Below are 225,932 nucleotides of genomic sequence, written 5' to 3' on the forward strand. Positions count from 1 at the left end.
TTTACGGCGTGGACTACCAGGGTATCTAATCCTGTTTGCTCCCCACGCTTTCGCACCTCAGTGTCAGTATGAGCCCAGGTGGTCGCCTTCGCCACTGGTGTTCCTTCCTATATCTACGCATTTCACCGCTACACAGGAAATTCCACCACCCTCTGCCCTACTCTAGCTCGCCAGTTTTGGATGCAGTTCCCAGGTTGAGCCCGGGGATTTCACATCCAACTTAACGAACCACCTACGCGCGCTTTACGCCCAGTAATTCCGATTAACGCTTGCACCCTCTGTATTACCGCGGCTGCTGGCACAGAGTTAGCCGGTGCTTATTCTGTCGGTAACGTCAAAATACTCACGTATTAGGTAAGTACCCTTCCTCCCAACTTAAAGTGCTTTACAATCCGAAGACCTTCTTCACACACGCGGCATGGCTGGATCAGGCTTTCGCCCATTGTCCAATATTCCCCACTGCTGCCTCCCGTAGGAGTCTGGACCGTGTCTCAGTTCCAGTGTGACTGATCATCCTCTCAGACCAGTTACGGATCGTCGCCTTGGTGAGCCATTACCTCACCAACTAGCTAATCCGACCTAGGCTCATCTGATAGCGCAAGGCCCGAAGGTCCCCTGCTTTCCCCCGTAGGGCGTATGCGGTATTAGCGTTCCTTTCGAAACGTTGTCCCCCACTACCAGGCAGATTCCTAGGTATTACTCACCCGTCCGCCGCTGAATCAAAGAGCAAGCTCTTCTCATCCGCTCGACTTGCATGTGTTAGGCCTGCCGCCAGCGTTCAATCTGAGCCATGATCAAACTCTTCAGTTCAATACTGCTTGGGTTTTGAGAAAACCCTAAACTTGGCTCAGCAATCTCAAATGACTTACTTTCAAATCTTTCGATTTTTCGTGTAGCCACTTGTGATGCTGATAATCTTTTTGACTATCAGTCTGAGCTCACAAGCACCCACACGAATTGCTTGATTCAGTTGTTAAAGAGCGGTTGGTTAAGAGCTTTTCGTCTCAACCGAGGCGCGCATTCTACGCTTTCCTCAGAGCCTGTCAAGCGTTTATTTTGAAGTTTTTCAGAATTTCTCTTTCAACTTCAACCACTTGACTCGCTGCAATCTCTCGTCAGCGGGAGGCAAATTCTACAGCGTTTCAAACCGCTGTCAACTGCCTTTTTCACCGCTGTCGATCTTTCGATCGAAGCCCTTCCGGATGACCCTGGAACCACTAACTCTTTGAAACTCAAGGAGTTTTCAGTTCCGACTGCGCCGGAAGTGGGGCGAATTATAGACAGATCCACAGGGGCGTCAAGGACTTATTTCAACTTTGTTTCAGCGGCGGCGTTTTAGCTATAAGCCACAAGCTTCAAGCTGCAAGTAAAAGCAGAGGCACCGCGCTCAACTTGTAGCTTGCAGCTTATAGCTTGAAGCTTTAGACCACCTTGGCCACCCGCAGACGCTCGATCTCCGATGCCGCCAAGCCAAGCACTTCGCCGAGGATCTGCTCAGTATGCTCCCCCAGCAACGGCGGTGCATGGCGATACTCCACCGGCGTCTCGGACAGACGAATCGGGCTGGCCACCTGCGGCACCTGCCCGGCCAGCGGGTGAGGCATCTCGATAGCCAGGCCCCGCGCCTTGACCTGAGGATCGGCAAACATCTGCGCCAGGTCGTTGATCGGCCCGCACGGCACACCCGCCCGTTCCAACTGCGCGACCCATTCAGCGGTGGTCTTGAACACCGTGGCCTGGCGGATCAGTGGAATCAGCTCGGCACGGTTGGCAACCCGCTGCTTATTAGTAGTAAAGCGCGGATCGTCTGCCCATTGCGGCTGGCCAGCCACTTCGGCGAACTTGCGGAACTGCCCGTCGTTGCCCACGGTGAGGATGAAGTCGCCGTCGGCAGTAGGGAAATCCTGGTAAGGCACGATGTTGGGATGAGCATTACCCAGACGCCGCGGTGGCGTGCCGGTGGTGAGGTAGTTCATGGCCTGGTTGGCCAGGCAGGCAACCTGCACGTCGAGCAGCGCCATATCGATGTGCTGGCCGCCGCCATCGCGGTCACGATGGGCGAGGGCGGCCAGGATCGCCACGGTCGAGTACAGCCCGGTGAGGATGTCGGTCAGCGCGACACCGACTTTCACCGGCCCCGCACCTTCTTCACCTTCCGGCCGGCCGGTCAGGCTCATCAGCCCGCCCAGGCCCTGGATCATGAAGTCATAGCCGGCGCGCTTGGCGTAGGGCCCGGTCTGACCAAAGCCGGTGACCGAGCAATAGACCAGGCGCGGGTTGATCGCCTTCAGGCTTTCATAGTCCAGCCCATAGGCAGCCAAGCCACCAACCTTGAAGTTCTCGATCAGCACATCCGACTTCGCTGCCAGCTCGCGCACCAGGCGCTGGCCCTCGGGCTGGGTGAAGTCGATGGTCAGCGAACGCTTGTTGCGGTTGGCCGCCAGGTAGTAGGCAGCCTCGCTGGTGTTCTCGCCGTAGGCGTCCTTAAGGAAGGGCGGCCCCCAGGCGCGCGTATCATCGCCGCTGCCCGGGCGCTCGACCTTGATCACTTCGGCGCCGAGGTCGGCGAGTATCTGCCCGGACCAGGGCCCGGCCAGCACTCGCGACAGATCCAGCACCCGCAGATGAGATAGCGCGCCCATGGCTGGCTCCTTATTAATAGAAGGACTGGATGCCGGTCTGTGCGCGACCAAGGATCAGCGCGTGTACGTCATGGGTACCTTCATAGGTGTTGACCACCTCAAGGTTGACCAGGTGACGGGCAACGCCGAACTCGTCCGAGATACCGTTGCCACCCAGCATGTCGCGAGCCATACGGGCGATGTCCAGGGCCTTGCCGCAGGAGTTGCGCTTCATGATCGAAGTGATTTCGACCGCAGCGGTACCTTCGTCCTTCATCCGGCCCAGGCGCAGGCAGCCTTGCAGGGCCAGGGTGATTTCGGTCTGCATGTCGGCCAGCTTCTTCTGGATCAGCTGGTTGGCTGCCAGCGGGCGACCGAACTGCTTGCGGTCCAGGGTGTATTGGCGCGCGGTGTGCCAGCAGGCCTCGGCGGCGCCCAGGGCACCCCAGGAAATGCCATAACGCGCAGAGTTCAGGCAGGTGAACGGACCTTTGAGGCCGCGCACATCCGGGAAGATGTTCTCTTCGGGGACAAACACATTGTCCATGACGATTTCGCCGGTGATCGAGGCGCGCAGGCCGACCTTGCCGTGAATCGCCGGGGCGCTCAGGCCCTGCCAGCCTTTCTCCAGGACGAAACCACGAATGTCGCCGGCATCATCCTTGGCCCAGACCACGAACACGTCGGCGATCGGGCTGTTGGTAATCCACATCTTGCTGCCGCTCAGGCGATAGCCCCCGTCGACCTTCTTGGCGCGGGTGATCATCGAACCCGGATCGGAGCCGTGGTCGGGTTCGGTCAAGCCGAAACAGCCGATCCACTCGCCGCTGGCAAGCTTGGGCAGGTACTTCTGCTTTTGTGCCTCGGTACCGAATTCGTTGATCGGCACCATGACCAGCGACGACTGCACGCTCATCATTGAACGGTAGCCGGAGTCGATACGCTCCACTTCCCGGGCAATCAGGCCGTAGCACACGTAGTTCAGGCCGCTGCCGCCGTACTGCTCGGGAATGGTCGCGCCCAACAGGCCGACTTCGCCCATCTCGCGGAAGATCGCCGGGTCGGTCTGCTCGTGACGGAACGCTTCCAGCACGCGCGGAGCCAGCTTGTCCTGGGCGAACTGATAAGCGCTGTCACGCACCATGCGCTCTTCTTCAGTGAGCTGTTGGTCGAGCAACAGCGGGTCGATCCAGTTGAAGCTTGCTTTACCGGCCATGAGCGAATCCTCGAGAAATGGGACCAGAGTTGTTGTGCCTTGATCCTAGGCCCGTTCAGGCGACGAGACAAACGAGGATTGCGCATGCTCTTGTGATAATTTCTCACTTCGTAATGGCCCTAAAGGCCATCTTTACGCCATATTAGTGAGGTTGATGTACATGCGGCGCAAGATCCCCAGTACGGCGGCCCTGGTCTGCTTCGAGGCTGCAGCCCGCCACGAGAGCTTTACCAAGGCTTCCCAGGAGCTATCCCTGACCCAGGGCGCCGTATGTCGGCAAATCGCCGGGCTCGAGGAGTTTCTCAATGTCGAATTGTTTCGCCGCTCCCGCCGCGGGGTGAAGCTCACCGAAGCCGGGCTTTCCTATAGCCGCCGGGTCGCCACCCAGCTGGACGCAGTGGAGCGCGACACCCTGTCGGTAATGGGCCAGCAGGGCGCCAACGTCATCGAACTGGCGGTGGTACCGACATTCGGCACCCAATGGCTGCTGCCACGGCTGAAGGATTTTCAGCAGCGCCACCCCGAGGTCACGGTCAACCTGACCAACCGCACCCGGCCATTCCTGTTCGCCGATACCAGCTTCGACGCGGCGATCTACTTCGGTGATGCCGACTGGTCGGGCACCGAGTCCCATCGGCTGATGGGCGAGAACCCCGTGCCGGTGTGCAGCCCGGCGTTGCTTGGCAATAACAAGCAGCTCACGGGCGAGCAGATCGCCCAGTTGCCGCTGCTGCAACAGACCACCCGGCCCTATGCCTGGCGCCAGTGGTTCAACAGCCTGGAGATGAATGTCGCCCGCGACATGACCGGCCCGCGCTATGAGCTATTCTCGATGTTGGCACAGGCCGCCATGCACGAGATGGGCGTGGCGCTGATTCCGCCCTTCCTGATCCAGCGCGAACTGGCAGAAGGGCGCCTGGTGGTGGCCAGTCCGCACGCGCTGTCGAGCATCAAGGCGTATTACCTGATGATCCCCGAGCGCAAGGTGGAATCGGCTTCGCTGCGCGCTTTCCGCGACTGGCTGGTGGGAGAGGCGAGCCGCTACGCCGCAGCGCATAAGGACGACAGCTATAACTTGACCCCGTAGTCAGCAAAACTGAAACCCTACAGATATAAGGAAATGTCGCATTTAGGCCAACTGTTTCAGAGGCCCTCACAAAAGCCCTTAACCCTGCTGTTTATGCGGCCTTCACAGCATAAATCGCGCTTTTAGCCAGGCATTCAGCAAATTCGGCGGAAAATTTTCAAATTTTACCGTAATCTCCCTGAAGCCCGCGCTTGGCGGGCTCCAGGCCTGTTATTGCGACATTCGGTCACAGGGTGACTTGTAGTTTGATTGCCGTCACCCTTCAAAACTGGTTGAAGCGATTCAGGAATCACCTGCAAAATGCCGCGCCCCGCTTGAATTCGGCGGGATCGTGCTGATCGGCCGCCCCAGCGCACCATCCGCAGTGCACTGGTTTACCAACAAAAGATCACGCAGGAGAAATGACGTGCACATTGGTGTTCCTCTCGAAACGCAGACGGGCGAAACACGGGTTGCTGCAACCCCGGAAACCATCAAGAAACTGATTGGCCAGGGGCATCAGGTCACCGTCCAGAGCGGCGCCGGCATCAACGCCAGCGTTCCGGACAGTGCCTATGAAGCAGCAGGCGCCACTATTGGCAGCGCTGCCGATGCGTTTGGAGCTCAGCTGGTTCTGAAGGTTGTAGCCCCTGACGATAGCGAACTGGCCCAGATCAAGAGCGGCACTGTCCTGGTGGGCATGCTCAATCCGTTCAATAACGAAACCATCGCCAAGATGGCCGAGTGCGGCATTACCGCCTTTGCCCTCGAAGCTGCGCCGCGCACCTCGCGAGCCCAGAGCCTCGATGTGTTGTCGTCGCAGGCAAACATTGCCGGTTACAAGGCGGTGTTGCTCGCGGCTCACCACTATCCGCGCTTCATGCCGATGTTGATGACCGCTGCCGGTACCGTTAAGGCCGCGCGCGTGCTGATCCTCGGCGCCGGTGTCGCCGGGCTGCAGGCCATCGCCACGGCCAAGCGCCTGGGTGCGGTGATCGAAGCCTCGGACGTGCGTCCGGCAGTGAAGGAGCAGATCGAGTCGCTGGGTGCCAAGTTCATCGACGTCCCTTACGAGACCGATGAAGAGCGCGAGTGCGCCGAAGGTGTCGGCGGTTACGCCCGGCCCATGCCGGCCAGCTGGATGCAGCGCCAGGCCCTGGCGGTGCACGAGCGCGCCAAGCAGGCCGATATCGTCATTACCACCGCACTGATCCCCGGCCGCAAGGCACCCACCTTGCTCAGCGCCGAAACCGTGGCGCAGATGAAACCCGGCTCGGTGGTCATCGACCTCGCCGCAGCCCAGGGTGGCAACTGCCCGCTGACCGTCGCCGACCAGGTGGTGGTGGAGCAGGGCGTGACCATCGTCGGCCCGACCAACCTGCCAGCCCAGGTCGGCGCCGATGCCTCGGCCCTGTACGCACGCAACCTGCTCGACTTCATGAAGCTGCTGTTCGACAAGGACGGCGCGCTGACGATCAACCTCGAAGACGACATCGTCGCCGCGTGCCTGATGTGCCGCGACGGCCAGGTCATCCGCAAGAACGGATAAGGAGCCAGACAATGGAAGACATGCTGATCTCTCACGGCGTCTATAACCTGATCATCTTCGTGCTGGCGATCTATGTCGGTTACCACGTGGTCTGGAACGTCACCCCTGCACTGCACACCCCGTTGATGGCGGTCACCAACGCCATCTCCGCCATCGTCATCGTCGGCGCCATGCTGGCCGCCGCGCTGACCGTCACACCGCTGGGCAAGACCATGGGCACCCTCGCGGTGGCCCTGGCGGCGGTCAACGTATTCGGCGGTTTCCTCGTCACCCGGCGCATGCTGGAGATGTTCAAGAAGAAAGCCCCAAGCAAGGGCGCAGCGAAGCAAGAGGGGCAGAAGTAAACATGAGCATGAACCTGGTAACACTTCTCTACCTTGTCGCCTCGGTATGCTTCATCCAGGCGCTCAAGGGTCTGTCGCACCCGACCACGTCGCGGCGCGGCAACCTGTTCGGCATGCTCGGCATGGCCCTGGCGGTGATCACCACCATCGGCCTCATCTATAAGCTCGGAGCTGAACTGGCCACCGATGGTATCGGCTACGTCATTGTCGGCCTGCTGGTCGGCGGTACTGCCGGCTCGATCATGGCCAAGCGCGTTGAAATGACCAAGATGCCCGAGCTGGTCGCCTTCATGCACAGCATGATCGGTCTGGCCGCGGTGTTCATCGCCATTGCCGCAGTGGTCGAGCCGCAATCGCTGGGCATCGTCGCCAGTATCAGCGACCCGATCCCTAGCGGTAACCGCCTGGAACTGTTCCTCGGTGCCGCCATTGGTGCGATCACCTTCTCAGGTTCCGTCATTGCCTTCGGCAAGCTCTCGGGCAAGTACAAGTTCCGTCTGTTCCAGGGCGCACCGGTACAGTTCAGCGGACAGCACAAACTGAACCTGGTACTCGGCCTTGCCACCATCGGCCTGGGCCTGGTGTTCACGTTCACCGGCAGCTACAGCGCCTTTGCCCTGATGCTGATCCTGGCGTTCATCATGGGCGTGCTGATCATCATCCCGATTGGCGGCGCCGACATGCCGGTGGTGGTGTCGATGCTCAACAGCTACTCGGGCTGGGCGGCAGCAGGTATCGGCTTCTCGCTGAACAACTCGATGCTGATCATTGCCGGCTCGCTGGTCGGTTCGTCCGGTGCGATCCTCTCGTACATCATGTGCAAGGCGATGAACCGCTCGTTCTTCAACGTGATCCTCGGCGGTTTCGGCGGCGCGGCAGAAGCGGCCGGCCCGGCGGGCGCCAAGGAAGCCCGCCCGGTGAAATCCGGTTCGGCCGACGATGCGACCTTCCTGCTCAGCAACGCCGACACCGTGATCATCGTCCCCGGCTACGGCCTGGCGGTGGCCCGTGCCCAGCACGCACTGAAAGAGCTGACCGAGAAGCTGACCCACAACGGCGTGACCGTGAAGTACGCGATCCACCCGGTGGCGGGGCGCATGCCCGGGCACATGAACGTACTGCTGGCCGAAGCCGAAGTGCCATACGACCAGGTGTTCGAGATGGACGACATCAACTCCGAGTTCGGCCAGGCCGACGTGGTGCTGGTACTTGGCGCCAACGATGTGGTCAACCCGGCAGCGAAGAACGATCCGAAGTCGCCGATTGCCGGCATGCCGATCCTCGAGGCCTTCAAGGCCAAGACCATCATCGTCAACAAGCGCTCGATGGCCAGCGGCTACGCCGGCCTGGATAACGAACTGTTCTACCTGGACAAGACCATGATGGTCTTCGGCGACGCCAAGAAGGTCATCGAAGACATGGTCAAAGCGGTCGAATAAGCCGTTCAACCTGCTGTGACAAATAGCCCCAGCGCGGTACCGGCTGGGGCTTTTTCATGCCCGGCCCGCCGACAGAAGGCTCTATTTCAGGGCTTCGCATTCGACCTTGGTCGCGGGACGAAGCCAGGCGAAAACACTAGACTGCGCATCTAGCTTTAGTAGCCCGAGATAACAATCCATGTACCGTGATCGTATCCGCTTGTCCTCCCTGCACAGCAAGGTAATGAGTGCGGCTGATGCCGCTGGCCTGATCGAGGACGGCATGACCGTCGGCATGAGCGGTTTTACCCGTGCCGGTGAAGCCAAGGCCGTGCCCCATGCACTGGCCGAGCGCGCCAAGCAGTCGCCCCTGAAAATCAGCCTGATGACCGGCGCAAGCCTGGGCAACGACCTCGACAAACAGCTGACCGAGGCCGGTGTACTGGCCCGTCGCATGCCGTTCCAGGTCGACAGCACCCTGCGCAAGGCCATCAACGACGGCAAGGTCATGTTCATCGACCAACACCTGTCGGAAACCGTCGAGCAGCTGCGCAACCAGCAGCTCAAGCTGCCGGACATCGCGGTCATCGAAGCGGTCGCCATCACCGAGCAAGGCCACATTGTGCCGACCACTTCGGTGGGCAACTCGGCCAGCTTCGCGATTTTCGCCAAACAGGTGATCGTCGAGATCAACCTGGCGCACAACGCCAACCTGGAAGGCCTGCACGACATCTATATCCCGACCTACCGCCCGACCCGTACGCCGATCCCGCTGGTAAAAGTCGATGACCGCATCGGCAGCACCGCGATCCCGATCGACCCGGCCAAGATTGTCGGTATCGTCATCACCGAGCAGCCGGACTCGCCGTCCACCGTGCTGCCGCCAGACGACGAAACCCAGGGCATCGCCAACCACCTGATCAACTTCCTCAAGCAGGAAGTCGACGCCGGGCGCATGACCAACAAGCTCGGTCCGCTGCAGGCCGGTATCGGCAGCATTGCCAACGCGGTGATGTGCGGCCTGATCGACTCGCCGTTCGAAGACCTGACCATGTACTCCGAAGTACTGCAGGACTCGACCTTCGACCTGATCGACGCCGGCAAGCTGAGCTTCGCTTCGGGCAGCTCGATCACCCTGTCGACCCGCCGCAACGCCGACGTCTTCGGTAACCTGGAGCGCTACAAGGACAAACTGGTCCTGCGCCCGCAGGAAATTTCAAACCACCCTGAAGTGGTCCGCCGCCTGGGCATCATCGGCATCAACACTGCCCTTGAGTTCGACCTGTACGGCAACGTCAACTCCACGCACGTCTGCGGCACGCGGATGATGAACGGCATCGGTGGCTCGGGCGACTTCGCCCGCAACGCGCACCTGGCGATCTTCGTCACCAAGTCGATTGCCAAGGGCGGGGCGATTTCCAGCGTGGTGCCGATGGTCAGCCACGTCGACCACACCGAGCACGACGTCGACATCCTCGTCACCGAGCAGGGCCTGGCTGACCTGCGTGGCCTGGCACCACGCGAACGTGCCCGGGTGATCATCGACAACTGTGTGCACCCGTATTACCGCGACACGCTGAACGACTACTTCACCCGCGCTTGCGAACGCGGCGGCCACACGCCGCACATCCTGCGCGAAGCCCTGGCCTGGCACGAAAACCTGGAAGAAACCGGGCGCATGCTCGCCAGCTGACCTGCACAGTAACCGGCCGGTTGTGCGCAATGCCAACCGGCCGGACAACTGATTTATTTATTCTGGCAAAAACTGTTCTACTGTACCGGTGATTTCACCACCATTTTCCGTCCTCTTGTCCCTTCTCCAAGCAGAAATGCACCATTTCAGTGCCGACCAGTACAGTTGCGCCTATTCCGAGTGCAACAGTCGCTTAAAACAGTTAACTGGCCCATCACAATGCAGGTGAACTGTATCTACTGTTATGGACGACAGAGGAGGATCATTGGCATCAGTTAAATCACTACCTAATGCCGCCACAAGCGGAAGGATGACATCATGGAACGTACCCTCAGTTCCGATCTGGTTTTCGAAAACACCGCCGAACAATCCAAGGCCTCGCTGCCACTGCGCCTGCTGGCCAACCTGATGCTGTGGCAACGCCGTATTGCCAGCCGCCACCAACTGGCTCGCCTGGACTCGCGTCTGCTGGCTGATGCCGGTATCAGCGAAGCACAACGCTACGAAGAGCTGAGCAAGCCTTTCTGGCGTTAATGCAGGGCTCGCCGGCCAAGGCCGGCACCTCGAATTCCCCAAAACCCGTCGCAGGTGACTGCTGACGGGTTTTGTCGTTTAAAGGCCCGAGATAGAGCGGCTGACACCACGACATGTACAGTTAGACATTTAAGAAATATGACCGGTACAGTTGATAAATCTTGCGACGAGGTGGTCCAAGCCTCAGGTTCCTATCGCGTGATACCCTTAGCGTACCCAGCTTGGTAATAAGTAGCGCAACAAGCTGAGCGTGCGTCTGACATAAGAACCACCAAAAAGCCTATCCAGGAGATCGACCATGTTCCATTCACGCTTGTTTGGCGCCGCGCTGCTGCTGGCCCTGGCTTCCACTGCCAACGCCACCAGCTTTGTCGTCACCACCGATACCGTCGTTCGTGGCGTCGCCGCCTCCACTGATGCCACCTCCGATGTGTCGTCCTCGTTCCGTGACGACAAGATCGTCCAGGCCGCCCGTGACGACGCCGCCAGCTTCGTTGCCAGCCACGGTGACATCCGCGGCGCGAAACTGGAGAGCGCTTTCGCCCACATTCGCCAGCAGACCCCAACCCTGCAGGCCAGCGACGCTCAACTGGCACAGGCCATCCTGGCGCTCTGAAGCACTCGCTTCCGGCCCATGCATGTAACAACGTGCAACTAAGCCGGGCCCTCTGCGCTGGTCCTCACCAGCGCATTGGGATAGCCTTTACCGCCTGATTCAGCTGCCGTTCGAGACCCATGCGTTATCTGTCATTGCTGTTGCTCGTATTCTGCTGGAGCGGTGCCGCCCAGGCGCTGGACCTGACCACCAACAACCTTGTCGTCAGTGGTTACGTCACCAGCAAAGTGACGTCGGCGCCCTTCGATCGCAAACTGCTGCTGGCCGCCCATGACGATGCCGCTGCATTTGTGGGCAGCGACGGTCAATGGCGGGGCGCTCGCCTTGAGGCTGCACTGGACCGGCTGCGCCAGGCCAACCCGGAACTTCATGCCAGCGACCTTGAACTGGCGCAGGCAATTCTCGTCCAATGATTACTTCTGTTTTCCCGGAGATGCTCCATGCGTAACCCGCTGATTGCCGCCACCCTTGGCCTTCTGCTGCTGGCCGATGTGGCCCAGGCACAAACCCTGGTGGCCACCAGCAACATCATCGTTCGCGCCTTCGGCCGCTCGATCGACTTCACCTCCGACACCACTACTTCGATTCGCGATTCCAAAGTCGTGCGCGAAGCCCGCGACGATGCCGCCAGCTATGTCGCCAGCCGTGGCGAGATCCGTGGCGCACAACTCGAAGCCGCCTTCGATACCCTGCGCCAGCGTGTTCCTGAAGCACGCCAGGCCAGTGACCAGGTCCTGGCTGAAGCCATTCTCGCTCTGTGAAGCCGGTGCGTGCCTGGCTGCTGGGTTGCCTGCTGATACTGTTCGGCAGCCCGGCATTGGCCGACCTGCAGCTGGTGCTGCAGGCCGACGACTTGAACCCGCAGCAACAGCGGGCCAGCCAGGCATTGCTGGACGAAGCCCTGCAGGCACTGCCGCCGAGCTTCAAGACCCGCCTTGACCGACGCATCCTGGTCAGCTGGAGCAGCCGCATGCCGGCCGACGCCTACGGCCAGGCATCGCTGGTCTCCACCCTGGAGCTCAATAGCCGCCTGCTGCCGGGCCTTGCCGATGGCAGCGCCGCCACGCAGAAGACCGGCCGCCCCCACGGCACCGTACGCCAGGAGTTGTTGGCCACCGTCCTGCATGAGCTGACCCACATCTATGACCGCGCCCGCCTGTGGCAGGGTGCGCAACGTCGGCTGATCACCCAGTGCACCCGACAGCAGAACAGCCAGGGCAAAGTCGGCCTGCCCGAACAGTGCCGTGGCCAGACCGAACGCCGTTTCACCCTCAGTGACGACCCGCGCCTGCTCGACCTGGCTGGCTGGCCGCAATATGTCGGCCGTCGTGGCGAGCGCGAACAGCACAACCGCCAGGTGGCACGCAGCCCCGACAGCTATGAGCTGAGCAGCCCCAAGGAATTCATTGCGGTCAACATGGAGTACTTCCTGCTCGACCCAAGCTTTGCCTGCCGCCGCCCGGCCTTGCAGGCTTACCTGAAGGAGCATTTCGACTGGGCGCCCGAGCATCCGCCATGCCCGAGCGCATTGCCGTTCCTCAACGCCGGCAATGACTTTGCCAAATCGCCGCTGGGCGAGATCGACCCCGAGCGGGTCTATGCCGTGGATTACCTGCTGGCCGAAGCCAACCAGAACTGGGTCAGCCGCTGGGGCCACAGCATGCTGCGCCTGGTGATCTGCGCCCCAGGGCGCCCGCGCGGGCCGGACTGCCGCCTGGACCTGGACCAGCACCTGGTGCTGTCGTACCGGGCGTTCGTCAATGATGTGCAGCTGTCGAGCTGGGACGGTTTGACCGGTGCCTACCCGTCGCGGCTGTTCGTGTTGCCACTGGCCCAGGTCATCGACGAATACACCAAGACTGAACTGCGCAGCCTCGCCTCTATCCCGCTCAGGCTCAACCGTAACGAACTGGAAAGCCTGGTACGGCAAGCCGCCGAGATGCACTGGAGCTACGACGGCAACTATTACTTCCTGTCCAACAACTGCGCGGTCGAAACCCTCAAGCTATTGCGTAGCGGCACCGCCAACCCACGCCTGAACAATCTGGACAGCATCGTTCCCAATGGCTTGCTCGAAGTACTCGAAGGCCGCGGCCTGGCTGACGTCAGCGTGCTCGACGACCCGCGCGAGGCGCTACGCCTGGGTTACCGCTTCGACTCCTACCGCGACCGGTACCAGGCGATGTTCCTGGTACTGAAGCAGCAGCTGCCGATCAAGCAGGACAGCGTCGAAGCCTGGCTGGAACAATCTGCCGAACAACGCCAGCAGTGGTTTGCCCAAGCCGACCTGCGCACCAGCGCGGCGTTGCTGCTATTGGAGCAAGCCAGCCTGCGCCGCCAGCTGTTGCTGGCCCAGGACGAGGTCAAGCAGCGCTACTTGACCGGGCGGGAGCTCAATGACGCCAGCGTCGGCAAGGCTAACAACACCCTGCAGCAGATTCTCGCCAACAGCGGTTTTCTCAGCCGCCCGGCGGAACTGCTGGGCAGCAGTGGCTACGGTTTGCCCCAGGCCAGTGAGCGGGAAAAGCTGCTGAGTGAAACCAGCCAGCGGCAAAAACAGCTGCAAACCCTCAGCGCCGAACTCGACAAGGAGGTGCGCGCCTTGCTCGGCCCGACACGCGCGGCTGAAATCAAAGCGGTCGAGGCCAACATCAAGCAGGTGGGCGAACATTTGCGCGCACTGCACAAGGCCGGCGGCGGTCTGCAACTGCCCTGATCACAGGGTTTCGCCATGCTCTTCAGGCAACTGTTCATCCAGGTGCAGCCAGGACAGGCGGCTGTCGATCCAGATGTGCCGGTTGGGCGGCGCCAGCTCCGGCTGGTCGAGCGTCGTCACGGTGACGTCGATGCTCTGCGGGCTCAGATCAGTGGTCAAGGCCACATGGGCACCGCAACGACTGCAAAAATATCGCACGCAACTGGCCGATGAGTCATAGCGTTGCGGCGTACCACTCAACCACTGGAAATCATCACAGTTCACCGTCAACCAGGTGATCAACAAGCCACCACTGACCCGCCGGCAAACCGAGCAATGGCAGTGGGCAACATCCGTCAACGGGCCTTGAATCCGGTAGCGCAGGGCGCCGCAATGGCAGCCGCCTTCGTACGAATCGCGCATCGCTCCCTCCTGTTACCTATTGGCTTACAGCCAACAATGCACCTCTCGTCGGCTTTGGGCCAGCGAAAGCTGGCTGAAAGCTTCCCGCCTTAGGATTGCCTCCACTACCGGCACCAGACCGGTCAGCCAGGGCCCTGTGTCTTTCATACAGCGCCCGGCCCAATTAACAACAACAATGGTGATACTGATGCTTTCCTACGCCCGCCTCCCTGCAGCCATCCCTCCGCTATTCCACGCGCCGCGCCCCGCGCGCTGATCCGCCCGAATCGTTCTTCCTTCGACGCGCTACGCCTGGAGTACTCCCATGCTGACCTTCCTCGGCTTCGCCATGGTCATCACCTTCATGTACCTGATCATGACCAAGCGCCTGTCGGCCTTGATCGCGCTGATCCTGGTACCGATTCTGTTCGCCCTGTTCGGCGGTTTTTCCGCCAAGATCGGCCCAATGATGCTCGAAGGCATCAGCAAACTGGCGCCGACCGGGGTCATGCTGATGTTCGCTATCCTGTATTTCGCCCTGATGATCGACTCCGGCCTGTTTGACCCGGCCGTACGCAAGATCCTCAAGCTGGTCAAAGGCGACCCGCTGAAAGTCTCGGTCGGCACGGCAGTGCTGGCCCTGGTAGTGTCGCTGGATGGTGACGGCGCCACCACCTACATGATCTGCGTGGCGGCCATGCTGCCGCTGTACAGCCGCCTGGGCATGAGCCCGCGGATCATGGCCGGCCTGATCATTCTCGCCGGCGGCATCATGAACATGACCCCCTGGGGTGGCCCGACCGCTCGCGCCGCCAGTGCCTTGCATGTCGACCCGTCGGATATCTTCGTACCGATGATCCCGGCCATGCTCGCCGGTGTCGTCGCCCTGCTGGCCATCGCCTACATGTATGGCAAGCGTGAGCGCGCTCGCCTGGGCGAACTGCATCTGCCGGGCGATGAGATCGATCACAGTGAAATCAGCGTCTCGCAGTTCCCGGATGCCCGCCGTCCCAAACTGCTGTGGTTCAACGGCGTCCTGACCGCCTTGCTGATGGTCTCGCTGATCATGGGCCTGTTGCCGCTGCCGGTGCTGTTCATGATCGCCTTCAGTATCGCGATGATCGTCAACTACCCGTGCCTGCAACAGCAGAAGGACCGCATCGCCGCCCATGCCGGCAGCGTCCTGGCGGTGACCGGCCTGATTTTCGCCGCCGGTATCTTCACCGGTATCCTCTCCGGTACCGGCATGGTCGACGCCATGTCCAAAAGCCTGCTGGCGGTCATCCCGGATGCGCTGGGCCCGTATCTGGCGGTGATCACGGCGATCGTGAGCATGCCGTTCACCTTCTTCATGTCCAACGACGCCTTCTACTACGGGGTATTGCCGGTGCTGTCGGAAGCGGCCAGCCATTACGGCATCTCGCCTGTTGAGATGGCCCGCGCGTCGATCGTCGGCCAACCCGTGCATCTGCTCAGCCCGCTGGTACCCTCTACCTACCTGTTGGTGGCCCTGGCCGGCATTGAGTTCGGCGATCATCAGCGCTTCACCCTGAAGTGGGCAGTGCTGGTCTGCCTGTGCATAATGCTCGCCGCGCTGCTCATGGGAATTTTCCCCCTGTTCAGTAGCCTATAAGACAACAGAATCACCTAACCGTAGCCGCGCCCCATTGCCTGGGGCGTTCTGCTTACATCGTTCGAAGGAATACACATGGAATGGCTGACCAGCCCAGAAATCTGGGTTGCCTTTTTTACTCTGACGGCGCTTGAGATCGTTCTCGGTATCGACAACATCATCATGATCTCGATCCTGGTCAGCCGCATGCCCAAGCACATGCAGCAGCGCACTCGGATCTTCGGCCTGGCACTGGCCATGGTCACCCGGATCCTCCTGCTGCTGTCGATCACCTGGGTAATGCGCCTGACCGCCGATCTGTTCGTAGTATTCGACCAGGGCATTTCCGGGCGCGACCTGATCCTGTTCTTCGGCGGCCTGTTCCTCTTGTGGAAAAGCTCTCAGGAGATCTACCACGGCCTGGAAGGTGAAGACGAAACCAGCGACGAGCCAAGCGGCGCCGGCGGCAAGTTCTTCTACACCATCATCCAGATCGCGATCATCGACATCGTCTTCTCCCTGGACTCGGTGATCACTGCCGTGGGCATGGTTTCCCACGTACCGGTGATGATCGCGGCGATTATCGTCGCCGTGCTGGTGATGATGCTCTGTGCCGGCGCCATCAGTAACTTCATCGACAAGCACCCGTCGCTGAAGATGCTCGCCCTGTCGTTCCTGATCGTGGTCGGTACCGTGCTGATCGCCGAATCCTTCGACGTGCACGTACCGAAAGGCTATGTCTACTTCGCCATGGCGTTCTCGCTGGCAGTCGAAGCGATCAACATCAAGATGCGCACGGCCATGGCCAAGAAAAAGCAACAGAGCGATCCGGTGAAACTTCGCAAGGACATCCCGGGTCAGTAATCCCGGTGCTGTTGAAAAGGGCCCTGCGGGGCCCTTTTTTCATCCAGCTTCATGACAGTGCTGTTTCAAAGCCTGCCGTGGCTATGCGATGCTGGCGCCACGGCCATTGGCCGACTACAGCTTAAGTGGGCACTGGGAAAAACCGCCTGGTAGCAGGACAGGCTCACGGCATCATCCATTTGCCCCACTGGGGCGCATAACAGGGGGCCTTTTCAATGCTGACCCTGCTCAATCTGCTTTCCGCCGTGGCGTTGCTGATCTGGGGCACGCACATCGTGCGTACCGGCATCCTGCGGGTGTATGGCTCGAACCTGCGTCGGGTGCTGAGCCAGAACATGTCCAAGCGGCCGTTGGCCTTTGTCGCCGGTATCCTGGTGACGGCGATGGTGCAAAGCAGCAACGCCACGGCGATGCTGGTGACCTCGTTCGTCGGCCAGAGCCTGATGGGGCTGACCCCGGCGCTGGCGATCATGCTCGGTGCCGACGTCGGTACCGCGCTGATGGCGCGGGTGCTGACATTTGACTTGTCGTGGCTGTCGCCGCTGCTGATCTTTCTCGGGGTGATCTTCTTTCTTTCCCGCAAGCAGACTCGCGCCGGACAAATGGGCCGCGTCGCTATCGGTCTGGGCCTGATCATCCTCGCCCTGCAGCTGATCGTCGAAGCGGCGGCGCCGATCACCCATGCCCAGGGGGTGAAAGTGCTGTTCGCCTCGCTGACCGGCGATATCCTCCTCGATGCCCTGGTCGGCGCCCTGTTTGCACTGATCTCCTACTCGAGCCTGGCCGCCGTGCTGCTCACCGCAACCCTGGCCGGTGCCGAGTTGATCAGCCTGCCGGTGGCCATCGGCCTGGTGATCGGCGCCAACATCGGCAGTGGCCTGCTGGCCTTTCTCAGCACGAGCATGCAGAACGCCGCAGGCCGTCAGGTGGCGCTGGGCAGTTTGCTGTACAAGCTGATCGGCCTGGTGCTGATCATTCCCGTGCTCAATCCGCTGGTGGCGTGGATGGACAGCCTGAGTTTCAGCCCCCAGGAACTGGTCATCGGCTTTCACCTGCTCTACAACACCTTGCGCTGCCTGATCCTGTTGCCGACGGTGACGCCCATGGGCCGCCTGTGCAGCTGGTTACTGCCTGAGCGCGAAGAAGCCAATGGCCGTGCCCGCCCACGGCACCTGGACGCTACCGCGCTGACTACGCCAAGCCTGGCCCTGGCCAACGCGGTACGCGAAACCCTGCGCATGGGCGATCTGGTCGACAGCATGCTCGATGCCATGCTCAATGTGCTGCGCGGCACCCAGACCGCCATGACCCAGCAGATGCGCGGCCTGGGCGAAGACGTCGAGGCCCTGTACAACGCCATCAAGCTGTACCTGGCGCAAATGCCCCGCGAAGACCTCAGCGAGCAGGACAGCCGGCGCTGGGCCGAGATCATTGAGCTGGCGATCAACCTCAAGCTTGCCAGCGACCTGATCGAGCGCATGCTGCGCAAGGTTCAACAGCAGAAGACCTCTCAGCGCCGGGAGTTTTCCGACGTCGGCCTGGAAGAGCTCACCGGTTTGCACAGCCAGTTGCTGGCCAATTTGCGCCTGGGCCTGTCGGTGTTTCTCAGCGCCGATCCGGAAAGCGCCCGCCAGCTGCTGCGGGAAAAACGCCGCTTCCGCGCCCAGGAACGACGCCTGGCCCACGCCCATGTCAGCCGACTGCAACGTAAAGTGGTGCAAAGTATCGAGACCAGCTCATTGCACCTGGAACTGATCGCCGACATGAAACGATTGAACTCCTTGTTCTGCAGCAGTGCCTATGTGGTATTGGGCGGCGCCGATACCGGCGGCCTGCTGCTCGACAGCGTGCCTGACGACGCTCACTCACCCTGACCGCTTCACCTCAAGAACTCCCGCAAGGAAGCTCGCCATGCGTTGCCTGATGTTCATTTGCCTGTTGCTGGGCTGCGCGCCCGGCTTCGCCATCGACCGCTCCCAGGTCGAAGGCTACCTGCTGCCCAATGGTCTGCAGGTGGTGCTCAAGTCGGGTTATGAACGCAGCCATGTGTCGATTCGCCTGGTGGTGGGTGTTGGCTTCGATGACTTCCCCTGCGAGCGCCAGGAGCTGCCGCACTTGCTTGAACACCTGCTGTTCAGCGGCATCGACGACAGCGGCGAGGGCGGCCTGGAAGAACGCATGCAGGCACTGGGCGGGGAGTGGAATGCCTATACCAGCAGTGCCGACACCACCTTCGTCATCGAAGCGCCGGCGCGCAACCAGCGCAAGGTACTCGACCTGCTGCTGGCGGTGATCAACGACACCCGGATCGATGAAAAAGCCCTGGAGCTGTCCAAGCGCATCGTCGAACGTGAAGACGGTGGCCATTACTCGCACCTGCAGCGCTGGCTCGACCGCCAGGACCTCGGCCATCGCGCCAGCGACCAACTGGCAGTGGAGCTGGGGCTCAAGTGCGCCGAACGTTCGTCGATCGAGGACATGACCCTGGAAGAGGTCAATGACCTGCGCGAGCACTGGTACGCGGCCAACAACATGACCCTGATCGTTGTCGGCGGCCTCGACCGCCTGCTGCCAGCCTATCTGGAGCGCACCTATGGCGAGCTGCCAGCGGTCGAGCCGGGTGAGCGCCGGGTGCTCGACGGTGTCACGCACAAAGCCGAAGCCCGCCGTGAGTTGACCCGTGGCTGGCTGGGCGACAGTGCGCGCCTGCACTGGCTATTCCTCGAACCGGTACTGGACAACGACCACGGCCAGACCTGGGACCTGCTGCAGCGCTACCTGGACTGGGCGTTGTACGACGAACTGCGGCTCAAGCACGGGTTTTCCTACGGCCCGTTCAGCCAGCGCGAGAGCTTCGGTGACACCGGGCTGATGGTGCTCAATGCCGATCTGGACCGCGCCGATGTCGATGCCGCCGAGCAGGCCCTGGCCGCCATGCTCGAGCGCCTGCGCAAGGATGGCCTGGACCCGGCAACGTTCCAGCGCATCAAACAGGCCGCCATCGACCGCGAAGCCTGGACCACCCAGGGCAACAGCGTCCTGGCCGATTATTACTGGGGGGCGCTGAACGATTACGCCGACGGGCGCTTTGCCGATCCGGTGCGGGCGTTGCGCAGAATCAGCCTGGAAGATGCCAACCGGGCCCTGCAACAGTTACTGGCCGAGCCTGGCTATGTGCGGATCGAGAAGCCGCTGCTCAGTTTTGACGAGCTGTATGGGTGGGTGGCGCTGGCGGTGGGGGTGTTGTTGGCCGGGGTGTTGATCTGGGGGCGGCGGCGTTCCCGCTGAAATCATCGCGGGGCAAGCCCGCTCCTACAGAGTATCCTGTGAAGGTTTTTACCTGACCTTGCGAACACCTTCATGCCTCTTTACCTCCAGCGCCTGATCGAGCTGATCAAGCGCTATCCCGGAGTCATCGCCCTCGGTGGTTTCATTTCCGGTGTCGGCAGCTTCATTCTGGTCGATCGCCAGGAGAGCCTGGCCAGCTGGATCGCCATCGTCATGCTCATCAGCTGGATCTGGCTGATGATGGAGAACACCTTCACCAAGGTCTTCACCAAGGTCTTCAAGCGCGAAATCCCCCAGCCGCTGCTGCGCTACGCGACGCAGATGATCCACCAGGAAAGCCTGTTCTTCGTCCTGCCGTTCTTCTTCGTGACCACCACCTGGAACAGTGGCCAGCTGGTGTTTACCGGCATACTCGCCGCAGCCGGACTGATATCGATCATCGACCCGCTGTACTACAAGTGGCTGGCCCCGCGGCGCTGGCTGTACCTGGCGCTGCATACCCTGACCTTGTTTGCCGCGCTGCTGACCGCGCTGCCAATCATCCTGCACCTGACCACCTCGCAGAGCTTCAAGCTGGCCCTGGGCATCGCCATGCTGCTGTCGTTCCCGAGCCTGGCCAGCAGCTTCCCGATCAGCCACTGGCGCCGTGGGATCATGCTGGTGGTGATGACCCTGGCCGTTGGTGCCGGCGGCTGGATGCTGCGCTCCTGGGTGCCACCAGCGACCCTGTGGATGACCGAAGTGGCAGTCAGCACCCAGGTCGAGAACCGCACGCCTGGCAAAAGCCTGGAGCAGATCAAAGCCAGTGAAATACGCAGTGGTCTCTACGCCTTTACCGCGATCAAGGCCCCTCGCGGGCTGAACGAGCGGATCTACCATGTCTGGCAATTCGAGGGCAAAGAGGTCGACCGTATCGCCCTGGACATTCATGGCGGGCGCAAGGAAGGCTACCGGGCCTGGACCCACAAGCAGAACTTCCCCGGCAACCCGGTCGGGCGCTGGCAGGTGCGGGTGCTGACCGAAGACGGCCAGGTCATCGGCGTGCTGCGCTTTCGCGTGGTTGACGATGGTCAAGCGCTTGCGGCCGAGTAACGCTATGCTCTGAGGCTGCGAACCGTTGGTCGGACTGCATGGAGCCTATGACTACACACGCCAGCGCCACCCTGGATACTGCAAGCAGCCCGCCACGGCTGCGGATCACCGGTGACTGGACCCTGGCCAACTACGCCAGCCTCAAGCGCAGCAGCGACAGCCTGGCCGGCCAGTATGACCCCTCTACCGAGGTCGATCTCGACCAGCTTGGCAAGCTCGACACCGCCGGTGCGGCTTTGCTGGTCGAGCTGCTCGGTGCCGAGCGCCTGGCGCGGCTGACCGAAACCGCCACACACTTGCCCGCTGCCAGCCAGGCGCTGCTCAAGACTGTGTATTGCTCGGTGCAGGACTTCTGCATCCCGCAAAAGCAGCCGGAACGCTCGGTGCTGATTCAACTGCTCAGCCGTATCGGCCGCGCGGTCGACATCCTGTGGCAAGACACCCTGCAGATCCTCGGCTTCATCGGCCTGATCCTGCAAACCCTGTTCCTGCGTCTGTTCCAGCCCAAGCGCTGGCGGGTTACCTCGGTGGTTGCGCATATCGAACAGACCGGCCTGGACGCCGCGCCCATCGTCGCCTTGCTGACCTTCCTGGTCGGTGCGGTGGTGGCCTTTCTCGGCGCCACGGTGCTGGCCAGCTTTGGTGCCAGCATTTTTACCGTCGACCTGGTGGCGTTCTCGTTCCTGCGTGAATTCGGCGTGCTGCTGACCGCAATCCTGATGGCTGGGCGTACTGCCAGCGCCTTCACCGCGCAAATCGGTTCGATGAAGGCTAATGAGGAGATCGACGCCATCCGCACCCTGGGTCTCGATCCGGTGGAGTTGCTGGTAGTGCCGCGGGTGCTGGCGTTGCTGATCGCGCTACCGTTGCTGACTTTTGTCGCCATGCTCTGCGGCATTATCGGCGGGGCGGTGGTCTGTGCGCTGTCGCTGGGTATCTCGCCGGCGATGTTCCTGTCGCTGCTGCAAAGCGATATCGGTGTGCAGCACTTCCTGGTCGGGCTGGTGAAAGCACCGTTCTTCGCCTTCCTGATCGCTGCCATCGGCTGCCTGGAAGGCTTCAAGGTCAGCGGCAGCGCCGAATCGGTCGGCGCCCACACCACCTCCAGCGTGGTGCAATCGATCTTCGTGGTGATCGTTCTGGATGCCGTGGCGGCACTGTTTTTCATGGAGATGGGCTGGTGAAAGAGGCCAACGGCAACGCTCGCGGGACGGTGATCGAAGCCCGGGGCATCTGCAACCGCTTCGGCACCCAGAGCGTGCACGAGCAACTCGACCTGGACCTGTACCGCGGCGAAATCCTCGCGGTGGTCGGCGGCTCGGGCAGCGGCAAGTCGGTGTTGCTGCGCAGTATCGTCGGCCTGCGCCGGCCCAACGAAGGCCAGGTGCGGGTGTTCGGCCAGGACCTGAGCAGCGCCAGCGACGAGCAGCGTTCACTGGTCGAGCGGCGATTCGGCGTGCTGTTCCAGAAGGGCGCGTTGTTCTCGTCACTGACCGTCACCGAAAACGTCGCCTTGCCGCTGATCGAGCACGCGGGCCTGAGCCGCGCAGATGCCGAGCACCTGGCCGGGGTCAAGCTGGCCCTGGCCGGGTTGCCGATTTCCGCGGCAGACAAATATCCGTCGTCGCTGTCAGGCGGGATGATCAAGCGCGCGGCGCTGGCCCGGGCGCTGGCCCTGGACCCGGACATCCTGTTTCTCGACGAACCCACCGCCGGCCTCGATCCGATTGGCGCGGCGGCCTTCGACCAGCTCATCCTGACCCTGCGCGACGCCCTGGGCCTGAGCGTGTTCCTGATCACCCACGACCTGGACACCCTCTACACCATCACTGATCGCGTCGCCGTGCTGTCGCAGAAAAAGGTGCTGGTTGCCGGGCCCATTGCCCAGGTCGAAGACACCGACGACGCCTGGATTCACGACTACTTTCATGGCCCGCGTGGCCGCGCGGCGTACCAGGCCGCTACAGCGCCCAAGGAGCTCTGAGATGGAAACCCGTGCACATCATGTTTTGATCGGCCTGGTCACCGTACTGGTGGTGGCCGGCGCCATGCTGTTCGGCCTGTGGTTGACCAAGTCCAGCGTCGACAGCACCTTCAAGGACTACGAAGTGGTGTTCAACGAAGCCGTCTCCGGTTTGTCCCGGGGCAGCTCGGTGCAGTACAGCGGCATCAAGGTCGGTGACGTGACCAGCCTGCGCCTGGACCCCAGTGATCCGCGCCGGGTACTGGCCCAGGTGCGTCTGAGCGCCGATACCCCCATCAAGGAGGACACTCAGGCCAAACTGACCCTCACCGGCATCACCGGCACCTCGTTCATCCAGCTCAGCGGTGGTACGCCACAAAGCCCCGAGCTCAAGGGCAAGGATGGCAAACTGCCCGTGATCATCGCCTCGCCGTCGCCGATTGCCCGCTTGCTGGATGACGGCAGCGACCTGATGACCAACATCAACGCCCTGGTGCACAACGCCAACGCGTTGTTCTCCCAGGACAACGTCGCCCGCCTGAGCAACACCCTGAACAACCTCGAGCAGACCACCGGAGCTTTCAACGACCAGCGTGGCGACATCCGCGAGGCTATCCAGCAACTGGCCCAGGTCGGCAAGCAGGCCGGGGCCATGCTCGAGCAGACCAGCGAACTGATGCGCAACGCCAACGGCCTGCTCAGCAACCAAGGCAAGCAGATGTTCGGCAGCGCAGAGCAAGCCATGCAGTCGCTGGCGCAAAGCACCGCGACCATCAACAGCCTGCTCAATGACAACCGCGAAGCCATCGACGGCGGCGCCCAGGGTTTCAATCAACTGGCGCCGGCAATCCGCGAGCTGCGCGATACCCTGACCTCGCTCAAAGGTATCTCCCAGCGCCTGGAAGCCAACCCCAGCGGCTACCTGCTGGGCCGTGACAAAAACAAGGAGTTCGAGCCATGAGCCATACCTGCCGCTACCTCGTCCTGGCCACTGCGCTGAGCCTGAGCAGCGCCTGCTCGATCCTGCCCCAGGCCGAACCTGCCGACATCTACCGCCTACCTTCGGCGCAAAGCACCCGGACTGTGCCGCACAGCACGTTGTGGTCGCTGCGGGTGAACAAGCCGATCGCCAGCGATGTCCTGAACAGCCCGCGTATCGCCGTGGTGCCGCAAGGCGACCTGATCAGCAGCTACAAGGGTGCACGCTGGAGCGACCCGGCGCCGACGTTGCTGCGCAATCGCATGCTCGATGCCTTCCAGCGTGACGGCCGGGTGCAGCGCCTCAGCGCCGACGACAGCAACCTGCAAAGCGATTATGAAATTGCCGGTGAACTGCAGGCCTTCCAGAGCGAGTACAGCGCCGATGGCCTGGCGGTGGTGATCCGCTACGACGCGCGCCTGGTGCAGGGCCGCAGCCAGCGCATCCTCGCCAGCCGGCGCTTTGAGGTGCGCCAGCCGGTGAGCGACAAGCAGGTTTCAGCGGTGGTCAGCAGCTTTGGCACGGCCAGCGACCAGTTGATGAAGCAACTGGTCGACTGGACGGTAGTCCAGGCCGGTCAGCTTCAGGCGAAGAACCAGTAGCAGACGAAGATCGCCGCGACCACTCCGGCCAGCTCCGCCAGCAACGCACAGCCTACTGCATGGCGGGCGCGCTGGATGCCGACGGCGCCGAAGTACACTGCCAGCACGTAGAAGGTGGTTTCGGTGCTGCCCTGGATGGTGGCTGCCACCAGGGCCGGGAAGCTATCCACGCCGTGAGTCTGCATGGTTTCGATCAGCATCGCCCGTGCCGCACTGCCGGAAAACGGTTTGACCAGGGCTGTGGGCAGGCCTTCGACAAAGCGGGTATCCCAGCCCAGCCACTCGACCGCATGACGGATGCCATCCAGAGCCAGCTCCAGAGCCCCTGAGGCGCGCAGCACGCCGACGGCGCAGAGCATGGCAACCAGATAGGGCAACAGGCTCTTGGCGACGTCAAAGCCCTCCTTGGCGCCTTCCACGAAGGTTTCATAGACCTTCACCCGCTTCAGCGCACCGATCACCAAAAACAGGATGATCAGGCCGAACAACGTCAGGTTGCCGAGAATCGATGACAGGCTCGCCAGCGCCGTGGCCGACAGGGTGCCGAGAAAGGCCATGAATCCGCCCAGCAGCAGGGCGCCCGGGATCAGGTAAGCCAGCACCACCGGGTCCCATAGCCGAAGTCGCTGCATCACCGCCACCGACAACAGGCCGACCAGGGTCGAGGCGCTGGTGGCGAGCAGGATCGGCAGGAACACCAGGGTCGGGTCCATTGCCCCTTGCTGGGCGCGGTACATGAAGATGGTCACCGGCAGCAGGGTCAGCGAGGAAGCATTGAGCACCAGGAAGAGGATCTGCGCGTTGCTGGCGGTCGTGGAGCTGGGGTTGAGTTCCTGCAGTGCGCGCATGGCCTTGAGGCCGATGGGCGTAGCGGCGTTGTCCAGGCCCAGGCCGTTGGCGGCGAAGTTGAGGGTAATCAGGCCCAGGGCCGGATGGCCGGGCGGGACTTCCGGCATCAGCCGGGCGAACAACGGGCCGAGGACCTTGGCCAGCCACTCGACCACGCCGGCCTTTTCGGCAATCTTCAAAAAGCCCAGCCACAGGGTCAGGGTGCCGAACAGCAGGACCATGACCTCGACCGAGAGCTTGGCCATGGCAAAGATGCTTTCGACCATTGCCGCGAAGATCCCGGCGTTACCGCCCACCAACCATTGTGTCAGCGCCGAGACGGCGGCGACCAAGAAAAAACCAAGCCAAAGGCCGTTGAGCATCCGTTGTTCCCCCCAAAGATGGCGCAAATGATAGCGGGCCGGGTTGGCTTCGCGCCATAAACGTCGACTCAGGCACCGTCTCCATCGCGGGTCAAGCCCGCTCCCACACTGCAGGGGCGGGCTTGACCCGCGATAGGGCCAACAAAAAAGCCCCGACCAGGTCGGGGCTTTTCGTGCAGCCGGTTAGCGCTTACTTGCTGGCAGGCTTGCCAGCCGGTACGGCTTCCTTGCTGCGCCAGTGCGGCAGCGAGTTCCAGTAGCGCTGGCCCTTGGCATCGTCGTACATGCCTTCCCAACGAGCGATAACCAGTACCGCCAGGGCGTTGCCGATCACGTTCAGGGCAGTACGGGCCATGTCCATGATGCGGTCGACACCGGCGATGAAGGCCAGGCCTTCCAGCGGGATACCAACGCTGCCCAGGGTGGCCAGCAGGACCACGAAGGACACGCCCGGTACACCGGCGATGCCTTTGGAAGTGACCATCAGGGTCAGCACCAGCAGCAACTGCTGGCTCAACGACAGGTCGATGCCGTACAGCTGGGCGATGAAGATCGCCGCGATGCTCTGGTACAGGGTCGAACCGTCAAGGTTGAACGAGTAGCCGGTCGGCACCACGAAGCTGCAGATGGCTTTCGGCGCACCGTAGGCTTCCATCTTCTCGATCACGCGCGGCAGCACGGTCTCGGAGCTGGCGGTGGAGTAAGCCAGGACCAGTTCGTCCTTGAAGATGCGCATCAGCTTGATCACCGAGAAGCCGAACAGGCGGGCGATCAGGCCAAGGACCATGAAGGCGAAGAAAGCGATGGCGAAGTACACCAGCAGCACCAGCTTGGCCAGCGGCAGCAGCGAGGCGAAGCCGAAGTTGGCGACGGTCACCGCGATCAGCGCGAACACACCGATTGGCGCGTAGTTCATGATCATGTGAGTGACCTTGAACATGGCTTCGGAGACGCCCTGGAAGGTTTTCACCAGCGGGTCGCGGATGTCTGCCTGCAGGCTCGACAGGCCCAGGCCGAACAGCACCGAGAAGAAGATGATCGGCAGCATCTCACCACGCATCAGCGCTGCGAAGATGTTCGACGGGATCAGGTTGAGGATGGTCTCGATGAACGCATGCTCATGCTGAACCTCGGCCGCCGTGGCCTGGTACTTGGAGATGTCGACGGTACCCAGGGTACTCATGTCGATGCCGGCACCCGGGTGGAACAGGTTGGCCAGCACCAGGCCGACGACGATGGCGATGGTGGTCACCACCTCGAAGTAGATGATGGTCTTGAGGCCGATACTGCCGAGTTTTTTCGCATCGCCAACCCCGGCGATACCCACGATCAGCGACGAAATCACGATCGGGATGACGATCATCTTGATCAGGCGAATGAAGATGTCACCTGCAGGCTGCAGGACGTTGCTGATCCACCATGCCTTTTCTGCACTGAAATGGTTCAGTAAAGCGCCGATTGCAATCCCCAGTACCAGACCGATGAGGATCTGCCAGGCGAGGCTTAGCTTTGCCTTCTTCATGTCGTTACCTTTCTTCAAGTGGAAACGGCCACCAGGCTGATAACCGCGATCCAGAGCTGTTGCCAGCGATCCGTATCGTTTTTGTTATCTGCCGATGACATCGTAAAAGGTCACCGCAAGCGAGCGTAGGAACGCTCAGGCCAGCGAAAAAAGGCGCAACTATTCCGACGTGGGGGGGCTCCGTCTAATGCCGTAAACGACTACCCTATGCCGAATCGGCATGAGGTTTATCGGCCAAATCGTACGTCACAATGGGTTATTCGCCTACCGTTCGGAATTCCGACGATGGCCAAAGCGCCATAATCCGGCAGATATAGAGGTATCCACCTGCAAGGCAAAGGCCTTTGTTCGACAATCCGAATGGGTGAAATTGCTTCGACTTTGGTAGGGCGGCGGGGTGAAAAAATATCGATGTACGGTCGGGCAAAAATATGCGTCGACAGCTTCGGTAGGAAAAACGAATTTGCTGCGAGGAAAAGGCGATTGCCTCAAAGAGCGCTACGGAAGCCCGGTCGGGCACCTCTGCCTGAAGGCAGTTACCCGACCCGGAACTTCCGCTACCGCTGCACCTGACCCGGCCCTCATCGGAGGTACTCCCTGTACCCCTAGGCCCCTCCGATCCTGAAACAATCAGAGCAGCCCGGCCCCCTGGTCATGCGCCTGCCTTCCTCGGGTGGCGCAGCATAGAAGCCTGAAATGGAAAAAGGTTCAGCTTCTATATATGTACTGATGTGTGAGCAACACCTCAGTACCAGTTCGGATCCCGCTTGAGTTGCTCCTTGAGCAGGGCCTGCATGCCTTCGTCCGGCTTGCCCAGCCATCGGTAGTCGGCGTGGCGTGTGGGCGACTTGTCGGACGGCAACCCTTCGGGTACTTCAACCAGCATCCCGTAGGCTTCGTCCTTGTCCCAACTGAAGGCAACGATCAGGCGCTTGTTCAGGCATTTCTGCTCGGACTCGCACAACGGTCCGACCAGATACTTGTCGCCATCTTCCTCAACCGCCGACATCTGTTGCTCGGAGGTACCGCTCAGGTTGAGGACCCATTCGGGCAAGCGCTCTTCGTTTTTGACCACGTCCTGCCAGGTTTCCCGGTATTCAGGGTCCGAGCCAAGAACCTGATTGGCCCGGACCTGGCCGTCATTGGCCGCCATTGCCACTGCGCTGCCGCCCATGATCAGGGCGGCAACCAGGGCTCTGCCTAGCGTTGTGCTCATACTCAGCCCCTACCGCGGCGACCAAAGAAGAAGGACACCACGAATAGCACCAGGAAGATAATGAACAGAATCTTCGCGATACCGGTAGCGGCGCCGGCGATACCACCGAAGCCCAGCACGGCAGCGACAATGGCGATAATCAGGAAGGTGATGGCCCAACTCAACATGGTGATTCTCCTTACCGTTTTTAGAAGAGGTCCTTGGGTGTTCGCTTAAAACACCCAGCGATCACGGGGTGCAGCGTTATCAACAACGGCTGGAGTGGTCACTGGCGTAGACAGTGCGACCCGGGCCTGCAGCGGTGCAATGGAGCGTTGCGCCTGAACCTGCGCCACCAGCGCTGCCTGGGCAGCCAGCTGCTCGGCACTGTGCGCGGTTTCCCAGCTGTTATAGAGCTGACCGGCAATCAGGGTCAGCAACAGCGCCAGGCTGAAAAACAGGCCTTGGCGCAGCTGAAGCGAAGAAACCTGCACTAGGGTGGCGGGGTAGCGGTTCATGCCGTGCTCCTCCTGCTGCGTTTACTGTTGACTTGATGTAGTCATTGCAGCCTGCATGCCAGCCTTTAAAACAATTTTTTATCGTTAAAATTCAATATGTTATCCATATATTTGGATCCCGCCCGAAACGTATCCTGCACGATCGGGCGCAGGCGCTCGTGCGTTTTGCATGATCAGCCCGGGACCTTGCTCGCCACCTTGAGCATGTCGGCATCGACCCCGCGAACGCCGCGAATCTGCCGGGCGACCTCGACGGCAATGGTCTTCTGCTCGCTGCTGACCACCTCGCCAGACAAGCGCACCACGCCATCCTGGGTCGCCACCTTGATGTTCGGGCCATCGAGGTTGCGGCTGTACATGAAACTGGTCTGCACCTTGTCGTTGATCCAGGCGTCGCTGAGCTGCGGATCGGCAACCAGCTCCTGGCGCTCTTCGCGCAACCTGGCCATATCCGCGGCACCCAGGCTGATCAGGTTGTTGACCAGGTAAACGCCCTCGGTGGAGCTTGCCAGTACGCCCGCCAGCTCCTTGGCTTCGGCGCTGCTGACTTGGCCGCGCAGGGTGACCACACCTTCACGGCTGTCTACTTCTATAGGGGCTGCCTGGGTATGAGTGCTCCACAGCAGGCGCGCGCGAATAATGGAGGCGAGGGTCGCGTCCTCCAGGCGCTGGGCATAGGCGCGCAGCTCCAGCGGTTGTTCGACCAGTTCGGCATTTAGCTGCAGGTCGTTCTGCACCGTCTCGATGCCGCGGGTCGCCAGGGCAATACGTTCGGCCAGCTGACGCTCGACCTCGTTTTCCACCTCACCCTGCAAATGCGCCGTGCTGCCCTGGACCTTGACCTCGATCTTGAACGGGTTGAGCAAGCGGTTGAGCGCCAATGCAGTTTGCAAGGCGCCTTCCTGGCGGGCCTGCTGCACGCTGGAAGAAGGCGATTCGGCGGCGCTGCTGGCCATCGGCAGCAGCAGGAACAGGGCAGTAGCGACTGCCAACGGATAGGGCGCGGACATGACAAAGCCTCCGATGGGTCAGAGTCTTTTGTCTTCGCAGAGCCCGTGCCAGTTCCTTGCGGGTAAACAACCGCTGACTTTTCAGTGGGTTAGATAAGTGCTGGGCGAACGGCTACCATGCAGACAGCGGAATGAATCAGAATGAACCATGCAACTTGCCCGATTTTTCCGACACTAACCTAGATCATTCTCAAAGGAGCGTAGGAAATGGAGCCAGCCCAGGAACATCAAGGCCGTATTCTGCTGGTCGACGATGAGTCCGCCATCCTGCGAACCTTCCGCTACTGTCTCGAAGATGAAGGCTACAGTGTGGCCACCGCCAACAGTGCGGCGCAGGCCGAAACCCTGCTGCAACGACAAGTCTTCGACCTGTGTTTCCTCGACCTGCGCCTGGGCGAGGACAACGGTCTGGATGTACTGGCGCAGATGCGTATCCAGGCGCCGTGGATGCGCGTGGTGATCGTCACTGCGCATTCGGCGGTCGACACCGCAGTTGATGCAATCCAGGCCGGTGCCGCCGATTACCTGGTGAAGCCGTGCAGCCCGGACCAGTTGCGCCTGGCCACTGCCAAGCAACTGGAAGTCCGTCAGCTGTCGGCACGCCTGGAAGCACTGGAAGGCGAAGTCCGCAAACCCAAGGACGGCCTCGACTCGCACAGCCCGGCGATGATGGTAGTGCTGGAAACTGCCCGCCAGGTCGCCACCACCGACGCCAACATCCTCATTCTCGGTGAGTCCGGTACCGGTAAAGGTGAACTGGCCCGCGCCATTCACGGCTGGAGCAAGCGTGCGCGCAAAGCCTGCGTGACCATCAACTGCCCGTCGCTGACCGCCGAGCTGATGGAAAGCGAGCTGTTCGGCCACAGCCGCGGTGCCTTTACCGGTGCCAGCGAAAGTACCCTGGGCCGGGTTAACCAGGCTGACGGCGGTACGTTGTTCCTCGACGAGATCGGCGATTTCCCGCTGACCCTGCAACCCAAGCTGCTGCGCTTTATCCAGGACAAGGAATACGAGCGGGTCGGCGACCCGGTGACCCGCCGTGCCGATGTGCGGATTCTGGCCGCGACCAACCTCAACCTTGAGGACATGGTCCGCGAAGGACGCTTCCGGGAAGACCTGCTGTACCGTCTGAATGTCATCACCCTGCACCTGCCGCCATTGCGCGAGCGCAGCGAAGACATTCTCACCCTGGCCGATCGTTTCCTCGCCCGCTTCGTCAAGGAATACTCGCGACCGGCACGCGCATTCAGCGACGAAGCGCGCGCCGCGCTGCTCAATTACCGCTGGCCAGGCAATATCCGCGAGCTGCGCAACGTGGTCGAACGGGCGAGCATCATCTGTGCCCAGGAGCGCGTCGAGATCAGCCACCTGGGCATGGCCGAACAACCGGCCAGCAATGCCCCGCGCATTGGCGCGGCGCTGAGCCTGGATGAACTGGAACGCGCCCATATCGGTGCGGTACTGGCCACCAGTGAAACCCTCGACCAGGCCGCCAAGACCCTCGGTATTGATGCCTCGACCCTGTACCGCAAACGCAAGCAGTACAACCTGTGAAACTGGCGATGAAGCTGCGCACGCGGCTTTTCCTCAGCATTTCAGCGCTGATCACTGTCGCGCTGTTCGGCTTGCTGCTGGGCCTGGTCAGCGTGCTGCAGATGGCCAACGCGCAACAGGCGCTGGTGCGGGAAAACTCGGTGACCCTCGACCTGGGCCTGAAGCTACGGCAGAACCTGGGCGAGCAACTGACCCTGCTGCTGGATGACTCCCAGGACAAACCAGCCCTCGAAGGGCTGCAAAGGCAGTTCCAGCAACTGCTGGACGAAGGCATCAACCATGACGACGACAGCCCTGGCGATCAGGGCTTTGCCAAAGCCAGTATCGATTACCAGGCCTTCCTCCAGGCCTACCGTAGCAGTAGCTCGCCTTCCAAGAGTCTGGGCGCGGACCAACCGTTGGGCCACGCCTTCAACGTACTGCGTGCCGATCTGGTCGAATCGCATAAACGCGCCTTGCAGCACATCAACGAAAGCGAGCAGAAAGCCCATGACCGCGCCCTGCTGATTGGCGGCTTGCTCGGCCTGGTTGGCCTGACAGTATTGATTCTCGGTTTTGTTACAGCCCATGGCATCGCCCGCCGCGTCGGCCAGCCGATCGAAGCACTGGCCAAGGCCGCCGACCAGATCGGCCAAGGCAACTTCGAGGTGACCTTGCCGGTCGCCCACGCCCTGGAGCTGAACCAGCTGACCCGCCGCTTTGGCCTGATGGCCGAAGCCTTGCGCAAGCATCAAGCAACCAACATCGACGAAGTACTGGCCGGCCAGCAGCGTCTGCAAGCGGTGCTCGACAGCATCGACGACGGCTTGCTGATCATCGATCGCCAGGGCCATCTGGAGCACCTCAACCCGGTCGCCCAACGCCAGCTGGGCTGGGAAGATGCACGCCTGGGCACCGGGCTTGGCGATGCCCTGCAGCGCCCGGAGCTGGACGAACAACTGCGCCTGGTGCTGCGCGGCGGCACCCTGGACCGGGTGCCCGATGATCTCAGCCTGGAAATAGATGAAGAATCCCGGCTGCTTTCCTACAGCCTGACACCGGTATGCCATCCACAAGGGCAAATCCTCGGCGCGGTGATGGTGCTGCACGATGTCACCGAACAACGCGCATTCGAACGGGTACGCAGTGAATTCGTCCTGCGTGCCTCCCATGAGCTGCGCACGCCGGTGACCGGCATGCACATGGCTTTCGGCCTGTTGCGTGAGCGCCTGAGCTTTGCCCCTGATTCGCGGGAGGCGGACCTGTCCGACACCATCGGCGAAGAGATGCAGCGCCTGAACCAGCTGATCAATGACCTGCTGAACTTCTCCCGTTACCAGAGCGGCCTGCAAAAGCTCGAACTCACCCCTTGTGCCATCGACGAACTGCTGGGCCGTGCCTGCGAGCGTTTTGCTGCTGCGGCCAACGACAAGCAGATCGAGTTGCAGGTCGAACTCACTGCGCCCCTGCCGCGCATCCAGGCCGACCCCGCGCAGCTGGACCGGGTCATGGACAACCTGCTCGACAACGCCGTGCGCCATACGCCGACTGCCGGGCGCATCCGTCTGCATGCACGCCGTCACGCCGAGCGGGTGATCATCAGCATCGAAGACAACGGTGAGGGCATCGCCTACGGCCAGCAGGGCAGGATCTTCGAGCCTTTCGTCCAGGTCGGGCGCAAAAAGGGCGGTGCAGGCCTGGGCCTGGCGCTGTGCAAGGAGATCGTCCAGCTGCACGGCGGGCGCATGGGGGTGTATTCGCGGCCAGGCCAGGGCACCCAGTTCTATATGGCCTTGCCGGTCTGATTCACCTGCGGCTCAGGCTTCATCGTCGATGCGACGAGGCCCGAGACGCCGGCCGCGGGTGATCAGCTCGATGAACTGGCGGGCGTTGAGCGGATGAGCGAACAGCCAGCCCTGGCCGTAATTGACCCCTTCACTGTTCAGCAGCAAGGCTTGGTCTTCGTACTCGATACCCTCGGCAATCACCCGCAACTGCAGGGCGTGGGCCATGCGGATGATGTGCGGCGCCACCCCGCTGCTGGCCGCGTCATGGCCCAATGCATCGATAAAGGCCTTGTCGATCTTCAGGCAATCGACCGGCAGGGTTTGCAGGTAGGCCAGGCTGCAATAGCCGGTGCCGAAATCATCGATCAACACCTGATGCCCCACCGCCCGCAAGGCTTGCAGGTTATCCCGGGCCACCACTACATCAATCAGCCCGCGCTCGGTGACCTCGAAGGCAATCTGGCTGGCCGCCACATGGTGCAAAGCCAGCAACCTCGCGGCTACCCGACCGATTCTCGGCACCATGACATCGCAAGCGGCAAGATTTACCGAGATGTACAGCTGGCGATTGGCGCGCAGCAACTGGCCCAATTGCTCCAGCACTCGCTGCAGGACGAAGTCGGTAATCTGACGGATCTGCCCCGTGTTCTCCGCCAGCGGGATGAACAAGTCCGGGCTGGTCAGCGTGCCATCCGGCCGTCGCCAGCGTACCAGGGCTTCAGCCCCCACGCAGCGGCGGCTGGTGAGTTCGAAGATCGGCTGGTAGAGCACTTGCAACTCCCCCCGGCGCAAGGCGCCCTGCAGCTCCGAGCTCATCGAGCGACGCTGGCGAACCAGCTGCAGCACCAACCAGCCAATGCACCAAGCCAGCACCAGGCTGCCTGGGAACAGTAGCCAGAGAATGCCGTTCATCTTCAACGGCAAGCTGGCCCGCGGGGCGATCAGCACCAGTTGATAGTCCGGCGACTTGGTCGGCATACGGTAGATAAGCCGGTCCGACAGCTCCAGCAGGGAATCGTTGGAGGCCGGCGGCCAGTCGGTTGACGGCGGCCATACTTGCGGCGGGCCAAGTACCGGAACTGCACGTGCACCGTTGTCCAGCACCACTAGCAAGCTGCCCTCCGGCGGCAGGTCGACCACATCGGTCAGGTGCCCACGGGAAGTGGCGACGAGAAATTTGCCACGGCCAAGCATCAACGCCGCCAGGTTGTCATCGGGTTCGGTGGTGGTGTTGAGCCAGTAGCTGTAGGTAGGGCCCTGGATATCGGCAGGGCGTAACGGATTGATGGTGCGCTCGCCGATGCGGTTGGAACAGGCGATAGTGCCATCGACGTAGGCGGCTTCATAAACGAAACGGTAGCTGAAGCCGACCTGCTGCAAGGCCGCTAGCATATTGGCGTCGCAGCCCCGCAAAGGCTGGGCCTGAAGCTGATCGACGCCTTCGCGCAACTGGCCGAATATCTGTTCCAGGCGCACGAGAAAACGCTCGCCCTTGGCGTTCATCTGCTCGATTTCGCTTTGCTGTATCTGGTGCATGGCCACGCCAACGCTGGCCATGAGCAACAGGATCGCGCTGGCCGTAGCCGCGAGTATGGCCAATAACCAGGGACGATAGAGCAGGTGGCGCAGCACGGACAGGGCAGCTGACATCAATAAGCATCCAGTTGAATACCAAGAGGTATAGCAACTGCCAGCCAAGTCAGCCTGCCCGTTGGGCGGTGCCGGTTAACGACTGCTGTTGAGCACCTGCAACATCGCCGCTGTTTGTGCATCCGGCACACCATCGAAACGCTGGGGGCGGAAGCGCATCTGGAAGGCTGCCAACACGTGCTTGGTGCTGACGTCGTATTCGCCGGTCTGCTCGATGGCATAGCCAAAGCGCTTCAACTGCTGCTGATACCAGGTGATGCTCGGCGGATTGACATTGAAGTACGCCTGCTGCCGGGCCACGGCCTGTGCGTTCGGCCAGACCCCAAGCCCCGCGTCTGCCAGGCGCTTCCAGGGGAACATCGGACCCGGGTCGAGTTTGCGCAGCGGCGCGATATCGCTGTGGCCGATGATGTAGCGGGGTTTGATGTTGTTGCGCTTGACGATGTCCTTGAGCAGGACGATCAGCGCTTCGATCTGTGCCTCGGTGTACGGCTGCCAGACCCGCCCGGTTGGCGTGTCGGTAAAACCCGGATTGACGATCTCGATACCGATGGAGGTGGAATTGAGCCAGGTGCGGCCATCCCACTGGCTGTCGCCGGCATGCCAGGCACGGCGGCCCTCGTCGACCAGTTGATAGACGGTCGCCGGTGAATCGCCAATCAGGTAATGACTGCTGACTTCACCGTGGGTCAGCAAGGCCAGGGAACGCTCCAGCGACGCGTTGGTGTAATGCAGGACGACGAACTGGATCCGTTCGTCCTGGTTGGCGGAGGTGTGGCTGCGATCGATCCGCAGGCCAGTGGCGCAACCTGCCAGGGTCAGCAGCAGGAGGGCGGTGAAAAACGCTTTCATGGAGAGGGCACTGTGATGAGAGTCTGCAAAGCGTAAGCTTACCGTATCCTCAATGTTGCCACTCAGCCCTGTTCGACACGATTTCGACCAAGATGTTTCGCCCGGTACAGCGCCTCGTCCGCCCGCTTGAGCACCACCTCGCTGCGCTCACCGCTGCGAAATGCGCTGATACCGATCGACAAGGTGATGGTCACCCGCTCGCCCTTGAAGTGGAACGGGCAGGCTTCAATGGCTGCGCGCAAGGTTTCCGCCAGCTGGCAGCCAGCAGGCAGCGAGGTTTGCGGAATCAGCAAGACGAACTCCTCACCACCAAAGCGGGCGATGAAATCACGGCTGCGCAGGCGCTTGCGCAGCACGCTGGCGACAATCTTCAGCACCTTGTCGCCAGCCAGGTGGCCATAGCTGTCGTTGATACGCTTGAAATGGTCAAGATCGAGGATCGCCATTAGCAGGTGGCCACCGCTTTCTTGCCACTCCAGCACTTCCTGATCGACCCGCTCCGACCAGGCGGCGCGGTTGGGCAGGCCGGTGAGGGGGTCGATCAGGGCTTTCTGACGCTGCTCCTCAAGGTGCTCGCGATAGCCCAGGGCTTCCTGCTCCATGCTTGCCACCCGTTCGGCCAAGCCATGCAGGCGACTGGCCATCTCCTGCTCGCGCTGATCGCGCTGTTGCTGGTGCTCGTCCATGGTACCGAGCAAGCCTTCGAGGCGGTTTTCGAGGATGTTTTTGAGACTGCCCAAGTCGGCTGCGCCCTGCACACTGCTTTGCAGGCCATCGACTTGCTCACGCAGCTGGCTGTCGAGGTCACGCGCTGCCGAGGTATTGTCGGCATGGCCTTCGCTGGCTTCGTGCAGGTGGCTCTGGAATGACTCCAGGCGTTCGTTGAGTTGCTGCAGGTAGGCTTCGAATTCGTGCTGGCCACTGTCGTTGATCGCCAGCATCAGCACTGCCAGATCATCCAGCACCGGCAGCAGCTCATACCAGTTCAGGCCGTGCTCCAGGCGCTCGCGCATGGATTGCGCCTGGGCCTTGTGGCGTTCGGGCAGGGTCAGGTCGTCGAGCAAGCCAAGCAGAGTCTCTTCAATATGAGTTGCGACCGAGCTGTAAGTGGGCTCGGTGCCATCGGGCAGGGCGTACTGGGCGTCCTCATCGTCGACGGCCTCGGCTTCTGGCTGGTGAGCGGGTGGATCGTCCGGGCTATGTTCGAGTAGCGCCAATACATCCTGCTCACTGTCCAAAATGATGGACTCGACCGGCGCTGGCAGTTCGGGTTCGGGCTCTGTTGGCAGCTCTAGAACTGGCTCTGGCTCAGGCTCGGGCTCGGGCTCGGGCGCAGCCGTAAGCGGTGGCTCTTCGTTAGCTTCAGCCTCGACCGTTGCGGGCTCGAACGCCTCGGGCACAAGCGCTTGAGCAGCCGACAAGGGCTGCAACTCATCGATATCGACGGGCTCTTGCGGTGCAGTTTCCACAACAGCTTGCGGCATCGGCGCAAGCTGCTCTCTGGCCTCAGGTACAGCCACTGCTGTTCCTGCGAGCGCCGGTTGCAAGGCTTCGGCTTCTGCTTCGGCTTCGCGGTTTCCGAACAAACGCTGCAGCAAGCCGGGCCGATGCGCCTCTTCAGGCCGCTCCAGCGCCAGCAGTGCTTGGCCCTGCAAGCCGCTCAACTCGCCCAGCAGCAGGGGCATTTCCCGGGATTGGCTGGCGCGGGCCTCGACCTGCTTGGCGAATTTTTTCAGCGGTCGGCTGACGTCGCTGGGCAAGGGCAGGGTCTGCAACTGGCTGACCAGCGAGGCGAGGGCAGTGGTGACCTGAGCGATACGGGTTTCCCGGCGCTGCTCGGAATCGAGCACGGCCTTTTCCAGGCGCGGGATCAAGCCGGCGAGGGCGGCGTCCATGTTGTCGGTGCGGATCACCTCGCGCATTTCCTTCATGCACTGGTCCACCGCGCGGTCGCTGCCTTCAGCGGCCAGCGTGCTGCGCACAAGACCACGGCGCAACAGGTCGAGACGGGCCTCCCAACGGCGCTCCAGCTTCTCTTGCTGCTCGATACTCTTGAGGTATTTCTCTTTCCAGCGCTGGGCTTCGTCGGTCATGCCTGGGTCCGCAGAGGGTAATGGCAATTAGCTCAAAGCGGGCAGCGTATCCACAGCAAGGGCATCAGGCAAACGAATCTCAACCGCGACCGGAAGATGATCGGAAATAGGCTGGGCCAGAACCTCGACCCGCTCCAGGGTCAGGCTCGGGCTGAGCAGAATATGATCAAGGCAGCGCTGTGGCCGCCAGCTGGGGAAGGTGGCTTGAATCTGGGGCGCGATCAGGCCCAGATCGCGCAGCGGCGAGTGTTCGAGCAGGTCGGTGGCATGGGTGTTCATGTCACCCATCAGTACCTGATGGCGGTAGCCGCCGATCAGTTCGCGAATGTAGGCAAGCTGCCGGGCTCGGGTCTTGGAGCCAAGGGCCAGGTGCATCATCACCACGACCAGGGCGTCTTCACCCTCGCCGAAACGCACCAGGATTGCCCCACGCCCGGCAGGGCCCGGCAACGGGTGATCTTCGAGCAGTTGCGGCTTCAGGCGGCTGAGCACGCCATTGCTGTGCTGGGCCAGACGACCGAGGTTGCGGTTGAGCTGCTGGTACCAGTAAGGGAAAGCACCGAGCTGGGCCAGGTGCTCGACCTGGTTGACGTAGCCCGAGCGCAGGCTGCCGCCGTCGGCCTCCTGCAAGGCGACCAGGTCGAAATCGGCGAGCAGGTCGCCGATTTTCTGCAGGTTGCCGGCCCGCCCGGTGTGCGGCAGCAAGTGCTGCCAGCCACGAGTCAGGTAATGGCGGTAACGCTCGGTGCTGATGCCGACCTGGATGTTGAAACTGAGCAGCCGCAGCCGGCCATCCTCTGGCAGGCCGTTGGCCTGCAAGTGATGTTCGTTGACCTGCGGATCATGCAGGCCAACGCCACGCTCGGTTCTCCAGCGGCGCATGGCTGGCGCCGCTTACTTAGCGGCGCGCTCCTTGGCGATCAGGTAGTCAGCGACATTCAGCACGCCCTGCGGACCTTTGGCGGTGCCCAGGTCAAAGCGGTACTTGCCGTTGACAACCATGCTCGGTACGCCGGTGATGCCGTACTTCTGGGCCAGATCTTTGGCCTGCTTCACTTGGCCCTTGATGGCAAAGGAGTTGAAGGTGGCGAGGAACTTGTCGCGATCAACACCTTGAGTGGCGAGGAAGTCAGCCATCTCTTCAGGCTTGGTCAGGTGCTTGCGCTGAACCTGAATGGCTTCGAACACCGCAGCGTGAACCTTGTGTTCAACACCCATGGCTTCGAGGGTCAGGAACATCTGGCCGTGGGCATCCCAAGGGCCACCGAACATCGCCGGGATCCGCTTGAAATTGACGTCCTCGGGCAGCTTCTCGACCCATGGATTGACCACCGGCTCGAAGCTGTAGCAGTGCGGGCAGCCATACCAGAACAGTTCGACCACTTCGATCTTGCCAGGTACCGACACCGGAACCGGGTTCTGCAGCTCGGTATACCGGTCGGAGGGTACCGGTTCTGCCGCCTGGGCAGTCATGCCGAAGAGGCTGGCGGTGACCAGCGCGGCGCCGAGAATCAGATTACGCATGCTTTACTCCTGAGCAGTCTATTGAGTCGCCTTGGCGCGACCGGTCGCAGGACAGGTCGAGGCAGGCCCGAGTTCGTTAGTGTAACGGCAGCGGGCACAAAAAAGGGCGGCCGAAGCCACCCTTTTCATCTTTGCGCCGCAGTATTAACCCAGCGTTAAAGCGCGGATCAGTGCAGACCCTGGATGTAGCTGGACAGCGCTTCGATGTCCTTGTTGCTCAGCTTGGCAGCGATGGTGCGCATGGTGGTGGCGTCGCCATCGTTGGTACGGTTGCCTTCGCGGAAGTCGGTCAACTGCTTGGCTACGTAGCTGGAGTGCTGGCCACCCAGGTGCGGGAAGCCGGCCAGGGCAATGCCTGCGCCGTTAGGCGAGTGGCAGCCGGTGCAGGCCGGCAGGCCTTTCTCGACGTCGCCGCCGTTGAACAGGGCGCGGCCACGCTCGACCAGCTTCGGATCAGCCGCGCCGACACTGCCTTTCTGGCTGGAGAAGTAAGCGGCGATATCCGCCAGGTCCTGGTCGCTGAAGGCGGCCAGCATGCCGGTCATTTCCAGCACGGTGCGCTTGCCCGACTTGATGTCATGCAATTGCTTTTCCAGGTACTTTTCACCCTGGCCTGCAAGTTTCGGGAAGTTCGGCGCCAGGCTGTTGCCGTCCGGATTGTGACAAGCGCCACATACAGCAGTTTTGGCCTGACCAGCAGCGGCATCCCCTTTGATAGGCTCTGCGGCATTGGCTGCACCGGTGATGCCCAAGGTCAACAGCAGACTCACGAGTAGTTTGTTCATCAGCTAATCCAACTACGGCTAAGGGTGAAAGAGTTATGTATCGGGACTTTGGCTCATCCACTGGATGATTGCCTGGTAGTCCTCGGCACTGCAGTCCATGCACAATCCACGCATTGGCATAGCCTTGAAACCCTGGGTGACATGCACCACCAGCATCTCCATACCCTTCGCCAGTCTTGGCTCCCAAGCCGCACGATCACCTGCTTTCGGTGCCTGTGGCAGCTGCCCGGCGTGACAAGCCGCACACGTGCGGTTGTACAACGCCTCGGGATCCTGTGTAGCCTGAGCGCTGAATAACGGTATCAAGACACCGACAACAAGCAGCCATTTCGTCATGCGAACGACCTTTCAGGGTTGGGGGCTGCACTGCGTTCTAATGCGCAAGCTTGAATCCGATGCCCCCGTGCACATCCTCCTACGCTGGGATAATGCGCACACAAAATCTGGGGCATTATATACTCCCGTTACTGAAACGGAAACGACACCGCTTGCCGAGCCTGCCTCTGGCAACGCCCACACCGGATATCCCATGCAAGTCAAAAACCCCATCCTCGGCCTCTGCCAACAGGCCAAATTCGCCATCAGTGCTGCCAAGGTCGACCAGTGTCCGCCCGACCAGGGCTATGAAGTGGCCTTTGCCGGCCGTTCCAACGCCGGCAAGTCCAGCGCCCTGAACACCCTGACCCACGCCAGCCTGGCGCGCACCTCGAAAACCCCGGGGCGCACCCAGCTGTTGAACTTCTTCAGTCTGGACGATGAACGGCGTTTGGTCGACTTGCCGGGTTACGGTTATGCCAAGGTGCCAATCCCGCTCAAGCAGCACTGGCAGCGCCACCTGGAGGCCTACCTGGGCAGCCGCGAGGCCTTGAAGGGCTTGATCCTGATGATGGATGTGCGCCATCCGATGACCGACTTCGACATGATGCTGCTCGACTGGTCGCGCGCCTCGGGCATGCCGATGCACATCCTGCTGACCAAGGCTGACAAGCTGACCTTCGGTGCAGCCAAGAACACCCTGCTCAAAGTGCAGTCGGAAATTCGCAAAGGCTGGGGCGACAGCGTGTCGATCCAGCTGTTTTCGGCGCCCAAGCGTCAGGGCCTGGAAGAGGCCTACGGGGTGCTGGCGCGCTGGATGGAACTGCCGGACAAGCCCGCCGAATAAGGGCTGCCCGGCAAACGCCGGGCAAAAAAAACCCCGGACTTCGTATGGGGAGGGGGAAGTTCGGGGTTCAAGTTTCCGGACCGCTAGGGCGGGGTCCAGATATCTGCCAACACTTAACACAACATAGGAGCATCGAAGGGCTTCACCAGCCATTCAGTTACTCTGAGTCGCGGTTCACCGGTTTAGTTCCGGACGTTTAAAAACTATTTGCGATAGATGGGAAATTTCCGGCACTGATTCCATCTAGCCAGGCCAGAAGCCGCGACGATATGCCGCAGCTTTTCCCCGATTTTCAGCGCATTTTTAGTGCGCTTCGTCCCAATTTGCCCCCACTCCGACCTCAACCAGCAACGGAACATCCAACTGGGCAGCCCCGCTCATGTGTGGACGAATTTGCTCGCGCACCTGCTCGACCAGGTCTTCGCGCACCTCCAGCACCAGTTCATCGTGCACCTGGAGGATTACCCGGGCATCCAGGCCCGAATCGGTCAGCCAGTTATCCACAGCGACCATGGCGCGCTTGATGATGTCGGCCGCCGTGCCCTGCATCGGCGCGTTGATTGCGGTGCGCTCGGCGCCTTTGCGCAGGGCCGGGTTCTTGGCGTTGATCTCCGGCAAGTACAGGCGCCGGCCAAACAGGGTTTCGACATAACCTTGCTCGGCCGCCTGGGCGCGGGTGCGCTCCATGTAGGCCAGCACGCCGGGGTAGCGGGCGAAGTAACGATCGATGTAGGCCTGGGACTGTTTACGGTCGACGCCGATCTGCTTGGCCAGGCCGAAGGCGCTCATGCCGTAGATCAGGCCGAAGTTGATGGCCTTGGCGCTACGTCGCTGGTCGGTAGTGACCTGCTCCAGCTCAACGCCGAATACCTCGGCAGCGGTGGCACGGTGAACGTCCAGGTCGTTGCGGAAGGCGTGCAGCAAGCCTTCGTCCTGGGCCAGATGGGCCATGATCCGCAGCTCGATCTGCGAATAGTCCGCCGCCAGCAGTTTGTAGCCCGGGGCCGCAACGAAGGCCTGACGGATACGCCGGCCTTCGGCGGTACGGATCGGGATGTTCTGCAGGTTCGGGTCGCTGGACGACAGGCGCCCGGTGGCCGCCACCGCCTGATGGTAGGAGGTGTGGATACGCCCGGTGCGGGGGTTGATCTGCTCTGGCAGGCGATCGGTGTACGTGCTCTTGAGCTTGCTCAGGGAGCGGTACTGCATCAGCACCTTGGGCAGCGGGAAGTCCATGTCGGCCAGTTCCGCCAGCACCGCTTCGGCGGTGGAAGCCTGGCCCTTGGCGGTCTTGTTGAGCACCGGCATACCGAGCTTGTCGTAGAGGATCACGCCCAGTTGCTTGGGCGAACCGAGGTTGAACTCCTCGCCGGCGATCTCGAAGGCCTGGCGTTCCAGCTCGGCCATTTTCTCGCCCAGCTCGATACTCTGCACGCCCAGCAGCTTGGCATCGACCAGCGCGCCCTGGCGTTCGATCTTGGCCAGTACCGGTACCAGCGGCATCTCGATGTCGGCCAGCACCGATTGCAGGCTTGGAATCTGCGCAAGCTTCTGCTGCAGGGTCTGGTGCAGACGCAGGGTGACGTCCGCGTCTTCCGCGGCATAGGGGCCGGCCTGTTCCAGGGTGATCTGGTCGAAGGTCAACTGCTTGGCACCTTTGCCGGCGATGTCGGTAAAGCCGATGGTAGCGTGGTTCAGGTACTTGAGCGCCAGGCTGTCCATGTCATGACGGGTGGCGGTGGAGTCGAGCACGTAGGACTCGAGCATGGTGTCGTAGGCCACGCCCTGCATCTGGATACCGTTGGCAATGTCGCCACCGATGGCGCAGTGGGCCAGGATGTTCATGTCGTACTTGGCGTTCTGCGCCACCTTGACCTTGGTCGGGTCCTCCAGCAGCGGCTTGAGCGCCAGCAACACGCTGTCGCGGTCGAGCTGCTCGGGCACGCCCATGTAGGAATGGGTCAACGGCACATAAGCGCCTTCATGGGCCTGGACCGCGAACGACACGCCGACCAGTTGCGCCTGCTGGGCATCGAGCCCGGTGGTTTCGGTGTCGAAAGCGAACAGTGGCGCCTGGCGCAGCTTCTCTAGCCAAGCGTCGAATCGGGCCTGGTCGAGGATGGTTTCGTACTGGGCCTCGACCACTTCCTGCGGCGCTTCGACCACCACCTCCTGGCCGGCGCGCTTGGCGTCGCGCTGGACTTCGTCGATCCAGCTCTTGAATTCCATCTCCGTATACAGCGCCAGCAGCGCGTCACGGTCTGGCTCGCCGCAGACCAGCGCATCGACTTCAACCTCCAGTGGCACGTCAATCTTGATGGTTGCCAGCTCATAGGAAAGGAACGCCGCGTCACGGTGCTCTTCAAGCTTCGCCGGCAGGGTCTTGGCGCCGCGAATGGCCAGGGCCGGAACCTTGTCGAGGTTCTGGTAAAGGTCGCTCAGGCCGCCGCCGATACCGGTCAGCAGGCCCACCGCAGTCTTTTCGCCTACCCCCGGTACACCTGGGATGTTGTCGACCTTGTCGCCCATCAGGGCGAGGAAATCGATGATGTGCTCAGGACCGACGCCAAATTTCTCGTGCACGCCAGCCACGTCGAGCACGCTACCGGTCATGGTGTTGACCAGCGTAATGTGGCCGTCGACCAGCTGCGCCATGTCCTTGTCGCCAGTGGAGATGATCACCGGACGCCCGGCCGCAGCGCTGCTGCGCGCCAAGGTGCCGATAACGTCGTCGGCTTCCACGCCTTCGACGCACAGCAGCGGGTAGCCCAGGGCACGCACGCTGGCGTGCAGCGGCTCGATCTGCACCCGCAGGTCGTCGGGCATGCTCGGCCGGTTGGCCTTGTACTCGGCGAACATTTCGTCGCGGAAGGTGCCGCCCTTGGCGTCGAAGACCACCGCGAACAGGCTGTCCGGATACTGCTTGCGCAGGCTCTTGAGCATGTTCAGCACGCCCTTGACCGCGCCGGTTGGCAGGCCCTTGGAGGTAGTCAGTGGTGGCAGCGCGTGAAAGGCGCGGTACAGGTACGAGGAACCGTCCACCAGGACGAGGGGAGCTTGGCTCATGTGCAGAATCAACCTTTTCGACGGGCCCGGCGCTAGAATGTCCGGAACATTGACGACAAAGGGACAAGGTTATCATGCGTACACTAAATCGCCTGTTGCTGCTCAGCCTGTTGGCAGTCACTCCGGTCGTCACCCTGGCAGCGGACGACGCGCCATCGGCTGATCCGGATGTAACCATTCGCACGGAAGGCGACAAAACCATCCAGGAATACCGGCAAAATGGCTTCCTGTATGCAATCAAGGTGACCCCGAAAGGCGGCAAACCTTACTTCCTGGTACGCGCTGATGGTTCGGAGGGCAATTTCATCCGCTCCGACCAACCGGACATGCTGATCCCGTCGTGGAAAATCTTCGAGTGGTAAGCCGTACCCTTTACATCAACCTGGCACTTCCCTGCTGAAGTGCCCGTATGGGCAATTTTTGATCATGTCAGTCTTCACCCCCCTGACCCGGCCTGAGCTGGAAACCTTTCTGGCGCCGTACGGCCTGGGCCGCCTGCGGGACTTCCAGGGCATTGCCGCCGGTACCGAGAACAGCAACTTCTTTGTCAGCCTGGAACAAGGGGAGTACGTGCTGACGCTGGTCGAACGCGGGCCGATCCAGGACCTGCCGTTCTTCATCGAACTGCTCGATGTGCTGCATGAGGCCGACCTGCCGGTACCGTACGCCTTGCGTGGCAACGACGGCGTGGCCCTGCGAGAGCTGGCCGGCAAGCCTGCGCTGCTGCAGCCACGGCTGCCGGGCAAACACATCAAGACCGCCAACAATCAGCACTGCGTGCAGGTGGGCGAGTTGCTCGGGCACCTGCACCTGGCCACCCGTGACAAGGTCCTGGAGCGCAAGACCGACCGCGGCCTGGACTGGATGCTGGAAACCGGCGCCGAACTGATGCCGCGCCTGAACGCCGGACAACGCCAGCTGCTGCAGGCTTGCCTGGACGAGGTGGGCGAGCACAAGGCGCAGATCATGGCGCTGCCCCGGGCCAACCTGCATGCCGACCTGTTCCGCGACAACGTGCTGTTCGAAGGCACCCACCTGACCGGCCTGATCGACTTCTACAACGCCTGCTCGGGGCCGATGCTCTACGACCTGGCGATCACCCTGAACGACTGGTGCTGCGATGATGCCGGGCTCATCGACGGCCCGCGGGCGCGGGCGTTGCTGGGGGCTTATGCGGCGCTGCGGCCGTTCACTTCGGCCGAGGCCAACCTGTGGCCGGTGATGTTGCGCATTGCCTGCGTGCGCTTCTGGCTGTCGCGCTTGATTGCTGCCGAGTCGTTTGCCGGGATGGACGTGCTGATTCACGATCCGGCGGACTTTGAAGTGCGCCTGGCGGCGCGGCAGCAGGTGGAAATCGCTTTGCCGTTTGCGTTGTGAAACATCGCGGGGCAAGCCCGCTCCTACAATAGGTTGGAGCGGGCTTGCCCCGCGATCAGGGCGTCACAACTTCTCCAGGCACCCCGCCAGATCATTCCCCAGCGTCTCCAGCAACTGCTCATAGCCCTGGGCACTGGCTGGCGCGGTCCCGCCCAGCGCATCCAGCTCAGCCAGGGTCACCGGCAGCCCCGCCGTCAGCGTTTCGGCCAGCCGTGGCCGCAGTGGCGGCTCGCTGAACACACAGGTCTTGCCCACTTCCTGCAGACGCTTGCGCATCGCCGCCACGTGCTGAGCACCTGGCTGCACTTGCGCAGCCACGCTGAACACCCCGGTGTGTTTCAGGCCATAGGCCGATTCGAAGTAATCGAAAGCCTCATGGAAGACAAAAAACGGTTTGCCGCTGATACCCGCCATACGCTTTTGCAGGCGCAGGTCGAGTGTATCCAGGCGCTCGCCAAAGGCCTTGAGGTTGCTCTGGTAGCGCGCCGCGTTGGCAGGGTCGGCAACGCTGAGGTCAGCCGCCATCTTCGCCGCAATCACCCGGGCGTTGACCGACGACAGCCACAGGTGCGCATCGAGGCTGCCGGGGCGGTGATCGTGGTCATGATCGTCGCCATCTTCGTCGTTGGAGTGGCTATCTTCGCCAAAGTGGCGCAGGTGCAGGCCAGGCAGGTCCTGCACGGCGACGCTTGGCTTGCTGCGGGTCTTGAGCACACGAGGCAGGAAGCCTTCCATGTCCGGGCCGATCCAGTACAGCAACTCGACATCACCCACGCGCCGTACGTCGGAAGGACGCAGGGCGTAATGGTGCGGCGAGGCGCCTGGCGGCAGCAGCACTTCAGGGGTGCCGACGCCGTCCTGAACCGCTGCAGCGATCTGTTGCAGGGGCTTGATGCTGGTCAGCACACGCACTTCGGCCTGTGCCTGGGCCATCGCCAAGGTGGCGATAAAAGCGACAAAAAGGGCAAAAATTCGGGACACGATGACCACTCACAGGGGCTGAAACAGGTAACATAATAACGTCTCCAATCAGAACCGTCGCCGCTCATGCCTAAAACCCCGCTGGCCAACCGCCCCCACGACCACTCCCATTGCGTGCACAGCGCCCTGGCCGAGGCCGATGCGCTGTGCGCACGCCAGGGTGTGCGCCTGACCGCCTTGCGCCGGCGCGTGCTGGAGCTGGTATGGCAGAGCCACAAGCCGCTGGGTGCCTACGACATCCTTGCCGTGCTGAGCGAGCAGGACGGTCGCCGGGCGGCGCCGCCCACCGTGTACCGGGCGCTGGATTTCCTCCTGGAAAACAGCCTGGTGCACCGCATTGCCTCGCTCAACGCCTTTATCGGCTGCAGTCACCCCGAGCATGCGCACCAGGGGCAGTTCCTGATCTGCCGCGAATGCCACGTGGCCATCGAGCTTGAGCAAAGCAGCATCAGCGACGCCATCGTCGCCAGCGCCAAAGAGGTCGGTTTCAGTGTCGAAGCACAGACGGTCGAAGTGGTTGGCCTGTGCGGCAACTGCCGGAGCGCCTGATGAGCAATGCGCTGATTCGCCTCGAACAGGTGGGCGTGAGCTTCGCCGGCCAGGCGGTACTCGACAGCATCGACCTGGCCGTGGAGCCCGGACAGATCGTCACCCTGATCGGCCCCAATGGTGCCGGCAAAACCACCTTGGTGCGCGCCGTGCTGGGCCTGCTCAAGCCGCATACCGGCAAGGTCTGGCGCAAGCCACGGCTGCGCATCGGCTACATGCCGCAAAAGCTTCAGGTCGATGCCACCTTGCCGCTTTCGGTCCTGCGTTTTTTGCGCCTGGTACCCGGCGTTGACCGCGCGGCGGCGCTGTCGGCATTGAAGGAAGTCGGCGCCGAACAGGTCATCGACAGCCCGATCCAGGGCATTTCCGGCGGTGAGATGCAGCGTGTATTGCTGGCCCGGGCGTTGCTGCGCGAACCTGAACTGCTGGTACTCGACGAACCGGTGCAAGGCGTCGACGTCGCCGGCCAGTCCGAGCTGTACAGCCTGATTACCCGCCTGCGCGACCGTCATGGCTGCGGCGTGCTGATGGTTTCCCACGACCTGCACCTGGTCATGAGCACCACCGACCAGGTGGTCTGCCTGAACCGTCACGTCTGCTGTTCCGGCCATCCGGAGCAGGTCAGCGGCGACCCGGCTTTCGTTGAGCTGTTCGGCAGCAACGCGCCGAGTCTGGCGATCTATCACCACCACCACGACCACGCCCACGACCTGCACGGCTCGGTGGTTACCCCGGCCAAAGGCGGCCATGTCCACGGAGATCACTGCAAGCATGGCTGATTTTCTGCTTTACGCCCTGCTCGCAGGTTTGTCTCTGGCACTGGTCGCAGGCCCTCTGGGGTCCTTCGTGGTCTGGCGGCGCATGGCCTATTTTGGCGACACCCTGTCCCATGCCGCGCTGCTCGGCGTCGCCCTGGGCTTTGTGCTGGATGTCAGCCCGGCCCTGGCGGTAACCGTCGGCTGTCTGTTGCTGGCTATCCTGCTGGTGACCCTGCAACAGCGTCAGCCGCTGGCCTCGGACACCCTGCTGGGGATTCTTGCGCCCAGCACGCTTTCCCTTGGCCTGGTGGTACTGAGCTTCATGCACGATGTGCGCATCGACCTCATGGCCTACCTGTTTGGCGACCTGCTGGCCATCAGCCCGGGGGATCTGGCCTGGATTCTCGGCGGCAGCGCCGCAGTGCTGCTGTTGCTGGTGGTGCTGTGGCGCCCGCTGCTGGCGGTCACCGTGCATGAAGAACTGGCCATGGTCGAAGGCCTGCCTGTCGCCGCGCTGCGCCTGGCGCTGATGCTGCTGATCGCGGTAGTGATCGCCGTGGCGATGAAGATCGTCGGCGTACTGCTGATCACTTCGCTATTGATCATTCCCGCCGCTGCGGCGCAACGTCACGCTCGCTCGCCGGAACAGATGGCCCTGGGCGCCAGCCTGCTGGGGGTGACTGCGGTTTGCGGAGGGCTAGCGCTATCGTGGTTCAAGGACACCCCGGCCGGGCCGTCCATCGTGGTCTGCGCCGCAGTGCTATTCTTGCTAAGCCTGGCACTGCCCCGGCGCTGAAGGCGTGGGGCGCAGCCTAGGCGGTTGCACCCTGCGACATTAAAAACGCGCAGGGTCCTGAAGAGTTATTTTCGAGTCTGCGGACTGGGTGTAGACTTGCTCGCTTTTTTGCGCAAATAGAGAGTCGCAGGAATGAAGCCGTTCGCCTCCCGTTATCTGCTCCTTGCCGCGTTTTCGCTGATCCTCGCCGCGTGCTCCAGCACCCCGGCCGACAACGCCGCCGTGCCTGCCCAGCCTGATGCCTGGCAGCAGCTGGAGCAAAGCATCGCCAGCAGCGAGCTGGCCACTGCCGAAGATCAACTCGCTACCCTGCAAAGCCAAGCGCCAAATGACAGCCGGATCGAGCAATACCAGCGTCAGCTGGCCGAAGCCTATCTGCAACGCAGCCAGATCGTCCTGCAAAAGGGTGATGTGAATGCGGCTGCCACCGCATTGGCCCGCGCCCGCGCGCTGATGCCCAAGGCACCAGCGCTGACCGGTGGTGTCAACGGCGCTATCGCCCAGGCGCGCAAGGCCGAGCTCGATAAAGCCGAGGCTGCCCTGAAGGCCGCCGAAGCCCGCCCGGCCGCCAAACTGATCGACCCGACCGCGCCCAACACGGTCGTTGCATTGAAAACCACGAATATTCGCGAAATGCGCAAGCAACTGGATGACATCGCCGCCGATGTGGTCAATTACCAGTGCGAGGTGGTGTTCCAGGTTCCGCGTAAGCAGGATGCGCCCTGGCTGCAAACCCTGCTGGGCAAACGGGTGAAAAAACTCGACAGTGAGTTTGCCTTGCAGCAAAGCCACGAGATTCATCGCAATCAGCCTGCCCAGGCGGTGTTGATCCCGCGCCGCCCGTAGCAAAAAGGGTGCCCAGGCGGGCACCCGGTTCCTGCCTCAAGCCGGAATGGCTTTCGCTGCAGCCTCACGCGCCCACACCCGATGCTTGCTGATTGCAGTGATGAAGGCCTTGTAAGCTCTGTCATCGTTGCCTAGCAGCAAACCGCTGTCGACCTTGAGCCCCAGTTTGTCGAGCACGGCTTGCGCCTCGCTGGCCAAGCCGATGGGCTTGAGGTGCTTGTAGGCTTCGAGCAGAAAGTGCACCGCTACACCATCACCCGCCAGGGCCTGCAGTGAGGCCTTGCCGCCCGGCACCCAGACTGCATCGAAAACCACCGACGGCATGCCTTGCATCGAAGCATCCACTGCCAACGGCTTGCCCTGGGCGGTCTTGACCGGCGCCGAAGTAGGGCCAAGTACCTTGATCTGTGCGCTCTCGGCTTCCAGCGCCTTGACCAGGCCATCGACACTGGCGGCATCCACCCCATCGGCCACCAGCACTGCGACCTTGCGGCCCTTGATGCCTTCGCCCAGTAGGTTCATCTGACTCAGGGCAGGGGACTCCTTGAGGCTTGGCGCAGGCACATCCACCGTGCCTTTCTTCGGCGCCGGCAGGCCCAGGTTCGCCGCCACGCGCGCGGCCAGCTTGAGGTCGATGTTGGCGAGGATCTCGTTGACCTCGCGGGCGCGGATGAACTCACGCTCAACCTTGCCCAGCTCGAAGCTGTAGGCACTGACGATGTGTTCCTGCTCGGTCGGGCTCATGCTCTGGAAGAACAGCCGTGCCTGGGAGAAGTGGTCGGCAAACGACGGGCTGCGCTGGCGCACCTTGTGCGCTTCGATGCGTTCCGGGTACGACTCGAAGCCACCATCGCTGGCTGCTGGCGCGGTCTCCTTGGGCCAACCGCCGTCGATCGAGTTGGGTTCATAGGAAGTGCGGCCCTTGTCCACGGTGGTCCGGTGCAATGCATCACGCTGACCGTTGTGGTTGGGCGCCAGCGGGCGGTTGATCGGTATCTCGTGGAAGTTCGGCCCGCCGAGCCGGCTGATCTGGGTATCGGTGTAGGAAAACAAACGGCCCTGCAGCAGCGGGTCGTTGGAAAAATCAATGCCGGGAACGATATGCCCGGGGCAGAAGGCAACCTGTTCGGTTTCGGCAAAGAAATTGTCCGGGTTGCGGTTGAGCACCATCTTGCCCAGCGGCGTAACCGGCACCAGCTCTTCGGGGATGATCTTGGTCGGGTCGAGCAGGTCGAAGTCGAACGTGTGCTCGTCTTCTTCAGCAACGATCTGCACGCCGAACTCCCATTCCGGGTAATTGCCGGTTTCGATCGCTTCCCAGAGGTCGCGGCGGTGGTAGTCGGTATCTTTACCCGCCAGCTTCTGCGCTTCGTCCCAGAGCAGCGAACATACACCAGCCTTGGGCTTCCAATGGAATTTGACGAAGCTTGACTTGCCTTCGGCATTGATCAGTCGAAAGGTGTGCACACCGAAACCCTGCATGGTCCGCAGGCTTTTCGGAATGGCGCGGTCGGACATCGCCCAGATCACCATGTGCGCTGACTCCGGCACCAGCGAAACGAAGTCCCAGAAAGTGTCGTGGGCCGAGCCTCCGGTGGGAATTTCGTTGTGCGGCTCAGGCTTCACCGCATGGACGAAGTCGGGAAACTTGATGGCATCCTGAATGAAGAACACCGGCATGTTGTTGCCCACCAGGTCGAAGTTGCCTTCATCGGTAAAGAATTTGACGGCAAAACCGCGCACATCACGCACGGTATCACCAGAACCCCGTGGGCCCTGAACGGTGGAAAAACGCACGAACACCGGGGTAATTTTCTCCGGGTCCTGCAGGAAGCCGGCCTTGGTCAAGGCGGCATGAGATTCGTAGGCCTGGAAGTAACCATGGGCCCCGGTACCGCGGGCATGCACGATGCGTTCAGGGATGCGCTCGTGGTCAAAATGCGTGATCTTCTCACGCATGATGAAGTCTTCAAGCAGCGACGGGCCACGGTCGCCAGCCTTGAGGGTGTTCTGGTTGTCGGCAACCTTGACCCCCTGATTGGTGCGCAGGGCCTGGCCGGTGGCGTCACTGCGAAACACCTCCAGGCTTTGCAGCTTGGCGTTGGTATTGGCCCGGTCGGGGGTCTGGGTACCGGCGAGTTGGCTTTCCTTGGGCGGGTTCTTCTTGCTGGGCATCAGTGTGCTCTCCTCACTCAATCAGTCCTGCGGTTCGACCCCACGGTGGGCCCTATTCAGTAGGGACTGATGGCTTGTGCAGGCGTTCCTTCGGATTGACCACTGATCGCGTTATTCCAGTAGCATTGGTCAATTGCGAAATAAATGCTAAGAACCTCTATACGAACAGGCTAAAATGCGCGCCCGGCTAACCGCTGACCCCATTCCCATGCGCCCCACAAGGTTCGCTACGTGATCGAGTTTCAAAATGTTCATAAAACCTACCGCGTAGCCGGTAGGGATATTCCCGCACTGCACCCGACCAACCTGAGCGTCGAAGACGGCCAGGTGTTCGGGCTGATCGGCCATTCCGGTGCCGGTAAAAGTACCCTGCTGCGCCTGATCAACCGCCTGGAAGCGCCGAGCGGCGGCAAGATCATCGTCGACGGCGAAGACGTCACTGCGTTCAACGCCAACGATCTGCGCCGATTCCGCCAGCAAGTCGGGATGATCTTCCAGCACTTCAACCTGCTGGCCTCCAAGACTGTCGCCGACAACGTGGCCTTGCCACTGACCCTGGCCGGCGAGCTGTCGCGCAAGGAAATCGACACCCGCGTCAACGAACTGCTGGCCCGCGTCGGCCTGTCCGATCACGCGAAAAAGTACCCGGCGCAGCTCTCCGGCGGCCAGAAGCAGCGCGTCGGCATCGCCCGCGCCCTGGCTACCAAACCGAAGATTTTGCTGTGTGACGAAGCCACCAGCGCCCTTGACCCGCAAACCACCGCTTCGGTGTTGCAGTTGCTGGCCGAGATCAACCGCGAATTGAAACTGACCATCGTGCTGATCACCCATGAAATGGACGTGATCCGCCGGGTCTGCGACCGCGTGGCCGTAATGGACGCCGGGCAGATCGTCGAGCAGGGCCCGGTGGCCGATGTGTTCCTGCATCCGCAACACCCGACCACCAAGCGCTTTGTCCAGGAAGATGAACAGATCGACGAGAGCGAACAGCGCGACGACTTCGCCCACGTGCCAGGGCGCATCGTGCGCCTGACCTTCCAGGGTGACTCGACCTACGCGCCGCTGCTGGGCACTGTGGCCCGGGAAACCGGTGTGGACTACAGCATCCTGGCTGGCCGCATCGACCGTATCAAGGACACCCCGTATGGGCAGCTGACCCTGGCCGTCACTGGCGGCGACATGGAAGCGGCGTTTGCCCGCTTCACTGCGGCTGATGTTCATATGGAGGTACTGCGTTGATGGACGCTTTGAGTTTCTTTGCCAACGTCGACTGGGCCGAAATCTGGCTGGCCACCATCGACACCATGATCATGCTGTTCGGCTCGCTGTTCTTCACCGTGCTGCTCGGCCTGCCGCTGGGCGTGCTGCTGTTCCTCTGCGGCCCGCGCCAGCTGTTCGAGCAGAAGGGCGTGTACGCGCTGCTGTCGCTGGTGGTGAACATCCTGCGCTCGCTGCCGTTCATCATCCTGCTGATCGTGATGATCCCCTTCACCGTGCTGATCACCGGCACCTCGCTGGGCGTCGCCGGGGCCATCCCGCCACTGGTGGTTGGAGCCACGCCGTTCTTCGCCCGCCTGGTGGAAACAGCGCTGCGTGAAGTCGACCGCGGCATCATCGAAGCCACCCAGTCGATGGGCGCCACTACCCGCCAGATCATCATGAACGCCTTGCTGCCCGAGGCCCGCCCGGGCATCTTCGCGGCCATTACCGTCACTGCCATTACCCTGGTGTCCTACACCGCCATGGCCGGTGTAGTGGGCGCTGGCGGCCTGGGTGACCTGGCGATCCGCTTCGGTTACCAACGTTTCCAGACCGATGTGATGGTGGTCACCGTGGTTCTGCTGCTGGTCCTGGTTCAAGTCCTGCAGAGCGTGGGCGACAAACTGGTTGTGCATTTTTCCCGTAAGTAACCCCATGGGTCGGCACTAGCCGACGCACCGGGGGCCGGATCGGCCCTCACAAGGAGTGATTTGATGAAAAAGCTGCTTGCTGTTGTCGCCGCCGTCGCGGCTTTCTCGGCCCAGGCCGAGACCCTGACCGTCGCCGCCACCCCGGTGCCGCACGCCGAGATCCTCGAGTTCGTCAAACCGGCCCTGGCCAAAGAAGGCGTGGAACTGAAGGTGAAAGTATTCACCGACTACATCCAGCCGAACGTACAGGTCGCCGAGAAACGCCTGGACGCCAACTTCTTCCAGCACCAGCCGTACCTGGATGAGTTCAACAAGGCCAAGGGCACTGATCTGGTCAGCGTTGCCGGCGTGCACCTGGAGCCGCTGGGCGCCTACTCGAGCAAGTACAAGAAGCTCGACGAGCTGCCTTCGACTGCCACCGTGGTCATCCCCAACGATGCCACCAACGGCGGTCGTGCCTTGCTGCTGCTGGACAAGGCCGGTGTGATCAAGCTCAAGGACAACAAGAACATCCTCTCGACCGTCAAAGACATCACCGAGAACAGCAAGAACCTGAAATTCCGTGAGCTGGAAGCCGCGACCATCCCGCGCGTGCTGACCCAGGTCGACCTGGCGCTGATCAACACCAACTACGCGCTGGAAGCCAAGCTCAACCCTGAGAAGGATGCACTGGTCATCGAAGGCAGCGATTCGCCTTACGTGAACATCCTGGTGACCCGCGAAGACAACAAGGACGCGGACGCTGTGAAGAAGCTGGTAACAGCCCTGCACACGCCGGAAGTGAAGAAGTTCATCGAAGAGAAGTACAAGGGCGCGGTCAAGCCGGCGTTCTGATAAGCCGCATCGCCCTCATCGCTGGCAAGCCAGCTCCCACAGGTTCAGGTGCAAAGCCGGACCTTGTGGGAGCTGGCTTGCCAGCGATGCTTTTCAGTCGCGCTTAACCAATCCCGGCAATTGAGCAACCAGCTTCTGGTTGTTGAACGGCGCCCGGATAAACCCGCGCTGCTTGCCATCCGGCCCCAGCAGTGCCAGGTTGCCGCTGTGATCAACTGTGTAGTTCGGCTTGCTGGTATCGGCCGGAATGAACGGAATGCTCACCGCATTGGCCAGCTTCTGAATGTTCTCCAGCGAGCCGGTCACCCCGCGAAAATCCTTGTCGAAATAGCCCAGGTACTGCTTCAGCTGTGCCGGGGTGTCGCGGTTCGGGTCGACACTGACCAGCACCACCTGCAATCGGTCTACCGCCTCTTTGGGCAGCTCGCTTTTCACCTGGCGCAGCTGGGCGAGGGTGGTCGGGCAAATGTCCGGGCAGAAGGTGTAGCCGAAGAACAGCAGCGACCACTTGCCCTTGAGCTCGTCCATCACCACTGGCTGACCCTGCTCGTCGGTCATCTCTACGGCAGGCACGGTGCGGCTCTGTGGCAGCAGGATGATGCCGGCATCGATCAGCTCGGTAGGATTACCCTCGCTGCGGCCATTGAGCACCTTGTTGACGGTAAGCCCGAGGATCACGGCGACCAGGGCAACGAGAATAAAGACGGTTTTCTGGGTTCGAGTCATAGGTTCAACAGTAGGTAGTGGTCAACAAGCAGCGCGATGAACAGCAGCAACAGGTACCAGATAGAGTACTTGAAGGTCTTGATCGCCGCGTGCGGCCGACTGCCACGGTACAACACCCAGGCCCACTGCAGGAAGCGCCCGCCCAGGGCCAGGGCGCAGGCCAGGTACAACGGGCCGCTCATGTGGATGGCGTAGGGCAGCAGGCTGACCGCCAGCAAAACCAGGGTGTACAGCAGAATATGCACCTTGGTGTAGTGTTCGCCGTGGGTCACCGGCAGCATGGGAATATCAGCCTTGGCGTACTCCTCCTTGCGGTGAATGGCCAAGGCCCAGAAGTGCGGCGGCGTCCAGGCGAAGATGATCAGCACCAGCAGCAATGGCTCGGCGCTGATATGCCCGCTGATTGCCACCCAGCCCAGCAGTGGCGGGGCGGCGCCGGCCAGGCCGCCGATAACGATGTTCTGCGGCGTGGCGCGCTTGAGAAAGCCGGTGTAGATCACCGCGTAGCCGAGCAGCGAGGCCAGGGTCAGCCAGGCGGTCAGGGCATTGGTGAAGACCAGCAGCAGGGCCATGCCCATTGTCGCCAGCAGCAGGGCAAAGGCCAGTGCCGCCGCCGGTGCCACTCGGCCTTCGGCAATCGGGCGTTTATGCGTACGCGCCATCAGCGCGTCGATACGCCGGTCCACCACATGGTTGACCACCGCAGCACCGCCGGCGCAGCAGGCGATGCCAAGGTTGCCGAACAACAGGATGGTCCACGGAACCCCGGCGCGGGTGGCGAGGAACATACCGACCAGCGAGGTGATCAGCATCAGCACCACCACCTTGGGTTTGGTCAGCTCCAGGTAATCACGCCAACCTGCTTGCAGCCTGCGCTCGCTCAGAAGCGTCGCCATGAGTTATCTCCCAGATAATGAACGACTCCGCCGCTAGCCAGCGGGGTCAGGCGCCAGCCCTGGCTGACCCGACGAACTTTGGCCTGGGCAACCAGGCGAATGCGGTAATTGACCAGCACCATGCTCAGCAACAACATGGCGCCACCGGCGTTGTGCGCCACGGCCACAGCCAGCGGCAGGTGGAACAGCACGTTGCTGACCCCCAAGGTCACCTGCACTGCCAGCGCCACCAGCACCAACCCGGCCAGCCTGCTCAAGCCATGGCGATGCAGCTTCCAGCTCAGGTTCAGCATGACTGCGGTCACCAGCAAGGCACCCAGGCGGTGACTCATGTGAATCGCCGTGCGCGCATCGCTGTCGAGCTGGCCGCCGAGGTAATTGGGGCCGATGTGCTGGGTCAGGTGAAAGCCGTTGGCAAAATCGGCCTGCGGCCACCACTGGCCATGGCAGGTCGGCAGGTCAATACAGGCCACTGCCGCGTAGTTGGCGCTGACCCAGCCACCCAGGGCGATCTGGCCGATCACCACCAGCAAGCCCAGCGCCGCCACCCGGCGCACGCTCAAAGGCAGCTTGGGCAAGGGTGCAAAGGCCCGCGACAGGCGCAGGCTGAGCAGGAACAACAGGCTCAAGGTGGCAAAGCCGCCCAATAGATGTGCCGTAACCACCTGCGGCCAGAGCTTGAGGGTCACCGTCCACATGCCGAAGGCCGCCTGGGCGAACACCACGCAGAGCAACAGCAGGGGCAGGCGATAAGGCTGGCCATCGCGGCCATGACGGCGCCAGGCCTGCATGGCCAGCAGCGTGATCACCAGCGCCAGGGTGCCGGCAAAGTAGCGATGGACCATTTCGTTGCGGCCCTTGTGCGCCTCCACCGGAGTGTCGGGGAAGTGCAGCTCGGCGTGGGCCAGTTGCGCTTCGGTCTTGGGCACGCTGATAAAGCCATAGCAGCCCGGCCAGTCCGGGCAACCCAGGCCGGCGTGGGTCAGGCGGGTATAGGCACCGAGCAACACGACAACCAGTGCCAGCAGGGTGGCGAAGACGGCGAGGCGAAATCCTGGTCTGGCCATGGCGATGTCCTACCCGATGTTGGACAGCTTCAGCAGGTGGCGCAGGTCGTTGAGCAAGTCCTTGCCCTTGACCCTGGCGTCGTAGCGCAGCACCAGGTTGCCGTGCGGGTCGATGATCCACAGCTGGGCATCCTGTTTGCCCTGGCTGACCGCGCCGTAGCGCGACAGGTCCAGGGAGTAACGCTGCAGTTGCGGGTACTCGCGGTCCAGCTTGGCCTGGTAGTCGCTGGCCAATGGCTGGGCGGCGGCCAGGGCATGGCTGGCGCGGCTGGCATCGCGGCCCAGGCCGATCTGGATCTGCCGGGCCAGGTACACCAGTTGCTGGCAGTCCAGTGCGCAATCCTTGGGCGTACTCACCAGCAGTTGCCAGCGCCCCTCGTCAGCGCTCACCCCCAGGTCGGTGCGGGTCTGGCCGTTGCCGATCATTTCCCCGTGGTAGCTACGGCTGTTGGGCACCCAGAACTTGAGTTTGTACATGCTGGTGGCAAGGATCATCGGGCCGAGTACCACCAGCAGGATCAGCAGCAGCTGCAGCCGCCCGCGCGCACGACTGCGCGGGACCTTGCCTTCAGACATGTTGAGTGGACTTGTGACGGCTCCCATGCTGTTTCTCCTTGTTGTTATGCCAGCCGAAATAGAGGTAGAGCAGCCCCAGGGCCAACGCCAGGGCAAACCACTGCACGGCGTAACCCAGGTGTTTTTCCGGGCCCAGAGCGACTACCGGCCAGTCCAGCCGGTAGCTGGCCGGGCCCGGTTCCAGGCGCAATTCGTGGGCGAAACCATCGCGGCCCAACAGCGGCCACAGCATGCTGGCGTCGATGGCGGTGATCAGCCGCGGCCAGCTGCCGCCTGCCGGGTCGGCCTGCAATTGAAAGGTGGCGCCCGGGGCGACATACACCGAGGCGTCCAGGCTCAAAGGCTGATCAGGCGTGCTGAACTGCACGGGTATGCGCCGGTCCGGCCAGGGCAACCAGCCGCGATTGATCAACAGCCACAGGCCGCTGGCCTGGTCGAGAAAGGGTTGCAGCAGCTCGACGCCGACCTGGCCATCGCGCATGCGGTTATCCAGCAACAGGCTGTGCTGACCATCAAAATGGCCATACAGGTGCACCCGGCGATATGCCGGATCATCGATCTGCAGCAACTGCGCACTGCCTACCGCGTCGCCGGCACTACGCTCGGCGTAGGCCTGCAGCAGCTGGCGTTTCTGCTCGGCACGCCCGAGCTGCCAGCAGCCGAGCGCAATCAACCCCGGCAGCAGCAACAGCACCACCAGGGTCGGCACGATGCCGGGGCGAAAGCGCGTCACCGGGCCCTCGAAAGGTCAGTCGCTATACTTGTACTCATCACTGCATCCCCCCGGAGTTTCGCCATGCTGAAAGCCGCGATTGTCCTGATGCTGTTGGCGACCATCGCCAGCCTGTTCAGTGGCCTGTTCTTTCTGGTCAAGGACGACGGGCAGTCGACTCGCCTGCTTAAAGCCCTGACTGTTCGCGTCACCCTGGCCGCCTTGACCCTGGCCCTGGTGACCTGGGGTTTCTATAGCGGCCAGTTGGTGTCCCACGCGCCGTTCTGAACCCGGCTACAGCACATAAACAAAGATAAACAGCCCCACCCAGACCACATCGACGAAGTGCCAGTACCAGCTGGCCGCCTCGAAACCGAAGTGTTTGTCGGCGTTGAAGTGCCCGCGCATGATCCGCACCAGCATCACGAACAGGATCAAGGTGCCCATGGTCACGTGGGCACCATGGAACCCCGTGAGCATGAAGAAGGTGGCGCCATAGATGCCCGAGCCCAGGGTCAGCCCCAGTTCGGTATAGGCCTCGTGATACTCGTAAGCCTGCAGCACCAGGAAGCCCAGGCCGAGCAGGATGGTCAGCGCCAGCCAGGCCTTCAGCGGCCCGCGGTGGTTCTTGCGCAGGGCATGGTGGGCGATGGTCACGGTGACACTGGAGCTGACCAGCAGGATGGTGTTGATCAGCGGCAGGTGCCAGGGGTCGATGATGTCCTTGGGCGGCGGGAACAGTTTCGGGTCTGGGGTATTGAGCAACGGCCAGGCGAACTCGAAGTTCGGCCAGAGCATGTGGGTCACACCCTTGGCACCATCGCCACCGAGCCAGGGCCCGGCCAGGTTGCGCACATAGAACAGCGCACCGAAAAAGGCGATGAAGAACATCACCTCGGAGAAAATGAACCACGACATGCCCCAGCGGAACGAGCGGTCCAGCTGCGGGCTGTAGAGCCCGGCGCGGCTTTCCTTGACCACCGCGCCGAACCAGCCGAACAGCATGTAGGCCAGGCACAGGGCACCGAAGAAGAAGATCCACGGCCCGTGGGATTCCGGCCGCCCGGCCTTCAGGTCATTGAACCAGGTGCCCAGGCCGAACACCGTGATGAACATGCCGACCGTGGCAATGATCGGCCACTTGCTTTGCGCCGGGACGTAATAGTGCTCATGGGAAGCCATCTTGGTGTTCTCCTTATCGGGCGCCCTGTGCAACCGGGTCCGCCAGGTGTGCAACCGGCGGGTGGCGAGCGGTGATATCGAACAGCGTGTAAGCCAGTGTCAGGTGTTTCACATCCTTGGGCAGGTCGCGGTCGACGATGAAGCGCACCGGCATTTCGATGCGCTCACCCGGCTGCAGCACCTGCTGGGTAAAGCAGAAGCATTCGGTCTTGTGGAAATACGCCGCCGCCTCGGCCGGAGTAATACTGGGAATGGCCTGGGCGCTCATGGGTTTGTCGGTCGGGTTGCGGGCGATGAACACCATCTGGTTGACCGCCCCCGGGTTGACGTCGATCTGGTCGGCGGTGGAATAGAAGTCCCAGACCATGTCGCTGGCGTTGGTCGACATGAACTGCACCTTCACCGTACGGTTGGGGTCGCTGACCTGGGTGCCTTCGTACTGCCCGCCGGTCTTGCCATTGATGCCAAAGGCCTTGCACATCACGTCGTAGATCGGCACCAAGGCAAAACCGAAAGCGAACATCACCACGGTCAGCAGCATCAGCCGCCAAACCAGGCGTTTGAGCGAGGTCCCTTCACTCATGGCTGCATCCTCGGGCCGGAGCCGTTCATTTCACTTCCGGAGGAGTCTGGAAGGTGTGATAGGGCGCCGGTGACGGTACCGACCATTCCAGCCCTTCGGCGCCATCCCAGGGTTTGGCCGGCGCCGGGGCGCCGCCACGAATGCACTTGATGACGATGAACAGGAAGAAGATCTGCGTGGCACCGAAGGTAAAGGCGCCGATTGACGAGATCATGTTGAAGTCGGCGAACTGCAGGTTGTAGTCCGGAATCCTGCGCGGCATGCCGGCCAGGCCCACGAAGTGCATGGGGAAGAAGGCCATGTTCATGCCCACGAACGACAACCAGAAGTGCAGCTTGCCCAGGGTTTCGTCGTACATATGCCCGGTCCACTTCGGCAGCCAGTAATAGGCCGAGGCGAAGATGCCGAAGATCGCACCGGGCACCAGCACATAGTGGAAGTGAGCAACCACGAAGTAGGTGTCGTGGTACTGGAAGTCCGCCGGGGCGATCGCCAGCATCAGCCCGGAAAAGCCACCGATGGTGAAGAGGATGACGAAGGCGATGGCAAACAGCATCGGTGTCTCGAAGGTCAGCGAGCCTTCCCACATGGTGCTGACCCAGTTGAACACCTTTACCCCCGTGGGCACCGCGATCAGCATGGTGGCGTACATGAAGAACAGCTCGCCGACCACCGGGATGCCGACCACGAACATATGGTGGGCCCAGACGATAAACGACAGGAAGGCGATCGCCCCGGTGGCGTAGACCATGGAGGTGTAGCCGAACAGCGGCTTGCGCGAGAACGCCGGGATGATCGAGCTGACCGCGCCGAAGGCCGGCAGGATCATGATGTACACCTCGGGGTGGCCGAAGAACCAGAACACATGCTGGAACAGCACCGGGTCACCGCCGCCGGCGGCGCTGAAGAAGCTGGTGCCGAAGTGGATGTCCATCAGCATCATGGTCACCACACCCGCCAGAACCGGCATCACCGCAATCAGCAGGAAGGCGGTGATAAGCCAGGTCCAGACGAACAGCGGCATTTTCATCAGGGTCATGCCCGGGGCACGCAGGTTGAGGATGGTAGCGATAACGTTGATCGCGCCCATGATCGAGCTGATGCCCATCAAGTGGATGGCGAAGATGAAGAAGGTCACGCTTTCCGGCGCATAGGTGGTCGATAGCGGAGCGTAGAAGGTCCAGCCGAAGTTCGGCCCGCCGCCGGGCATGAACAGGGTCGAGACCAGCAGCAGGAAAGCTGCCGGCAACAGCCAGAAGCTGAAGTTGTTCATCCGCGGCAGGGCCATGTCGGGCGCGCCGATCATCAGCGGGATCATCCAGTTGGCCAGGCCGACGAAGGCCGGCATCACCGCACCGAAGACCATCACCAGGCCGTGCATGGTGGTCATCTGGTTGAAGAATTCCGGCTGGACGATCTGCAAGCCAGGCTGGAACAGTTCGGCGCGGATGACCATGGCGAACGAGCCGCCCAGCAGGAACATCATGAAACTGAACCACAGGTACATGGTGCCGATGTCCTTGTGGTTGGTGGTCAGCACCCAGCGCATCAGGCCCTTGGCCGGCCCGTGGGCGTGCTCATGACCGTGGCTGTGGTCGTCGATCACTGCGCTCATGTCCTGTCTCCTGCAGTCCGTTGGCTGGGGCGCGGATACGCGTCAACCCGGCTCATTTGCTTTCTGCCTGTTTGATCGCCAGCACGTCTTTTGGCGTGACCATGTCGCCCTTGTTGTTGCCCCAGGCGTTACGTTCGTAGGTCACCACGGCGGCGATATCGACTTCCGAGAGCTGCTTGCCGAAGGCGGCCATGGACGTGCCCGGCTTGCCGTGGAAGACGATGCTCAGGTGATCTTCCTTCGGCCCGGTGGCAATCTTCGACCCCTTGAGCGCCGGGAACATCGGTGGCAGGCCCTGGCCTTCGGCCTGGTGACAGGCCACGCAGGTGGTGTGGTAGACCTTGTCGCCGCGCTCGACCAGCTCTTGCAGGGTCCATTCCTTGCTGGTCAGCTCCTTGAGCTTGGCCGCTTCGGCCTTGCGCTCGCCGAGCCAGGTGTCGTAGTCGGCCTTGGACTTCACCTCGACCACCACCGGCATGAAGCCATGGTCCTTGCCGCACAATTCGGTACATTGGCCGCGGTAGATGCCGGGCTTCTCGATCCGGGCCCAGGCTTCGTTGACGAAGCCGGGGATGGCGTCACGCTTGACCGCAAAGGCCGGCACCCACCAGGAATGGATAACGTCGGCGGCGGTCACCAGAAAGCGCACCTTGGCCCCCACCGGCAGCACCAGCGGCTGATCGACTTCGAGCAGGTAGTGCTCATCCTTGGGGGCTTTGTTGTGGATCTGCTCGGCGGGGGTGGCCAGGTTGCTGAAGAACTCGACGTCCTGGCCCAGGTATTTGTAATGCCATTTCCACTGGTAACCGGTGACCTGGATGTCGACGTCCGATTCGCTGGCGTCGTAGATATCGATCAGGGTCTTGGTCGCCGGGATGGCCATGGCCACCAGGATCAGGAACGGCACTACCGTCCACATGATCTCGACCCAGGTGTGCTCGTGAAAATGCGCAGGCTGCTGGCCGGTGGAACGACGGTGGATGATCATCGACCAGAACATTGCGCCAAAGACCACCAGACCGATGATCACGCAGATCCAGAAGATGGTCATGTGCAGGTCGAACACTGCGTTGCTGACTTCAGTCGCCCCTGGCGCCATGTTCACGGTCCAGGCGGCGTGCGCCTGACCGAATACCGACCACAACAGGAGGCCCATCCAGACATGTGGATGTCGCATCATTGCGGGTTCCCCTTATCGTTCTTGTTATCCCGGAGGCGTGGACCTACGGCTAAGGGTACGGCGGCCAAGACTGCGAACTTCGACGACCGAGCCCCTGCGAACTGCAGTCGGGCCTCATCAGCGAATCACTTTCAAACCGGAGTATAGACAGCGACCCCGGCCTCGCAACGCGCGCAAGGAAAACATCAGAAGAAGTTGAACGTTTGCGCGCAAAGCCGCGAATTACCTGGCTTGGGGCACAATGATGGCATTTCGATATAATTGGTGAATATTAAGTTGTTAATGGTTATGCCAAATGCGTCTTAGGCATTTTCAGAACCGAGCTACCTTATGTCTTCCGTTTGTCACGCCTTTACCCTGGAGTTGTCATGAACATCGCCGCTTTGCGCGAGCAGATCACCCGTGCCCGTCAACATGAGACCGAAACCGGCCAACTGAAAGAGCAACTCGAAAAACAGCTGCCCCACCTGCATCCTTCAATCCATTTGCCAGAGGCCGATGCCCAAGGCGCCCTGGCGCGCTTCGTCGGCGCTTATATCGATCAGGTTCCGGAACTGCTGGAAGCGGCCAATGACGTTGCCCGCGAAGCCGGCATCGAGTCGCAGATCAAACCGGTGCTGAAAATCGCCGAACAGTATTTCCTGCAACCGCCCACCATCACCAATACCCACCTGGGCCTGGGCTGCCTGCTGGATGAGGCCTACCTGGCCCACCGCCTGGTGGAAGAAGTTAACGATCTGTACATCAAGCACTTCAACCAGCCGCTGATCCCGCTGGACACCACCGTGGCCAACCTGATCGCCCATCAACTGATTGGTGAAGACTTTGCCAACCAGCTGGATGAAGTGGTGCACCACTCGGTGGATGAGATGCTCAATGACCAGAGCTTTGCCCTGGAGTCAGTCGAACAGTACCGCGACAAGCTCAGCAGCCCGGACACTGGCGAAGCCTGGAAGCGCTGGCCGTGCCTGTCGCGGCAGTTGGGTGTGGGCCTGGAGCTGGATCAATCCGCTTGAGGTTGATGCGCCAGCATCGCCGGCAAGGCCGGCTCCCACCGGTTCAGTGCAGAGCCCGAGCGGGGTGTGGGAGCTGGCATTGCCAGCGATGGCAACACCGCTGAATCCAGATCAGGCCCCCAACCCCGCCGTCGTGCGCACTCGCCCCTCGACCCGGCGCTTGAGTCGTCGCTGCTCGATCAGCAACCGCGAACCCTTGCCGGCGTTGGCCCGCCCCCAGTCCTCGAGCAGCTCCAGGCAGGAGTGGTCGATGTAACTGAGGTTGGCCAGTGGCACATGCAGGGTGGTCCCGGGCGGAATGCCTTCAAGCACCTGGGCCAGCGCGGGCACCTTGAGAAAGGTCGCCGCGCCGCTCAGGCGCAGCTCCAGATGGCCCGGTTGATCAAGGCTGACCACGCTGATTTTCAGGCGTGCGGCCTTGAGCGCCAGCTTCAGCAGGGTCAGGGCAAAACCGAGCAACACGCCGGTGAGCAGGTCGGTGAAGATGATTGCCAGCGCAGTCGCGGCATAGGTCAACATCGGCATGCGTCCATAGCGCCCGAGCCCGCGAAAGGCCTTGAAGTCGACCAGCTTGACCCCGGTGTAGACCAACACACCGGCCAGGCTCGCCACCGGAATCTGCTGCAGCACGCTGCTCAACACCACCACGAAGGCCAGCAACCAGACCCCGTGCAGGATCGCCGACAGGCGCGTCTGCGCGCCGGCCTGGACGTTGGCCGAGCTGCGCACGATTACCCCGGTCATCGGCAACGCACCGAGTACCCCACAGAGCATGTTGCCCAGCCCCTGCGCCGACAGTTCACGGTCGAAGTCCGAACGCTGGCCGTTATGCATGCGATCGACCGCAGCGGCAGAGAGCAGGGTTTCGGCGCTGGCTATAAAGGCCAGGGCGAAGGCGGCGACCAGCAGGTTCGGGTCGGCGAGGTTGAGCAGGTCAGTCGGGCGCAGCCAGTCGATGGCTTCGCTCAGGTTCGCCGGCACTTCGACGCGGTTCACCGGCAATGCCAGCCAGATGCTGATTGCGGTCATCAAGGCCACGCCAAGCAAGGCCCCCGGAACGAATCGTAGCGACTGCGGGCGCAAGCGCTCCCAAGCCCACATGATGGCAATGGTGCCAAGCCCGAGCGCACCGGCCTGCCAGCCATTGCCCCGGCTTTCCAACGGCAGCGCCTGAGTCAGGGTTGCCGGAAAGCCCAGCAGGTTGGCCAGGCCCGAGGGTTGGGGGGCGCTGTCGAACATCACATGCACTTGGGACAACACGATCAGCACGCCGATACCGGCGAGCATGCCGTACACCACCGCCGGCGCCGTGACCCGAAACCAGCAGCCCAGGCGCAAGCGCCCGGCGAGCAATTGCAGCAGGCCGGCCAACAGCAGGATCGGGCCGAGCATCGCCACGCCGTGCTGGCGCACCAGTTCGAACACCAGCACCGCCAGGCCGGCTGCCGGACCGCTGACCTGCAACGGCGAGCCGGCCAGCCAACCGACGACAATGCCGCCGATGATCCCGGTGATCAGGCCCTTGGCCGGCGGCATGCCCGAGGCAATGGCGATGCCCATGCATAAGGGCAGGGCGACCAGGAACACCACCACCGAGGCCAGCAATTCACGCGGCAAAGCCGCTTTCACTTGTGTCTTGTTCACCCTGTCACTCCTTCTTTCACGATTCATGGCCATTCCAATGGCCGCTGGCACAACCCCTGACACACGCGCAGGCACACACCGCCAGCGGGCGCCGGCAAGGCAGTCAGGGAAATTCAAGGCAGCCGATGACCAGGCCGCACCAGGCAGGTGCGGCCGTCAATCAGCTATTCGCGGGGGTGTCTGGAACGCTTAGTAGCGTCCTCTGGGTGTTGCGCAGGGGATCGGCTGACCTTGGGCAAGGGGCAGGAAGCTGTCGCTTGCCGCGTCGTAGGCTTCGATCTGGCTGGTTTCGATGTCGTAGATCCAGCCGTGAATAAACAGCTGGCCAGCCGCCAGGCGCGAGGCCACCGAAGGGTGGGTGCGCAAGTGGTGCAGCTGGGCGATGACGTTTTCCTTGGTCAGCACCTGCATGCTTTCATGCTCGCTGCCACAGGAGCAGTTGTCTTCGACCACCGTGCGGGCGACCTCGGCATGGCGCAGCCAGGCTTTGACCGTCGGCATCTTCTCCAGGCTCTGGGGGTTGAGCACCGCGCGCATGGCGCCACAATCGGAGTGACCGCAGACAATGATGTGGTGTACGCCCAGGGCCAGCACCGCGTATTCGATGGCGGTGGATACGCCGCCGTTCATCTGCCCGTAAGGTGGCACGACGTTACCGACGTTGCGGGTCACGAACAGATCGCCAGGGGAGCTCTGGGTAATCAACTCGGGCACGATGCGCGAGTCGGCACAGGTGATGAACATCGCACGGGGCTTTTGCGCGGTGGCGAGTTTCTTGAACAGCTCCTGCTGCTCGGGAAAAACGTCGTGATGGAACCGCAGAAAGCCGTCGACGATATGCTTCAGGGCGGCATCGGCGCTCTCGGTGGGGGTTTCCGGGACGGCCTTGGATGGGTCCTTGACGGGCATGATTCATCCTCTTTGACGGTTTTAGGTTAAGTCCATTTTACCGGGTTGATGATTCAAACGGCGTATGACAGTTGGATGAAATACGCGCGCCAACAATCACATCAGTTGCTGGCTGAATTCCTACGCTACTCGGCGAAACTTAACTCAAACTGAATTGCGAGGCTCTAGTACGGGCGTTCCAGAGATTCAAAGAGTTGCCAGGATAATATCAAAAAAACATTAATGGCCAATACCCATTATTGAAATCAGAGCAGTGACATCTGCCCGCCAGGGGGGCAAAACGCACTGCAATCAAGCGCGTAGCCTTCGCGCCGGTTCAGCCCCAGGCGGCGGATCGCCTTGCTGAAGCGTTGCGCCAGCAACTCGGCAAATACCCCTTCGCCGCGCATGCGCGCACCGAAGCGGCTGTCGTACAACTCACCACCGCGACTCTGGCGGATCAAGCTCAGGACATGATTGGCCCGTTGCGGGTAATGGTCCTGCAGCCATTGCTCGAACAGCGGCGCGACCTCCAGCGGCAGGCGCAACATCATGTAGGCCGCGCTCAGGGCGCCGTTGGCCTTGGCCGCCTCGAGCAAGTGCTCAAGCTCGCTGTCGTTGATCATCGGGATCATCGGCGAGCACAACACCCCCACCGGAACACCAGCCTCAGTGAGCACCCGGATTGCCCGCAGCCGTGCCTTGGGTGCTGCTGCCCGGGGCTCCAGGGTGCGTTTTAGTTCGTCGTCCAGCGTGGTCAGGCTGATCATCACCTGCACCAGACGCTGCTGGGCCAGTTCGGCAAGCAGGTCAAGGTCACGCAGGATCAACGAGCCTTTGGTGACAATGGTGACCGGATGGCGATAACGCAGCAGCACTTCCAGCAGTCGGCGAGTCAGCTTTTGCTCGCGTTCGATGGGCTGGTAGGGGTCGGTGTTGGAGCCCAGGTTGATCGGCGCGCACACATAGCCCGGCTTGCTCAATTGCTGTTCGAGCACGGCGGCGGCGTTGGTCTTGGCAATCAGCTTGGTTTCGAAGTCCAGCCCCGGCGACAGGTCCCAATAGGCATGGCTGGGCCGCGCATAGCAGTAGATACAGCCATGCTCGCAGCCGCGATAAGGGTTGATCGCACGATCAAAAGGCAGGTCGGGCGAGTTGTTGCGGGTGATGATGCTCTTGGCGGTTTCGATGCGTACTTCAGTGCCCTGGGTCAGGGGCACTTCCTGGTACCAACCGTCATCCTCGGCCACCGAGCGATTCGGGGCGAAGCGGTTATGGGGATTGCTCGCGGTGCCACGACCCCGCACCGGTCCTTGAGGATTGAACATGAAAAACCCCGAATACTGTTTTTATATACAGTACACGGGGCTTGCGTTCGATTCCAGTACCGCTGGGCACCAGCCGAAAACGCTGGCGCTGGCGCGTTTACTCGGTTGACTTCTTCAACTTCGGATTAGGGAAGAACTGTACCGTCTGCACCGTAGCCGCAGCCGGTTTCACCTCGACCTTGTTGACCCGGGTCCCCAGTTCCTTGGGCACCGACAACCCTTGCTCGTTAAGGGTGTCGGAAAACCCGCAGGCCACGCACTCACGGTGCGGAACGCTGTCTTCGCTCCACATCATCAGTTTGTCCGGCTCGCTGCACGCCGGGCAGACCGCCCCGGCGATAAAGCGCTTTTTCGTTATCACAGGCCCATCACTCATGCCGCCACTTCCTCACTCAAGCCGCTATGGCGCAAGAGTGCATCGATTGACGGCTCGCGGCCACGGAAGTCGACGAACAGCAGCATCGGCTCCTGGGAACCGCCACGGGCCAGGATCGCTTCGCGGAACGCGCGACCGGTGTCGGCATTGAGCACGCCTTCTTCTTCGAAGCGCGAGAAGGCGTCGGCCGACAGCACTTCAGCCCACTTGTAGCTGTAGTAACCGGCCGCATAACCACCGGCGAAGATATGCGCAAAGCTGTTGGGGAAGCGGTTGTACGCAGGTGGGCGCATGACCGAGACCTCGTCGCGGATGCCTTCGAGCACTTGCAGTACACCGCGGCCGTCGCCGTGGCTGGCGTGCAGTTCGAAGTCGAACAGCGAGAATTCCAGCTGGCGAACCATCATCAGCCCGGACTGGAAGTTCTTCGCCGCCAGCATCTTCTCCAGCAAATCCTGGGGCAGGGCTGCGCCAGTTTCGTAGTGGCCGGAAATCAGCGCCAGGCCTTCAGGCTCCCAACACCAGTTTTCCATGAACTGGCTCGGCAGCTCGACCGCATCCCAGGCCACACCGTTGATACCGGAAACACCGGCATGCTCGATACGGGTCAGCAGGTGATGCAGGCCATGGCCGAACTCGTGGAACAGGGTGGTGACTTCGTCGTGGGTCAGCAACGCCGGCTTGCCAGGGGCGGCCGGGGTGAAGTTGCACACCAGGTTGGCCACCGGGCTCTGCAACTGGCCGTCAGCGGTCAGACGACGGTCGCGGGCGCCGTCCATCCAGGCACCGCCGCGCTTGTTGGCACGGGCATAGAGGTCGAAGAAGAAGCGCCCGACGTGCTGGCCGTGCTCCTTGATTTCGAACAGGCGCACGTCCGGATGCCAGCTATCGAAGCCCTTGAGCTCGGCAATCTCGATGCCGTACAGGCGCTGGACGATGGTGAACAGGCCGGTCAGCACCTTGTCGATCGGGAAGTAGGCGCGCAGGGTTTCCTGGGAAACGCTGTAGCGCTGTTCACGGAGTTTTTCCCCATAGAAACCGCTGTCCCAGCTTTGCAGGTCCGGGCACCCCTGCTCGGCGGCATAGGCCTTGAGCTGGGCCAGATCCTGGGTGGCAAACGGCTTGCTGCGCTTGGCCAGGTCACGCAGGAAGCTCAGCACCTGATCGCTGGACTCGGCCATCTTGGTCGCCAGGCTCAGCTCGGCGAAGTTCTGGTAGCCCAATAGCTGAGCCAGTTCCTGACGCAGATCGAGGATCTCGCCCATCACCGGACCGTTGTCGAACTGGCCGGCGTTAGGGCCCTGATCGGAGGCGCGGGTGCAGTAGGCGGCGTAGATTTCCTCGCGCAGGGCGCGATCTTCAGCGTAGGTCATCACCGCGTAGTAGCTGGGGAATTCCAGGCTGATCAGCCAGCCATCGAGGCCCTTGGCCTGGGCGGCGGCAGCCATCTGTGCCTTGGCCGAGTCAGTCAGGCCGGCCAGTGCCGCTTCGTCGGTGACGTGCTTGGTCCAGGCCTGGGTGGCGTCCAGCAGCTGGTTGGAGAAGCGGCTGCCCAGTTCGCTGAGCTTGCTCTGAACTTCGGCATAACGTTGTTGCTTATCGGCCGGCAGGTCGATACCCGACAGGCGGAAGTCACGCAGGGCGTGTTCGAGAATTGTCTTTTGCGCCACATCGAAGCCGGCGGCTTCGGGGCTGGCGATCAACGCTTCATAGGCCTGGAACAGCTCGCGGTTCTGGCCCATTTCGGTGGCGTAGGCGCTCAACGCCGGCAGGCAGGCCTCGTAGGCTTCACGCAGTTCGGCGCTGTTGCACACGGCATTGAGGTGACTGACCGGACTCCAGGCGGCGCCCAGGCGGTCGTTGAGTTCGTCCATGGCCAGGATCAGGCCGGCCCAGCTTGGGTGCTTGCCCTGGGCCTGGAGGATGTCGGCAATGGCTTTACGGTTGTCGGCCAGGATCTGTTCAATCGCCGGCTGCACATGCTCGGCACGGATCGCCGAGAAGGGCGGCAAGTCATAAGACTGCAGAAGCGGGTTGTTCGCACTCACGGTTAAACACCTTGGCAGAAGAAACACTTCCCCATCTTAATTACAATCGACGCCGACCGCAGCCCTATCCATACCAAAGAGAATTCCTATCATGGCCATCCGTAGCTTCCAGCATCACACTCCCAGGCTTGGCGAGCGTGCCTTTGTCGACCGCAGTGCCGTGGTGCTGGGCGATGTCGAGATCGGCGCCGACAGCTCGGTGTGGCCATTGACGGTGATCCGCGGCGATATGCACCGCATCCGCATCGGCGCGCGCACCAGTGTCCAGGACGGCAGCGTGCTGCACATCACCCATGCCGGGCCGTTCAACCCGGATGGTTTCCCGCTGCTGATCGGCGATGAAGTAACCATCGGTCACAAAGTCATGCTTCATGGCTGCACCCTGGGCAACCGCATCCTGGTCGGCATGGGCAGCACCATCATGGATGGTGCAATCGTCGAAGACGAAGTGATCATCGGCGCTGGCAGCCTGGTGCCTCCGGGCAAGCGCCTGGAAGGCGGTTTTCTCTATGTCGGCAGCCCGGTCAAACAAGCTCGCGCCCTGACCGAGAAGGAGCGCGCGTTCTTCCCCTACAGCGCCGGCAACTACGTCAAACTCAAGGATCAGCACCTGGCCGAAGGCTACCACCTGCCCGAGTGAACCTGCCCACAGCCTATTCGAGACTGCCATGCACCAGCAAAACATCCTCTTCGACCTCGACGGTACTCTGACCGATCCGCGATTGGGCATCACCCGCTCGATCCAGTACGCACTGGCCAAGCTCGGCATCGATGAGCCGGACCTGACGCGCCTGGAACACTTCATCGGCCCGCCGTTGCTGCAGGCGTTCATGCAGTTCTATGACTTCGATGAGGCCAAGGCCTGGGACGCGGTGAACTTCTATCGCGAGCGCTTCAAGGTCACCGGCCTGTACGAGAACCAGGTGTTCGACGGCGTCAGTGAAATGCTCGAAACCCTGCAAGGGCAGGGCCGCACCCTGTACATCGCCACCTCCAAACCCTGGGAGTTTGCCCGCGAGATCGCCCGGCACTTCGATTTTGCCCGGCACTTCAAGGTGATCTACGGCAGCGAGCTGGACGGCACCCGCACCAACAAGGTCGAGCTGATCCGCCACCTGCTGGCCGAAGAAGCCCTGGACCCTGCGCACACCCTGATGATCGGCGACCGCAAGCACGACCTGATCGGCGCGCGCAGCAACGGCCTGGAAGCGGTAGCGGTGGGTTATGGCTTTGGTAGCCATGAAGAGCTGACAGCGGAGCAGCCGGCTTATCACTTTGCTACGTTGGCGGAACTGCATCAGGCTTTTCAGCGCGGCTGAGGCCCCTATCGCGGGGCAAGCCCGCTCCCACTGTAGGAGCGGGCTTGCCCCGCGATGCTTTTCAGCGCCTGCTGACGCTGTTCAAGGGGCAGCCGCCCGAAAGCTTCTACTCGCTGATAAAACACCTGCCAATCGCCCCCCACCTCGGCAAACAGCTGCGCAAACGCCGGCACCCACTGGTCATACAGGCCAAAGGGCAGCAACTTGGCATTGTTCATCGGCGCATTGATCCAGGCGTCATAGCGCCCGACACCGCCCCATTGGCTATCGCGCAAGGCCCGGTACTCACGGCGCAAGCGTTCGAACTCGGCCTGCTTGCCAGCGCGCTTGGCGGGCTCGGTCAGCGGCGCCGCGTACAAGGCTTTGAGCCGTTCGCGGCTGGCCAGCACCAAGCCGACGAACTGCTCGCGCTGCTGGCTGCCAGCCTCGGCCAGCGCTGGCAGACTCCGCGCCGCTCGCCATTGACGGGTACCTTCCTGCTCGACAAACGTGGCGAAGGACTCGTTGAACGCAGTGTCGTCCTGCACATAGACCCGTTGGTGGGCCAACTCATGGAAGATCACCGTGGCCAGGCGTTCATCGCCCCAACCAAGCATCGAACTGAGGATCGGGTCGTCGAACCAACCCAGGGTCGAATAAGCCTCAACGCCACCCACATACACATCCAGCCCTTGCTGTTTCTGCAGCGCCGCCGCTCCTCGCGCCGCACCCTGGCTGTAATAACCGCGGTAGGCAACGCAGCCGGCGATGGGGAAGCAATGGGTTTGCGGCTCAAGTGAAAACTCCGGTGTGGCGAACACATTCCAGACCACATAGGGCCTGCCGATGTCGGCATACACCCGGTAACTGCGGTTGTCCGGCAGCTTCAAACGCGCACTGGCGAAGGCCCGGGCCTGCTCGGCATGCAACAAATGCTGGCGCAATGCGCTGTCGGTGGCCGGGTCGGCTACCAGTTCGGCGACCGGCTGGCGTGCCTGCAACAACTGCCACTGACCACTGGCCAGTTGCCCGTAGTAACTGACACTGGTGCAACCGTTCAGCAGTCCAATGGCCAGGAAGGGAACCAAGTAGCGAAAAATGTGGTCGAGTGACACATGACTTGAGCGCAACAAAAAAAATAGTCGAAGCATTCGTATCCCGTCATCCGCTCAAGTACTCGTCAGCTTCAAGACTATCCTGCCCGGCTGGAGTTTTGCCATGCGTACACTGCTTGTCATCAGCGGTCTTCTGCTTCTGTCCGGCTGCGCCGGCCTGCCCGATCCCGACCCCAACCAGGCCTGGATCGACCTCGCACCGGGCCAGGATGACACCCTGCATGCCATGGAAATTGACGAACGTGCCTGGGCCGACAAACGCTATTTCGAGGTACCGCCAGGCAGCCATGAGCTGACCGTGCGCTATCTCTTCCCGGTTACCCCAAGCAATATCGGCCCGGTCGACGAGCCGCTGTGGCGCGATTGCCAGCTGAATGTGAAGTTCAAGGATTTCAGTGCCGGCCAGCGTTATCAGCTTGAGGCCGGCAGCATCGGATTCCGCCCCTGGGCCAAGCTCTATGACGAACAGCGCAAAGTGGTCGGCAAAGGCCAGCCGGCGGGCTGCCAGCGTACCTAAAGGCGTGAATGGCGCTATGCTTATGCTTTGTAACCCGCACGTCGGAGTTCGCCATGCGCCAGCCTATGATGCTGCTCGCAATCAGTACCCTGGGAGCTTGCGCCAGCCCCCTGCCACCTGTGGATAACAAGCAGGCCTGGGTCGACCTTTACACCATCACACCGGGCAAACTGGTGATGGCCGAACGGCTTGATGGCCAGCGCCTGACCGATGGCCGGTTCTTCCAGGTCACGCCCGGCGCACACGAGTTGGTGGTGAGGTTCGATTACGAAATCTACTCCGGTGGTTTCAGCACCGACCCGACCGAGCGTACCTGTTACCTGACGGTCAAATTCGCCCATTTCGAGGCCGGTCAGCGCTACCGCCTGGAAGCCCGGGCACCGGCCATGCAGCCCAGCGCCTACCTCTATGACGCTCAGCGCAAGGTCGTGGCCGAGGAATCGAACGACATCTTCTGCACACCCTGATACCTAGCGATCATTCTTTTGATAGATGATCTTCTTGGTGCCGTTTTCACAGCTGCCAACCACCATGTTCTGGTCTTTGACTTCGTCATTGCTGACAATTTCCAGGGTGTAGGAACTCACGTTGTTGGCCTGGATCTTCGCCTCAATCTCGGCCTTGAGCTCTTCACAGTTCTTGGTCGCGGCCAACGCAGACGTTGCCAGCAGCGAAGCCAGCACAGCGATTGCAACACGGATCATGGGACAGCTCCTTGTGGCGGCAGACGTTCTACCGACCCTCATTTGACCACAAGAAGCGCGTCCCGGTTCTGCCTTAACTCAGCAGCGTCGCATCCAGGCTGATTTTCGCGTTGAGCACTTTCGATACCGGGCAACCGGCCTTGGCCTTGTTGGCGATCTCAAGAAACTGCGCTTCGCTGGCCCCGGGCACCTTGGCCTTTAGGATCAGGTTCACGGCGGTAATGGCAAAGCCATCTGGCAGTTTGTCGAGGGTCACTTCAGCAATGGTATCGATGCGTTCTGCGGTCAATCCGGCCTCACCGAGCATCATCGACAGGGCCATGGAGAAACAGCCGGCATGCGCCGCACCGATCAATTCTTCCGGGTTGGTGCCCGGCTGGCCCTCGAAGCGGGTGTTGAAGCCATAGGGGTTCTGCTTGAGGGCGCCACTTTCCGTAGAAAGCAGGCCCTTGCCGTCCTTCAAGCCACCTTGCCAGATAGCCGATGCTGTTTTTTTCATAATGCCTCCTGAGCTCCGTGGGACGCGTGATATCGCGCCTTGCCTTAAATTCAGAGATCCTTGACTCAGGCAAGTTCAGACGGATTACAAACCCTGGCATTGATTCCTGCAGATGTGCCCATACAGAGCTAGAAAGGCCGTTGGGTTATTTCGGCCAATCGACTGCCCAGGAGGCTCAAACGCCCATGAAGCGACTTGCGGATATCAAGATCTCCACCCTCGACCTGGTACCAGTGCGTGCCGACAGCGGCCCGGCGCAGTCCCTGCGCAATTCGCTGGACCTGGCGCAACATGTCGAAAAGTTTGGCTACAACCGCTTCTGGGTGGCCGAGCACCACAACATGGATGGCATCGCAAGTTCTGCAACCTCGGTACTGCTCAGTTACCTGGCCGGTGGTACGTCGACCATTCGCGTTGGCGCCGGCGGGGTAATGCTGCCCAACCATGCGCCGCTGGTGATCGCCGAACAGTTCGGGACCCTGGCCAGTCTTTACCCCGGGCGTATCGACCTGGGCCTGGGGCGCGCACCCGGCTCCGACCAGATGACCGCCCGCGCCCTGCGCCGCGAACGCTCTGGCAGTGCGGACGACTTCCCCGATGATGTCGAAGAACTGATGCGTTACCTGGGCCCGCGCACACCGGATCAGAAAGTCATTGCCGTGCCGGGATACGGTACTGAAGTACCGATCTGGTTACTGGGTTCGAGCCTGTTCAGTGCGCAATTGGCCGGAATGCGCGGTTTACCCTACGCCTTCGCTTCGCATTTCGCCCCGCGCTACATGCACGAAGCGATTCGTGTGTACCGCAACCACTTCCAGCCTTCGGCCGTGCTCGACAAGCCCTACGTGATGCTCGGCGTACCCCTGGTGGCGGCCGAGACTGATGAACAGGCTGATTACCTGGCCACCTCGGTGTATCAGCGCATCCTCGCCCTGATGCGCGGCCAAAGCCTGGTGCAACGTCCGCCGGTAGAGACCATGGACGGCCTGTGGCTGCCTCATGAGCGTGAAGCGGTGGGCAGTTTCCTTGGCCTGGCGATGGTGGGTAGCCCAGAGAAAATCCGCGCCAAGCTTGAGGTGCTGCTGGAGCAAACCGAGGCTGATGAGCTGATCTTTACCTGCGATCTGTATGAGCATGCGGACCGGATTCGGTCTTATGAGCTGCTGGCGCAGACGGTGCTGGGCGGCTGAGGGCCCTATCGCGGGGCAATCCCGCTCCTACAATCAGGTAGGAGCGGGATTGCCCCGCGATGGATTCAATATCGATCAGCCGCGCTTGTAGACGATTTCCTTGGTACCGCCTTCGCAGCTACCCACGACCTTGCCACCAGCGGCAGCGCCTTTATCGACGATCTCCAGCGAATAGCCGCTGACGCCTTTGGCATCGAGCTTGGCTGCTATTTCGCTCTTGAGCTCTTCACATGGCTTGCCGGCCGCCAACGCGGTACCCGCCAACGTCATCAAACCTATCGCTACTACTAACTTCTTCATCGATCGCTTTCCTTGTTCAGATCAAAGTAGAGAAGGGCGCCAGGAGGGCCGGGCGCCTCAGACTGTGTAACGCAATTGACCCGCACAAGCCAGTGTCGCCGCTTCAGCTATTGACGATGCGAAAGCCCACCTTGAGCGTGACCTGAAAATGCGCGGCCTTGTTGTCCTTGATATGGCCACGGGTGTCGACCACCTCGAACCATTCAAGATGCTTGATGCTTTTGCCTGCCTCGGCCAGGGCGTTGTTGATCGCCTCTTCAATGGAAGTGGGCGACGAGCCGACGAGTTCGATTTTCTTGTAGGTGTGGTGATCTGACATGGCAACCTCCTTTTTTAATGTGAGATAGAGCCTAGCAGCGCCGGGCTGATTTACCTGCGAGGGGTAAATACCGCTAAAAGTTCGACTGCACTTTCCCAACACCCTGTAGTCGGAAACTACACAGCTCAACTCAACCTCGAAGGAGAGTCACCATGGCCAACACCTCGCTGCGCAAAGCTTCGCTGCAAAGCATGGAAGCGGAAATCGAAAGCCTGCTCAAGTCCCTGGAAAGCCTCAAGGACGATGCCTCGGATGAGTCGCGCAAAACCTTGAAGACGCTCAAGGGCAACGCCGAGAATGCCCTGCGCCATTCGCGCAACCTGCTCAGCGATGCCTACGAAGACGTCAAAACCAAGACCCGCCAGACTGGCCTCGCCACCCGCGACTATGCCCAGGAGCACCCTTGGACCACCGCCGGTGTCGCCGTTGGCGCCCTCGGCCTGTTGGCCGCGTACCTGCTGTGCAAACGCGGTAACTAAGCGGCCTGGCGCGCCAGCTCGGCGCGCAACCAGCCGGCTAACTGCTCGGCGCGCCCGTCTGCGGCGCGTCGCGGCACCCACAGGGCCAGCGCGGCCTGTGTTTCACAAAATCCCCAGGGTGCAGCCAGACGGCCGGCCCGCAGATCGTCGGCTACCAGCGGTTGCGGTGCAATCGCCACACCCAGCCCCGCCACCGCCGCCTCCAGCAAGTAATACAGATGCTCGAAATCCTGCCCGTAGCACAGCGCCTGCGGGTCTATACCCTGCTGCGCGGCCCAGCTTGGCCAGGCTTGCGGGCGAGAGGTGGTCTGCAACAGTGTTTCAGCCAGCAGCGCCTCAGCCGGCGCCAGCTGCAAGCGGTTGAAGCCGGGGAAGTGCGGGCTGAGCACCGGGCCAATGCGCTCCTGGGCCAGCACATGAACCTGCATGTCCGCCGGCCACGGTGGCTCGGCAAACACCAGCAGGGCGTCCAGCCCCGGGCGGCGCGGGTCGAGATCACCTTCACCGGCCGACAGGTGCAGGCGCAGTTGCGGCAGGTCCGCCTTCAGCCGGCCCAGCCGCGGGATGAACCAGCGTGCCAGCAAGCTACCGGAACAGCCGAGGACGAACGGCGCATCGGCGCTGCTCTGGCTCAGTTCGGCGCACACCCCGCGCAGACGCTCGAACGCGTCGCTGCTGGCATCGCGTAAACGCACACCCGCATCTGTGAGTTTAAGGCCGCGCCCTTCCTTGACGAACAACGCCACCCCAAGGTGTTCTTCAAGCACCTTCAATTGCCGGCTTACCGCACCGTGGGTAACGTGCAGCTGCTCGGCCGCCTGGCTGACGCTGTTGAGCCGGGCAGTGGCTTCAAAGGCCCGAAGGGCATTGAGGGGAGGCAGGTCCTGGCGCATGACGTGTGAGTTTTCCTGACATGTTGTCGCAATCTTATCGGTTTTCAGTTGCGCGTGTCGTGGTTAGAGTAAAGCCATTCCCGACTTCACTACCGCCCTGGAGCGACCCATGACCCAGACCAACTTCCGCGCCGGCCCCGATGCCAACGGCCTGTTTGGCGCATTCGGCGGCCGCTACGTGGCAGAAACCCTGATGCCGCTGGTGCTCGACCTGGCCCGCGAATACGAGGCGGCCAAGGCCGACCCGGAGTTCCTCGAGCAACTGGCGTACTTTCAGCGCGACTACATCGGCCGGCCCAACCCGCTGTATTTCGCCGAACGCCTGACCGAACATTGCGGCGGCGCGAAGATCTTCTTCAAGCGTGAAGAGCTCAACCACACCGGCGCGCACAAGGTGAACAACTGCATTGGCCAGGTACTGCTGGCCAAGCGCATGGGCAAAAAACGCTTGATCGCCGAAACCGGAGCCGGCATGCACGGTGTGGCCACTGCCACCGTCGCCGCACGCTTCGGCCTGCCTTGCGTGATCTACATGGGCGCCACCGACATCGAGCGCCAGCAAGCCAACGTATTTCGCATGAAGCTGCTGGGCGCCGAAATCGTCCCGGTCACCGCCGGTACCGGCACCCTCAAGGACGCGATGAACGAGGCTTTGCGTGACTGGGTCACCAACGTCGACGACACCTTCTACCTGATCGGCACCGTGGCCGGTCCGCACCCGTACCCGGCAATGGTCCGCGACTTCCAGTCGATCATCGGCAAAGAAACCCGCGAACAGCTGCAAGCCAAGGAAGGGCGCCTGCCCGACAGCCTGATCGCCTGCGTCGGCGGCGGCTCCAATGCCATGGGCCTGTTCCACGATTTCCTCGATGACGCCAGCGTGCAGATCATCGGCGTCGAAGCCGGTGGCCATGGCGTGGACACTGACAAGCATGCCGCCAGCCTCAACGGTGGCGTGCCGGGCGTACTGCATGGCAACCGCACCTACCTGCTGCAGGATGCCGACGGCCAGATCACCGACGCCCACTCGATTTCCGCCGGCCTCGACTACCCCGGCATCGGCCCTGAACACGCCTGGTTGCACGAAGTGAAACGCGTCGAGTACGTCAGCATCACCGACGACGAAGCCCTGGCCGCGTTCCACACCACCTGCCGCCTGGAAGGCATTATTCCGGCCCTGGAAACCTCCCATGCCCTGGCCGAAGCGATCAAACGCGCGCCAACCCTGCCCAAGGATCACCTGATGGTGGTGTGCCTGTCCGGGCGCGGCGACAAAGACATGCAAACCGTGATGAGCCATATGGCCGCCCAGGAGAAACAGGCATGAGCCGTCTTGAACAACGCTTCGCCGAACTGAAGGCCGAAGGCCGCTCCGCACTGGTCACCTTCATCACCGCCGGCGACCCTGGCTACGATGCCTCGCTGGAGATCCTCAAAGGCCTGCCGGCTGCTGGCGCCGACGTGATCGAGCTGGGCATGCCGTTCACCGACCCGATGGCCGACGGCGTGGCAATTCAGCTCGCCACCCTGCGCGCCCTGGAAGCCGGCCAGACCCTGGCGAAAACCCTGCAGATGGTCAGCGAGTTCCGCGTCGGCAACCAGACCACGCCGATCGTGCTGATGGGCTACTACAACCCGATCCACCGCTTTGGTGTCGAGGCCTTCGTGGCCCAGGCCAAGGCAGTGGGCGTGGATGGCCTGATCATCGTCGACCTGCCGCCAGAGCATGATGCCGAGCTGGCTACCCCGGCCCAGGCCGCAGGTATCGACTTCATCCGCCTGACCACCCCGACCACCGACGACGTGCGCCTGCCGCGCGTGCTTGAGCGCAGCTCGGGCTTCGTCTACTACGTGTCGGTTGCCGGCGTGACCGGTGCCGGTTCAGCGACCACCGAACACGTCAGCAGCGCCATCGAGCGCCTGCGCCGGCACACCGACCTGCCGATCAGCGTCGGCTTCGGTATCCGCACGCCAGAGCAGGCAGCTGCCATTGCCAAACTGTCAGATGGTGTAGTGGTAGGCTCGGCGCTGGTGGACAAGATTGCCAATGCCAAGAATGCCGAACAGGCCGTGGGTGATGTGCTCGAGCTGTGCTCGGCGTTGGCCCAGGGTGTGCGGGGTGCGCGCAAGGCTTGAGGCAGCGCCTCAATCGCCGGCAAGCCGGCTCCCACAGGACAGCGGCGATCTTCGGATCACTCCGGTACCTGTGGGAGCTGGCTTGCCAGCGATGGTAAAGCTCGAAATTTCAAGGCTGTTGAAAGATCGAAAGATTCAAAGGCCGCACCGCTCCCATCCAGATCGCATGATCGCGATGATCGGCCAGCTCATCCCCGGTCAGCGGATGCAGAAACACCACCAGCCCATGGCGATACAACGCCAGCCAGGGCAACACCACGCCAACCACCTCAGGCCCGAAGGCCAGCTGGCAGCTCCAGTCCGGGTGCGGTCCGACCGGCTTCTGATGCATGCGGCCCATGCTCACCGGAAACAACCGCGCGGCTTCTTCACACAGTTGCCGGGCCTGTTCCATGGTGCTGGCGTCATAGTAGATATGGGCGTGATAACCCTTGATCCTCTGCACGAAAACTCCTGAATCATAACGAACCCGCAGCGCGCTGCGCGGGTCAAATGATCACCCGCCGCCAATGGAGTGATCTGGTGAAAAATGCCGAAACCCCAGTGTTCAAACTGGCCCTGCTCGGAGGACTGAGCAGCCTGGGCAGCGCCCTGATGGCCGAATTGCTCAAGCGCCAGCACGAGGTGATCGCCGTGGTCGATGACCTCAACAGCCTGGCGCCACGCCCCGGCTTGCACTTCAAGACCGGCGGCCTGGACAACCCCGATCAGGCTGAACAAAGCGTAGCTGGCGGTTCGGCGGTGATCTGCCTGCTGGCGGCACTGGCGCCTGACGACTTTGCCGCGCAGCTGCGCATGAGCCAAGCGCTGATCGCCGGCATGGCCCGCACAACTATACGCCGGCTGCTGCTGGTGGGCGATTTCGACGTGCTGGATCACAGCGAAGGGCACAGCGAGCAGCAACGGGCCTGCGCCGACCAGATCGTCGACCTGTTGCAGCGCAGCCCGCTGCACTGGACCTTGGTCAATACTCCACAACAGGTTGCTGGCCTGGGTATCGAGCATTTTCACCAGACCCACGGCACCCTTGAGCCGGGCCTGGCCGAGCCACTGCAACGCCTGGCCCGGGTGGCGGCCGCCATGGTTGATGCCCTGGAGCTGAAGCTGCACCACGGCGAACACGTGAACTTTGTCTTCTGACCCGGCTTGCACCCAAGCGCCCGACATCGCACCCTGAACAGCTTCCACCTGCGATAGAGACCCTTCATGGCCTGGCCCGACCGCCACCAACTGCTGCCGTTTCTCACTTGGCTGCCGCGCCAGACCCGGGCCAGTGTGCGCCGCGATCTACTGGTCGGCCTGAGCGGGGCGATCCTGGCGCTGCCGCAATCAATCGCCTACGCCCTGATCGCCGGGCTGCCTGCCGAGTACGGGCTGTACGCGGCGATTGTGCCGGTCATGATCGCCTGCCTGTGGGGTTCGTCCTGGCACCTGATCTGCGGGCCGACGGCAGCGATCTCAATCGTCCTCTATGCCAGCGTCAGCCCGCTGGCGGTCGCTGGCAGCAGCGACTACATCACCCTGATCCTGCTGCTGACCTTCCTCGCCGGGGTGTTTCAGTGGTTGCTGGGGCTGCTGCGCTTTGGTGCGCTGGTCAATTTTGTCTCGCAATCGGTGGTGCTGGGCTTCACCCTGGGTGCTGCGGTGGTGATCGCGCTTGGGCAACTGCCCAACTTGCTGGGGATGAACCTGCCCAGCCAGGCCACGGCATTGAAAACCCTGCAAAACTTGCTGGATCACGCCGGGGAGGTGGATTGGCCTTCACTGTTGCTGGGCCTGGGTACCGTACTGCTGGGCGTTGCGGTAAAGGTAATGCGCCCGCGCTGGCCCGGCCTGTTGATAACCTTGGCGGTTGCCAGCTTGCTGGTCTGGTCGCTGCCAGGCGTTTTTGGCCACGTGCAATTGGTCCCCGGCTTCATCGGCCAGTTGCCACCGCTGAGCCCGTTGCCACTGCTGGACCTGGAACTGATCCTGCGTCTGCTACCCAGCGCCGTCGCGGTAGGCATGCTCGGTCTGGTTACCAGCCTGTCGATTGCCCGCTCGCTGTCTTCACGCTCCGAACAGCTCATCGATGCCAATCAGGAGATCCGCGCCCAGGGCTTGTCGAACATGGTCGGGGGGTTCTTCTCCGGCTACCTGTCGTCCGGTTCCTTCACCCGCTCCGGGCTCAGCTATGACGCTGGCGCCCGTTCGCCCTTGGCCGGAGTGTTTTCCGCCCTGTGGGTAACTTTATTTGCGGTAGCAGGGGCGGGACTGATCGCGCATATCCCGATCCCGGCCATGGCCGGCAGCATCCTGCTGATCTGCTGGGGACTGGTGGATCGTCGGGTGATCCGCGCACTATTTCGGGTCAGCCGCTCGGAATTTCTGGTCATGGCCCTGACTGCTGCCGCCACCTTGCTGCTGGAGCTGCAAACAGCAATCTACGCCGGGGTACTGGCGTCGCTGTTTTTCTACCTCAAGCGTACTTCGCGGCCACGGGTGCAGCAGTCTCGTGAAGGCGATGCCGATGTGCTGCGGGTGGGTGGCTCGATCTTCTTCGGCGCCAGCCATTACCTGCAGGTACGCCTGCAACGCTGCCAGGGCCCGCAGGTGGTGATCGATGCGCGGCAGATCAACTTCATCGACTATTCCGGGGTCGACATGCTCCACCGCGAAGCCCGGCGGCTGGGCCGTGCGGGCGGCAGCCTGACGCTACAACGGGCGCGCCCGCAAGTGATCGAGGAATTGCACAAGCTCGAAGGGGCAGCGAACTGCCCGATCCGCTTCAAAGATTAGCCGCGCGCCAGCTGGCGGCGCAGTTCATCCAGCACCGGGGCAGTGTCGGGGCGCACGCCACGCCAGATGAAGAACGCCTCGGCGGCCTGTTCGGCAAGCATGCCCAGGCCGTCCAGGACCTTGGCGGCCTGGTGCTCGCTGGCCCAGCGGCAGAAAGGCGTCGGCTCCTTGCCATACATCATGTCGTAGCACACGGTTTTACCCGGCTCGATCAGGCTGGCGGAGATCGGCGGCAGCTCGCCGGCAAGGCTCGCCGAAGTGGCGTTGATGATCAGGTCGACCGGCTCTTCAAGCCAGTCGAAACCGCTGGCAGCCACCGGCCCCAGGTCGGCGAACTCACGGGCCAGTTGTTCGGCTTTTTCCACCGTGCGGTTGGCGATCACCAGCGAAGCCGGATTGTGCGCCAGCAATGGCTCCAGCACCCCACGCACGGCACCGCCGGCGCCGAGCAGCAGGATGCGCTTGCCGGTCAGTTGCACGCCGGCATTGACGGTCAGGTCGCGCACCAGGCCGGCACCATCGGTGTTGTCGCCCTGCAGGCTGCCGTCGGCGAGCTTGCTCAGGGTGTTGACCGCCCCCGCACGCTTGGCCCGTGGCGTCAGGCTATCGACCAGGCGATAGGCTTCTTCCTTGAACGGCACGGTGACGTTGGCGCCCAGGCCCTGCTTGAAAAAGCCTTGGGCACACATGCTGAAATCATCCAGTGGCGCCAGCAGCGTGCTGTACTCCAGCTGCTGGCCGGTCTGGTCGGCGAACAGGCGGTGGATCAGCGGCGACTTGCTGTGGCCGATCGGGTTGCCGAATACAACGTACTGGTCCATTCACGCGGTTCCTGGGTCAAGGTCGGGCAGGGCCGGAAAGTTATCCACAGCGGTTCAGTGGCTGGTCCTGGCCTCGCCAAGCCAATCACGGTCCTGCAGGAAATACTCGGTCAGACGTGCTTCTTCGCTGCCTGGCGCGGCCTTCCAATCGTACCCCCAACGCACTTGCGGTGGCAGCGACATGAGGATCGATTCGGTACGTCCGCCCGATTGCAGGCCGAACAGGGTGCCACGGTCGTAGACCAGGTTGAACTCGACATAGCGGCCGCGACGGTATTCCTGGAACTCACGCTGCTCGGCGGTATAGGGCTGATCCTTGCGGCGCTGGACGATCGGCAGGTAAGCCTCGACATAGGCGTCGCCGATGGCGCGGATGAAGGCGAAGCAGGTGTCGAAGTCCCATTCGTTGAGGTCATCGAAGAACAGGCCGCCAATGCCCCGTGGCTCGCCGCGGTGCTTGAGGTGGAAGTAGCGGTCGCACCAGGCTTTGTAGCGCGGATAGACGTCGGCGCCAAAAGGCGCGCAGGCGCGCTCGGCAACCTGGTGCCAATGCACACAGTCTTCTTCGTTGCCGTAGTAAGGGGTCAGGTCGAAGCCGCCGCCAAACCACCAGACGGCTTCTTCACCTTCTTTCTCAGCGATGAAAAACCGCACGTTGGCGTGGGAAGTCGGCACATGCGGGTTGTGCGGATGGATCACCAGCGACACGCCCAGGGCTTCGAAACCGCGCCCAGCCAGCTCCGGCCGGTGGGCACTGGCCGAGGGTGGCAAACCGCTGCCGAACACGTGGGAGAAGTTCACCCCGCCTTTTTCGATGACCTTGCCGTCGCCGATCACCCGGGTTCGCCCGCCACCGCCGGCCTCGCGCGTCCAGGCGTCCTCGACAAAGCGGGCGCCGCCGTCTTCGTTTTCGAGGGCGGTGCAGATACGGTCTTGCAGGTCGAGCAGGTAGGCTTTCACGGCCTCGGTGCGGCTAGTCATCAGGTCACCTGGAAGCGGGCTAAGGCAAATTCGGCGCGTAGCATACCACCGGCGGCAGGCGGGCCGCAGTTGACGGCGATCAAGCAAAGGCGTCCGATAGGGGTTTTCCGGTACCTTCAGGAGAGTGCAGATGGCCAAGCGTATCCAGTTCAGCCAGCACGGCGGCCCCGAAGTCCTGACCCTGGTCGACTTCGAGCCGGCGGCGCCCGGCCCGCAGCAGGTCCGCGTGCGTAACCAGGCGATCGGCCTGAACTTCATCGATACCTACTTTCGCAGCGGTCTCAATGCGCCGCCGTCACTGCCATCGGGCCTGGGCACTGAAGGCGCCGGAGTGGTCGAGGCGGTGGGCGAGCAAGTCACCCGGCTCAAGGTCGGCGACCGCGTCGCCTATGCCGGCGGCCCGCTGGGCGCCTATAGCGAAGTGCATGTGCTGCCTGAGGCCAACCTGGTCAAACTCCCCGACAGCATCAGCTTCGAGCAAGCGGCGGCGGTGATGCTCAAGGGCCTGACCGTGCAATACCTGCTCAAGCAGACCTACGCGGTGCAACCGGGCGAAACCATCTTGTTCCACGCCGCAGCAGGTGGCGTCGGCTCGCTGGCCTGCCAATGGGCCAAAGCCCTGGGGGCCAGGTTGATCGGTACTGTCAGCTCCGCCGAGAAGGCCGAGCGAGCCAAAGCCCTAGGCGCCTGGGCGACCATCGATTACAGCCGCGAAGACGTGGCCCAGCGGGTACTGGAACTGACTGACGGAAAGAAATGCCCGGTGGTGTACGACGGCGTCGGCCAGGACACTTGGCTGACTTCATTGGACTGCCTGGCGCCGCGTGGGCTGATGGTCAGCTTCGGCAATGCCTCTGGCGCGGTGAGCGGGGTCAACCTGGGGATCCTGGCGCAAAAGGGCTCGCTGTATGTCACCCGGCCAACCCTGGCCAGCTATGCCAATAACGCCGAGAACACCCAGGCGATGGCTGACGATCTGTTTGCGATGATTGCCAGCGGCAAGCTGGCTGTGGATATCCAGCAACGTTATCCACTGAGCGAGGCGGCCAGGGCACAGAGCGAGCTGTCGGCGCGCAGGACGGTGGGGTCGACGGTGTTGCTGCCTTGAAGCGGGGGTGAATTGATCGCGGGGCAAGCCCGCTCCTACTGGAGCTGGCTTGCCAGCGATGAGGCCCTCAGCCGGCCCGCACAATCTCACCGGTCGCCAGGTCACGAATCACACTCGGGTTACGCCGCCCACCCAGGGCGCCACCGAGCACCAGGTCCAGCTGCCCGCGGAAATACTGCTCGACGCGCAAACGGGTCTTGGCAGCCGGGCGACCTTGCGGGTTGGCCGACGTGGAAATCAGCGGCCCGACCAGTGCGCACAAATCCCGCACGACCGGGTGATCGCTAACGCGCAACGCCACCGTGTCATGCACCCCGGTAATCCACTCCGGCAGCAGGTTCTGATGCGGCACCAGCCAGGTGTTCGGCCCCGGCCAGGTCGCAGACATGCGGTCCAGCCAGGTTTCGGGGAAATCCTCGAAAAGGAAGTCGAACTGGTGGATATTATCGGCGATCAGGATCAGCCCCTTGTCGACCGAACGCGACTTGATCGCCAGCAGGCGATCCACCGCTTCTTCGTTCCAAGGGTCACAACCCAGGCCCCAGACCGCTTCGGTCGGATAGGCAATCACCGCACCTGCCCGAATTTCACGCGCGGCTTGTTGCACACGCCAACTGCTCACCATTGCTTTCACTCCGCATAAAGGCAGATGAGCAGTGTACTTAGCCGGGCCGGGCAAACCAACGCCCAGCTTCATTACAGACCCTTCCGGCCAATTCCAGCTCGGTCAGCGCGGCCAGCACCCTGGGTAACGGCCAGCCACTGCTACTGGCCAGGCCCTCGGTGGTTTGCGGCGCGGCCAGCAGCAAGTCGACCAGGGCATGGCTGGCGGTTACAGGCGATTGCAAGGGCGGCAAGCGCTGCCAGCCCTGCAGGGTTTCGACGATCTGGTCGACGGTTTCCACCAGCAAGGCGCCATCACGAATCAACTGGTGACAGCCCTTGGAGCCGGGGTGGTGAATCGAGCCTGGAATGGCATACACCTCGCGGCCTTGCTCAGCCGCCAGTCGCGCGGTAATCAGCGAACCACTGGCAAGACTCGCCTCGACCACCAGCACACCCAGCGACAGGCCGCTGATGATCCGGTTTCGCCGGGGAAAATTACCGGCCACAGGCCCGGCATCCAGCGGAAACTCGGAGACCACCGCGCTACCTCGCTCGATCATCGCCGCCGCCAGCGCTCTGTGGCGCTGTGGATAAAATTTTTGCAGCCCGGTACCCAGCACACCGATGGTCTGCCCGCCGGCGTCCAGGGCAGCCTGATGCGCAGCGCCATCGACCCCCAGGGCCAGGCCGCTGGTAATGACAAAACCACCCCGGGCAAGACTTCGAGAGAAGGCCGCTGCTGTATCGAGCGCAGGCCTCGCCGCCCTTCGACTGCCAACGATCGCCAACTGCGGTTTTTCCAGAATGGCCGGGTTGCCGGCGATAAAAAGCAGCGGCGGGGCGTCCCCCAGTTCGGCCAGCAAGCCTGGGTAGCAGGGGTCATCCCACATCAGCAAATGCTGGTCGCGGGCCTCTAGCCAGCGCATTGCCGCTGCCGCGCCGTCACGCACTTCAAGGCTGCGCCGGGCATCGCTGCTCTCCGTTGGCACGCCCAGCACGCGCCAGGCAGCGGCCGGCGCACTGAGTGCCGCAGAGGCGTTGCCAAAGGCCTGGATAAGGGTATGAAAACGCCGCGGCCCCAGGGACGGCAGCAAATGAAGACGCAAGCGCGCTTCGAGTTCGGCGGGTGAACACGCCGGCGATAAGGGTTGCGACATGACGATCATCCTTGATCGGGCAGCCTGGGCCAGCCGTGAAGAAGCTGTGGATAACTCTGTTGATAATACTTTGACAACCGGTTGAAGGATTTCCCTCGAGGGCAGTCCTTCAGGCTTGCAGACACGGGTGAAAAAGCACCCTGAAACCTTAGCTGACCTTTGCCAGGTGCCGAATGCGCCGAATCCCTTTATTATGTGTACTCATGTTTGTAATTCATCGCACAGTGCAGCTCATACGCTTATGGCCATTCTGAACATCCTCGAATTCCCGGACCCGCGCCTTCGTACCATCGCCAAACCGGTGGCCGAAGTCGACGACGGCGTTCGCCAGTTGATCGATGACATGTTTGAAACCATGTACGAAGCCCCTGGCATCGGCCTCGCCGCCACCCAGATCAACGTGCACCAGCGCATCGTGGTCATGGACCTGAGCGAAGACCGCAGCGAGCCACGGGTGTTCATCAACCCCGAACTCGAGATGCTGACCGACGAAATGGATCAGTATCAGGAAGGCTGCCTGTCGGTGCCCGGCTTCTACGAGAACGTCGATCGCCCGATACGGGTCAAGGTCAAGGCGCTGGACCGCGACGGCAAGCCGTACGAGCTGATCGCCGAAGGCCTGTTGGCGGTGTGCATCCAGCACGAATGCGACCACCTCAACGGCAAGCTGTTCGTTGACTACCTGTCGACGCTCAAACGCGACCGGATCAAGAAGAAGCTGGAAAAACAGCATCGCCAGCAAGCTTGATCTCCTCTTCCCAAAGGCTTGCTCCGGCAAGCCTTTTTCTTTTTAAGCGAGAACTCCATGCGCATTGTCTTCGCAGGCACCCCAGAGTTTGCCGCCGAACACCTCAAGGCCCTGATCGACAGCCCCTATGACGTGGTGGCGGTCTACACCCAGCCGGACCGTCCGGCCGGTCGTGGGCAAAAACTGATGCCAAGCGCGGTCAAGCAGCTGGCTGTGGATAACGGCATCCAGGTCCTGCAACCACCGACCCTGCGCAACGCCGAGGCACAAGCGGAACTGGCAGCCCTGCAGCCGGACCTGATGGTGGTGGTCGCCTATGGCCTGATCCTGCCCCAGGCGGTGCTGGATATTCCGCGCCTGGGCTGCATCAACAGCCATGCTTCGCTGCTGCCGCGCTGGCGTGGCGCCGCGCCGATCCAGCGTGCGGTCGAAGCCGGTGACAGCGAAAGCGGCGTCACCGTGATGCGCATGGAAGCGGGCCTGGACACCGGGCCGATGCTGCTCAAGGTCAGCACCCCGATCAGTGCCAGCGACACCGGTGGCACCCTGCACGACCGCCTCGCCGAAATGGGCCCGCCAGCCGTGCTCGAGGCCGTTGCGGGCCTCGCCGCTGGCACCTTGCAGGGTGAAGTCCAGGACGACAGCCTGGCCACTTATGCACACAAGCTGAACAAGGACGAAGCGCGCCTGGACTGGAGCCGTCCGGCGGTTGAGCTGGAGCGCCTGATTCGCGCCTTCAACCCATGGCCGATCTGCCACAGCACCCTCAACGGCGAAGCCGTGAAGGTGATCACCGCCAGCTTATCCACAGGCTCGGGCAACCCAGGGGAAATCCTCTCTGCCAGCAAGGACGGCCTGATCGTCGCCTGCGGTGAGCAGGCGCTGTGCCTGACCCGCCTGCAACTGCCTGGCGGCAAGGCGCTGAACTTCAGTGACCTGTTCAACAGTCGCCGCGAGAAATTCGCCACCGGCACGGTACTTGGCCAATGAATCCACGTCTGGCAGCCGCCCGCGCCCTGGCGGCAGTACTCAGTGGCAAGGCATCGCTGAACAGCTCGCTGCCAAGTCAGCTGGACAAAGTCGAAGTACGTGACCGTGGCCTGACCCAGGACCTGGCCTTCGGCACCGCGCGCTGGCAGCCACGGCTGTCGGCCCTGGCCGAGCGCCTGCTGCAGAAGCCGTTCAAGGCCGCCGACGCTGATGTCGAGGCGCTGCTGCTGGTCGGCCTGTATCAGCTGCTCTACACGCGCATCCCCGCTCATGCCGCCATCGGCGAAACCGTAGGCTGCGCCGACAAGCTGAAAAAGCCCTGGGCCAAGGGCTTGCTCAACGCCGTGCTGCGCCGTGCGCAACGGGAAAGCAGCGAGATTTTCGCCGAGCTGGAACGCGACCCGGTGGTGCGCACTGCGCACCCGCGCTGGCTGCAAAAGTCGCTCAAGGCCTTCTGGCCCGAGCAATGGGAAGCCATCTGCGCTGCCAACAACGCCCACCCGCCGATGATTTTGCGGGTCAACCGCCGCCATCACAGCCGCGATGCCTACCTCGAACTGCTGCGTGAAGCCGGCCTTGAAGCCGCGCCCTGCCAGTTCAGCGGCGACGGCATCCTGCTCGCCGAAGCCTGCGATGTACGCGGCCTGCCCGGTTTCGACCAGGGTTGGATCAGCGTCCAGGACGAAGCCGCACAACTGGCCGCCGACCTGCTCGACCTGGCCCCCGGCCAGCGCGTGCTCGACGCCTGCTGCGCCCCGGGTGGCAAGACCTGCCACCTGCTGGAAGCTGAAGCGGGGCTGGACGCCGTGGTCGCTATCGACCTTGAGGCCAAGCGCCTGACCCGCGTGCGCGAGAACCTCGATCGCCTGGGCCTCGACGCCCAGTTGATCGCCTGCGACGCCCGCGACACCGCCAGCTGGTGGGATGGCAAAGGCTTCCAGCGCATCCTGCTCGATGCGCCGTGTTCAGCCACCGGGGTGATCCGCCGCCATCCGGACATCAAGCTGACCCGCCAGGCCGACGACATCGCCGCCCTGGCCAGCCTGCAAGGCGAGCTGCTCGACGCCCTGTGGCCAACCCTCGAGGTCGGCGGCATCCTGCTCTACGCCACCTGCTCGACCTTGCCGACGGAAAACACCGAAGTGATCGAGGCCTTCCTCGCCCGCACCCCCGGTGCCCGCGAGCTGGACCTGGCGACCCAGGCCGGTATCCGCCAGCCCCATGGCCGCCAGTTGCTGGCCCAGGAAGGCGGACACGACGGCTTCTACTATGCCAAGCTGATCAAAATCGCCGCCGTGCGCGGATAACAAGAGAAGGGAACAGCGGATGAAGATCATCATCCTCGGCGCAGGGCAGGTCGGCGGTACGCTGGCTGAACACCTGGCCAGCGAAGCCAACGACATCACCGTGGTCGACACCGATGGCGACCGCCTGCGCGACCTCGGCGACCGCCTGGACATCCGTACCGTGCAGGGCCGTGCCTCCTTTCCGACCGTGCTGCGCCAGGCCGGCGCCGACGATGCCGACATGCTGGTGGCGGTAACCAATAGCGACGAGACCAACATGGTGGCCTGCCAGGTCGCCCATACCCTGTTCCACACCCCGACCAAGATCGCCCGGGTGCGCGAATCGGCCTACCTGACCCGCGCCGGCCTGTTCGACAACGACGCCATCCCGGTCGATGTGCTGATCAGCCCCGAGCAGGTGGTAACCCACTACATCAAGCGTCTGATCGAACATCCCGGCGCCTTGCAGGTGATCGACTTCGCCGAAGGCAAGGCCCAACTGGTGGCGGTCAAGGCCTACTACGGCGGACCGCTGGTGGGCCAGCAACTGCGCCAGATCCGTGCGCACATGCCCAATGTCGACACCCGCGTGGCAGCGATCTTCCGCCGTGACCGGCCGATCCTGCCCCAAGGCGACACGGTCATCGAGGCCGACGACGAAGTGTTCTTCATCGCCGCCAAGGCGCACATCCGTGCGGTGATGGGCGAGCTGCGGCGCATCGACGAGACCAACAAGCGCGTGGTCATCGCCGGCGGCGGGCAGATCGGCGAGCGCCTGGCCGAGGCCATCGAGAGCCGTTACCAGGTGAAAATTATCGAGATGAACCCGGCACGCTGCCGGCACCTGTCCGACACCCTGGAAAGCACCGTGGTACTGCAAGGCAGCGCCTCGGACCGCGACCTGATGCTCGAAGAGAACATCGCCGAAGCCGACATCTTCCTGGCCCTGACCAACGATGACGAGGCCAACATCATGTCCTCGCTGCTGGCCAAGCGCCTGGGCGCGCGCAAGGTAATGACCATCATCAACAACCCGGCCTATGTCGACCTGGTCCAGGGTGGCGAAATCGACATCGCCATCAGCCCGCAGCTGGCCACCATCGGCACCCTGCTGGCTCACGTGCGCCGCGGCGATATCGTCAGCGTGCACTCGCTGCGCCGCGGTGCGGCCGAGGCCATCGAGGCGATTGCCCACGGCGACTCGAAGTCGAGCAAGGTGATCGGCAAGGCCATCGAAGACATCGCCCTGCCACCGGGCACCACCATCGGCGCGATCATTCGCGACGAAGAAGTGCTGATCGCCCATGACGACACGGTGATCGAAGCCGGCGACCACGTGATCCTCTTCGTTGTGGATAAAAAGTACATCCGTGACGTCGAGAAGCTGTTCCATGTAGGGTTGAGCTTCTTCTAAAGAGGGACCTGGAATGCGCGAATCACTGGAAAAGATGCTGGCCAAGGGTGTGGATAACGCCCTGTTGCGCTTTGGCCTGGGCAAGGCCTGGCTCGATGAAGGCAATGGCGCCGAGGCGGCCGTGCACTTGCAGCGCTGCGTTGAGCACGACCCGAAGTATTCGGCGGCATGGAAGCTGCTGGGCAAGGCGCATCAGCTACAGGGAGACCTGGCGGGTGCACGCAAGGCCTGGGAGCAGGGGCTGGAAGCGGCTCGCGTCCATGGCGACAAGCAGGCCGAGAAAGAGATGACGGTGTTTCTGAAGAAGCTCGACAAGGCTGTTTAGGACCGCTTCGCGGTCCATCGCCGGCAACGCCGGCTCCCACAATTGATGGCCAAACTCGATCCTGTGGGAGCTGGCTTTGCCTGCGATAGGGAGCTCAATACCAGCGCGGCTCACCCGCCGGACGCTTCTTGAAGCGCTTCATGCTCCACATGTACTGGCTCGGATACGCCCGCACATAGCGCTCGACCACCTGGCTCATGGCCGCCGCCGAGGTTTCGGTGTCTTCGCTGTACATCGCCTCGGGCGCCGCTTCCAGGATCACCTTGAAGCCAGAGCCATCCGGCAGGCGCAGGGCATGCAGGAACACCCCGACTGCCTTGCCGCCAGCGAGCATGTTTGGCACGAATTTGCTGGTCAGCGCCTTGGTGGCGAAGAACGGCACGAAGATCCCCGCCGACTCGGCCGGCTCCGGGTCTGCCGGAATGCCGACCTGACCGCCTCTACGCACTTCCTTGATGATGCTCAGGATGCCTTCCTTGGTGGAAGCGGCCACGCGGTTACCCAGCTGCACGCGCTGCTCGCGCAACAGGTCATCAACCGCCTTGAGCTTGGGCGGGCGATAGAAAATGATCGGTTTGCACTGGCTGCAATAGAAGTGGTTGAGCACTTCCCAGTTGCCCAGGTGACTGGTGATGCCGACCACGCCCTTGCCCGACGCCAAGGCAGCTTCAAGCACGTCCAGGCCTTCGACCTCGCGCACCAGGTCGAGCGAGCGCTGGGCCGGCCAGATCCAGGCACAGGCGCTTTCGGTAAAGGATTTGCCGATGTCCATCAGGGTCCGGCCAACCAGTTGCTCACGGGCAACCGGGTCCATTTCCGGGAAGCATTTGGCCAGGTTGATGCGCACGACGTTGCGCGAACTGTTCGGCACCTTCCACATGATCCAGCCGATGGCCGCGCCGACTCGCTGTACCGCGCCCCAGGGGAGTTTGGCAAACAACCGCAACGCCCCGACCATCAAGGCGCCCTTGAATTTATCCACAGGCTGGTTCCTCTTTCTGCAAGCCGGCCATTGTAACCCTCAGCGCAGCAGAGCGGCGTAGCGATCACAATCGCGGGTGTGATCCATGACCATGCCGGTGGCCTGCATGAAGGCGTAGCAGATAGTCGGGCCGACAAAGGTGAAGCCGGCTTTCTGCAGTGCCTTGCTCATTGCCTTGGCCTCATCGGTGACTGCCGGGACCTCGCTGCGCTGGCCGAAATGATTGATCTTCGGTGCGCCGCCGACGAACGACCAAAGCCATTCAACGGGGTTCTCCAGCGCCAGCCAGGCCCGCGCATTGCGCCGCGCGGCATTGAGCTTGAGGCGGTTGCGGATGATGCCCGGGTCGAGCATGCGCTCTTCGATCTCTTCATCGCTCATTTGTGCCAGGCGCTGCGGATCGAAGCCGAACAGCACCTGACGGTAGCGTTCGCGTTTCTTCAGCACAGTGATCCACGACAACCCGGCCTGGAAGCCTTCGAGCAGCAACATCTCGAACAACTGGCCAGGATCACGCTGCGGCGTGCCCCATTCCTGGTCGTGGTAAGCCTGGTAAAGCGGATCGTCGGTACACCAAAAGCAACGTGGCATAAGGCTCCAAGGGTAGAGGCCTGCGCGAATCGGGTTATACTCCCGCTCTTTATATTCGCAGCCCTAGAAACAGGTGAATTTCGTGAGCCAGCCTACGCCAGCCGTGCGTACCTTCCAAGACTTGATCCTCGCCCTGCAGAACTACTGGGCCGAGCAAGGTTGTGTGGTGCTTCAGCCCTACGATATGGAAGTAGGCGCCGGCACTTTCCATACTGCCACGTTCCTGCGCGCCGTCGGCCCGGAAACCTGGAACGCCGCCTATGTGCAGCCTAGCCGTCGTCCGGCGGATGGCCGTTATGGCGAAAACCCGAACCGCCTGCAGCACTACTATCAGTTCCAGGTGGTCCTCAAGCCGAACCCGGCGAACTTCCAGGAACTGTACCTGGGCTCGCTGAAAGCCATCGGCCTCGACCCGCTGGTGCACGACATCCGTTTCGTCGAAGACAACTGGGAATCGCCGACCCTCGGCGCCTGGGGTCTGGGTTGGGAAATCTGGCTCAACGGCATGGAAGTCACCCAGTTCACCTACTTCCAGCAAGTGGGCGGCATCGAATGCTTCCCGGTCACCGGTGAAATCACCTACGGCCTGGAACGCCTGGCCATGTACCTGCAAGGCGTGGATTCGGTCTACGACCTGATCTGGACCGACGGCCCGTTCGGCAAGGTGACCTACGGCGACGTGTTCCACCAGAACGAAGTGGAGCAGTCGACCTACAACTTCGAACACGCCAACGTCGAGAAGCTGTTCGAACTGTTCGACTTCTACGAAAGCGAAGCCAACCGCCTGATCGAGCTGGAGCTGCCGCTGCCGACCTATGAAATGGTCCTCAAGGCCTCGCACACCTTCAACCTGCTCGATGCCCGCCGCGCCATCTCGGTGACCGAGCGTCAGCGTTACATCCTGCGCGTACGGACCCTGGCCCGGGCCGTAGCCCAGAGCTACCTGCAAGCCCGCGCCAAGCTGGGCTTCCCGATGGCGTCCCCTGAATTGCGTGATGAAGTGTTGGCTAAGCTGGAGGCTGCACAATGAGTGCTCAAGATTTCCTGGTTGAACTGGGCACCGAAGAACTGCCACCCAAGGCCCTGAGCAGCCTCGGTGACGCCTTCCTCGCCGGTATCGAGAAAGGCCTGCAGGCCGCTGGCCTGAACTACACCGACAAGCAGGTGTTCGCCGCGCCGCGCCGCCTGGCCGTGCTGATCCGCAACCTCGACACCCAGCAGCCGGACCGCAGCGTCAACCTCGACGGCCCGCCACGCCAGGCCGCCTTCGATGCTGAAGGCAACCCGACCCAGGCCGCCCTGGGCTTCGCCAAGAAGTGTGGGGTAGAGCTGTCGGATATCGACCAGAGCGGCGCCAAGCTGCGCTTCTCACAGCACATCCCGGGCAAGGCCACCGCCAGCCTGCTGCCAACCATCGTCGAAGACTCGCTCAACGACCTGCCGATCCCCAAGCGCATGCGCTGGGGTGCACGCAAGGAAGAGTTCGTGCGTCCAACCCAGTGGCTGGTCATGCTGCTCGGTGACGAAGTGGTCGACTGCACCCTGCTGGCGCAGACTGCCGGTCGTGAATCCCGTGGCCACCGCTTCCACCATCCGGAAAACGTGCGCATCAGCGCCCCGGCCAACTACCAGGAAGACCTGCGCAAGGCGTACGTCCTGGCAGATTTTGCCGAGCGCCGCGAGCTGATCAGCAAGCGTACCGCCGAACTGGCAATGCAACAGGAAGGCAGCGCCATCGTGCCGCCAGCGCTGCTCGATGAAGTGACCGCCCTGGTTGAATGGCCAGTGCCGCTGGTGTGCTCGTTCGAGGAACGCTTCCTTGAAGTACCGCAGGAAGCCCTGATCACCACCATGCAGGACAACCAGAAATACTTCTGCCTGCTGGATGCCGACGGCAAGCTGCTGCCGCGCTTCATCACCGTGGCCAACGTCGAGAGTCGCGATCCGAAGCAGATCGTCGAAGGCAACGAGAAGGTCGTGCGCCCACGCCTGACCGACGCCGAATTCTTCTTCAAGCAAGACAAGAAGCAGCCGCTGGAAAGCTTCAACGAGCGCCTGAAGAACGTAGTGTTCCAGGCCCAGCTGGGCAGTGTCTTCGACAAGGCCGAGCGGGTTGCCAAGCTGGCTGCCTTCATCGCTCAGCGCATTGGCGGCGACGCCCAACGTGCGGCGCGTGCCGGGCTGCTGTCGAAATGCGACCTGGCCACCGAAATGGTCGGCGAGTTCCCTGAAATGCAGGGTGTTGCCGGCTACTACTACGCGCTCAACGACGGCGAGCCGCAAGACGTTGCCCTGGCCCTGAACGAGCAGTACATGCCGCGCGGTGCCGGTGCCGAACTGCCGTCGACCCTGACCGGCGCGGCTGTGGCCATCGCCGACAAGCTCGACACCCTGGTGGGTATCTTCGGTATCGGCATGCTCCCGACCGGTAGCAAGGACCCCTATGCCCTGCGTCGTGCAGCGCTGGGCGTACTGCGCATCCTGATCGAGAAACAGCTGGACCTGGACCTGAACGAAGCGGTGAACTTCGCAGTCAGCCAGTTCGGTACCAAGGTCAAGGCCGCCGGCCTGGGCGAGCAGGTACTGGAGTTCGTCTTCGATCGTCTGCGTGCCCGTTACGAAGACGAGGGTATCGACGTTGCCACCTACTTGTCGGTGCGTGCCCTCAAGCCAGGCTCGGCCCTGGACTTCGACCAGCGCGTGCAGGCCGTCCAGGCCTTCCGCCAACTGCCGGAAGCCGCTGCCCTGGCCGCGGTGAACAAGCGCGTGTCGAACCTGCTGAGCAAGGCCGAAGGCGCTGTCGCCACCACGGTCGAGCCGAAGTACTTCGACAACGCCAACGAGTTCTCCCTGTACTCGGCCATCCAGCAAGCCGACCAGGCCGTGCAGCCAATGGCTGCCGCGCGCCAGTACAGCGAATCGCTGGCGCGCCTGGCAGCCCTGCGTGAACCGGTCGACGCCTTCTTCGAGGCGGTGATGGTCAACGCCGACGACGCCAATGTCCGCGCCAACCGTTATGCCCTGCTCAGCCGCCTGCGCGGTCTGTTCCTGGGCGTGGCCGACATTTCGCTGCTGGGGTAAGTCTTGAAACTGCTGATTCTCGATCGGGACGGGGTGATCAACCAGGACTCCGACGCCTACATCAAGTCGCTGGACGAGTGGATTCCGATCCCGGGTTCGATCGAAGCGATTGCGCAGTTGAGCAAGGCCGGCTGGACGGTGGCGGTTGCCACCAACCAGTCCGGCATTGCCCGTGGCTACTACGACCTGGCTACTCTCGACGCCATGCATGCGCAATTGCGCAAGCTGGTGGCCGAGCAGGGTGGCGAAGTCGGGCTGATCGTCTATTGCCCGCACGGGCCCGATGAGGGCTGCGCCTGCCGCAAACCCAAGCCGGGCATGCTCACCAGCATTGCCGCGCATTACGACGTGAATCTGGCCGGCGTGTGGTTTGTCGGTGATAGTAAGGGTGACCTGGAAGCCGCTTTGGCCGTCGATGCTCAACCGATTCTGGTAAAAACCGGAAAAGGCGAGAAGACCCTGAGCAAGGGAATTCCAGAGAACACGCTGATTTTCGATGATCTGGCAGCCATCGCCAGAGAACTTATCCACAACTAGCGCGTCTGCAAAACAGGCGCACTTTTACTAGGCGGGCAAGCCCGCAACGGTACATGCCGCTATGTCGATCTTGCAGGCGATCAGAGTTTTTCTTTTTTACCTGCTGCTGGGTACCAGCTCCTTGCTGTGGTGCACCCTGAGCTTTTTTATCGCGCCGTTTCTGCCATTCAGCGCCCGCTACCGCTTCATCAACGTCTACTGGTGCCGCTTTGCGCTGGTGCTGGTACGGGTGTTTCTCAACATCAAGGTCAAGGTCACCGGGGCTGAGAACATCCCCAAGCAACCCTGCGTGATCCTCTCCAACCACCAGAGCACCTGGGAAACCTTTTTCCTTTCCGCCTATTTCTCGCCCTTGAGCCAGGTGCTCAAGCGTGAACTGCTGTATGTGCCGTTCTTCGGCTGGGCCATGGCCATGCTGCGGCCGATCGCCATCGACCGCGACAACCCCAAGGCGGCCTTGAAGCAAGTTGCCAGCAAGGGCGACAAGCTGCTCAAGGAGAACGTCTGGGTACTGATCTTCCCCGAAGGCACCCGCGTGCCGTTTGGCCAGATCGGCAAGTTCTCGCGCAGCGGTGCCGCGCTGGCGGTGAACGCTGGCCTGCCGGTGCTGCCAATCGCCCACAACGCCGGCAAGTTCTGGCCCAAGCAGGGCTGGGGCAAGCGCGCCGGCACCATCGAGGTGGTGATTGGCGCCCCGATGTTTGCCGAAGGTAGCGGCCCACGGGCCATTGCCGAGCTCAACGACCGTGCTGCTGCGTGGAACGAACAAACCCAGCGTGACCTCGGCTCACTGCCTGCAGCAGCGCCAAACCAAGCGCAAGGCGTGGCCTGACCGATCTGTGGATAACTTGTGTACAGTATTTGGATTTCTCAGCGAAAAATCCGCTAAGTGATTAATTTAGCTACTTATTTCTCTGTATGACTGTTTTCTGAAAATCGTGCATAAGTTTTTTCGCGGCATAAAAAAACCGGCGCTTACGCCGGTTTTTTTGTGCCTGCAAATCCTCACACCTTGTCGATATCCACGTCACGGGTTTCTTTCAGGCAGAACAGCCCCACCACCAGGCTGATGCCGGTGATCAACACCGGGTACCAGAGCCCGTAGAAAATGTCGCCGGTGTACACCACCAGGGCAAAGGACACGGTGGGCAGGAAGCCGCCGAACCAGCCGTTACCGATGTGGTAGGGCAGCGACATCGAGGTGTAGCGGATACGGGTCGGGAACAGTTCGACCATCACCGCCGCCAGCGGGCCGTAGGTCATGGTCGCGATCAGGATCATGGCCACGATCAGCAGCACCACCATCGGCTGGTTGACGCTGGCAGGGTCTGCTTTGGCCGGGTAGCCGGCCTTGTCGATGGCAGCGCGCATGGCGGCTTCGTCAAAGCCGCTGATCTGCTGCTCGCCAATACTCACCACCACCTCGGCGCCAGCGGCCGCTTCAGCCGAGCTGTAGGGAAGGCCCTGTTTGACCAGGAAGGTCTTGACCTTGTCGCAGGGGCTGTCAAAACGCGCCTTGCCCACCGGGTCGAACTGGAAGGTGCAGCCTTGCGGGTCGGCCATCACCACGATTGGCGCCTGACGGCTGGCGGCGTCGATCTGCGGGTTGGCGTAGTAGCTCAGGGCCTTGAACAGCGGGAAATACAGCACCGTGGCCAGCAGCAAGCCGAGCATCAGGATCGGCTTGCGCCCGACCCGGTCCGACAGCCAACCGAAAAACACGAAGAACGGCGCGCCGATCACCACGCTGATGATCAGCAGGGTGTTGGCCTGGGCCGGGTCCATCTTGAGCATCTGGGTGAGGAAGAACAGCACATAGAACTGCGCGGTGTAGAAGGTCACCGCCTGGCCGGCGTTGATACTGAACAGCGCAGTGAGCACCACCTTGAGGTTGGGCCAGGAACCGAACGACTCGCGGATCGGCGCTTTACTGGTCTTGCCCTGAGCCTTCATTTTCACGAAGGCTGGCGACTCATGCATGCTCATGCGAATCCAGGTGGAAATCCCCAGCAGCACAATCGACAGCAGGAACGGCAAGCGCCAGCCCCAGACTTCGAACTGGTCGCCGCTGATATAGCGGCTGCCGAGTACCACCAGCAACGACAGCAGCAGGCCGAGGGTTGCGGTGGACTGGATAAAACCGGTGTGGAAGCCGCGCTTGCCGGGTGGTGCATGCTCGGCAACATAAGTGGCTGCGCCACCGTACTCGCCGCCCAGCGCCAGGCCTTGAAGCATGCGCAACACCACCAGAATGATCGGTGCAGCAATGCCGATACTGGCATAGGTCGGCAACAGGCCAACGGCAAAGGTCGACAGGCCCATCAGCACGATGGTGACCAGGAAGGTGTACTTGCGTCCGATCATGTCGCCCAGGCGGCCGAACACCAGCGCGCCGAAGGGCCGCACCAGGAAACCGGCGGCGAAGGCCATCAAGGCAAAGATAAAGGCAGTGGTGTCGTTCACCCCGGCAAAAAACTGCTTGCTGATGACCGCGGCCAGCGCCCCATAAAGAAAAAAGTCATACCACTCGAAAACCGTCCCGAGGGATGACGCGAAAATGATCTTGCGTTCTTCCCGGCGACTATTGCTCGCCGTTGCAGCGCCCTGCTCTTGAATGTAATCCGACATCGTTGCTGTCCTCGGCCTGCAGGCCCCAGTGATTATTCTTGTTGTTCCACTGTCGGCGCCGGCAGACTGCGTCCGGCGCCGTTGTTGCTACGCACCCTGGTCAGGGCGTCGGTACGGCGGTGTTTTCGTCGATGCTGGTTGTGGATAACGTCCCCTGGCGAATCAATTGCGCCGCCTTCTCGGCAATCATCAGGGTCGGTGAGCAGGTATTGCCGGAGACGATTTGCGGCATGATCGAGGCGTCGGCGATGCGCAGCCCCGGCACGCCGTGCACCCGCAACTGGTCGTCGACCACATCCAGCGGCCCGTTGCCCATGCGGCAAGTACCCACCGGGTGGAAGATCGTAGTGCCGATCTGCCCGGCGGCTTCATGCAGTTGCTCTTCGCTTTGCAGGTCCGGGCCGGGCAGGTATTCGCGCGGGCTGAAGGCAGCCAGGGCAGGGGCCCGGACGATCTTGCGGGTCAGGCGAATGGCCTGAGCGGCAACGCGCAGGTCTTCGGGGTCACTCAGGTAGTTGGGATCGATCAGCGGTGCATCGTCCGGGTTGGCCGAACGGATATCGATACGCCCGCGGCTGGCCGGGCGCAGGTTGCACACCGAAGCAGTAAACGCCGGGAAGCGGTGCAGTGGCTCGCCGAAGCGTTCCAGCGACAGGGGCTGCACGTGGTACTGCAGGTTGGCCGAAGCCTGTTCGGGCCCGGAACGAACAAAAGCCCCCAATTGGCTCGGCGCCATCGCCAGCGGACCGCTACGATCGTAAAGGTAACGCAGGCCCATGCCGAGCTTGCCCCAGAGGCTGTTGGCGACCTGGTTGAGGGTTCGCGCCTGGGTAACCTGATAGATCAAACGCAGTTGCAGATGGTCCTGCAGGTTGCCACCAACGCCGGGCAGCTCGTGACGAACAGTTATCCCCAGGCTCTCGAGCAAGCCGCGCGGACCAATGCCGGAGCGCTGCAGGATCCCGGGTGAACCCACGGAGCCTGCACACAGGATGATTTCCCGGCGTGCGCTGAAGTTCTGCCAGTTGCCTTGCCAGCGGGCACGTACCTTGGAAGCACGGCCGTCTTCCAGCACTACCTGGTCAACCAGCACATCGGTCAGCACGGTCAGGTTGGGACGTTTGAGGATCGGGCGCAAAAAGGCCTTGGCCGAGTTCCAGCGAATGCCGGAACGCTGGTTGACCTGAAAGTATCCACAGCCCTGGTTATCCCCGGTGTTGAAGTCAGCAACGCTGGCGATGCCGCTCTGCGCCGCCGCTTCGCGGAACGCATCGAGGATCGGCCAGGAGTAGCGTTGTTGCTCGACCCGCCACTCGCCTTCATTGCCATGGGCTTCGCTGGCGCCGCCAAAGTGGTTTTCGCTGGCCTTGAACAGTGGCAGCACATCCTTCCAGGCCCATCCGGCATTGCCTTGCTCGGCCCAGCGATCGTAGTCGCCAGCCTGGCCGCGCATGTAGATCATGCCGTTGATGGACGAACAGCCACCGAGCACCTTGCCCCGTGGATAACCCAGGGCACGGCCATTGAGGCCGGGTTGCGCTTGGGTCTTGAAACACCAGTCGGTGCGGGGATTGCCGATGCAATAGAGGTAGCCCACCGGAATGTGAATCCAGGGGTAGTTGTCGCGCCCACCGGCTTCGAGCAGTAGCACCCGGCAGCCTGGCTCGGCGGATAAACGATTGGCCAGAAGGCATCCGGCAGGGCCGGCACCCACCACCACATAGTCGTAGACAGGATCGGCTGATGGCATGGGCAACCTCGCGCCTGATTATTATTCTTGTCCCAGCCCATGTTATTGATTAATTTCGGGATGAAAACGTTAGATTTCACTCAAGTGCTGTGCGTTTTAACACAACGTCCGTGAACACCTGATTCACAAGGAAAAGCATGTTCGACTGGAATGATCTGCGGTTTTTTCTCGAGTTGCAGCGCAGCGGCCGGCTGCTGACCGCGGCCAAACGCCTCAACACCACCCACAGCACCGTGGCCCGGCATATCGACAATATCGAGCAAAGTCTGGGCACCGCGCTGTTCGTTCAGCATGCCCAGGGCTACGAACTGACGCCTTCCGGGCAGGCCCTGCTCAAGCACGCCGAAGCCATGGAAAACGTTGCCCTGCTGGCTCAGGAAGAGATCACCCAGGCCATCACCCCGCTGGGCAAGATTCGCCTGGGGGTAACCGAAGGCATCGGCATCATGTTCTTCACCCCGCGCATGGGCAGCTTGTTCGAGCGCTACCCGGGGCTTGAGGTGGAGCTGGTGGCAGTACCGCGGTTTGTCAGCATCCTCAACCGCGAGGCGGAAATCAGCATTCACCTTGAGCGACCCAACGCCGACCTGTTGATAACTCGCAAACTCACCGACTACCGCCTGGCGCTGTACGCCAGCCCCGAATACCTGGCCCAGGCGCCGGCGCTCAATCATCGCGAAGACCTGGCCAAGCACAGCTGGATCGGCTACGTCGACGACCTGCTGTTCAGCCAGGAATTACTGTTTTTGAACAGCTTCTGCCGGGCACCCAATGTCGCGTTTCGCAGCACCAGCGTGATCGCCCAACAACAGGCCGCTCGCGCCGGCCTGGGCATCGCCGTGTTGCCCAACTACATGGCCCGCCACGATCCGGCACTGGTGCGGGTGCTGCCCAGCGAGACCATCCAGCGCAGCTACTGGATCTGTACCCGCCGTGAGCTGCACAAGTCAGTGCGCCTGCGCGTGGTCTGGGATTTCCTCCTGGCCCTGTGCGCGCAAGAGCAGGACGCCTTGCTGGCGGAGTAGGGCGTCAACTGCCCAGGGTTTTGACCGCCAGCAACAATGCCGCGCAGATACCCACACCCGCGAACATTTGCTGCAGTCGCGGCCCGGCCAGTTTGCTGGCGACCTGGCGAGCCAGCAGCAGCCCGAGCACGGCGCCGCCGGCAAAGGGGGCGCCCACCGCCCAATGCATGACGCCGCCGACCGTCGCGCTGACCACACTGCCGGTGGACACCAGGGCGATCACCGCCAGCGAAGTGGCAACGATGCTCTTCATGTCCAGGTTGGTGTAGCGGCTCAGTGCCGGGATGATTACGAAGCCGCCACCCACACCCAGCAACCCCGAAAGCAAGCCGGACAGCGCGCCGGTAAAGGCCAGTGCGCGGGCGCAGGGCAGGGTCCAGCGCAGACGCCCCTGCAAAGGGTTGAGCACACAGGGCATGACCATGCGCTGGCCCAATGGCGGCTCGCCGCGAAGCTCCCGGCGAGCCTTGAGCAGCATGCGTGCACAGGCATAGACCAGCACCAGGGCGAAGGTCAGGGCCAATGGCCCGTTCGGCAAACGATGGGCAAGCATCAGGCCGAAGGGCGCGATAGCAATGCCGATCAACGCCACGAACAGCGCCGCGCGATAACGCACCAGGCCCTGGCGCAATCCCAACAGGGCACCCACCGCCGCCGCCATGCCGACGGCCAGCAGGCCGACTGGCGCCGCCTCGACCATCGACAAGCCCAGGCCGAATACCAACAAGGGCACGGCAAGAATGCCGCCGCCGGCGCCGGTCAGCGCCAGCACCGCACCAATGATCGCTCCCAAACCTGCCGCAAGAAACTGATGCTCGATCACCGCAGGCCCTCGGCGGTAACCCGGGGTTTGGCCAGCCACTCACGGCCCTTGAGCATGCAGCGCCAGTACAGCGGCGGCAGGATCTGTGCCTTCAGTAGCCAGGCCAGGCGCGTCGGCCGGCGACCGTCGAGCAGCCAGCGCGGGAAGCTCGGCGCCAGCTTGCCGCCATAGGTGAACTCGGCGAGCACGATCTTGCCGCGCTCGACGGTCAACGGGCAGGAGCCATATCCATCATAGTGGGCGAGGTTGGGCAGGCGCCCCAGCGCCACCAGTACATTATTGGCAACCACCGGCGCCTGTTTGCGTGCAGCCGCCGCGGTCTTGGCATTGCTGGTATTGATGCCATCGCCCAGGGCGTGGATGTTGGCGTAGCGCTGGTGACGCAGGGTGGCCGGGTCGACATCGATCCAGCCGGCCTGGTCAGCCAGCGGGCTGTTACGGATGAAATCGGGAGCGACCTGCGGCGGCACAACATGCAGCATGTCGAACGGCTGAACCCGGGTTTCGCTGCTGCCATCGGGCAGGGTGCGCACGAAGGTCGCCCGCTTGCCCGGACCATCGACAGCAACCAGGCGGTGGGCGTACTGCAGGTCGACTGCGTACTTGTCGATGTACTCCATCAGCGCTGGAACATAGTCGGGCACACCGAACAGTACGCCACCGGCATTGAAGAACTGTGCCTGGATGTTCCCCAGGCGACCGTTGCGCAACCAGTGATCGCAAGACAGGTACAAGGCCTTTTGCGGTGCACCGGCACACTTGATCGGCATCGGCGGCTGGGTGAACAGTGCCCGCCCTTCACGAAGATTCTGCACTAATTGCCAGGTGTAGGGCGCCAGGTCGTAGCGGTAGTTGGAGGTCACGCCATTGCGCCCGAGGGTTTCGCTCAGGCCTTCGATGGCGTCCCAATCGAGCTTCAGCCCTGGGCAAACCACCAATTGCTCGTAACTGAGCAGACGGCCGTCATTCAGGGTGACCGTTTGTGCCTGCGGGTCAAAGGTCTCGACCCGCGCCTTGATCCACTGCACGCCACCAGGAATGGTCGAAGCCATGGTACGTGCCGTCGAAGGGGCCTGGAAGATGCCAGCGCCGACCATGGTCCAGCCGGGTTGGTAGTAGTGAACGTCAGCCGGGTCGATGATTGCGACATCCAGCGAAGGGTCGCGGCAGATCAAGCTGGAAGCGGCGGCGATACCGGCGGCACCGGCACCGACGATCAGCACTTTATGATGGTCGCCTTTCGGCACCTCGGCAGGGGAGGGTTGAGCATGCATGGCAGGGTCCTTCTAATAATAATTCTGGGGTGAAGCTCAGAGCACGTTGAGCGGGATCTTCAGGTAGCGCACTCCGTTCTCTTCAGGTTCGGGCAGCTGGCCGCTGCGCATGTTGATCTGCACCGAGGGCAGGATCAGTACCGGCATCTCCAGGGTGGCGTCGCGGGCTTCGCGCATGGCGACGAAGCTGTCTTCGCTGATGCCTTCATGGATATGGATATTGCTGGCGCGCTGTTCGGCCACCGTGGTCATGTAACGTAATTCTCGGCCACCCGGCAGGTAGTCGTGGCACATGAACAAGCGCGTCTCGGCGGGCAGGGCGAGGATGCGCTGGATCGAGCGGTACAGGGTGCGCGCGCTGGCGCCAGGGAAGTCGCAACGGGCGGTGCCGTAGTCAGGCATGAACAGGGTGTCGCCAACGAAGGCGATGCTCTGTCCTTCGATCTCCAGCACGTAGGTCATGCAGGCCGGGGTATGCCCGGGCGTGTGCAGGGCACGCGCTTGCAGGTTGCCGATGGTGAAGGGCTGCTCATCGTCGAACAGCACATCGAACTGGCTACCGTCGCGGGCAAAACCGGTATCGGCATTGAACAGCGCGCCGAAGACTTTCTGCACCTGGGTGATCTGGCTACCAATGGCGATCTGGCCACCCAGGGCCTGCTTGAGGTAAGCCGCCGCAGACAGGTGATCTGCGTGTACGTGGGTTTCCAGAATCCACTGAACCTTGCCGCCCAGTTCAGTCACCCGGCCAATCAGCTTGTCTGCCGAAGCACTGGTGGTGCGCCCGGACTTTGGATCGTAATCCAGCACACTGTCGATCAAGGCACAGTCGCCGCTGCTACGGTCCATCACCAGGTAGCTGATGGTCGAAGTCACACTGTCGAACAGTGCCTCCACATACAAGTTGCCGCCGATGATCATTTACTACGCTCCGAATTCATCACAGGTGCCAGGTATGAAGCCTTGCTGGCAGTGGACAGGCTGTCATCAAGATATGTGCCACGGAATAGGTAGGCCTTTTCCCAATGGTTACGGCGGTATTTCAGGCGGCATATCGCTCATCGCTGCCAGACTGTCAGCATAGTTGGCAGTGACATGGCAGCACCTGGCAGTTTTTGGCAGTCCCTGGCACCTTCAGTTAAGCTTTGCCCGTGCTTGCCCAGGTGTCGCCATGTCTTTCTCTACTGCTGTTGCTCCTCATCCTGCCGTACAGGCATTGGTGTCCTACCTCGAACACGACGCCCAGCCGACCATCGTGCTGGACACCGACTACAACATTCTTGCCGCCAACGGTGCCTATCGACGCCAGTTCGGCATTGACGGCCAGCCGCCCATTGGCGCCAAGTGCCACCGGGTGTCCCACCACTACGCCGTCCCTTGCGACCAGGCCGGTGAACACTGCCCGATGCGCAAGGCCTGGGACAGTCGGCTGCCCGAGCGTGTGTTGCATGTGCACCACACCCCTCGCGGGCCGGAGCATGTGGACGTCGAGTTACGCCCTATCCTCGACAAGCAGGGTGAGGTGGTAGCTTTTGTCGAGCGCCTGACCAGCATCACCGTCGCTTCGGCTCAGCCCCAACAACACGGCCTGGTCGGGCGCTCACCGGCGTTCCAGGACGCACTGGCGAGCCTTCAGCGTGCGGCACCTGCGCAAATCCCGGTATTGCTCCAGGGCGAATCCGGTACCGGCAAGGAGCTGTTTGCCCGCGCGCTGCACTTGGGCAGTCCACGGGCAAACGGCCCATTGGTGGTGGTCGATTGCACCGGCCTGACCGAGTCATTATTCGAGAGTGAGTTGTTCGGTTACGAGAAGGGTGCCTTTACCGGCGCCCACCAGCGCAAGATCGGCCTGGCGGAAGCCGCCCATGGCGGCACCTTGTTCCTCGATGAGATCGGCGAAGTGCCGTTGCCGATGCAGGTCAAACTGCTGCGCCTGATCGAGTCCGGCAGCTTTCGCCCGGTTGGCAGCCTGCGCACGGTTCACTCAGATTTCAGACTGGTCTCGGCCACCCACAAACCACTCAAGGAAATGGCAGCGGCGGGCACTTTCCGTGAAGACCTGTACTACCGCATTAGCGGCTTCCCCATTCGCCTGCCGGCGTTGCGCGAGCGGGTCGATGATCTGCCGTTGTTGATCCAGAGCCTGCTGCAACGAATGGCAGGTTCTGCAGCGCCGCAGGTCGATCCACAAGCGATGAAACGGCTGAACTTGTACGCCTATCCCGGCAACATTCGCGAGCTGCGCAATATCCTCGAGCGGGCGCGGCTGTTCGCCGACGACGGACTGATTCGTGCCGAGCATCTGCCTACGGAGCTCGGTTCGGTGCTTGGGCCGATGCCAAGCATGAGCCGTCGATCCAAAGACAACCTCGGGCAGCTGGCCCAGGCCCTGGACAGCTTCAATGGATCGCGCAGTGAGCTGGCGCGTCATCTGGGGATGAGTGAACGCACCTTGTACCGACGCCTGCGCGAATTGGGCCTTTGAGCCCGACGCAGAAACAACAAACCCCGGCTTTTTCTTCTACGCTGAAACTGCTCACCCGCTGCGAAGAGCTTTCCATGCGTCGATTGCCGAGTCGGTAACCAGGTGCCCGGGCGCCTGACGTTCCGCTCTGTCTTTTCTGCCACAGGAGCATCGTCATGTCTGCCTGCCTTCACAGGGCGATCTTGCTCACCATCGCCATACTCGCGCTTTTTGGCTGTTCCGAAGAGGATGCGCAACCTAAGGCAACCGCCACGGCGCCTGCAACGGCTGCAGCGGCTGTACCGGCTGTACCGGCCGCTCCGACGACGCCAAGCGAGGCGGTGTTCAACGCCGAACAGCTTGATCAAATGCTTGCACCGTTGGCGTTGTATCCGGACGCTTTACTGGCTCAGGTGCTGATGGCCACCACCTATCCAGGCAATGTCGCCGACGCGGTTGTCTGGTCCAAGGCGCATCCGAACGTCAGCGGTGATGCCGCCGTCAAGCAGGTCGCCGACCAACCTTGGGACCCCAGCGTGCAATCGTTGGTGGCTTTTCCGCAGGTGCTGGCCACACTTGGCCAGGACCCGGTCTGGGTGCAGCGAGTCGGTGATGCCTTTCTCGCCCAGCCCGACGCGGTGATGAACTCGGTCCAGCGCCTGCGCGCCAAGGCCAAGGCTGCTGGCCACCTGGAGTCCAACGCTCAGCAGACCGTTATCGTGCAACCGTCAAGCGCCCCCGCAGGCGGCACGACCACGGTGGTGCAAGGTACCGCGCCGGCACAGACTATCGTTATCCAGCCGACCAACCCGCAGGTTGTATACGTGCCAAGCTACAACCCCTCTGTGGTGTACGGCAGTTGGTCCTCGCCATCCTACCCTCCAGCGTATTATCCGCCACCACCGGGGTATGCCATCGGCACGGCTTTAGCGACCGGCCTGGCTTTCGGTGCTGGAATAGCGATCGTCAATTCACTGTGGGGGGATTGTGACTGGGACGATCATGACGTCGATATCAACGTCAATCGCTACAACAATATCAACAACGTCAACCCCAGGCTCGATGCCAACCAGAACAACTGGCGCCATAATCCTGCGTATCGCGACGGCGTCCCGTACCGCGACCAAGCCAGTCGAACCCAGTTCGACCGGCGCTTACCCGGCAGCGCAGAGCGCACTGCCTACCGCGGAGACACGCCGGCCCGGGTCGAAGATCGCGCGCGAGCCCGTGAAACCCTGGCACAGCGCGGCATCGAAGCACCGGCAACCAGTAACCTTGAAGCCCGCCAACGGGTGCAGAGTGCCGACCGCGAGCGCGCCCAACAGCGCCTGGAAAAGCAGGGCATCAACCCGTCCGGCAACGCACGCGAGCGCGCCCAGGTCGCCGACCGCCAACTGAAAAATGACGGTCAGGCTCGCCAACGTGCGCAGGCGCCCCAGAAGAACCGCCAGCCTCAGCAGCCGGGGCGCAACCAACAAGTCCGCCAACAAGTTCGCCAGCAACATGTTAGCGCCCAGGCGCCCCGCAACAATGCGTTGGCCGGGGTGCGCAACCCTTCGCAGTCACGCATCGCGAGTAATCGTGGCCAGATCAGCCAACGGAGCGCCAGCCGACCGTCCGCAGCGTCTGCGGGCCACCAGGTGCAACGACCCGCGCGGATGCAACCCAGCGGTGGCGGCCGTCGCCGTTGAGAGGAGAGTCAGTCATGAATGCTGCTAGTCGAACTGTGCTGGTTCTGCTCCTGTTCTGGACATCCAGCAGTTTCGCTCAGAAACACTTCCCAACCCCGGAGGCCGCCGGCGAAGCACTGGTGCAGGCGCTTGGAAGTGAAAAGGCCGATAGCCAACAGTTGGCGAACTTGCTCGGCAACGACTGGAAGAGTTATATCCCGACCAAGAACGTCGATCGTAAAGATGTTGATGCCTTTCTCTCCCTCTACAAGGAAAAACATCAGGTTCAGTCCGACAACCCGAAGCGTGCACATCTGGTCGTCGGCGACACGCCCTGGATGTTCCCGATTCCCATCAGACACAATCCTGGCGGTTGGGCATTCGACACCAAAGCTGGCGCCGATGAAATCCGCCAGCGCCGCATCGGACGCGACGAACTGGCGACAATTCAAGCGGCGCGTGCCTATCACGACGCGCAGATGGATTACGCCGAGATTGATCGTAATGACGATGGGGTCCTCGAATACGCGCAGAAGTTCATCAGTAGCGACGGGCAGTTCGACGGCCTGTACTGGCCGGAAGAGGGCGGTGTCGAAGAAAGTCCGCTCGGACCGCTTTTTGGAGATACCGCGACTGGCGACGACTGGCACGGCTACCACTATCGCATCCTCACTGGCCAAGGCCCTTCGGCGCCGGGCGGCGCCTATGACTACATGATTGGCGATCGCATGACGCGCGGCTTTGCCGTGATCGCCTGGCCGGCAGACTACGGCGACACTGGCGTGATGAGTTTCATGATCAGCCACGACGGCGAACTGTTCGAGAAAGACCTCGGTCGTGACAGCGCCAAGCAAGCTGCTGCGATTACGCGTTTCGACCCCGACAGCAGTTGGAGCGAAGTAAAGGACGAGGAAGAGGCGCGCTGAACCGAGCAGCTCAACACATGGAAGCCAACGCAACAAAAAGCCCGCGTGAGCGGGCTTGATGATGTTGCATTTTTGAACCTACACCTGATCAGAAGTCCAGGTTGGACACTGCCAGAGCGTTGCTCTCGATGAACTCACGACGTGGCTCAACGGCGTCGCCCATCAGGGTGTTGAAGATCTGATCGGCAGCGATCGCGTCTTCGATGGTCACCTTGAGCATGCGGCGCACAGTTGGGTCCATGGTGGTTTCCCACAGCTGATCCGGGTTCATCTCACCCAGACCTTTGTATCGCTGAATAGTGTGGCGCTTGGTGCTTTCGGTCATCAGCCAGTCGAGGGCTTCCTTGAACTCGGTGATGGCTTTCTTGCGCTCGCCACGTTGCACGTAGGCGCCTTCACCCAGCAGGGTACTCAGCTGTGCACCGAGGGCGGTGACGGTGCGGTAGTCGTTGCTGCCGAAGAAGTCACGGTTGAAGGTGACATAGCTGGCCAGGCCGTGGGAGGTGATTTCCACTTCCGGCAGCCAGACGTTGCGCTCTTTGTCTTCGCGCAGGCTGGCCTTGTACAGCAGGCCGGACTTCTCGCTGATACGCAGGCGCTCTTCGAACTTGCCCAGCCATTCCTGCATGGCAGCGTGGTCGCCCAGCTGCTCCAGCGAGACCGCCGGCAGGTAGACGAAGTGCTCGGTCAGCTCCTGCGGGTACAGGCGCGACAGACGCTTGAGGGTTTTCATCACGGTACGGAATTCGTTGACCAGACGCTCCAGCTCGACGCCGGAAACAGGTGGTGCGGATTCGTCCAGGTGCAGGCTGGCATCTTCCAGAGCCGACTGAGTCATGTACTCTTCCATGGCGTCGTCGTCTTTGATGTACTGCTCTTGCTTGCCTTTCTTGACCTTGTACAGCGGCGGCTGAGCGATGTAGATGTAACCACGCTCGACCAGTTCCGGCAGCTGACGGAAGAAGAAGGTCAGCAGCAGGGTACGGATGTGCGAACCGTCGACGTCAGCATCGGTCATGATGATGATGTTGTGATAGCGCAGCTTGTCGATGTTGTACTCTTCGCGGCCGATACCACAGCCCAGCGCGGTGATCAGCGTGCCCACTTCCTGGGACGAGATCATCTTGTCGAAGCGTGCTTTCTCGACGTTGAGAATCTTGCCCTTGAGCGGCAGGATCGCCTGGGTCTTGCGGTTACGGCCTTGCTTGGCCGAGCCACCCGCGGAGTCACCCTCCACCAGGTACAGTTCGGAAAGAGCAGGGTCCTTCTCCTGGCAGTCCGCCAGTTTGCCCGGCAAGCCGGCGATATCCAGCGCACCTTTGCGGCGAGTCATTTCCCGCGCTTTACGTGCAGCTTCACGGGCACGAGCGGCGTCGATCATCTTGCCGACAACTGCTTTGGCTTCGTTCGGGTTCTCCAGCAGGAAGTCGGAGAAGTACTTGCCCATCTCCTGTTCCACGGCTGTTTTCACTTCCGAGGACACCAGCTTGTCTTTGGTCTGCGAGCTGAACTTCGGATCTGGCACCTTCACCGAGATGATCGCGGTCAGACCTTCACGGGCGTCGTCGCCGGTGGTCGAAACCTTGTTCTTCTTGGCCAGGCCTTCCTGCTCGATGTAGTTGTTCAGGTTACGGGTCAACGCCGAGCGGAAACCGACCAGGTGAGTACCACCGTCGCGCTGCGGAATGTTGTTGGTGAAGCACAACAGGTTCTCGTTAAAGCTGTCGTTCCACTGCAGGGCGATTTCCACACCCACGCCGTCTTCACGCTGAACGCTGAAATGGAATACCTGGTTGACCGGAGTCTTGTTGGTGTTCAGGTATTCAACGAAGGCACGCAGACCGCCTTCGTATTTGAAATGCTCTTCTTTGCCCGAACGCTCATCCTTCAGCAGGATGCCAACGCCGGAGTTGAGGAAGGACAGTTCACGAATCCGCTTGGCCAGGATGTCCCAGCTGAAGTGGATATTCTTAAAGGTTTCAGCCGATGGCTTGAAGTGGATGTGGGTACCGGTGGTTTCACTTTCGCCAACGATTTTCATCGGCGCTTGTGGAACACCGTGGACGTAAGTCTGTTCCCAGATCTTGCCACTGCGGCGAACGGTGAGGATCAACTGCTCGGAGAGAGCGTTAACTACCGACACACCTACACCGTGCAGACCGCCGGATACTTTGTAGGAGTTGTCGTCGAACTTACCGCCCGCATGGAGGACGGTCATGATGACCTCGGCGGCGGAAACGCCTTCCTCTTTATGCACGTCAACCGGAATGCCACGACCGTTGTCGCGAACACTGATGGATTCGTCCGGGTGAATAATTACGGTGATGTCATCGCAGTGGCCGGCGAGTGCCTCGTCGATCGAGTTATCGACCACCTCGAACACCATGTGGTGCAGGCCGCTACCATCATCGGTGTCGCCAATGTACATACCGGGACGCTTGCGCACGGCATCTAGCCCTTTCAGCACCTTGATGCTGGAGGAGTCGTACGTTTGATTTTCGCTCATGCCTTCACTCCCGATGGTCGTGGGTCTGGGTGATACGGCCCTGTTCCACGTGGAACAAAGCAACTGGCGTTTCCGTCTGCCAGCCTTCCCTCAATAATTCTTGATCTACACAGGTGATAAACACCTGGCAGCGTAAGTCTTCCAACAAGCGACAAAGTGCGCGGCGGTGCTGGTCGTCGAGTTCCGACGGCAAGTCATCCACCAGATAAATACATTGGCCGCGACGCGCCTGGCTAACCAGATGGCCTTGGGCGATACGCAATGCACAGACCACCAGCTTCTGCTGGCCGCGAGACAAAATGTCAGCCGCGTTATGGGCGCCGAGTCTCAGGCGCAGGTCGGCACGTTGTGGGCCGGCCTGGGTATGGCCCATGTGCTGATCACGTTGCAGGGAGGAGGCGAGCACTTCACTGAGTTCGCGATCCTTGTCCCAGCCACGGTAATAGCTTAGGGTCAGCCCTTCGAGCTCGACCAAATCGCTCAGGGTTTGCTCAAAGACGGGCTTCAAGGCCTTGATGTAATTGCGACGGTATTCATCTATTTCCGCGCTGGCCAGGCACAGTTCCCGGTCCCAGGCCGCTTGCGAAACAGCGTCAAGTGTACCATGCCGCAACCATGAGTTCCGCTGCCGCAAAGCCTTCTGCAGGCGTTGCCATGTGGCCATGAAGCGGGGTTCCACGTGGAACACTCCCCAATCGAGGAACTGCCGACGTATTTTCGGAGCGCCTTCGAGCAGGCGAAAACTGTCCGGGTTGATCAGTTGCAGGGGCAGTATCTCTGCCAACTGTGCAGCACTACGGGCGTTCTGCCCGTCGATGCGAATGGTGAACTCACCTTGCCGATCCCGCGAAATCCCCAGGTTGCTCGAACCGCCTTCGCTTAACTCGACCTGGCCGAATACCGTACAAGCCAGTTGCTCGTACTGAATGACCGGCGTGAGGCGAGTGCTGCGAAACGAGCGGGCCAGGCCCAACAGATGAACGGCTTCCAGCACGCTGGTTTTGCCGCTGCCGTTGGCGCCGTACAGGATATTGATGCGGGGGGAGGGAGAGAAGGTCACCGGGTGCAAGTTACGCACCGCGGTGACAGAAACGCGACTGAGGGACATCTAGAGTCTGCTGGACAAATTACAGACGCATCGGCATGACAACGTAAGCGGAGTCGTCGTTGTCAGCTTCCTGCAGCAGGGCACTGCTGTTGGAGTCCGACAGGATCAGACGAACCTGCTCAGTGGTCATGACACCCAGTACGTCGAGCAAGTAGCTGACGTTAAAGCCGATTTCCAGCGAACTACCGTTGTACTCGACGCTGATTTCTTCTTCCGCTTCTTCCTGCTCAGGGTTGTTGGCCTGAATCTTCAACTGGGCATTGGCCAGTTGCAGGCGGATGCCGCGGTACTTCTCGTTGGACAGAATCGCGGTACGGCTGAAGGCCTCACGCAGTGCCTGACGGTCGCCGACCACCAGCTTGTCGCCGCCCTTGGGCAGTACACGCTCGTAGTCGGGGAACTTGCCATCGACCAGCTTGGAGGTGAAGGTGAACTCACCGGTGGTGGCGCGAATATGGTGCTGACCCAGAACGATGCTGACCATGCCATCCGGTTCGGTGAGCAGGCGCGCCAGTTCGAGGATACCTTTGCGCGGTACGATGACCTGGTGGCGATCAGCCTGGCCGATATCGGCACGCATCGAGCACATGGCCAGACGGTGACCGTCGGTGGCGACGGCGCGCAGCGTATCGGTGGACACTTCCAGCAGCATGCCGTTGAGGTAGTAGCGCACGTCCTGCTGGGCCATGGCGAAGCTGGTGCGCTCGATCAGGCGGCGCAGGCGGCTTTGCTCCAGGTTGCAGGTCAGCGAGCCAGGGCCTTCTTCCACCGTCGGGAAATCATTGGCTGGCAGGGTCGACAGGGTGAAGCGGCTACGGCCGGCCTTGACCACGAGCTTCTGCTCATCGAGCTTGATATCGATCAGCACGTCGTTGGGCAGGCTTTTGCAGATATCCATCAGCTTGCGCGCAGGCACGGTGATCTCGCCAGGCTCAGCCGGCTCTTCCAGCTGCACACGGCCTACCAGTTCCACTTCCAGGTCGGTACCGGTCAGCGATAATTGCTGACCTTGTACCACCAGCAGTACGTTGGACAGTACCGGCAAGGTCTGGCGGCGCTCGACGACGCCTGCGACCAGTTGCAGGGGTTTCAACAGGGCTTCGCGTTGAATGGTGAAATGCATGGTCTAGTCCCTTGCCTTTAATAAGCTGCGCTGACGTTCATCAAGTCGTCAGAGTCCGCAGCAGGTTCTTGTAGTCCTCGCGGATATCCGCGTCGGATTCCTTGAGTTCGTTGATCTTGCGGCACGCATGCAACACGGTGGTGTGATCGCGGCCGCCGAAAACGTCGCCGATTTCCGGCAGGCTGTGGTTGGTCAGCTCTTTGGACAAGGCCATGGCGACCTGCCGCGGACGGGCTACCGAACGGGAACGACGTTTGGACAACAGATCGGAGATCTTGATCTTGTAGTACTCGGCAACGGTGCGCTGGATGTTATCCACACTCACCAGTTTGTCCTGCAGTGCCAAAAGATCCTTGAGCGATTCGCGAATCAGCTCGATGGTGATGTCGCGACCCATGAAGTGCGAATGCGCAATCACCCGTTTCAGTGCGCCTTCGAGTTCACGCACGTTCGAGCGAATTCGCTGAGCGATAAAGAAAGCAGCATCGTGCGGCAGGTCGACCTTGGCCTGATCGGCCTTCTTCATCAGGATCGCTACCCGGGTTTCGAGCTCCGGAGGCTCTACCGCGACGGTCAGGCCCCAGCCGAAACGCGACTTCAGGCGCTCTTCCAGCCCTTCGATCTCCTTCGGATAACGATCGCTGGTCAGAATGACCTGCTGACCGCCTTCGAGCAGGGCGTTGAAGGTGTGGAAAAACTCTTCCTGGGAACGCTCTTTACGGGCAAAGAACTGAATGTCATCGATCAGCAGCGCATCGACCGAACGGTAGAAACGCTTGAACTCGTTGATGGCATTGAGTTGCAGCGCCTTGACCATATCGGCGACGAAGCGCTCGGAGTGCAGGTACACCACCTTGGCATTCGGGTTCTTCTTGAGCAGGTGGTTACCCACAGCGTGCATCAAGTGGGTTTTACCCAGGCCCACACCGCCGTACAGGAACAGCGGGTTGTAGCCATGCTTGGGGTTGTCGGCAACCTGCCAGGCCGCAGCGCGGGCCAGCTGGTTGGACTTACCTTCGACGAAGTTCTCGAAGGTAAAGGTGCGGTTCAGGTAGCTGGTGTGCTTGAGCGCACCCTCGACCTGCACGGTGCGTTGTTCGGTGCGGCCGCTTGGCGCCGGGGCGGCATTGGTTTCGCCCATGGAATCGAAGCTGTCACGCGAAGGTGCTTCCTCGACTTCGGCCACCGGTGCCGGTGCTGCTACGGGTGCGGCTACAGGTTCGTTGACCACCGCAGTTTTCGCAGCCTGGGCCTGGGATGCGGCTACAGCCGCGGCGAGCGGTGCATTAGGCGCGGCACGCGGCGCCGAACTGCGTCTGCTGCCTATTAATAAGGAAAGGGCAGGCGCAATACCGTTGCCGTGTTCACCCAGCAGCTCGAGCAGACGGCTCAGGTACTTTTCATTGACCCAGTCGAGAACGAAACGGTTGGGCGCATAGACGCGCAACTCGTCGCCTTCGGCTTCGACCTGTAGCGGACGGATCCAGGTGTTGAATTGCTGGGCAGGCAGTTCATCGCGCAGAAGCTCCACGCACTGCTGCCAAAGTTCCACTGACACGGATATCCCCTGAGTTGAAAGCCGGTGAGGCAAAAACAAGCGCCCATTGTACCCAGCGCCAGCGCAGTTATCCACATGCAGGTGCGTCGAGGATGGCGATAAATCAGCAGTTTAGTGACCAAAATGTCGTTCTGGCCATGTGAATAAGCCCTGTGGATAACCTCGCCTGAGGTCTTTGCACAACTGGGGGTCGAAATCGGTGGATAACCTGCCTGTGGATAACAGGCCATTTGATCCACAGCTTTTCCGAGGGTACAACACAGTCAGAGCACCTCTTCTCGACAAGGTTTCTTTCCTCTGTACATTACGTATTTCAAGGGCTATAGCTTGTTATCCACAGAAATCGTCCACATAAGATTTATAAGATTCACTAAAAAGCTTTAAATAAGTCCTCTCTTTTTTTCTATGTTTAAGTGATCCGTTACTCGCGACCTGTCAGCCCGCTCCGAGCGATCCCCCGAATGAAGCCGATTTTCCGTCCATAAGGAAAAGCTGGTTGGAAATTGACCTACGGCCCTGCTTTCTCTAGAATCGCCGGTCTCTTAAAACGGGGGCCATTCCGGCCCGTTGTCGACGAACCAGGTAACACGCCATGAAACGTACTTTCCAACCAAGCACCATCAAGCGCGCTCGCACTCACGGTTTCCGTGCCCGTATGGCCACCAAGAACGGTCGTGCCGTTCTGTCGCGTCGCCGTGCCAAAGGCCGTAAGCGCCTGGCAGTTTGATTTTTCGGCACTGGTGGTGAGTCAGGACTTCAGTCGGGAAAAGCGTCTGCTTATTCCCCGACACTTCAAAGCGGTCTTCGACTCCCCAACCGGCAAGGTTCCAGGGAAATGCCTGCTGATCCTTGCTCGCGAGAACGGTCTTGATCATCCCCGCCTGGGGCTTGTGATCGGGAAAAAGAGCGTCAAGCTCTCCGTTCAACGCAATCGCCTGAAACGCCTGATGCGCGATTCGTTTCGCCTGAACCAGCATTCGCTTGCCGGTTGGGATATCGTGATCGTCGCGCGCAAAGGGTTGGGCGAGATTGAAAACCCAGAATTGCACCAACATTTTGGCAAGCTCTGGAAGCGCCTTGCACGCAGTCGGCCCGCTCCAGTGGTTAACACCGACTCTGTGGGGGTAGACAGTCAAGATGCGTAAACTGGCGCTCGTTCCGATCCAGTTTTACCGTTATGCCATTAGTCCTCTGATGGCCAGTCACTGTCGTTTCTACCCCAGTTGCTCCTGCTATGCGTACGAAGCCATCGAAACACATGGCCTTTTACGCGGCGGGTGGCTTACCGTTCGTCGCCTGGGGCGTTGTCATCCGTGGAATGCCGGTGGTTTTGACCCGGTTCCACCTGCCTCCTCTTCCCGTACTTCTTCGATAGCCGAGTAATCATGGATATTAAACGCACGATCCTGATCGTCGCCCTGGCAATCGTGTCCTACGTCATGGTCCTTAACTGGAACCAGGACTATGGCCAGGCTGCCCTGCCGACTCAGAATACTGCTGCCAGCAACGTTGCCCCGGCCCTGCCGGACACCGCGCAGGCCGGTAACACTGGCGCCAGCGCCGATGTACCGAGCGCCAACGCTGAATCCAGCCCAGCAGAACTTGCCCCGGTAGTGGTCAGCAAGGACCTGATTCGGGTCAAGACTGATGTCCTCGATCTGGCTATCGATCCCAAAGGTGGTGACATCGCCCAGCTGATGCTGCCGAAGTACCCACGCCGTCAGGACCATCCGGACATTCCGTTCCAGTTGTTCGACAACGGTGGTGAGCGTACTTACCTGGCACAGAGCGGTCTGACTGGCGCCAACGGCCCGGATGCACGTTCGTCTGGCCGTCCGCTGTATGCCGCTGATCAGAAAAGTTATCAACTGGCCGATGGTCAGGACCAACTGGTCGTCGACCTGAAGTTCAGCGATGCCGGCGTCAACTACATCAAGCGCTTCAGCTTCAAGCGCGGTGAGTACGACCTGACCGTCACCTACCTGATCGACAACCAGAGCGCCCAGCCCTGGACCGGTAACCTGTTCGCGCAACTCAAGCGCGACGCCAGCTCGGATCCTTCCTCGAGCACCGCAACCGGTACGGCGACCTATCTGGGTGCCGCCCTGTGGACAAGTTCGGAGCCCTACAAAAAGGTGTCGATGAAAGACATCGACAAGGGAAATCTGAAAGAAAATGTTTCCGGTGGCTGGGTAGCCTGGCTGCAGCACTACTTTGTAACTGCCTGGATTCCTAACAAGTCTGACAACAACATCGTTCAGACCCGTAAGGACAGCCAAGGCAATTACATCATCGGTTTCACCGGCCCGGCATTGAACGTTGCCGCCGGCGGTAAAGCCGAAACCAGCACCGTGTTGTATGCCGGTCCCAAGGTTCAGGACAAACTCAAAGAGTTGTCCCCAGGTCTGGAACTGACCGTCGACTACGGCATTCTGTGGTTCATTGCCCAGCCCATCTTCTGGCTGCTGCAACATATCCACAGCCTGCTCGGCAACTGGGGCTGGTCGATCATTGTCCTGACCATGCTGATCAAGGCACTGTTCTTCCCGCTGTCGGCTGCCAGCTACCGTTCGATGGCGCGCATGCGTGCCGTGGCACCAAAACTGGCGATCTTGAAAGAACAACATGGCGACGACCGGCAGAAAATGTCGCAAGCCATGATGGAGCTGTACAAGAAAGAGAAGATCAACCCGCTCGGCGGCTGCCTGCCGATCCTGGTGCAGATGCCGGTCTTCCTCTCGCTGTACTGGGTTCTGCTGGAAAGCGTCGAGATGCGTCAGGCGCCATGGATGTTCTGGATCACTGACCTGTCGATCAAGGATCCGTTCTTCATCCTGCCGATCATCATGGGCGCGACCATGTTCATCCAGCAGCAGCTGAACCCGACTCCGCCGGATCCGATGCAGGCCAAGGTGATGAAGCTGATGCCAATCATCTTCACCTTCTTCTTCCTGTGGTTCCCTGCAGGTCTGGTGCTGTACTGGGTTGTGAACAACTGCTTGTCGATCGCACAGCAGTGGTACATCACCCGCGGCATCGAAAAGGCTACCAAGAAAGCCGCTGCTTGACGGGTTAGCCAGCTAACCTGTGGATAAACGCCCCCTCGTGGGGCGTTTTGCTATCTGTCGTTTTTGTCGTGAGGCCTTCGAGCATGAACACTGTGCGTGAAACCATTGCCGCCATCGCTACCGCCCAGGGACGTGGGGGCGTGGGGATCGTGCGGCTATCCGGCCCTCTGGCCGAACAAGCCGGGCTGGCCATCTGTGGAAAAACGTTAACGCCGCGGCACGCCCATTATGGCCCGTTCCGCGCTGAAGATGGCCTGGTACTGGATGAAGGCATTGCGCTGTTTTTCCCAGGGCCCAACTCCTTCACCGGTGAAGACGTGCTGGAGCTGCAGGGCCACGGCGGCCCGGTTGTGCTCGATATGCTCCTGCAGCGCTGTGTACAACTGGGTTGCCGCCTGGCGCGTCCGGGTGAATTCAGCGAGCGTGCGTTCCTCAACGATAAGCTCGACCTGGCCCAGGCCGAGGCAATCGCCGACCTGATCGAAGCCAGTTCTGCCCAGGCGGCGCGTAATGCCTTGCGCTCGCTGCAGGGCGAGTTTTCCCGACGTGTGGATAACCTCACGGAGAAATTGATCAGCCTGCGTATTTATGTGGAAGCGGCAATCGACTTCCCCGAAGAAGAAATCGACTTTCTCGCCGACGGTCACGTGCTGGGTATGCTCGATGACGTGCGCAACAATTTATCCACAGTGCAGCGCGAAGCCGGGCAGGGGGCCTTGCTGCGTGACGGCATGACGGTGGTGATTGCCGGCCGGCCGAACGCCGGCAAGTCGAGCCTGCTTAACGTTCTGGCTGGCCGCGAGGCGGCGATTGTCACCGATATCGCCGGCACCACCCGGGACATCCTGCGCGAACATATCCACATCGACGGCATGCCGCTGCACGTTGTCGACACGGCCGGGTTGCGTGATACCGATGACCATGTGGAAAAGATCGGCGTCGAACGCGCCCTCAAGGCTATCAACGAAGCCGATCGGGTATTGCTGGTGGTCGACTCCACAGCACCGGAAGCCAGTGATCCGTTTGCCCTGTGGCCGGAATTCCTCGATCTGCGTCCGGATCCGGCCAAGGTCACGCTGATTCGTAACAAGGCGGATTTGAGCGGCGACGCGATTGCCATGGAACAGAGTGAAGATGGCCATGTCACCATTACCCTCAGTGCCAAGGACAGCGACATGGGCCTTGAGCTGCTGCGCGAGCACCTGAAGGCCTGCATGGGTTATGAACAGACTGCCGAAAGCAGCTTCAGCGCACGCAGGCGCCACCTGGAGGCATTGCGTCAGGCCAGTGCACACCTGGAGCACGGCCGCGCCCAGTTGACCCTTGCCGGTGCCGGTGAACTGCTGGCAGAGGATCTGCGCCAGGCTCAACAAGCCCTGGGCGAGATTACCGGGGCATTCAGCTCTGATGACTTGCTTGGGCGGATCTTCTCCAGTTTCTGTATCGGCAAGTAAACATCCTGATCTACCGTCGGGTCTGCAACGGACCCGACTGCAGCAGCCTTTTTCTCCAATCCCCTCTCCTGGTCAGTACAGCCACAGTGCTCGTGCTGCGCTGATGCCTGCGCGTCTATCCACAATTCTCTGACATAAGCCCTGTGGAAAACCCACCTTCAGCTCCGTTGATAACTGGCCTTCAAGGCTGGAGATAACTACGCTTGTGGGTAACTGACCATTTCATCCACAGGCTTAAAGCGCTTATCCAGAACGCTCATCCCGGGTAGACCACAGGGTTTTGAATCTCTGTACATAAGGTAAATAAAGGCCTGTAGAACCTTATCCACAGAAAGGTGCCTGACTAAGAATAAACATAAAAACAAAGCTTTAATAAATTTCTCTCTTTTAATTTCTATTACTCGCCATTCATCCACAGCCTGGTTAAATTTTGTGCAAAAGGTTCCTTTAGAGGGGGGTAAGTCCCTATACTTGTGCGTTATCCCTATCTATTCCCGAAACAGGCACGAGGTGCGTGGTGGATTTCCCTTCCCGTTTTGAAGTGATCGTCATCGGCGGCGGCCATGCCGGTACCGAGGCTGCGCTTGCGTCTGCACGCATGGGTGTAAAAACCCTGCTGTTGACCCACAACGTGGAAACCCTCGGTCATATGAGTTGCAACCCGGCCATCGGTGGCATCGGCAAGAGCCACCTGGTCAAGGAAATCGATGCGCTCGGCGGTGCCATGGCACTGGCCACTGACAAGAGCGGTATCCAGTTCCGTGTTTTGAACAACCGCAAAGGCCCAGCCGTGCGCGCTACTCGCGCCCAGGCCGACCGCGCCATCTACAAATCGGTGGTGCGCGAGATTCTCGAGAACCAGCCCAACCTGTGGATATTCCAGCAGTCGTGCGACGACCTGATCGTCGAGCAGGACCAGGTACGTGGGGTGGTGACGCAAATGGGTCTGCGTTTTCTCGCTGACTCCGTAGTGCTGACCACCGGAACCTTCCTCGGTGGACTTATCCACATCGGTTTGCAGAATTACTCCGGCGGCCGCGCCGGCGATCCGCCATCGATTGCCCTGGCTCGCCGCCTGCGTGAACTGCCGCTGCGCGTTGGTCGCTTGAAAACCGGTACGCCGCCGCGCATCGACGGCCGCTCTGTGGATTTCTCGGTGATGACCGAGCAACCGGGTGACACGCCGATCCCGGTGATGTCGTTCATGGGCTCCAAGGAGCAGCATCCGCGTCAGGTCAGCTGCTGGATTACCCACACCAACGCCCGGACCCACGAGATCATTGCCTCGAACCTCGATCGTTCGCCGATGTACTCCGGGGTCATCGAAGGCATTGGCCCACGCTACTGCCCGTCGATCGAAGACAAGATCCACCGCTTCGCCGACAAGGAAAGCCATCAGGTGTTCATCGAGCCCGAAGGCCTGAACACCCACGAGCTCTATCCGAACGGGATATCCACATCCCTGCCGTTCGATGTGCAGTTGCAGATCGTCCGCTCGATCCGCGGCATGGAAAACGCCCACATCGTGCGCCCGGGCTACGCCATCGAATACGACTACTTCGATCCACGTGATCTCAAGTACAGCCTGGAAACCAAGGTGATTGGCGGGCTGTTCTTTGCCGGCCAGATCAACGGCACCACTGGCTACGAAGAAGCCGGTGCCCAGGGTCTGCTCGCGGGTACCAACGCCGCACTGCGTGCGCAAGGCCGCGAAAGCTGGTGCCCACGCCGCGATGAAGCGTACATCGGGGTGCTGGTTGACGACCTGATTACCCTGGGTACCCAGGAGCCGTACCGCATGTTCACTTCGCGCGCCGAATACCGGCTGATCCTGCGTGAAGACAACGCCGATCTGCGCCTGACCGAGAAAGGTCGCGAACTGGGCCTGGTCGATGACGAGCGCTGGGCCGCGTTCAGTGCCAAGCGCGAAAGCATCGCCCTGGAAGAACAGCGTCTCAAATCCACCTGGGTCCGCCCGGACACCACCCAAGGTCAGGCCATTGCCGAGAAATTCGGCACGCCGTTGAGCCATGAATACAACCTGCTCAACCTGCTGACTCGCCCGGAAATCGATTACGCCGGGCTGATGGAAGTGACCGGCGGTGCCGAGATCGACCCGCAGGTGGCCGAACAGGTTGAAATCAAGACCAAATACGCCGGTTACATCGACCGGCAACAGGAAGAAATCGCCCGGCTGCGCGCCAGCGAAGACACCCGCCTGCCCGACGATATCGATTACAGCGGTATTTCCGGGCTGTCCAAGGAAATCCAGGGCAAGCTCGGCCAGACCCGGCCCGAGACCCTGGGCCAGGCTTCGCGTATCCCCGGCGTGACCCCGGCGGCGATTTCCCTGTTGCTGATTCATCTGAAAAAACGCGGCGCAGGCCGCGAGTTGGAGCAAAGCGCTTGAGTTCTCAGGTCACCCCTCAACACGCCGAAGAGTTGTCCACAGGCGCCCGCCAGCTCGGTGTCGAGCTGAGCGAGGCCCAGCAGGCACAACTGCTGGCCTACCTGGCCTTGCTGATCAAGTGGAACAAGGCCTACAACCTGACCGCCGTGCGCAATCCGGACGAAATGGTTTCCCGCCATCTGCTCGACAGCCTCAGCGTCATGCCGTTTATCCACAGCGAGCGCTGGCTGGATGTCGGCAGCGGCGGTGGCATGCCGGGCATTCCTTTGGCTATCCTGCATCCGGACAAGCAAGTCACGGTGCTCGACAGCAACGGCAAGAAAACCCGCTTCCTGACCCAGGTAAAGCTTGAACTCAAACTGGATAACCTCACAGTTATCCACAAGCGGGTAGAGGAGTTCCAACCGGAGCTGCCTTTCACCGGAATTGTTTCCCGTGCTTTCAGCAGCATGGAGAACTTCACCAACTGGACGCGCCACCTCGGTGACGCCCAGACGCAGTGGCTGGCAATGAAAGGGCTGCATCCTGCCGATGAGCTGGTAGCATTGCCGGCAGATTTCAGAGTGGATAGCGAGCAGGCCTTGACCGTTCCGGGTTGCCAAGGCCAACGCCATCTGCTGATACTGCGCCGCACGGCATGACTGGGAACACAAGCAAGAATGGCTAAGGTATTCGCAATCGCGAACCAGAAAGGTGGTGTGGGCAAAACCACCACCTGTATCAATCTCGCAGCATCGCTGGTGGCAACCAAGCGCCGCGTGCTGCTGATCGATCTCGATCCACAGGGCAACGCCACCATGGGTAGCGGTGTGGATAAACACGTCCTGGAACATTCGGTCTATGACCTGTTGATCGGCGAATGCGACCTGGCCCAGGCCATGCACTTCTCCGAGCACGGCGGCTATCAGCTGCTGCCGGCCAACCGCGACCTGACCGCCGCCGAAGTGGTCCTGCTGGAAATGCAGATGAAGGAGAGCCGCCTGCGCACCGCGCTGGCGCCGATCCGCGAGAATTACGACTACATCCTGATCGACTGCCCGCCGTCGCTGTCGATGTTGACCCTCAACGCCCTGGTCGCCGCCGATGGCGTGATCATTCCGATGCAATGTGAATACTTTGCCCTGGAAGGCTTGAGCGACCTTGTGGATAACATCAAGCGGATCGGCGAGCGGCTGAACCCGCAGCTCAAGGTCGAAGGCCTGCTGCGGACCATGTACGACCCACGTCTGAGCCTGATCAACGATGTTTCCGCACAGCTCAAGGAACACTTCGGCGACCAGCTGTACGACACCGTGATTCCACGCAACATCCGCCTTGCCGAGGCCCCGAGCTTCGGCATGCCGGCCCTGGCCTACGACAAGCAATCGCGTGGCGCCCTGGCATACCTGGCACTGGCCGGGGAACTGGTTCGTCGCCAACGTCGTCAAACCCGCACTGCACAGACAACTTAAGGAATCCGCATGGCCGTTAAGAAACGGGGTCTCGGACGTGGGTTGGATGCACTGCTCAGTGGTCCGACCGTCAGCGCGCTCGAAGAGCAGGCTGTCCAGGTCGACCAAAAGGAACTGCAACACCTGCCGCTCGACCTGATCCAGCGCGGCAAGTACCAGCCGCGCCGGGACATGGACCCGCAGGCACTGGAAGAACTCGCCCACTCGATCAAGAGCCAGGGCGTGATGCAGCCGATCGTGGTGCGCCCGATCGCTGACAACAAATTCGAGATCATCGCCGGTGAACGCCGCTGGCGCGCCAGCCAGCAGGCCGGCATGGACACCATCCCGGCCATGGTCCGCGATGTGCCGGATGAAGCGGCCATCGCCATGGCCCTGATCGAGAACATCCAGCGCGAAGATCTCAACCCGGTGGAAGAGGCCATCGCCCTGCAGCGTCTGCAGCAGGAATTCCAGCTGACCCAGCAACAGGTCGCCGATGCTGTGGGCAAGTCGCGGGTAACCGTGGCCAACCTGCTGCGCCTGATCTCGTTGCCAGAGGTGATCAAGACCATGTTGTCCCACGGCGACCTGGAAATGGGTCACGCCCGGGCATTGCTCGGATTGCCGGATGAACAGCAGGTCGATGGGGCGCGTCACGTTGTCGCACGCGGCCTGACCGTGCGCCAGACTGAAGCACTGGTTCGCCAGTGGCTCAACGGTAAGCCTGAGGCCGCAGAACCTGCCAAGCCGGACCCGGACATCACCCGCCTTGAACAGCGTCTGGCAGAGCGTCTGGGCTCGGCCGTACAGATTCGTCACGGCAACAAGGGCAAGGGCCAGTTAGTTATCCGTTACAACTCACTAGATGAGTTGCAAGGTGTGCTTGCTCACATCCGCTGAAACAATTCCTTTTGTAGCGCGTAGTCGGAAATCACTACCCGGCAGTTGAATAGGGGTTAAACCGCCCCTATACTCTGCGCGCATTTTGTCGGCACAAATTATGCCAAGTCATAGCTGACTGGTTGGTCGACTTTCGAGGAGCAGTTGTGATGGAAACCCGCACGCCAAACCGCTTGCCTTTCCATCGCTGGGCGGTTTTTCCGGTACTGTTGGCTCAATGTGTCGTGTTTCTGCTGGCAACTTTGGCGTTGTGGCAGTGGCACGGGGCGGTCAGTGGATATTCGGCACTCTGCGGAGGGCTGATTGCCTGGCTGCCGAATGTGTATTTCGCCTGGAAGGCTTTTCGTTACACGGGAGCCAGGGCAGCGCAGGCCATCGTCAAGTCGTTCTACGCTGGCGAGGCAGGCAAGTTGATTTTGACGGCAGTGCTTTTTGCACTGACGTTCGCAGGAGTGAAGCCATTGGCGCCGTTAGCAGTCTTCGGTGTCTTTCTGCTGACCCAGTTGGTCAGCTGGTTCGCGCCCCTGCTGATGAATATAAGACTTTCGAGACCTTAGGGCGTTTGAGGCAACCATGGCAGCAGAAACCGCTTCGGGCTATATCCAGCACCACTTGCAGAACCTGACCTTCGGTCAACTACCAGACGGCGGTTGGGGCTTTGCCCATTCCGCAGCAGAAGCCAAGGCAATGGGCTTCTGGGCTTTCCACCTGGATACCCTGGGTTGGTCGGTCGCACTGGGTCTGCTTTTCGTATTCCTGTTCCGCATGGCAGCCAAGAAGGCGACTTCCGGTCAGCCTGGCGGCCTGCAGAACTTCGTAGAAGTGCTGGTTGAGTTCGTCGACGGCAGCGTCAAGGACAGCTTCCACGGCCGCAGCCCGGTGATCGCCCCGCTGGCGCTGACCATTTTCGTCTGGGTCTTCCTGATGAACGCCGTCGACCTGATCCCGGTCGACTGGATTCCGCAGCTGGCCATCCTGATCTCCGGTGATCCGCACATTCCGTTCCGTGCCGTTTCGACCACCGACCCGAACGCGACCCTGGCCATGGCCTTCAGCGTATTCGCCCTGATCATTTTCTACAGCATCAAGGTCAAAGGCCTCGGCGGCTTCCTCGGCGAGCTGACCCTGCACCCGTTCGGCAGCAAGAACATCTTCGTTCAGATCCTGCTGATTCCGGTCAACTTCCTGCTCGAATTCGTGACCCTGATTGCCAAGCCAATCTCGCTGGCCCTGCGTCTGTTCGGCAACATGTACGCCGGCGAGCTGGTGTTCATCCTGATTGCCGTGATGTTCGGCAGCGGCCTGCTCTGGCTCAGCGGCCTGGGCGTGGTGCTGCAGTGGGCGTGGGCTGTGTTCCACATCCTGATCATCACCCTGCAAGCGTTCATCTTCATGATGCTTACCATCGTCTACCTGTCGATGGCTCACGAAGATAACCATTAAGACCGCCTGGCGTGTCTGATGACCCTTGCGCCGGTACGGGGAAGGGTCGAAAAAGTCCGCAAGGGCAGCTGTACCAAACGATTTTGTTTTACCGCTTCAAACTAAAAAACCTAACCAATACGACGTAAAAGTCGGGAGGAAAGATGGAAACTGTAGTTGGTCTTACCGCTATCGCTGTTGCTCTGCTGATCGGCCTGGGTGCTCTGGGTACCGCCATTGGTTTCGGCCTGCTGGGCGGCAAGTTCCTGGAAGGCGCTGCTCGTCAGCCAGAGATGGTTCCAATGCTGCAAGTTAAAATGTTCATCGTTGCCGGTCTGCTCGACGCCGTAACCATGATCGGTGTTGGTATCGCTCTGTTCTTCACCTTCGCTAATCCCTTCGTTGGTCAAATCGCCGGCTAATCACTCGAATTCTCGAGTGGTTTGGTGTGATGGACAAAGAACGAGCGAGGTGTTGGCGTGAACATTAATGCAACCCTGATTGGTCAGTCCGTTGCGTTCTTCATTTTTGTGCTGTTCTGCATGAAGTTCGTGTGGCCTCCGGTCATCGCGGCATTGCAAGAACGTCAGAAGAAGATCGCGGATGGACTGGACGCTGCCAACCGAGCAGCTCGCGACCTGGAGTTGGCCCAAGACAAAGCGGGTCAGCAACTGCGCGAAGCGAAAGCTCAGGCAGCCGAAATCATTGAGCAAGCCAAGAAGCGCGGTGCTCAGATCGTCGAGGAAGCCCGTGATCAGGCCCGCGTCGAAGCTGACCGTGTGAAGGCTCAGGCTCAGGCCGAGATCGAACAGGAAATTAACGGTGTCAAAGACGCCCTGCGTGCCCAAGTGGGTCTGCTGGCTGTCGGCGGTGCTGAAAAGATCCTTGGCGCCACAATCGATCAAAACGCGCATGCGGAGCTGGTTAATAAACTGGCCGCTGAAATTTAAGCGAGGGCGATCATGGCAGAACTGACCACGTTGGCCCGACCTTACGCTAAGGCGGCCTTTGAGCACGCCCAGGCCCATCAGCAACTGGCCAATTGGTCAGCCATGCTCGGCCTGGCTGCTGCAGTGTCGGAAGACGACACGATGCAGCGCCTGCTCAAGGCCCCGCGACTGACGAGCGCAGAAAAGGCCGCCGCGTTTATTGACGTGTGCGGTGACAAGTTCGATGCACAGGCACAGAATTTCATTCATGTTGCCGCGGAAAACGACCGTCTCCTGCTTTTGCCGGAGATTTCGGCTTTGTTCGACCTGTACAAGGCTGAACAAGAGAAATCCGTGGACGTGGAAGTCACCAGTGCTTTTGCGTTGAACCAAGAACAGCAAGACAAACTCGCCAAGGTTCTCAGTGCACGGCTCAGCCGGGAAGTGCGCCTGCATGCGACGGAGGATGCCACCCTGATCGGTGGTGTCGTGATCCGCGCCGGCGACCTGGTAATCGATGGCTCGGTTCGCGGCAAAATCGCGAAACTGGCCGAAGCATTGAAATCTTGAGTTTGAAGGGGCAGCAGAGCAATGCAGCAACTCAATCCTTCCGAAATTAGTGAAATCATCAAGGGTCGCATCGAGAAACTCGACGTGACCTCCCAAGCCCGCAACGAGGGTACCGTCGTCAGCGTTTCTGACGGTATCGTGCGGATTCACGGTCTGGCCGACGTTATGTACGGCGAAATGATCGAGTTTCCAGGTGGCGTGTTCGGTATGGCCCTCAACCTGGAGCAAGACTCCGTTGGTGCGGTAGTACTGGGCGCCTACGACACCCTCGCTGAAGGCATGAGCGCCAAGTGCACCGGCCGCATCCTCGAGGTTCCAGTTGGTAAGGAACTGCTGGGTCGCGTAGTCGACGCACTGGGTAACCCAATCGACGGCAAAGGCCCACTGGGCAACACCGAGACCGACGCGGTCGAGAAAGTTGCTCCGGGCGTGATCTGGCGTAAGTCGGTAGACCAGCCTGTACAGACTGGCTACAAATCTGTCGACGCCATGATCCCGGTCGGCCGTGGCCAGCGCGAGCTGATCATCGGTGACCGTCAGATCGGTAAGACCGCCATGGCGATCGACGCCATCATCAACCAGAAAGACTCCGGTATTTTCTGTGTTTATGTTGCTGTCGGCCAGAAGCGTTCCACCGTTGCCAACATCGTTCGCAAGCTGGAAGAAAACGGCGCCCTGGCCAACACCATCGTGGTGGTTGCCAGTGCTTCGGAATCCGCCGCACTGCAATTCCTGGCGCCATACGCCGGTTGCACCATGGGCGAGTTCTTCCGTGACCGCGGTGAAGACGCGCTGATCGTATACGATGACCTGTCCAAGCAGGCCGTTGCCTACCGTCAGATCTCCCTGCTGCTGCGCCGTCCACCAGGACGTGAAGCGTACCCAGGTGACGTGTTCTATCTCCACTCCCGTCTGCTGGAGCGTGCATCGCGCGTTTCCGAAGAGTACGTCGAGAAGTTCACCAACGGTGCTGTAACTGGCAAGACCGGTTCCCTGACCGCACTGCCGATCATCGAAACCCAGGCTGGCGACGTTTCCGCGTTCGTTCCGACCAACGTGATTTCCATCACCGACGGTCAGATCTTCCTGGAATCGGCCATGTTCAACTCGGGCATCCGCCCTGCAGTGAACGCCGGTGTTTCGGTATCCCGTGTGGGTGGTGCCGCTCAGACCAAGATCATCAAGAAGCTCTCCGGTGGTATCCGTACCGCTCTGGCTCAGTACCGTGAACTGGCGGCATTCGCCCAGTTCGCTTCTGACCTGGACGAAGCCACCCGTAAGCAACTCGAGCACGGTCAACGTGTTACCGAGCTGATGAAGCAGAAGCAATACGCTCCAATGTCCATCGCGGACATGGCGCTGTCGCTGTATGCCGCTGAGCGTGGGTTCCTGACCGACGTTGAAATCGCCAAGATTGGTAGCTTCGAACAAGCACTGATCGCTTACTTCAACCGTGATCACGCCGAACTGATGGCGAAGATCAACGTGAAGGGTGACTTCAACGACGAAATCGACGCTGGCATCAAAGCCGGTATCGAGAAGTTCAAGGCCACCCAAACCTGGTAAGCCGCAGCGGGGGCTTTGCGGCCCCCGCTTGCTAACCTGATAGGTGTTACATGGCAGGCGCAAAAGAGATTCGCAGTAAGATTGCGAGCATCAAAAGCACGCAAAAAATTACCAGCGCCATGGAAAAAGTGGCGGTCAGTAAAATGCGCAAGGCACAAATGCGCATGGCTGCTAGCCGTCCTTACGCGGAGCGTATCCGCCAGGTTATCGGTCATCTGGCCAACGCCAACCCGGAATACCGCCACCCCTTCATGATCGAACGCGAAGTAAAGCGCGTTGGTTATGTCGTCGTGAGCAGTGACCGTGGTCTGTGCGGTGGCTTGAACACCAACCTGTTCAAGGCTCTGGTCAAGGACATGGCGGTCAACCGCGAGCAAGGTATCGAGATCGATCTTTGCGTGGTTGGCAGCAAGGGTGCGGCGTTTTTCCGCAGCTTCGGCGGCAACGTCGTAGCCGCGATCAGCCACCTGGGCGAAGAGCCGTCGATCAATGATCTGATCGGCAGCGTCAAGGTCATGCTGGACGCTTACCTGGATGGTCGTATCGACCGTCTGTCCGTGGTATCGAACAAGTTCGTCAATACCATGACGCAAGCCCCAACGGTCGAGCAGTTGATTCCGTTGGTTGCAACCCCGGATCAAGAACTCAAGCACCACTGGGACTACCTCTACGAACCTGACGCCAAAGAGCTGCTGGACGGCCTGATGGTGCGTTACGTGGAGTCGCAGGTCTACCAGGCGGTGGTCGAGAACAACGCAGCTGAACAAGCTGCCCGGATGATCGCGATGAAGAACGCCACCGACAACGCCGGTGACCTGATCAGCGAATTGCAGCTGATCTACAACAAGGCGCGTCAGGCTGCGATCACCCAAGAGATCTCGGAAATCGTCGGCGGCGCTGCCGCGGTTTAACGGTTCAAATATTCAGAGGATCCAGCTATGAGTAGCGGACGTATCGTTCAAATCATCGGCGCCGTCATCGACGTGGAATTTCCACGTGACAGCGTTCCGAGTGTTTACAACGCGCTGAAAGTAGTAGGCGCGGAAACCACCCTGGAAGTTCAGCAGCAGCTGGGCGACGGCGTGGTTCGTACCATTGCGATGGGCTCGACCGAAGGCTTGAAGCGCGGTCTGGACGTTGCAGACACCGGCGCAGCCATCTCCGTACCAGTCGGTAAAGCGACCCTGGGCCGGATCATGGACGTCCTGGGTAACCCAATCGACGAAGCTGGCCCGATCGGTGAAGAAGAGCGCTGGGGTATCCACCGCGACGCTCCTTCGTTCGCTGACCAGGCAGGCGGCAACGACCTGCTGGAAACCGGCATCAAGGTTATCGACCTGGTTTGCCCGTTCGCCAAGGGCGGTAAAGTTGGTCTGTTCGGTGGTGCCGGTGTAGGCAAAACCGTAAACATGATGGAACTGATCCGTAACATCGCCATCGAGCACAGCGGTTATTCCGTGTTCGCCGGTGTGGGTGAGCGTACTCGTGAGGGTAACGACTTCTACCACGAGATGAAGGACTCCAACGTTCTCGACAAAGTAGCGCTGGTCTACGGTCAGATGAACGAGCCACCAGGAAACCGTCTGCGCGTAGCGCTGACCGGCCTGACCATGGCTGAGAAGTTCCGTGACGAAGGTAACGACGTTCTGCTGTTCGTCGACAACATCTATCGTTACACCCTGGCCGGTACCGAAGTATCCGCACTGCTGGGCCGTATGCCTTCGGCAGTAGGTTACCAGCCGACCCTGGCTGAAGAGATGGGCGTTCTGCAAGAGCGTATCACTTCGACCAAGGAAGGTTCGATCACCTCGATCCAGGCCGTATACGTACCTGCGGACGACCTGACCGACCCGTCGCCAGCGACCACCTTCGCCCACTTGGACGCTACCGTCGTACTGTCCCGTGACATCGCCTCCCTGGGTATCTACCCAGCGGTCGATCCACTGGACTCGACTTCGCGCCAGCTGGACCCGAACGTGATCGGCAACGAGCACTACGACACCGCTCGTGGCGTTCAGTATGTTCTGCAGCGCTACAAAGAGCTGAAGGACATCATCGCCATTCTGGGTATGGACGAACTGTCCGAAACCGACAAGCAGCTGGTATCGCGCGCTCGTAAGATCCAGCGCTTCCTGTCCCAGCCGTTCTTCGTGGCCGAAGTCTTCACCGGTTCTCCAGGTAAATACGTTTCCCTGAAAGACACCATTGCAGGCTTCAGCGGCATCCTCAAAGGTGACTACGACCACCTGCCAGAACAAGCGTTCTACATGGTCGGCAGCATCGAAGAAGCCGTCGAGAAAGCCAAGAAACTGTAATCCCGGCGCCCCGCAAGGGGCGCTAATCAGGTTGAGGCAAGCAGATGGCTATGACAGTCCATTGCGATATCGTCAGCGCGGAAGGGGAAATTTTCTCCGGTCTGGTCGAGATGGTGATTGCGCACGGCAACCTGGGTGATCTTGGTATCGCTCCAGGCCACGCCCCGCTGATCACTAATCTGAAGCCAGGTCCGATCACGCTGACCAAGCAGGGTGGCGCCCAAGAGGTGTTCTACATCTCTGGTGGTTTCCTCGAGGTCCAGCCGAACATGGTCAAGGTGCTTGCCGATACTGTGCAACGTGCTGCAGACCTGGACGAGGCTCAGGCTCAGGAAGCCCTCAAGGCTGCCGAGAACGCCCTGAATCTGAAAGGCGCGGATTTCGACTACGGCGCCGCCGCCGCACGTCTGGCCGAGGCCGCAGCCCAGCTGCGTACCGTCCAGCAAATGCGCAAAGGCAAGTAATCTGGCGCTCGCCGATCACTTCCGTTGCGATTGAGTTAAAGGGTAGCCTCGGCTACCCTTTTTCTTTTTCCGAATTTCTTCTTCTGGTCACAGCGCTGACCCCCCAGGATTGGTAGCCAGTCAATGTCTCTCGATATCGTTATTCTCGCCGCAGGCCAAGGTACCCGCATGCGCTCGGCGCTGCCCAAGGTGCTGCATCCGGTCGCCGGCGACTCCATGCTCGGCCATGTTATCCACAGTGCCCGCCAACTGCAGCCGCAGGGTATTCATGTGGTGATCGGGCATGGTGCGGAGCTGGTACGTGAACGACTGGCCGCCGATGACCTGAACTTCGTGCTGCAAGACAAGCAGTTGGGCACCGGCCACGCCGTGGCCCAGGCCCTACCGGCACTGAATGCCGATACCGTGCTGATCCTCTACGGCGATGTACCACTGATCGAGGTAGACACGCTCAAGCGTTTGCTTGCCAAGGTCACCCCGCAGCAGCTTGGCCTGCTGACCGTGACCCTGGATGATCCGACCGGCTATGGCCGCATCGTCCGTGATGCCCAGGGTCAGGTGGCGGCGATCGTCGAGCACAAGGATGCCAGCGACGCACAGAAAGCTATCAACGAAGGCAACACCGGCATCCTCGCCGTCCCGGGCGCGCGCCTGGCTGACTGGCTGGGCCGGCTGTCGAACAACAACGCCCAGGGCGAGTACTACCTCACCGACGTCATCGCCATGGCCGTGGCCGATGGCCTGGTGGTCGCCACCGAACAGCCGCTGGACCCGATGGAAGTGCAGGGCGCCAACGACCGTCGCCAGCTGGCTGAGCTGGAGCGTCACTATCAGCTGCGCGAAGGCCGCCGCCTGATGGCCCAGGGCGTGACCCTGCGTGACCCGGCGCGCTTCGATGTACGTGGTGAAGTGACCGTTGGTCGCGACGTGCTGATCGATATCAACGTGATCCTCGAAGGTCGCGTGGTCATCGAAGACGACGTCGTCATCGGCCCGAACTGCGTGATCAAGAACAGCACCCTGCGCAAGGGTGTGGTGGTCAAAGCCAACAGCCATCTGGAAGGCGCGATCATGGGTGAAGGCAGTGATGCCGGCCCGTTTGCCCGCCTGCGTCCAGGCAGCGTGCTCGAAGCGCGTGCCCATGTGGGTAACTTTGTCGAATTGAAGAACGCCCACCTGGGTGAAGGCGCCAAGGCCGGTCACCTGACTTACCTGGGTGATGCCGAGGTCGGCGCGCGTACCAACATTGGGGCCGGCACCATCACCTGTAACTATGACGGCGCCAACAAGTTCAAGACCGTGCTGGGTGAAGACGTGTTCATCGGCTCGAACAACTCGCTGGTAGCGCCTGTGGATATCCTCGACGGCGCCACCACCGCAGCGGGTTCAACTATTACCCAGAACGTTGAAGCGGCGCAGTTGGCGGTCGGTCGGGCGCGTCAGCGCAATATCGATGGCTGGAAGCGGCCGGAGAAGATCAAGAAGAGCTGAGTTACCCACAGCTGAAAAAGAAGGCCGACGGGATTGTGCATAAGTCGGCCTTTTTCATTCTGTGGATAAAGTCGTGCTGTGGAGAAAGTTGTTCACATTAAGAAAATCTTTTCAGCGTCCTTGACGCATGAGTCGCTATAGGTTTTGATTGGCATCATTATCTTTCGAAACGAAACTTAAGGCACCATGTCGAAACGTAACACTCCCCAACGTCGTCATAACATCCTGGCTTTGCTCAATGGGCAGGGCGAGGTGAGCGTCGACGCTTTGGCCAAGCGTTTCGAAACCTCGGAAGTCACCATCCGCAAGGATCTGGCTGCCCTTGAAGCCAACGGCCTGCTGCTGCGTCGCTATGGCGGTGCGGTAACTCTGCCGCAGGAACTGTTTACTGATCAGGGCCAGCCGGTCTCCCTTTATAAGCAGGCCATCGCCAAAGCCGCTGTCGGTCGCATTCGCGAACACGCAAGGATCATTATCGACAGTGGCAGCACCACCGCTGCGATGATCCCGGAGCTGGGTCATCAACCCGGTCTGGTGGTGATGACCAACTCGTTGAATGTGGCCCGTGCCCTCAGCGAACTGGAACACGAACCGGTACTGCTGATGACCGGTGGCACCTGGGACCCGCATTCGGAATCGTTCCAGGGCCAGGTAGCCGAGCAGGTACTACGCTCGTACGACTTCGACCAACTGTTCATTGGCGCCGACGGCATCGACCTGGCGCGCGGCACCACCACGTTCAACGAACTGCTGGGCCTGAGCCGGGTGATGGCTGACGTCGCCCGGGAAGTGATCGTCATGGTCGAGTCCGACAAGGTCGGGCGCAAGATCCCCAACCTTGAGCTGCCGTGGAGCAGCGTCAACACCCTTATTACTGATGATCGCCTGCCCACCGAGGCACGCGAACAGATTGAAGCCCGCGGCATCAACGTGATTTGCGCCGCTATCACCCAGGAGCATGACTAATGTGTGGAATCGTTGGTGCCGTCGCCGAACGTAACATCACAACCATTCTGATCGAAGGCCTCAAGCGTCTCGAGTACCGCGGCTATGACAGCGCAGGTCTGGCCGTTTACACCCAGCAGGGCAACCTCGAGCGCCGCCGTCGTATCGGCAAGGTCAGTGAGCTGGAAGCTGCAGTCGGCGCTGAACCGCTGGCCGGCAACCTGGGTATCGCCCATACCCGTTGGGCCACCCACGGTGCCCCAACCGAGCACAATGCTCACCCGCATTTCTCCGGTCATGAACTGGCGGTGGTGCACAACGGCATCATCGAGAACCACGAAGAACTGCGTGAAAAGCTCAAGGGCCTGGGTTACGTATTCAGCTCCGAGACCGATACCGAGGTGATCGTTCACCTGCTGGCTCACACCCTCAAATCTTTGCCTGACCTGGCCGATGCCCTCAAGGCTGCGGTCAAGCAGCTACACGGCGCTTATGGCCTGGCAGTGATCAGCGCCAAGCAGCCTGATCGCCTGTTGGCAGCCCGCAGCGGCAGCCCGCTGGTCATCGGCCTGGGCCACGGCGAGAACTTCCTGGCTTCCGACCAACTGGCCCTGCGCCAGGTCACCGACCGCTTCATGTACCTGGAAGAGGGCGACATCGCCGAAATCCGCCGCGAACAGGTCACCATCTGGGACGTCGCCGGCACCCAGGTCCAGCGCGAAACCGTGCAATACCATGAAGGCGCCGAAGCGGCTGACAAGGGCGAGTACCGTCACTTCATGCTCAAGGAAATCCACGAGCAGCCAACCGTGGTGCAACGCACCCTGGAAGGCCGCCTGGGCAAGGATCACGTGATGGTCCAGGCTTTCGGTCCGCAAGCTGCCGAGCTGTTCGCCAAAGTGCGCAATGTGCAGATCGTTGCCTGCGGCACCAGCTACCATGCCGGTATGGTTGCCCGTTACTGGCTGGAAAGCCTGGCCGGTATTCCTTGCCAGGTCGAAGTCGCCAGCGAGTTCCGCTACCGCAAGGTGGTGGTGCAGCCTGACACCCTGTTCGTCTCGATCTCCCAATCGGGTGAAACCGCCGACACCCTGGCTGCCCTGCGCAACGCCAAGGAACTGGGCTTCCTCGGCAGCCTGGCAATCTGCAACGTCGGCATCAGTTCGCTGGTGCGTGAGTCGGACCTGACCCTGCTGACCCAGGCCGGCCCGGAAATTGGCGTAGCTTCGACCAAGGCCTTCACCACCCAGCTGGTGTCGCTGATGCTGCTGACCCTGTCCCTGGGCCAGGTGCGTGGTACCTTGGCCGCCGGTGTCGAGGCCGAGCTGGTGGAAGAACTGCGTCGCCTGCCAACCCGCCTGGGCGAAGCCCTGGCCATGGATGCGATCGTCGAGAAGACCGCCGAGCTGTTCGCCGACAAGCACCACACCCTGTTCCTCGGTCGTGGCGCGCAGTTCCCGGTGGCGATGGAAGGTGCTCTGAAACTCAAAGAGATCTCCTACATTCACGCCGAAGCCTACCCGGCCGGCGAGCTCAAGCACGGCCCGCTGGCGCTGGTCGACAGCGACATGCCAGTGGTCACTGTGGCGCCGAACAACGAGCTGCTGGAAAAGCTCAAGTCCAACCTGCAGGAAGTCCGCGCTCGCGGTGGCGAGCTGATCGTCTTCGCAGACGAGCAGGCCGGCATGAGCAATGGCGAAGGCACCCATGTAATCGCCGTGCCGCACATCATCGATGCCCTGGCGCCGATCCTCTACACCATCCCGCTGCAACTGCTGTCGTACTACGTGGCGGTGCTCAAGGGTACCGACGTCGACCAGCCGCGTAACCTGGCGAAATCGGTGACTGTCGAGTAACGGTCGCTCCTGCCAAGCCCACAACCCCCGTTTATCGGGGGTTTTGTGTTTTTGTCGGTTTGTCCGGCAAGCAGACCCATTAGCTGGCCTGGATCAATAGTCCAGGCGCGCGCTTGGCATAGTGTGCGCAGTCCATGTTTCTTTTTCACGGACGAAAAGCTATGCAGACTCTGGAGCGAAAGCTTGATATCCAGCCCCTGTCGCGGGCGGACATGACCATCGAACTCAACGGCCAGGCAGTCGCTGTCGCCGCCGGTGAAACCGTGCTCAGCGTGCTCAACGCTGTGGGCCTGCGCCAGGTGGCGCGCAACGATCACGATCAACTGACCGGCGCTTTCTGCGGCATGGGTGTCTGCCATTGCTGCCTGGTGTCGATCAACGGCCGGCCCAAGCGCCGCGCCTGCCAGACTGTGGTGCAGCCGGGTATGCAGGTCGAAACCGGGACCAACCGCTTTGCCAGGCAGGAGGCACCATGAGCCTGCGTCCAGTGATTGTCGGGGGTGGTTCGGCGGGTATGGCGGCGGCGATCGAGCTGGCCAACCACGGTGTTTCCAGCCTGTTGTTCGATGAAGCCTCGCGTCCGGGTGGCGTGGTCTTTCGCGGGCCGCTGCGCAGCGGCGTCGACCTGGGTTACCTGGGCGCCCGCTACAGCAAGGCGCTGAAGAAACTGCACAAGGATTTTGCCGCCTGCGGCGATCGTATCGACCTGCGCCTGAACAGCCGCGTGTTGGGTGGTGACGAGCAGCGCCTGATGGTGCTCGATGCCGAAGAAACCCTACACGAGATCGACTATTCCCACCTGCTGCTGTCGGCCGGTTGCCATGAGCGCAACGTCCCCTTCGCCGGTTGGACCTTGCCTGGCGTCATGCTGCTCGGCGGGCTGCAACTGCAGATCAAGAGCGGCGTGGTCAAACCCCTGGGCAGTACCGTGATCGCCGGTACCGGGCCGTTGTTGCCGCTGGTGGCCTGCCAACTGCACGCGGCCGGGGCGAAAGTCGCCGGTGTCTATGAAGCCTGCCCGTTCAGCAAGATCGCCCGTGAAAGCCTGGCGCTGATGAACAAGCCGCAACTGTTCCTCGATGGCCTGAGCATGCTCGGCTACATGAAACTCAATGGCATCCCCATGTACTACGGCTGGGGCGTCGTTGAAGCCAAGGGCGAGGGCGAACTGGCTGAAGTGACCGTGGCACCCTACGGTGACGATTGGCAACCAGACCTCTCCCGCGCTCAACGCGAACCGGCGCAAACCCTGGCGGTGGGCTACGGCTTTATCCCGCGCACGCAACTCAGCCAGCAACTGGGTCTGGACCACGGCTTCAACGAAGATGGCTACCTGCGCCCGGAAAGCAACGTCTGGCAGCAAAGCAGCCAGGCGCATATCCACCTGGCTGGCGACATGGGCGGCATCCGTGGTGGCGAAGCGGCAATGCTCACCGGGCGCATCGCCGCCGTCTCGATCCTGCTGCAGCGCGAAGTGCTCAACGCTGAACAGGCCATCGAATTGCGCGAGAAGTACCTCGGCCAACTGGCGGCAATCAAGCGCTTTCGCGCTGGCGTAGAACGCTACACCCACCGCGGCACCAAGCAGATTGACCTGCCGCAGCCCGACACGGTGATCTGCCGCTGCGAACACGTGACCCGCAGCGACATCGACCGCGCCCTGGAGCAGGGTGTCGAAGACATGGCCGGGCTGAAGATGCGCACCCGGGTCAGTATGGGCGACTGCCAGGGGCGCATGTGCGTCGGCTACTGCAGCGATCGCCTGCGCGAAGCCACCGGGCGCGCCGACGTAGGCTGGCTGCGCCCGCGTTTCCCGATCGACCCGATTCCATTCTCTGCATTCCAGCAACTCGGCACGGAAGCCTGAAGCATGAACAGAACCTATGATGTGGTCATCGCCGGTGGCGGCGTGATCGGTGCGTCCTGCGCCTACCAGCTGTCCAAACGCAAAAACCTGAAAATCGCCCTGATCGATGCCAAGCGCCCGGGCAATGCCACCCGCGCCTCGGCGGGCGGCCTGTGGGCAATCGGCGAGTCGGTGGGCCTGGGCTGCGGGGTAATCTTCTTTCGCATGATGTCGGCCAAGCACAAGCGCGAAGCCCATGGCGCGGCAGTGGCGGTGGATTCGAGCACGCCGCATATCCTGCCGCAGTCGTTCTTCGACTTTGCCTTGCAGTCCAACGCACTTTATCCACAGCTGCACCGCGAGCTGATCGACCGCCACGGCATGGACTTCAAGTTCGAGCGCACCGGCCTCAAGTACGTGATCTACGACGATGAAGACCGCCTGTACGCCGAACACATCGTCGCGCAGATTCCGCACCTGGCCGACCAGGTACGCTGGCTCGACCGCGAGGCCCTGCGCCAGGCGGAGCCGGCAGTCAGCCATCAGGCCCATGGCGCTCTGGAGTTCCTTTGCGATCACCAGGTCAGCCCGTTCCGCCTGGCCGATTCCTATATGGAAGCGGCGCGCCAGAACGGCGTCGACCTGTTCCACAACACCAACATCACCGGCGTGCTGCACCAGGGCTCGCGGGTCAGCGGTGTGCAAACCGCAGAAGAGGGCACCTTTCACTGCGATACCCTGATCAACGCCGCTGGCGCCTGGGCCGCAGACTTGAGCGAATGGGCCACCGGCCTGCGGATTCCGGTCAAGCCGGTCAAAGGCCAGATCATCCTCACCGAGCGCATGCCCAAGCTGCTGCAAGGCTGCCTGACCACCAGCGATTGCTACATGGCGCAGAAGGACAACGGCGAGATCCTGATCGGCAGCACCACCGAGGACAAAGGCTTCGACGTCAGCAACACCTTCCCGGAAATCAACGGCCTGGTTCAGGGTGCGGTTCGCTGTGTACCGGAGCTGGCGCAGATCAACCTGAAACGCACGTGGGCCGGCCTGCGCCCGGGCTCGCCGGACGAACTACCGATTTTGGGGCCGGTCACGGAAGTCAGTGGTTACCTGAATGCCTGTGGACACTTTCGCACCGGCATCCTCACTTCGGCCATCACCGGGGTGCTGATCGACAAGGTCGTGCATCAGGAAGCCCTGCCGCTGGATATCACTCCATTCCTGGCCGAGCGTTTTGACTTGCTTGCTGTGGAAAACAAGCAGGCTGCCCTGGCCTGATTGTGGATAAACCGGCCTTCAGCCCTGGGGGCCGGTATTCATCTGTGCCACCAAACTCAAGCACTGCCGGACCTGTGGCGAGTTATCCCCAGCCCGGCGACTGAGTATGATCGGTGACACTGCGGTTTTTTCTGACAGTGGTGCATAAACAATGTCGGCGCGATGCTGGCTTTGCACGGACGCTGGCACCAACGTTATCCCCAGGCCAGCAGCAACCAGGCCCAGCGCGGTCTGCAGTTCGTTGGTCCACTGGATTACCTTGATGTTCACACCCTGGGCGGTAAACAGCGCCATGATGTGATCGGCGTAGCTCGGCCGCGGGTTGGCGGGGTAGAGCACGAAAGGCTCGTCGGCCAGGCGTTTGAGGTCCAGGGGCTGGCCGAGCAAAGGGTGCCCGCAGGGCAGGGCAACGACTAACGGTTCCTCGCGCAGCAACACCTGTTCGATGGCTGGATCCTTGATGTGGATGCGGCCAAAGCCGACATCGATGCGCCCGGCCTTGAGTGCCTCGACCTGCTGCAGGGTGATCATTTCCTGCAGGCCCAGCTCCATTTCCTCATTGCGCCGCAGCTGGCGGATCAATTCGGGTAGCAAATCATAGAGCGTCGACGGCGCAAAGCCGATTCGCAGCCACTGCCGTTCACTGTTGGCGATGCGCCGGGTGCCTTCGGCGATCTGTTCGAGCTGGTCGAGCAAGGCAGCGCTCTGCTCGTGGAAAAACCGACCGGCTTCGGTCAGGCGCAGGGGCCTGCCACGCTCCAGCAGTTCGACGCCGAGGGTTTCTTCCAGCTGACGGATCTGCCGGCTCAAGGGCGGCTGGGCAATGTGCAGTTGCTCGGCGGCGCGGGTGAAATTGAGGGTTTGCGCGAGCACCCGGAAGTAGCGCAGATGACGCAATTCCATGATACCTCCAGGGTATGGTTGCCTACCCAACGGATATTGGACTGCCTGCAGGCACTGGCGCAAGCTGCTGCCTTGTGGATAACCAGACCCTGTGGATATCGTCGTACGACCATAACAATGAGGCCAGCCCATGAGCAGCCAACTGTTGAGCGAGCGCAGCCGTGTGTTCCAGCATGCCGACCCTTATGCGGTGTCCGACTACGTCAACCAGCACGTTGGCGGCCACAGCCTGCGCCTGCCGCGCAGCGGTGACCTGCAGGCGAGCATCAACCATCGCAAGTTTGCCAGCCTCGACCTGTGCCGCCTGAGCTATGGGGGCAGGGCGCGGATTACTTCACCGGCGCTGGGCACCCTGTATCACCTGCAGATCTTGCTCAAAGGGCACTGCCATTCAAGCTGTCGCGGCGATGAGCATCACTATGTGCCCGGCGAGCTGCTGCTGATCAATCCGGACGATCCGGTTGACCTCACCTACTCGGCCGATTGCGAAAAATTCATCCTCAAGTTGCCGGCCAACCTGCTCGAACAGGCTTGTCTGGAACAGCGCTGGCAACTGCCCGAAGGCGGTATCCGCTTCACCAGCGCGCGTCATGCCACTGGCGCGCTGGCGGGGTTTATCGGCCTGATCGGGCTGGTGTGTGACGAAGCCGAATCCACCCAGTCGCTGCCGCAGGTGCAGGAGCATTACGGGCGCATCGTCGCCAGCAAGTTGCTGAGCCTTTTGGGCAACAACATCGATCGTTGCGAGCCGGGGTTGCAGACCCACTCGTTCGAACAGCTGGTGGCCTATATCGACGTCAACCTGCATCAGGATATCGGGGTCAGCCAGTTGATGACGGTGGCGCGGGTCAGCGAGCGTTCGTTGTATACACTGTTCGAGCGTCACGCCGGCCTGTCACCCAAGGGGTATGTGCGCCAGCGCAAGCTCGAGCGGATTCACGCGGCCCTGCAGGACCCCTCCAGCCCGGTCCGCAATGTCACCGAAATCGCCCTGGACTACGGCTTCCTGCACCTGGGCCGCTTCGCCGAAAGCTATCGCCAGCGCTTCGGCGAGCTGCCTTCGGTTACCTTCAAACGCCACCGCTGAACGCTCATCGGCCCCTGCGCAATCTGGATAGCGATTCGCAGGAAACGGCTATTGGCGCCTTGCTGCTGCTCCTAACCTGACCTTGCGAACACTGCCCGGCCCCGCGCCCGGCAGGTATCGCCATTCAGGTTTCGATAACAACAACAAAAGAGACGCGCCTCATGCGAGCGATCGATATCAATAGCCTGATCGATCAGGCGAAGTTCAATTCCTTTCACTGGCGTGTGCTGTTCTGGTGTGCGCTGATCATCATCTTCGACGGTTACGACCTGGTCATCTACGGCGTGGTGCTGCCGGCCTTGATGCAGGAGTGGGGCATGACCCCGCTGCAGGCCGGTGCCCTGGGCAGCTATGCGCTGTTCGGCATGATGTTCGGCGCCCTGGTGTTCGGCCCGCTGTCGGATCGGATCGGGCGCAAGAAGGCCATCACCCTCTGCGTGATCCTGTTCAGCGGCTTTACCGTGCTCAACGGCTTTGCCCGCAACCCTGCCGAGTTCGGCCTCTGTCGCTTTCTGGCAGGGCTAGGGATCGGCGGGGTGATGCCCAACGTGGTGGCGCTGATGAACGAATATGCGCCCAAACGCATGCGCAGCACCCTGGTGGCGATCATGTTCAGTGGCTACTCGGTGGGCGGCATGCTCTCCGCCGGGTTGGGCATCGTGCTGTTGCCGGCCTTCGGTTGGCAGTCGGTGTTCTATGTGGCGATCATCCCCTTGCTGGTGCTACCGCTGATCCTGCGTTACCTGCCCGAGTCCCTGGGGTTTCTGGTGCGCCAGGGTCGTACCGAACAGGCCAGCCAGTTGCTGCAGCGGGTCGAGCCGAGCTATCAGCCACAAGCGGGTGATCGTCTGGAGGTGGTGACCGGCACTCAAGCCGGTGGCTCGGTACCGCAGCTGTTTCGCGAAGGGCGAGCGCTGAGTACGTTGATGCTCTGGGTCGCGTTTTTCTGCTGCTTGTTGATGGTCTATGCCCTCAATTCCTGGCTGCCCAAGCTGATGAACAACGCCGGCTACGGCCTGGGCTCGAGCCTGGCGTTTTTGCTGGTGCTGAACTTCGGCGCGATCTTCGGTGCGGTCGGCGGCGGCTGGATTGGTGACCGCTTCAAGCTCGATCGGGTGCTGGTGGTGTTCTTCGCCGTGGCGGCGTTGTCGATCAGCCTGCTCGGCTTCAAGAGCCCGACGCCGGTCTTGTACCTGCTGATCGCCATTGCCGGCGCGACCACCATCGGCACGCAGATTCTCGCCTATGCCTGTGTAGCCCAGTACTACCCCATGGGGATCCGTTCGACGGGATTGGGTTGGGCATCGGGTATCGGTCGCAGCGGGGCGATTATCGGGCCGATCCTGGGTGGGATGCTGCTGGGGATTCAGCTGCCGCTGGCGCTGAATTTCATGGCCTTTGCGCTGCCGGGGGCGGTAGCGGCGGTGGCGATGATGGTGTTTGCCGGGCGTGGTGCTGCCAGGGGCAGGGCGGCGTTGCAGTCAGCGGCATAGCCAAATAACCGCGTTGGCCCTATCGCTGGCAAAGCCAGCTCCCACAGTGGTCGGAGTACATAGCGTTCTTGTGGGAGCTGGCCTTGCCAGCGATGCAGGCGCCACAAATTTACAAGCCAAAACAACAATAACAAGAGCACCACTACCATGACCAACTTCCCACACTGCGGGTTGCTGTTTCTCTGCGCCCTGAGTTTCTGCGCCAATGCCGCCGAGCCGGGTTTTATCAAGGACGCCAGCGCTACCCTGCAAGCGCGTAACTACTACTTCAGCCGCGACTTTTCCGGCATTGTCGGTGCCAACCAGCAATCAAAGGCTGAGGAATGGGGCCAGGGCTTTATCTTCAACTTCAAGTCCGGTTATACCCCGGGCCCCTTGGGGGTGGGCGTCGATGCCATTGGCCTGCTCGGCCTCAAGCTCGACAGCAGCCCGGATCGCACCGGCACCGGTTTGCTGCCGGTGCAGGACGATGGCCGCGCTGCCGATGAGTACAGCCGGGTCGGCGCCACGCTGAAAATGCGCTATTCGAAGACCGAGCTGAAAGTCGGCGAGCTGCAAACCAATCTGCCCATCCTGCAATACAACGACTCGCGCCTGCTGCCACCAACCTACCAGGGCGTCAGCCTGACCTCGGCCGAGATAACCGGCCTGACCCTGCAGGCCGGCCACCTGAGTTCTACCAGCCTGCGCAACGAAGCCGGGGACGAGAAAATGATCGCCATGCTCGGCCACTTGCCCCAGCGCCAGGCCGACAGCGATGCCTTCAACTATGCCGGTGGCGACTACAGCTTCAACGCCAATCGCACCACCGCCAGCCTCTGGTACGGGCGCCTCGAAGATATCTATCAACAAGGCTTCGTGGGCTTGAAGCACAGCCAGCCCCTGGGCGACTGGACCCTGGGCGCCAACCTCGGTTACTTCACCGCCAGGGAGCAGGGCGATGCGCGCCTTGGTGATGTCGACAACCGGGCGTTCTATTCGCTGCTGTCGGCCAAGCGTGGCGGGCACACCTTCAGCGTCGGCTACCAGGCAATCTATGGTGACGATGCCTTCCCGCGGGTGTTCCCGAACATCTCGCCGCTGGGCAACGAAGTGCCAACCTATGAATTCTCCTACACCGATGAGCGTTCCTGGCAGGTACGTTATGACTATGACTTCGTGGCCATGGGCATACCGGGTTTGACTGCCACCGTGCGTTACCTTAAGGGCAATAACGTCGATACCGGGCTGGGCTTCGAGGGCAAGGAACATGAGCGCGATCTTGACCTTGGCTATGCGGTGCAGAGCGGGTTGCTCAGAGGGCTGGGGATACGGCTGCGCAATGCCATGGCACGGTCCAATTACCGTTCGGACATTGATGAGAACCGGGTGATCCTGAGTTACACCTGGACGTTGTTGTAGGCCATATCGCGGGGCAAGCCCGCTCCTACCGGGGTTGTGGGTAACTCTGTGGGAGCTGGCTTGCCAGCGATGCTTTTGGAAACACACCGTCCATCCCCAGGTTGCTCGCCGGCCAGTGCTATCGCTTAGACTGGCCGCATAACTACAACGAGTGACCTGGTATGGCTGGTATGGCCGATATGGGTATGGACAGTCCCCTGCTCAGCGAACGCAGCCGGGTGTTCGAGCGTGCAGACCCTCATGCGGTGTCGACCTACGTCAACCAGCATGTCGGCCCCCATTGCATTCGCCTGCCGCGCTACGGGCATCCGGAGGCGTACCTCAACCATCGCAAGTTCGCCAGCCTCGACCTGTGCCGGATCAGCTACGGCGGCGATGTGCGGGTGATGTCGCCAGCGCTGGAGAACGTCTTTCACCTGCAGATCCTGCTGCGTGGCCACTGCCTCTGGCGCCGTGGCCGTGAAGAGCGTCTGCTGACCCCCGGCGGGCTGCTGCTGATCAACCCCGACGAACCGGTCGACCTGGCCTATTCCGCGGATTGCGAGAAGTTCATCCTCAAGCTGCCCACCCGCCTGCTCGAATCAGTGTGCGACGAGCAACGCTGGCAGCGCCCCAGCGAAGGTGTGCGCTTTCTCGATCATCACTACCAGCTGTTGGCGCTGGAAGGCTTTGCCGGGCTGCTGGCGATGGTCTGCCAGGAGGCCGAAAGCAACGAGCCGATGCTGCGGGTGCAGGAGCACTACAGCCAGATCGTCGCCAGCAAGCTGCTGACCCTGATGCACACCAACGTCAGCCGTGAAGCCCTGAGCAGCCAGGCGGCATCCTTCGAGCGGATTGCCGAGTACATCAATGCCAACCTCAAGCAGGACATCTGCAGCGAACAGCTGGCGCAGCAGGCGAGCATGAGCCTGCGCTCGCTGTATGCCTTGTTCGAGCGCAACGCTCGCACCACGCCCAAGCTGTACATCCGCCAGCAGAAACTCGAACGCATCCGCGCCAGCCTCAGCGACCCCGACTGCAAGGTGCGCAACATTACCGAGCTGGCCATGGACTATGGCTTCGTCCACCTCGGGCGTTTCTCTGAACACTACAAGTCGTTATTCGGCGAACTGCCCTCCGACACCCTCAAGCGCCGCCTCTGACACTTTGCAGAAAACGGATAAAGGTCTGCACAAAGCGGATATTTACCGTGCCCCTCGCTCCCTAACCTGACATGGCCTGAACACAATAACAACGGAGGCCCCGGCCATGTCCCTGGGATTCGATTACCTTAATTCCCTGCTTGAAGAAGATCAGGAGAAGGGCGTCTTTCGCTGCAAGCGCGAGATGTTCACCGACCCCCGTCTGTTCGATCTGGAAATGAAACATATCTTCGAGGGCAACTGGCTGTACCTTGCCCACGAAAGCCAGATTCCTGAAAAGAACGACTTCCTCACCACCACCATGGGGCGCCAGCCGATCTTCATCGCGCGCAACAAGGATGGGGTGCTCAATGCCTTCCTCAATGCCTGCAGCCATCGCGGTGCGATGCTTTGCCGACACAAGAGCGGTAACCGCTCGTCCTACACCTGCCCGTTCCACGGCTGGACCTTCAACAACTCCGGCAAGCTGCTCAAGGTCAAGGATCCGGTCGACGCCGGCTACCCGGCCAGCTTCAACTGCGAAGGCTCCCACGACCTGACCAAGGTCGCCCGTTTCGAGTCCTACCGCGGCTTCCTGTTCGCCAGCCTCAACCCGGACGTGGTGCCCTTGGTGGAGCACCTGGGTGAGTCGGCGAAGATCATCGACATGATCGTCGACCAGTCGGCCGATGGCCTGGAAGTGCTGCGCGGTTCGTCCTCGTACATCTACGAAGGCAACTGGAAGCTGACCGCTGAAAACGGCGCCGATGGTTACCACGTCAGCGCCGTGCACTGGAACTACGCCGCTACCCAGAACCAGCGCAAGCAGCGTGAAGCCGGTGATGAGGTCAAGACCATGAGCGCGGGCGGCTGGGCCAAGAGCGGTGGTGGTTTCTATTCCTTCGACAAGGGCCATCTGCTGCTCTGGACTCGCTGGGCCAACCCCGAGGACCGGCCGCTGTTCGAGCGCCGTGACGAACTGGCGGCTGACTTCGGCCAGGCTCGCGCCAACTGGATGATCGAGAACTCGCGCAACCTGTGCCTGTACCCGAACGTGTACCTGATGGACCAGTTCAGCTCGCAGATCCGCATCGCTCGGCCGATCGCCGTGGACAAGACCGAGATCACTATCTATTGCATCGCCCCCAAGGGCGAGAGCGACGAGGCGCGAGCCCAGCGTATTCGCCAGTACGAAGACTTCTTCAACGTCAGTGGCATGGCCACCCCGGATGACCTGGAAGAATTCCGCTCCTGCCAGATGGGCTATCAGGGCGGGCGGGGCTGGAACGACATGTCCCGTGGTGCCACCCATTGGGTCGAAGGCGCCGATGCCGCCGCGCAGGAAATCGACCTGCATCCGCAACTGAGCGGCGTGCGCACCGAAGACGAAGGCCTGTTCGTGCTGCAACACAAGTACTGGCAGGAAACCATGCTCAAGGCCCTCGCCGCCGACCAGCAGTTGATCCCCGTGGAGGCCGTGCAATGAGCATTTCCTTCGAGCAAGTGCGCGACTTTCTCTTTGAAGAAGCACGCTACCTGGACGACAGCCAGTGGGACCAGTGGCTGGAGTGCTACGCCGCCGACGCCACCTTCTGGATGCCGGCCTGGGACGATAACGACCAGCTCACCGAAGACCCGCAACGGGAAATCTCGCTGATCTGGTACGGCAACCGTGGTGGCCTGGAAGACCGGGTGTTCCGGATCAAGACCGAACGCTCCAGCGCGACCATGCCCGACACCCGGACCTCGCACAACATCAGCAATATCGAGCTGCTGGAGCAGGGCGAAGGCCTGTGCAAGGTGCGCTTCAACTGGCACACCCTGAGCTTTCGCTACAAGACCGTCGACAGCCACTTCGGCACCAGCTTCTACACCCTCGATATCCGTGGCGAACGGCCGCTGATCAAGGCCAAGAAGGTAGTGCTCAAGAACGACTACGTGCGTCAGGTCATCGACGTTTATCACATCTGAATCCTGCTTTGCTGCGAGGTGCGCCATGCACAAGATCGCCTTGAATTTCGAGGACGGGGTCACCCGTTTCATCGACGCCACCGCTGACGAAAGCGTGGCCGATGCCGCTTACCGCCAGGGCATCAACATTCCGCTGGATTGCCGCGACGGCGCCTGCGGTACCTGTAAGTGTTTCGCCGAAGCTGGCCGTTACGACCTCGGTCAGGAATACATCGAAGACGCCTTGAGCGAGGAAGAAGCCGCCCAGGGCTATGTGCTGACCTGCCAGATGCGCGCCGAGAGCGATTGCGTGGTGCGTGTGCCGGCTTCGTCGCAACTGTGCAAGACCGAGCAGGCCAGCTATCAGGCCAGCATCAGCGCCGTGCGCCAGTTGTCCGACAGCACCATTGCCCTGTCGATCAAGGGCGAGGCCCTGAGCCGTCTGGCTTTTTTGCCGGGGCAGTACGTCAACCTCGGCGTGCCCGGCAGTGAGCATACTCGCGCCTATTCCTTCAGCTCGTTGCAAAAGGACGGTGAGGTCAGCTTTCTGATCCGCAACGTGCCGGGCGGCTTGATGAGCAGCTTTCTTACCGGTCTTGCCAAGGCGGGCGACAGCATGACCCTGGCCGGCCCGCTGGGCAGTTTCTACCTGCGCGAGATCCGTCGGCCGTTGTTGTTGCTGGCCGGTGGTACCGGGCTGGCGCCGTTCACCGCGATGCTGGAGAAAATCGCCGAAGAGGGCAGCGAGCATCCGCTGCACCTGATCTACGGCGTCACCAACGACTTCGACCTGGTCGAGCTGGACCGCCTGCAGGCCTTTGCTGCGCGCATCCCGAATTTCAGCTTTGGCGCCTGCGTAGCCAACCCCGAGAGCCAGCATCCGCTCAAGGGCTATGTCACCCAGCACATCGAGCCGCACCACCTCAACGAAGGCGATGTCGATGTGTACCTGTGCGGGCCGCCACCGATGGTTGAGGCGGTCAGCCAGTACATCCGCGAACAGGGCATCACCCCGGCGAACTTCTACTACGAAAAATTCGCCGCCGCCGCTGCCTGAAGCCGTTTTATGGGGCCGGGCGCATCGTGCGGGTACGGTCGGTCCCTTTTTTATTCGAGGTTGTCATGAACAGATTCACCAACAAGGTCGCGCTGGTTACCGGCGCGGCGCAGGGGATCGGCCGTCGTCTGTGCGAGCGTCTGCTTGCAGAAGGCGCGACGCTGGTGGCCGTGGATCGCTCGGAGCTGGTGCATGAACTGCAAGGCGAGGGCGTGCTGAGTTTGACCGCCGATCTTGAACAGCACAGCGAGTGCAGCCGAGTGATGGCCGCTGCGGTGGAGCATTTCGGCCGCCTCGATGTGCTGGTCAACAACGTTGGCGGCACCCTCTGGGCCAAGCCGTTCGAGCACTACGAAGCGGCGCAGATCGAAGCGGAAGTGCGCCGCTCGCTGTTTCCCACGCTGTGGTGCTGCCATGCGGCGCTGCCCTACATGCTTGAGCAGGGCAGTGGGGCGATCGTCAATGTCTCCTCGATCGCTACTCGCAGCATCAATCGCGTGCCCTATGGCGCGGCCAAGGGTGGCGTCAATGCACTGACTGCCTGCCTGGCCTTTGAAACCGCCGGACGCGGAGTGCGGGTCAACGCCACGGCGCCCGGCGGCACCGACGCACCGCCACGGCGGGTACCGCGCAACAGTGCCGAGCAGAGCGCCGAGGAGAAAGTCTGGTACCAGCAGATCGTCGATCAGACCCTCGACAGCAGCCTGATGAAACGCTACGGCAACCTCGATGAACAGGTTGGCGCAATCCTCTTCCTCGCTAGCGACGAAGCCTCTTACATCACCGGCACGGTGCTGCCGGTCGGCGGCGGCGACCTCGGTTGAGTGCCCCTGGAGAACCTTGATGAGTCATCCCCTGATTGAGCGCATCTCGACCCTGATCGTCGACTTGCCAACCATTCGCCCGCACAAGCTGGCGATGCACACCATGCAGAAGCAAACCCTGGTGATCATCCGCCTGCAGTGCAGCGACGGTATCGAAGGCCTCGGCGAAGCCACCACCATCGGTGGCCTGGCCTACGGCAACGAAAGCCCGGAAAGCATCAAGCAGAATATCGACAGCTATTTCGCGCCGCTGCTGACCGGCCTGGATGCCAGCAACATCAACGCCGCCATGCAGCGCCTGGACAAGGTGATCAAGGGCAATACCTTTGCCCGCTCGGGAATCGAAAGTGCCTTGCTCGATGCTCAAGGCAAACGCCAGGGCCTGGCGGTCAGCGAGCTGCTCGGCGGGCGTGTACGCGACAGCCTGGAAGTGGCCTGGACCCTGGCCAGCGGCGACACCGGGGGCGACATCGCCGAGGCCGAGCAGATGCTCGACCTGCGCCGTCACCGGATCTTCAAGCTGAAGATCGGCGCCAACGAAGTGGCCCATGACCTGCGCCATGTCATCGCGATCAAGCGGGCACTGGGCGAGCGTGCCAGCGTGCGCGTCGACGTCAATCAGTACTGGGACGAGTCCCAGGCGATCCGCGCCTGCCAGGTGCTGGGCGACAACGGCATCGACCTGATCGAGCAACCGATCTCGCGCATCAACCGTGCCGGCCTGGTGCGCCTGAACCAGCGCAGCCCGGCACCGATCATGGCTGATGAATCAATCGAAAGCGTCGAGGATGCCTTCAGCCTCGCGGCTGACGGCGCCGCCAGCATCTTCGCCCTGAAGATCGCCAAGAACGGTGGCCCACGCGCTGTGCTGCGTACCGCGCAAATTGCCGAAGCCGCCGGTATCGCCCTGTACGGCGGGACCATGCTCGAAGGCTCGATCGGCACCCTGGCTGCCGCCCATGCCTTCGTCACCCTCAACCAGCTGACCTGGCATACCGAGCTGTTCGGCCCACTGCTGCTGACTGAAGAAATCGTGGTCGATGCGCCGGTGTACCGCGACTTCGCCCTGCAGGTACCCCGCACTCCCGGCCTTGGCCTGACCCTGGACGAAGAGCGCCTGGCGTTCTTCAGCCGCACGTAAGCAAGGAGAGACGCCATGTTGTTCCACGTGAAAATGACCGTGAAATTGCCCCTGGACATGGACCCGGCCAAAGCCGCGCAGCTCAAGGCCGACGAGAAGGAACTGGCCCAGCGTCTGCAGCGCGAAGGCAGTTGGCGCCACCTGTGGCGCATCGCCGGGCATTACGCCAACTACAGCGTGTTCGACCTGCCCAGCGTCGAAGCCCTGCACGACACCCTGATGCAACTGCCGTTGTTCCCCTACATGGACATCGAAGTCGACGGCCTGTGCCGCCACCCGTCATCGATCCACAGCGACGACCGCTGAACAACGAGCGCCGATAACAACAATTCGAGGTAACCCGTCATGACCGTGAAGATTGCTCACACTGCCGATATCCAGAAATTCTTCGAAGAAGTCAGTGGCCTGCACAACGACCAGGGCAGCCCGCGCCTGAAGCTGCTGACCCAGCGCATCGTCAACGATGTAGCGCGCCTCATCGAAGACCTGCAAGTGACCCCCGACGAGTTCTGGAAGGCGGTCGACTACCTCAACCGCCTCGGCTCGCGCCAGGAAGCCGGGCTGCTGGTTGCCGGGCTCGGCGTCGAGCATTACCTGGACCTGCAGCTGGACGCCCAGGATGCCGAAGCCGGCATCAGTGGCGGCACCCCGCGGACCATCGAAGGCCCGTTGTATGTGGCGGGCGCACCGCTGGCCGAAGGCGAAGTGCGTATGGACGATGGCCGTGACCCGGGCACGGTGATGTTCCTCCAGGGCCGCGTGCTGGATGAACAGGGCCAGCCGGTAGCTGGCGCCGTGGTCGACCTGTGGCATGCCAACACTCAGGGCACCTACTCGTATTTCGACAGCACGCAGTCCGAGTTCAACCTGCGCCGGCGCATCGTTACCGACGCCGAAGGCCGCTACCGCGCCCGCAGTATCGTGCCGTCGGGCTACGGTTGCCCTGCGGACGGGCCGACCCAGGAGTTGCTCACTCAGCTCGGTCGTCACGGCAATCGCCCAGCGCATATCCACTTCTTCATCTCGGCCCCTGGCTACCGGCACCTGACCACCCAGATCAACCTGGCGGGCGATGAGTACCTGTGGGATGACTTCGCCTACGCCACCCGTGACGGGTTGATTGGCGAGTTGCGCTTTGTCGAGGATGCGGCGGCGGCCGATGTTCGTGGTGTGGAGGGGCGCTTTGCCGAGATGGACTTTGACTTCCAGCTGTTGAGTGCGCCCAAGCCTGCCAGTGAGCAGCGCAGCCAGCGGCCGCGGGCGTTGCAGGACGTTTGAGGCCGGGTTGAATCCATCGCTGGCAAGCCAGCTCCCACAAGGTTCAGTGCAAACCCTGTGGGAGCTGGCTTGCCAGCGATGCCTTTCAGAAGCCCACGACTGGATAAATTCATGAAAACAATATTCCAGGACTTCTCCCTCTCCGCCCTGGTCGCCGGCTTCATCGCCACCCTGATTTCCTACGCCGGCCCCTTGGTGATCATCTTCCAGGCCGCCCACAGCGCCCAGCTGTCGGCGGCCGAACTGTCTTCATGGGTCTGGGCGATTTCCATCGGCAGCGGCCTGCTCGGGGTAATCCTCAGCCTGCGCTACAAGGTGCCACTGGTGATTGCCTGGTCGGCACCGGGCTCGGCATTGCTGGTAGCGTTGTTGCCGGGAGTCGCCTTTGCCGAAGCCGTCGGTGCCTACATCGTCGCCAACCTGGTGATCCTGCTGGTGGGGCTGTCCGGCGCCTTCGACCGTATCGTCGGCAAGCTGCCGCCAGCCATATCGGCAGCGATGCTGGCGGGCATCCTGTTCAGCTTCGGCACGGGTCTGTTCGTTTCGCTGAAATCGCAGCCAACCCTGGTGCTGGCGATGTTCGTCAGCTACCTGCTGTTCAAGCGTCTGGCCCCGCGCTATGCGGTGCTGGCGGTGCTGGTCTGCGGCGTGAGCATTGCTGTGCTGGGCGGTGAGTTGAACAGCTCGGCACTGGTGATCGGCCTGGCCACGCCGGTATGGACCACGCCAGCGTTTAGCTGGAATGCAGTACTGAGCATCAGCCTGCCGCTGGTGATGGTGGCCCTGACCGGGCAATTCGTGCCGGGCATCGCGGTGTTGCGCAACGACGGGTATCGCACACCTGCCAGCCCGATCATTGCCAGCAATGCCCTGACCAGCCTATTGCTGGCGCCGTTCGGTTGCCATGGCCTTAACCTGGCGGCGATCACCGCAGCAATCTGTACCGGACGCGAGGCTCATGACGACCCTGGCCGCCGCTATTGGGCCGGGGTTTGGGGTGGCGTGCTGTATTTGCTGCTGGGATTATTCGGCGCGACCCTGGTTTCACTGTTCACCGCCTTCCCCGCTGCCTTGATTGCGGCCCTGGCCGGGTTGGCGTTGTTCGGGGCGATTGGCGGCGCACTGGCCGGGGCGATGAGCGTGCCGAGTGACCGTGAAGCGGCGCTGATCACCTTTCTCGTGACCGCTTCGGGCATGTCATTTCTTGGTTTGTCGGCGGCGTTTTGGGGGCTGATTTTCGGCCTGTTCGCACACTGGCTGCTCAACCTGCGGCGATTGACGCCACAGGCTGGCAGGGCAGGGGTGCAGGCTGACTGATCAGATCTGCATGGCTTTGCCGTCGACGTTCATCGCTGCCTGGCGCAGGGCTTCGGAGCGGGTCGGGTGCGGGTGGCAGGTGAGGGCGATGTCTTCAGCCGAGGCGCTGAACTCCATGGCCACGCAGTACTCGCCGATCATCTCGCTGACACTCGGGCCGACCAGGTGCACACCCAGCACTTCATCGGTACGGGCGTCAGCCAGGACCTTGGCAAAGCCTTCGGTCTCGTGGTTGATCTTGGCCCGGCTGTTGGCGCTGAAAGGGAACTTGCCGACCTTGTACTCGCGCCCTTCGGCCTTGAGCTGTTCTTCGGTCTTGCCGACGCTGGCCAGCTCCGGGCGGGTGTAGATCACCGCCGGGATCAGGTTGTAATTGACCTCATGAGCCTTGCCGGCGATCTGCTCGATGCAGGAGACGGCTTCGTCCTCGGCTTTGTGCGCGAGCATCGCCCCGGAAGTGACATCGCCAATCACCCAGACCCCCGGCACGCTGGTGCGGTGGTGCTGGTTGGCGAGCATGCCGCGCTTGTCAGTCTCAAGGCCGACACTTTCCAGGCCCAGGCCCTGGGTGTAGGGGCGCCGGCCGATGGCGACCAGCACGTAATCGGCTTCGAGGGTTTCGGCGCTGCCGCCAGCGGCAGGCTCCAGGCTCAGGTTCGCCCCGTGCGCCGAAGCGCTGGCCTGGGTGACCTTGCTGCCGAGCTTGAACTTCATGCCTTGCTTGGCCAGGGAGCGTTGCAGGGTTTTTGCCGCTTCTTCATCGGTGCCGGGGCAGATGCGATCAAGGTACTCGACCACGGTCACCTGGCTGCCCAGCCGGCGCCACACCGAACCCAACTCCAGGCCGATCACGCCGGCGCCGATCACCACCAGGTGCCTGGGCACCTCACTCAGGGCCAGGGCGCCGGTGGAGTCGATGATGCGCTGGTTGTCGATAGTGACACCTGGCAGCGGCGTTGGCTCGGAGCCGGTAGCGATGACGATGTCCTTGGCCTGCAGCTCGGTGACAGCGCCCTGGTCGTCGGTCACTTTGACCCGGCCGACGCCGTCGAGCTTGCCCCAGCCCTTGATCCAGTCGACCTTGTTTTTACGGAACAGGAACTCGATGCCCTTGGTCAGGCCGCTGACGCTTTCGTCCTTCTGCTTCATCATCTGCGCAAGGTTTAGGGTTGGTTTGACTTCGATGCCGAGGCTGGCGAACTCGCTGCCAACTGCCGCCTCGTACAGCTCGGAGGCATGCAACAGGGCCTTGGACGGCATGCAGCCGACGTTCAGGCAGGTGCCGCCGAGGGTCGAACGGCCTTCCACGCACGCTACGCTCAGGCCCAGCTGGCCAGCGCGGATGGCCGCGTTGTAGCCGCCAGGCCCGCCGCCGATGATCACCACATCATAGTTTTTCATTGTTGTACTCCAGGATGAAGAATCGACAATGGCGCCAAGACTAATCCGCAATTCGATTGATTGTATACAATTGATCGCGGGCTTGATCAGGCGTCGCAAGGTCTGGAACGGGGCAGATAGGCTCAGACTATGGTCGGCATTAGCTGAAACTTGCTGTAGATGAACTACCCTTTTCGACAGACGTCCGATGAAAAAAGGAGGCTCATTTCATGCTTGCGCAACTTCCACCTGTTCTGCAAAGCCTGCAACTGCCGCTGCGATTGAAGCTCTGGGATGGGCATGCGTTCGATCTGGGACCAAAGCCGCAGGTCACCATCCTGGTCAAGGATCCGCAACTGATCACCCAACTGACCCATCCGAGCCTGGATGAACTGGGTGCGGCATTCGTTGAAGGCAAGCTGGAACTGGAAGGCTCCATCGCTGAGGTGATCCGTGTCTGCGACGAACTCAGCGTGGCCTTGCTCAAGGATGAAGAAGACGATCAGCCGGTGCGTACCGAGCATGACAAGGCTACCGATGCGGCAGCGATCTCTTACCACTACGACCTGTCCAACGCCTTCTACCAGCTGTGGCTGGATAGCGACATGGCGTACTCATGCGCCTATTTCAAATCGGCAACCAACACGCTGGAGCAAGCCCAACAGAACAAGTTCGAGCACCTGTGCCGCAAGCTGCGCCTGCAGAAAGGCGACTACCTGCTCGATGTCGGTTGTGGCTGGGGCGGGCTGGCGCGCTATGCGGCGAGGGAGTTCGGCGCCAAGGTGTTCGGCATCACCTTGAGCCAGGAGCAGCTCAAGCTGGCCCGTGAACGGGTCAAGGCCGAAGACCTGGAAGGGCAGGTGGAGCTGCAGATTCTTGATTACCGTGACCTGCCCCAGGACGGCCGCTTCGACAAGGTAGTGAGTGTCGGTATGTTCGAACACGTCGGCCATGCCAACCTGGCGCTGTATTGCCAGCGGCTGTTCGGGGCAGTGCGCGAAGGCGGCGTGGTGATGAACCACGGCATTACGTCCAAGCACACCGATGGACGACCGGTCGGGCGTGGCGCCGGTAGTTTTATCGAGCGCTACGTATTTCCCCATGGCGAGCTGCCGCACCTGTCGATGATCAGTGCGCGGATCAGCGAGGCGGGCCTGGAAATCGTCGACGTCGAGAGCCTGCGCCTGCATTACGCGCGGACCCTGGAACATTGGAGCAACCGTCTCGAAGCACAACTCGATAAGGCTGGCGCGCTGGTGCCAGAGAAGGCCCTGCGCATCTGGCGCCTGTACCTGGCCGGTTGTTCCTACGCCTTTGCCAAGGGCTGGATCAACCTGCACCAGATCCTCGCGGTGAAACCTTTCGCCGATGGCAGCCATGACCTGCCGCTGACCCGTGCAGACTTCTACCGCTGAAGCGCCTTACAAGATCGGTGAGATCAACCTGGCGATACGCATCCCCAGTTGTTGCAGGCGGTGCGTGTCGCGAGTGTCTTCGGCGGTGATCTCCCGGGCTCGATCGAAGTCATGGGCGAGCATGGCTTCGACCTGGTCGGCGAACTCGCGGTCCACCGTCAGCAGCATGATTTCGAAGTTGAGGCGGAACGAACGGTTGTCGAGGTTGGCGCTGCCGATGGCGCTGATCTCGCTATCGACCAGCACCACCTTCTGATGCAGGAACCCCGGCTCATAGCGAAACATACGCACCCCGGCGCGCACCGCCTCGAAGGCGAACAGGCTGGAGGCGGCGTAGACGATGCGGTGGTCCGGTCGCGAAGGAATCAGGATGCGCACATCCACACCGCGCAATACCGCCAGGCGCAAGGCAGCGAACACGGCCTCGTCGGGGATGAAGTAGGGGCTGGTGATCCACAGCCGTTCGCGCGCCGCGTGAATGGCCTCGACGAAGAACAGTGAGCAGGTCTCCTGTGGGTCGGCCGGACCGCTGGCCAACACCTGGCAGAGCACACCGTCTTCCGGGTAGGTATCCGGCAGAATCAGTGGCGGTAGGTTTCGCGACGCCCAGAACCAGTCTTCGGCGAACGACTCCTGCAAGCAGGCCAGCACCGGCCCGCTGACCTGTACGTGAGTATCACGCCAGGGCGACAGCTTGGGGTTGCCGCCGAGGTACTCATCGCCAACGTTATGCCCGCCAAGAAACCCCTGCAGGCCATCGACCACGACGATCTTGCGGTGGTTGCGGAAGTTGACCTGGAAGCGGTTGAACCAGCCGCGGCGGGTAGCGAAGGCGCGGATGTTCACGCCGCCGTCACGCAGCTTCTGGCTGTAGGCGGAAGGCAGGGCGTGGCTGCCGACGCGGTCATAGAGCACGTAGACCTTCACGCCTTCGGCGGCTTTTTCTAGCAACAGGGTTTGCAACTGCCGCCCGAGGGTATCGTCGTGAATGATGAAGAACTGCACCAGCACCGTATCGCGAGCGCCAGCAATGGCGCGCAAGATCGCATCGAAGGTGGCCTTGCCGTCGACCAGCAAGCGCACCTGGTTATTGGCCAGGCACGGCATGCGCCCGAGCTTGGGCATCGCCCGCAGTGCGCCATAGGATTCCGAGTTGCGCGCGGCCAAGGCTTCCTCGACCCAGGGTCGCCAGTTCAGGTCGGCCATGGCCACGTGCATTTCGCGGTTGGCCTGGCGCCGGGCCTGGATGTAGGCATCGAAGGTTCGGCTGCCGAATACCAGATAGGGAATGAGGGTGAAGTAGGGAATGAACAGCAGCGACAACGCCCAGGCAATGGCCCCCTGGGCCGTGCGCACGGTGAACACTGCGTGCAAGGCGGCGATTGCGCCAAGCAGGTGAATCACGCCAATGAGGTAACCGAAGAAGTAGGGGCTGTGGTAATCCATACGCATCCTGCTGTCCGAAGGCTCTGCCCCTAACAGAGCATGTTCATGGCAGCACTTGCAACCGAAAGCACAAATTGACGTCTAAGCTGTGTTCCAGCTTGGGGCTGGAGTTTCGAGGAGTCATTACATGAAGAATCGTCTTCCGCTGCTGGCACTGGTGCTGGGCCTGGCAAGCCCGTTGGTGCATGCGCAGGTGCTGCAACCTGGCCTGTGGGAGCTGACCACCAGCAACATGCAGGTCGATGGCAAGCCGTTGCCGGACATGGGCTTCATGCTCGGCCAACTGAAGAACCTGCCGCCTGAACAACGGGCGATGATCGAGGGTGGCCTGGCCAAGCAAGGGATCAGCGTGGCCGGTCAGGGCGTACGTTCCTGTCTGACGCCTGAGCAGGTGAAAACCAATGACATCCCGCTGCAGGATCCCAAGTCCGGCTGTACTCAAAAAATCACCGAGCGCAACGGCAATGTCTGGAAGTTCACCTTCAGCTGCCCGAAAGCCCAGGGCAATGGTGAGGCTCAGTTCCTCAGCGACCGCGAGTTCTTGACCAAGGTCAACGGCACCTTCAATGCCTCCGGCGTGCAACAGCAAGGCAGCATGAACACCCGTGCGGTGTGGCTGGGTAATGATTGCGGTACGGTCAAACCGCGAACCTGAAGCGCCTCACCACCGCCATTGGCTGTGAGCGACTGCGTCGTGGGCGTGCAGGCTTTCGGCATGTTCCACGCGCAGGTTGAAGCCGCCGAGCCAGGGCAGGGTTTTCAAGGCCACGTGCAGTCGCCGGGCGGCATCCTCACAGAACATAAGATTCTGTCCATTAGCCAAGGCAAAGGCCTGTTCATCGGCGCGCTTTACCGCAGTTTGTACCGCAGTGCCCAAGGCATTTTCGGCCTGGTTGATCAACGCTTCTAGCGGCAGTTCGTTAATCCCTTGCCTCAAACGAACCTGCAGCTTCGCCACACTGCGTTGGCTGTGAGGGGTAGCGACGATACCTTCGGCACTGCCCAGCCAACTCAAGACAGCTTCATGGCTCAAGCTGCGATTGCCAAAGTCGGTGAGGAACTGCTGCTGAATCAACTGTCGAGCCAAGGCAGCGGAGCAGGGACAGGTGGAGGAATACTCCACATCGACAAATAGTTCCACGTGGAACACTCCGTCTTTTATCTGCGCATCCAGGGTAACCGGATAGGCTTTCCAGCCCGCCAACGGGCTGATCAGGGCAGGTCGTTTGAGCATCAGTTCGAAACGAAGGGTCAAGAACGCGCTGGCGGAAAGCCCGATATGACTATCGAGAAACCGCTCCAGAACTCCGTTCACTAACGCAGGGCTCAACGCTTGTTGTTCTAGAGCTTCCAGCGCCAGGTACAAGCGTGACATGTGAATGCCCCGAGAGGCGCCATCATCAAGGCTGACACCCGCGTCGGCACTTGCTGGCAAATTCTGCCCATTGATCCGTAGGGGCAGGGCAATACCACTCATGCCCACCCAATCCAGTGGCAACTGGCTGTTAGTGGCTTGGGCAGCAATGTCAGGAAGGGTGAAAGCGCTCATCAGTGGTTCACTTTTCAAGGAAGACTATTGGCAGCCGCTCAGGCGATTGCAGCGCAGATTGAAACGCTGCCCGGTGGAACTGGACACGCTGTTCAAGGTGGTCCAACCCACGCGCCGGCTGTAACCGACCCAGGTTTCACCGTTGCTCGCCACGCCTGTGTAAAAGGTCAGCTGGCCATAACGGCTGTTGGTTTGTGCCCATAGCCTGCGACCTTCCATTTCAAAGCCGCGCAGGTAGGTAGTGCTGCCCTGGGTTTGCACGCTGTAGTAATTGCCTTGGGCATCGCTGCAGGCAAGCAGTGTTGCGCTGCGGGTACAGAGCGCCAGGCCGTTGCTGAGGGGCGCGGTGTTCGCGCTGGCGAACTCGCACAGCAGCAATGCGGCAAAGGCAAACAAGCAACGCGATTTCATCTTTCAGGTCGGCCTTTGGTCATGTTCTGAGCGAAGTGGGTTGGCGAGATTGTATTGTTATAATATAACATTGCGCAATGCATCGTTCGAATGCACTCGCCCTGATGAGGATAGCCCCCATGCCCAACCGTCTTCCCGTCACCGTGCTCTCCGGCTTTTTGGGTGCCGGCAAAAGCACGCTGCTCAATCACGTGCTGAAAAACCGCGACAACCTGCGGGTCGCGGTGATCGTCAACGACATGAGTGAAATCAACATCGATGCCAGTGAGGTCCAGCGCAACGTCAGCCTCAACCGCGCCGAAGAGAAGCTGGTGGAGATGAGCAACGGTTGCATCTGCTGCACCCTGCGTGAAGACCTGCTCGAAGAGGTCGCCCGCCTGGCCCGTGAGGGGCGTTTCGATTACCTGTTGATTGAGTCCACCGGCATCTCCGAGCCGTTGCCGGTAGCCGAGACCTTCACCTTTCGTGATGAGCAAGGCCGCAGTCTGGCCGACCAGGCACGCCTGGACACCATGGTCACCGTGGTCGATGGTTTGAACTTCCTGCGTGATTATCAGGCAGCCGAAAGCCTGGCCAGCCGTGGCGAAACCCTTGGTGAAGAAGATGAGCGCTCGATCAGTGACCTGCTGATCGAACAGGTGGAATTTGCCGACGTGATTCTGCTGAGCAAGATCGACCTGATCAGCAGCGCCGAGCGCGAAGAGCTCAGTGCCATTCTGCGCAGTCTCAACGCCCAGGCGCAGATTGTGCCGATGGTCATGGGCCAGGTGCCGTTGCAACAGATCCTCAACACCGGTCTGTTCGACTTCGAGCGCGCCGCCCAGGCGCCCGGCTGGCTGCAGGAACTGCGCGGGGAGCATGTGCCGGAAACCGAGGAGTACGGCATTGCCGCCACTACCTGGCAAGCGCGCCGGCCGCTGCATCCGCAGCGCTTTTTCGACTTTATCCACAAGCCCTGGGACAACGGCCGGCTGCTGCGCTCCAAGGGCTTCTTCTGGCTGGCCAGCAAGCACCAGGACGCCGGGAGCTGGTCGCAAGCGGGCGGTATGATGCGCCATGGTTTTGCCGGGCGCTGGTGGCGTTTTGTTCCACGCGAGCATTGGCCGCAGGATGAGCAGAGTACTGCAGCCATCCTCAAGAACTGGAATGCCGAATGCGGCGATTGCCGCCAGGAGCTGGTGTTCATTGGGCAGAACATCGACTTCGCCCGGCTGGATGCCGAGCTCTCGGCCTGCCTGCTCAGCGATGCAGAAATGGCCGCAGGCGTGCACAGCTGGCGGCAATTGTCCGACCCGTTTGGCCCCTGGTTCGACGAGGAAGCGGCGTGATGCGCCAGGCATTCGGCGAAACCCCTCAGGTACTCACCGAGGCGTTGCAGGATGGCGTGAACCTCGCGGTGTGGCAGCGGCGTCTGCCGGTGCAGATCGAGGACTTTGCCCGGTTGCTGTTGTCGCTGAACCAACCGCTCGGTGAAAGCCGGGTCATCGTACTGGATGAGCAGCAACAGCTGCCGGACCTCAGTGGCTTGCTGGGCGGTTATGCCGACCTGGAGGGCCACGTGGCGTTTCTGACCGATGTTGCCTGGCTGGTAGCCGCCTACGCTTGCCTGCTTGATGCCCGGCGTGTCGGACTGCGGTTACAGGCGCTGAGCAACGCCATGTGCCCGCGGTTTCATGTCGATCATGTCCCCCTGCGTTTGCTGAGCACCTACGCCGGCCCGGGCAGTGAATGGCTGGAAGAAGGCGCAGTCGACCGATCGCAGCTCGCCCGGGAACAACCGGATGCCAATGCCGTCCGCCAGTTGGCCGTGGGCGAGGTGGCTTTGCTCAAGGGCGAGAAATGGCTCGGCAATCAGGGCGCCGGGCTGGTCCATCGTTCGCCGATGCTGGTGAACGGCGAACGTCGTCTGATCCTCAGCCTTGACTGGATGGCCTGAAATAGCGGCATAGTGGTGAAAATTTCAGGCACTCTCCGTCCCATGTTGCAGAACATTCCTACCCACGTGATTGCCGGTCCGCTCGGTGCCGGCAAGACCAGCCTGATTCGTCAGTTGCTGGCGCAGCGGCCCGCCGATGAGCACTGGGCTGTGCTGATCAACGAGTTTGGCCAGATTGGCCTGGATGCGGCGCTGCTGGCTACCGATGACGATGGGATTGCCCTGGGTGAAGTGGCCGGCGGTTGCCTGTGCTGCGTCAACGGCATGCCGTTCCAGGTCGGCCTGGGTCGGTTGCTGCGCAAGGCCAGGCCGCATCGGGTGTTTATCGAGCCGTCCGGATTAGGCCATCCGTTGCAGTTGCTTGAGCAGCTGCGTTTGCCGCCTTGGCAGGGGGTGTTGGCGGTACAACCGGCAGTGCTGGTGCTGGATGCCGAGCAACTGGCTGCAGGTTTTGCCCTGCCTGAAGCACAACAATCCACCCTGGCCAGCGCCGGGTTGCTGGTGCTGAACAAATCCGCCGGGTTGGAGACACAACAGCGCTTGTGGATAACTTCTCAGCTACCTGCTGCCCGTCTGTTCTGGACCGATTTTGGCCAGATACCCTTGTCCGAAGTGCCTGTGGAAAGCGCTGCAGCGCCATTTTCCGGCGCTGTGGATAAGCTGGCGGCGGTCAATGTTTCCGGGGTTGTCAGCAGCCTGTGGACAAATCCGCAGGAGCCTATTTGCAGTATTCAGCAGGCCGCGGAGGGTTGGAGCATAGGTTGGCGATGGCACCCGAGTCAGGTGTTTGATCGTAGCCGCGTGGAGCTTTTTCTGAAGGGCTTGGACTGGCGCCGCGCCAAGGCAGTTATCCACAGCCTGGACGGCTGGCAGTCGATCAACGCCTTGGCAGGGCAGCCTTCGTTGCTGTGGAGCAGCAGTGAATGGCGCCGCGACTCGCGGCTGGAGCTGATCTTCGTCGAGCCGCAAGACCCTGAACGACTAAAGCAAGCCATGCTGGCCTGCCGCGCCTAGTTGCGCCAGCGGTTATGATCCTGACGCCACTGGTTCATCTCGACGACATTGTCGTGGTGTTGAGGCGTCTTGATCTCGAACGGGTAGGGCGCCAGTTCGATCTGCATGGTGTGGGCGCCGAACTGGGTAACGGTACCGGGGTGGCGCTGTTCGCCGGTCACGGTGAATTCGAAGTTGTACACGCGGGCCAGGCGCTTGCGGCCGTTGGCGTCGCGCACGAAACCGATGCGCTTGAGCGCGACATTGCCATCGAGCAGTTCCAGGTCAAGCTTGGCGCAGTGCTGCTTGACCCGCTCCAGGGCCTTTTCACGCAAGCCGTGGTTATGCCACAACCAGGCGCCTGCCGTGGCCAGCAGCATCAGCACGAAGAGATTTCCCAGGGTCAACATTTACATATGCTCCAACGAGGTATGCCCAGCTTAACTGCCTCCCCGGTCTGTCGTACAGGTGGCATTTAGCGCCATACTGCGCGCCTTGTTTTTCATTCCTACGCTTCGGAAGACCTGCATGAAACGTACACCGCATCTGCTCGCCATCCAGTCCCACGTGGTATTCGGCCATGCCGGCAACAGCGCTGCGGTGTTTCCCATGCAGCGGGTCGGGGTGAAGGTCTGGCCGCTCAATACCGTGCAGTTCTCCAACCATACTCAGTATGGCCAGTGGACCGGAGAAGTGCTTGCTCCAGCGCAAATACCTGCACTTGTAGAGGGGATTGCGACGATCGGTGAGCTGGGCAATTGCGATGCAGTGTTGTCCGGCTACCTGGGCAGTGCCGAGCAGGGGCGGGCGATCCTCAGCGGCGTGGCCCGGATCAAGGCCGCCAACCCGCGCGCCTTGTACCTGTGCGACCCGGTGATGGGCCATCCGGAGAAGGGCTGTATCGTCCCGGCCGAGGTCAGCGAGTTTCTGGTTGAAGAAGCGCTGACCAGCGCAGATGTACTGTGCCCGAACCAGCTGGAGCTGGACAGCTTCTGCGGGCGCCGTGCCGAGTCGCTGCAAGACTGTGTCGACATGGCCCGCAGCCTGCTGGCGCGGGGCCCGGAGGCGATCCTGGTCAAGCACCTGGCTTATCCTGGGCGTGGTGCCGAAGACTTTGAAATGCTGCTGGTGACTGCCGAAGGCAGCTGGCATATCCGCCGCCCGCTGCTGGCGTTTGCCCGCCAGCCGGTAGGCGTTGGCGACCTGACTTCAGGCTTGTTCCTGGCGCGCTTGCTGTTGGGCGAGGATTGGGTGGCGGCTTTTGAGTTCACCGCCGCCGCGGTGCACGAAGTGCTGCTGGAAACCCAGGCCTGCGCCAGCTACGAGCTGGAGCTGGTGCGTGCCCAGGACCGCATCGTGCACCCGCGGTTGCGCTTTGCAGCGCAGCCTCTGGCCTTTTAAAGGGCGTCGCCCTTGAGCTCCTGATAGCGTTTTTCCAACTCCTGACGGATCAGCCGGCGCTGTTTGCCCTGCAGGAAACGGCGCTTTTCCTCGCTGGTTTCAGGCTGGCGCGGCGGCACCGCCACCGGCTTGCGGTCATCGTCGACGGCGACCATGGTGAAGAAGCAGCTATTGCTGTGGCGCACCGAACGTTCGCGAATGTTTTCGGTGACCACCTTGATGCCGACTTCCATCGAGGTGTTGCCGGTGTAGTTGACCGAGGCGAGGAAGGTCACCAGCTCGCCGACATGCACCGGTTCGCGAAAGACCACCTGGTCGACCGACAGGGTCACCACATAACGGCCGGCATAGCGGCTGGCGCAGGCATAGGCCACTTCATCGAGGTATTTGAGCAGGGTGCCGCCGTGGACGTTGCCAGAAAAGTTGGCCATGTCCGGGGTCATCAGGACGGTCATCGACAGCTGGGCGTTTCCAGGTTCCATAGTGTGCTCACGGTAAGGTTGCGCTGAGGCGGGGTGGCGATTGCTATTCACGCTTCTTTCCCCCAATACGATTCCCATCTACGTAGACGGGACGCTGACAGCGGCCTTGCCGTCACGCTGTTTGTGCCATTTGCAGCGATGCTTTGGTCGATCTGTTTCTTCATATTGCACCGGCTATTTGCGACAAGCGGCGGTGTTAACCTGAGGAGGCCCATGCAACGTGGGCTTCCTACATTTAAAACGCTATGTACCCGCAACTCAATCAGACAATTCATCGGGTGAGTTGCGGCTTGTCTCTGGATACCAGGTAAGGAGTCCCACGCCGTGCATGCCATCAGCTTTATTCAGGATTTGGCAGTGATCATGCTGGTTGCCGGGGTGGTCACTATCCTGTTCCACCGCTTCAAGCAGCCCGTAGTGCTTGGCTACATTGTTGCCGGCTTTATCATCGGCCCGCACACCCCACCGTTTGGCCTGATTCACGACGAAGACACGATCAAGACCCTGGCCGAGCTCGGGGTGATCTTCCTGATGTTCTGCCTGGGGCTGGAGTTCAGCCTGCGCAAGTTGTTCAAAGTCGGGGCCACGGCGTTCATCGCCGCGTTCCTGGAAATCGTGCTGATGATCTGGATCGGCTTCGAGATCGGCCGCTGGTTCGGCTGGAACACCATGGATTCGCTGTTCCTCGGTGCCATCCTGGCAATCTCCTCGACCACCATCATCGTCAAGGCGCTCAACGACCTGAAGATGAAGAACGAGCGCTTTGCCCAGCTGATCTTTGGCGTGCTGATCGTCGAGGACATCCTTGGCATCGGCATCATCGCCTTGCTCTCGGGCATCGCCGTCAGTGGTACGGTGAGCTCCGGCGAGGTGTTCTCCACAGTCGGCAAGCTGTCGCTGTTCATGATCGTCGCCCTGGTCATCGGCATTTTGCTGGTGCCGCGCCTGTTGGCTTACGTGGCCCGTTTCGAAAGCAACGAGATGCTGCTGATCACCGTCCTGGGCCTGTGTTTTGGCTTCTGCCTGCTGGTGGTCAAGCTTGAATACAGTATGGTCCTGGGTGCCTTCCTGATCGGTGCGATCATGGCCGAGTCGCGTCAGTTGCTGAAGATCGAGCGGCTGATCGAGCCGGTTCGCGACCTGTTCAGTGCCATCTTCTTCGTCGCCATCGGCTTGCTGATCGACCCTTCGATCCTGGTCGAGTACGCCTGGCCGATCGTGGTCATCACCATCGCCGTGGTGCTGGGCAAGATGCTGTCCTGCGGCATGGGCGCCTTTATCGCCGGTAACGACGGACGTACCTCGCTACGGGTAGGGATGGGGCTTTCACAGATTGGCGAATTCTCTTTCATCATCGCCGCACTGGGCATGACCCTGCAGGTCACCAGCGACTTCTTGTACCCGGTGGCGGTAGCCGTTTCGGCTATCACCACACTGCTCACGCCTTACCTGATTCGTGCTGCCGACCCACTGTCGTTGAAGCTGGCCAAGGTCGTGCCGGGGCGCCTGTCGCGGGTGTTGTCGCTGTATGGCGAGTGGTTGCGCAGCATCCAGCCCCATGGCGAAGGGGCATTGCTGGCGTCGATGATCCGACGGATTCTGCTGCAGGTGGGGGTAAACCTGGCGCTGGTGGTGGCGATCTTCTTCAGCGGTGGCTATTTTGCCGCGCGCATTGGTGACTACCTGAGCGAATGGGTCAGTGATGTTGGCCAGCAGAAGGCCTTGATCTGGGGCGCGGCGCTGATGCTGTCGCTGCCATTCCTGATCGCCGCGTATCGCAAGCTCAAGGCGCTGTCGATGCTGCTGGCGGAGATGGGGGTCAAGCCGGAGATGGCCGGACGGCACACCCAGCGGGTTCGACGGGTGATTGCCGAGGTGATCCCACTGCTGTCGCTGCTGGTGATTTTCCTGCTGCTGTCGGCGCTGTCGGCCAGCATTCTGCCTACCAGCGAGCTGCTGTTACTGATCGTGGTGGTCGCGGCGGTGGTGGTTGCAGTGCTGTGGCGCTGGTTCATCCGCGTGCACACACGCATGCAGATCGCCTTGCTGGAGACCCTGGAAAACAACCAGGAGAACCACCACTAAGAGGCGCTTCCTGCGCGGGGCGGTTCGAATGTCCGAGGGGATGGAGCGGTAGCGAAGCGCCACGCGCAGGAAGGCGTGGCGATTCTACGAACATTAATAGCCAAGAGCCATTATTTTATGCGGTTATTTCTCATTCAGCTTTCCAGCCAGACGTCCCGCGCCCAGTGCCAGACCGATTCCCAGCTGTCTTCGGTAACGATTTCTTCTTCACCGGACCACAGCACCACGGTGCCGTCTTCTTCGACGCAGTAGTAGTCGTCGCCATCCTGGCAGATCGGGATCAGGTCGCGCGGCACGCCGGCATCCCAGGCATTGGCTGCCACGTCCGGCAAGTAGGTATGCGACTGCGAGTCGGTGACGGTGACCGGCTCCAGGCTACCGTAGACCACGTCGCTGACCGTCAGCAGGAATTCCTTGAAGACGAACGGAATGTTGATGAACAACTCTTCTTCGATTTCGACCAGTTGGTCTTCGTCCGGCAACTCCAGCGGCACCGGTACCGGTTCATTGGCTTCTCGGAGCTGTTCGATGACTTCTTCCACGGTTCTATCCTCTAACCTTTACGACACGCTGCGCGTTATACCCTAGTAGCCCGCTGCGCTAAAAGCAAAACCCCGGGACAAGCCCGGGGTTTTTTTGTGCAATGCCTCAAGATCAGCCGTTCTGACGGATCCCGGCGACCAGCCAAGGCTGGTTTTCGCCCGGCGCGCGTTCCATGTTCCAGCTTTCGCTGAACACTTCGCCCTGGTCGAAGCGCGAGGTCTTCGACACACCGCTGAAGGTCAGGGTGGCGATGGTCTTGTCGGCACGGTCGTCGACACCTTCGAGCTGCACGTTCAGGTCGTCGATGTAGGTGGACTGGAATGCATCACCCAGGTCAGCACGCTCTTGCTTGAGGAACTGCAGCATCTGCGGCGTGACGAACTCGGCGATCTTGTCCATTTCGTTGGCGTCCCAGTGCTGCTGCAGCGACTGGAAGTGGTTGCGGGCAGCCGCGAGGAAGCTCTGCTCGTTGAACCAGGCCGGGGCGTTGATCACCGGGCGGGCAGCGGCGGCAGGCGCAGCGGAACCACCGAAGATCGACGGCTGGGCAGGCTGCTGGTGCACTTCACGCTGGAATGGCGCGTGGCCGGCGGCGGCCATTTGTGGCTGCTGCTTGCGACGACGGGCGGCGATGAAGCGGAACACCAGGAAGGCGATCAGCGCCATGATCAGGATGTCGAAGATCTGCATGCCCTGGAAGCCGTCGCCCATGAACATGGAGGCCAGCAGGCCACCGGCGGCGAGACCGGCCAGTGGGCCGAGCCAGCGCGAAGCACCGCTGGCAGCGGCAGGTGCGCGACCTGGCGCGGTTGGCGAGGCAGCCGGAGTAGCCGGGGCCGCCTGACGGGTCTGGTGGGTCGGCGCGGCGCCCGAGCTCTTGCCGCCGCCGAAGCGTTTGGCGTTGGCGTCGAGACTCATCGTCAGGCCGATGCACAGCGCCAAAGCGATGCTAAGAAAACGTTGCATAGAAGGGTATTCCCGTTTTGTGGATTGCACGCGCGTCATGGTGCACAGGTTGTAGGACACATGACCAGCGCCATAATGTTTCCAGCTTTTGCCTGAATTGTCTGTATACGCTGTAGGAGCGGGCTTGCCCCGCGATTTGCGGTTTGCAAGTCACATTGCATCACGGGGCAAGCCCGCTCCTACAGGGCCTCAAGCTTGGCGTAACCGAGCATCAGCCATTTGCTGCCCTCGGCGAAGTTGACCTGGACCCGGGCCTGGGCGCCGGAACCCTCGAAGTTGAGGATCACGCCTTCGCCGAATACCGCGTGCTGCACCCGCTGGCCCAGATTGAAGGCGGTCTGCGGGATGTTGGCGTTGGCAAACAGGCTGCTCGAGTTCTGCTGCTGGCCCGAGCCGAACGGACGGCTGACGCTGTTGGACAAGCGTACTTCCTGAACCAGGCCGGTCGGAATCTCGCGTACGAAGCGCGAGACCTTGTTGTAGGTCTCGCTGCCATACAACCTGCGGGTTTCGGCGTAGGTCATCACCAACTGCTGCATGGCGCGGGTGATGCCGACGTAGGCCAGGCGGCGCTCTTCTTCCAAGCGGCCGGGTTCTTCCAGGCTCATCTTGTGCGGGAACAGGCCTTCTTCCATGCCGACCAGGAACACATGGGGGAATTCCAGGCCCTTGGCGCTGTGCAGGGTCATCAGCTGGATGCTGTCTTCGTGCTCGTCGGCCTGGGCGTCGCCGGCTTCCAGCGAGGCGTGGCCGAGGAACGCCGCCAATGGCGAAAGCTCGGCGTCTTCTTCGCTGTTTTCGAAGTTGCGCGCGGCGCTGACCAGTTCCTCAAGGTTTTCTACCCGGGCCTGGCCTTTTTCGCCTTTTTCTTCCTGGTGATAGACGATCAGCCCGGACTGCTCGATAACCGTCTGGGTCATCAGGTGCAGGGGCATCTCCAGGACCTTGGCAGCAAGGTTTTCGATCATTTCCATGAACGCGCCCAGGGCACTGGCAGCGCGGCCTTTGAGCGCCTTGTTGGCGATCAGCAGGCTCATCGATTCCCACATCGAGACCTGGGCGTGGCGCGCGTGCTCGCGAATCGCTTCGACGGTTTTCTCGCCGATGCCACGCGGAGGTACGTTGATTACCCGCTCAAGGGCGGCGTCGTTGCCGCGGCCTTCAAGCAGACGCAGGTAGGCCATGGCGTTCTTGATCTCGGCGCGCTCGAAGAAGCGCTGACCACCATAGATGCGGTAAGGAATGCGTTCGCGCAGCAGCGCTTCTTCAAGCACCCGCGACTGGGCGTTGGAGCGATAAAGGATGGCGATATCGTTGCGGGCCAGGCCGGTCTTGAGCGCGCTTTCGATGCTCTCGACCACGTAGCGGGCTTCGTCGTGTTCGTTGAAGGCGGCGTACAGGCTCAGCGGCTCGCCATCGCCACCGTCGGTCCACAGCTCTTTGCCCAAACGCCCGCTATTGTTAGCAATCAGGGCGTTGGCCGCCTTGAGGATGCCGGCGGTGGAGCGGTAGTTCTGCTCCAGGCGGATCAGCTCGGCGTCGGGGAAGTCGGCCGTGTACTGGTGGATGTTCTCGATCTTGGCGCCGCGCCAGCCGTAAATCGACTGGTCGTCGTCGCCGACCACCATCAGGCTGTCGCCACCCTTGGCCAGCAGTCGCAGCCAGGCGTACTGCACGGCGTTGGTATCCTGGAACTCGTCGACCAGCACATGGCGGAAGCGCCGCTGGTAGTGTTCGAGCAGGCCGGGGTGGTCGCGCCACAGGTCCAGGGCGCGCAGCAGCAGCTCGGAGAAGTCGATGACGCCGGCGCGCTGGCAGGCTGCCTCGTAGGCTTCATAGATGCTGCGCATGGTGCCCAGGAACAGGTCACCACTGGCCTGGATATGTTGCGGGCGCAGGCCTTCGTCTTTCTGGCCGTTGATGAACCATTGCGCCTGGCGCGCCGGCCAGCGCTGTTCATCCAGGCCCAGCTCGCGGATTACCCGCTTGACCAGGCGCTGCTGGTCGTCGCTGTCGAGGATCTGGAAGTTCTGGTTCAGCCCCGCCTCTTGCCAGTGCGCGCGCAACAGGCGGTGCGCCAGGCCGTGGAAGGTGCCTACCCACATGCCGGCCGGGTTGATGCCCATCAGCTGTTCGATACGCTGGCGCATCTCGGCAGCGGCCTTGTTGGTGAAGGTCACCGACAGGATCGAGTGCGGCGAGGCCTGCACGACCTGGATCAACCAGGCGATGCGGTGCACCAGCACACGGGTCTTGCCGGAGCCGGCACCGGCCAGGACCAACTGACGACCGACCGGCGCAGCTACAGCCTGGCGTTGGGCGTCGTTGAGAGAGTTCAACAGGAGAGAGAGATCATCGCGCATCCGGCCATTTTAGGGGCGCAGACGACCCTTGGGCAAATATACAGTAGAAAAACTTGCCACTGACGACCGGCCGGTCACCGGCTGCAGCCCAAGGCCTGCGCGCTTGAGCGCCTGCCGTCGGGAAATGCGATGAAATAATTATGATCCAGAGCAGTTTGGCCCGGGGGCTTGCTTGTGTATGCTCCGTGCACGTTTAAGGCTAACCATTACAAGAACACTGCCTATGACACTCGGTTCCGACTCCATGAGCGCCCCTTCCGAAGCGCGCCGGAGTATTCGCAAACACTTCGCAACCCAACTGGCTGTCGAGCGCACCCGCCTGCTATACCAGGGCTCGTTGCTGCCGACCCTGTTCATGCTGCTCAATGGTCTGGTCTGTGCCTGGTTGCTCTGGAGCCCGGCGCGCTACCTTTTGGTCAGCGTGTGGATCGTCTGGCTGATGGCCCTGGTGGCGTTGCGGGTGATTCAGGTCGCCGCCTTCGATGCCGCCATGCCCGATCGTCAGGCCCAGCCCAGCTGGTGGCGAATGTTCCTGCTCGGTTCGGCTTTCAGCGGCCTGACCCTGGCCAGCGCGGCAATAGCCCTGGTGCCTGTGGATAACTTCGTGCAGCAGGCCTGGGTGTTTGGCCTGCTGGGGGCGGCGACGCTATCGGCCAGCGTTGCCTATGCCGTCAGCCTGCCGGCCTTCCTCAGTTTTACCTTGCCCTGCCTGCTGCCGCCGATTGCCTTCCTGTTCTGGAATGGCGATGAACAGCAGCGCGGCTGGGGCTGGCTTGGGCTGATTCTATTGATCGCCTTGTCAGTGGTGGCCTGGCAGGTCAACCGGCTGATCGAGCGTGGGCTGTTGCGGCGCTTTCAGAATCAGGAACTGATCGAGCACCTGCAAGCTGCGCAAAGCCGCAGCGAACGACTTAACCAGGCATTGGCCGGGGAGGTCGAGCAGCGTCGGTTGATCGAGGAACAACTGCGCGAGGCGCAAGTGGGACTTGAGTCGCGCGTCGCCCAGCGCAGCCAGGAGCTCGATGTTGCCAACCAGGCGCTGAGCAAGAGCGAACAGCGCCTGGCCCTGGCCCTGGAGGCCAGCGAACTGGGGCTGTGGGACTGGAACCTGGAAACCGACGAGATCCACCATACCCAATTGCGTGAATTGTTCGGCCTGGAGCCTGAACAGGTCCAGGAAATGCTCGCGCACCTCAAGCCACGGCTGCATCCCGATGACGTGCCGCTGCTCAAGCGCACCCTGGTCGAACACCTCAAGGGTCGCAGCGAGGATTACCGCATCGACTACCGGGTGCGTCACCGCCAGGGCCACTGGTGCTGGATCGAAGACCGTGGTCGGGCGGTGGAGCGCGATGCCAGCGGGCGGGTGTTGCGTATGCTCGGCACCCGCCGCGATATCAGCGCGCAAAAAGCCCAGGAAGAACAACAGCGCCTGGCCGCCACCGTATTCGAAGCGGCCAGCGAAGGCATCGTGATTCTCGATCCTGACTATGTGTTGCTGGCGGTCAATCAGGCCTTTTGCCGGGTTACCGGCTACAACCGCGAAGAACTGCTCCAGGGCCGTTTGCTGGAGCTGCCGTGCAGCCGGGATGCACGCCGGCATTCCCAGGCCATCGAACTGGCGCTGGAGCAGCAGGGCAGCTGGCAGGGTGAGCTGGTCGAGGCGCGCAAGAACGGTGAGCTTTATCCACAGTGGCTGCAGCTTAACGGCGTGCGCGATGCCCGCGGCAACCTGACCAGCATCGTCGGCTTCTTTACCGACCTGTCGGCACGCCGCGAGTCCGAGGAGCGCCTGCGTTACCTGGCCCACTATGACGAGCTGACGGGCCTCGCCAACCGCGCCTTGTTCCGCCTGCGCCTGCATGAGGCCGGTGAGCGCCTGCGTCAGAGCGGGCGCGGGCTGGCGCTGCTGCACATCGACCTGGACCGCTTCAAGCTGCTCAATGACAGCCTTGGCCATGAAGTTGCCGACCATTTGCTCAAGCAGATGGCCCAGCGCATCAGCAATGCCATGCCCGAGGCCGACACGGTGGCGCGGCTTTCCGGCGACGAGTTTGCCGTGCTGTTCGATGCCTATAGCAACCTGTCGAGCCTGGTGCGGGTCGCCAGCCGCCTGCTCGACAAATTGCGTGTGCCGCTGCGGGTCGATGGCCACGAGCTGGTGATCAGCGCTTCGGTGGGCATCAGCCTGCTGGCCGACACCTCGCGGGATGTCACGGTGTTGGTCAGCCAGGCCAATACCGCCATGCAACACGCCAAGCACCTGGGGGGCGATAACTTCCAGTTCTACACCGAGAGCCTGCAGGCCAGCACCCTGCAGCGCCTGCAGTTGGAGAACCACCTGCGCAAGGCCATCGAAGAGCGCCAATTGCAGGTCTACTACCAACCCAAGTTGTGTCTGGCCACTGGCCGTCTGCATGCAGCCGAGGCGCTGGTGCGCTGGCAGCATCCGCAGTGGGGCATGGTGCCGCCGTCGGACTTCATCGGCCTGGCCGAAGAAACCGGGCTGATTGCGCCGATGGGCGAGTTCGTCTTGCGCCAGGCTTGCTGGCAGGCCTGCGAGTGGCAGCGCATGGGTCTGGAGCCGATCCGCGTGTCGGTGAACCTGTCGGTCTATCAGTTGCGTCAGGGCAAGCTGGTCAGCCTGGTGCGCCAGGTGCTGGAGGAAAGCGGCCTGGCCCCGCACCTGCTGGAACTGGAGCTGACCGAGAGCCAGTTGCTCGACAGCGTCGAGCACATCATCGCCACCTTCCGCCAGTTACACGAACTGGGGGTAAAGCTGGCGATCGACGACTTCGGCACCGGCTATTCATCGCTCAGCTACCTCAAGCGCTTCCCGGTGGATTACGTGAAAATCGATCAGGCCTTTATCCGTGGCCTGAGCGAGGGTAGCGAAGACGCGGCCATTACCCGGGCAATCATCGCCATGGCCCAGAGCCTGGACCTGCAGGTGGTGGCCGAGGGCGTCGAGACCCATGAACAGCTGGATTTCCTGCGCAAGCAAGGCTGCAATGAAGTGCAGGGCTATCTGATCAGCCGACCGGTACCGGCGCAGGAGCTGGCCGGGTTACTGGCCAGCCGCTACAGCTTTTAAAGGTGCCAGGCGCGGCCCTGGTGCGCCAGCAGGCTGTGCGCCTGGTCCGGGCCGTTGCTGCCGGCATGGTAGGGGCGTGGGGCCTGGAAGTGCTCCTGCCAGCCAGTGAGGATCGGGTCGATCCAGGCCCAGGCCGCCTCGACCTCGTCACGGCGCATGAACAGCGTCGAGTCGCCTTCGAGCACATCCAGCAACAGCCGCTCATAGGCGTCCCAGCGACGGGTCTGGCCGAACACCTGGGCCAGGTTGAGGTTCAGTTCCACCGGCTCCAGGCGCATGCCCTTGCCGGGGGTCTTGGTCATCATCTGCAGGCTGATGCGCTCATCGGGTTGTAGTTGAATCAGCAGTTGGTTGGCCTGATCACCTTCGAACAGGCGATGGGGCACCGGCTTGAACTGGATGACGATCTGCGACGAACGCTTGGCCAGGCGCTTGCCGGTACGCAAGTAGAAGGGCACGCCGGCCCAGCGCCAGTTGTTGATATGCGCTTCTACGGCGACGAAGGTCTCGGTATCGCTGTCGTTGTCGACATCTTTCTCGAAGTAGTAGGCCGGAACTTCCTGGCCGCCGATCTTGCCGGCGCTGTACTGGCCGCGCACGGTCTTGTCCTGCACATCCTGGCCAGTGATCGGTTGCAGGGCCTTGAGGATCTTCACCTTCTCGTCGCGTACCGCTTCGGCCTCGAACTGTGCCGGTGGCTCCATGGCCACCAGGCAGAGCAGCTGCAGCAAGTGATTCTGCAGCATGTCGCGAGTGGCGCCGGCGCGATCGTAGTAGGCGCCGCGGTTCTCTACACCGAGGGTTTCACAGACGCTGATCTGCACATGATCGACCTGGTTGTTGCGCCACACGGGCTCGAGCAGGGCATTGGCGAAGCGCAGGGCCATGAGGTTCTGCACGGTTTCCTTGCCCAGGTAGTGATCGATACGAAACACCTGCGACTCGGCGAAAACGGCGCCGAAGGCCTCGTTGATTGCCGTCGCCGACTCCAGCGAGTGGCCGATCGGTTTTTCCAGCACGATGCGCGCATCGTGATCGGCCAAGCCTGCGACTTTGAGGTGGTTGGCAATTGGCACGAACAGGTTGGGTGCGGTGGCCAGGTAGTAGATCCGGGTCAGGCCGCCGGCCTCACCCAGAAACCGTGCCAGACGGACAAAATCGGCGCTTTGCGAGGCGTCCATGGGGAAGTAGTCGAGGCGGGCAGAGAAGCGCGCCCAGACATCTTCATCGAAGTCGGCACGGGCGATCTGCGCCCGGCAACGGCGTTCGGCGAGCTTGAGGAATTCATTGCGTGGCAGATTGCTGCGGGCCAGGGCGATGATGCGCACGGCGGGGTGTAGGCGAGCCTCGCGATACAGGTGGTAGAGCGCCGGAAGCAGTTTGTGCAGGGCCAGGTCACCGGTGCCGCCGAACACCATGATGTCGCAAGGGATAGTCAATACCACCACTCTCCTAGTTCGTTTAGCTGGGCGGGTCGCCGGTCATGTAGTATAACTACAAGAAAGCTACAACCCGGTCAGTCGATCATAACCGAGTCCTGCCCTTGAATCTGTTGCAACACATCGCCCAGTCGCGCCATCTGCTACGCAAATCGGAACTCAAGGTTGCCGATCACGTGCTGCTTGATCCTGCGGCCGTCATGCATAGCTCCATGGCCGACCTTGCCCACAGCGTCGGCATCAGCGAGCCGACCATCGTGCGTTTTTGCCGTGCGATCGGTTGTTCCGGGTTCCAGGACCTCAAGCTCAAGCTGGCCCAGAGCCTGGCGGCGGGCGCAAGTTTCGGCCAGTTCGCCATTCATGAGGACGACTCGGTTGCCGACTACAGCCTGAAGATCTTCGACACCACCCTGCATACCCTGATGGAAGTGCGCGAGCACCTCGATCCACAGGCCTTGCAGCGTGCGGTGACCGCCATGGCCCAGGCCCAGCGCGTCGAGTTCTACGGTTTTGGTGCCTCTGGCGCGGTAGCGGCCGATGCCCAGCACAAGTTCTTCCGCCTGCTGCTGACGGCGGCGGCGTATTCCGACCCGCATATGCAGGCAATGTCGGCGGTTACTCTCAAGCCTGGCGATGTGGCCATCTGCATTTCCCAGTCGGGGCGCTCCAAGGACCTGCTGATCACCGCCAACCTGGTGCGTGAAAGCGGCGCCACGCTGATTACCCTGTGCCCGAGCCAGACGCCATTGGCGGAGCTGTCGACCGTCAACCTGGCCATCGACGTGCACGAAGACACCGAGATCTACACCCCGCTGACCTCGCGTATTGCCCACCTGGTGGTGATCGACGTGCTGGCCATGGGCGTGGCCATGGCCCGCGGGCCGAGCCTGGTCAACCACCTCAAGAGCGTCAAGCGCAGCTTGCGCAGCCTGCGTTTGTCGCCCAAGTCGATCAAGGCGATGGACGACTGATACATCCTCTAGGAGCGGGCTGCCCCGCGAATCGCGGGGCAAGCCCGCTGCTAGAGGTTCATTGATTTGTCATTGGCCCGCCGCCAAACCGTAATGCCACGACGTCAAGCTGAAGCTCCCGCACTCGAAAAGGGAGATATGCAATGGCTCGTGAATTCGATGGCTCGTACCAACCCAACGCCAAATCCCGCAAACAGCAGGAAAAAGACCAGCGCCGCATGGAGTTCCGCCGCGCGATCGAAAGCTACTCCGAGCAGCGCCGCCTGCTGCAGGAGATCACCGATTACGCCGACTTGCAGACCCTCAGCGTGTGGCAGGTATCGGCGGCAGAATCCCCGAGAAACGCTCAACAAGCCCGCTGATCTGTGCACGTTCGCTACGAATGAACGCTAAAAAGGCCAGGGCCACCGGCGACTGCCGCTTGGCCTTGGACTGCACCACGCACCAACTGCGGTACAGTGGCAGCTCTTCGACCGGCAGTTCGCGCAGCACGCCGGTCGCCAGTTCCAGGTTCAGGGCGTGACGGGTCAGCAGGGCGATACCCAGGCCTGCGATCACGCATTCGCGCTGGGCATCGGCCGAGGCCACCTCCAACGTCTGGGTGAAGTGCACGCGCTTTTCCTTGAAGTACTCTTCGCAAGCCTTGCGCGTGCCCGAGCCCTGTTCGCGCACTAATAGCGTGTGCGGCTCAAGGTCCTGCAGGCGCAGGCTGTCGAGCTTGCACAGCGGGTGATCGGGCGGTGCCACGGCAACGATCGGATTATTCAGGAACGGCAGGAACTCCAGGCCCATGTCCTGGGGCACCATGGACATGATGATCAGGTCATCACGGTTGTCCGAGAGGCGACGGATGGCCTGGGCCCGGTTGACTACCGTGAGGGTAAGATTGACCTCCGGGTGCAGGCGTTTGAAGGCGGCGAACAGGTGCGGAACGAAGTACTTGGCGCTGGATTCGACCGCCAGCTTCAGTTGCCCCTGCAGCGAGCCCTGCATGTCCGAGAGCTGCATGTCGAGGCTCTCCAGGCGCCCGAAGATGTCGCGGCTAGCGCGCTGCAGCGCTTCGGCGGCGTCGGTCAGGTAGAGCTTTTTGCCGACGTACTCGAACAGCGGCTGGCCAACCAGTTCTTCGAGTTGACGGATTTGTAGACTAACGGCGGGTTGCGTCAGGTTCATCTCCTCGGCCGCCCGGCTGTAGGAACGCAAATCACAGACCTCATTGAAGATCTGAAGTTGACGCAATGTCATACGCATCAATGACTTACGCATTTCTCAAGCCCCGGCAAAACCTTGTAACAGCACTATAAGCTTTTGCTTATGCACACCCTAATAAATATTGATTTTTGTTTATCCAGAGACAGCGCTAGGGTAAAGATGCGACTTGCCAGCGACGATTGGTCACGCGCCGACCGGCGTTGCCGGCTCGTTTGTTCTAGCGGCCTTGGGAATACTCCAGTGATAAAAAAGATCCTGATCGCCAACCGCGGTGAAATTGCTGTTCGAATCGTGCGTGCCTGCGCCGAGATGGGCATCCGTTCCGTGGCGATCTACTCAGACGCCGACCGCCATGCCTTGCACGTCAAACGTGCCGATGAGGCCCACAGCATTGGTGCCGAGCCCCTGGCCGGCTACCTGAACCCGCGCAAGCTGGTGAACCTGGCCGTGGAAACCGGTTGTGATGCGCTGCATCCCGGTTATGGTTTTCTGTCTGAGAACGCTGAACTTGCGGACATCTGCGCCGAACGTGGAATCAAATTCATTGGCCCTTCGGCGGAAGTCATTCGCCGCATGGGTGACAAGACCGAAGCCCGCCGCAGCATGATCAAGGCCGGCGTGCCGGTCACCCCGGGCACCGAGGGCAACGTCGCCGACATCCATGAAGCGCTGCTCGAAGGCGACCGCATCGGTTATCCGGTGATGCTCAAGGCCACTTCCGGCGGTGGCGGCCGTGGTATTCGTCGCTGCAACAGTCGTGAAGAGCTGGAACAGGCTTTCCCGCGGGTGATCTCCGAAGCGACCAAGGCCTTTGGTTCTGCGGAGGTGTTCCTGGAAAAATGCATCGTCAACCCGAAACACATCGAGGCGCAAATTCTCGGCGACAGCTTCGGCAACGTCGTGCACCTGTTCGAGCGCGACTGCTCGATCCAGCGGCGCAACCAGAAACTCATCGAAATCGCCCCGAGCCCGCAACTGACCCCCGAACAGCGCGCCTACATCGGCGACCTGTCGGTACGCGCGGCCAAGGCCGTGGGTTACGAGAACGCCGGCACCGTGGAGTTCCTGCTCGCCGATGGCGAGGTGTACTTCATGGAGATGAACACCCGGGTGCAGGTGGAACACACCATCACCGAAGAAATCACCGGCATCGATATCGTTCGCGAGCAGATCCGCATTGCCTCCGGCCTGCCGCTCTCGGTCAAGCAGGAAGACATCCAGCACCGCGGCTTCGCCCTGCAGTTCCGGATCAATGCCGAAGACCCGAAGAACAACTTCCTGCCCAGCTTCGGCAAGATCACCCGCTACTACGCGCCCGGCGGCCCCGGTGTGCGCACCGACACGGCGATCTATACCGGCTACACCATTCCACCGTTCTACGATTCGATGTGCCTGAAACTGGTGGTCTGGGCGCTGACCTGGGAAGAAGCCATGGACCGTGGCCTGCGTGCCCTGGACGACATGCGCGTACAAGGGGTGAAGACCACCGCCGCCTACTACCAGGAAATCCTGCGCAATCCGGAATTCCGCAGCGGTCAGTTCAATACCAGCTTCGTTGAAAGCCACCCGGAACTGACCAACTACTCGATCAAGCGCAAACCCGAAGAGCTGGCCCTGGCCATCGCTGCCGCCATCGCCGCCCACGCAGGCCTGTGAGGAACCCATAATGTCCAAGAAGATCTTTGTAACCGACACAATCCTGCGCGACGCCCACCAGTCCCTGCTGGCCACCCGCATGCGTACCGAAGACATGCTGCCGATCTGCGACAAGCTCGACAAGGTCGGCTACTGGTCGCTGGAAGTCTGGGGTGGCGCAACCTTCGACGCCTGCGTGCGCTTCCTCAAGGAAGACCCGTGGGAGCGCCTGCGCAAGCTGCGCGCGGCACTGCCCAACACCCGCCTGCAGATGCTCCTGCGCGGGCAGAACCTGCTCGGCTACCGCCACTACAGCGATGACGTGGTCAAAGCCTTCGTCGCCAAGGCGGCGGTCAACGGCATTGACGTGTTCCGCATCTTCGACGCCATGAATGACGTGCGCAACCTGCGCGTGGCCATCGAAGCGGTGAAGGCCGCTGGCAAGCATGCCCAAGGCACCATCGCCTACACCACCAGCCCCGTGCACACCATCGAAGCTTTCGTCGCCCAGGCCAAGCAGATGGAAGCGATGGGTTGCGACTCGGTGGCGATCAAGGACATGGCCGGCCTGTTGACCCCGTACGCCACCGGCGAGCTGGTCAAGGCGCTGAAGGCCGAGCAGTCGCTGCCGGTGTTCGTCCACTCCCACGACACCGCCGGCCTGGCTGCCATGTGCCAGCTCAAAGCTATCGAGAACGGCGCCGATCATATCGACACCGCCATCTCCAGCTTTGCCTGGGGCACCAGCCACCCGGGCACCGAGTCGATGGTCGCGGCCCTCAAGGGCAGCGAATTCGACACTGGCCTGAGCCTGGAACTGCTGCAGGAAATCGGCCTGTACTTCTATGCCGTGCGCAAGAAGTACCACCAGTTCGAAAGCGAGTTCACCGCTGTCGATACCCGCGTGCAAGTCAACCAGGTTCCGGGCGGGATGATTTCCAACCTGGCCAACCAGCTCAAGGAGCAGGGCGCGCTCAACCGCATGAACGAAGTGCTGGCGGAAATCCCGCGGGTCCGCGAAGACCTCGGCTTCCCGCCACTGGTGACCCCGACTTCGCAGATCGTCGGCACCCAGGCGTTCTTCAACGTGCTCGCCGGCGAGCGCTACAAGACCATCACCAACGAGGTGAAGCTGTACCTGCAAGGCGGCTACGGCAAGGCCCCGGGTGTGGTCGACGAAAACCTGCGGCGCCAGGCCATCGGCAGCGAAGAAGTCATCGACGTCCGTCCGGCCGACCTGCTCAAGCCAGAAATGACCAAGCTGCGCAACGACATTGGCGCCCTGGCCAAGTCGGAAGAAGACGTACTGACCTACGCCATGTTCCCGGACATCGGGCGCAAATTCCTCGAGGAGCGTGAGGCCGGCACCCTGACCCCTGAAGTGCTGCTGCCGATTCCGGAAGCAGGCGCTGTGGCTTCGGCTGGTGGCGAAGGCGTACCGACCGAGTTTGTCATCGACGTGCACGGCGAAACCTACCGGGTGGACATCACCGGTGTTGGCGTCAAGGCCGAAGGCAAGCGCCACTTCTACCTGTCCATCGACGGCATGCCGGAAGAAGTGGTGTTCGAGCCGCTCAACGAGTTCGTCGGCGGCGGCAGCAGCAAACGCAAGCAGGCCAGCGCGCCGGGCCATGTCAGCACCACCATGCCGGGCAACATCGTCGATGTGCTGGTCAAGGAAGGCGACATGGTCAAGGCCGGCCAGCCAGTGCTGATCACCGAGGCAATGAAGATGGAGACCGAAGTGCAGGCCGCGATTGCCGGCAAGGTCACCGCCATTCATGTGGCCAAGGGCGACCGGGTCAACCCGGGCGAGATCCTGATCGAGATCGAGGGCTGATTTTCACGCCCTCATCTACAAGCGGTTAACCTCTGGGGGGCGTATGCTCCCCTTTTTTTGCCCGCTCCTAGCGGCACGCTTGCAGTGTTCGCACCTGCCCCTCGGGCCGCTGGTTATCCTCCGCCAACCAGCGCTCGAACCCCGCCGCAATCGCAGGCCATTCATCATCGGTAATCGAGAACCAGGCCGTGTCGCGGTTACGGTCCTTGATCACCATGTGCTTGCGAAACACCCCTTCGAAGGTGAAGCCAAAGCGTAGCGCGGCACGCTTGGAGCGGGCGTTGTCGTTGTTGCACTTCCATTCCAGGCGGCGGTTGCCCAGCGCGAACGCCAGCTTGCCGAGCAGGTAGACGGCCTCGCTGCCCTTGGGCGTGCGTTGCATGGCGGCGCCGAAGGCGATATGACCAATCTCGATGCGGCCCTGGTCAGGAACGATCGACATCAGGCTGAGGATGCCCTGGGTCTGGCCGTTGGCAAGGTCGATGACGCTATAGAACAGCGGATCGCTGCTGGCGGCGTTGGTGTCGAGCCAGTGATCGAAATCCTCGCGTTCGCTGAACGGACCGTAGGCCAGGTAATCCCACAGTTTGTTATCGGCCCGGGGGCCCTGGAACACTTCCCAGAGGTCTTCGGTGTCGCGTTTGGGGTCGAGTTTCTCCAGGCGCACGAAGCGCCCGGTCAGTGTTGCAGGTTGTGGGCGCTTGGCCGGATGCCAGTTCAATGGGCTGCTCATGGTGGCTCCTCTGGCTTACAGCGGTTTGCGGAACTGGATGAAGCCGGGCCGCTCGGCAACCTGTTCGTACAGGCTGATGGCCGTGGCATTGGTTTCGTGGGTCAGCCAGTGCACCTTGGCGCAACCTGCCGCCTTTGCCGTAGCGTAGACGTGTTCGATCAGTTGGCGGCCGACACCCAGGCCCCGTTGTTCGCTGTGCACGTACAGGTCTTGCAGGTAGCAGGAATTCTCGATGCTCCAGTTGGAGCGGTGATAGATCCAGTGAACCATGCCCAGCGCCTTGCCGTCGACCCAGGCCAACGCGGCGTTGGTGGGTTCGTTTGGGTCGAGCATACGCTCCCAGGCCACGGCGCTGACCTCGTCGGCGATCCGGGTTTCGTAGAAGCGTTGATAAGCCTGCCACAGCGGCAGCCAGGCAGTGTGATCATCGGCAGTGACGGGACGGATGGTTACGCCAGGCATAGGTATGTTCCTTCAAGGTTGGCCCATCAGGGCGGCCAGTTGGTTGTCCAGGGGGTCGGTGCTGTTGGCCAGGCCGTTGCGCACGCCTTCGATATCGATGGCCGAACGGTTCTGGCTGAGTTTGCGTGTGCCTTGCAGGCGTTCGATGGGCAGGGCGAAGCCGACGATCGCCTTGAGCATGCCGGCCATGTAGTCGGCCGGCGCCTCATCCACTGACCAGGGTTTGGACTGGCGCTGTTCATGGTGATCGCTCAGGCGCTGGACGATAGCCAGCAGGTGCTCGGCGTCGTGATACACCTCGGCCTTGCCCCAGGCGTGCACCGTCACGTAGTTCCAGGTCGGCACCGTACGCGGGTCGTCGACTTTGCTGGGATAGTAGCCGGCGCTGACGTAAGCATCAGGCCCGGCAAACACCACCAGCGCCTCGGCGCCGTTGGCCAGCTCCTGCCATTGCTTGTTGGCGCGGGCGAAGTGGCCGTACAGGGTGCCGTTGCTGCCCTGGCTGCGATCCAGCAGCAAGGGCAGGTGGCTGGCCTGCAAACCTTGGGCGCCGTGGGTGACCAGCACGGCGAGGCGCGTTTGTTCGATCTGCTGATGCAGGCGGTCGAGATCGGTTTCCTTGTGGCTCGAAGGTGTGAACATATGGATTGTCCTTGGCGAATGGCTCAATCCTAGGCAGGCTATTGGCCTATGGTAAGAGCCATTTCCAGCTAATTTCATAGGTCCATTGTCATGAGCGAGCGTCCCTTCACCTTGCCGTTCGACCCAACGGGCATCGTTCTTGATCGCCGCCAGGGACTCAGCCGCCAGCTTTATCAGGCCCTGCGCATGCGGGTGCTGGACGGCCGCCTGAGCAGTGGTACGCGCCTGCCGGCCAGCCGCGACATGGCGGCGGCGCTGGCGCTGTCACGCAACAGTGTGGTGCGTGCCTATGACCAGTTGTACGCCGAAGGCTTTATCGAAAGCCGGGTCGGCGATGGCACCTATGTCAGTCAGCTGCCAAAATTATCCACAAAAGTATCCACAGGGTTATCCCTGGGTTTTTCCACAGGGTTATCCACAAAAACCGCTGAAAGCACTGAGGTTTTATCCAGTAAACTTATCCACAGTGGTCCTTTTATCCGTCTGGAAAACAACCATTTGCCGGAACCTAAAAGCGGTCCGCCGCGGGCTTTTCGCGTCGGGTTGCCGGCGTTCGACCTGTTCCCGTTCGACGTCTGGGCCAAGCTGCAGGCGGGTTTCTGGCGAAATCCCGGAGCTGCTGCGCTTGGGTATGGTGATCCTGCAGGCGAGCCGCAACTTCGAGAGCTGATCGCCACCTATTTGCGCCGATCTCGTGGGCTTTCCTGCACGGGTGAACAAATTGTGATCACCAGTGGCGCGCAGCAGGCAATCAGCCTTTGTGCACAGCTGCTACTGGAGCCTGGTGAGGTAGTTGCTGTGGAAAACCCCGGTTACCGTGCCGCCGGCAATGCCTTCGCGCTGACCGGGGCAAAGGTGCAGGGTGTAGGGGTGGATCACGAAGGTCTGGACTGCACAGCGCTCAATGCCGTGGAACATTGCCGCCTCAGTTACGTGACGCCGTCCCACCAGTACCCGACCGGGGTCACCATGAGCCTGGCCCGACGCCTGGAACTGCTGGCCTGGGCCGAGCGCAGGGACGGCTGGATCATCGAGGACGACTACGACGGCGAGTACCGCTACAGCGGTGACCCACTGGCGCCGCTCGCGGCATTGGATCGTGCCGGGCGGGTGTTGTACGTCGGGACCTTCGGCAAGATTGCCTTCCCGGCGCTGCGCCTGGGCTACCTGGTATTGCCCAGGCAACTGGTGCAGGCGTTTTCCCGCTGCCGGGCGCTGGCGGTGCGGCATTCGGAGGTGGGCACCCAGGCGGTAATGGCGCAGTTCATGGCCCAGGGGCATTTTCAGCGGCATATCCGGCGCATGCGCCGAGCTGCGTTGAACCGGCGCAACGCATTGAAGGCCGGCTGGGCGGTTGATGTTCCCGGTCTTGGGCCGATGCCCGAAGTTTCAGCGGGGCTGCATGTGAAAGTCGATGTCGAGAGTTTCGCCCGCGAGCAGGAACTCATTGCCCGTGCAGAAACGGTGGGCGTCGAGCTCAACGCCCTGAGCGATTACTGGCTGCCGGACTCGCTCACCCCTGTGGATAAGCGTGCTGGCCTGGTATTGGGCTTCGCCGCAGTGGACGAAGCCGCTATTGCCGACGCCCTGGCCCGCTTGCACCGGGCCTGGCGTGAGTGACGATCAGGTCCCGGCCTTGATCTTGGTCCAGGCGCGGGTGCGCGCCCGCTCCGCATCCCGCGGCAGCGGTTGCAGGGTGTAGAGCTTGGCCATGGCCTCTTCTGTCGGGTAAAGGTTGGGGTTGTTGCGGATGGCCGGGGCAACCAACTCGGTGGCGTCCTTGTTCGGGTTCGGGTAACCGACAAAGTCGCTGATGGGCGCGATCACCTTCGGTTGCAGCAGGTAGTTGATGAAGGTGTAGGCATCTTGCGCATTTGCCGCTCCTTTGGGGATCGCCAGCATGTCGAACCAGATCGGCGCGCCTTCCTTGGGCAGGCGCATATCGACCACCACGCCGTTCTTCGCTTCAGTGGCGCGGTTGGCCGCCTGGGAGAAGCTGCCGGAGTAGCCCACGGCCACGCAGATGTCGCCATTGGCTATGTCGGCCATGTACTTCGAGGAGTGAAAGTAGGTGACGTGCGGGCGGATTTTCAGCAGCAGTTCTTCAGCCTTTTTGTAGTCCGCCGGCTTCGTGCTATTCGGTGGCAGGCCCAGGTACTGCAAGGCCAGCGGCAGGATCTCCGACGGCGAGTCGAGCAAGGCCACGCCGCACTGCTTGAGCTTGGCGATGTTCTCTTCTTTGAAGATCAGGTCCCAGCTGTCGACCGGAGCATTGTCGCCCAGCGCCGCCTTGACCTTGGCCGGGTTGAAGCCGATCAGCACGGTGCCGTACATATACGGCACGGCGAACTTGTTGCCGGGGTCGTTGGCCTCGATCAGCTTCATCAGTTTCGGGTCCAGGTGCTGCCAGTTCGGCAGCTTGCTGCGGTCCAGCGGCTGGAACACCCCGGCTTCGATCTGCTTGGCCAGGAACACGTTGGACGGCACCACCACGTCGTAGCCGGAGTTGCCGGTCAGCAGCTTGGCTTCCAGGGCTTCGTTGGTGTCGAAGATGTCGTAGATGAGTTTGACCTGGCTATCTTTCTGGAAGTCCACCAGGGTTTGCGGGGTGATGTAGTCGAACCAGTTGTAGACCCGCAGGGTGCGTTGTTCGGCAGCTTCCAGGCTACCGGCGAGCAGGGTGCTGCAGAGCAGGGGGGCGAGCAGGCGCTTGAGTCGGGTCATGCTTGAGCTTCCTGTTGGGCGCGTTCGAAACCTTCGAGTACGTTCACCGCGTTGATACCGATTTCCTCGACGGCATAACCACCTTCCATGACGAACAGCGTCGGCTTGCCGAGGCGGGCGATGCGTTCGCCCATCTTCAGGTAGTCGGGGCTGTCGAGCTTGAACTGGGAAATCGGGTCGTCCTTGAAGGTGTCGACGCCCAGGGAAATCACCAGCACGTCCGGGCCATAGGCGGCGATGCGTTCACAGGCCACATCCAGGGCCTTGCTCCAGGTCGGCCAGTCGCTACCGGCAGGCAGCGGATAGTTGACGTTGCAGCCCAGGCCTTCACCTTCGCCTTGCTCGTCGGCATAGCCGAGGAAAAATGGAAACTCGGCCTGCGGATCACCGTGAATCGAAGCGAAGAACACGTCACGGCGCTGGTAGAAGATTTCCTGGGTACCGTTGCCGTGATGGTAGTCGACATCGAGGATTGCCACCTTGCGCCGGCCCTGGTCGAGGAACGCCTGGGCGGCAATGGCGGCGTTGTTCAGGTAGCAGTAGCCACCCATGACGTCACTGGCGGCGTGATGTCCCGGTGGTCGGCAGAGGGCGAAGGCGCTGTGGGCGCCGGCCTGGATCGCAGCCTGGGCGGTCAGGGCCACTTGCGCGGCGCTGTAGGCCGCTTGCCAGGTGCCAGCGGTAATCGGCGCGCCGGCATCGAAGCTGTAGTAACCGAGTTCGCCATGCAGGCCGGTGGGTTTGACGCTGCGCAGGGTGCGCGCCGGCCAGGTGAAGGGCAGCAGGTCGCCTTCGTGGCCCAGTTGGGTCCAGCGCTGCCAGGCACCTTCGAAGAAGTTCAGGTAATCGGCACTGTGCACGCGCAGCAAGGGCGCGCGGCCAAAATCGGCAGGGCCCTTGATTGCGCCCAGCTCGCGGGTTTTTACCCGCTCCAGAACATGGTCGGCGCGCGAGGGCATCTCGAAGCAGGGCATCAGTTGCCCGTCGATCAGCTCGCAGCGGCCGTGGTGCAGGCGGTGGTCATCGGAATAGATCGTCAGCATTTTGTTGTTCTCCGGGTCACTGGCGTCGCTCCATTGTTGGTGGCGCGGGTCCGGGGCAGAACGACGGAAACGGCCAAAAGGGGATCAATATGGCCAACCTGGTTGTCCGGATTTCGCCCCCTGGCGGTGCAACCGTTGTATTCAGGCGCGGAAGTGACTCGGTGCAACCCCGCTCCAGCGCATGAAGGCGTGGCGAAAGCTGGCGGTTTCGCTGAAGCCCAGCAGTTCGGCGATGCGGTAGATGGGCAGCTGATCTTCGGCCAACAGCTGCTTGGCTCGCTCGAAACGCAGTTCATCGAGCAGCTGTTGATAACTGCTGCCCAGCTCCTGCAGGTGCCGGCGCAAGGTGCGTGACGAGCAGTTCATCTGTCGCGCCAGGCCTTCCAGGCCGGGAGCTGCATCGAGTTGGTCGAGCAGCAGCTGGCGGATCCGCCCGAGCCAGGCCTGGCGGCCGGTGAATTCCAGGTTAAGCCGCCGGCAGCGCTCGCTCATGGCCCGGTGGGTGATCAGGTCGGCCAGCGGCAGAGGTTGGTCCAGCCATGTGCGGGCGAAGGCGAAGGCATTGTCCGCGGCGTCGAAGCGCAACGGGCAGGCGAAGCTGTCGCCATACAGCGCATGGTAATCCGGGGTCGGGTGGGCGAAGCGTGCAGCCAGCAGTGGCAGCGGCTGGCCAAGCAGGTCGTCGCAGATGACTTTCAGCGAGGTCAGGCAGAACTCGGCATTGAAGGCTGCCAGCTGTGGTTCTTCGCGATAATCGCTGGCGCTGAACCAGACCCGCTCGCCATCGTCGATCAGGCGCAGCTGGAAAAGTGTTCCCAGTAGCGCCGGGTATTGCATCGCCAGACGCAAAGCGTCACCTAAGGTGGCACTGGAGAGCAGGGCGTAACCGAGCATGCCGTAGCAGGAAACATGCATGCGCCGGCCTAACTCCAGCCCCACTTCGCGGCGCCGGGCCACGGCATTGGCACACACCAGCAGCTCCTGGCGGGTGGTGATGCGCGAGTCGGCGCGGCCCAGGTCTGCTGGGCTGATGCCGCTGCCGGCAAGCAAGGCTTCATCGCCAGGGCCCTGGCCTTGAAAGGCTTGTAGAACCAAGGACACGGCGTTCAGGGTGGTGAGGTGTGAATGGAGCATGCTCGGCTTCTTTCGACAGGTTGGCCGAACAAGTCGAGCAATTTGTATGCCTTCAGCCGCTTATAGCAATTCACCGCAAAGATCCTGTTCGACCAGGCGGCGTACCTCGGTAACCGGCAAGCCACAGCCCAGCAGCAACTGCAACTTGCCGAACAACGCCTCACGGGTCATGCCGGCCCCCGACAGCACGCCGACCTGACGCAAGCGGCTGCCGGCCTCGTAGACATCCAGTTCGACCCCGCCTTCATGGCACTGGGTGATGGCGACTACGACGATGCCACGTGCCCGAGCCTCAGCCAGGGCCGCGAGAAAGTCGGGGTTGTCGGATGGGCCGGTGCCACTGCCGAAGCACTCCAGGATCAGGCCCTGTGCACCGCTGGCGAGCGCGGCCTGCAACAGCGGCGCGCCAAACCCCGGCACCAGGGGCAGCACCGCGACATTGGCGAGCTGTTTTGGCTGGCGATAGTCGAGCGCTGCCGGCAAGGGCTGCGGCGTGGCAGAACCTGCAAAGCGCTTCAGGGTGACGAATGGATGACGGCCAAAACTGCGTACCTTGGCCGTACGGTGCGGGGCCAGCAGTTCACCGTGAAAGTACAGTTGCACACCCGGCGGGACGCCGGCAGCCAGGGCTTGTAGTGCCCCGGTGAGGTTTTCCCAGGCATCGCTGTCGGCCACGCCGGCTGGCAGCATGGAGCCGGTGAACAGCACCGCGGCCTGCAGGCCAAGCAACTGGAAGCTCAACGCCGCGGCGCTGTAAGCCAGGGTGTCGGTGCCATGCAGCACCAGCACGGCATCGCAACCTTGCCCGTCGACCGCCTCGATAATCGCTGCGCGTAGGCGCTGCCAGTACTGCGGGGTCATGTTGGCGCTGTCGATCAGTGGCAGCAGTTCTCGGAACTGCCAGGCGGGCAGGTCGGCCTGCCCGGCCAGATGCTCGCGCATCCTTTGCTCGAAGTCCGAGGCCGGGGCCAGGCCATTGGCGCTGTTTTGCATGCCGATGGTGCCGCCGGTGTACAGCACCATGATGTTGCGGGCCGGTTGCGCAGTTGCCATCGCCTGTCTCCGTGGTCAGCTTGAGGAAGACCGACCACAGTACGCCATCACCGCGCAGGCTGTCAGCGCTTGGAGTCTTCGACCTTGGCTGGCCAGGCTTTGGTGTCGAGGTCGAGGTCGGCGAACTTGGCCGAATCGAACACCGGCGTTTTCACCCCGGCAGCGCGCTGGTCGTCGTAGTCGCGCAGCACGCGCATGGCCACCTTGAACAACAGGGCCAGGGCGATCAGGTTGACGAAGGCCAGGCAGGTCATGGTGATGTCGGCGAACGCGAACACCGTGCCCAGGTTCTGCACCGCGCCCCAGAAGATCAGCAGCAACACCAGTGCGCGGTAGCCGATCAGGGCCTTGCGGTTGTCACCGACCAGAAAGCGCAGGTTGCTCTCGCCCAGGTAGTAGTTGTAGAGGATCGAGGTGAACACGAACAGCGCCAGGGCGACACTGATGAAGATCCGCCCCCAGTCACCGACTACGGCAGCCAGCGAGTTCTGGGTCAGGGCGATGCCGTCGCCTTCGAAGCCCGGGGTATAGAAGCCCGAGAGCAGGATCAGCAAGGCGGTGCAGGTGCAGATGATGAAGGTGTCGAGGAACACCGAGAACGCCTGGACTACGCCCTGGGCAATCGGGTGGTCGACCTGGGCCACGGCGGCGACGTTGGGTGCGCTGCCAAGGCCGGCTTCGTTGGCGAACACGCCGCGTTTGACGCCCATGATGATGGCGCTGCCGACCAGGCCACCAAAGGCCTGATCCAGGCCGAAGGCGCTCTTGACGATGGTCATCAGCATGTCCGGTACCTGGTCGAACTGCAGCACGATCACGTACAGGGTCACGGCGATGTAGGCCAGGGTCTTGACCGGTACCAGCAGGTCGGCGACGGCGGCGATGCGCTTGATGCCGCCGATGAACACCAGGCCCAGCAGCACGGCCAGGGCAATGCCGGTATAGGTGGTGTCGAACTGGAAGGCGTTGTTCAGCGAGTGGGTCACGGCGTGGGCTTGCAGGCCGTTGAAGGCGAAGCCGAAGGTGATCAGCAGCAGGAACGCCATGACCATGCCCAGCCAGCGTTTGCCCAGGCCATGTTCGATGTAATACGACGGGCCGCCGCGGTACTGGCCTTCGCTGTCGCAACGCTTGTACAGCTGGCCGAGGGTACATTCGATGAAGCTGCTGGACATACCCACCAGCGCCGTCACCCACATCCAGAACACCGCGCCGGGGCCACCGAGGGTCACGGCGATGCCGACACCGGCAATATTGCCCGCACCGACGCGGCCGGCGAGGCTGAGCATCAGCGCCTGGAAGGAGCTGAGCTGTTCGCTGCTGCTGCGCAGGCTGTCGCGAAATACCGAAAACATGTGGGTGAAGTAACGCAACTGAACGAAACGCGAGCGGATCGTGAAGTAACTGCCCAGACCGACAATGAGCACGATCAGTACCTTGCCCGAGAGGAAGTCGTTAATGACTTCAAGCATGGAGTGTTCCTCGCTTTTAATGGCTTTTACTGCGTGTAGCGCCGGGGTGCTGGCACGCAAGAGGGCGGGCACTATACCGATGCGAGCGCCGCGCGTCTGCCTTGGCGTGGCGGATATGCCCTGTGCTTGCCATTGTGGGAGCTGGCGTTGCCAGCGATGCGGGCGCCGCGCAGTAGCTGAAACCGTGCGGGTTTTATCGCCGGCAAGGCCGGCTCCCACAGGGATAGAAGGTGCGGCAGGAGGGCATAAAAAAAGGGCCCGGGGAGTGATCCCTGGGCCCTCAAAAGGTGAGAGGTGTCTAGTCCCTCGACCTGGTGAGCGTGTTACAGCATCGGTTACGCCTTGAGCGGCACCAGACGCGGAGCAATCATGTTTTCCGGACGCAGGATGTCGTTGAGCATCTCTTCGTCCAGCAGGCCTTCCTCACGTACCAGTTCCAGCACACCACGGCCGCTTTCCAGGGCGATGGCAGCGATACGGGTCGCGTTTTCGTAGCCGATGTACGGGTTCAGGGCAGTGACCAGGCCGATCGAATGTTCGACCAGTTCGCGGCAGCGCTGTTCGTTGGCGGTGATACCGACGATGCAGTGCTCGCGCAGCATGTCCATGGCGCGTTGCAGCAGGCGGATCGAGTCGAAGATCTTGTAGGCGATCAGCGGCTCCATGACGTTCAGCTGCAACTGGCCACCTTCGGCCGCGACGGTCAGGGCCAGGTCGTTGCCCATGATGGCGAAGGCCACCTGGTTGACCGCTTCCGGGATTACCGGGTTGACCTTGCCTGGCATGATCGAGCTGCCTGGCTGACGCGCCGGCAGGTTGATTTCGTTGATGCCGGTGCGTGGGCCGCTGGACAGCAGACGCAGGTCGTTGCAGATCTTCGACAGCTTGACCGCGGTACGCTTGAGCATGCCCGAGAACAGGACGAAGGCGCCCATGTCCGAGGTGGCTTCGATCAGGTCGGCAGCCGGTACCAGCGGCTGGCCGCTGATGGTGGCCAGGCGCTGTACGGCCAGGAGCTGATAGCCTGGGTCGGCGTTGATGCCGGTACCGATGGCGGTACCACCCAGGTTGATTTCGGTCAGCAGCTCTGGCGCCAGGGAACGCAGACGGTTGAGGTCTTCGGTCATGGTGGTGGCGAAGGCGCGGAATTCCTGGCCCAGGGTCATCGGCACGGCGTCCTGCAGCTGGGTACGGCCCATCTTCAGTACGTGGTCGAATTCCTGACCTTTGGCAGCGAAGGCCTGGATCAGGCTGTCGAGGCTGGCCAGCAGGGCGTCGTGACCCAGCAGCAGACCCAGACGGATCGCGGTCGGGTAGGCGTCGTTGGTCGACTGCGCCATGTTCACGTCGTTGTTCGGGTGCAGGTACTTGTACTCGCCTTTCTGGTGGCCCATGGCCTCCAGCGCGATGTTGGCGATCACTTCGTTGGCGTTCATGTTGGTAGAAGTACCAGCACCGCCTTGAATCATGTCGACCACGAACTGCTCGTGGTAGTCGCCGCGGATCAGGCGGGCGCAAGCCTCGCTGATGGCAGCGTGCTTGGCATCGCTCAGGTGACCCAGCTCACGGTTGGCGTCGGCAGCAGCCTGCTTGACCATGGCCAGGGCCACAACCAGTTTAGGGTAGTGCGACAGCGGAACGCCGGAGAGGTGGAAGTTGTTGGCAGCACGCAGAGTCTGGATACCGTAGTAGGCATCAGCAGGGACTTCGAGGGTGCCAAGCAGATCTTTTTCGACACGGAACGATGCAGCAGCGGACATGATAGATATCATCTCGAGTTTGGCCCGGCACATGCCGGAATGGCGCCAATCCTAGGCTTGCGCCGATTTTGCGGCCAATGCTGTTGCGCGCTAACCTATGCACAAACGGCATACAGGTTGGTGTGACGCCAACTGCCGATCGAGCGTGTTCAATTTTGGTGCATGCCTGGAGAGCCCATGAACCTTGAGAGCAAATGGCTGGAAGACTTCAGCGCCCTGGCCGCGACCCGCAGTTTTTCCCAGGCCGCCGAGCGCCGTTTCGTCACCCAGCCGGCCTTCAGCCGGCGGATTCGCAGCCTGGAAGCGGCGCTGGGGCTGACCCTGGTCAACCGTTCACGCACGCCTATCGAGCTGACGGCGGCGGGGCAGTTGTTTCTGGTGACGGCGCGTACGGTGGTTGATCAGTTGGGCGAGGTGCTGCGCCATCTGCATCACCTGGAAGGCGGGCAGGGCGAGGTGATCCAGGTGTCGGCGGCGCACTCGCTGGCGCTGGGGTTCTTTCCACGCTGGATTGCGCAACTGCGTAACGACGGCCTGAACATTGCCACGCGCCTGGTGGCGACCAACGTCGGCGACGCCGTGCATGCCCTGCGCGAAGGCGGCTGCGACCTGATGCTGGCCTTCTACGACCCGGATGCAGCCTTGCAGATGGATGCGGAAATTTTCCCGTCGCTGCACCTGGGCCATACCGAGATGTTGCCGGTGTGCGCCGCCGATGCCGAGGGCAAGCCGCTGTTCGACCTGGAAGGCGAGGGCAGTGTGCCGTTGCTGGCCTACAGCGCTGGGGCGTTCCTCGGACGTTCGGTCAATCTGCTGCTGCGCCAGCGCAACCTGCGTTTTACCACTGTCTATGAAACGGCGATGGCCGACAGCCTCAAGAGCATGGCCCTTGAAGGCCTGGGCATCGCCTGGGTACCACGGCTGTCGGCGCGGGCCGAGCTTGAGCGCGGTGAGCTGGTGATTTGCGGCGGCAGCCAGTGGCACGTACCACTGGAAATCCGCCTGTATCGCTGCGCCCTGGTGCGCAAGGCCAACGTGCGCCTGCTGTGGCGCAAGCTGGAGGGCGGTTCGCCAGCCGCCGGGGCTTGACCCGAAAGTCAGCCAAAGCCCCGAAAAATAAGGCCGACAGTTGGTCGTCAGGGTGCATCCAAGACGTTCCTTTGCGGTATACTGCGCGGCCTTTGGTCGGTATGCCCGGCCCTAATTCGTATAACAAGCCACGCCGGTCGTCCCGCGTGGCTTGTTGTTTTTTGACGCGCCTGCGGGCGCCCAAGAGAAGAGGCTCGACGATGAGTGCACTGGTTGGCGTGATCATGGGCTCCAAGTCCGATTGGTCCACCCTTAGCCACACCGCCGATATGCTGGAAAAACTCGGCATTCCCTACGAGGTCAAGGTGGTGTCTGCCCACCGGACCCCGGACCTGCTGTTCCAGTATGCCGAAGAGGCCGAAGGCCGTGGCATCGAGGTGATCATCGCCGGCGCCGGTGGCGCTGCCCACCTGCCAGGCATGTGCGCGGCCAAGACCCACCTGCCGGTGCTGGGCGTGCCGGTACAGTCGTCGATGCTTTCCGGTGTCGACTCGCTGCTGTCGATCGTGCAGATGCCAGCCGGTATTCCGGTAGCCACCCTGGCCATCGGCAAGGCCGGTGCGATCAACGCCGCGCTGCTCTCGGCGAGCATCCTCGGCGCCAAGCACCCGCAGTTCCACACTGTGCTCAAACAGTTCCGCACTGAACAGACAGACAACGTTCTGGACCATCCAGATCCGCGCCAGGCCTGAGGTCAAAAGCATGAAAATCGGTGTAATCGGTGGCGGCCAGCTGGGCCGCATGTTGGCCCTGGCAGGTACCCCGCTGGGCATGAACTTCGCTTTCCTCGACCCGGCTCCGGACGCCTGCGCGGCGCCTCTGGGCGAGCACCTGCGCGCCGATTACGGTGACCAGGATCACCTGCGGCAGCTGGCTGACGAAGTTGACCTGGTGACCTTCGAGTTCGAAAGCGTCCCGGCTGAAACCGTGGCCTTCCTGTCGCAGTTCGTGCCGGTCTACCCGAGTGCCGAGTCGCTGCGCATCGCCCGCGATCGCTGGTTCGAAAAGAGCATGTTCAAGGACCTGGGCATTCCCACTCCGGCCTTCGCCGATATTCAGTCGCAAGCCGACCTGGATGCCGCCGTTGCCAGCATCGGCCTGCCTGCCGTGCTCAAGACCCGCACCCTGGGTTATGACGGCAAAGGTCAGAAAGTGCTGCGAACTGCCGAGGATGTTGTAGGCACCTTCGCCGAACTGGGCAGCGTCCCGTGCCTGCTCGAAGGTTTCGTGCCGTTCACCGGCGAAGTGTCGCTGATCGCCGTGCGCGCCCGTGATGGCGAAACCCGTTTCTACCCGTTGGTGCACAACACCCACGAGAGCGGCATCCTGCGCCTGTCGGTGGCCAGCGAAGACCACTTGCTCCAGAGCCTGGCCGAAGACTACGCCGGCCGCGTGCTCAAGCAACTTGACTATGTCGGCGTGCTGGCCTTCGAATTCTTCGAAGTCGATGGCGGCCTCAAGGCCAACGAGATCGCCCCGCGGGTGCACAACTCCGGGCACTGGACCATCGAAGGCGCCGAGTGCAGCCAGTTCGAAAACCACCTGCGCGCCGTTGCCGGCCTGCCGCTGGGTTCGACTGCCAAGGTCGGCGAAAGCGCCATGCTCAACTTCATCGGTGAAGTGCCGGCGGTCGACAAGGTGATTGCCATCGACGAATGCCACCTGCACCACTACGGCAAGGCCTTCAAGGTCGGGCGCAAGGTCGGCCATGCCACCCTGCGTTGCGACGACATGGCGACCCTGGAGCAAAAAATCCAGCAAGTCGAAGCCCTGATCAAGGGCTGAAGGGAACCTTCCCGCTGCTCTATCCCTCTGATGGCAGGATGCCAAAGCGCTGACTAGGCTTTGGCATGCGCCATTCAACTCAGAGGGATTGCCATGGGTATCATCGGAACCATCTTCATCGGCCTGATCGTCGGTCTGCTGGCACGCTTTCTAAAGCCGGGCGACGACAGCATGGGCTGGATCATGACCATTCTGCTGGGTATTGCCGGTTCGCTTGCCGCGACCTACGGCGGCCAGGCGCTGGGCATCTATCAGGCCGGAGAGGGTGCGGGTTTCCTCGGCGCGCTGGTGGGCGCGATTGTCCTGTTGGTGATCTACGGCCTGGTCGTCAAAAAGAGCTGACAGCAGGCTAGAATGCTCGGCACCGAACTCCTTCGTTGCCGAGCTTTTTCATGCACCGTGTATTACTTCTCTCCCTATTGCTGCTGAGCGGCCTGGCCCGGGCTGAAATGCCGGAAACCGACTGGCTGGAACTGATGCCCAAGTCGGACCAGAAAGCCCTCGAGCAGATGCCCGAAATCGACCACAACTCCCCGGAAGCCATGGGCACCTTCACCGACAAGGGTGGCCTTAAGCAGAGCAAGGGCCTGCCGGCGGTGATGTATTCGACCAAGACCGTGCCGGCCATGAACGGCAAGCACATCCGGCTGGGCGGTTATCCGGTGCCGCTGGAAACCGACGCCAAGGGCAACAGCACACTGTTCTTCCTGGTGCCTTACCCGGGCGCCTGCATCCACGTGCCGCCACCGCCACCGAACCAGCTGGTGCTGGTGCGCTACCCCAAGGGCCTGAAGCTCGACGATATCTACACGCCGCTATGGGTCAACGGCACCTTGAAGGTGGAAACGGTCAGCAATGACCTGGCCGATGCCGCCTATGCAATGGATGCGGCCAAGGTGCGAGTGGTTGAAGACGCAGATTTGTGAATGATCGCGGGGCATGCGCCCCGCGATAGCGATCTAGAGCGCCTGGCTGCCGATCGTCAGGCTCAGCGAATGGGTCGCCCCTGGCGCCAGTGTCACCAGGTCATCCACCACGTTGGCGGTCTCGATGCAGAGCATGCGCTGCCAGCCATCCTCGGCCATGTCCGGCAACTCGGCGGCACGCTCGGTCCAGGGGTTCCAGATCACTGCCGTACGCGAACCCTTGGCCGTTATCACCACGCGGCGGTTCCAGGCCGGGTCGACGATGCTCAGTTGCTCGGGCGCCTGCAGATAAATGCGGTCGGTTTCACCGGCAAAGCCCAGCGCGCCTTGCTGCTGGCGCTGCTCCCAGTTGGCCAGGGTTTCGATGTAGCTCAGGCCATCGACACCTTCGACCTGCACCTGCCGCACATCGCTGACGGCGAAGTAGCTGTGCAGCGCCTGGCTGAGGGTGACCGGAACGTTGTCGAGGTTGTAGCTGGAGAGGGTGATACTCAGCTGTTCGCCCATGACGATGGTCAGCTTGAGCTCGACAATGTGGGGCCAGCCGGGGAGATCGCCCTGGCTGGCGGGCAGGGTGAACTCGGCGCGCACGCTGTCGCCGCTGCTGTCGATGCCCAGCAACTGCCAGTCACGGCCGCGCACCAGGCCATGGGCCGGGCCGTCTTCACCGTGATACATGGCCTGCACGGCTTCGGGGTTGCGCTTGAAAATGCCGAACCAGGGCCAGCACACCGGAACCCCGGCGCGCACGGATTTACCCTGCCTGAAGATGGCTTGTTCGCTGAGCCACAGCAAAGGCGGCTCGCCGAGGCGCTGATAGCTCAGCACCTGCGCGCCCTGCTGGGCGACCAGCAATTCAGCCGTGTCGCTGGTGATGCGCCAGCAATTGAGCTCGCCGTGCTTTTCGGATTCGACCTTGGGTGTGGACATGCGCTTTATCTCGTTGGTTTGCCGTACGGCCTTGGACCGCTTGCATGCCTTCGAGTTTACCGCGCAGCGGTCTCAGCGACGAGGAGGAACCGAACGGGTGCGACCGCTGCCGTCGATGGCGACGAACACGAATACGGCTTCGGTAACCTTGCGCCATTCGCTGGACAGCGGATCGTCACTCCACACCTCGACCATCATCTGGATCGAGCTGCGGCCGATTTCCAGGGTCTGGGTATAAAAGGACAACTGCGCGCCGACAGCCACCGGCACCAGGAATGCCATGCGATCGATGGCTACGGTAGCCACTCTGCCACCCGCAACGCGGCTGGCCATGGCGGTACCGGCCAGGTCCATCTGAGCGACCAGCCAGCCGCCGAAGATATCGCCAAAACCGTTGGTTTCACGGGGCAATGCAGTGATCTGCAAGGCCAGGTCGCCTTGCGGGATAGGATCTTCTTGTTCGAGTTCAATCATGCCGGGGGTGCCTCTGACCCATGACGCTTCGTTGGTTGGCGCTATGACAGACGCCTCGAAAAACGATTCAGCACAACTATTCTACGCTGCTTTCGCTTTGCCAGGCGGCGAAGGGAAACTCTGCGAAACCGACTAAGCATACCTAGCGGCGTTTTCGCACAACATCCTTCAGAAGACCCAACCTTTTCCTACAAGCGGCCAGTATATAGAGCCGAAAGCGCAGCGACGACCATGCAGTCATGAATACTTGTATTGAATTTGTACTGCTATGTGCTTTTTCCGCCAATTTGCTATCTTTCGATGCTTCCCAGGCCGAAACCCGCGTGCCAGGCGGCCTGCACCCCAATAAGAAATGCCAACAAGAGAGACCTATGACCTCCGTGCCCGGCAGTATCGCGCAGCCTTCGAGGCCGCTGACCCGCAGTGACTACAAGACCCTGTCGCTTTCCGCCCTGGGCGGTGCGCTGGAGTTCTACGATTTCATCATCTTCGTGTTCTTCGCCACGGTGGTCGGCAAGCTGTTCTTTCCCGCCGAAATGCCTGAATGGCTGCGTTTGATGCAAACGTTTGGCATCTTCGCCGCCGGCTACCTGGCACGGCCTCTGGGTGGCATCGTCATGGCCCACTTCGGCGACCTGCTGGGGCGCAAGAAGATGTTCACCCTGAGCATCTTCATGATGGCCGTGCCGACGCTGATCATGGGCCTGCTGCCGACCTACGCGCAGATCGGCCTGTGGGCGCCGATCCTGTTGCTGGTGATGCGGGTGATCCAGGGCGCGGCGATTGGTGGTGAAGTGCCGGGCGCCTGGGTGTTCGTCTCCGAGCACGTGCCGGCGCGCAATACCGGTTACGCCTGCGGTACGCTGACGGCGGGCCTGACCGCCGGGATCCTGCTCGGTTCGCTGGTGGCAACGCTGATCAACACTGTTTATAGCCAGCAGGAAGTCGCCGATTACGCCTGGCGTATCCCGTTCCTGCTCGGCGGGGTGTTCGGCCTGTTCGCGGTGTACCTGCGCCGCTGGTTGCATGAAACCCCGGTGTTTGCCGAGATGCAGGCGCGCAAGGCGCTGGCCGAAGAGGTGCCGTTGCGCGCGGTGTTGCGTGACCACCGTGGTGCCATTGTCCTGTCGATGCTGCTGACCTGGCTGCTGTCGGCTGGCATCGTCGTGGTGATTTTGATGACCCCGGCGCTGCTGCAGAGTCTTTACCAGGTCAGCCCGACCGACTCGCTGAAGGCCAATAGCCTGGCCATCGTCCTGCTCAGCCTCGGCTGCATCGGCACCGGTGCATTGGCCGACCGCTTTGGCGCCGGCCGGGTATTCATCGTCGGTAGCCTGGCGCTGCTGGTCACGTCCTGGACCTTCTATCACACCTTGCCTACCCACCCGGAGTGGCTGTTCCCGCTGTATGCCCTGACCGGACTGTGTGTCGGCATTGTCGGCGCCGTGCCTTACGTCATGGTCAAAGCCTTCCCGCCTGTCGTACGTTTCAGCGGACTGTCGTTTTCCTACAACCTGGCCTACGCGATTTTTGGCGGGATGACGCCGATGGTAGTGACCGCGTTGCTCAAGTTCAGCCCGATGGCACCGGCCTACTATGTTGCTGGCATCTGTGCCATTGGTCTGCTCGTGGGTATTTATCTGACGGCGAAGAAGCGCTGAAACCGCTCTAACACAACCCTCGCAACATTTTGAAAAGGCCATCACCGCTAGCCGGTGATGGCCTTTCATCTAATTGTCACATTCGATTCATAGAGTAGTCATACGGCCTGCAGATACTTGGGCCCGATCCATCTCACCCCAATTCCTGCTAGGAGCAAGGCATGAAACTGAAGCGTTTGATGGCGGCCCTGACTTTCGTCGCCGCTGGCGTTGCCACCGCCAATGCGGTTGCCGCTGTTGACCCAGCTATTCCGACCTACACCAAGACCACCGGTGTGTCGGGCAACCTCTCCAGCGTCGGTTCCGATACCCTGGCGAACCTGATGACCCTGTGGGCCGAGGCCTACAAGAAGGAATATCCGAACGTAAACATCCAGATTCAGGCTGCCGGCTCCTCCACCGCGCCACCCGCGCTGACCGAAGGCACCGCCAACCTCGGCCCGATGAGCCGCAAGATGAAGGACGTCGAGCTGCAGGCCTTCGAACAGAAATACGGCTACAAGCCAACCGCCATCCCGGTTGCCGTCGACGCCTTGGCCGTATTCGTGCACAAGGACAACCCGATCAAAGGCCTGACCATGGCCCAGGTCGATGCAATTTTCTCCTCGACCCGCCTGTGCGGCGCCAAGGCCGACGTCAAAACCTGGGGTGACCTGGGCGTGACCGGCGACCTGGCCAACAAGCCAGTGCAGCTGTTCGGTCGTAACTCGGTGTCCGGCACCTACGGCTACTTCAAGGAAGAAGCCCTGTGCAAAGGCGACTTCAAGCCTAACGTCAACGAACAACCTGGCTCGGCTTCGGTCGTGCAGTCGATCAGCAGCTCGCTGAACGGCATCGGTTACTCGGGCATCGGCTACAAGACCGCCAGCGTCAAGACCGTGCCACTGGCCAAGAAGGAAGGCGGTGCTTTCGTTGAAGACAACGAAGCCAACGCCCTGAACGGCACCTACCCGCTGTCGCGCTTCCTCTACGTCTACGTCAACAAGGCACCGAACAAGCCTCTGGCCCCGCTGGAAGCCGAGTTCGTCAAACTGGTCCTGTCGCAAGCCGGCCAGCAAGTCGTGGTCAAGGACGGTTATATCCCGCTCCCTGCCAAAGTGGTTGATAAAGCCCTGGCGGACCTGGGTCTGAATCACAACGGCAACGTTGCGAAGAAGTAACTGAAAGACCGGCGGGGTCAGGTTTTGACCTGGTCTCGCCACAAATTGCGAGTCCGCTGCCAGGGGTATCTGCGCGGCGGGCTTTTTTGCGTCACTGCATTGTCATGTTTTTGTCATACGGGACCGCTAGGGTGTGCGCATGAATGATCTGGCCAACTCCACAATGACCCAAAATTCTCCCCCCGTGCGGATTGACTTCAATACGCCCGAACTGCAACGCAAGCGGCGCATGCGTGCGCTCAAGGACCGCCTGACCCGCTGGTATGTACTGGTGGGCGGGCTTGCCGTGCTGGCGGCAATTACCCTGATCTTCTTCTACCTGGCCTACGTGGTCGTGCCGCTGTTCCAGGGCGCCGAACTGACCAGCAAGAAGGCCCTGGAGCCGACCTGGCTGCAGCAGGACGCCGGCAAGCCGCTGATGATCGCCCTGGAAGAACAGAACCTGGTCGGCATGCGGGTTTCCGACAAGGGCCAGGCGCTGTTCTTCGACACCAAGACCGGTGCCGAGCTCAAGCGCGTCGAGTTGCCGGTGCCAGCCGGTACCCAGGTGACCTCGATCGGTGCCGATCAGCCGGGCAACCCGCTGGTGGTGCTGGGTTTGTCCAACGGTCAGGCGCTGGCGTTCAGCCACAGCTACAAGATCACCTACCCGGACAACAAGAAAACCATCAGCCCGGGCATCGACTTCCCTTACGGCCAGGCGCCGTTCACCCTGGATGAACAGGGCCGGGCGCTGGAGCATGTCAGCCTCAACGTGAATGGCGAGACCCTGGTGGTGGCCGGCTCTACCGGTGCGCACCTGCAGGTTGTGTCGCTGAGCCGCGAAGAAAACATGATGACCGGCGAAGTCACCAGCGAGCAGAGCCGTATCGAGCTGCCGCAGATGACCGAAGCGGTCAAAGCCATCTTCATCGATCCGCGCCAGCAGTGGCTGTATGTAATCAACGGCCGCGCCCAGGCCGACGTCTTCAGCCTGCGCGACAAGAGCCTCAACGGCCGCTACAAGCTGCTCGACGACGGCAATGCCGAAGTTACTGCCAGCACTCAGCTGGTGGGCGGTATCTCGCTGATCATCGGTGACTCCAAAGGTGGCCTGGCCCAGTGGTTCATGGCCCGCGATCCGGACGGCGAACAGCGCTTCAAGCGCATTCGCGAGTTCCAGATGGGCAAGGCGCCGATCGTCCAGATCGATGCTGAAGAACGCCGCAAGGGCTTCATCGCCCTCGATGCCGATGGCGAGCTCGGTGTGTTCCACAGCACCGCGCACCGTACCCTGCTGGTCGAGCCGGCCGCTGAAGGCGCGGGCGTCCTGGCGCTGTCGCCACGGGCCAACCGCATCATCATCGAAGAAGGCGGCAAGCTGCTGCCGCTGACTTTGAAGAACCCGCACCCGGAAGTGTCCTGGAGCGCGCTGTGGAGCAAGGTCTGGTACGAGAACTACGACGAGCCGAAGTACGTCTGGCAGTCGACCGCCTCGAACACCGACTTCGAACCCAAGCTGAGCCTGTCGCCGCTGACCTTCGGTACCCTGAAGGCGGCGTTCTACGCGATGATTCTCGCCGCGCCGCTGGCCATTGCCGCCGCCATCTACACCGCCTACTTCATGGCCCCGGGCATGCGCCGCAAGGTCAAGCCGGTGATCGAGCTGATGGAAGCGATGCCGACGGTGATTCTCGGCTTCTTCGCCGGCCTGTTCCTGGCGCCGTTCCTTGAAGGGCACCTGCCGGGCGTGTTCAGCCTGTTCCTGTTGATGCCGCTGGGTGTTCTGGTGGCTGGTTTTGCCTGGAGCCGTCTGCCCGAGTCGCTGCGCCTGCGGGTACCGGACGGTTGGGAAGCGGCGATCCTGATCCCGGTGATCCTGTTCACCGGCTGGTTCGCCCTGTACATGAGCCCGTTCATCGAGACCTGGTTCTTCGACGGCGACATGCGCCTGTGGATCACCAACGATCTGGGCATCACCTACGACCAGCGCAACGCTCTGGTGGTCGGTATCGCCATGGGCTTCGCGGTGATCCCGAACATCTATTCGATCGCCGAAGATGCCGTGTTCAGCGTGCCGCGCAGCCTGACCCTGGGTTCGCTGGCGCTCGGTGCCACGCCGTGGCAGACCCTGACCCGTGTGGTCATCCTGACCGCCAGCCCGGGGATCTTCTCGGCGCTGATGATCGGCATGGGCCGCGCCGTGGGTGAAACCATGATCGTGCTGATGGCCACCGGCAACACCCCGGTCATGGAAATGAACCTGTTCGAAGGTATGCGCACCCTGGCGGCCAACGTTGCGGTGGAGATGCCCGAGTCGGAAGTCGGTGGCAGTCATTACCGCGTGCTGTTCCTCGCCGCGCTGGTGCTGCTGATGTTCACCTTCGTGATGAACACCTTGGCCGAGCTGATTCGCCAGCGTCTGCGCAAGAAATACTCGTCGCTTTGATAGAAAGGTAGCGATCCGTGAAAAAGGATTCCCTCAAAAGCTGGTTCAAGAGCGGCGCCCCCGGCGTCTGGATGAGCGGTGGCGCGGTCGCCATCGCGGTGATCATGACCATCGGTCTGCTCGCCGTGATCGCCGTGCGCGGCCTCGGCCACTTCTGGCCGGCCGACCTGCTGCAAGCCAGCTACAACGTGCCTGGCCAGGCCAATCACATCGTCGTGGGCGAAGTGGTACAGAAGGAAGAAGTACCTCGTGCCCGTCTCAAGGGCGCCGGCCTGCCGGTGCCTGACGAAGGCCCGGAGTTCATGACCCGCGAGCTGATCAAGGTCGGTAACCGCGACCTCAACGGCAGCGACTTCACCTGGGTGGTCGGCGAATGGCTGACCGACCAGCAAAAGCCGGTCGAGCTGATCGCCCTGGAGCGCCGCGAGTGGGGCAACTTCTACGGTTACCTGGTCAGCGTCAAGGAAAACGGCAAGGTTGTCGCCGAAGGCCAGGCGGCCTGGAACGAACTGCAAAACCGCCTCAAGCGTGCCGACAAACTGGCCGGCGAACTGCAGAAGCTTGAGAAGAAAGACATCGGTGCGATCAACTACGGCCTTGAGCGCCTGCGCCTGCAGACCCGCAAGCTGGAACTGGATGGCAAGCTGGATGCCGCTGCCCAGGCCGATATCGAAGCCGAGCGCGCCGAGCTGAACAACCGTTACAAGGCCATCGAAGAGCGCCTGGGCGGCCTGCACCAGGACTTCGGCCGCGACAGCCTGGTAGCCAAGGACGGTAATGGTCGTGAGGTGGAAATCAACCTGAGCAAGGTGGTGCACGCCTACCAGCCGAACGGCATGGGCGTGTTCACCAAGCTGGGCGTGTACTTTGCCAAGGTCTGGGAATTCCTCAGCGACGACCCGCGTGAAGCCAACACCGAAGGCGGGATCTTCCCGGCGATCTTCGGTACCGTGATGATGACCCTGATCATGGCGGTGATCGTCACCCCGTTCGGCGTGCTGGCGGCGGTGTACCTGCGTGAGTATGCGCGTCAGGGCCCGGTGACCCGCCTGATTCGTATTGCGGTGAACAACCTGGCGGGTGTTCCGGCGATCGTTTACGGCGTGTTCGGCCTGGGCTTCTTCGTCTATGTGCTGGGTGGCTCGCTCGACCGCCTGTTCTTCCCTGAAGCGCTGCCCGCGCCGACCCTGGGTACCCCGGGCCTGCTCTGGGCTTCGCTGACCCTGGCGCTGCTGGCGGTGCCGGTGGTGATCGTGGCCACCGAAGAAGGTCTGGCGCGGATTCCGCGCACGGTCCGCGAAGGATCGCTGGCGCTCGGTGCGACCAAGGCCGAGACCCTGTGGAAGATCGTCTTGCCGATGGCCAGCCCGGCGATGATGACCGGCATGATCCTCGCCGTGGCCCGCGCCGCAGGTGAAGTCGCGCCGCTGATGCTGGTGGGTGTGGTCAAGCTGGCGCCTTCGCTGCCGGTGGACGGCAACTACCCGTATCTGCACCTGGACCAGAAGATCATGCACCTGGGCTTCCACATCTATGACGTCGGCTTCCAGAGCCCGAACGTCGAGGCCGCGCGGCCGCTGGTGTACGCCACCGCGTTGCTGCTGGTGCTGGTAATCGCCACCCTGAACCTCTCGGCGGTATGGATTCGTAACCACCTGCGCGAGAAGTACAAGGCGCTGGACAGCTGACTGAAAGCTATTAGCCATAAGCGGCAAGCTACAAGCCGCTTTTGCTCAAACTTGCAGCTTGCAGCGAGAAGCTAGCAGCTACAAACGGAGTGAAATCATGCAACATGAAACCCATTCTCACGGTATAGACATGTCGGCCCTGGGTCGCGACAAACAGAGCCTGCGCCTGGCTGAAGAAACCGTAGCCATCGAAGTGCCTGGCCTGAGCCTGTACTACGGCGACAAGCAAGCCCTGTTCGATGTCAGCATGAACATCCCCAAGCAGCGCGTGACCGCCTTCATCGGCCCGTCCGGCTGCGGCAAGTCGACCTTGCTGCGTACCTTCAACCGCATGAACGACCTGGTTGACGGCTGCCGCGTGGAAGGCGCGATCAACCTCTACGGCAACAACATCTACCGCAAGGGCGAAGACGTTGCCGAGCTGCGCCGCCGGGTCGGCATGGTGTTCCAGAAGCCCAACCCGTTCCCCAAGACCATCTACGAGAACGTGGTCTACGGCCTGCGCATCCAGGGCATCAACAAGAAGCGTGTGCTCGACGAAGCCGTGGAGTGGGCGCTCAAGGGCGCGGCGCTGTGGGAAGAGGTCAAGGACCGCCTGCACGAGTCGGCGCTGGGTCTGTCCGGTGGTCAGCAGCAACGTCTGGTGATTGCCCGCACCATCGCCGTGGAGCCGGAAGTACTGCTGCTCGACGAACCCTGCTCGGCACTCGACCCGATCTCGACGCTGAAGGTCGAAGAGCTGATCTACGAGCTCAAGTCCAAGTACACCATCGTCATCGTTACCCATAACATGCAGCAAGCGGCGCGGGTCTCGGACTACACCGCATTCATGTACATGGGCAAGCTGGTGGAGTTCGGTGATACCGACACGCTGTTCACCAACCCGGCGAAGAAGCAGACCGAAGACTACATCACTGGCCGTTACGGCTAACGGCAGTTGCAAGCTTCAAGCCGCAAGCTGCAAGAAAGTGGCGAGCGTGAAGCCCGGGAACGACACGAACAAACTTGAAGCTTGAAGCTTGCTACTTGAAGCTTTTTCGCGGAGCGAAAGCATGATCGATAAAGACAGCCTTACCCACCATATCTCCCAGCAGTTCAACGCCGAACTCGAAGAGGTTCGCAGCCACCTCCTGGCGATGGGCGGCCTGGTCGAGAAGCAGGTCAACGACGCGGTTACCGCGCTGATCGAGGCTGACTCGGGCCTGGCCCAGCAGGTGCGCGAAGTCGACGAGCAGATCAACCAGATGGAGCGCAACATCGACGAAGAGTGCGTGCGCATTCTGGCCCGTCGTCAGCCGGCGGCGTCCGACCTGCGCCTGATCATCAGCATTTCCAAGTCGGTGATCGACCTGGAGCGCATCGGCGACGAGTCGACCAAGATCGCCCGCCGCGCCATCCAGTTGTGCGAAGAAGGCGAGTCGCCCCGCGGTTACGTCGAAGTGCGCCATATCGGCGACCAGGTGCGCAACATGGTCCGCGATGCCCTCGATGCCTTTGCCCGTTTCGACGCCGACCTGGCGCTGTCGGTGGCCCAGTACGACAAGACCATCGACCGCGAGTACAAGACCGCCCTGCGCGAGCTGGTCACCTACATGATGGAAGATCCACGCTCGATCTCGCGTGTTCTCAGCGTAATTTGGGCCCTACGCTCGCTGGAGCGTATCGGCGACCACGCGCGCAACATCTCCGAGCTGGTGATCTACCTGGTGCGCGGCACCGACGTCCGTCACCTGGGCCTCAAGCGCATGCAGGAAGAGGTTCAGCGCAGCGGCGAAAAGGCTAATGTTCCGGGCAAATCTGACGATAACTAAGACTGCCCGAGAATGAACGCCCGGCCTTGGCCGGGCGTTTTCGTTTGCGGGTGAGGCAGCCGCGAACGAAACAACGAGTCCCGGCGTGACCCAATGTTTGGCAAATGGCCATCAGTCAGCGTTATGCTAGTCGGGATTCAATAGGAGTGGCGATGAGTAAAGTCAGTGTGTTGGTTGTGGATGATGCGCCGTTCATTCGCGATCTGGTCAAGAAGTGCCTGCGTAACTACTTCCCCGGTGTTGTGATCGAAGACGCGGTCAACGGTCGCAAGGCCCAGACCTTGTTGAGCCGTGAGACCTTCGATCTGGTCCTGTGCGACTGGGAAATGCCGGAAATGTCCGGCCTTGAGCTGCTGACCTGGTGTCGCCAGCAGGAGTCGATGAAGACCCTGCCGTTCATCATGGTGACCAGCCGTGGCGACAAGGAGAACGTGGTTCAGGCGATCCAGGCCGGGGTCTCGGACTTTGTCGGCAAGCCATTCACCAACGAGCAGCTGCTGACCAAGGTGAAAAAAGCCCTGACCAAGGTCGGCAAGCTCGACACTTTGCTGGCCAGTGCACCGACCCGCGCTACTTCGGCGTTTGCCAACGACTCGCTGAGTGCCCTGACCGGCGGCCGTGCCGAAACGGTCAAGCCGGCAGCGCCAGCAGCCCCGGTAGCGGCGGCCAAGCCACTGGTGAGCGCTCCCAAGCCTGCAACTGCCGCACCGGCAGGTCGTGGCCAGGGCCAACTGCGTTTGCCAAGCGGCGTTCAGCCGTGCGTGATCAAGGCCCTGAGCCTCAAGGAGGCGCTGTTGGTGGTGCGCCGTGGCGAAACTCTGCCACAGGTACTGGAGGGCGCGGTGCTTGACCTGGAGCAGGGCGAGAACGCCGAGATCGCCCGTCTCAATGGCTACCTGCATGCGATTGCCGCGCTGGAGCCCAAGCCGGACAGCGACTGGCTGCAACTGACCTTCAAGTTCGTTGACCAGGATGCGCAGAAGCTCGACTACCTGTCGCGTCTGATTGCCCGCGGATCGGCGCAGAAGCACTTCGTGCCGGGGGCCTGACGGCCCCATCCCTGGCAAGCCAGCTCCCACAGGGTCTGTGACTATCGTTTCTGTGGGAGTCGGCCTTGCCGGCGATCAAAGCACCGCTCGTCTCCTGGCACACCCCTGAAACACTCTCGCCGCATCCCCGCCAAAATCTGCTGCTAGGCTTCGACAGACCATCAACTGTCAAAAAGCCACTACTCATGCCTGCACGCACGCTGCTGTTCTGCGCCTTGCTCACGGCTTGCGGCCCTGTGCTCGGCATAACCCTCTACAAAAGTACCGACGCCTATGGCGTGGTGTCTTATTCCGATCGCCCGATTCCCGGCAGCCGGGCGTTTGTCTTTGGCGACAGGATGGTCGAACAGCTGGACACCCAGGTGCAGTTGCAGGTCAACCGGTTTGCCGGTGGTGTGCGCTTCAGTGCGCGCAACGACACTTACGCGCCAGTCGAGGTGGAGCTGCGTCTGCAGCGCATGGGCAATGTGCAGGGTGGGGCGTCACGGCTGGTACGGGGGGTAATACCGGCACGCACGACGATGCCGTTGACCCTGCTAAGTGCACGGCAGCCCGGCAGACCGGTGAGCTATAAGGAGAAATTCTCTTACGCCCTGGGCAACCCGGGCCAGCGCCAACTGGCCTTCCGCTACCCCTTGCCCTGGCGCGGCGGGCCTTTTCGCCTGAGCCAAGGGCCAAACGGCCGCTACAGCCATTTCGGGCCCAAGGGCCGCTATGCCATGGACATCGCCATGCCTGAAGGCACGCCGATCATCGCCGCAAGGGCGGGGGTAGTGATCAAGACTGAAAACAGCCAAAGCGGCCGTGGCAGCCATCCTTCGGGCAATTTCGTGCGGGTCCTCCACGAAGACGGCACCATGGGCGTGTACCTGCACCTGATGCGCGGCTCGGTGGTGGTCAGGGAAGGGCAGCGAGTGGTGTACGGCACGCCGCTGGCCAAATCCGGCAATACCGGCAACAGCAGTGGCCCGCACCTGCACTTTGTGGTGCAGCGCAACGTCGGGCTGGCGCTGGAGTCGATACCCTACCAGTTCAACCAGCCCGTCGGCGGGTTGCCGAACTTTACCGCCGGCAACCCCTGAGGCGGTTCAATCGAGCTTGAGCACCTTGGCCAGGACGATCTTCGGCCCTTTCATCTTCTTGATGATGATGCGCAGGCCTTCGACTTCCAGCAGCTCTTCCTCTTCCGGCACCCGCTTGAGGGTCTCGTAGACCAGGCCGGCGAGGGTTTCCGCTTCGATATGGTCAAGGTCGACACCAAGCAGGCGCTCGACCTTGAACAGCGGTGTATCACCGCGCACCAGCAGCTTGCCCGGCTGATAGGCGAGGATGCCGCGTTCGGCCTTGCGGTGTTCGTCCTGGATATCGCCAACCAGCACTTCCAGCACGTCCTCCATGGTCAGGTAGCCGATCACCTTGCCGTCGGCTTCCTCGACCAGGGCAAAGTGTGCGCCGCCTTTGCGGAACTGCTCCAGCAAGTGAGCCAGCGGCATATGCCGCGACACACGTTCCAGCGGGCGGGTCAGTTCCGCCAGGTTGAACGACTCGGGAATATGGTCGAGGTCGGCCAGCTCCAGCAGCAGATCCTTGATGTGCAGCAGGCCGATGAATTCGCCGCGCTCGGCATCGAGTACCGGGTAGCGGCTGAACTTGTGCCGGCGGAACATCGCGAGGATTTCCTTGAGCGGTGCATTGGCGTCGAGACAGACCATGTCTTCACGGGAGTTGGCCCAGTCGACTACCTCCAGCTCGCCCATTTCCACTGCCGAAGCCAGTACGCGCATACCCTGGTCGCTAGGGTCCTGGCCACGGCTGGAGTGCAGGATCAGCTTGAGCTCTTCGCGGCTGTAATGGTGTTCGTGGTGCGGCCCGGGCTCGCCCTGGCCAGCGATACGCAGGATGGCGTTGGCGCTGGCGTTGAGCAGGTAGATGGCCGGGTACATGAGCCAGTAGAACAGGTAGAGCGGCACCGCCGTCCACAGCGACAGCAGCTCGGGCTTGCGGATCGCCCAGGACTTGGGCGCCAGCTCACCGACGACGATGTGCAGGTAGGAGATGACGAAGAAGGCGCTGAAGAACGAGATGCCCTTGATCACTTCCGGCGACTCGACACCGACTGCGCCCAGCAGCGGTTCGAGCAGGTGTGCGAAGGCTGGCTCACCCACCCAGCCCAGGCCCAGCGAGGCAAGGGTGATACCCAGTTGGCAGGCGGACAGGTAGGCGTCCAGTTGGCTGTGGACGGTACGCAGGATCTGCCCGCGCCAGCCATGCTGCTCGGCAATCGACTCGACCCGGGTCGAGCGCAATTTGACCATGGCGAACTCGGCGGCAACGAAAAAGCCGTTGAGCAGCACCAGCAGCAGAGCAAAAAGAATCATGCCGAAATCGGCGAACAGTGCAGCGAGGTTGAAACCAGGGGAAGGGTCCATGATGGAGTTTTACGGGGTCCGTCTTCTAAGAATGGGAGTACAGCAATGCCAGCATGTGCTGGCGCGAGTCAGCCAATGTAGCGGCTGACTGTGCAAATTTAAAGGGCGGCGGCTCAGGAGGCCTGGCGCGCCGCGATCTGGGCAGGGGAGAAATGGCAGGTAAAGGTGCTGCCGTGGCCGGGTACGCTGCTGATTTCCAGGCGCGCGCGATGGCGCAACAGGACGTGCTTGACGATCGCCAGGCCCAGGCCGGTGCCGCCGGTGTTGGAGGCGCGGCTGGAGTCGACCCGATAGAAGCGCTCAGTCAGGCGTGGCAGGTGCTTGGGGTCGATGCCGATGCCTGAATCCTGCACGCTCAGGTGCGCGCCTTGCTCGTCGGCCCACCAGCGGATGCGGATCTGGCCTTCATCCTGGGTGTATTTGACCGCGTTGAACACCAGGTTGGAGAAGGCGCTGCGCAGCTCTGCCTCGCTGCCCTTGAGGCGGATGCCTGGCTGGGCTTCAAGGCTGATGCGCTGGTTACGTTGCCCGGATAGCGCCTGGGCGTCGCCCTTGATCGACTGCAGCAGGGTTTCGACGGCTACTGGCTGGTTGTCCGAGGGGTAGTCGGTGGCCTCCAGCTTGGCCAGCAACAGCAGGTCATTGAGCAGGGTCTGCATGCGCCCGCCTTGCTGCTGCATCTGCTGCAGGGCGCGAACCCAGCGTGGATTCACCTCCTCAACGTTGTCGAGCAAGGTTTCCAGGTAGCCGGCAATCACCGTCAGCGGCGTACGCAGCTCGTGGGAGACGTTGGCAACGAAGTCCTTGCGCATCTGTTCCAGCTGGTGGATGCGGGTGACATCGCGCACCAGCATCAGGTGTTCGTTGTTGCCGTAGCGGGTGATGTGCAACTGCACGCGCATGCGGTCGTTGATCGGTGAAGGGATTTCCAGCGGCTCTTGATAGTTTTCCTGCTCGAAATACTCCTTGAAGCGCGGATGGCGGACCAGGTTGGTCACCGGCTGGCCGCTGTCCTGCGGGGTTTTCAGGCCCAGCAGAGTTTCTGCGGCGCGGTTCCACCACTCCAGGTTGCCATCGCTGTCGAGCATGATCACCGCGTCCTTGAGTGCAGCGGTGGACTCCTGCACCCGGTCGATCACCGCCTGCAGGCGCCCGCGCACGCGCTGATCGCGGCGTTGCAGGTGATAGATGCTGTCGAACACCTCGCCCCACAGGCCATAACCATCGGGCGGTGCTTCATCGGGTTTGTGCAGGCGCAACCATTCATGCAGGCGCAGCAGTTGCTTGAGGGTCCAGCCCAGGTAGATGGCCAGGCCCAGGGCCAGGCTCCAGCCATAGTAGCCGCTGATCAGGCCCGCCAGCAGGCAGACGGTGATCAGCAACAGCATGTGGCGAATCAGGGTGCCATGCCAGTTCTGGTTCAATTGGGATCCTTAGCGGATCAGCTGCACGTTGCAAGCTACAAGCTGCAAGGTTGAAGCGGATCTGCGTTTGCTTTTGCTCTTTCTTGCAGCTTGAGGCTGGCAGCTTGCAGCGTTCTCAACTTTTGGTCGAGAACCGGTAACCCGTGCCGCGGACGGTTTGTACCAGATTTTCGTAGGCATCACCCAGCGCCTTGCGCAGGCGGCGGATGTGCACGTCGACGGTGCGCTCCTCGACATAGACATTGCCCCCCCAGACCTGGTCGAGCAGCTGGCCGCGGGTGTAGGCGCGCTCCTGGTGGGTCATGAAGAACTGCAGCAGGCGGTACTCGGTCGGGCCCATTTCGGCGGGCTTGCCGTCGATGGTCACCCGGTGGCTGATCGGGTCGAGCAGCAGGCCACCGACTTCGATCGGTGCTTCGCCATCGCTCGGGCCTGCACGGCGCAGTACGGCCTTGAGCCGGGCTACCAGCTCGCGCGGCGAGAATGGCTTGGTGATGTAGTCGTCGGCGCCGACTTCCAGGCCCTGGATCTTGTTGTCTTCCTCACCCTTGGCGGTGAGCATGATGATCGGGATGTCGCCGGTCAGCTCGTCACGCTTGAGGCGTCGGGCCAGCTCGATGCCCGAGGTGCCCGGGAGCATCCAGTCGAGCAGGATCAGGTCCGGCTTGCGGTCGACGATAATGGCGTGGGCCTGCTGGGAGTTCTCGGCTTCCAGGCAGTCATAGCCGGCCATTTCCAATGCAACGGCGATCATCTCGCGAATTGGCGCTTCGTCGTCAACGATCAGAATGTTTCTGCCAACCATGCTCAAACCTCTTCCATTAAAGGTGTCTTGGCCCGCATTAGATAACGGAATTATTGCAGTCGTGTGACAGCTCGTGGGCCATTGCAGCAACATTCTGTTACTGGGCTAGGCTTAAACTCCCTCTCCCGATTATTACGGTGAATCCAATGACACGACATACGCTGAACTGGATGACGCTTTTCGCTGCAGTGGCACTGGCGTTGCCAGGGATAGCGTCGGCCCATCATGCCATGATGAAGGACGGCATGATGGTCGACCATGCTGGCATGACGCTCTACACCTTTGACAAGGATTCGGGCGGCAAGTCCATGTGCAACGATGAGTGTGCCAAGAATTGGCCGCCGCTGATGGTCAAAGCTGGCGACATGGCGGAAGAGGGCTGGACTCAAATCAAGCGCGATGACGGTTCAATGCAGTGGGCCTACAAAGGCAAGCCGGTGTACACCTTCATCAAGGACAAGAAAGCCGGTGACATGACCGGTGATGGCATGAAAGATGTCTGGCACGTGATCAAGTAACAGTGCCTTCAATCGCGGGGCAAGCCCGCTCCTACATGTAGGAGCGGGCTTGCCCGCAAAAAAATCAGAAACTGTAATCCAGCACGATGCCGATAAAGATCAGCAGCCCCGCCCAGTGATTGTGCAGAAAGGCCTTGAAGCACGACTCGCGGTCCAGCTTGCGCGTCGACCAGAACTCCCAGGCAAAGCACACTAATGCCGCCAACAGCCCCAGGTGGAACCAGCCGCCCAGCTCGAAGCGGTTGCCGGCCAGCAGCAGGCAGCCCAGCGACAGCACCTGCAAGGTCAGAATGATCACCCGATCGGCTTCGCCAAACAGAATGGCAGTGGATTTGACCCCGATCTTCAGGTCGTCATCACGGTCGACCATGGCGTAGTAGGTGTCGTAACCCACGGTCCACAGCAGGTTGGCGATGTACAGCAGCCAGGCAATGGCCGGCAGCTCGCCGGTGGCCGCGGTGAAGGCCATGGGGATGCCCCAGGAATAGGCCGCGCCCAGTACTACCTGTGGGTAGTAGGTGTAGCGCTTCATGAACGGGTAACAGGCCGCCAGCGCCACCGCGCCGAACGACAGCCACACCGTGGTGGCGTTGGTGCATAACACCAGCAGAAAACTCACTCCGACCAGCACGGCAAACAGGGTCAGCGCTTCGCGGGCGTTGATCCGGCCAGCGGCCAGAGGGCGATCGGCGGTGCGTTTGACGTGGCCATCGACCTTGCGGTCGGCAAAGTCGTTGATCGCGCAACCGGCGGCGCGCATCAGTACCACGCCAAGGGTGAAGATCAGCACGTTGGCCACGGTCGGTGTGCCCTTGGCCGCAATCCAGACTGCCGAGAGGGTTGGCCACAGCAGCAGATAGATGCCGATCGGGCGGTCCATCCGGCTCAGCTGAATGAAGTCCCAGGCCCGTGGGTGCAGGCGATTGAACGACTTGAGCAACTGCAGGTACATCAGTGGTTCTCCGAAGGGGTGTCGGCAGCAATCCACAGCGTAGGCAAGAACACCTCGGCCACCAGCACGCTCAAGGGGCCGCGGTCAAAGCGTGAGCGGCGCCCCCACAAGCTTTCATGGCGTTGTTCCGCCGGCAGCCAGGCCTGTGGATAGTTGCAGACCTCAATGGGCCTGCGGACAAAACCCTTTTCGCAAAACAACAGCTCACCCAGTGAGCGGCTGCCCAGTGCTTCCAGGTCCAGGCCGCCACTTTCCAGCGAACTGCGCGCGGCCACGCTGCGGGCGAACACCCAGGGCTGGCCATGGCCGCGCAGGTACACCTCGCGCACCCAGCCTTCGCTGCCCTGGGGCAGGTCAAGGGCCAGGCATTCGTCGTCGCGCAGGCGTTGCCAGCCTTCGCAAAGGGGTGTCACGGAAAAGTGATCGGCGGATAATTGGATCAGGCGGCGGGTCAGGGAGCCCTGGTCGAACAACCAGTCAAGGGTCGCGGGCGAGGTGTTGTCTGCCACGTCAGGGTGCTGCAGCCAGAATGCAGCGGGCGCTTGCAATGTTTCGTACGGCACGTCGGTATCGAATAACAGGCCAGAGAGACGCCGAGCTTAGCATGATTGCCCGATCCGGCTTGCATGCTGGCACCTCGCTCCAGTACAAAGCCCCTCTTTGATGGCCGCCATTGTAATGTTCACGAGAGCGGCCACTCCAAAGCCTGAGTCTTTCGAGGAAGTGCGTAATGAAAAAGTGGCAATGTATCGTCTGTGGCCTGATCTACAACGAAGCCGACGGTTGGCCGGATGACGGTATCGCTCCAGGCACCAAGTGGGAAGATGTACCCGAAGACTGGCTGTGCCCGGACTGCGGTGTCGGCAAGATGGACTTCGAAATGATCGAAATCAACTGATCTCACTCAATCAGATTCAAGGAAAGCAGCGCATGACGGCTCCAGTGGTGATTGTCGGTACGGGTCTGGCGGGTTACAACCTGGCTCGCGAATTTCGCAAGCTCGACGGTGAAACACCGTTGCTGCTGGTCACCGCCGACGACGGCCGTTCCTACTCCAAGCCGATGCTCTCCACCGGTTTTGCCAAAAACAAGGACGCCGACGGCCTGAGCATGGCCGAGCCCGGCGCCATGGCCGAGCAGCTCAAGGCCGAAGTGCGCACCCACACCCGCATCAGCGGCATCGATCCGGGCCACAAGCGCCTGTGGATCGGCGAAGAGCAGGTGCCCTATCGCGACCTGATCCTGGCCTGGGGTGCCGAGACCGTGCGGGTGCCCGTCGAAGGCGATGCTGCCGAGCTGATTTTCCCGATCAACGACCTCGAAGACTACGCCCGTTTCCGTGCCGCGGCAGCCGGCAAGCAACGGGTGCTGATCCTCGGTGCCGGCTTGATCGGCTGTGAATTTGCCAATGACATGAGCCTGGGCGGCTATCAGGTCGAGCTGGTGGCGCCGTGCGAGCAGGTCATGCCGACCTTGCTGCACCCGGCGGCCGCTGCCGCCGTACAGGTTGGCCTGGAGGGGCTGGGCGTGCGTTTCCACCTGGGGCCGGTGCTGACCCGCCTGCAGCGGCTGGAGCAGGGCCTGGAGGCGCACTTGTCAGACGGCAGCGTGATCGCTTGCGACCTGGTGGTTTCAGCCGTTGGCCTGCGGCCACGCATCGATCTGGCTTCGGCAGCGGGGCTGCAGGTCAACCGCGGCGTGGTGGTCGACCGTCAACTGCGCACCTCTCACGACAATATCTTTGCCCTGGGCGACTGCGCCGAAGTCGATGGCCTCAACCTGCTGTACGTAATGCCCTTGATGAGCTGCGCCCGGGCATTGGCGCAAACCCTGGCCGGTAACCCGACAGCGGTTGCCTATGGGCCGATGCCGGTCACGGTGAAAACCCCGGCCTGCCCGCTGGTGGTTTCGCCCCCGCCCCATGGCCGCGAAGGCCAGTGGAGCGTTGAGGGGCTGGGTACGGACCTCAAGGTGCTCTGTCACGATGCGGACGGCCAGTTGCTGGGCTATGCCCTGACCGGCACTGCGGTCATGGAGAAGCTGGCTCTAAATCGGCATCTTCCGGCGCTAACGGCGTAAATAACCGGCGTTCTGTCGGATTTCCCCTGCCTTTGCCCCAACAATGGCCGCCCAGAGACTGGCGCGGCCCCTGAGGGCATGCCATTCTCACTCCCGTCTGCCGCAGTTTAGAGCCTGCGGTGCCTTGGGCGCTGTTCTTGAAGAGCAGCACGGCATAACAACAAAAAAACCGTCAAAGAGGCTTCACTATGCGTAAACCAGAACTCGCCGCCGCCATTGCGGAAAAGGCCGATCTCACCAAAGAGCAAGCTAACCGCGTGCTCAACGCCGTGCTCGAAGAAATCACTGGCGCCCTGCATCGCAAGGACAGCGTGACGCTGGTCGGCTTCGGTACCTTCCTGCAGCGCCACCGCGGTGCCCGCACTGGTAAAAACCCGCAAACCGGCGAACCGGTCAAGATCAAGGCCAGCAACACCGTTGCTTTCAAACCCGGCAAATCCCTGAAGGACAGCGTCAATCCGTGATGCCTCGCACAGATCGATTGCAGTAAAAAACGGGCACCGCACAAGGTGCCCGTTTTTTATTGCCGCCGCCCTGGCATCTGGCTAGCATACGCGGCCCCCGTCGCAAGGACGGGAAAGTGTCCAGGGAGGGCCGTGATGAAGATCGAAGGATTCGCAGTAACCGCTAGCGCAGGGCAACGCCATGTATGACGGTCTGACCTTGCCCAACTACCTGGCGAGTGTCGCCGACAGCAACCTGTTCGGCAGCCTGGCCTTTGTCTGCCTGATATTGATACTCACCGGCCTGCACCGGCGCTGGCGCGACCAGCTCTGGCATCGCCTGCTGACGTTCATTTGCCTGACCACCGTGGTGGTCATGGAACTGGTGGGCTCCTACTACGCGAACCTGCCACCGGCATGAGCAAAGGCAGATGGTTCGCTCTGGCGTTGCTGGTGCTCCTGCTGCTGCCAGGCGTGACCACGCAGTTGTACTGGAACGCGCTGCTGCTATGGATGGAACCTGACAACTTCATCCCCGCCGAGTCCTCAATGCTGACCTTCGAGCCCTACCAGATTTCCCAGGGCTCCTCGTCGTACTGGCTGTACGGCCAGGACAAGCACAACTACTACCACTTCACCTACGACGCCGCGCACCCCTATCGCTATATCCCCCGCGACAACAACTGCCCGGGCTTCGACAGGAACGATGTGCGCAGCTGGTGCCAGGTCTTGCAAGGAAACACCCGATGATCAAGCGTTGGCTGATCGCCCTGGCCACGCACGCGCTGGCTTGCTACCTGTTCCTGGTGCTCAACGACATCGGGGTTGATTACTACAAGCAGGTCTACGGCGGCTTCACCGCCCGCGGCGTGGCGTCTGGCGCCATTTTCTGGCTGGTCTTCGATGTGATGGTGATCTTCAGCCTGGTGATCGTTTTTGTGCCGAGGCTCAAGCACAAACTCATGATCAATGGTGCGCTGGTGGCGTTGATCATCTACTGGCTGATGCCGGATCACCCGGTGCGCACGATGTTCTTCAGCCCCCTGGCCGGTGGCCTGACTTTCCTGGCGATAATGATTGCCCACTGGTTGGGCCGGCTGAATGTATTCAAAAAGGGACAGTCTTGAAACGTAGGCACTATTTTGCCCTGGCGATGGTTGGGGCATTGGTACTTTGGGTGGGACACAACATCCAGGTACTGATCGACCGGCCAGGCGAAGTCAGGGTGGTCAGCGAATCGGGCCGTTATCTCATGGAAAACGTGCCGGTTGGTGGCTGGCTGGTGCCTTTCGATGACCTGGCCTACCTGCGTTTCATTGACCGCAGCAATCAAAAGCAGGTTTACCGCACGCCGCTGTTCTCGCAGATCTCCTTGGACATGCGCGACTACGAAGACGACGGCAGCGTCGGCATCGTCTGGATCAGCTTGTTCAAGGCCGATGGGCATATCGAGATCGCCATGCCCAACTGGGAACCCCATTGGCTCAACTACTTCATCAGCAATACGCCCTATGACGTGGCCGACGAGCAGGCCGATTGCCGCAAGCCGGAAAACGCCCTGCGCTTCATCTGGGATGTGCTGAGTTACTGGCTGGGCTTCAGTGACTACTGGTGTACCCCCACTCAACAACTGATCGACAGAGGCAAACCATGAAGGGCTGTGCGACGAACTTGCGGCAGTGGCTCTGCTCGTTTCTGCTGCTGGCCGGCGCGACAACCTGTGTTGCCGCCCCGGTGGACATGCCGGATTGCTCCGACAATGACTTCGGCGCCTTCTTCACCGCGTTTGCCCAGAGCGAGGCGCTGCAGCAGTCGCTGGTAGCCGACCCGCTGATCGAGCAACGGATCTACCCCGGGCGCAAGCAACCGCGTGTGTCGATTCGCAAGCTGACCCCCGAACAGCGCCCGTCCCTGGCGTTGCTGCAGCCGGCCAAGCGTGCCGAGCTGGGCCTGGTGGTCGAGCAGGAGGGCATACGGCAAGTGGTGTTGCACGACACCAAGGGCGAACTGCTCAAGGTCTACACCTTTTCCCGTGGCCAGTGCTGGGTGTTGCAGCGGATCGACGACTGGTCCCTGGAAGGCTTCTTCACCGGGCGCAAGGAGAAGGTCGCCGGCGAGCTGGATGTCGAGCGTGCCAGGCTCTATGAGGACCTGGGCAGGGCAGGGCTCTACGACAACCCTGGGCAACTGATGAACGCCGCCCTCAACAGCCTGCTCAGTGCCGCTGCCAAGGGCAACAACGAAGCGGCGGTGCAGGCGGTCATCCTGATTTTTTCGGGAGAGGCCGAACGGCTGCCGGACGCGACCATCGTGCAACTGCTGGAATCGGCCATGAGCACTGAACGCGACGCCGGCGCCATGCTGGCGCACTTTGTGTGCTACGGCGAAGAGTATGCCGAGAACTTGACCTGCCAAAACCCGGGCAAAGCACTGCAAGCCTTGCAGCAATCGGCGAAGCTGGAGTCACCGAGGGGGCTGGTGGACCTTGGTTACGCCTATGAGAAAGGCAAGCTTGGCCAGCAGGACAATGCCCGCGCCATGGCTTGCTATCAACAAGCCGCCCTTGAGGCGAGCGGTTACCGTGATAGCGCCGTGGACGGCATCAAGCGCCTGAGCGATCAAGGCGTGGTCGAGGATGTAGTGCAGAAATGCCTGTAACTCGCCCTTATCGCCTGGCAATCGCCCTGATTGTGCATGTGTTGGCCATTGTCACTTACCTGCTGCTGCACAACACCGGCATGACGATGTACAGGCAGATGGCCGGCGGGCTGATGTCGCGTGGGGTGGCGATCGGCATGGGCATGTATTTGATCTTCTACTTCGTGGTGCTGATGAACCTGGTGATCGCGCTGGTGCTGCGGCTCAAGTGGCGGTTGCTGCTGGCGGCCGCCATTCCTGCGACGATCCTCTTGTACCTGCTGCCGCAGCATCCGCTGCGCGCGCTGTTTTGCAGCGTGCTGGGGGTTTCCACGGCATTGGCGGCAATCGGCGCGAACCAGTTGATCTTGCACCTGCTGAGCAAGGTCCGGCGCCAGTGAATAACCCGGTTACAAGGCCAACGGCGGCTATCGTCGCGTAAAGCGCAGAGAACTATGGCGTTTTCGTAGCGAGACTATAAACTGCTTCGCCAGTCACTTTTTAGCCGAGGCGTGCACATGAAGTTTCGCTTTCTCCTTTGGGCCATGGGCCTGCTGATGGCCAAGGCCAGCCGCAACAACCCTGCCTTCCAGCAGCAACTGGCTGACAAGGATCTGGTGTTCCAGTTGCAGACCCTCGATGGCAAGGCCGCTCGCCATTTCATCGTCAAGGACATGCGCATCAGCAGCAAGTCCGGCACCCATGCCGCCCCGGCGTTCGCGATAGCGTTCAAGGACGCAGCGTTCGGCTTTGCCACCCTGCAGGCCAAGAACAAGCAGCTGGCCTTCATGCAGGGGATTCAGGACAAGAGCATCCAGATCAAGGGCAGCCCGGCGCTGGTGATCTGGTTCCAGGGCCTGATGAAGTACCTGAAGCCGAAAAAGAAGGCCTGACCGTCAGGGTCAGGCCCAGGCCTCAGTGCTGGCTGAACTGCGAGGCCAGCTCACGGAGCATGGCTTCGGCTTCCAGCACCTTGTTGACTACATCCTCGGCTTTTTCGCGGGTCAGGTTCAGACGCTCGAGCAGCTCGTCGGGGATGCTTTCCTGCGGGCCCGAGCCGATCCCGCGTGAGCGCAGCAAGCGTACTGCCAGGCATACCAGGTTGGGGAAGGCAGCGTGGTCGCCGGCGTAGGTCGGGTCGTGCTGGAAGCGCAGGGCGGTGGACAGTTCTTCCGGCATGTCCCAGTAGCGCATCAGCCAGGCGCCGATCTGCTCGCGGCTGATGCCCAGCAGGTGCTGTTCGACATAGCTGTGGCACAGGTGCGGATTGACCTCCAGGTGCCGGCAGATCAGCGAGAAATGCGGCGGGAACACATGTGCCAGCAACAGGTAGCCGAAGTTGTGCAGGAGCCCGGCCAGGTAGGTCAGGCCCGATTCCGGGCGCTCGGCCCGGGGCATGGCACGGGTCAGGCCTTCGATCACCGCAGCGGTGTAGATCGATTGCTGCCAGTAAGGCGTGGTCTGTTGCGGGTGGTCCTTGGGCAAGCTCAGGGTCTTGCCCAGCGCCAGGCCCAGGGCCAGGTTGATCACCAGGTCAAAGCCCAGCACGCGGACGATGGCGTCTTCCACCGAGCGGATCTTGCCCGGTGAGGCGTAGTAGGGCGATGCTGCCCAGCTGACCACTTGCGCGGCCAGCGCCGGGTCGGTTTCGACCACGCCGGTGATGTCATCGATGGTGGCGTTGGGGTCGACCCGCAGCTTGATGATCTTTTGCGCGGTTTCCGCCAGCGGCGGGATCTCGATGGTGCTTTCCAGGCGCTGCTGGATACGCCTGGCGGTGAACGCCTGGACGGCCTGGGAGATCTCGTCGCGGTCGTCATGGGGGCGGTCGAGGTTGGGGCGGATGCTGCTCAGCAGTTCGCCGAAGTTGCCGGCGCTGGCCTTGCTGAGCATTTTCTTGAAATCGTCGCGCTCGATCTCCAGCAACAGCCCGGCCTCCCCGGAGTGAATCAGCAGGCGCTCGGGGCGCAGCAGGCTTTCTTCATACAGGCATGGCGAGCTAGTCAGGGCCGGGATCCCGGGGAGGATCTTCAGGCCGTGCTTTTCCAGCATGTGGCGCAGGCGTTCCAGCGGCACGGCGGCGAGCTTGCGCCCGGTCAGTTCGGTCAGGCGATTGAGGTCGAGGAGCTGGTTCTGCGGGAACAGCACCATCAGCGCGCCGACTTCATCGTCCAGCAGTACGGCCTGCACCTTGGCGGCGGCCGGTAGCTGCGGGTGTTCGCTCACTTCGCGGTAGGCGATGCCGAGCTTGTCGAGCAGCAACCGGATAACAGACGGAGCGTGGGGGGTTGCGGTGTCCAAAGCAACTTCAGTCATGGTCTGTATCCAAAAATTTTTCAATCGCATGAGTATAACCAGCTTGAACCCTGGGCTGGCTGCAATCTGGGACGGGCGTCACACTTGGCCATATTGCTGGCCGTGGCGCAGCCAGCGCTCCAGCAACGGGCTGACGTGGGTCGGCCAGCGCGCCAGCAACGCTTGGGCGGCATCGCGCACGGCGGGTAGCAGGTCGGCGTCGCGCATCAGGTCGGCGACCTTGAATTGCAGCAGGCCGGTCTGGCGGGTACCGAGCATTTCGCCGGGGCCGCGCAGCGCCAGGTCCTTCTCGGCAATGATGAAGCCGTCGTTGGTTTCGCGCATGATCCCCAGGCGTTCGCGGCCGATCTGCGACAGCGGCGGGTGATACAGCAGCACGCAGTGGCTCACTGCGCTGCCACGGCCAACCCGGCCGCGCAGCTGGTGCAACTGGGCCAGGCCCAGGCGCTCGGGGTTCTCGATGATCATCAGGCTGGCGTTGGGCACGTCGACGCCGACCTCAATCACCGTGGTCGCCACCAGCAGTTGCAGGTTGCCCTGCTTGAACTCGGCCATCACCGCGGCTTTTTCCGCAGGCTTCATGCGCCCGTGGATCAGGCCGACACGCAACTCGCCCAGGGCGCTGCTGAGCTCCTCGAAAGTGGTTTCGGCGGCCTGGCAGGTCAGCTCCTCGGATTCTTCGATCAGGGTGCACACCCAGTAGGTCTGGCGTCCTTCGGCACAGGCTGCACGGACCCGCTCGACCACCTCGAAACGACGGCTGTCAGCCACCAGCACGGTATTGACCGGGGTGCGGCCTGGCGGCAGTTCGTCGAGGATGGAGGTATCCAGGTCGGCATAGGCGCTCATTGCCAGGGTGCGCGGGATCGGCGTCGCGGTCATGATCAGCTGGTGCGGGCAGAGCTGACCACCCACGCCTTTCTGGCGCAGGGCCAGGCGCTGCTGCACGCCGAAGCGGTGCTGTTCGTCGATGATCGCCAGCGCCAGGTTCTTGAACTTCACTTCTTCCTGGAACAAGGCATGGGTGCCGACCACCATCGGTGCACCGGCGGCGATCTGTTCCAGGGCGCTGGTGCGCGCCTTGCCCTTGAGCTTGCCGGCCAGCCAGGCAACTTCGATGCCCAGCGGCTCCAGCCAGCGCTTGAAGGTGATGAAGTGCTGCTCGGCGAGGATCTCGGTGGGCGCCATCAGTGCCACCTGGTAACCGGCTTCCAGCGCCTGCAGGGCGGCCAGGGCGGCGACCACGGTCTTGCCCGCGCCAACGTCACCCTGGACCAGGCGCAACATCGGCTCCGGCTGGCTGAGGTCGTAGGCAATCTCGTTACCGACCCGCTGCTGCGCACCGGTGGGTGCAAAGCCGAGGTTGGCCAGGTACTGCCGGGGCAGCCGGCTGGCCTTGGGCAGCACCGGCGCCCGCTGGGCGCGCAGGCTTTCGCGCAGGCGTTGCTGGGACAGCTGGTGGGTTAGCAGTTCTTCGAACGCCAGGCGGTGCTGGGCCCAATGGTGACCTTCGGCAAGCTCATCGACATCGGCATCGGCGGGTGGGTGATGCAGGTAGCGGATCGCATCGTCCAGCGGCGCCAGTTGGTAATCCCGGGCCAGCTCTTCCGGCAGCCAGTCCGGCAGGCTCCGCGGGCCGAGCATCGCCAGGCTCTGCTGACACAGCTGGCGCAGGCGTTGCTGGGTCAGGCCTTCGGTGGTCGGATAGATCGGTGTCAGGGTCTGTTCCACCGGCGCCGGCTCATCGCCGGTCAGCGCGCGGTATTCCGGGTGGTAGATCTCCAGGCCCGAAGCACCGGGGCGGGCTTCACCGTAGCAGCGCAGGTGGGTGCCACGCTTGAGGCCTTCCTTCTGCGCGTTGCTGAAGTGGTAAAAGCGCAGGCTCAGCACGCCGCTGCCATCGCCCAGGCGCACCAGCAGGCTGCGGCGCTTGCCCATGACCACGTCGGTGCCGCTGACCACGCCTTCGATGACCGCGTCCTGGCCCGGGCGCAGGGCGCCGATGGGCACCACGCGGGTGCGGTCCTGGTAGCGCAGCGGCAGATGGAACAGCACGTCCTGGAGGTTCTCCAGGCCGACCTTGGCGAGCTTCTCGGCCATGGCCTCGCCGACACCCTTGAGCGCGGTCACCGAGACCTGGGACAACTCCGGCATGGTGCTTTCCTACTGGCTCGCGGCGGGTTTGGCGACCGAGCACAGGCGGATCGAGTCAGCGAGGATCTCGATCGCCTTGGGCCGCGGGAAGCTGGCGCGCCAGGCGATGGCCACGGTACGAAACGGTGCCGGTGGGCTCAGGGGGCGCACTTCGATCACGCCGGGGGCATAATGATGGCTGTGCACCGCCGACAGCGGCAGGATCGACACACCGAGCCCCGACGCGACCATATGACGAATGGTTTCCAGCGAGCTGGACTCGACCGTGGTGTGCTTGGCGCCGTCGCTGCCCTTGGCCAGGGTCGGGCAGGCCTCGAGCACCTGGTCACGGAAGCAGTGGCCTTCACCGAGCAGCAGCAGGCTCTTGTCGTTGAGCAGGCCGGCGTCGATGGTTTCTTTCTGGGTCCATGGATGCTCGCTGGGCATCAGCACGTAGAAAGGTTCGTCGTACAGCGGCAGCGTCAGCACATCGGCCTCGTTGAACGGCAGGGCGATGATCACTGCGTCCAGCTCACCGTTGCGCAGCTTGTCGCGCAGTACATGGGTGAAGTTTTCTTCGATGTACAACGGCATCTGCGGGGCGACCCGGTGCAGTTGCGGGATGAGGTGCGGGAACAGGTAGGGGCCGACGGTGTAGATCGCGCCGACTTTCAGCGGGGCGGTCAGCTGGTTCTTGCCGGCCTGGGCCAGTTCGCGAATGCCCTGGGCCTGTTCGAGGACCTTTTGCGCCTGGGCCACGATGCCTTCGCCGACCGGGGTCAGGCGCACCGCGCTTTTGCTGCGCTCGAAGATCAGTACACCCAGCTCGTCCTCAAGCTTCTTCACGCCGACCGACAGGGTCGGCTGGCTGACGTGGCAGCGCTCGGCAGCGTGGCCGAAGTGCTGCTCTTGGGCGAGGGTGACGATGTAGCGCAATTCTGTGAGGGTCATAACGTGCGTCCATGAAGTTGCGGCCCCAGCATAGCGGCTGCAATCGATAGACGCACGTTATCAGACTTGCTCGTTTGTGACAGAAACAAAGCGTTAGCGCTTGTCCAGCGAGTAGACGAAAGGCGCGATCACTTCAATGCTGCCGTTGTTGAGCAATTCCTTTGGCGGCGGTGGAACCGGTTGCGCACGACGGATCATCTCCAGAGTCGCCCGATCCAGTGCCGCGCTGCCCGAACCACCGGCCAGGGCGTAGGAGAGGATCCTGCCCTCGCCATCGACCACGAAGCGCAGGCGGTTGATGCCTTCCATGCGCATGCGCCTGGCGTTTTCCGGGTACTTCTTGTACTTCGCCAGGTGACGCAGCAGGTCGCTCTGCCAGGTGGGCAGGGCGTTGCTGTTGGTGGCGATGCTCGGCGCCGGGGCAGCCGATTTCTGCGCCGGTGCGGTGCTTGGCGGTGTATCGACCGCTTCCTCGTCGGCCGGCTTCTCCTGCGGCGGCTCAGGCTTTTTCTCAGGCTTGGGCGGCTGCGGTTTGGCCTTCGGCTTGACCGGTTTGGCAATGGCGATCTTCGGTTTCGGCGCCTCGGCCAGTTTCGGCAGCGGCGGTTCTTCTACCGGCGCTGGCGGTTGTGGCGGGGTGACCACCTTGGGTGGAGGTGGCGGTGCCGGTTCGGGCATCGGTGCCATTTCGACCATCATCGCCGCAGGCGGCAACTCGATCGCCTGGGGCACCGACCAATTGAGCGTCAGCAACACGGCAACGGCATGGATACCCAGCACAATCGCCAGACTACTGCTGTAACGCGCCAGCTTATGCCGCGTCTTGATCATTTCTTGGCTGCCGTCTCGAGGCCGACCAGACCGACTTTCAGGTAACCGGCCGCGCGCAGCGTGTTCATGACTTCCATCAGATCGCCGTAATCCACGCCTTTGTCGGCCTGGAAGAAGATCGTGGTGTCCTTGTCGCCCTTGGTCTTGGCGTCGAGGATCGCACCGAGCTGGTCACGCTGGACCTGCTCGTCACCGACGTACAGGTTCTGGTCCGCCTTGACGCTGAGGAACACCGGTTTTTCGGGCCTCGGCGCAGGTTTTGCGGTCGAGGCTGGCAGGTCGACCTTGATGTCGACGGTCGCCAGCGGCGCTGCCACCATGAAGATGATCAGCAGGACCAACATGACGTCGATGAACGGCGTGACGTTGATTTCGTGGTTTTCGGCGAGGTCGTCGCCACCTTCGTTAAGATGCAGGCCCATGGTTTAGCCCACTTTGACCATGTGAGGTGGGGCAGCACGATCGCCTGGCTGGTGGTCCAGGTCGCGGCTGACCAGCAGCAGGACCTCGGCCGAGGCATCAGACACCTGAGCCTTGTAACCGGCGATGGAGCGGGCGAAGACGTTGTAGATGACGACTGCCGGAATTGCCGCTACCAGGCCCAGGGCGGTGGCCAGCAGTGCTTCGGCGATACCCGGGGCAACCACGGCGAGGTTGGTGGTCTGGGTTTTGGCGATGCCGATGAAGCTGTTCATGATGCCCCATACGGTACCGAACAGACCGACGAACGGGGCGGTGGAACCGATGGTTGCCAGTACGCCGGTGCCACTGCTCATGTTGCGGCCGCTGGCGGCTACCAGGCGCTCAAGGCGGAAGCTGACGCGTTCCTTGATACCTTCTTTCTCGCGGGTATTGGCCGACAGGCGCATTTCATCCAGGGCATCGTGGACCAGGATATGGGCCAGGGTGCCTTCTTTATTGGCGCTGTCGCTGGCTTCCTTGAGGGTGGTGGCACGCTTGAGTGCAGCAATCTCGCCACGCAGGCGGCGCTTGGCGCCCATCAGCTCGAAGCCTTTGGCGATCCAGATGGTCCAGGTGATGATCGAGGCGATGGCCAGGCCGATCATGACGATCTTGACCACGATGTCGGCGTTTTTGTACATGCCCCACGGCGACAGGTCGTGGGCCATGCCCAGGCTGGTATCTTCAACCAGTGCTTCAACGCTTTCGTCGGCCGGGTTGGCTGCCTGGCCGTCGATCGGTGCAGCGGCAGGTGCGGCAGCCGGATCGGTCGGTGCTGCAGCCTGTTCGGCGCCTGGTGCGGCCGGTGCTACGGCTGCAGCTGGAGTGACGGGGGCAGTGGTCGGCTCATCGGCCAGGGCGGCGGGTGCCATCACCAGGCTGAACATCAGCGCGGCAATGGCGCGCCATGCGCGCGACATGGTTGGCGAAGCGGAAGGTTGGATACGTGTCATGCTGGCCTGACCTGATGAAGAAGAAAGAGGTGCTTGTCCTTCCAGGCCTCGAGACAG

General features: G+C 61.7%; 219 protein-coding genes and 1 rRNA gene. 130 read left to right on the plus strand and 90 right to left on the minus strand.

The window, feature by feature from the left end; genetic code table 11:
• From CCOS864_RS00005 to CCOS864_RS00020, 3 genes are all read right to left on the minus strand, one after another.
• Positions 1-810, minus strand: a 16S ribosomal RNA gene (locus CCOS864_RS00005); the annotation flags it as partial.
• 611 nt (positions 811-1,421) lie between these two features.
• Entirely contained in the window at positions 1,422-2,642 is a 1,221-nt protein-coding gene (locus CCOS864_RS00015) for a CaiB/BaiF CoA transferase family protein (RefSeq protein ID WP_115084417.1), read from the minus strand.
• Between the two features lie 13 nt (positions 2,643-2,655).
• Positions 2,656-3,837: an acyl-CoA dehydrogenase gene (locus tag CCOS864_RS00020; RefSeq protein ID WP_010222582.1), complete on the minus strand. Its 1,182-nt coding sequence runs from the start codon at positions 3,835-3,837 to the stop codon at positions 2,656-2,658.
• Between the two features lie 160 nt (positions 3,838-3,997).
• On the opposite strand from CCOS864_RS00020, the gene CCOS864_RS00025 reads away from it, so the two are divergent.
• The 10 genes from CCOS864_RS00025 to CCOS864_RS00070 all read left to right on the plus strand — a co-directional run bounded on the left by CCOS864_RS00025 (position 3,998) and on the right by CCOS864_RS00070 (position 13,773).
• Positions 3,998-4,924 carry a LysR family transcriptional regulator gene (locus CCOS864_RS00025; protein WP_115084991.1) on the plus strand — a complete coding sequence of 309 codons (927 nt, stop codon included), beginning with the start codon at positions 3,998-4,000 and terminating at the stop codon, positions 4,922-4,924.
• Between the two features lie 406 nt (positions 4,925-5,330).
• Entirely contained in the window at positions 5,331-6,452 is a 1,122-nt protein-coding gene (locus tag CCOS864_RS00030; protein WP_038997785.1) for a Re/Si-specific NAD(P)(+) transhydrogenase subunit alpha, read from the plus strand.
• Between the two features lie 11 nt (positions 6,453-6,463).
• Positions 6,464-6,796, plus strand: coding sequence for an NAD(P) transhydrogenase subunit alpha part 2 (locus tag CCOS864_RS00035; protein ID WP_115084418.1), 333 nt, complete (start codon positions 6,464-6,466; stop codon positions 6,794-6,796).
• 2 nt (positions 6,797-6,798) lie between these two features.
• Positions 6,799-8,235, plus strand: coding sequence for an NAD(P)(+) transhydrogenase (Re/Si-specific) subunit beta (locus CCOS864_RS00040; protein ID WP_115084419.1), 1,437 nt, complete (start codon positions 6,799-6,801; stop codon positions 8,233-8,235).
• Between the two features lie 178 nt (positions 8,236-8,413).
• Positions 8,414-9,907: an acetyl-CoA hydrolase/transferase family protein gene (locus CCOS864_RS00045; protein ID WP_115084420.1), complete on the plus strand. Its 1,494-nt coding sequence runs from the start codon at positions 8,414-8,416 to the stop codon at positions 9,905-9,907.
• A 318-nt stretch (positions 9,908-10,225) separates the two neighbouring features.
• The gene (locus CCOS864_RS00050) at positions 10,226-10,441 is read left to right on the plus strand and encodes a DUF1127 domain-containing protein (RefSeq protein WP_010222590.1); all 216 of its coding nucleotides are present in this window, start codon (positions 10,226-10,228) and stop codon (positions 10,439-10,441) included.
• 298 nt (positions 10,442-10,739) lie between these two features.
• Positions 10,740-11,057, plus strand: coding sequence for a DUF2388 domain-containing protein (locus CCOS864_RS00055; protein WP_010222591.1), 318 nt, complete (start codon positions 10,740-10,742; stop codon positions 11,055-11,057).
• 119 nt (positions 11,058-11,176) lie between these two features.
• On the plus strand, positions 11,177-11,470 hold the full coding sequence (locus CCOS864_RS00060) for a DUF2388 domain-containing protein (protein WP_115084421.1): 294 nt from the start codon (positions 11,177-11,179) through the stop codon (positions 11,468-11,470).
• Positions 11,471-11,497: 27 nt separating this feature from the next.
• Positions 11,498-11,818 (plus strand): DUF2388 domain-containing protein, encoded by a 321-nt coding sequence (locus CCOS864_RS00065; RefSeq protein WP_010222593.1) that lies wholly within the window; start codon positions 11,498-11,500, stop codon positions 11,816-11,818.
• Positions 11,815-13,773 carry a DUF7844 domain-containing protein gene (locus CCOS864_RS00070; protein ID WP_115084422.1) on the plus strand — a complete coding sequence of 653 codons (1,959 nt, stop codon included), beginning with the start codon at positions 11,815-11,817 and terminating at the stop codon, positions 13,771-13,773. The genes CCOS864_RS00065 and CCOS864_RS00070 overlap by 4 nt, the downstream gene beginning before the upstream one ends.
• Here the strand turns inward: CCOS864_RS00070 and CCOS864_RS00075 are convergent, their stop codons facing one another.
• Positions 13,774-14,175, minus strand: a complete 402-nt coding sequence (locus CCOS864_RS00075) for a GFA family protein (RefSeq protein WP_115084423.1) — start codon at positions 14,173-14,175, stop codon at positions 13,774-13,776.
• A 304-nt stretch (positions 14,176-14,479) separates the two neighbouring features.
• Between CCOS864_RS00075 and CCOS864_RS00080 the strand changes: the two genes are divergently transcribed.
• The 9 genes from CCOS864_RS00080 (at position 14,480) to CCOS864_RS00120 (ending at position 24,554) form a co-directional block, all read left to right on the plus strand.
• Positions 14,480-15,787 carry a CitMHS family transporter gene (locus tag CCOS864_RS00080; RefSeq protein WP_115084424.1) on the plus strand — a complete coding sequence of 436 codons (1,308 nt, stop codon included), beginning with the start codon at positions 14,480-14,482 and terminating at the stop codon, positions 15,785-15,787.
• 75 nt (positions 15,788-15,862) lie between these two features.
• Positions 15,863-16,630 carry a TerC family protein gene (locus CCOS864_RS00085; RefSeq protein ID WP_115084425.1) on the plus strand — a complete coding sequence of 256 codons (768 nt, stop codon included), beginning with the start codon at positions 15,863-15,865 and terminating at the stop codon, positions 16,628-16,630.
• 215 nt (positions 16,631-16,845) lie between these two features.
• Entirely contained in the window at positions 16,846-18,504 is a 1,659-nt protein-coding gene (locus CCOS864_RS00090) for a Na/Pi cotransporter family protein (protein ID WP_115084426.1), read from the plus strand.
• Between the two features lie 37 nt (positions 18,505-18,541).
• Positions 18,542-19,918, plus strand: coding sequence for a M16 family metallopeptidase (locus CCOS864_RS00095; RefSeq protein WP_115084427.1), 1,377 nt, complete (start codon positions 18,542-18,544; stop codon positions 19,916-19,918).
• 72 nt (positions 19,919-19,990) lie between these two features.
• Positions 19,991-21,010, plus strand: a complete 1,020-nt coding sequence (locus tag CCOS864_RS00100; protein WP_115084428.1) for a DUF5924 family protein — start codon at positions 19,991-19,993, stop codon at positions 21,008-21,010.
• A gap of 38 nt (positions 21,011-21,048) precedes the next feature.
• Entirely contained in the window at positions 21,049-22,194 is a 1,146-nt protein-coding gene (locus CCOS864_RS00105) for an ABC transporter permease (protein WP_115084429.1), read from the plus strand.
• A 29-nt stretch (positions 22,195-22,223) separates the two neighbouring features.
• A complete protein-coding gene (locus CCOS864_RS00110; protein ID WP_166675764.1) occupies positions 22,224-22,994 on the plus strand; it encodes an ABC transporter ATP-binding protein in 771 nt (256 codons plus the stop codon).
• A 1-nt stretch (position 22,995) separates the two neighbouring features.
• Positions 22,996-23,934 carry an MlaD family protein gene (locus CCOS864_RS00115; RefSeq protein WP_115084431.1) on the plus strand — a complete coding sequence of 313 codons (939 nt, stop codon included), beginning with the start codon at positions 22,996-22,998 and terminating at the stop codon, positions 23,932-23,934.
• Entirely contained in the window at positions 23,931-24,554 is a 624-nt protein-coding gene (locus tag CCOS864_RS00120) for an ABC-type transport auxiliary lipoprotein family protein (protein WP_115084432.1), read from the plus strand. The genes CCOS864_RS00115 and CCOS864_RS00120 overlap by 4 nt, the downstream gene beginning before the upstream one ends.
• On the opposite strand, the gene CCOS864_RS00125 is transcribed toward CCOS864_RS00120, so the two are convergent.
• The 6 genes from CCOS864_RS00125 to CCOS864_RS00150 form a co-directional block, all read right to left on the minus strand.
• On the minus strand, positions 24,536-25,765 hold the full coding sequence (locus CCOS864_RS00125) for a nucleoside recognition domain-containing protein (RefSeq protein WP_115084433.1): 1,230 nt from the start codon (positions 25,763-25,765) through the stop codon (positions 24,536-24,538). The genes CCOS864_RS00120 and CCOS864_RS00125 overlap by 19 nt on opposite strands.
• Before the next feature lie 190 nt (positions 25,766-25,955).
• Positions 25,956-27,287, minus strand: coding sequence for a glutamate/aspartate:proton symporter GltP (gene gltP / locus CCOS864_RS00130; RefSeq protein WP_038997805.1), 1,332 nt, complete (start codon positions 27,285-27,287; stop codon positions 25,956-25,958).
• Between the two features lie 745 nt (positions 27,288-28,032).
• A complete protein-coding gene (locus tag CCOS864_RS00135) occupies positions 28,033-28,503 on the minus strand; it encodes an inhibitor of vertebrate lysozyme family protein (RefSeq protein WP_115084434.1) in 471 nt (156 codons plus the stop codon).
• A 2-nt stretch (positions 28,504-28,505) separates the two neighbouring features.
• Positions 28,506-28,670 carry a DUF1328 domain-containing protein gene (locus CCOS864_RS00140; protein ID WP_010222609.1) on the minus strand — a complete coding sequence of 55 codons (165 nt, stop codon included), beginning with the start codon at positions 28,668-28,670 and terminating at the stop codon, positions 28,506-28,508.
• A gap of 45 nt (positions 28,671-28,715) precedes the next feature.
• Positions 28,716-29,000: a hypothetical protein gene (locus CCOS864_RS00145; protein ID WP_115084435.1), complete on the minus strand. Its 285-nt coding sequence runs from the start codon at positions 28,998-29,000 to the stop codon at positions 28,716-28,718.
• Between the two features lie 173 nt (positions 29,001-29,173).
• On the minus strand, positions 29,174-29,956 hold the full coding sequence (locus CCOS864_RS00150) for a BON domain-containing protein (RefSeq protein WP_233673893.1): 783 nt from the start codon (positions 29,954-29,956) through the stop codon (positions 29,174-29,176).
• A 261-nt stretch (positions 29,957-30,217) separates the two neighbouring features.
• On the opposite strand from CCOS864_RS00150, the gene algB reads away from it, so the two are divergent.
• The gene (algB, locus tag CCOS864_RS00155) at positions 30,218-31,564 is read left to right on the plus strand and encodes a sigma-54-dependent response regulator transcription factor AlgB (RefSeq protein ID WP_115084437.1); all 1,347 of its coding nucleotides are present in this window, start codon (positions 30,218-30,220) and stop codon (positions 31,562-31,564) included.
• An 8-nt stretch (positions 31,565-31,572) separates the two neighbouring features.
• On the plus strand, positions 31,573-33,348 hold the full coding sequence (locus tag CCOS864_RS00160) for a KinB sensor domain-containing domain (RefSeq protein WP_115084992.1): 1,776 nt from the start codon (positions 31,573-31,575) through the stop codon (positions 33,346-33,348).
• Positions 33,349-33,360: 12 nt separating this feature from the next.
• On the opposite strand, the gene CCOS864_RS00165 is transcribed toward CCOS864_RS00160, so the two are convergent.
• From CCOS864_RS00165 to CCOS864_RS00195, 7 genes are all read right to left on the minus strand, one after another.
• Positions 33,361-34,980, minus strand: coding sequence for an EAL domain-containing protein (locus tag CCOS864_RS00165; protein ID WP_115084438.1), 1,620 nt, complete (start codon positions 34,978-34,980; stop codon positions 33,361-33,363).
• A 75-nt stretch (positions 34,981-35,055) separates the two neighbouring features.
• A complete protein-coding gene (locus CCOS864_RS00170; protein ID WP_115084439.1) occupies positions 35,056-35,832 on the minus strand; it encodes an N-acetylmuramoyl-L-alanine amidase in 777 nt (258 codons plus the stop codon).
• 62 nt (positions 35,833-35,894) lie between these two features.
• On the minus strand, positions 35,895-37,925 hold the full coding sequence (locus CCOS864_RS00175) for a GGDEF domain-containing protein (protein ID WP_115084440.1): 2,031 nt from the start codon (positions 37,923-37,925) through the stop codon (positions 35,895-35,897).
• A 27-nt stretch (positions 37,926-37,952) separates the two neighbouring features.
• Positions 37,953-38,807 (minus strand): endonuclease/exonuclease/phosphatase family protein, encoded by an 855-nt coding sequence (locus CCOS864_RS00180; protein WP_115084441.1) that lies wholly within the window; start codon positions 38,805-38,807, stop codon positions 37,953-37,955.
• Positions 38,808-38,819: 12 nt separating this feature from the next.
• Entirely contained in the window at positions 38,820-39,449 is a 630-nt protein-coding gene (dsbA, locus tag CCOS864_RS00185) for a thiol:disulfide interchange protein DsbA (protein WP_115084442.1), read from the minus strand.
• A gap of 167 nt (positions 39,450-39,616) precedes the next feature.
• On the minus strand, positions 39,617-40,234 hold the full coding sequence (locus tag CCOS864_RS00190) for a c-type cytochrome (protein ID WP_045200661.1): 618 nt from the start codon (positions 40,232-40,234) through the stop codon (positions 39,617-39,619).
• A gap of 33 nt (positions 40,235-40,267) precedes the next feature.
• Positions 40,268-40,570 (minus strand): c-type cytochrome, encoded by a 303-nt coding sequence (locus CCOS864_RS00195; RefSeq protein ID WP_038997819.1) that lies wholly within the window; start codon positions 40,568-40,570, stop codon positions 40,268-40,270.
• Positions 40,571-40,763: 193 nt separating this feature from the next.
• Between CCOS864_RS00195 and yihA the strand changes: the two genes are divergently transcribed.
• On the plus strand, positions 40,764-41,396 hold the full coding sequence (gene yihA, locus CCOS864_RS00200) for a ribosome biogenesis GTP-binding protein YihA/YsxC (protein ID WP_115084443.1): 633 nt from the start codon (positions 40,764-40,766) through the stop codon (positions 41,394-41,396).
• A gap of 303 nt (positions 41,397-41,699) precedes the next feature.
• Here the strand turns inward: yihA and polA are convergent, their stop codons facing one another.
• Positions 41,700-44,462 carry a DNA polymerase I gene (gene polA / locus CCOS864_RS00205; protein ID WP_115084445.1) on the minus strand — a complete coding sequence of 921 codons (2,763 nt, stop codon included), beginning with the start codon at positions 44,460-44,462 and terminating at the stop codon, positions 41,700-41,702.
• Positions 44,463-44,536: 74 nt separating this feature from the next.
• Between polA and CCOS864_RS00210 the strand changes: the two genes are divergently transcribed.
• Positions 44,537-44,824 (plus strand): DUF2782 domain-containing protein, encoded by a 288-nt coding sequence (locus tag CCOS864_RS00210; RefSeq protein WP_115084447.1) that lies wholly within the window; start codon positions 44,537-44,539, stop codon positions 44,822-44,824.
• A 64-nt stretch (positions 44,825-44,888) separates the two neighbouring features.
• Positions 44,889-45,839, plus strand: a complete 951-nt coding sequence (locus CCOS864_RS00215) for a homoserine kinase (protein ID WP_115084993.1) — start codon at positions 44,889-44,891, stop codon at positions 45,837-45,839.
• Positions 45,840-45,902: 63 nt separating this feature from the next.
• On the opposite strand, the gene CCOS864_RS00220 is transcribed toward CCOS864_RS00215, so the two are convergent.
• Positions 45,903-46,820 carry a zinc ABC transporter substrate-binding protein gene (locus CCOS864_RS00220; protein ID WP_115084994.1) on the minus strand — a complete coding sequence of 306 codons (918 nt, stop codon included), beginning with the start codon at positions 46,818-46,820 and terminating at the stop codon, positions 45,903-45,905.
• A 66-nt stretch (positions 46,821-46,886) separates the two neighbouring features.
• On the opposite strand from CCOS864_RS00220, the gene zur reads away from it, so the two are divergent.
• The 4 genes from zur (at position 46,887) to CCOS864_RS00240 (ending at position 49,769) form a co-directional block, all read left to right on the plus strand.
• Complete coding sequence (zur, locus tag CCOS864_RS00225; RefSeq protein ID WP_115084449.1) at positions 46,887-47,369, plus strand: zinc uptake transcriptional repressor Zur; 483 nt, start codon at positions 46,887-46,889, stop codon at positions 47,367-47,369.
• Entirely contained in the window at positions 47,369-48,148 is a 780-nt protein-coding gene (gene znuC / locus CCOS864_RS00230; RefSeq protein ID WP_115084451.1) for a zinc ABC transporter ATP-binding protein ZnuC, read from the plus strand. Before zur ends, znuC begins: the two co-directional genes overlap by 1 nt.
• A complete protein-coding gene (gene znuB / locus CCOS864_RS00235; RefSeq protein WP_115084452.1) occupies positions 48,141-48,923 on the plus strand; it encodes a zinc ABC transporter permease subunit ZnuB in 783 nt (260 codons plus the stop codon). The genes znuC and znuB overlap by 8 nt, the downstream gene beginning before the upstream one ends.
• A gap of 132 nt (positions 48,924-49,055) precedes the next feature.
• Positions 49,056-49,769, plus strand: a complete 714-nt coding sequence (locus CCOS864_RS00240; RefSeq protein WP_115084454.1) for a PA5502 family lipoprotein — start codon at positions 49,056-49,058, stop codon at positions 49,767-49,769.
• A 36-nt stretch (positions 49,770-49,805) separates the two neighbouring features.
• Here CCOS864_RS00240 and katE read toward each other — a convergent pair whose 3' ends face one another.
• The gene (katE, locus tag CCOS864_RS00245; RefSeq protein ID WP_115084456.1) at positions 49,806-51,944 is read right to left on the minus strand and encodes a catalase HPII; all 2,139 of its coding nucleotides are present in this window, start codon (positions 51,942-51,944) and stop codon (positions 49,806-49,808) included.
• Positions 51,945-52,175: 231 nt separating this feature from the next.
• Between katE and CCOS864_RS00250 the strand changes: the two genes are divergently transcribed.
• From CCOS864_RS00250 to CCOS864_RS00260, 3 genes are all read left to right on the plus strand, one after another.
• Complete coding sequence (locus CCOS864_RS00250) at positions 52,176-53,183, plus strand: methionine ABC transporter ATP-binding protein (protein ID WP_115084458.1); 1,008 nt, start codon at positions 52,176-52,178, stop codon at positions 53,181-53,183.
• The gene (locus CCOS864_RS00255) at positions 53,183-53,854 is read left to right on the plus strand and encodes a methionine ABC transporter permease (protein ID WP_115084460.1); all 672 of its coding nucleotides are present in this window, start codon (positions 53,183-53,185) and stop codon (positions 53,852-53,854) included. Before CCOS864_RS00250 ends, CCOS864_RS00255 begins: the two co-directional genes overlap by 1 nt.
• 63 nt (positions 53,855-53,917) lie before the next feature.
• The gene (locus tag CCOS864_RS00260; RefSeq protein ID WP_115084461.1) at positions 53,918-54,688 is read left to right on the plus strand and encodes a MetQ/NlpA family ABC transporter substrate-binding protein; all 771 of its coding nucleotides are present in this window, start codon (positions 53,918-53,920) and stop codon (positions 54,686-54,688) included.
• A 93-nt stretch (positions 54,689-54,781) separates the two neighbouring features.
• Here the strand turns inward: CCOS864_RS00260 and CCOS864_RS00265 are convergent, their stop codons facing one another.
• Genes CCOS864_RS00265 through CCOS864_RS00285 form a run of 5 tightly spaced genes read right to left on the minus strand, consistent with a single transcriptional unit; the run spans position 54,782 to position 58,686 of the window.
• Positions 54,782-55,414, minus strand: coding sequence for an SCO family protein (locus CCOS864_RS00265; protein ID WP_115084463.1), 633 nt, complete (start codon positions 55,412-55,414; stop codon positions 54,782-54,784).
• A complete protein-coding gene (gene cyoE / locus CCOS864_RS00270) occupies positions 55,411-56,310 on the minus strand; it encodes a heme o synthase (protein WP_115084465.1) in 900 nt (299 codons plus the stop codon). The genes CCOS864_RS00265 and cyoE overlap by 4 nt, the downstream gene beginning before the upstream one ends.
• Positions 56,295-57,377 (minus strand): COX15/CtaA family protein, encoded by a 1,083-nt coding sequence (locus CCOS864_RS00275; RefSeq protein WP_115084467.1) that lies wholly within the window; start codon positions 57,375-57,377, stop codon positions 56,295-56,297. The genes cyoE and CCOS864_RS00275 overlap by 16 nt, the downstream gene beginning before the upstream one ends.
• A gap of 9 nt (positions 57,378-57,386) precedes the next feature.
• Entirely contained in the window at positions 57,387-57,980 is a 594-nt protein-coding gene (locus tag CCOS864_RS00280) for a hypothetical protein (RefSeq protein ID WP_115084468.1), read from the minus strand.
• Positions 57,946-58,686, minus strand: a complete 741-nt coding sequence (locus CCOS864_RS00285; protein ID WP_115084470.1) for an SURF1 family protein — start codon at positions 58,684-58,686, stop codon at positions 57,946-57,948. The genes CCOS864_RS00280 and CCOS864_RS00285 overlap by 35 nt, the downstream gene beginning before the upstream one ends.
• 63 nt (positions 58,687-58,749) lie before the next feature.
• Here CCOS864_RS00285 and CCOS864_RS00290 point away from each other — a divergent pair, with 63 nt between their 5' ends.
• Entirely contained in the window at positions 58,750-58,953 is a 204-nt protein-coding gene (locus CCOS864_RS00290) for a twin transmembrane helix small protein (protein WP_010222642.1), read from the plus strand.
• 6 nt (positions 58,954-58,959) lie between these two features.
• On the opposite strand, the gene CCOS864_RS00295 is transcribed toward CCOS864_RS00290, so the two are convergent.
• The 4 genes from CCOS864_RS00295 to coxB are packed head-to-tail and all read right to left on the minus strand — an operon-like array spanning position 58,960 to position 63,225.
• On the minus strand, positions 58,960-59,847 hold the full coding sequence (locus CCOS864_RS00295) for a cytochrome c oxidase subunit 3 (protein ID WP_115084472.1): 888 nt from the start codon (positions 59,845-59,847) through the stop codon (positions 58,960-58,962).
• A gap of 13 nt (positions 59,848-59,860) precedes the next feature.
• Positions 59,861-60,430 (minus strand): cytochrome c oxidase assembly protein, encoded by a 570-nt coding sequence (locus tag CCOS864_RS00300; protein ID WP_115084473.1) that lies wholly within the window; start codon positions 60,428-60,430, stop codon positions 59,861-59,863.
• 25 nt (positions 60,431-60,455) lie between these two features.
• A complete protein-coding gene (gene ctaD / locus CCOS864_RS00305) occupies positions 60,456-62,045 on the minus strand; it encodes a cytochrome c oxidase subunit I (RefSeq protein ID WP_115084475.1) in 1,590 nt (529 codons plus the stop codon).
• A 52-nt stretch (positions 62,046-62,097) separates the two neighbouring features.
• Complete coding sequence (coxB, locus tag CCOS864_RS00310; RefSeq protein ID WP_115084477.1) at positions 62,098-63,225, minus strand: cytochrome c oxidase subunit II; 1,128 nt, start codon at positions 63,223-63,225, stop codon at positions 62,098-62,100.
• 368 nt (positions 63,226-63,593) lie between these two features.
• On the opposite strand from coxB, the gene CCOS864_RS00315 reads away from it, so the two are divergent.
• The gene (locus tag CCOS864_RS00315; protein WP_115084479.1) at positions 63,594-64,241 is read left to right on the plus strand and encodes a hypothetical protein; all 648 of its coding nucleotides are present in this window, start codon (positions 63,594-63,596) and stop codon (positions 64,239-64,241) included.
• A 111-nt stretch (positions 64,242-64,352) separates the two neighbouring features.
• Here CCOS864_RS00315 and CCOS864_RS00320 read toward each other — a convergent pair whose 3' ends face one another.
• The 5 genes from CCOS864_RS00320 to prlC all read right to left on the minus strand — a co-directional run bounded on the left by CCOS864_RS00320 (position 64,353) and on the right by prlC (position 70,525).
• Complete coding sequence (locus tag CCOS864_RS00320) at positions 64,353-65,885, minus strand: SulP family inorganic anion transporter (protein ID WP_115084480.1); 1,533 nt, start codon at positions 65,883-65,885, stop codon at positions 64,353-64,355.
• Between the two features lie 189 nt (positions 65,886-66,074).
• Positions 66,075-66,794, minus strand: coding sequence for a carbonic anhydrase (locus CCOS864_RS00325; RefSeq protein ID WP_115084482.1), 720 nt, complete (start codon positions 66,792-66,794; stop codon positions 66,075-66,077).
• 245 nt (positions 66,795-67,039) lie between these two features.
• On the minus strand, positions 67,040-68,101 hold the full coding sequence (locus CCOS864_RS00330) for a PA0069 family radical SAM protein (protein WP_115084484.1): 1,062 nt from the start codon (positions 68,099-68,101) through the stop codon (positions 67,040-67,042).
• 97 nt (positions 68,102-68,198) lie between these two features.
• The gene (locus CCOS864_RS00335; RefSeq protein ID WP_115084485.1) at positions 68,199-68,477 is read right to left on the minus strand and encodes a YheV family putative zinc ribbon protein; all 279 of its coding nucleotides are present in this window, start codon (positions 68,475-68,477) and stop codon (positions 68,199-68,201) included.
• Positions 68,474-70,525, minus strand: a complete 2,052-nt coding sequence (gene prlC / locus CCOS864_RS00340; protein ID WP_010222657.1) for an oligopeptidase A — start codon at positions 70,523-70,525, stop codon at positions 68,474-68,476. Before prlC ends, CCOS864_RS00335 begins: the two co-directional genes overlap by 4 nt.
• A gap of 91 nt (positions 70,526-70,616) precedes the next feature.
• Here prlC and CCOS864_RS00345 point away from each other — a divergent pair, with 91 nt between their 5' ends.
• Together CCOS864_RS00345 and CCOS864_RS00350 are read left to right on the plus strand one after the other, a co-directional pair.
• Complete coding sequence (locus CCOS864_RS00345) at positions 70,617-71,165, plus strand: gamma carbonic anhydrase family protein (protein WP_115084488.1); 549 nt, start codon at positions 70,617-70,619, stop codon at positions 71,163-71,165.
• Between the two features lie 28 nt (positions 71,166-71,193).
• The gene (locus tag CCOS864_RS00350) at positions 71,194-71,844 is read left to right on the plus strand and encodes an HAD family hydrolase (protein ID WP_115084490.1); all 651 of its coding nucleotides are present in this window, start codon (positions 71,194-71,196) and stop codon (positions 71,842-71,844) included.
• Between the two features lie 5 nt (positions 71,845-71,849).
• Here CCOS864_RS00350 and CCOS864_RS00355 read toward each other — a convergent pair whose 3' ends face one another.
• Entirely contained in the window at positions 71,850-72,974 is a 1,125-nt protein-coding gene (locus CCOS864_RS00355) for an aminopeptidase (protein ID WP_115084492.1), read from the minus strand.
• A gap of 67 nt (positions 72,975-73,041) precedes the next feature.
• Here CCOS864_RS00355 and CCOS864_RS00360 point away from each other — a divergent pair, with 67 nt between their 5' ends.
• Together CCOS864_RS00360 and CCOS864_RS00365 are read left to right on the plus strand one after the other, a co-directional pair.
• Positions 73,042-73,455: a PA0061/PA0062 family lipoprotein gene (locus CCOS864_RS00360; protein ID WP_115084493.1), complete on the plus strand. Its 414-nt coding sequence runs from the start codon at positions 73,042-73,044 to the stop codon at positions 73,453-73,455.
• Positions 73,456-73,508: 53 nt separating this feature from the next.
• Positions 73,509-73,922, plus strand: coding sequence for a PA0061/PA0062 family lipoprotein (locus CCOS864_RS00365; RefSeq protein WP_115084495.1), 414 nt, complete (start codon positions 73,509-73,511; stop codon positions 73,920-73,922).
• A 3-nt stretch (positions 73,923-73,925) separates the two neighbouring features.
• Here CCOS864_RS00365 and CCOS864_RS00370 read toward each other — a convergent pair whose 3' ends face one another.
• Positions 73,926-74,159, minus strand: coding sequence for a DUF1161 domain-containing protein (locus CCOS864_RS00370; RefSeq protein ID WP_038997857.1), 234 nt, complete (start codon positions 74,157-74,159; stop codon positions 73,926-73,928).
• A 73-nt stretch (positions 74,160-74,232) separates the two neighbouring features.
• The gene (locus tag CCOS864_RS00375; RefSeq protein ID WP_093377662.1) at positions 74,233-74,658 is read right to left on the minus strand and encodes an OsmC family protein; all 426 of its coding nucleotides are present in this window, start codon (positions 74,656-74,658) and stop codon (positions 74,233-74,235) included.
• A gap of 185 nt (positions 74,659-74,843) precedes the next feature.
• On the opposite strand from CCOS864_RS00375, the gene CCOS864_RS00380 reads away from it, so the two are divergent.
• Positions 74,844-75,848, plus strand: a complete 1,005-nt coding sequence (locus CCOS864_RS00380; protein WP_115084497.1) for an LLM class flavin-dependent oxidoreductase — start codon at positions 74,844-74,846, stop codon at positions 75,846-75,848.
• Positions 75,849-75,923: 75 nt separating this feature from the next.
• Here the strand turns inward: CCOS864_RS00380 and CCOS864_RS00385 are convergent, their stop codons facing one another.
• Together CCOS864_RS00385 and CCOS864_RS00390 are read right to left on the minus strand one after the other, a co-directional pair.
• On the minus strand, positions 75,924-76,148 hold the full coding sequence (locus CCOS864_RS00385; RefSeq protein WP_115084499.1) for a DUF1161 domain-containing protein: 225 nt from the start codon (positions 76,146-76,148) through the stop codon (positions 75,924-75,926).
• A gap of 103 nt (positions 76,149-76,251) precedes the next feature.
• Positions 76,252-76,467 carry a dodecin gene (locus CCOS864_RS00390; protein ID WP_010222667.1) on the minus strand — a complete coding sequence of 72 codons (216 nt, stop codon included), beginning with the start codon at positions 76,465-76,467 and terminating at the stop codon, positions 76,252-76,254.
• Positions 76,468-76,619: 152 nt separating this feature from the next.
• Between CCOS864_RS00390 and CCOS864_RS00395 the strand changes: the two genes are divergently transcribed.
• Entirely contained in the window at positions 76,620-76,946 is a 327-nt protein-coding gene (locus CCOS864_RS00395; RefSeq protein WP_115084500.1) for an ElaB/YgaM/YqjD family protein, read from the plus strand.
• On the opposite strand, the gene CCOS864_RS00400 is transcribed toward CCOS864_RS00395, so the two are convergent.
• Positions 76,943-77,839, minus strand: a complete 897-nt coding sequence (locus CCOS864_RS00400; protein ID WP_167458855.1) for a LysR family transcriptional regulator — start codon at positions 77,837-77,839, stop codon at positions 76,943-76,945. The two genes, CCOS864_RS00395 and CCOS864_RS00400, sit on opposite strands and share 4 nt — an antisense overlap.
• Positions 77,840-77,948: 109 nt before the next feature.
• Here CCOS864_RS00400 and trpB point away from each other — a divergent pair, with 109 nt between their 5' ends.
• Positions 77,949-79,166, plus strand: a complete 1,218-nt coding sequence (gene trpB / locus CCOS864_RS00405; RefSeq protein ID WP_038997863.1) for a tryptophan synthase subunit beta — start codon at positions 77,949-77,951, stop codon at positions 79,164-79,166.
• Positions 79,163-79,975, plus strand: coding sequence for a tryptophan synthase subunit alpha (trpA, locus tag CCOS864_RS00410; protein WP_115084504.1), 813 nt, complete (start codon positions 79,163-79,165; stop codon positions 79,973-79,975). Before trpB ends, trpA begins: the two co-directional genes overlap by 4 nt.
• A 109-nt stretch (positions 79,976-80,084) precedes the next feature.
• Here the strand turns inward: trpA and CCOS864_RS00415 are convergent, their stop codons facing one another.
• Complete coding sequence (locus CCOS864_RS00415; RefSeq protein ID WP_115084506.1) at positions 80,085-80,420, minus strand: DOPA 4,5-dioxygenase family protein; 336 nt, start codon at positions 80,418-80,420, stop codon at positions 80,085-80,087.
• Between the two features lie 77 nt (positions 80,421-80,497).
• Between CCOS864_RS00415 and CCOS864_RS00420 the strand changes: the two genes are divergently transcribed.
• Together CCOS864_RS00420 and CCOS864_RS00425 are read left to right on the plus strand one after the other, a co-directional pair.
• A complete protein-coding gene (locus CCOS864_RS00420; RefSeq protein ID WP_115084995.1) occupies positions 80,498-81,115 on the plus strand; it encodes an NAD(P)-dependent oxidoreductase in 618 nt (205 codons plus the stop codon).
• 66 nt (positions 81,116-81,181) lie between these two features.
• Positions 81,182-82,753, plus strand: a complete 1,572-nt coding sequence (locus CCOS864_RS00425; protein ID WP_115084508.1) for a SulP family inorganic anion transporter — start codon at positions 81,182-81,184, stop codon at positions 82,751-82,753.
• Here the strand turns inward: CCOS864_RS00425 and aroE are convergent.
• Positions 82,750-83,574, minus strand: coding sequence for a shikimate dehydrogenase (gene aroE / locus CCOS864_RS00430; protein ID WP_115084510.1), 825 nt, complete (start codon positions 83,572-83,574; stop codon positions 82,750-82,752). The genes CCOS864_RS00425 and aroE overlap by 4 nt on opposite strands.
• Before the next feature lie 54 nt (positions 83,575-83,628).
• The gene (gene hemF / locus CCOS864_RS00435) at positions 83,629-84,555 is read right to left on the minus strand and encodes an oxygen-dependent coproporphyrinogen oxidase (protein ID WP_115084511.1); all 927 of its coding nucleotides are present in this window, start codon (positions 84,553-84,555) and stop codon (positions 83,629-83,631) included.
• Between the two features lie 130 nt (positions 84,556-84,685).
• Between hemF and CCOS864_RS00440 the strand changes: the two genes are divergently transcribed.
• Positions 84,686-85,663 (plus strand): NADPH:quinone reductase, encoded by a 978-nt coding sequence (locus CCOS864_RS00440; RefSeq protein ID WP_115084513.1) that lies wholly within the window; start codon positions 84,686-84,688, stop codon positions 85,661-85,663.
• A 67-nt stretch (positions 85,664-85,730) separates the two neighbouring features.
• On the opposite strand, the gene tsaC is transcribed toward CCOS864_RS00440, so the two are convergent.
• On the minus strand, positions 85,731-86,288 hold the full coding sequence (gene tsaC, locus CCOS864_RS00445; RefSeq protein WP_115084515.1) for an L-threonylcarbamoyladenylate synthase type 1 TsaC: 558 nt from the start codon (positions 86,286-86,288) through the stop codon (positions 85,731-85,733).
• A 37-nt stretch (positions 86,289-86,325) separates the two neighbouring features.
• Entirely contained in the window at positions 86,326-87,426 is a 1,101-nt protein-coding gene (gene dprA, locus CCOS864_RS00450; RefSeq protein ID WP_115084516.1) for a DNA-processing protein DprA, read from the minus strand.
• A 241-nt stretch (positions 87,427-87,667) separates the two neighbouring features.
• Here dprA and def point away from each other — a divergent pair, with 241 nt between their 5' ends.
• Genes def through CCOS864_RS00475 form a run of 5 tightly spaced genes read left to right on the plus strand, consistent with a single transcriptional unit; the run spans position 87,668 to position 92,189 of the window.
• On the plus strand, positions 87,668-88,174 hold the full coding sequence (gene def / locus CCOS864_RS00455) for a peptide deformylase (protein WP_115084518.1): 507 nt from the start codon (positions 87,668-87,670) through the stop codon (positions 88,172-88,174).
• Between the two features lie 57 nt (positions 88,175-88,231).
• Entirely contained in the window at positions 88,232-89,164 is a 933-nt protein-coding gene (gene fmt, locus CCOS864_RS00460) for a methionyl-tRNA formyltransferase (protein ID WP_115084519.1), read from the plus strand.
• Positions 89,161-90,471 carry a 16S rRNA (cytosine(967)-C(5))-methyltransferase RsmB gene (rsmB, locus tag CCOS864_RS00465; protein WP_115084521.1) on the plus strand — a complete coding sequence of 437 codons (1,311 nt, stop codon included), beginning with the start codon at positions 89,161-89,163 and terminating at the stop codon, positions 90,469-90,471. Before fmt ends, rsmB begins: the two co-directional genes overlap by 4 nt.
• A 19-nt stretch (positions 90,472-90,490) precedes the next feature.
• On the plus strand, positions 90,491-91,864 hold the full coding sequence (gene trkA, locus CCOS864_RS00470; protein WP_010222685.1) for a Trk system potassium transporter TrkA: 1,374 nt from the start codon (positions 90,491-90,493) through the stop codon (positions 91,862-91,864).
• A gap of 13 nt (positions 91,865-91,877) precedes the next feature.
• Entirely contained in the window at positions 91,878-92,189 is a 312-nt protein-coding gene (locus CCOS864_RS00475) for a tetratricopeptide repeat protein (protein ID WP_115084523.1), read from the plus strand.
• Between the two features lie 94 nt (positions 92,190-92,283).
• On the opposite strand, the gene CCOS864_RS00480 is transcribed toward CCOS864_RS00475, so the two are convergent.
• Together CCOS864_RS00480 and CCOS864_RS00485 are read right to left on the minus strand one after the other, a co-directional pair.
• A complete protein-coding gene (locus tag CCOS864_RS00480; protein ID WP_115084525.1) occupies positions 92,284-93,171 on the minus strand; it encodes a lysophospholipid acyltransferase in 888 nt (295 codons plus the stop codon).
• A 39-nt stretch (positions 93,172-93,210) separates the two neighbouring features.
• Complete coding sequence (locus CCOS864_RS00485) at positions 93,211-93,762, minus strand: DNA-3-methyladenine glycosylase I (protein ID WP_115084526.1); 552 nt, start codon at positions 93,760-93,762, stop codon at positions 93,211-93,213.
• A gap of 82 nt (positions 93,763-93,844) precedes the next feature.
• Here CCOS864_RS00485 and glyQ point away from each other — a divergent pair, with 82 nt between their 5' ends.
• The 4 genes from glyQ (at position 93,845) to CCOS864_RS00505 (ending at position 98,212) form a co-directional block, all read left to right on the plus strand.
• Positions 93,845-94,792, plus strand: coding sequence for a glycine--tRNA ligase subunit alpha (gene glyQ, locus CCOS864_RS00490; RefSeq protein WP_115084528.1), 948 nt, complete (start codon positions 93,845-93,847; stop codon positions 94,790-94,792).
• Entirely contained in the window at positions 94,789-96,843 is a 2,055-nt protein-coding gene (glyS, locus tag CCOS864_RS00495) for a glycine--tRNA ligase subunit beta (RefSeq protein ID WP_115084530.1), read from the plus strand. The genes glyQ and glyS overlap by 4 nt, the downstream gene beginning before the upstream one ends.
• A gap of 3 nt (positions 96,844-96,846) precedes the next feature.
• Positions 96,847-97,380: a D-glycero-beta-D-manno-heptose 1,7-bisphosphate 7-phosphatase gene (gene gmhB / locus CCOS864_RS00500; RefSeq protein WP_115084531.1), complete on the plus strand. Its 534-nt coding sequence runs from the start codon at positions 96,847-96,849 to the stop codon at positions 97,378-97,380.
• A 61-nt stretch (positions 97,381-97,441) separates the two neighbouring features.
• Complete coding sequence (locus CCOS864_RS00505; RefSeq protein ID WP_115084533.1) at positions 97,442-98,212, plus strand: lysophospholipid acyltransferase family protein; 771 nt, start codon at positions 97,442-97,444, stop codon at positions 98,210-98,212.
• 173 nt (positions 98,213-98,385) lie between these two features.
• Here CCOS864_RS00505 and CCOS864_RS00510 read toward each other — a convergent pair whose 3' ends face one another.
• On the minus strand, positions 98,386-100,008 hold the full coding sequence (locus tag CCOS864_RS00510) for an MFS transporter (RefSeq protein WP_115084535.1): 1,623 nt from the start codon (positions 100,006-100,008) through the stop codon (positions 98,386-98,388).
• 100 nt (positions 100,009-100,108) lie between these two features.
• Entirely contained in the window at positions 100,109-101,758 is a 1,650-nt protein-coding gene (locus tag CCOS864_RS00515; protein WP_115084537.1) for a GMC family oxidoreductase, read from the minus strand.
• 137 nt (positions 101,759-101,895) lie between these two features.
• Between CCOS864_RS00515 and CCOS864_RS00520 the strand changes: the two genes are divergently transcribed.
• Positions 101,896-102,783: a LysR family transcriptional regulator gene (locus CCOS864_RS00520; RefSeq protein ID WP_115084539.1), complete on the plus strand. Its 888-nt coding sequence runs from the start codon at positions 101,896-101,898 to the stop codon at positions 102,781-102,783.
• A 4-nt stretch (positions 102,784-102,787) separates the two neighbouring features.
• Here the strand turns inward: CCOS864_RS00520 and CCOS864_RS00525 are convergent, their stop codons facing one another.
• From CCOS864_RS00525 to CCOS864_RS00535, 3 genes are read right to left on the minus strand one after another with little or no spacing between them, the layout of a single operon-like run.
• Positions 102,788-103,606 (minus strand): sulfite exporter TauE/SafE family protein, encoded by an 819-nt coding sequence (locus CCOS864_RS00525; RefSeq protein ID WP_115084541.1) that lies wholly within the window; start codon positions 103,604-103,606, stop codon positions 102,788-102,790.
• Positions 103,603-104,880, minus strand: coding sequence for an NAD(P)/FAD-dependent oxidoreductase (locus tag CCOS864_RS00530; RefSeq protein ID WP_115084543.1), 1,278 nt, complete (start codon positions 104,878-104,880; stop codon positions 103,603-103,605). Before CCOS864_RS00530 ends, CCOS864_RS00525 begins: the two co-directional genes overlap by 4 nt.
• Positions 104,881-104,916: 36 nt before the next feature.
• Positions 104,917-105,801: an MBL fold metallo-hydrolase gene (locus tag CCOS864_RS00535; protein WP_115084545.1), complete on the minus strand. Its 885-nt coding sequence runs from the start codon at positions 105,799-105,801 to the stop codon at positions 104,917-104,919.
• Positions 105,802-106,051: 250 nt separating this feature from the next.
• On the opposite strand from CCOS864_RS00535, the gene CCOS864_RS00540 reads away from it, so the two are divergent.
• From CCOS864_RS00540 to CCOS864_RS00550, 3 genes are all read left to right on the plus strand, one after another.
• Positions 106,052-107,365: a sigma-54 interaction domain-containing protein gene (locus tag CCOS864_RS00540; RefSeq protein WP_115084547.1), complete on the plus strand. Its 1,314-nt coding sequence runs from the start codon at positions 106,052-106,054 to the stop codon at positions 107,363-107,365.
• Positions 107,366-107,520: 155 nt separating this feature from the next.
• Entirely contained in the window at positions 107,521-109,035 is a 1,515-nt protein-coding gene (locus CCOS864_RS00545) for a DUF3300 domain-containing protein (protein WP_115084549.1), read from the plus strand.
• Between the two features lie 14 nt (positions 109,036-109,049).
• A complete protein-coding gene (locus tag CCOS864_RS00550) occupies positions 109,050-109,940 on the plus strand; it encodes a DUF2950 domain-containing protein (RefSeq protein ID WP_115084552.1) in 891 nt (296 codons plus the stop codon).
• Between the two features lie 88 nt (positions 109,941-110,028).
• Here the strand turns inward: CCOS864_RS00550 and gyrB are convergent, their stop codons facing one another.
• Genes gyrB through dnaA form a run of 4 tightly spaced genes read right to left on the minus strand, consistent with a single transcriptional unit; the run spans position 110,029 to position 116,235 of the window.
• A complete protein-coding gene (gene gyrB / locus CCOS864_RS00555; protein WP_115084554.1) occupies positions 110,029-112,446 on the minus strand; it encodes a DNA topoisomerase (ATP-hydrolyzing) subunit B in 2,418 nt (805 codons plus the stop codon).
• A 4-nt stretch (positions 112,447-112,450) separates the two neighbouring features.
• Positions 112,451-113,554 (minus strand): DNA replication/repair protein RecF, encoded by a 1,104-nt coding sequence (gene recF, locus CCOS864_RS00560; protein WP_010222707.1) that lies wholly within the window; start codon positions 113,552-113,554, stop codon positions 112,451-112,453.
• A gap of 19 nt (positions 113,555-113,573) precedes the next feature.
• A complete protein-coding gene (gene dnaN / locus CCOS864_RS00565) occupies positions 113,574-114,677 on the minus strand; it encodes a DNA polymerase III subunit beta (RefSeq protein ID WP_038997897.1) in 1,104 nt (367 codons plus the stop codon).
• A gap of 40 nt (positions 114,678-114,717) precedes the next feature.
• A complete protein-coding gene (gene dnaA, locus CCOS864_RS00570) occupies positions 114,718-116,235 on the minus strand; it encodes a chromosomal replication initiator protein DnaA (protein WP_115084556.1) in 1,518 nt (505 codons plus the stop codon).
• A gap of 592 nt (positions 116,236-116,827) precedes the next feature.
• On the opposite strand from dnaA, the gene rpmH reads away from it, so the two are divergent.
• The 24 genes from rpmH to hcnC all read left to right on the plus strand — a co-directional run bounded on the left by rpmH (position 116,828) and on the right by hcnC (position 140,185).
• Positions 116,828-116,962, plus strand: a complete 135-nt coding sequence (gene rpmH / locus CCOS864_RS00575; RefSeq protein WP_002551315.1) for a 50S ribosomal protein L34 — start codon at positions 116,828-116,830, stop codon at positions 116,960-116,962.
• A 13-nt stretch (positions 116,963-116,975) separates the two neighbouring features.
• Positions 116,976-117,380: a ribonuclease P protein component gene (gene rnpA / locus CCOS864_RS00580; protein WP_010222710.1), complete on the plus strand. Its 405-nt coding sequence runs from the start codon at positions 116,976-116,978 to the stop codon at positions 117,378-117,380.
• On the plus strand, positions 117,373-117,618 hold the full coding sequence (gene yidD, locus CCOS864_RS00585; RefSeq protein WP_080764817.1) for a membrane protein insertion efficiency factor YidD: 246 nt from the start codon (positions 117,373-117,375) through the stop codon (positions 117,616-117,618). The genes rnpA and yidD overlap by 8 nt, the downstream gene beginning before the upstream one ends.
• 2 nt (positions 117,619-117,620) lie before the next feature.
• A complete protein-coding gene (gene yidC / locus CCOS864_RS00590) occupies positions 117,621-119,303 on the plus strand; it encodes a membrane protein insertase YidC (RefSeq protein ID WP_115084557.1) in 1,683 nt (560 codons plus the stop codon).
• Between the two features lie 83 nt (positions 119,304-119,386).
• The gene (mnmE, locus tag CCOS864_RS00595; protein WP_115084559.1) at positions 119,387-120,757 is read left to right on the plus strand and encodes a tRNA uridine-5-carboxymethylaminomethyl(34) synthesis GTPase MnmE; all 1,371 of its coding nucleotides are present in this window, start codon (positions 119,387-119,389) and stop codon (positions 120,755-120,757) included.
• 517 nt (positions 120,758-121,274) lie between these two features.
• The gene (gene mnmG / locus CCOS864_RS00600) at positions 121,275-123,167 is read left to right on the plus strand and encodes a tRNA uridine-5-carboxymethylaminomethyl(34) synthesis enzyme MnmG (protein ID WP_115084996.1); all 1,893 of its coding nucleotides are present in this window, start codon (positions 121,275-121,277) and stop codon (positions 123,165-123,167) included.
• Positions 123,164-123,808, plus strand: coding sequence for a 16S rRNA (guanine(527)-N(7))-methyltransferase RsmG (rsmG, locus tag CCOS864_RS00605; protein ID WP_115084562.1), 645 nt, complete (start codon positions 123,164-123,166; stop codon positions 123,806-123,808). The genes mnmG and rsmG overlap by 4 nt, the downstream gene beginning before the upstream one ends.
• A gap of 18 nt (positions 123,809-123,826) precedes the next feature.
• Positions 123,827-124,618, plus strand: a complete 792-nt coding sequence (locus CCOS864_RS00610) for a ParA family protein (RefSeq protein WP_010222720.1) — start codon at positions 123,827-123,829, stop codon at positions 124,616-124,618.
• Positions 124,619-124,627: 9 nt separating this feature from the next.
• Complete coding sequence (locus CCOS864_RS00615; protein ID WP_045199401.1) at positions 124,628-125,500, plus strand: ParB/RepB/Spo0J family partition protein; 873 nt, start codon at positions 124,628-124,630, stop codon at positions 125,498-125,500.
• Between the two features lie 149 nt (positions 125,501-125,649).
• Entirely contained in the window at positions 125,650-126,057 is a 408-nt protein-coding gene (locus CCOS864_RS00620) for a F0F1 ATP synthase subunit I (RefSeq protein ID WP_010222722.1), read from the plus strand.
• Between the two features lie 16 nt (positions 126,058-126,073).
• A complete protein-coding gene (gene atpB / locus CCOS864_RS00625) occupies positions 126,074-126,943 on the plus strand; it encodes a F0F1 ATP synthase subunit A (protein ID WP_115084564.1) in 870 nt (289 codons plus the stop codon).
• A 143-nt stretch (positions 126,944-127,086) separates the two neighbouring features.
• Positions 127,087-127,344: a F0F1 ATP synthase subunit C gene (atpE, locus tag CCOS864_RS00630; protein WP_003097235.1), complete on the plus strand. Its 258-nt coding sequence runs from the start codon at positions 127,087-127,089 to the stop codon at positions 127,342-127,344.
• Positions 127,345-127,401: 57 nt separating this feature from the next.
• The gene (locus CCOS864_RS00635) at positions 127,402-127,872 is read left to right on the plus strand and encodes a F0F1 ATP synthase subunit B (protein ID WP_010222733.1); all 471 of its coding nucleotides are present in this window, start codon (positions 127,402-127,404) and stop codon (positions 127,870-127,872) included.
• Between the two features lie 12 nt (positions 127,873-127,884).
• Positions 127,885-128,421, plus strand: a complete 537-nt coding sequence (locus CCOS864_RS00640; protein ID WP_115084566.1) for a F0F1 ATP synthase subunit delta — start codon at positions 127,885-127,887, stop codon at positions 128,419-128,421.
• A 21-nt stretch (positions 128,422-128,442) separates the two neighbouring features.
• Positions 128,443-129,987 (plus strand): F0F1 ATP synthase subunit alpha, encoded by a 1,545-nt coding sequence (gene atpA / locus CCOS864_RS00645; protein WP_038997914.1) that lies wholly within the window; start codon positions 128,443-128,445, stop codon positions 129,985-129,987.
• A 50-nt stretch (positions 129,988-130,037) separates the two neighbouring features.
• Positions 130,038-130,898 carry a F0F1 ATP synthase subunit gamma gene (gene atpG / locus CCOS864_RS00650; protein ID WP_038997915.1) on the plus strand — a complete coding sequence of 287 codons (861 nt, stop codon included), beginning with the start codon at positions 130,038-130,040 and terminating at the stop codon, positions 130,896-130,898.
• Positions 130,899-130,925: 27 nt separating this feature from the next.
• Positions 130,926-132,302, plus strand: coding sequence for a F0F1 ATP synthase subunit beta (gene atpD / locus CCOS864_RS00655; protein WP_115084568.1), 1,377 nt, complete (start codon positions 130,926-130,928; stop codon positions 132,300-132,302).
• A gap of 44 nt (positions 132,303-132,346) precedes the next feature.
• Positions 132,347-132,766, plus strand: coding sequence for a F0F1 ATP synthase subunit epsilon (locus tag CCOS864_RS00660; RefSeq protein ID WP_038997917.1), 420 nt, complete (start codon positions 132,347-132,349; stop codon positions 132,764-132,766).
• A gap of 123 nt (positions 132,767-132,889) precedes the next feature.
• Positions 132,890-134,257 carry a bifunctional UDP-N-acetylglucosamine diphosphorylase/glucosamine-1-phosphate N-acetyltransferase GlmU gene (glmU, locus tag CCOS864_RS00665; protein WP_115084570.1) on the plus strand — a complete coding sequence of 456 codons (1,368 nt, stop codon included), beginning with the start codon at positions 132,890-132,892 and terminating at the stop codon, positions 134,255-134,257.
• Between the two features lie 186 nt (positions 134,258-134,443).
• Positions 134,444-135,223, plus strand: a complete 780-nt coding sequence (locus CCOS864_RS00670; RefSeq protein WP_115084572.1) for a DeoR/GlpR family DNA-binding transcription regulator — start codon at positions 134,444-134,446, stop codon at positions 135,221-135,223.
• Positions 135,223-137,058, plus strand: coding sequence for a glutamine--fructose-6-phosphate transaminase (isomerizing) (glmS, locus tag CCOS864_RS00675; RefSeq protein ID WP_115084574.1), 1,836 nt, complete (start codon positions 135,223-135,225; stop codon positions 137,056-137,058). Before CCOS864_RS00670 ends, glmS begins: the two co-directional genes overlap by 1 nt.
• Before the next feature lie 161 nt (positions 137,059-137,219).
• Positions 137,220-137,534, plus strand: a complete 315-nt coding sequence (gene hcnA, locus CCOS864_RS00680) for a cyanide-forming glycine dehydrogenase subunit HcnA (RefSeq protein WP_115084576.1) — start codon at positions 137,220-137,222, stop codon at positions 137,532-137,534.
• Complete coding sequence (gene hcnB, locus CCOS864_RS00685; RefSeq protein WP_115084577.1) at positions 137,531-138,925, plus strand: cyanide-forming glycine dehydrogenase subunit HcnB; 1,395 nt, start codon at positions 137,531-137,533, stop codon at positions 138,923-138,925. The genes hcnA and hcnB overlap by 4 nt, the downstream gene beginning before the upstream one ends.
• A 3-nt stretch (positions 138,926-138,928) precedes the next feature.
• Entirely contained in the window at positions 138,929-140,185 is a 1,257-nt protein-coding gene (hcnC, locus tag CCOS864_RS00690; protein WP_115084579.1) for a cyanide-forming glycine dehydrogenase subunit HcnC, read from the plus strand.
• Positions 140,186-140,203: 18 nt separating this feature from the next.
• On the opposite strand, the gene CCOS864_RS00695 is transcribed toward hcnC, so the two are convergent.
• Positions 140,204-141,088 (minus strand): LysR family transcriptional regulator, encoded by an 885-nt coding sequence (locus CCOS864_RS00695; RefSeq protein ID WP_115084581.1) that lies wholly within the window; start codon positions 141,086-141,088, stop codon positions 140,204-140,206.
• 130 nt (positions 141,089-141,218) lie between these two features.
• On the opposite strand from CCOS864_RS00695, the gene CCOS864_RS00700 reads away from it, so the two are divergent.
• The 12 genes from CCOS864_RS00700 to CCOS864_RS00755 all read left to right on the plus strand — a co-directional run bounded on the left by CCOS864_RS00700 (position 141,219) and on the right by CCOS864_RS00755 (position 153,757).
• Positions 141,219-142,175 carry an AraC family transcriptional regulator gene (locus CCOS864_RS00700; RefSeq protein ID WP_115084583.1) on the plus strand — a complete coding sequence of 319 codons (957 nt, stop codon included), beginning with the start codon at positions 141,219-141,221 and terminating at the stop codon, positions 142,173-142,175.
• Between the two features lie 161 nt (positions 142,176-142,336).
• Positions 142,337-143,668 (plus strand): aromatic acid/H+ symport family MFS transporter, encoded by a 1,332-nt coding sequence (locus CCOS864_RS00705; protein ID WP_115084584.1) that lies wholly within the window; start codon positions 142,337-142,339, stop codon positions 143,666-143,668.
• Positions 143,669-143,815: 147 nt separating this feature from the next.
• Positions 143,816-145,069 (plus strand): OprD family porin, encoded by a 1,254-nt coding sequence (locus CCOS864_RS00710; protein ID WP_115084586.1) that lies wholly within the window; start codon positions 143,816-143,818, stop codon positions 145,067-145,069.
• A gap of 185 nt (positions 145,070-145,254) precedes the next feature.
• Entirely contained in the window at positions 145,255-146,211 is a 957-nt protein-coding gene (locus tag CCOS864_RS00715) for an AraC family transcriptional regulator (RefSeq protein WP_115084997.1), read from the plus strand.
• A 106-nt stretch (positions 146,212-146,317) separates the two neighbouring features.
• Positions 146,318-147,676, plus strand: coding sequence for a benzoate 1,2-dioxygenase large subunit (gene benA / locus CCOS864_RS00720; protein ID WP_115084587.1), 1,359 nt, complete (start codon positions 146,318-146,320; stop codon positions 147,674-147,676).
• The gene (benB, locus tag CCOS864_RS00725; RefSeq protein ID WP_115084589.1) at positions 147,673-148,161 is read left to right on the plus strand and encodes a benzoate 1,2-dioxygenase small subunit; all 489 of its coding nucleotides are present in this window, start codon (positions 147,673-147,675) and stop codon (positions 148,159-148,161) included. Before benA ends, benB begins: the two co-directional genes overlap by 4 nt.
• A gap of 25 nt (positions 148,162-148,186) precedes the next feature.
• Entirely contained in the window at positions 148,187-149,197 is a 1,011-nt protein-coding gene (gene benC, locus CCOS864_RS00730) for a benzoate 1,2-dioxygenase electron transfer component BenC (RefSeq protein ID WP_115084590.1), read from the plus strand.
• A gap of 65 nt (positions 149,198-149,262) precedes the next feature.
• Complete coding sequence (locus CCOS864_RS00735; RefSeq protein ID WP_115084592.1) at positions 149,263-150,021, plus strand: 1,6-dihydroxycyclohexa-2,4-diene-1-carboxylate dehydrogenase; 759 nt, start codon at positions 149,263-149,265, stop codon at positions 150,019-150,021.
• Positions 150,022-150,040: 19 nt separating this feature from the next.
• Positions 150,041-151,162 carry a muconate cycloisomerase family protein gene (locus CCOS864_RS00740; RefSeq protein WP_115084594.1) on the plus strand — a complete coding sequence of 374 codons (1,122 nt, stop codon included), beginning with the start codon at positions 150,041-150,043 and terminating at the stop codon, positions 151,160-151,162.
• 15 nt (positions 151,163-151,177) lie between these two features.
• Positions 151,178-151,468 carry a muconolactone Delta-isomerase gene (catC, locus tag CCOS864_RS00745; RefSeq protein WP_115084596.1) on the plus strand — a complete coding sequence of 97 codons (291 nt, stop codon included), beginning with the start codon at positions 151,178-151,180 and terminating at the stop codon, positions 151,466-151,468.
• A 39-nt stretch (positions 151,469-151,507) separates the two neighbouring features.
• Positions 151,508-152,440 (plus strand): catechol 1,2-dioxygenase, encoded by a 933-nt coding sequence (gene catA / locus CCOS864_RS00750; protein ID WP_115084598.1) that lies wholly within the window; start codon positions 151,508-151,510, stop codon positions 152,438-152,440.
• 111 nt (positions 152,441-152,551) lie between these two features.
• Positions 152,552-153,757: a benzoate/H(+) symporter BenE family transporter gene (locus tag CCOS864_RS00755; RefSeq protein WP_115084600.1), complete on the plus strand. Its 1,206-nt coding sequence runs from the start codon at positions 152,552-152,554 to the stop codon at positions 153,755-153,757.
• On the opposite strand, the gene lpdA is transcribed toward CCOS864_RS00755, so the two are convergent.
• Positions 153,758-155,158 carry a dihydrolipoyl dehydrogenase gene (gene lpdA, locus CCOS864_RS00760; protein WP_115084602.1) on the minus strand — a complete coding sequence of 467 codons (1,401 nt, stop codon included), beginning with the start codon at positions 155,156-155,158 and terminating at the stop codon, positions 153,758-153,760.
• A gap of 209 nt (positions 155,159-155,367) precedes the next feature.
• On the opposite strand from lpdA, the gene cfaB reads away from it, so the two are divergent.
• Entirely contained in the window at positions 155,368-156,552 is a 1,185-nt protein-coding gene (gene cfaB / locus CCOS864_RS00765; protein ID WP_115084603.1) for a C17 cyclopropane fatty acid synthase CfaB, read from the plus strand.
• A gap of 6 nt (positions 156,553-156,558) precedes the next feature.
• On the opposite strand, the gene cls is transcribed toward cfaB, so the two are convergent.
• A complete protein-coding gene (gene cls, locus CCOS864_RS00770) occupies positions 156,559-157,998 on the minus strand; it encodes a cardiolipin synthase (protein ID WP_115084605.1) in 1,440 nt (479 codons plus the stop codon).
• 127 nt (positions 157,999-158,125) lie between these two features.
• On the opposite strand from cls, the gene CCOS864_RS00775 reads away from it, so the two are divergent.
• The gene (locus tag CCOS864_RS00775; protein ID WP_115084606.1) at positions 158,126-158,653 is read left to right on the plus strand and encodes a DUF3617 domain-containing protein; all 528 of its coding nucleotides are present in this window, start codon (positions 158,126-158,128) and stop codon (positions 158,651-158,653) included.
• 6 nt (positions 158,654-158,659) lie between these two features.
• Here CCOS864_RS00775 and folE2 read toward each other — a convergent pair whose 3' ends face one another.
• Entirely contained in the window at positions 158,660-159,547 is an 888-nt protein-coding gene (folE2, locus tag CCOS864_RS00780; protein ID WP_115084607.1) for a GTP cyclohydrolase FolE2, read from the minus strand.
• Positions 159,548-159,571: 24 nt separating this feature from the next.
• On the minus strand, positions 159,572-159,958 hold the full coding sequence (locus CCOS864_RS00785; protein ID WP_115084608.1) for a glutamine synthetase: 387 nt from the start codon (positions 159,956-159,958) through the stop codon (positions 159,572-159,574).
• A 119-nt stretch (positions 159,959-160,077) separates the two neighbouring features.
• Here CCOS864_RS00785 and zigA point away from each other — a divergent pair, with 119 nt between their 5' ends.
• Genes zigA through CCOS864_RS00800 form a run of 3 tightly spaced genes read left to right on the plus strand, consistent with a single transcriptional unit; the run spans position 160,078 to position 162,908 of the window.
• On the plus strand, positions 160,078-161,286 hold the full coding sequence (gene zigA / locus CCOS864_RS00790; RefSeq protein ID WP_115084609.1) for a zinc metallochaperone GTPase ZigA: 1,209 nt from the start codon (positions 160,078-160,080) through the stop codon (positions 161,284-161,286).
• On the plus strand, positions 161,286-161,894 hold the full coding sequence (locus CCOS864_RS00795; protein ID WP_115084610.1) for a DUF1826 domain-containing protein: 609 nt from the start codon (positions 161,286-161,288) through the stop codon (positions 161,892-161,894). Before zigA ends, CCOS864_RS00795 begins: the two co-directional genes overlap by 1 nt.
• A gap of 42 nt (positions 161,895-161,936) precedes the next feature.
• Positions 161,937-162,908: a CobW family GTP-binding protein gene (locus tag CCOS864_RS00800; protein WP_115084611.1), complete on the plus strand. Its 972-nt coding sequence runs from the start codon at positions 161,937-161,939 to the stop codon at positions 162,906-162,908.
• Here the strand turns inward: CCOS864_RS00800 and CCOS864_RS00805 are convergent.
• Entirely contained in the window at positions 162,905-163,297 is a 393-nt protein-coding gene (locus CCOS864_RS00805; RefSeq protein WP_010222780.1) for a DUF3301 domain-containing protein, read from the minus strand. The genes CCOS864_RS00800 and CCOS864_RS00805 overlap by 4 nt on opposite strands.
• 118 nt (positions 163,298-163,415) lie before the next feature.
• Here CCOS864_RS00805 and pdxY point away from each other — a divergent pair, with 118 nt between their 5' ends.
• Positions 163,416-164,288, plus strand: coding sequence for a pyridoxal kinase PdxY (gene pdxY, locus CCOS864_RS00810; protein ID WP_115084612.1), 873 nt, complete (start codon positions 163,416-163,418; stop codon positions 164,286-164,288).
• Here the strand turns inward: pdxY and CCOS864_RS00815 are convergent.
• Positions 164,285-164,770: an acyl-CoA thioesterase gene (locus CCOS864_RS00815; protein ID WP_010222782.1), complete on the minus strand. Its 486-nt coding sequence runs from the start codon at positions 164,768-164,770 to the stop codon at positions 164,285-164,287. The two genes, pdxY and CCOS864_RS00815, sit on opposite strands and share 4 nt — an antisense overlap.
• A 324-nt stretch (positions 164,771-165,094) precedes the next feature.
• Between CCOS864_RS00815 and CCOS864_RS00820 the strand changes: the two genes are divergently transcribed.
• Positions 165,095-166,855 (plus strand): cation:proton antiporter, encoded by a 1,761-nt coding sequence (locus CCOS864_RS00820; protein ID WP_115084613.1) that lies wholly within the window; start codon positions 165,095-165,097, stop codon positions 166,853-166,855.
• Positions 166,856-166,989: 134 nt separating this feature from the next.
• Here CCOS864_RS00820 and CCOS864_RS00825 read toward each other — a convergent pair whose 3' ends face one another.
• The 3 genes from CCOS864_RS00825 to uvrD all read right to left on the minus strand — a co-directional run bounded on the left by CCOS864_RS00825 (position 166,990) and on the right by uvrD (position 170,727).
• Positions 166,990-167,397 (minus strand): SMI1/KNR4 family protein, encoded by a 408-nt coding sequence (locus tag CCOS864_RS00825; protein ID WP_115084614.1) that lies wholly within the window; start codon positions 167,395-167,397, stop codon positions 166,990-166,992.
• Positions 167,398-167,509: 112 nt separating this feature from the next.
• Positions 167,510-168,364, minus strand: coding sequence for a Tim44 domain-containing protein (locus CCOS864_RS00830; protein ID WP_115084615.1), 855 nt, complete (start codon positions 168,362-168,364; stop codon positions 167,510-167,512).
• Positions 168,365-168,543: 179 nt separating this feature from the next.
• Positions 168,544-170,727 (minus strand): DNA helicase II, encoded by a 2,184-nt coding sequence (gene uvrD / locus CCOS864_RS00835; RefSeq protein WP_115084616.1) that lies wholly within the window; start codon positions 170,725-170,727, stop codon positions 168,544-168,546.
• A 223-nt stretch (positions 170,728-170,950) separates the two neighbouring features.
• Here uvrD and CCOS864_RS00840 point away from each other — a divergent pair, with 223 nt between their 5' ends.
• Entirely contained in the window at positions 170,951-173,821 is a 2,871-nt protein-coding gene (locus CCOS864_RS00840) for an EAL domain-containing protein (protein ID WP_115084617.1), read from the plus strand.
• Here CCOS864_RS00840 and zwf read toward each other — a convergent pair.
• On the minus strand, positions 173,818-175,260 hold the full coding sequence (gene zwf, locus CCOS864_RS00845; RefSeq protein WP_115084618.1) for a glucose-6-phosphate dehydrogenase: 1,443 nt from the start codon (positions 175,258-175,260) through the stop codon (positions 173,818-173,820). The two genes, CCOS864_RS00840 and zwf, sit on opposite strands and share 4 nt — an antisense overlap.
• 104 nt (positions 175,261-175,364) lie before the next feature.
• Here zwf and hexR point away from each other — a divergent pair, with 104 nt between their 5' ends.
• A complete protein-coding gene (hexR, locus tag CCOS864_RS00850; RefSeq protein ID WP_010222789.1) occupies positions 175,365-176,231 on the plus strand; it encodes a transcriptional regulator HexR in 867 nt (288 codons plus the stop codon).
• Positions 176,232-176,374: 143 nt separating this feature from the next.
• A complete protein-coding gene (locus CCOS864_RS00855; protein WP_026001293.1) occupies positions 176,375-176,593 on the plus strand; it encodes a PA3496 family putative envelope integrity protein in 219 nt (72 codons plus the stop codon).
• On the opposite strand, the gene CCOS864_RS00860 is transcribed toward CCOS864_RS00855, so the two are convergent.
• Positions 176,535-177,482, minus strand: a complete 948-nt coding sequence (locus CCOS864_RS00860) for a LysR family transcriptional regulator (RefSeq protein WP_162471128.1) — start codon at positions 177,480-177,482, stop codon at positions 176,535-176,537. The genes CCOS864_RS00855 and CCOS864_RS00860 overlap by 59 nt on opposite strands.
• A gap of 201 nt (positions 177,483-177,683) precedes the next feature.
• Between CCOS864_RS00860 and CCOS864_RS00865 the strand changes: the two genes are divergently transcribed.
• Entirely contained in the window at positions 177,684-179,099 is a 1,416-nt protein-coding gene (locus CCOS864_RS00865; protein ID WP_010222792.1) for an acetyl-CoA carboxylase biotin carboxylase subunit, read from the plus strand.
• Positions 179,100-179,109: 10 nt separating this feature from the next.
• The gene (gene oadA, locus CCOS864_RS00870) at positions 179,110-180,918 is read left to right on the plus strand and encodes a sodium-extruding oxaloacetate decarboxylase subunit alpha (protein ID WP_115084619.1); all 1,809 of its coding nucleotides are present in this window, start codon (positions 179,110-179,112) and stop codon (positions 180,916-180,918) included.
• 67 nt (positions 180,919-180,985) lie between these two features.
• Here the strand turns inward: oadA and CCOS864_RS00875 are convergent, their stop codons facing one another.
• Genes CCOS864_RS00875 through CCOS864_RS00885 form a run of 3 tightly spaced genes read right to left on the minus strand, consistent with a single transcriptional unit; the run spans position 180,986 to position 182,755 of the window.
• Positions 180,986-181,651 carry a GNAT family N-acetyltransferase gene (locus tag CCOS864_RS00875; RefSeq protein ID WP_115084620.1) on the minus strand — a complete coding sequence of 222 codons (666 nt, stop codon included), beginning with the start codon at positions 181,649-181,651 and terminating at the stop codon, positions 180,986-180,988.
• A 15-nt stretch (positions 181,652-181,666) separates the two neighbouring features.
• Entirely contained in the window at positions 181,667-182,113 is a 447-nt protein-coding gene (locus CCOS864_RS00880; protein WP_115084621.1) for a GNAT family N-acetyltransferase, read from the minus strand.
• Between the two features lie 12 nt (positions 182,114-182,125).
• Positions 182,126-182,755, minus strand: a complete 630-nt coding sequence (locus tag CCOS864_RS00885; protein WP_115084622.1) for an FMN-binding negative transcriptional regulator — start codon at positions 182,753-182,755, stop codon at positions 182,126-182,128.
• Positions 182,756-182,845: 90 nt separating this feature from the next.
• Between CCOS864_RS00885 and pdxR the strand changes: the two genes are divergently transcribed.
• Positions 182,846-184,375, plus strand: coding sequence for a MocR-like pyridoxine biosynthesis transcription factor PdxR (gene pdxR / locus CCOS864_RS00890; protein ID WP_115084623.1), 1,530 nt, complete (start codon positions 182,846-182,848; stop codon positions 184,373-184,375).
• A 3-nt stretch (positions 184,376-184,378) separates the two neighbouring features.
• On the opposite strand, the gene CCOS864_RS00895 is transcribed toward pdxR, so the two are convergent.
• From CCOS864_RS00895 to aspA, 6 genes are all read right to left on the minus strand, one after another.
• The gene (locus CCOS864_RS00895) at positions 184,379-185,479 is read right to left on the minus strand and encodes a polyamine ABC transporter substrate-binding protein (RefSeq protein ID WP_115084624.1); all 1,101 of its coding nucleotides are present in this window, start codon (positions 185,477-185,479) and stop codon (positions 184,379-184,381) included.
• A complete protein-coding gene (locus CCOS864_RS00900) occupies positions 185,476-186,522 on the minus strand; it encodes a histone deacetylase family protein (RefSeq protein WP_115084625.1) in 1,047 nt (348 codons plus the stop codon). Before CCOS864_RS00900 ends, CCOS864_RS00895 begins: the two co-directional genes overlap by 4 nt.
• Positions 186,523-186,663: 141 nt before the next feature.
• Positions 186,664-187,656 carry an AraC family transcriptional regulator gene (locus CCOS864_RS00905; protein WP_115084626.1) on the minus strand — a complete coding sequence of 331 codons (993 nt, stop codon included), beginning with the start codon at positions 187,654-187,656 and terminating at the stop codon, positions 186,664-186,666.
• Between the two features lie 60 nt (positions 187,657-187,716).
• Positions 187,717-188,709, minus strand: coding sequence for an asparaginase (locus CCOS864_RS00910; RefSeq protein ID WP_115084627.1), 993 nt, complete (start codon positions 188,707-188,709; stop codon positions 187,717-187,719).
• Positions 188,710-188,771: 62 nt separating this feature from the next.
• Positions 188,772-190,181 (minus strand): alanine/glycine:cation symporter family protein, encoded by a 1,410-nt coding sequence (locus CCOS864_RS00915; RefSeq protein WP_115084628.1) that lies wholly within the window; start codon positions 190,179-190,181, stop codon positions 188,772-188,774.
• Between the two features lie 335 nt (positions 190,182-190,516).
• On the minus strand, positions 190,517-191,941 hold the full coding sequence (gene aspA, locus CCOS864_RS00920; protein ID WP_045199650.1) for an aspartate ammonia-lyase: 1,425 nt from the start codon (positions 191,939-191,941) through the stop codon (positions 190,517-190,519).
• Positions 191,942-192,118: 177 nt separating this feature from the next.
• Between aspA and CCOS864_RS00925 the strand changes: the two genes are divergently transcribed.
• From CCOS864_RS00925 to CCOS864_RS00945, 5 genes are all read left to right on the plus strand, one after another.
• Positions 192,119-193,030 carry a LysR substrate-binding domain-containing protein gene (locus tag CCOS864_RS00925; RefSeq protein ID WP_010222804.1) on the plus strand — a complete coding sequence of 304 codons (912 nt, stop codon included), beginning with the start codon at positions 192,119-192,121 and terminating at the stop codon, positions 193,028-193,030.
• Positions 193,031-193,230: 200 nt separating this feature from the next.
• The gene (purE, locus tag CCOS864_RS00930; protein ID WP_115084630.1) at positions 193,231-193,722 is read left to right on the plus strand and encodes a 5-(carboxyamino)imidazole ribonucleotide mutase; all 492 of its coding nucleotides are present in this window, start codon (positions 193,231-193,233) and stop codon (positions 193,720-193,722) included.
• 10 nt (positions 193,723-193,732) lie between these two features.
• Entirely contained in the window at positions 193,733-194,815 is a 1,083-nt protein-coding gene (locus CCOS864_RS00935; RefSeq protein WP_115084632.1) for a 5-(carboxyamino)imidazole ribonucleotide synthase, read from the plus strand.
• A gap of 93 nt (positions 194,816-194,908) precedes the next feature.
• Positions 194,909-195,157 (plus strand): GlsB/YeaQ/YmgE family stress response membrane protein, encoded by a 249-nt coding sequence (locus CCOS864_RS00940; RefSeq protein WP_010222807.1) that lies wholly within the window; start codon positions 194,909-194,911, stop codon positions 195,155-195,157.
• A 50-nt stretch (positions 195,158-195,207) separates the two neighbouring features.
• Positions 195,208-195,741: a DUF3299 domain-containing protein gene (locus tag CCOS864_RS00945; protein ID WP_166675759.1), complete on the plus strand. Its 534-nt coding sequence runs from the start codon at positions 195,208-195,210 to the stop codon at positions 195,739-195,741.
• 33 nt (positions 195,742-195,774) lie between these two features.
• Here the strand turns inward: CCOS864_RS00945 and CCOS864_RS00950 are convergent, their stop codons facing one another.
• Together CCOS864_RS00950 and CCOS864_RS00955 are read right to left on the minus strand one after the other, a co-directional pair.
• On the minus strand, positions 195,775-196,671 hold the full coding sequence (locus tag CCOS864_RS00950) for a D-hexose-6-phosphate mutarotase (RefSeq protein WP_115084636.1): 897 nt from the start codon (positions 196,669-196,671) through the stop codon (positions 195,775-195,777).
• Between the two features lie 72 nt (positions 196,672-196,743).
• Positions 196,744-197,145, minus strand: a complete 402-nt coding sequence (locus CCOS864_RS00955; protein ID WP_009402429.1) for an acyl-CoA thioesterase — start codon at positions 197,143-197,145, stop codon at positions 196,744-196,746.
• 371 nt (positions 197,146-197,516) lie between these two features.
• Between CCOS864_RS00955 and CCOS864_RS00960 the strand changes: the two genes are divergently transcribed.
• From CCOS864_RS00960 to CCOS864_RS00995, 8 genes are all read left to right on the plus strand, one after another.
• Positions 197,517-198,806 (plus strand): MFS transporter, encoded by a 1,290-nt coding sequence (locus CCOS864_RS00960; protein ID WP_115084638.1) that lies wholly within the window; start codon positions 197,517-197,519, stop codon positions 198,804-198,806.
• A 161-nt stretch (positions 198,807-198,967) separates the two neighbouring features.
• Entirely contained in the window at positions 198,968-199,966 is a 999-nt protein-coding gene (locus tag CCOS864_RS00965) for a phosphate ABC transporter substrate-binding protein PstS (RefSeq protein ID WP_010225946.1), read from the plus strand.
• A 139-nt stretch (positions 199,967-200,105) separates the two neighbouring features.
• Complete coding sequence (locus CCOS864_RS00970) at positions 200,106-202,394, plus strand: ABC transporter permease subunit (protein WP_115084639.1); 2,289 nt, start codon at positions 200,106-200,108, stop codon at positions 202,392-202,394.
• Between the two features lie 71 nt (positions 202,395-202,465).
• Positions 202,466-204,082: a phosphate ABC transporter permease PstA gene (pstA, locus tag CCOS864_RS00975; RefSeq protein WP_208644354.1), complete on the plus strand. Its 1,617-nt coding sequence runs from the start codon at positions 202,466-202,468 to the stop codon at positions 204,080-204,082.
• Between the two features lie 97 nt (positions 204,083-204,179).
• Entirely contained in the window at positions 204,180-205,013 is an 834-nt protein-coding gene (gene pstB / locus CCOS864_RS00980; RefSeq protein ID WP_115084643.1) for a phosphate ABC transporter ATP-binding protein PstB, read from the plus strand.
• A gap of 121 nt (positions 205,014-205,134) precedes the next feature.
• Entirely contained in the window at positions 205,135-205,893 is a 759-nt protein-coding gene (phoU, locus tag CCOS864_RS00985; protein ID WP_038997986.1) for a phosphate signaling complex protein PhoU, read from the plus strand.
• Between the two features lie 152 nt (positions 205,894-206,045).
• A complete protein-coding gene (locus tag CCOS864_RS00990; protein ID WP_115084644.1) occupies positions 206,046-206,942 on the plus strand; it encodes a response regulator in 897 nt (298 codons plus the stop codon).
• 185 nt (positions 206,943-207,127) lie between these two features.
• The gene (locus CCOS864_RS00995; RefSeq protein ID WP_115084646.1) at positions 207,128-208,024 is read left to right on the plus strand and encodes a peptidoglycan DD-metalloendopeptidase family protein; all 897 of its coding nucleotides are present in this window, start codon (positions 207,128-207,130) and stop codon (positions 208,022-208,024) included.
• A 6-nt stretch (positions 208,025-208,030) separates the two neighbouring features.
• Here the strand turns inward: CCOS864_RS00995 and CCOS864_RS01000 are convergent, their stop codons facing one another.
• The 3 genes from CCOS864_RS01000 to phoB all read right to left on the minus strand — a co-directional run bounded on the left by CCOS864_RS01000 (position 208,031) and on the right by phoB (position 211,600).
• Positions 208,031-209,371 (minus strand): hemolysin family protein, encoded by a 1,341-nt coding sequence (locus CCOS864_RS01000; RefSeq protein ID WP_038997990.1) that lies wholly within the window; start codon positions 209,369-209,371, stop codon positions 208,031-208,033.
• Between the two features lie 113 nt (positions 209,372-209,484).
• Positions 209,485-210,759: a phosphate regulon sensor histidine kinase PhoR gene (gene phoR / locus CCOS864_RS01005; protein ID WP_233673890.1), complete on the minus strand. Its 1,275-nt coding sequence runs from the start codon at positions 210,757-210,759 to the stop codon at positions 209,485-209,487.
• A gap of 151 nt (positions 210,760-210,910) precedes the next feature.
• Positions 210,911-211,600 (minus strand): phosphate regulon transcriptional regulator PhoB, encoded by a 690-nt coding sequence (gene phoB, locus CCOS864_RS01010; RefSeq protein ID WP_010225936.1) that lies wholly within the window; start codon positions 211,598-211,600, stop codon positions 210,911-210,913.
• Positions 211,601-211,746: 146 nt separating this feature from the next.
• On the opposite strand from phoB, the gene CCOS864_RS01015 reads away from it, so the two are divergent.
• Positions 211,747-212,118 (plus strand): COG4315 family predicted lipoprotein, encoded by a 372-nt coding sequence (locus tag CCOS864_RS01015; protein WP_115084648.1) that lies wholly within the window; start codon positions 211,747-211,749, stop codon positions 212,116-212,118.
• A gap of 64 nt (positions 212,119-212,182) precedes the next feature.
• On the opposite strand, the gene ubiA is transcribed toward CCOS864_RS01015, so the two are convergent.
• Positions 212,183-213,070, minus strand: coding sequence for a 4-hydroxybenzoate octaprenyltransferase (gene ubiA / locus CCOS864_RS01020; protein ID WP_115084649.1), 888 nt, complete (start codon positions 213,068-213,070; stop codon positions 212,183-212,185).
• A complete protein-coding gene (locus tag CCOS864_RS01025; RefSeq protein ID WP_115084650.1) occupies positions 213,070-213,633 on the minus strand; it encodes a chorismate lyase in 564 nt (187 codons plus the stop codon). The genes ubiA and CCOS864_RS01025 overlap by 1 nt, the downstream gene beginning before the upstream one ends.
• Positions 213,634-213,800: 167 nt before the next feature.
• On the opposite strand from CCOS864_RS01025, the gene CCOS864_RS01030 reads away from it, so the two are divergent.
• The 10 genes from CCOS864_RS01030 (at position 213,801) to CCOS864_RS01075 (ending at position 219,122) form a co-directional block, all read left to right on the plus strand.
• The gene (locus tag CCOS864_RS01030; RefSeq protein WP_038997996.1) at positions 213,801-213,968 is read left to right on the plus strand and encodes a rubredoxin; all 168 of its coding nucleotides are present in this window, start codon (positions 213,801-213,803) and stop codon (positions 213,966-213,968) included.
• Between the two features lie 32 nt (positions 213,969-214,000).
• Positions 214,001-215,149 (plus strand): NAD(P)/FAD-dependent oxidoreductase, encoded by a 1,149-nt coding sequence (locus CCOS864_RS01035; protein ID WP_115084651.1) that lies wholly within the window; start codon positions 214,001-214,003, stop codon positions 215,147-215,149.
• A 188-nt stretch (positions 215,150-215,337) separates the two neighbouring features.
• Positions 215,338-215,613 carry an HU family DNA-binding protein gene (locus tag CCOS864_RS01040; protein WP_003213368.1) on the plus strand — a complete coding sequence of 92 codons (276 nt, stop codon included), beginning with the start codon at positions 215,338-215,340 and terminating at the stop codon, positions 215,611-215,613.
• Positions 215,614-215,794: 181 nt separating this feature from the next.
• Positions 215,795-216,013 carry a hypothetical protein gene (locus tag CCOS864_RS01045; RefSeq protein ID WP_010225925.1) on the plus strand — a complete coding sequence of 73 codons (219 nt, stop codon included), beginning with the start codon at positions 215,795-215,797 and terminating at the stop codon, positions 216,011-216,013.
• Positions 216,010-216,342, plus strand: coding sequence for a hypothetical protein (locus tag CCOS864_RS01050; RefSeq protein ID WP_115084652.1), 333 nt, complete (start codon positions 216,010-216,012; stop codon positions 216,340-216,342). The genes CCOS864_RS01045 and CCOS864_RS01050 overlap by 4 nt, the downstream gene beginning before the upstream one ends.
• Positions 216,339-216,719, plus strand: coding sequence for a hypothetical protein (locus tag CCOS864_RS01055; RefSeq protein ID WP_115084653.1), 381 nt, complete (start codon positions 216,339-216,341; stop codon positions 216,717-216,719). Before CCOS864_RS01050 ends, CCOS864_RS01055 begins: the two co-directional genes overlap by 4 nt.
• Positions 216,716-217,246: a hypothetical protein gene (locus CCOS864_RS01060; RefSeq protein WP_148708514.1), complete on the plus strand. Its 531-nt coding sequence runs from the start codon at positions 216,716-216,718 to the stop codon at positions 217,244-217,246. The genes CCOS864_RS01055 and CCOS864_RS01060 overlap by 4 nt, the downstream gene beginning before the upstream one ends.
• A complete protein-coding gene (locus CCOS864_RS01065; protein ID WP_115084655.1) occupies positions 217,243-218,250 on the plus strand; it encodes an SEL1-like repeat protein in 1,008 nt (335 codons plus the stop codon). The genes CCOS864_RS01060 and CCOS864_RS01065 overlap by 4 nt, the downstream gene beginning before the upstream one ends.
• Positions 218,241-218,630 carry a hypothetical protein gene (locus CCOS864_RS01070; RefSeq protein ID WP_115084656.1) on the plus strand — a complete coding sequence of 130 codons (390 nt, stop codon included), beginning with the start codon at positions 218,241-218,243 and terminating at the stop codon, positions 218,628-218,630. The genes CCOS864_RS01065 and CCOS864_RS01070 overlap by 10 nt, the downstream gene beginning before the upstream one ends.
• 117 nt (positions 218,631-218,747) lie before the next feature.
• Positions 218,748-219,122: a helicase gene (locus CCOS864_RS01075; RefSeq protein WP_115084657.1), complete on the plus strand. Its 375-nt coding sequence runs from the start codon at positions 218,748-218,750 to the stop codon at positions 219,120-219,122.
• Positions 219,123-219,144: 22 nt separating this feature from the next.
• On the opposite strand, the gene CCOS864_RS01080 is transcribed toward CCOS864_RS01075, so the two are convergent.
• The 6 genes from CCOS864_RS01080 to exbB form a co-directional block, all read right to left on the minus strand.
• Positions 219,145-220,545, minus strand: coding sequence for an aminoacyl-tRNA deacylase and HDOD domain-containing protein (locus tag CCOS864_RS01080; RefSeq protein ID WP_115084658.1), 1,401 nt, complete (start codon positions 220,543-220,545; stop codon positions 219,145-219,147).
• A 78-nt stretch (positions 220,546-220,623) separates the two neighbouring features.
• A complete protein-coding gene (gene recG, locus CCOS864_RS01085) occupies positions 220,624-222,699 on the minus strand; it encodes an ATP-dependent DNA helicase RecG (protein WP_115084659.1) in 2,076 nt (691 codons plus the stop codon).
• 9 nt (positions 222,700-222,708) lie between these two features.
• On the minus strand, positions 222,709-223,629 hold the full coding sequence (locus CCOS864_RS01090; RefSeq protein ID WP_010225913.1) for a hydrogen peroxide-inducible genes activator: 921 nt from the start codon (positions 223,627-223,629) through the stop codon (positions 222,709-222,711).
• 93 nt (positions 223,630-223,722) lie between these two features.
• Positions 223,723-224,460 carry an energy transducer TonB gene (locus CCOS864_RS01095; protein ID WP_115084660.1) on the minus strand — a complete coding sequence of 246 codons (738 nt, stop codon included), beginning with the start codon at positions 224,458-224,460 and terminating at the stop codon, positions 223,723-223,725.
• A complete protein-coding gene (gene exbD, locus CCOS864_RS01100; RefSeq protein WP_045199557.1) occupies positions 224,457-224,882 on the minus strand; it encodes a TonB system transport protein ExbD in 426 nt (141 codons plus the stop codon). The genes CCOS864_RS01095 and exbD overlap by 4 nt, the downstream gene beginning before the upstream one ends.
• A gap of 3 nt (positions 224,883-224,885) precedes the next feature.
• Positions 224,886-225,875: a tonB-system energizer ExbB gene (exbB, locus tag CCOS864_RS01105; protein ID WP_115084661.1), complete on the minus strand. Its 990-nt coding sequence runs from the start codon at positions 225,873-225,875 to the stop codon at positions 224,886-224,888.
• Between the last annotated feature and the right edge of the window lie 57 nt (positions 225,876-225,932).

The organism is Pseudomonas wadenswilerensis, from assembly GCF_900497695.1.
GTDB classification, from domain to species: Bacteria; Pseudomonadota; Gammaproteobacteria; order Pseudomonadales; family Pseudomonadaceae; genus Aquipseudomonas; species Aquipseudomonas wadenswilerensis.

Bases quoted from the DNA above. Each gene is read 5' to 3' on its own strand.
- pstB (WP_115084643.1), top strand. From the start codon at position 204,180: ATGCAACATGAAACCCATTCTCACGGTATAGACATGTCGGCCCTGGGT.
- glmS (WP_115084574.1), top strand. From the start codon at position 135,223: ATGTGTGGAATCGTTGGTGCCGTCGCCGAACGTAACATCACAACCATT.
- CCOS864_RS00175 (WP_115084440.1), bottom strand. From the start codon at position 37,925: ATGACCGACGAAGCCCAGCGCTGGAAAGAGAAATACCTCAAGAGTATC.
- CCOS864_RS00355 (WP_115084492.1), bottom strand. From the start codon at position 72,974: ATGCTTCGACTATTTTTTTTGTTGCGCTCAAGTCATGTGTCACTCGAC.
- CCOS864_RS00240 (WP_115084454.1), top strand. From the start codon at position 49,056: ATGAAGCCGTTCGCCTCCCGTTATCTGCTCCTTGCCGCGTTTTCGCTG.
- CCOS864_RS00710 (WP_115084586.1), top strand. From the start codon at position 143,816: ATGACCAACTTCCCACACTGCGGGTTGCTGTTTCTCTGCGCCCTGAGT.
- uvrD (WP_115084616.1), bottom strand. From the start codon at position 170,727: ATGCGCGATGATCTCTCTCTCCTGTTGAACTCTCTCAACGACGCCCAA.
- CCOS864_RS00280 (WP_115084468.1), bottom strand. From the start codon at position 57,980: ATGGGAGCCGTCACAAGTCCACTCAACATGTCTGAAGGCAAGGTCCCG.
- CCOS864_RS01090 (WP_010225913.1), bottom strand. From the start codon at position 223,629: ATGACCCTCACAGAATTGCGCTACATCGTCACCCTCGCCCAAGAGCAG.
- CCOS864_RS00540 (WP_115084547.1), top strand. From the start codon at position 106,052: ATGTCTTTCTCTACTGCTGTTGCTCCTCATCCTGCCGTACAGGCATTG.
- cls (WP_115084605.1), bottom strand. From the start codon at position 157,998: ATGGATTACCACAGCCCCTACTTCTTCGGTTACCTCATTGGCGTGATT.
- coxB (WP_115084477.1), bottom strand. From the start codon at position 63,225: ATGATGCGACATCCACATGTCTGGATGGGCCTCCTGTTGTGGTCGGTA.
- lpdA (WP_115084602.1), bottom strand. From the start codon at position 155,158: ATGAAAAACTATGATGTGGTGATCATCGGCGGCGGGCCTGGCGGCTAC.
- CCOS864_RS00020 (WP_010222582.1), bottom strand. From the start codon at position 3,837: ATGGCCGGTAAAGCAAGCTTCAACTGGATCGACCCGCTGTTGCTCGAC.
- CCOS864_RS00170 (WP_115084439.1), bottom strand. From the start codon at position 35,832: ATGAAAGCGTTTTTCACCGCCCTCCTGCTGCTGACCCTGGCAGGTTGC.
- znuC (WP_115084451.1), top strand. From the start codon at position 47,369: ATGAGCAATGCGCTGATTCGCCTCGAACAGGTGGGCGTGAGCTTCGCC.
- CCOS864_RS00035 (WP_115084418.1), top strand. From the start codon at position 6,464: ATGGAAGACATGCTGATCTCTCACGGCGTCTATAACCTGATCATCTTC.
- CCOS864_RS00860 (WP_162471128.1), bottom strand. From the start codon at position 177,482: ATGCGTATGACATTGCGTCAACTTCAGATCTTCAATGAGGTCTGTGAT.
- pdxY (WP_115084612.1), top strand. From the start codon at position 163,416: ATGAAACGTACACCGCATCTGCTCGCCATCCAGTCCCACGTGGTATTC.
- CCOS864_RS00910 (WP_115084627.1), bottom strand. From the start codon at position 188,709: ATGGCAACTGCGCAACCGGCCCGCAACATCATGGTGCTGTACACCGGC.
- CCOS864_RS00425 (WP_115084508.1), top strand. From the start codon at position 81,182: ATGGCCTGGCCCGACCGCCACCAACTGCTGCCGTTTCTCACTTGGCTG.
- CCOS864_RS00195 (WP_038997819.1), bottom strand. From the start codon at position 40,570: ATGACGAAATGGCTGCTTGTTGTCGGTGTCTTGATACCGTTATTCAGC.
- rsmB (WP_115084521.1), top strand. From the start codon at position 89,161: ATGAATCCACGTCTGGCAGCCGCCCGCGCCCTGGCGGCAGTACTCAGT.
- CCOS864_RS00335 (WP_115084485.1), bottom strand. From the start codon at position 68,477: ATGAGTGATGGGCCTGTGATAACGAAAAAGCGCTTTATCGCCGGGGCG.
- CCOS864_RS00965 (WP_010225946.1), top strand. From the start codon at position 198,968: ATGAAACTGAAGCGTTTGATGGCGGCCCTGACTTTCGTCGCCGCTGGC.
- folE2 (WP_115084607.1), bottom strand. From the start codon at position 159,547: ATGAGCGCTTTCACCCTTCCTGACATTGCTGCCCAAGCCACTAACAGC.
- CCOS864_RS00610 (WP_010222720.1), top strand. From the start codon at position 123,827: ATGGCTAAGGTATTCGCAATCGCGAACCAGAAAGGTGGTGTGGGCAAA.
- CCOS864_RS00545 (WP_115084549.1), top strand. From the start codon at position 107,521: ATGTCTGCCTGCCTTCACAGGGCGATCTTGCTCACCATCGCCATACTC.
- CCOS864_RS00530 (WP_115084543.1), bottom strand. From the start codon at position 104,880: ATGCATGCTCAACCCTCCCCTGCCGAGGTGCCGAAAGGCGACCATCAT.
- CCOS864_RS00150 (WP_233673893.1), bottom strand. From the start codon at position 29,956: ATGGCCAGCAGCGCCGCCGAATCGCCTTCTTCCAGCGTGCAGCAGGCC.
- CCOS864_RS00905 (WP_115084626.1), bottom strand. From the start codon at position 187,656: ATGCTCCATTCACACCTCACCACCCTGAACGCCGTGTCCTTGGTTCTA.
- CCOS864_RS00515 (WP_115084537.1), bottom strand. From the start codon at position 101,758: ATGCCATCAGCCGATCCTGTCTACGACTATGTGGTGGTGGGTGCCGGC.
- CCOS864_RS00330 (WP_115084484.1), bottom strand. From the start codon at position 68,101: ATGTTCAATCCTCAAGGACCGGTGCGGGGTCGTGGCACCGCGAGCAAT.
- zigA (WP_115084609.1), top strand. From the start codon at position 160,078: ATGCCCAACCGTCTTCCCGTCACCGTGCTCTCCGGCTTTTTGGGTGCC.
- CCOS864_RS00190 (WP_045200661.1), bottom strand. From the start codon at position 40,234: ATGAACAAACTACTCGTGAGTCTGCTGTTGACCTTGGGCATCACCGGT.
- CCOS864_RS00390 (WP_010222667.1), bottom strand. From the start codon at position 76,467: ATGTCAGATCACCACACCTACAAGAAAATCGAACTCGTCGGCTCGTCG.
- exbB (WP_115084661.1), bottom strand. From the start codon at position 225,875: ATGACACGTATCCAACCTTCCGCTTCGCCAACCATGTCGCGCGCATGG.
- aspA (WP_045199650.1), bottom strand. From the start codon at position 191,941: ATGTCCGCTGCTGCATCGTTCCGTGTCGAAAAAGATCTGCTTGGCACC.
- CCOS864_RS00025 (WP_115084991.1), top strand. From the start codon at position 3,998: ATGCGGCGCAAGATCCCCAGTACGGCGGCCCTGGTCTGCTTCGAGGCT.
- CCOS864_RS01030 (WP_038997996.1), top strand. From the start codon at position 213,801: ATGAAAAAGTGGCAATGTATCGTCTGTGGCCTGATCTACAACGAAGCC.
- CCOS864_RS00995 (WP_115084646.1), top strand. From the start codon at position 207,128: ATGCCTGCACGCACGCTGCTGTTCTGCGCCTTGCTCACGGCTTGCGGC.
- katE (WP_115084456.1), bottom strand. From the start codon at position 51,944: ATGCCCAGCAAGAAGAACCCGCCCAAGGAAAGCCAACTCGCCGGTACC.
- CCOS864_RS00300 (WP_115084473.1), bottom strand. From the start codon at position 60,430: ATGAGTGAAGGGACCTCGCTCAAACGCCTGGTTTGGCGGCTGATGCTG.
- CCOS864_RS00065 (WP_010222593.1), top strand. From the start codon at position 11,498: ATGCGTAACCCGCTGATTGCCGCCACCCTTGGCCTTCTGCTGCTGGCC.
- CCOS864_RS00045 (WP_115084420.1), top strand. From the start codon at position 8,414: ATGTACCGTGATCGTATCCGCTTGTCCTCCCTGCACAGCAAGGTAATG.
- CCOS864_RS00855 (WP_026001293.1), top strand. From the start codon at position 176,375: ATGGCTCGTGAATTCGATGGCTCGTACCAACCCAACGCCAAATCCCGC.
- CCOS864_RS01070 (WP_115084656.1), top strand. From the start codon at position 218,241: ATGCCTGTAACTCGCCCTTATCGCCTGGCAATCGCCCTGATTGTGCAT.
- CCOS864_RS00715 (WP_115084997.1), top strand. From the start codon at position 145,255: ATGGACAGTCCCCTGCTCAGCGAACGCAGCCGGGTGTTCGAGCGTGCA.
- CCOS864_RS00345 (WP_115084488.1), top strand. From the start codon at position 70,617: ATGGCCATCCGTAGCTTCCAGCATCACACTCCCAGGCTTGGCGAGCGT.
- CCOS864_RS00145 (WP_115084435.1), bottom strand. From the start codon at position 29,000: ATGAACCGCTACCCCGCCACCCTAGTGCAGGTTTCTTCGCTTCAGCTG.
- CCOS864_RS00380 (WP_115084497.1), top strand. From the start codon at position 74,844: ATGAAGCGACTTGCGGATATCAAGATCTCCACCCTCGACCTGGTACCA.
- trpB (WP_038997863.1), top strand. From the start codon at position 77,949: ATGACCCAGACCAACTTCCGCGCCGGCCCCGATGCCAACGGCCTGTTT.
- CCOS864_RS00970 (WP_115084639.1), top strand. From the start codon at position 200,106: ATGAATGATCTGGCCAACTCCACAATGACCCAAAATTCTCCCCCCGTG.
- CCOS864_RS01050 (WP_115084652.1), top strand. From the start codon at position 216,010: ATGAGCAAAGGCAGATGGTTCGCTCTGGCGTTGCTGGTGCTCCTGCTG.
- phoR (WP_233673890.1), bottom strand. From the start codon at position 210,759: ATGCTGTTGCTGATCACCGTCTGCCTGCTGGCGGGCCTGATCAGCGGC.
- CCOS864_RS00295 (WP_115084472.1), bottom strand. From the start codon at position 59,847: ATGGCTTCCCATGAGCACTATTACGTCCCGGCGCAAAGCAAGTGGCCG.
- atpA (WP_038997914.1), top strand. From the start codon at position 128,443: ATGCAGCAACTCAATCCTTCCGAAATTAGTGAAATCATCAAGGGTCGC.
- trkA (WP_010222685.1), top strand. From the start codon at position 90,491: ATGAAGATCATCATCCTCGGCGCAGGGCAGGTCGGCGGTACGCTGGCT.
- CCOS864_RS00075 (WP_115084423.1), bottom strand. From the start codon at position 14,175: ATGCGCGATTCGTACGAAGGCGGCTGCCATTGCGGCGCCCTGCGCTAC.
- zur (WP_115084449.1), top strand. From the start codon at position 46,887: ATGCCTAAAACCCCGCTGGCCAACCGCCCCCACGACCACTCCCATTGC.
- CCOS864_RS01055 (WP_115084653.1), top strand. From the start codon at position 216,339: ATGATCAAGCGTTGGCTGATCGCCCTGGCCACGCACGCGCTGGCTTGC.
- glyS (WP_115084530.1), top strand. From the start codon at position 94,789: ATGAGTGCTCAAGATTTCCTGGTTGAACTGGGCACCGAAGAACTGCCA.
- hcnB (WP_115084577.1), top strand. From the start codon at position 137,531: ATGAGCCTGCGTCCAGTGATTGTCGGGGGTGGTTCGGCGGGTATGGCG.
- CCOS864_RS00210 (WP_115084447.1), top strand. From the start codon at position 44,537: ATGCGTACACTAAATCGCCTGTTGCTGCTCAGCCTGTTGGCAGTCACT.
- purE (WP_115084630.1), top strand. From the start codon at position 193,231: ATGAGTGCACTGGTTGGCGTGATCATGGGCTCCAAGTCCGATTGGTCC.
- CCOS864_RS00670 (WP_115084572.1), top strand. From the start codon at position 134,444: ATGTCGAAACGTAACACTCCCCAACGTCGTCATAACATCCTGGCTTTG.
- CCOS864_RS00120 (WP_115084432.1), top strand. From the start codon at position 23,931: ATGAGCCATACCTGCCGCTACCTCGTCCTGGCCACTGCGCTGAGCCTG.
- CCOS864_RS00050 (WP_010222590.1), top strand. From the start codon at position 10,226: ATGGAACGTACCCTCAGTTCCGATCTGGTTTTCGAAAACACCGCCGAA.
- benC (WP_115084590.1), top strand. From the start codon at position 148,187: ATGCACAAGATCGCCTTGAATTTCGAGGACGGGGTCACCCGTTTCATC.
- CCOS864_RS00620 (WP_010222722.1), top strand. From the start codon at position 125,650: ATGGAAACCCGCACGCCAAACCGCTTGCCTTTCCATCGCTGGGCGGTT.
- CCOS864_RS00815 (WP_010222782.1), bottom strand. From the start codon at position 164,770: ATGGAACCTGGAAACGCCCAGCTGTCGATGACCGTCCTGATGACCCCG.
- CCOS864_RS01095 (WP_115084660.1), bottom strand. From the start codon at position 224,460: ATGATCAAGACGCGGCATAAGCTGGCGCGTTACAGCAGTAGTCTGGCG.
- CCOS864_RS00695 (WP_115084581.1), bottom strand. From the start codon at position 141,088: ATGGAATTGCGTCATCTGCGCTACTTCCGGGTGCTCGCGCAAACCCTC.
- CCOS864_RS00895 (WP_115084624.1), bottom strand. From the start codon at position 185,479: ATGACCCGACTCAAGCGCCTGCTCGCCCCCCTGCTCTGCAGCACCCTG.
- yidD (WP_080764817.1), top strand. From the start codon at position 117,373: ATGCGTAAACTGGCGCTCGTTCCGATCCAGTTTTACCGTTATGCCATT.
- CCOS864_RS00260 (WP_115084461.1), top strand. From the start codon at position 53,918: ATGAAAAAGCTGCTTGCTGTTGTCGCCGCCGTCGCGGCTTTCTCGGCC.
- CCOS864_RS00215 (WP_115084993.1), top strand. From the start codon at position 44,889: ATGTCAGTCTTCACCCCCCTGACCCGGCCTGAGCTGGAAACCTTTCTG.
- fmt (WP_115084519.1), top strand. From the start codon at position 88,232: ATGCGCATTGTCTTCGCAGGCACCCCAGAGTTTGCCGCCGAACACCTC.
- znuB (WP_115084452.1), top strand. From the start codon at position 48,141: ATGGCTGATTTTCTGCTTTACGCCCTGCTCGCAGGTTTGTCTCTGGCA.
- CCOS864_RS00290 (WP_010222642.1), top strand. From the start codon at position 58,750: ATGCTGAAAGCCGCGATTGTCCTGATGCTGTTGGCGACCATCGCCAGC.
- CCOS864_RS00660 (WP_038997917.1), top strand. From the start codon at position 132,347: ATGGCTATGACAGTCCATTGCGATATCGTCAGCGCGGAAGGGGAAATT.
- cyoE (WP_115084465.1), bottom strand. From the start codon at position 56,310: ATGGCGACGCTTCTGAGCGAGCGCAGGCTGCAAGCAGGTTGGCGTGAT.
- CCOS864_RS00165 (WP_115084438.1), bottom strand. From the start codon at position 34,980: ATGTCAGCTGCCCTGTCCGTGCTGCGCCACCTGCTCTATCGTCCCTGG.
- recG (WP_115084659.1), bottom strand. From the start codon at position 222,699: ATGCCGGAGTTGTCCCAGGTCTCGGTGACCGCGCTCAAGGGTGTCGGC.
- CCOS864_RS00265 (WP_115084463.1), bottom strand. From the start codon at position 55,414: ATGACTCGAACCCAGAAAACCGTCTTTATTCTCGTTGCCCTGGTCGCC.
- CCOS864_RS00180 (WP_115084441.1), bottom strand. From the start codon at position 38,807: ATGCGCCGCTGGAGAACCGAGCGTGGCGTTGGCCTGCATGATCCGCAG.
- rpmH (WP_002551315.1), top strand. From the start codon at position 116,828: ATGAAACGTACTTTCCAACCAAGCACCATCAAGCGCGCTCGCACTCAC.
- CCOS864_RS00550 (WP_115084552.1), top strand. From the start codon at position 109,050: ATGAATGCTGCTAGTCGAACTGTGCTGGTTCTGCTCCTGTTCTGGACA.
- hcnC (WP_115084579.1), top strand. From the start codon at position 138,929: ATGAACAGAACCTATGATGTGGTCATCGCCGGTGGCGGCGTGATCGGT.
- trpA (WP_115084504.1), top strand. From the start codon at position 79,163: ATGAGCCGTCTTGAACAACGCTTCGCCGAACTGAAGGCCGAAGGCCGC.
- CCOS864_RS00805 (WP_010222780.1), bottom strand. From the start codon at position 163,297: ATGTTGACCCTGGGAAATCTCTTCGTGCTGATGCTGCTGGCCACGGCA.
- pstA (WP_208644354.1), top strand. From the start codon at position 202,466: ATGAGCGGTGGCGCGGTCGCCATCGCGGTGATCATGACCATCGGTCTG.
- CCOS864_RS00915 (WP_115084628.1), bottom strand. From the start codon at position 190,181: ATGCTTGAAGTCATTAACGACTTCCTCTCGGGCAAGGTACTGATCGTG.
- CCOS864_RS00640 (WP_115084566.1), top strand. From the start codon at position 127,885: ATGGCAGAACTGACCACGTTGGCCCGACCTTACGCTAAGGCGGCCTTT.
- CCOS864_RS00755 (WP_115084600.1), top strand. From the start codon at position 152,552: ATGAAAACAATATTCCAGGACTTCTCCCTCTCCGCCCTGGTCGCCGGC.
- tsaC (WP_115084515.1), bottom strand. From the start codon at position 86,288: ATGGTGAGCAGTTGGCGTGTGCAACAAGCCGCGCGTGAAATTCGGGCA.
- CCOS864_RS01065 (WP_115084655.1), top strand. From the start codon at position 217,243: ATGAAGGGCTGTGCGACGAACTTGCGGCAGTGGCTCTGCTCGTTTCTG.
- CCOS864_RS00105 (WP_115084429.1), top strand. From the start codon at position 21,049: ATGGAGCCTATGACTACACACGCCAGCGCCACCCTGGATACTGCAAGC.
- CCOS864_RS00080 (WP_115084424.1), top strand. From the start codon at position 14,480: ATGCTGACCTTCCTCGGCTTCGCCATGGTCATCACCTTCATGTACCTG.
- benB (WP_115084589.1), top strand. From the start codon at position 147,673: ATGAGCATTTCCTTCGAGCAAGTGCGCGACTTTCTCTTTGAAGAAGCA.
- CCOS864_RS00350 (WP_115084490.1), top strand. From the start codon at position 71,194: ATGCACCAGCAAAACATCCTCTTCGACCTCGACGGTACTCTGACCGAT.
- CCOS864_RS00615 (WP_045199401.1), top strand. From the start codon at position 124,628: ATGGCCGTTAAGAAACGGGGTCTCGGACGTGGGTTGGATGCACTGCTC.
- atpB (WP_115084564.1), top strand. From the start codon at position 126,074: ATGGCAGCAGAAACCGCTTCGGGCTATATCCAGCACCACTTGCAGAAC.
- CCOS864_RS00395 (WP_115084500.1), top strand. From the start codon at position 76,620: ATGGCCAACACCTCGCTGCGCAAAGCTTCGCTGCAAAGCATGGAAGCG.
- atpG (WP_038997915.1), top strand. From the start codon at position 130,038: ATGGCAGGCGCAAAAGAGATTCGCAGTAAGATTGCGAGCATCAAAAGC.
- CCOS864_RS00135 (WP_115084434.1), bottom strand. From the start codon at position 28,503: ATGAGCACAACGCTAGGCAGAGCCCTGGTTGCCGCCCTGATCATGGGC.
- CCOS864_RS00950 (WP_115084636.1), bottom strand. From the start codon at position 196,671: ATGTCCACACCCAAGGTCGAATCCGAAAAGCACGGCGAGCTCAATTGC.
- CCOS864_RS00440 (WP_115084513.1), top strand. From the start codon at position 84,686: ATGGCCAAGCGTATCCAGTTCAGCCAGCACGGCGGCCCCGAAGTCCTG.
- oadA (WP_115084619.1), top strand. From the start codon at position 179,110: ATGTCCAAGAAGATCTTTGTAACCGACACAATCCTGCGCGACGCCCAC.
- CCOS864_RS00785 (WP_115084608.1), bottom strand. From the start codon at position 159,958: ATGAAATCGCGTTGCTTGTTTGCCTTTGCCGCATTGCTGCTGTGCGAG.
- CCOS864_RS00940 (WP_010222807.1), top strand. From the start codon at position 194,909: ATGGGTATCATCGGAACCATCTTCATCGGCCTGATCGTCGGTCTGCTG.
- yidC (WP_115084557.1), top strand. From the start codon at position 117,621: ATGGATATTAAACGCACGATCCTGATCGTCGCCCTGGCAATCGTGTCC.
- CCOS864_RS00400 (WP_167458855.1), bottom strand. From the start codon at position 77,839: ATGCGCCAGGACCTGCCTCCCCTCAATGCCCTTCGGGCCTTTGAAGCC.
- CCOS864_RS00140 (WP_010222609.1), bottom strand. From the start codon at position 28,670: ATGTTGAGTTGGGCCATCACCTTCCTGATTATCGCCATTGTCGCTGCC.
- CCOS864_RS01080 (WP_115084658.1), bottom strand. From the start codon at position 220,545: ATGACTGAAGTTGCTTTGGACACCGCAACCCCCCACGCTCCGTCTGTT.
- atpE (WP_003097235.1), top strand. From the start codon at position 127,087: ATGGAAACTGTAGTTGGTCTTACCGCTATCGCTGTTGCTCTGCTGATC.
- CCOS864_RS01075 (WP_115084657.1), top strand. From the start codon at position 218,748: ATGAAGTTTCGCTTTCTCCTTTGGGCCATGGGCCTGCTGATGGCCAAG.
- CCOS864_RS00945 (WP_166675759.1), top strand. From the start codon at position 195,208: ATGCACCGTGTATTACTTCTCTCCCTATTGCTGCTGAGCGGCCTGGCC.
- benA (WP_115084587.1), top strand. From the start codon at position 146,318: ATGTCCCTGGGATTCGATTACCTTAATTCCCTGCTTGAAGAAGATCAG.
- gltP (WP_038997805.1), bottom strand. From the start codon at position 27,287: ATGAAGAAGGCAAAGCTAAGCCTCGCCTGGCAGATCCTCATCGGTCTG.
- aroE (WP_115084510.1), bottom strand. From the start codon at position 83,574: ATGGACCAGTACGTTGTATTCGGCAACCCGATCGGCCACAGCAAGTCG.
- dprA (WP_115084516.1), bottom strand. From the start codon at position 87,426: ATGTCGCAACCCTTATCGCCGGCGTGTTCACCCGCCGAACTCGAAGCG.
- catC (WP_115084596.1), top strand. From the start codon at position 151,178: ATGTTGTTCCACGTGAAAATGACCGTGAAATTGCCCCTGGACATGGAC.
- CCOS864_RS00795 (WP_115084610.1), top strand. From the start codon at position 161,286: ATGCGCCAGGCATTCGGCGAAACCCCTCAGGTACTCACCGAGGCGTTG.
- phoU (WP_038997986.1), top strand. From the start codon at position 205,135: ATGATCGATAAAGACAGCCTTACCCACCATATCTCCCAGCAGTTCAAC.
- CCOS864_RS00880 (WP_115084621.1), bottom strand. From the start codon at position 182,113: ATGCCTGGCGTAACCATCCGTCCCGTCACTGCCGATGATCACACTGCC.
- CCOS864_RS00800 (WP_115084611.1), top strand. From the start codon at position 161,937: ATGTTGCAGAACATTCCTACCCACGTGATTGCCGGTCCGCTCGGTGCC.
- CCOS864_RS00705 (WP_115084584.1), top strand. From the start codon at position 142,337: ATGCGAGCGATCGATATCAATAGCCTGATCGATCAGGCGAAGTTCAAT.
- CCOS864_RS00040 (WP_115084419.1), top strand. From the start codon at position 6,799: ATGAGCATGAACCTGGTAACACTTCTCTACCTTGTCGCCTCGGTATGC.
- CCOS864_RS01045 (WP_010225925.1), top strand. From the start codon at position 215,795: ATGTATGACGGTCTGACCTTGCCCAACTACCTGGCGAGTGTCGCCGAC.
- CCOS864_RS00125 (WP_115084433.1), bottom strand. From the start codon at position 25,765: ATGCTCAACGGCCTTTGGCTTGGTTTTTTCTTGGTCGCCGCCGTCTCG.
- CCOS864_RS00775 (WP_115084606.1), top strand. From the start codon at position 158,126: ATGAAGAATCGTCTTCCGCTGCTGGCACTGGTGCTGGGCCTGGCAAGC.
- yihA (WP_115084443.1), top strand. From the start codon at position 40,764: ATGCAAGTCAAAAACCCCATCCTCGGCCTCTGCCAACAGGCCAAATTC.
- CCOS864_RS00115 (WP_115084431.1), top strand. From the start codon at position 22,996: ATGGAAACCCGTGCACATCATGTTTTGATCGGCCTGGTCACCGTACTG.
- CCOS864_RS00520 (WP_115084539.1), top strand. From the start codon at position 101,896: ATGTTCGACTGGAATGATCTGCGGTTTTTTCTCGAGTTGCAGCGCAGC.
- CCOS864_RS00055 (WP_010222591.1), top strand. From the start codon at position 10,740: ATGTTCCATTCACGCTTGTTTGGCGCCGCGCTGCTGCTGGCCCTGGCT.
- CCOS864_RS01035 (WP_115084651.1), top strand. From the start codon at position 214,001: ATGACGGCTCCAGTGGTGATTGTCGGTACGGGTCTGGCGGGTTACAAC.
- CCOS864_RS00840 (WP_115084617.1), top strand. From the start codon at position 170,951: ATGACACTCGGTTCCGACTCCATGAGCGCCCCTTCCGAAGCGCGCCGG.
- CCOS864_RS00015 (WP_115084417.1), bottom strand. From the start codon at position 2,642: ATGGGCGCGCTATCTCATCTGCGGGTGCTGGATCTGTCGCGAGTGCTG.
- def (WP_115084518.1), top strand. From the start codon at position 87,668: ATGGCCATTCTGAACATCCTCGAATTCCCGGACCCGCGCCTTCGTACC.
- recF (WP_010222707.1), bottom strand. From the start codon at position 113,554: ATGTCCCTCAGTCGCGTTTCTGTCACCGCGGTGCGTAACTTGCACCCG.
- CCOS864_RS00085 (WP_115084425.1), top strand. From the start codon at position 15,863: ATGGAATGGCTGACCAGCCCAGAAATCTGGGTTGCCTTTTTTACTCTG.
- CCOS864_RS00360 (WP_115084493.1), top strand. From the start codon at position 73,042: ATGCGTACACTGCTTGTCATCAGCGGTCTTCTGCTTCTGTCCGGCTGC.
- CCOS864_RS01000 (WP_038997990.1), bottom strand. From the start codon at position 209,371: ATGGACCCTTCCCCTGGTTTCAACCTCGCTGCACTGTTCGCCGATTTC.
- CCOS864_RS00990 (WP_115084644.1), top strand. From the start codon at position 206,046: ATGAGTAAAGTCAGTGTGTTGGTTGTGGATGATGCGCCGTTCATTCGC.
- mnmE (WP_115084559.1), top strand. From the start codon at position 119,387: ATGAACACTGTGCGTGAAACCATTGCCGCCATCGCTACCGCCCAGGGA.
- dnaN (WP_038997897.1), bottom strand. From the start codon at position 114,677: ATGCATTTCACCATTCAACGCGAAGCCCTGTTGAAACCCCTGCAACTG.
- glmU (WP_115084570.1), top strand. From the start codon at position 132,890: ATGTCTCTCGATATCGTTATTCTCGCCGCAGGCCAAGGTACCCGCATG.
- CCOS864_RS00095 (WP_115084427.1), top strand. From the start codon at position 18,542: ATGCGTTGCCTGATGTTCATTTGCCTGTTGCTGGGCTGCGCGCCCGGC.
- CCOS864_RS00935 (WP_115084632.1), top strand. From the start codon at position 193,733: ATGAAAATCGGTGTAATCGGTGGCGGCCAGCTGGGCCGCATGTTGGCC.
- catA (WP_115084598.1), top strand. From the start codon at position 151,508: ATGACCGTGAAGATTGCTCACACTGCCGATATCCAGAAATTCTTCGAA.
- CCOS864_RS00885 (WP_115084622.1), bottom strand. From the start codon at position 182,755: ATGTTCACACCTTCGAGCCACAAGGAAACCGATCTCGACCGCCTGCAT.
- atpD (WP_115084568.1), top strand. From the start codon at position 130,926: ATGAGTAGCGGACGTATCGTTCAAATCATCGGCGCCGTCATCGACGTG.
- CCOS864_RS00255 (WP_115084460.1), top strand. From the start codon at position 53,183: ATGGACGCTTTGAGTTTCTTTGCCAACGTCGACTGGGCCGAAATCTGG.
- CCOS864_RS00475 (WP_115084523.1), top strand. From the start codon at position 91,878: ATGCGCGAATCACTGGAAAAGATGCTGGCCAAGGGTGTGGATAACGCC.
- CCOS864_RS00900 (WP_115084625.1), bottom strand. From the start codon at position 186,522: ATGCTGACGATCTATTCCGATGACCACCGCCTGCACCACGGCCGCTGC.
- hcnA (WP_115084576.1), top strand. From the start codon at position 137,220: ATGCAGACTCTGGAGCGAAAGCTTGATATCCAGCCCCTGTCGCGGGCG.
- hemF (WP_115084511.1), bottom strand. From the start codon at position 84,555: ATGACTAGCCGCACCGAGGCCGTGAAAGCCTACCTGCTCGACCTGCAA.
- CCOS864_RS00735 (WP_115084592.1), top strand. From the start codon at position 149,263: ATGAACAGATTCACCAACAAGGTCGCGCTGGTTACCGGCGCGGCGCAG.
- CCOS864_RS00510 (WP_115084535.1), bottom strand. From the start codon at position 100,008: ATGTCGGATTACATTCAAGAGCAGGGCGCTGCAACGGCGAGCAATAGT.
- pdxR (WP_115084623.1), top strand. From the start codon at position 182,846: ATGAGCGAGCGTCCCTTCACCTTGCCGTTCGACCCAACGGGCATCGTT.
- CCOS864_RS00385 (WP_115084499.1), bottom strand. From the start codon at position 76,148: ATGAAGAAGTTAGTAGTAGCGATAGGTTTGATGACGTTGGCGGGTACC.
- CCOS864_RS00100 (WP_115084428.1), top strand. From the start codon at position 19,991: ATGCCTCTTTACCTCCAGCGCCTGATCGAGCTGATCAAGCGCTATCCC.
- CCOS864_RS00505 (WP_115084533.1), top strand. From the start codon at position 97,442: ATGTCGATCTTGCAGGCGATCAGAGTTTTTCTTTTTTACCTGCTGCTG.
- CCOS864_RS00325 (WP_115084482.1), bottom strand. From the start codon at position 66,794: ATGCCCGTCAAGGACCCATCCAAGGCCGTCCCGGAAACCCCCACCGAG.
- CCOS864_RS00875 (WP_115084620.1), bottom strand. From the start codon at position 181,651: ATGAGCAGCCCATTGAACTGGCATCCGGCCAAGCGCCCACAACCTGCA.
- CCOS864_RS00365 (WP_115084495.1), top strand. From the start codon at position 73,509: ATGCGCCAGCCTATGATGCTGCTCGCAATCAGTACCCTGGGAGCTTGC.
- CCOS864_RS01040 (WP_003213368.1), top strand. From the start codon at position 215,338: ATGCGTAAACCAGAACTCGCCGCCGCCATTGCGGAAAAGGCCGATCTC.
- CCOS864_RS00535 (WP_115084545.1), bottom strand. From the start codon at position 105,801: ATGATCATCGGCGGCAACTTGTATGTGGAGGCACTGTTCGACAGTGTG.
- CCOS864_RS00485 (WP_115084526.1), bottom strand. From the start codon at position 93,762: ATGCCACGTTGCTTTTGGTGTACCGACGATCCGCTTTACCAGGCTTAC.
- dsbA (WP_115084442.1), bottom strand. From the start codon at position 39,449: ATGCGTAATCTGATTCTCGGCGCCGCGCTGGTCACCGCCAGCCTCTTC.
- exbD (WP_045199557.1), bottom strand. From the start codon at position 224,882: ATGGGCCTGCATCTTAACGAAGGTGGCGACGACCTCGCCGAAAACCAC.
- CCOS864_RS00315 (WP_115084479.1), top strand. From the start codon at position 63,594: ATGAACATCGCCGCTTTGCGCGAGCAGATCACCCGTGCCCGTCAACAT.
- ctaD (WP_115084475.1), bottom strand. From the start codon at position 62,045: ATGAGCGCAGTGATCGACGACCACAGCCACGGTCATGAGCACGCCCAC.
- CCOS864_RS00160 (WP_115084992.1), top strand. From the start codon at position 31,573: ATGAAGCTGCGCACGCGGCTTTTCCTCAGCATTTCAGCGCTGATCACT.
- CCOS864_RS00370 (WP_038997857.1), bottom strand. From the start codon at position 74,159: ATGATCCGTGTTGCAATCGCTGTGCTGGCTTCGCTGCTGGCAACGTCT.
- CCOS864_RS00700 (WP_115084583.1), top strand. From the start codon at position 141,219: ATGAGCAGCCAACTGTTGAGCGAGCGCAGCCGTGTGTTCCAGCATGCC.
- gyrB (WP_115084554.1), bottom strand. From the start codon at position 112,446: ATGAGCGAAAATCAAACGTACGACTCCTCCAGCATCAAGGTGCTGAAA.
- CCOS864_RS00375 (WP_093377662.1), bottom strand. From the start codon at position 74,658: ATGAAAAAAACAGCATCGGCTATCTGGCAAGGTGGCTTGAAGGACGGC.
- phoB (WP_010225936.1), bottom strand. From the start codon at position 211,600: ATGGTTGGCAGAAACATTCTGATCGTTGACGACGAAGCGCCAATTCGC.
- CCOS864_RS00060 (WP_115084421.1), top strand. From the start codon at position 11,177: ATGCGTTATCTGTCATTGCTGTTGCTCGTATTCTGCTGGAGCGGTGCC.
- polA (WP_115084445.1), bottom strand. From the start codon at position 44,462: ATGAGCCAAGCTCCCCTCGTCCTGGTGGACGGTTCCTCGTACCTGTAC.
- CCOS864_RS00955 (WP_009402429.1), bottom strand. From the start codon at position 197,145: ATGATTGAACTCGAACAAGAAGATCCTATCCCGCAAGGCGACCTGGCC.
- CCOS864_RS00925 (WP_010222804.1), top strand. From the start codon at position 192,119: ATGAACCTTGAGAGCAAATGGCTGGAAGACTTCAGCGCCCTGGCCGCG.
- CCOS864_RS00275 (WP_115084467.1), bottom strand. From the start codon at position 57,377: ATGGCCAGACCAGGATTTCGCCTCGCCGTCTTCGCCACCCTGCTGGCA.
- CCOS864_RS00960 (WP_115084638.1), top strand. From the start codon at position 197,517: ATGACCTCCGTGCCCGGCAGTATCGCGCAGCCTTCGAGGCCGCTGACC.
- ubiA (WP_115084649.1), bottom strand. From the start codon at position 213,070: ATGTACCTGCAGTTGCTCAAGTCGTTCAATCGCCTGCACCCACGGGCC.
- CCOS864_RS00090 (WP_115084426.1), top strand. From the start codon at position 16,846: ATGCTGACCCTGCTCAATCTGCTTTCCGCCGTGGCGTTGCTGATCTGG.
- cfaB (WP_115084603.1), top strand. From the start codon at position 155,368: ATGCTTGCGCAACTTCCACCTGTTCTGCAAAGCCTGCAACTGCCGCTG.
- CCOS864_RS00740 (WP_115084594.1), top strand. From the start codon at position 150,041: ATGAGTCATCCCCTGATTGAGCGCATCTCGACCCTGATCGTCGACTTG.
- CCOS864_RS01015 (WP_115084648.1), top strand. From the start codon at position 211,747: ATGACACGACATACGCTGAACTGGATGACGCTTTTCGCTGCAGTGGCA.
- algB (WP_115084437.1), top strand. From the start codon at position 30,218: ATGGAGCCAGCCCAGGAACATCAAGGCCGTATTCTGCTGGTCGACGAT.
- CCOS864_RS00830 (WP_115084615.1), bottom strand. From the start codon at position 168,364: ATGCAACGTTTTCTTAGCATCGCTTTGGCGCTGTGCATCGGCCTGACG.